Source organism: [Actinomadura] parvosata subsp. kistnae, from assembly GCF_900323885.1.
GTDB classification, from domain to species: Bacteria; Actinomycetota; Actinomycetes; order Streptosporangiales; family Streptosporangiaceae; genus Nonomuraea; species Nonomuraea composti.
Genome location: NZ_OOHJ01000006.1, coordinates 618224 through 835053 on the forward strand (window position 1 = coordinate 618224; position 216830 = coordinate 835053).

A 216830-nucleotide genomic window follows, 5' to 3' on the forward strand; every position below is an offset into this window, starting at 1 on the left:
CTGGGACGGCCCGCCGTCCTGGACGGCCACCGCGCCGCCGGCCAGCTCCTCATCGTCGACCCGGCCTACGACAAGGAGCCGCCCGCCGTCCGGCTGTTCGGCGACGACCCCGCGGGCGGGCAGGCCGTGCTGACCCCGCTCGCCGGACCTGCCGTCCTGATCACCGCGCTCGCCCCGAACACCCTGCGGCTACGCCACCTCCTCGATGCAGCCGACCCCTCGGCCGATGAGCTGCGGCCGGCCTCCCGGAAGGTCTCGGAGATGCGGTTCTTGCGGGAGTCGGAGCGCAGGCGCCGCATCAGCGTGGCCGAGGACAGGCGGCCCTCGCTGATGGAGATCGCCACCCGCATCAGGTCGAACCCGAACAAGGTGGCCAGGGCGAAGACCGGGGAGTTCTGGCCCTGCATTCGCCAGCAGCCCTTCGATCAGGTGCACCGACTCCCACCCCCCCGCACGGGATGAACCGGGCGAACAGCGCCACGTAGGTGTCGGAGACGTAGGGGCCGACGTGGCGATACCAGCTCAGCCAGTGGGCGGTACGCGCCACGATCGGCAGCAGCGACCGCTCGGGCATGCGTCGCTCGATCTCGGCCGCCAGACGCTCGGCGTCGGCATGGCTGCCCCTGGCGCGGCGGCGCTTGAGGGTGGGCACACCACCCTCGTCGATGACCAGATCGGCGTTGCCGAGGTAGCCGGCGTCCAGATGCGCGGCCGCGCTCAGGTGGGCGTCCTTGAGGTGAGCGACGAAACCGGCGGGGGTGTGACTCCTGGGGTGGGGTGGGGTCGATTCCTGAGGGACGGGACCAACGTTCCGGTCGGCTCGGGTGTCCGCAAGGGAATCGGTGTCGTCCGCCTGTCCGGCGTGCGTTATTACGCGTGTACGCGCAGGTCGGCATAGGTGTTCACGCGAGGCCCGGCGCACCGGCCAGGAACCCCTTGCGAAGCCTTTATAGATCCATCTAGCATGACCGAATGTCCGCATTCAACACGAGTGGTGGGTGAAAGTCAGAGCGCACCTGACAACGTCGGGCGAATAGTCCCCGGCGCATGATGAGCGCATTTGTGCGCGCGCGTGGATTCAGCCGCCTCGGGCCGTGAGAGATAGGAACACACGTGCATTCTTCAGTGGCCGCCTGCGAGTTCCCTGGCCGGTGCGGATGACGTCGTCGCCCATGGAACAACAGAAAGGATGGCGGACCCGGCTGCTCGAGTCCGTGGAGCTGCAGACGGGTCCTCGGCGGGTCCTGGCGATCTCGACGCTGGTGAACACCACGGGCAGCGGGCTGTTCCTCACGGCCGGGGCCCTGTACTTCACCCGCGTCGTCGGATTGTCCGTGGTGGAGGTGGGCGCGGGGCTCACGATCGCCGGTTTCGCCGCGCTCGCCGCCGGGATCCCGGTGGGCAGGATGGCCGACCGGTGGGGGCCTCGCCGGCTGTGGGCGATGTTCCTGGTGCTCGAAGCCTGCGCCATGGCGGGCTTCCTCTTCGTGAACTCCTTCCCGTCCTTCGTGGTCATGGCCTGCGCGAGCCAGTTCGCGGCGGCGGCCAGCCAGACCGCGCGCATGCCGGTGTTCCGCCGCATCGGCGGCGCCGGCGCGACCCGGCTGCGTGCCGTGATCCGGTCCCTGGTCAATGTCGGCACGAGTCTCGGTGCTCTGGCGGCCGGCGTCGTCATCACCATCGACACCCGCTTCGCCTACACCGTCCTCATCCTCGCCAACGCGATCAGTTTCGCGGTGAACGTGTTCCTGGTCCTGCTTTTGCCCAAGCTGGATCCGCTGCGCGCCAAGTCGGAGAGCACGACGGGCGTGGCGCTGCGCGACCGGCCTTTCCTGGCGATCACCGTGCTGAATGGCATCCTGGCGTTGCAGGGGCCTGTGCTCACGTTCGCGATACCGCTGTGGATCGTGCAGAACACGGCGGCACCACGGTCGATATTCGCGATTCTGGTCACCATCAACACGGTGCTGGTCGCGCTTTTTCAGCTCAGCGCGACAAAAGGCATCGACAACGTGATAAAGGCGGGCGGCGCGGCCCGTACCGCGAGTATCGGCCTTTTCCTGGCGTTCTTTCTCTTCGGCTGGGCGTCAGGGTTCAGCGCGACCGTCGCGACCGTTCTGCTCATCGTCGGAGTAGTCGTGCTGACCTTGGCGGAGCTGCGTTATGCGGCTGCCGAGTTCGAATTGAGCTTCGGGTTGGCGCCCGCTCAGCTGCAGGGCGAATACAGCGGGGTCTTCGGGCTCGGGCAGGGTCTGGCCGCCTCGGCCGGGCCGTACCTGCTCGCGGTGCTCGTGCTAGGAGGAGCCGGCATCACCGGCTGGATCGTCCTCGGCGTGCTGATGGTGGCGGCGGGACTGCTGGTTCCGGCGGCTGTGGCGTGGGCGGAGCGGACCCGTTCCCATGAGCCGGAGGCGGGCTCGGAAGCCAAGGCCTGATGCCGGTGAGGCCGCCGTGGCCGAGTGCGAGGTGCTCGGCCACGGCGGCCTCACCGCTTTCACGTTCCGCCGGTCACCACGTGACCGGCAGGCGCTGGACGCCGTAGATGACCGCGGCCTGCCTCGTCGGCACCTCCTCGGGAGGAAGGGCGAGGCGTAGGCCGGGGAACCGTTCGAACAATGCAGGGAACGCCAGCCGCATCTCGGCGCGGGCGAGCTGCTGGCCGAGGCACTGGTGGATGCCGTGGCCGAAGGCGAGGTGGCCCATGTTCCGCTTTCCCGCCCTGGCGTACCGCGTGATGTCCAGGCTGTCCGGGTCGTCGAAACACGCGGGATCCCGGTTGGCCGCCGCCAGGGACATGCAGACCACCTGGCCCTTCTTGATGGTGACCCCTTCGATGTCCACGTCCTCCAGGGCCGCCCGCATCGGGCCGATGTGAATGATGGTGAGGTAGCGCAGCAGCTCCTCGACCGTGCTGTCGATCAGTGAGGGGTCCTGACGCAGCGCCGCGACCTGGGCGGGATGCTCGAGCAGGGCGAAGGTGCCGAGCCCCAGCATGTTGGCCGTGGTCTCGAAGCCGGCGCCGAACAGCATGAAGCCGATGTTGGTGAGCTCCTCATCGGTGAGGTCGCTGTTGTTGATCAGGTCGCTGTAGAAGTCGTCCGTCGGCCTGGCCCGCTTGCTGGCGATCAGCGGCGGGAAGAGGCTCTGCATGGTGATGAACGCCTCGATGAGGTCGGCCTGCTTGGTGTTCAGGTCGACGGCGACGCCCATCGCCCGCTGGAACTCCGCTCGCTCGCTCTCCGGGATGCCCAGCAGGTCGCAGATGACCGCCGACGGGATGGGAACCGCGAACTCCTCGACCAGGTCGACGGGCGGGCCCGAACGTTCCATGGCGTCCAGGCAGCTTCGCACCACTGCGCTGATCTTCGGTTCGAGCTGTCTGATCCGGTGAACGGTGAACTGGGCGATGAGGAGCCGGCGGTAGCGGGTGTGCTCGGGCGGGTCCATGCGGATGAACATGCCCGGCTCGGACGGCTGCCGCTTCTTGGAGATGTCCCGATCGACGGGCAGGTGCATGAGCTCGCGCCGGTTGCTGAACCGGTCGTCCGCGAGGATCTTCCGCACGATGCGATGACTGCAGGCGAGCCAGCCCTCGTGCCCGTCGGCGAACGTCATCGGGGTGAGCGGATGCTGCTCGCGGATGCTGGCGAACACGTCCGGCGGGTCGAAGGGCCCAGGTCTCTTGCCGGTCGGAAAGGTGAACGCGGTTTCTGTCACTGTGTCTTCCTCGAAGCGTGGAGCCTGGTCTTCCTCGAAGCGTGGAGCCTGCCCGTCCGTGACAGCCGGCTCTCAGGTCGTGCCGGTCAGCAGGGGAAGGTCTCTGGGGACCCGGACGGCGGGTTTCGGGCTCGGCAGCCGCCGCCGGTTGAGGACCGGCAGGGCGAGGTAGCTGTCGCCGTCGCGGACGACGAGGCCCGCCTTGAGCAGCCGCTCCAGAGCACCCGCGATCTCCGTGGCGGGCACGGGCACGGGCAGGGCCCGCTCGATCGCCTGCGCGGACCGGAGCTGGTCGAGCGCGAGCAGGACAGCGCTGGCCGCCGGGTCGAGGTCGAACTCGGTCTCGGGGCGGGGCCGGGCGGGCCGGGTGTCGATGACGCGAAGGTGGTCGTCCGTCCAGGACGCTTCGAGCCGCGCCTCGGCGTGGTCCTGTCGCCAGCGCTCCGCGGCGGCCGACATCGCGGCCAGCACCGGCTCGGAGGCGAGGGGTTCGTCGCAACGCATGCGGAAGAAGTAGGCGATGTCCCGGCGTTCGGCGCTCGGCAGGTCGGCGTACACGTGGTCGTAGGCGCGCTCGTGCGTCAGCTCGACGATCCCGAAGTCCGCGCCCGACTCGTAGAAGGGGCTGAAGCGATCCGCGCGGGCCGGGCCGACGTGTTCCGGCGGCGACAGGTGGGGGACGAGGCTGAACAGCTGCGGCAGGTCCGCGTAGTCGTCGTCGGTCTCGCCCGGGAAGCCGTGCAGATAGTTCCACGACACGTCGATGCCGAGCTCGGCGCACCACTTCATCGTCTGCAGGTTCCGCAGCCTGGTGGTCCCCTTGCGCATGGCCTCCAGGAGCCGGTTGCTCATCGACTCGATGCCGGGCTGCAGGTGGTGGACGCCCGCGTCGCGCAGCAGCATGAGCTGGTCGAGGCGGAGGTTGGACTTCACCTCGTAGTGCAGGGAGACCTTCAGGTCCGACTGCGCGATCATCGGCAGCAGGTCGTTGAAATAGCGGTAGTCGAGGATGTTGTCCACGACCAGCACGTTCGTCCGGCGCTTCGGGCCCGGCCCGTAGTCGTGGACCAGCTTGCGCAGCTCGTCGAAGGCTCTCGCGGCCGACTTGCTCCTGAACGCCATCGTCATGCCGTTCAGGCCGCAGAACGTGCAGTGCTTCTTCTCGCCCCACCAGCAGCCCCGCGAGGTCTCCAGGGGGACGGCGGTGTCGACCGGCAGGCTGCTGCCGGGCCCGGAGGCCCGCAGCCGGGTGTAGAAGTCGTGGTATTCCGGCACCGGCAGGTCGTCCATGCTGGGGGCGGTGCCGGCCACGATGACGGCCCGGCCCCCGGGCTGCGGCTCCGCCCTGGCGCTCCAGAACGGGTCCGCTTCGATCCAGCCGGGACGGCCGCCCGCGGCGCGGAAGTCGCTCACGAACCGGCTGATCAACCACTCGGCCTCGCCGCGGAACACGTAGTCGATCGCGGGGTAGTTCCTCAGGATCGCCGAGCCCATCGGCCCCTCGCAGTTGCCGCCGCCCATGATGACGGTGATGTGCGGGTGCAGCTGCTTCAGCCGGCGGGCGAACCCGAGGGCGGCGACGTTCTGCTGGAAGGTCGACGTCAGCCCGACGAGGTCGTAGCGTTCCCAGACCTCGTGGCGCGCCAGGGCGTCCAGGAACGGCGCCGTCAACGCCTTGATCTCACCCAGCTGGAAGATCGTGGCGAAGTCGGCGAACCCTCCGTGCTCGTCGAGCAGGACCTCGTTCAGGAACCGCTCGCCGCCGTCCGCGCCCTCGACCGAGCCCTCCGTGAACAACCACTCGCCGACCAGGGCCACCTTGGGGGAGGAGGTGCCGATGCGGTTGTACATCGTGTTGCCGACGGCTTCGGCGAAGTCCAGGTTGGCGTAGATGACGTCGCTGGCGATGCTGCTCGCGGTGAGGGCGGACTGCAGCAGGGAGACCCCGATCGACGCCCAGCGGGTCTCCGCCCACGGCATCACCACGAAGGCCACGCGTGGCGACGCGGTGCCGTCCTGCCCGGTGCTGCCCTGCCCGGTGCTGTCCTGCGCTGTGGGGTTCGCCGCGGCGATGTCGAGGCTCATCGTCGCGCTCCGGCCCAGGCGCGCTCCACCTCCCCGGGCGAAGAACCCTTCGATCTCCTCGCGCAGCGATCCGCCGAGCGCGCTCGCCGGATCGATTTCGGCGGCACGCAAGGCCGCCGACACGTCCTCCCGGAGCGCTTCGCGAAATGCCGGGTCGATAAACGTACGGGTCAGCAGCGCGCGCTGTTCGCCGGAGAACTCGCTGGAGACTCCCATAGGCTCTCCCCTTCCATCGGTGACACCGGGAGGCATGGCGGATTCCAAGATTGTAAGCGAGAAAGGCCGGTGTGCAACCAATGCGGCAGATGAATGTGAATGATGTGCCCCGGTCCATTGTTGGAACGCGTCAATAGGGGCTCCCGATTGACCCGTCAGGCAAAGAGCGGGCTCTTGACTGCGCCGGGTAAGGAAGTCAGGGGCGGTAGTTCACGGAACGTATTCATCCGGCCGACGTGACAAGAGTGCTTGACGAGGCGTCGGGGATCGACCTACGATCATTTCGGCCTAGATCAACGAGAGAAAGGAATGGCCGTGAAGAAGCGTTACGTGAAGCCCGTCGTGCGTCACATCGACCTCCTGGGTGCTGTGATCATCGACTAAGTTCCTCGACAGGTATGTCGTTAAAGGAAGAACAGGCGGTCCATTCAGTGTCCACTCGTGAGGGAAGCATCTTGAGTGAGATCTGCCTCAGTGAAGCCGACCGGCGCGAGCTCGCTGAAGTGGCGTCGGTCGTGGTGGGGTGGTCACTGGATGGTCCGTCCATAGAAGCCCTGCGCGAGCGGGCCGGCCAGTCCGAGTCGCTCCGGTCCATCGGGCTGGACGTGCGGCGCAGGATGCGCGAGGACGGCTTCGCCCTGGTCAAGAACGTCCCGTGCAGCGAGGACGCCGAGCTCGTCGCCTTTCTCGGCCTCATCGCCATCCCCTCTGCTCCGGGCAACGGCGATACCCTCTTCTTCGACATCTCGCCGAGTTCGTCGCGCTCGGACGACGTGTCGGGCACCAGCGCCGAGTTTCCGCTGCACACCGATTCCACATTCTTCTCCGTCCCCCATGACGTGCTCGCCCTGGCGTGCGTGCGAAACAGTGACTCGGGCGGCGAGTCCATCATTGTGCGCGCGGCGGACGTGGCGGATCGGGTACGCGCCATAGGCGGCGCCGACGCACTGGCGGCACTCGGCGACCAGGTTTATCCGTTTTACCTGCGCGACCCGCTGTTCGGTCACGGAATTCAGCTGGTGCCCATCCTGGTCGCGGACGGCGACGAATGGTGCATCCGCTACCGCGGCGATATTCTGGCGAAGCTGACCGAGCGGTTCGAACTCGACGAGGTCCACCGGCACGCACTTTCCGTGCTCAACCAGGTGGTCGCCGAGCCCGAATCGGGCGCGGTGCAGGTGCGGCTGGAGACGGACGACCTCATCATCGTCGACAATCGCCGGGCGCTGCACGCGCGGACGGCACTCGGCCCCGGCGAACGGCGGCTCCGGCGAATGAAGGGCTATTCGCTCGACAATTCGGCCTGGCGGATCATCTGACTCCGCGCGCCGCCCGGCGCCCGTTATGCAGGGACGCCGGGCGGCGCCTTTTTCTGCCTCCGTTTTTCTGCGTCCGTACGAGCGCTTTTCCCGCGCCCGTACGAGCCGCTTCTTCAGCGCTGTCACGGTGCGCCGGCACCGCGGGCCTGGCGGATGTGCTCACGCAGCGCCCGGTACCAGCCGAGAAGCACCACGATTCCCCAGACGGTCCTGGTGTTCGCCGACGGGTCACGGTGGAAGTCGCCGGCGAGCCGGGCCAGCCCGGCGGCCTCCAACCCGAGCTCCTCGGCGCCGGCACCCTCGTGGAGGAGATCGAGTGTCAGGTCGCGCAGCGGGCCGGCGAGCCAGACGGACGCGGGAGCGGAGAACTTCTGCTTCGGACGGTCCACGATGCTCGCGGGGACGAGCCCGCGTGCCACGGACCGGAGCACCTCCTTGGGTCGGCCCGTCATCAGCGAGCGCGCGGGCCGCGCGAGCGCCCAGTCCACCACGCCGTCGCGGAGGAAGGGCACCCGCACCTCCAGCCCATGCGTCATGGACAGCTGATCGACCCGCGGCAGGTGGTAGCCGGGCAGCTTGGCCGTGACCTCGAACCAGCGGATCACCTCGGCCGCGTCGGCCCCACCGGCCGCTAGTCCGGCGAATCCGAACCGCTCCTGGGAGACGTCGGGGGCGCACCGCTTGAGCATGTCGTCGTCCAGGACCCGGCGGCGATCGTCGTCGGTCCACCACCCGAGCGCGTTCCAGTACCGGTCGCGCCAGGGCTCGCCGCGAAGCGCGGCCTGGTGCGCCTCGTGCATGTGCGCGTAGCCCATCAGCAGCTCGTCAGAGCCGTCCCCGGCCAGCACCGCCTTGTGCTGTCGGGCCGCCAGTCCGCTGACGGCATGGGTGCTGAGACACACAGGGGTGTAGATCGGCTCGTCCATCGATCGGAGCGTCGCCAGGAAGGTCTCCTGCACGTTCGACTCCGTGAGGTGCGTGATGTCGTGCCGGGCGCCGATGTGCCGGGCGATCTCGCCGGCGTAGCCGGTCTCGTCCTGCCAGGTGTTGGCGGCGTACCCGACGCTGAAGACGTCGATCGTGCCCCTCTGCTGCGCGGCCAGGGCGGAGACGGTCGCCGAGTCGAGCCCGCCGCTGAGGAAGGCCGCGGCCGGCGCGTCCGGTGGGAGCGTTGTCGACACCGATTCCCGCAGCTCCGTGGCCAGGCAACCCTGGGGCTCCCGCGCTGCGGAGAAGGCGGGGAACCGGAGCCAGCGGGATTCGCGGACCATACCGGACGGGCGCTGCCTGTCGAAGACGACCGTGGTTCCCGGCTCGATCTTGCGCACGTGGGTCAACGGGCTGCACGCCGGTGGTGAGAACCGTACGGTGAAGTAGTCTGCGGCGGCGTCCCGGCTCACCTCGACGGGGACGTGCGGATCCGCCACGAGTGAGCGCAGCTCGGAGGAGAAGACGAGCCGGTCCTGAGCCGCGTACAGGTAGAGCGGCTTGATCCCCATCCGGTCGCGGCCGACTGTGAGAGTTTCCCGGCGGGCGTCCCAGATCGCGAAGGCGTACATTCCGTCCAGCCGCTCGGTGAAGCTCTCGGCGTCACGCAGATAGGACGCCAGGATCACCTCCCCGTCCCCGCAGGTCAGGAACCGGTGCCCGGCGCTCTCCAGGTCTTTCCTGAGCCGTGCGTGGTTGTAGATCTCGCCGTTGAAGACGAGATGCACGCCGGCCGCCCGATAGGAGATCGGCTGATCCGATCCGGCGACGTCCACGAGCGACAGGCGAACGGCGCCGAGGGCGGCGGGTCCGCTGGACACGGTTCCCCGGCTGTCGGGGCCGCGGTGCTCGAAGGCGGTCAGCAGGCGTTCGACCGTCCGGAGATCAGCGGTGTCCCGGCCCCACCTGACGACTCCTGCGATCCCGCACACTGCTGCCCCCAAACGCGTTGCTGTGACCATTGCGGTGTAGTTCGGATGGATGGCGCCGGCTGCCGCGAAGCCGCCCGAGCGGCTCCACAGGAGCGGCGTCAGGTCTTGCTGAACGGGTCGGTGATGCGGCTTCCGGTGTCGATCCAGACCGTCTTCAGCTCGGTGTACTCCTCGATCGCGTGGAAGCCGTTCTCGCGGCCGATGCCGCTCTCCTTGAATCCCCCGAAGGGCGCGACGTGGTTGGTGCGGCGGTAGTTGTTGACCCACACGGTGCCGGCACGCAGGCGCCGGACCATCCGGTGCGCCCTGGCCAGGTCCTTGGTCCAGACACCGGCGGCCAGGCCGAAACGGGTGTCGTTGGCGATGGCGACGGCCTCGTCCTCGTCGGAGAAGCGGATGACGACCGCGACCGGCCCGAAGACCTCCTCGCGGGCGATGCGCATGCGGTTGTCGACGTGCGTGAAGACCGTCGGGCGGATGAAGAGGCCGCGGGCGAGCGCCGGGTCGTCGGGGCGGTCGCCGCCGGTGGCCAGCCGTGCACCGTCCTGCTTGGCCACGTCGATGTAGTGCAGGACCTTGTCGTACTGGGCGCGGCAGGCCATGGTGCCCATCTCGGTGGCGGGATCCATGGGGTCGCCGATCCTGATCCGCTCCGTCCTGGCCACCAGCGCGTCGCAGAACTCGTCGTAGATGTCGGTGTGCACCAGGACCCGGGAGCCGGCCATGCACAGCTGCCCGGTGGCCGCGAAGACGCCTCCGACGACGCCGTTGACGGCGCTGCTCAGGTCGGCGTCGGGGAAGACGATGTTGGGCGACTTGCCCCCGAGCTCGAGCGAGACGCGGGCGAGGCGCTCCGCCGCGATGCCGGCGATCTTCTTGCCGACCGCGGTGGACCCGGTGAAGGCGATCTTGTCCACCCCGGGGTGCGCGGCCAGGGCCGCCCCGGCGTCGCCGGCTCCGGTCACCACGTTGACGACGCCGTCGGGGAACCCGGCCTCGCAGAGCAGCCTGGCCAGGACGAGCGTCGAGACGGGGGTGATCTCGGACGGCTTGATCACCACGGTGTTGCCGGCGGCGAGCGCCGGACACAGCTTCCAGAGCAGGAGCGTCAGCGGGCTGTTCCAGGGCGTGATGGCGGCGACCACCCCGATGGGCTCGCGGACCGTGAAGATCTGCATGTTGGGCACGCTGCCGGCGAGCGTCTCGCCGGTGGGGCTCTCGGCGACGCCGGCGAAGAAGTAGGCGTGGTTGGCCAGGGACTTGGCTCGTCCGCCGACCTCGCGGACCAGCCTTCCGTTCTCCAGCACCTGCACCCGGGCGAGCTCGTCGGCGTTGTCACCGATGAGGTCGCCGAGCCTGCGCAGCAGAGCGGCTCGCTGGAGCGGGGTGGAGGCGGCCCACGGGCCGGTCTCGAAGGCCCGGCGTGCGGCTTGCACGGCGTCGTCGATGTCCTGCTCGCTCGCGGCGGGCACACGGGCCCAGGGCTGGGAGGTGAACGGGTTGACGGAGTCGAACGTGGCCTTTCCTGAGGCGTCGCGCCAGACCCCGTCCACCAGCATCCGGTACTGCTCCACGTCCGCCGGGGTGCGGGGCTCGGTCGCCGCGTCGGTCGCGCTCATCTGGGGTGTGCTCTCTTCCTGGTCGCCTACCGCGCGAAACTGACCGGCAGCCCTCCATCGACACCGATGATCGCGCCGGTGGTGGCTCGGCTGAGCGGGGACAGCAGAAACATGATCGCGTTGGCGACGTCCGCCGGGGTCACTCGCACGCCCAGGAGGGTGCGCCTGGCGTAGAAGTCGGGAAGCTCGTCCACGCTGACCCCGTGGGACTGGGCCTTCTCCGCCGACAGGGTCTCCTCCCAGAACTTCGAGCCGTCGAAGACCGCGCCGGGGTTGATGGTGTTCGCCCGGATGCCCAGCTTGGCCCCTTCGAGCGCGAAGAGCCGGGCGAGCTGGAGCACCGCGCCCTTGGCGACCGGGTAGCCGCCGAAGCCCGTGCTGGGCGCCACCGCGTGCTTGGAGGCCACGTACACCAGCGAGCACTGGGTGTCGGTCCGGTGCGCGCTGCGGTGCCGCAACACGGCCTGCGAGAGCGGCAGATGCACGCTCAGGTTGCGGGCCAGGTCCTGGCCGAAGACCTCCATACTGAGCTCGGCCATCGAACCGGTCGAGGACGTGCCGGCCGCGAACACCACGCCGTCGAGCCGCCCGCTGACCATGGCCAGCTCGAAGGCCTCCGCGGCGACCTCCGGCAACGACACGTCACCGCACACGACCGTCACGTCTCCGTCGACGCTCTTGACCGCGTCGGTGTTGACGTCCACCGCCACGACCGAGGAACCCGCCGCGAGTAAGTGCTCGACCGTGCACAGACCGATGCCGGAACCGCCGCCGGTGACGATGAAGGTCTTGCCGCCCAGAGCGAGCGGACCATGGAGGTCGAGACTTGAATCCGACACGAGCCAGTTCCTCTCGTCTTCGATTCGCGATCCTCTCTGAACCGCTAGGGAATGGACATTGCTGCCCAGTGCGGCGCACTTGGCAGAGACCATATATGCGTGTGATCAGAATGACCAGACTTATGTTGACAAAAAGATGTGATCCCATGTGACGAAGGAGGCGGTAAGGGCCACGGAGGGTATCTTGACTAACGTTTGTCACAACTGCGACACTGCTCCCCGTACTGCTGCCCCCTGGGCGAGTGGGGCGATGACTTCCTGCAAGAGCGAGGACGCACCATGAATGCGGAACGAGCGACCCCCGACCTCCTCGACGGCCTCCTCAAGGAACGCTGCGGAAGTAGTGTGGCCGAACTGGTCGAAGATGTGCGGCTCAATGGCGACGAGACGTTCTTCTGGAGCGGTTCGTGGGTCGAGGGATTCGCTAATTCACGCTCCGACCTGGACCTTTATCTCATCAGTCCGGATCCGGGCCGCACCAGTGGCGTACCGCAGGTCACCGGCCCGGGCATGCCGCCGATGTACATGACGCTCACGCCGGGCCGGACCAAGATAGACCTCACCGTGGTCCCGGTCGAGCTGCTGGTCAAGCTGAATGGCTTCCTCACGGCTTTCAACGGCGAGACCGATTACCCCACGGCGTGGAGCGACAACTTCCGGGAGTTCGTGCACCGGCTGAGCATCGGGGTGCCGCTGGCGAACGCCGAACGGTTCGACGAGATTCAGCGGGGCGTGGACTTCATGAAGTTCCGCCAGTACCTCATGCGTTTCTACCAGAACCGGGCCGACGGCCTGTTCGACGACGCTCAAGGACTTCTCGACGAAGGCGACGTCGTCTCGGCGTACTTTGTCGCCAGGCAACGGGTGGAAGCCGCCATCGACATGTATCTCGCCGCGAACGGCGAGACCAACACCCGGGTCGACAAATGGCGGTGGAAGAAGCTCAAGAGGCTGCTGGCCGACGACACTTCTCTCGCTGACCGCTTCCTTGACTGCGAAGCCATCGGCGGGACGGTCCACGGAGACACCTTGGCCCTGACCCAGCGGTGTCTCCAGTTCGGTGACGAAATCATTCTGAAGGCGATCTGAGGCGTCGAGCAGTGATGACGAACATCGACCGAAACGCCGTCGTGCAGTTCCTGGAAGAGCGGGGAACCGCGCGAATCAAACTGCATCATCGCTCCTTGCTGGACCACCTCGTCGGGACCGAGCAACTGCTGCGCAGCTGGGGCTGCCCGGACGACGTCGCCATCGCCGGCCTGTGCCACGCCGTGTACGGCACCGACGGTCTCGTCGCGCCGCTGGTCGAGCTGGCGGACCGGCCGAAGCTGAGCGCGCTCATCGGCGACGCCGCGGAGTCGGCCGTCCACCTGTACGGATGTTGCGACCGCAAGTTCGTCTATCCCCAGCTCGGCAACGGTGCCGAGGTGACCTGGCGCGATCGCTTCACCGGCAGGGAGTGGGTGGTCGACGCGGCCGAGCTGGCCACGTTCACGCTCCTGACCTGGGCGAACGCCCTCGAAGCGGCGGGAGCCGGCACCGACGGGGACTGGTCGGCGGTCTCCTACCTGTTCCTCCTGACAGCCGACCTGGTAGGCCCGCAGCCGAAGCAGGCGGCGACCGAGATCCTCGGGGTCGACTTCGCCGCCTGAGCCGCGCCGTGACCACCACCGTGAGCACCGCCGTGAGCACCGCATCACGGCTCACCGCGGCGGTAGGGGTTGACGTGGTAGCGCCAGGCGACCTGCGCCACCGGAAAGAGGTTGTAGACCACGTGCCCGAGCAGGGCCGCCCACAACGACCCCGTCACGAACATGATCGTGGCCAGCGCCGTGGACAGCACGGTGATCCGGACGACATAGGCGCGGTCGAGCACCGCGCCTGCCCAGCGGTTGCCCAGGTGCTCCACGACGAACAGCACCGTCGACACGACGATCACCGCCCACCCGATGGTGGGCCTGAGGAACTCGAAGACCACCCCCCGGTAGAACAGCTCCTGCCCGATCGCCGCGGCCTGCAACTGGTAGCTGCGCAGCGCCGCCGTGGTCAAGTGCAGCGGCGGCATGATCTCGAGGAACTCCCGATCGAAGCCGACGCGCAGCTGCCGCCAGTTGCTGGCGTACACAGCCACCGCGGTGGTGACGGCGAGGGCGGCGCCGGCCCAGTCCCAGGTCAACGGCGGGCGGGCGGCCACGGTCCAGGCCACGTAGGGCAGGAAGAACAGGACGAACGGCGAGGCGAAGAGAAGCTCCGACGCCCAGCCGTCCATCGACAGACTTCGCCGCCGGACGGCGGGCGCGATCAGCTGCATGGCCCAGACGGTCGCCACGGCGGCCAGCACGGTGGCCGCCGCGGGCATCTGCGCCACCCAGAAGACGATCGCCCCGAGTGTCACGGCCGCCGGCAGCGCGACGGTGCGCATCGTGAAGATCGGAGGAGGCGCCGAGGTCGTGCGTGGCGGCGGGTAGACCCGGGCGAGGCGTGGAGGCACTACCGCCTCACTTCCGGTCGTCCGCCGCACGAGTGCCGCGGCTCTCCGCGATCGTACGGATGCCGTCGACCGCGGATCTGGCGAGCTCGTCGGCGGCCATCGTCCCGTCCAAGACCATCTGTGGAATGCCTTTGACTTGGTCGTGCAGGTCCTCCAGAACCCGCTGCTGGAAGTCCGCGAACGCGGGGTACGTCGTGTCGTCGCCGGCCACCTCGAACACGGTGGGCGGGCCGTTGCGCCGCCACGCCTCCTCCAGCGGGACATCGAGCCAGACGATCAGATCCGGCTCCGGCAGCAGGTCCGCGAGCCCATCCAGGATGGAGGAGCTGGACGGGTTGTGAATAAATTCCTTGGCCGCCGGCCGGTACCAGTAAGAATCGCTCAGGACGATACGGTTCTCGGCCAGGGCGGGGCGGATATGGTATTCCCACTCAAGCGCGATGATATGCAGGAAGTAGGACGTCCGCACCATGGGCGCCATATGCTGAACATATTCGCGCGGGTGCGTCTGTAATGCCCAGTTGTAGCATTCCAGCCGCTCGATGGGATACAGGTCCTCCGGCTGCAACGAGGTGAATCGCCATTCCGGGGCCAGTGATTTCATCCGCGTGGTGAGCGTGGTCTTCCCGGCGCCGTCAGGGCCGAGCAGTACTGCGAGGAAGCCATTGCTGATGGAATCCATCGAGGTCGCGACCGGTCTCGGCTACGCGGGCGCGACGATCTCTAGGGCACCGAGGCTTTCCAGCTCTTCGAGGAGCTCTACCACGTCCGCACGGATGTCTTCCTCGTCGGCGTCGTATTCCTCGGTTATCTGCTTGACGATGTCGGCCACGGAGGCGGTGCCCGTACACAGCATCCAGACCGATTCCGCGGTCTGATTGAGCTCCAGCCCGCCGGATTCAAGGATGAGTACTACTCGGCCGCCGACGCGACGAACGCGCGTTCCGTCTTGACGGCGCGGACGAGCAGCGGTGTCAAGGACCTCACCAGACAACGTTGGAACTCCCGTCTCACAGGGCTCGCTTGTAACGATTGGATGCTATACCACGTTCTGTCAAATTTGCAGTGGCTTCGTTGATATTTGTGGATGAATCCTGAGTGACGTCTGAGTGGGTGTCGCGGCGCCGGAAGCCGATGGCGTGTGAACGGCGGTGTCACCCCTAAAGGCGCTCCGTGAATGGCCAGCTCAGAAAGGGTGGCAGCGAACGGGTCAGCTGCTGGGATAGCGCTGTCAAGGTGTTTGTCACGTTCCATTCGGACGTGTGGCCCGGTCGGCACAAAGCGGCCTCGGGCGGTTGTGAGCTCGCTGTCTTGACCCGTATCGCCTGGCTGGAGAAATGCCCCTCGTCACCGCGACGCGCTCGCTCCTCAGCCGCTGTTGATAGCGGAGCCCGGGCTCGGCAGTGTGGGCGGCGGGCCGCGTCGGGGTTCCGTGAGCAGGTGCGGCCGGGGGCGGCTGTCTGGCGCCGTCGATCAGGTGACGCCGCGCAGTGCCTTCTGAACAGCGGAGAGGGCTTCCTCGTCCGAGGCTCCGGCCTGGTGTGCCGCGGCGGCCAACTCCCTCGCCGCGCTCTCCAGACGCAGCCGGTCGGTCGTGCCCGTGACGAGACATCCCACGCTCCCGACCGGGTTGCGGTGTGGAGGTGGTCGATGCGACCCGGATGTTCTCCGAGGACCAGTTGAAGCGGCTGCGGTCCTTCCCGGACATCAGCCGTGAGGATCTGAGTCGGTACTTCACCCTGGCGTCCGCCGGCGTCGCCTTCATCGACCCGGGCCGCGGTCGCGCGTCAGCCGGTTCACCCCGAACGGGGCGTCCTCGTCATCCGGCGACGGCGGGATGTCGCGCTGGACTTGGGCCGGAGGGCCCGGGCCGCCGGGGAGGGGCGCGGCTCGTGCGTGACGGCGAGCAGCGGGTCCGGCAGTCGTGGGCGCGTTTTCGGGCAGATGCCCGCGTCAGGGTGGACCGGATGTCGCAGAGCGGATCCTCCCGTACGGCGGCGGGCTGTCGGGCATGCTCTACTCGATCGCCGAGGCGGCACCTGGAGTGATCGTGGTCGGCGGCTCCGACGGCGGCCACCGCCCAGGCCGAGGTCGCCGGGGAGCGGGTGGCGAGCATCGGCTTGTCCCGGGGCGCGGAGCTCGCGCTCCAGGTCGGCGCGCTGGACCGGCGGGTGGCCGCGGTCGTGGCCGGCGCGCCGAGCAGCATGCGGCAGGTCCCACAGGCGGGCGGTGTGGTCCCAAGCTCGCGGTGGCCGTCGGGGCTGAAGGCGACGTCGTTGACGTTGTGGCGGTGCCCGGTGAGCACGGCCAGCGGCTCGGGACGGTGCCGGTCGGCGATCCGCCACAGCCGGGCCGTGCCGTCGCGTCCGCCGTGGCCGGCAATCGTGCGGGGCCGGTGGCGAGGCGAGTGCTGATCCCCGATGACAGGGGCCCGGAGGACCGCCAGGTCCTCCGGGCCCCTGATCGGCGCCAGCGGTCATCTGTTGTTGTTGCCGCACCAGTCGACCCAGACGTGGCCGCTGCCGTTGTCGTGCACGCGCCTGCCCAGCGGGCTGCGCTGCCACGCGTCGGCGCCGTCGTTCACCCAGGAGAACACGTAGTTCACGTCCCTGCGGCGCAGGTCCCAGTAATCGCCGTTGCCGATGCACGCGTAGGCGCTGCCCGACCAGATCGCGTAGTCATAGATGTTCACGTCGTCGTACGGGCCGGGGTAGCCGTTGTTCCACACCACGTCCACCGTGTTGTTCCAGCCGTCCGGCCAGCCGTCGAAGGAGGCGTCACCCGAGTAGAGCAGCGCCTTGTTCATGTCGTCGGACCACACGTAGAAGTTGCCGTCGGCGTTGAGCGCGCGCACCGGCAGCTCTGATTGGATCTTCGGCTTGCCTACGGGCCGCTCCGGCTTGGCCGCCTTGACGGCGGGCTCGATCACCTGGGAGGTGGGCACGGGAGCCGGTTCGGCGTGGGCCGCCGTCGAGACGGTCATCGTCGCGGCGACGGCCATGGTGCCGAGAAAGGCGTTCCTGAGAATCTTCACGATGAGGGTTCCTCTTTATCTGGTGAGTTCTGGTTGGTGAGTGTTTTCCTGATGAGCGCGCGTGCCCTGGGCAGCGCCGCCTCGCGCAGGTCGCGGGCGTTGCGGTATTCGGCGGGGTATTGCGCCTCCAGGGCGGAGGCGTTGGCCGCGTCGAGATCGCGAGCGGTTCGTGACAATCCGGAGGAGCCCGCGCAGCGGGCTTCCGCCGTCGCGACCAGCCGGTCACGGGCCTCCGCGCCGGCCTCCTGGTCGGCCAGGCGCTGCCTGCGCAGGGCCAGAGGTGTGTCCGCCGTGATCCCGGCCGCTTTCATGCAGGCGGACCAGCGTTGACGGGCGGCCACGTAGGCGGGGGCGGCCTGGGTCCGGCCGACGCGCATCTGGATGAGCGTCCGGGTGACCCTGCTGGCGCGGAACCAGCGCGCCTTGTCCCCGTAGAGCTCCTGCCACGCCTGGGCCACACAGCCGTTGGCACTGTGGCCGACCGTGCCGCCGACGGGCAGTTCCGCCTCGATGACCGCGGCACGGTCGCCGTGATAAGCGGTCAGCCAGGCGCGCCGTCGTTCCTCCGGCAGGCCGTGGAAGTAGTCCCGCGAAGGGGCGGCGGCCCTTTCCAGCTCCTTTCTCGCCGCTCTGCCGTACCCGTTCTCCCGCGCCCATTCCTCGTCGTCGACGACATAGGGAAACCGATCCATGTCCGGCGTCCTGCTTTCGGGCTCCGGCCAGTACCGCAGATTCCGCCCGCTCATGCAGGCGCCGATGAGAACCTGCTCGGCTTGATGGAGAATGCCGGTTTCCACGGGCGCCGCCGCACATCCGCAAAGCACGGCCAGCCCAACCAGGGCATGCCTCAACTGTCGTCCTGACACGTGAATCCCCCCGAGGGTGACGGGCCTGAGGCCGAATCGGGCCGTCTTCCGCGGAAAGCCGGCCCACTCACTGTCGCAGGAAGAATTCAGGCGTTGTGAGACTTGTAAGTCGTGGCTTAATCGCGCCGTTCAGGGACATGCGCGACCGGTCTGCGGCGGGGCGGCGTACACGTGGGGGGCGGATGCACCGGATCCATTTCACGAGCGACGACCTGGCACGCGTCCGGGTGGCGGCGACGTTGGGCCCGATGGCCGAGACGCTGTTCAGCCTGACCGCGCTGCGGGGGCGGTCGGGGGAGGCGACGTTCGGCGCGTGGCGGCGCCGGGCCCGCGCCGGGCTGGATTCCAGATACGCGGTCCTGGGGGCCGTCCTGCCCCCAGGAGGACCCAGTTTCGACCTGGCCAACCTGGCCGGGCCCGGACGCGACTTCGCCGAGAGCGCCGAGAACTTCCTGGCCAGGAGCCGGCACGCGGTGCGGGCGGAGCTCGACTACTACGCCGACCATCACGGCCGGGTGCCGGCGGCGCTGGCCGCGCTCGTCGACAGCCCGGCCGCCCGCCGGGAGCTGCTGTCCAGGGTGGAGAGCTACCATCAGGCCGCTGTCGAGCCCCACTGGAACCGCATCCAGGCACACCTCGCCGCCGAACGCACCCGGCGTGGCACGATCATGCTCGACCAGGGCGTCGATGGTCTGCTGTCCACCCTGCATCCGGACATCCGCTGGGCGCCGCCGACGCTCTACATCCGCAACGGCGACGAGACCCCTGCCGAGCTGACGCTCGACGGGCGAGGGCTGCTGCTGGTGTCGTCGTTCTTCCTGCGGGTTCCCACAGTGATGTACGACCCGAGGAGCCTCACCGGCGGCTTCCTGTTCTACCCGGCCGCCCTCGGCGCCGAGCAGGCCGCGAGCGTCTGGACGACCGGGACGTCGTCGAGCGCGCTGGCCGGCCTTCTGGGCCGCACCCGCGCGGCGATCCTCACCGCCATCGCCGACGGCGTGACCGGCACCGGCGTCCTGGCCAGGCGTCTCGACGTCTCCTCGGCGGCGGTCAGCCAGCACACCGCCGTACTGCGTGAGGCGGGCCTGATCACCACGCTCCGCCATCACGGCACCGTCCAGCACCACCCCACGCCGACCGGCCTGGCCCTCCTCGACCGGCCTGACACACCCCACGCCGGCCCTTGACGCCGTCCTCGGCACCGCCCGGGCACGCGATGTCCGGCGGGAGCCGGACGACCTCGCCACCGCACACGGCACGACCGCCGCCCTGAGCGTCGGACTCGTCCCCGGCGTCACCAACCTGCTGGCCCGCCTGGTCGCCGAGCGGTCACCGGGCAGTGACCTGCGCATCGGCGTGCTGCTCGGCTCGGGGGAGCACCCGTACCGTGCACCGCTTCCCTTCTCCGACCAGTACACGCTGCCCCGCACGATCGCCGTGCCGTCCGCCCGCACGGGCCTGTGCCTCGACTCCCGCCTGTTCACCATGCTGCTGGCCGCCGCCCGGCGGCCCGCGATCGAGAAGCTGCTGCGCCGTCCCCGGACACGCGAGCTGCTGCTCACGGCGCTGACGCGGATCCACCTTGGCGGTGGCGGCTTCGCCGTCACGGTCGGCGCCGGCCGGTGACGGGTTCGTCCTCGACGGCGATGACTGAATCGCGCGGCAGGCTCGCCGGTCAGCCGGGGTCGAGCCAGCCGAGTCGTGCCGCCCGCACGCCTGCCTGGAACCGGCTGCTCGCGCCCAGCACCGCCGTCAGCTCGCCGACCAGCCGGGTGATGGTCCGCGTCGAGACGCCCATGCTGCGCGCGATGGCGGAGTCCTTCGCCCCCGCTGCGAGCATGCGCAGCACGGCGAGCTGCTGCTCGGTGAGCGACACGCCATCGGTCGACCGTGGGACGTCCTCGGGCTCGGAGGCCGTCGTCCAGCAGTAGTCGTAGATCGCCGCCAGCGACTTCACCACGCCTCCACCGCGAATCAGCACGGTGCCCGCCTGCAGCGACTCCGGATCGGCCTGGACGACGGCGGTGTGGCGGTCGTAGATGAGCATGCGCGTAGGGATCACAGGCGTGACCCGCACCTCGATGCCGCACCTGCGCCATTCACCCATGAACTCCCGGATCAGCGGGTTCGACATGGCGATCTGCGCGTGCAGAGCACGCAACCGTACGCCGTTGCGGGCGGTGGTCTCGCTGCGGGCCAGGCCGGCCTCCAGCGACTCGCGGGTCCACGGCGCGATCGGATGCATGCCGAGCACTTCGTGTTCAGCCTGTTCGGCCAGCTCGTCAATGCGCTCGGACAGGTGCTCGCGGCGGTCGGGCCAGGGGAAGAACTCCACATGCGCGTGGCTGTCCGCCGGTCCGGACAGGCCGAGATAGTGCTTCGCCAGCGAAGCCGTCTTGACGTGCTGCTCGATCACGCTGTCGAGCAGCCGGTGGCTGCTCTGCAGGCTCCGGTTGAGCGCGGTGGCGACGTCGGCAGCGGTCTGCGTCTCAGGATTCAGCAGCTGGAGCCGGACGAGCTGGGAGCGAGCCCGGTCGATGTCCGCCGCCGCCAGGCGCAGCTCCTCGGCGGCCTCGGGCAACGACTCTCCTCGGTCCCGCATGCGGGCGTACAAGGAACGCGCCACGCTGTCATCCGCAGCAAGCGGCCCCCCGTCCACCACCGAACTCCCTCCCTAGCGCCGGCTCAACGCTGAACAGTGGCACATTCGGCCCTTTGTGGCAAAGGTTCCGGTTTTCGCCATGTCGTGTTTCGGAAGCGTCTGATGCCTCCACGCCGGTGCTTCCGTGCAGCACGATCTGTTCTGACGCGGCGCAGTACTCGCCGTGAAGCAGAAGGAGGGATCCGATGATCACTGTTGCCTACAGCCTCGTCGCTTATCGCATCGCCGGCCTGTCCCCGGAGACCTGCGGCCACTGTCTGGCCGCCATCAAGTCGGAGCTCATCCAGGTGCCGGGAGTCGTCGGTGTGGAGGTCGATCCGGCTGAGGGGCGGGTCAGCGTCCTGACTGATGGCCCTGTCGGCGAGGAACAGGTCCGCGTGGCGGTGGAAGCCGCCGGTTGCGCCGTCGCGGACTCCTGAGAGTTCGGGCACCGGGGTCCGCCGGCAGCGTTCTGGTGGACCCCACTTCAGTCGCCCGACTCTGACGCAGATCAGGGCTACGGTGACGACACGCGTGCAGGGTGCTGTGCAACAGGACATCCTGGACAGGAGGGGCAGTGTGGGGGAGATGGTCGCCGCCATGGCGCACTCCCCGGCGCTGCTGGAGGGCTACCTGAACCTGTCCCGCGCCACAAGCTGCCGCAGGCCCTCGGCGAGAAGGTCTCGCTCACCGATGCCGACGTCGCCGAGCTGCTGGCGTTGCATACCTGGAGGGGGTATCTTCGGGAGAAGTCGACGTGTGGGAGGCGTGCAGGATGAGTGACGCATTCGCAAGGCCCGGCGAGCCTCAGGTCGAGGGGTTCGTCGCGGACGGATACGACAAGGTGCGCGAGGTCTTCCAGAAGCTCGTCCACGACGGCCGGGAGACAGGGGCCGGCGTGTCGGTCTGGCGCGACGCGCGTGAGGTCGTCCGGCTGAGCGGGGGATGGGCCGACAGCTCGCGGCGCCGCCCCTGGAGTGCCGACACCCTTGTCCAGCCGTACTCGCTGTCGAAGTCCTTCGTGACCCTCGCGGCCCTGGTGGCGGTGCGCGACGGCTCACTGGCCCTCGACGAGCCGGTGGCCAGGTACTGGCCCGAGTACGGGGTCAGGGGCAAGGACCGGACGACGCTGCGCCACGTTCTCACCCACCGGGCCGGCCAGCCGCGCTTCCCGGCGGAGGCGGCCGGCCTCGACCTGCTGGACGACGCCGGGCTGCGCGAGAGCCTGGCCCAGGCGGCGCCCGAGTACGTGCCGGGAACGTCGCTCGGCGAGCACGCGCTGACCTACGGGCATCTGGTGGACGGCATCCTGCGCGCGGGCGCCGGCACCACGCTGGGGGAGACGTTCAACGAGGTCGTGCGGCCCGCGCTCGATCTGGACGCGTGGTTCGGGGTGCCGGACGACCAGCTGGGACGGGTCGCCGACCTGGAGTACGCCGACCCCGACTGGCCCCACCGGCTGCACGCCGCGCCCTGGCTCCAGATCCCGGACGGAACCCTGGACGTCGAGCGGGCGAACTCCCGCGCGTGGCGGCAGACGGTCTTCGGCGCCGTCAACCTGCACACGACCGCCACGGCCATGGCCCGCTTCTTCGCCGAACTGACCGCCGAGGACGGCCCCGTGCGCACCCTGCTCGGCCCCGAACTGCACGCCGAACTGCTCGCCCCGCAGGTCACGGACTTCGACGAGGTCTTCGGCACCAGGATCACCTGGACGCTGGGCTTCGTCCGCGACCACGGCAAGATCGCCAAGGGCGGCATCGGCGGCTCGGCGGCCTGGTGGTCGCGCAGGCACCACCATGGCTGCGCCTACCTGACCCGGCGGCTGGACGATCATTCCAGGGCCGCCGAGATCGCGGCCGCCCTGGGCGACGATTTGACGGTCGTGGGCGAGGACTGAGCCGGATCCGCTCATCGATCGGCGGCGACAGGCTCACGGAGAGCCGGTCTGGCGGAGCCGGCGCAAGATCCGGATCAGGAAAGCCGCCGGCCGGCCGGTCGAGCGCGGCCTGCGTTGGCTGCATCGAGCGGCGCCCCGGTCACCTCCTGGTGAATGGGCCGGTCATGGCGACCGGGCCGCTGCTCGCCGTGCTCCTGCAGCTGGTGTTCAAGCCCTGGCCGTGTGGGCGGGCGTTCGTGCCGCCTGGCGTCGCGGGGATGGTGGTCGTGGTCGCCGTGGAGGTCGGGCTGGTGACCAGTGGCGCGGTGTTCAATGCGGTGCCGGCCGCGTACCGGCTGGGCAACCCTCCTGCCGGCCGGGTCAGGAGATGCGGAAGGCGCGGCGGTAGGCGCCTGGGGTGGTGCCTACCCGGGTGTGGAAGTGGCGGCGGAGGTTGACTGCCGAGGTGAGGCCGACGCGGGTGGCGATCGCCTCCACGGGAAGGTCCGTCTCCTCCAGCAGGGTGCGGGCTTCGGCGATGCGGCGGGACAGGAGCCAGGCGCCCGGGCTCGTGCCCAGGTGGTCGGCGAAGCGGCGGGCCAGGGTGCGGGGGGAGACGTTGAGGTACGCGGCCAGGTCGCCCACCGACAGCGGCGTGGCCAGGCGCGCGGCGGCCCAGGCGAGGAGGCCGTCGAGGGAATCGTCCGGCGGCGCCGACGGGATGTACTGGGTCTGGCCGCCGTCGCGGTGCGGTGGCATGACCATGTGGCGGGCGAGGAGGGCGGCGTAGGCGGCGCCGTGGTCGCGGCGGACCAGGTGGAGGCACAGGTCGATGCCGGCGCCCGCCCCTGCGCTGGTGGCGACGTCGCCGTGGTCCACGTAGAGCTTGTCCGGTTCGACGCGGACCTGCGGGAACTCGCGGCGCAGCCGGGCGGCGCGGGCCCAGTGGGTGGTGGCGGAGCGGCCGTCCAGGAGGCCGGTGCGGGCCAGGGCGAAGACGCCCGAGCAGATCGTGACCAGGCGGGCCCCGCGGGCGTGCGCTCGCAGGAGTGCGCGGCGCACGCGGGGCGGCAGCGGCGCCTCCACCGGCGCCCAGCCGGGGATGATCACGGTGTCGGCGGTCGCGAGCGCGGAGAGGCCGCGGGGGACGGACATCGCGTATCCGGCCGTCGTCGGCACCGGGCCCGGCCTCTCCGCGCACACCTCGAACTCGTAGCGTTGCGGCAGGCCGTCGCGGACGGTGCCGAAGACCTCGGCGGCGCAGCCGAGCTCGAACGTCGACTGCACCGGACGGACCAGCGCCACCACCCGATGCATGGCAGAAAAGTACCCCATGGTGTCATTGCTGACGCTGGCCCGCCCTCGGGCGAACGCGGCACTTTGGGGGCATGTATCCCGAGATTCTGGCCCAGGAGGGCTACACGTCCGTGTCCGTCGACGAAGCCCCGGTCCGGGAGGTCTTCCCCGGGATCCGGCTGCGTCCGCTGTGGAAGGGGCCGACCGGGGCGCACGCCCACGTGCTGGAGATGGACCCGGGCACGTCATGGCCGCGCCGCGACGTCCACGAACCGGGTCCCGAGGAGGTGTACGTGGTCGCGGGCACCTTCAGCGACGGCGCCCGCGACTACCCCGCCGGCACGTTCCTGCACGCCCCGGCCGGAACGTGGCACGTGCCGTCGTCGGCGACCGGCTGCACGCTGTTCCTGTTCTACCCCGAGGGCTGAGGATGCCCCTGGGGCGGGCGTTGTCCGGGCAGGAAGTGATCTGGGAAATGGACAGTTCCCGCTGACACCGTCGTCCCCGTCAAGCCGGCAGGACCGAGGCGGGGGACGGCGATGCAGCAGGTGCGGGACAGCGACGGCGTACGCGACGCGTACGACCGGTCGGCGGCCTTCTACGACCAGGTCACCCAGGCCGACGACTACGACCGGTGGGTGGCGCTGTACCTGGAGCTGTTGCGCGAGCACGGCGTCACCCCCGGAGGCCGGCTGGCCGATCTGGGGTGCGGCACCGGGAAGGGCGCTCTGCGGCTGGCCGGGCACGGGTTCGAGGTGACCGGGATCGACCTGTCGCCGCGCATGCTGGACGTGGCGCGCGGCAAGCGGGGGGCCGGGCGGGTGCGGTTCGTCCAGGGGGATCTGCGGTGCCTGCCCGAGGGGCTGGGGCCGTTCGAGGTGGCGGTCACGATGGGGGAGCCGCTCAACCACCTGCGCGACGAGGACGAGCTCGCAGCGGCGTTCGCCCAGGTGGCGCGGGTGCTGGCGCCTGGCGGGCTGTTCCTGTTCGACGTCAACACGGCCGGGTTCTACCGGCGGCTGGCCGGGGTGCGGCACGTCGTCGAGGACGAAGGGTCGCTCGTGCTGCATCGCGGCTTCGCCGCCCATGAACGGGAAGGCGCCGAACTGCGGGTGGATCACTTCCGGCGCGAAGGCTCCGAGGGCGGGGACGGCGCGCGCTGGACGCGTACCCACGTGCTGTACTCCTGGGCCTATTTCGCCCCCGCCACGGTGGAGCGGCTGCTGGCCGCCGCCGGTCTGGCGCAGGTGGCCGCCTACGGGCTGGACGCCGGCGGGCTCCGTCCGGGCGGCGACGAGTGCGATGACCGCAAGCGGCTCGTCGTCGCCCGCTCCGAGCACCCGGGCCGCCACGGCGCGCGGCCCCGGGGAGACGTCCGAGGCACGGGAAGGAGGTGACGACCATGCGCAAGATCACGATCACGGCCAAGCCGGTCGAGCGGCCCCGCCGCATCTGGAACTGGAGCTGGTAAAGCCGGCCGCCGGGGGTGCCCGTGCCCACGCGGGCACCCCACCATCACCATTGATAGAAGGAAAAATCCGGACATGCGGCTGCGACGGGCCTTCTGCCTGACCTGCTACTGGCACCAGAACGCTTTCACCGCCCACCCCTACCCCGACGGCCGGCCCGTCGCCCTGCCGGCGCCCGCCGCCGAACTCCTCGACGCCTTCGGCACCTGGTCCACCCCCGAGGAGGCGGCCAAGACCCTGCCCGCCTACGACCCCCAGACCGTCACAGAGGCCGCCGCCACCCTCCTGGCGCACGGCCTGCTGCTGGCCGAAGGCACCCCCGAGGCCGAACGCGACGAGCACCTGGCCCGCCACTGGGAGCACTGGGTCCCGGAGGCCGCCTTCTTCCACTACGCGACCCAGCACGACGTGTACGAGACCGCCGGCGAGGACGACCGCCACGACCTCACCGCCGACGGACGCCCCCCGCTGTTCACCGCCTACCCCCAGGCCCACCGCGTCCTGCTGCCCCGCGTCCCCGCCCCGCTGGACGCCCCGCTCGGCGAGGTGCTGTATCGCCGCCGCACCCACCGCCGCTTCGCCGGCCGCCCGGTGCCGCTGCCGGCGCTGGCCGCGCTCCTGTCCACCGTGTTCGGGCCCGTGGACTACATCGACGGAGGCGGCTTCGGTGCGCTGTTCCGCCGGACCAGCCCGCAGGGCGGAGCCCGGCAGGAGCTGGACGCGTACGTGGGGATCCGTTCCGTGGACGCCACCGCCCCGGGCTGGTACCACTACAACGTCCGCGAGCACTGCCTGGAACTGCTGGCCGGCGGCTGCACCGCGGAGGAACTCGCCACCCTGTGCGGCGGCCAGGGCTGGGCGGCCGACGCCTGCTTCGTCGTGGTGCTGGTGGCGCGGGTGGAGCGCATGCTGGTCAAGTACCGCAACCCGCGCGCCTACCGGGTCTGCCTGCTCGACGCCGGCCACCTCGGCCAGACCTTCGTGCTGACCGCCACGGCCCTGGGCCTGGGCCCCTTCCAGACGGGCGCCTTCCACGACACCGCCCTGGCCGCCCGCCTGAACCTGGACGGGGTGACCTCCGTCCCCCTGTACGTCCTGGGCGCCGGCCTGCCGGAGAGCACCCCCGACCCGGACGCGCGCCCGGCCGGCCTCACGGCCTTCCGCCACACCACTCTGTGAGGCTCAGCACTCGCGCCGCGCCCTGGCGGCGAACTCGGCCTCCGAGATCAGCACATCGACCCCGTCCGGCTCCTTCTCATTGCCGTGGTCCTGAACGAGGACACGCCCGGGGGTGATCTTCCGCTTGGTGTTGTGGGTGAAGCCGACGTCGGCCATCCGCACGTGCGTCGTCCGGTTGTACGCGCCGGCCATGTACCGCTGCCCCGGCTGGAAGTCCAGGTCACCCGAGGCGAGGGACCACCCCGCGGTCACCCGCTCCAGATCCACCGAAGCGGACGATCCGGACAACTTCGGCGCCCGCACATCCGCCTGATCCACGAGGTCACCGTTGACCCGGCGATAGACGATCACGCCGTCCGGCGGCAGCCCGCACCAGGCCGCCACCACCGTCAGGCGTCCTTCGGCGTTGACCGTCAGCCCGGTGACGCCGCCGCGGGCCGGGCTCGCAGGCACACAGCCGGCCGCCGTGGCGAGGACGACCACGCCGAGGCATCGCCGGAGGCGACGACCACCCTTGCTCATGCTCACGACTCCGCTGATCAACTGACACGCTGGAGGACGATATTTCCGACGTTGTGTCTCGCATCGGTCGCGGCGGCGTCTCTCCTGCGGCGCGATGCCGATCCTTCGCGGCGGCGGCCCAGAAGGCGACCGGCAGTCGGTGCACGCCGTAGATGAGCATGTCCGTACGCAGGGGCGCCTCCTCGTCCGGCACCGCCAGGCGCAGGCCCGGGAAACGTTCGAACAGGGCGGGCAGCGTGCCGGGCGTTCTGGTCAGTGCTCGCGCCGGATGAGGCTGATGAGTTCGAGGTAGCCGACGCCTTTGGAGATGGAGGCGGGGCTCACGCGCAGCCGCTGGGTGGGGTCGGCGACGGTCAGGTCGCCGGTGTCGCTGGTGAACAGGCAGGCCAGCACTCGGGCCGCCATCGGCGGCGGGCGCGCCATTCGGCGGCCCGGTACCTGGTCGGCGTCCTGCGAGAAGCGCGAAGTGCAGTTGTGGCGCAGTCGAGCCTGTCGACTGGCAGTGGATCCGCGGTGCTGAGCGGTAACGCACCTTGTTCGGTGGTCTGCCGATGCCACGTGTCTTGGCTGTGCGCTGCACATGCGCGGTTCTTAGGGGAGGGCGTCCTCAAGGGCCCTGGCGACAAGAAAGCCTGCTGCCGTGATGGCCAAAAAACCAAATCCATAATAAACCTGGCCCATGGCGAACAGCGCAAGCGCGGACATAATGCCACCACCTGTCGCCCCAATAAAAGCAATACTGACGAATGTTACAAGCATGTCGATGACGACGGCTGTGAATCCATGAATGCCGCTGAAGGTCCGCTTGCTCGATAGATGTGTGATCCGCGCCAAAACAAAGACCAGGGCGCCGACAACTATCATTCCGGCTGCGACTGCCGCTAAGGTCCATGGGTTGTCGATCCAGGACTCGGCAGTGCATCCGATGAGCAAGATGACAACACCGAATCCTCCTATCGCAAAATACAAGGGGGCTCCTGCTATGAAAAACAGCATGGCCTTCACCTCCATCTGCGGGAAACGCTTCGGCGGTCAACTCGGGCGTCTGTCGCCCCTGTCGCTTCTCCAGCATCTCTGTATTCCCGCCCGGTCTTCCGGTGAGTCCAACCCGCTCCTGAGCCGCCGATCAAGGTCGAAACGCAGCATATCGGCATGGTAACGGCGTCTGTCCGGGACCGGTCCCCGCGACCTGACCGGATTCGTGTGCGCCCATATTGTGGGACTGTGCGGCCCACCTGTTGAGGCAACGGTCAGCCCTCGAAAATGACCTGATTGCGCTTGTGCCGTTCGAGCTCGTCGATGCTGTGCTGGAGGAGACTCGCGGCGTACAGCGTCGTCTGCGCGCGCTGCCCCCTCGCGTGTCGGGCGCGACGGCACTGGCGATCGCGTGCGCGCCGGCACCGCCCTTCCGCCCTCCGCCGCCGCGGGCACGTCGACGGGGTCATCGGCTCCCGAAGCCGCCGCGGAGCCGGGACCAGGCGAGCAGGACGTGCACCCGACCGGGCAGGCCGAGCTTGGCCAGGACGTTCGACACGTGCACCTTCACCGTGTACCTGCTGATCACCAGCCGGGCCGCGATCTCGTCGTTGGACAGGCCCCGCGCGAGCAGGTCGCACACCTCGCGCTCGCGGCCGGTCAGCCGCCCGGCGGCCTCCAGCAGCGCGCGGTCCTCCTCCGTGGGCAGCACGGGCCGCAACGCCTCGATCATCCGCGTCGTCGCCTCGGGTGCCAGCACCGACTGGCCGGAGGCGACGATCCTGATGCCGTCGCGGATCCGCTCGCCCGGCGCGTCCTTCAGCAGGAATCCGCTGGCGCCCGCCTGAAGGCCCGCGTAGACGTAGCTGTCCAGGTCGTACGTCGTCAGGATCAGCACCCTGGACGGCCCGCCCCGCGCCACGATGCGGCGGGTGGCCTCGATGCCGTCCATGCCGGGCAGCCGGATGTCCATCAGCACCACGTCGGGCTCGTGGGCGGCGGCGGCCTCGACGGCCGAGGCGCCGTCGCCCACCGCGCCCACCACGGTCAGGTCGCCGGCCGCGCCGACCAGCCGGACCAGCGCCTCCCGCAGGAGCTGCTCGTCGTCGCAGACCAGGACGCGGATGCCGGTCACGACCTGCTCCGCAGCGGCAGCGTGGCGCGCACCTCGAAGACGTCGCCGGCGCGGCCCGCGTGTACGGTGCCGCCCAGCAGCTCCACCCGCTCCCGCATGCCGACCAGCCCCACGCCCGCGCCGTTCCCGATCGTCCCGGGCACGTCCGACACCGGGTTGGTGACCTGGATCGACAGCCGCGAGGGGGCGTAGTCGAGCACCACCTTCACCTCCACCGGCCCGGCGTGCCTGGCCGCGTTCGTCAGCGCCTCCTGCACCACGCGGTAGGCCGCCAGCTCGATGCTCCCGTCGGCCGGCCGCACCTCGCCGCGGCGTTCGAGCGACACCCGCGGCCCGCCCGGCGGCACGGCCGCGAGCAGGGCGTCGAGCTGGTCCAGCCGCGGTGGCGGGGCCAGCGGGTCGTGGCCGGGCGGCTCCCGCAGCACGCCGAGCAGCCGCCGCAGCTCGGCGAGCGACTCCCTGCCGGTACGGGCCACGCGCCGCAGCGTGCGCTCCATGTCGTCGCCCGTGTCGGCCCCCGCCTCCGCGTCGACCACCATGGTGGTCACCGAGTGGTTGAGGATGTCGTGCAGCTCCCTGGCCAGCAGCGCCCGCTCCCGCTCGGCCGCGCGTCGCTCCGCCTCGGCCCGCTCCACCTCCAGCAGCCGCGAGCGGGCCTGGAGCTCGGCGATGCGGTCACGCTGCCGGGCGTCCACCCGCCCCACCGCGCAGAAGCCGACGAACAGCGCCGCGGCGGCCGCGTACACCGCCACGACCCGCACCGGGTCGCCGATCGCCAGCAGGGTGATCGGCAGGCCGGTGAGCAGCAGCGCCAGCACCGCGACCACGCCGATCACCCGGCGGTCGCCCCGGCCCCACGCCCCAGCCGGGACGCGGCGACCAGGGGCGCCACCAGGATCGGCATCTTCAGCAGGGCCAGCGCCAGCTCCAGGCCGACCACCACGGACAGCACGGTGAGCGGGAACCGCCGCGACCACATCAGCGCCAGCGACTGCGCGCCCGCCAGGGCGAGCCGGACGGCCAGCTCCTCGCCGCCCGCCTCGCCGGCCAGCCCGATCAGCCAGCCGGCCACCGGCGGCAGGGCGGCCAGCAACCCGTCGCTCAACCACTCCAGGCCGGTCCGGCGGCCCGCCGGATCGTGCGGGCCCGCCTCCAGCCGTACGCCAGCAGCAGGGCGACCGGAGCCCACGGCACCAGCGCGATCGTCCAGCTCAGCGCCAGGGGCGGGCCCGGCGGCGCGATCGCCTGGATCGGCAGGACGCCCGTCGAGGTCCCGCCCGGCCCCTCCACCACGAACTCGAACCGCCACGTGCCCTCCTCCGGCAGCGACACGACGTCCAGCCCCCACACCTGGCGGGCGCGCGGGTGCCGCGGCAGCACGATGCTGTCGCCGCGGCGCTGCAGGACGATGCCCTTCAGTCCCGCGCGGTCGCCCGACGGTGAGACGGTGGTGACCAGCCCCGTACGCCCCTCGACACCGCCGGCCGGCTCGAACGTGAAGTCCAGCGACTGCAGGGCGCGGATCGGCCACTCCGTGAACGATACGGTGATCGTGGACCGATCGCTCATCCGTACCGTCTCGGTGTGCACGATCTCGCCCGGCAGTGGCGGCGCCCCGGCAGCAGCCGAAGCCGGAGCCGGAGCCGGGCTCGCCGCGAGGGTCGTCCTCGCGGCGGCCGGGCTCGCGGCAGGGAGCGGCGGCGCGGCGGCGGCCGGGGGCGCGGTGAGCAGGAGGGTTGTCACGGCGGCGGCCGTCACCCCCAGGAGGCGCCTCACGCCGTCACCGCCACAGCCCCGGCCGACGGCGTCCGGACACCGAAGCGGCGCAGCATCACGGCGCACTGCCAGCCCAGCCACCCCGTGCCCGCCCCGATCACGACCGCCGCCACCAGCGTGGCCGCCACATTCATCTCCATGCCGATCGCGCCGTAGAACACCGCGGTGTTGACGCCCACCAGCGCCCCGATCCCCGCCATGACCGGCAGCGGGCGCGCGCCGCGCCGTGCCGCGAACGCCACCGCCCCACCGGCCACCAGCGCGATCAGCGGGAACGTGGCCGGAAACCCGATCAGCACCTGCGGCAGGCCGGTCGCGTAGTCGCGCATCGGCTGGCCGATCGCGCCGGCGTACCAGCGGGTCGCGGCCGGCGCGAACAACGCGAGCCCGCCCTGCACGCCCACGAACGCCAGCCCGGCGGCGGCGGGCCAGCGCCAGCCGCGCGTCAGCCCGGCGATCAGGCTCAGCGTCAGCGCGCCCGCCGCGCCGAGCCCGAGCACCCGCGGCGCCACCCCCGGCAGCCAGGCCAGCAGCAGCTCGGAGAGCATGCCGAAGGCGGAGGTCGAGCCGATCGTGGCCAGGGCGACCGCCAGGGCCAGCCCCCACCTCTCCGACCGGGTGCGGCGCAGCACCGCGAACGCCATCACCATGGCGAAGATCTCCACCTGGATGGACAGCCCCAGCCCGAAGTGCGACGGCGTCGTCCCGGCCGCGATGTCGAAGCCGTACACCTCGTGCCACCACAGGTCGGAGCCGGCGTACAGGAGGTTGCCCGACGCGCCCAGCCCGCCCACGAGGAACGGCCACGGCGCCCGGAAGGTGCGCAGCACCGTCACCGACGGCGTGCCCGTCGCCGGCCCCCGCGCCCACGTCGAAAGCAGCACCACGGTCAGGCAGCTCAGCCCGATGATGCCGGTGCCCACGTAGAGCAGCAGGTGGGGCGCCGTCCAGAAGTTGTCGGGGCCGACGTCGCCGTGCCACTGGCCGTCCCAGACCATGCCGGTCAGCAGCACCGCGTAGCCGAGCATCAGGAACCAGGCGCCCCTCACCTCCCTCCGGGGCACGTCACGCCGCTGCGCCGTCACTGGTGTGTCCATCTACTCTCCCTTTCCGACCAGGGTCCTGACCGTGATCACCTCGGTGCCGGGGGTGCCGCGCACGCGGATCCCCAGCTCCCAGGCGCCGGCCATCGTGAACAGCTCGCCGCGCGCCACGTGACGGCCCGTGCCGTCGCGCGGCGCGGCGAGTTCCGGGGTGGTGTGCCCCATGTGCGGCATCACCGCGAACACCGACACCTCGGCGGCCCGCGGCTCGACGCCGATCCGCACCTCCCGCGGGCCGGTGCCCGGCTCCAGCTCCAGGCGCACGGTGTAGTGCGCGCCCCTGCCGGTCAGCTCCACCGGGCCCTGCGCGCCGCCGCCTCGGACGATCCACAGGAGGCCGGCGGCGATCAGCAGGACGGGCAGCACGAGGGACGCGCGGCGGCTCCAGGTCATCGGGCGCTCCCCTCCTCGACGTCGATGACGTACGGAACGGTGACGATCGCGTAGTTCCGCACGTACTGGATCCAGGCCAGATGGCGGCCGGGCCGCGGGAAGGTGAAGGTGAACCTCAGGCGGGGGCCGTACCGGGCGACCGACTCGTCCGGCGGCCGTTCCCCGGGCGCCGTCATGGAGGCGGCCTCGTGGACGTGGCCGAGGTAGCCGCCGTCCCGGCTGCGGACGATCAGGTGACCGGCCATGCCGAGCCACGGCTGCACGGCGGTGCGGCCCGTGTCCAGCGTGAGGGTCACCGGCCTGCCCGCGACCGGCCGCGCCGGCTTCAGGACCGGCCGCGCGCCTTCCGGCCGCTCCGGCTCCGGCCGCTTTCCTTCCGGCCGCGCCACTCGCGCCGATCCTGCTGCCGGAGGCGGGCTCCCCACCGTGAACGCGCCGGAGACGAGCTGCCCGCCCGCGTCGGCGCGCTCGAACTCGGCGTACACCAGGTGCCGGCCCGCCTCTCCCGCGCGCAGCCGCACCTCGTGCACGCCCGGCGCGACGCGCAGAGGATGCACGTGCCGGAAGTACGTGCCGTCCTGGCTCGTCACCACGACGTGCGACAGCGCGCCGTGGTGCTCGGCCAGATCGTCAGCGGGACGGCCGGTCGAGCCGTCGAACAGGGTCACCCGGAGCCGGAACTCCGCGTACGCGCCCGGCCGCCGCGGCTCCACCTCGATGAGCGGCTGCGCGTTCGGCTTGCCGAGCGGCCGCACCCCCTCCGGGACCGCCGGCGCCCCGTCGGGCACAGGCGGCACGAACCACGGCGACAGCCCGCCCGCGGTGAACGCCACGGCCGTCGCCACCACGAACGCGACCGCGCCCGCCCCTGCCGCCCCGCGACGTGCCTGCGCCGCCGCCACCAGCGCGACCACCAGGGCCAGCGCCGCGCAGGCGAAGGCCAGGTACACGACCACCTCCCACGGCGGCGCCGCCGGCACCAGCAGGTCGAACGGCAGCACCGAACGCTCGCCGCCGGCCCGTACCTCCAGCTCGTGCGGCCCCACCCGCTCCGCCCGCAGCAGCACCGGGTACATGCCCGGCGCGTCCTCCCGCACCTCGGCCGCCGCGGCGGAGGAGCCGCCGGCTCCGGCGGGCCGCAACGTCAGCTCGACCCGGCCGCCCCGGCCCGGGTCGTGCGCCACCACGTCCACCTGCAACGGGGCGGGCACCCGCAAGCTCGCCCGCACCACCACCGTCAGCTCCATGCCGGCGATGGTCTGGGCGAAGCGCACGTCGGCCGAGCCGCTGCGGCCGTGCGCCCAGGCGGGAGCCGCCCAGGCGAGCACGGCCGCCAGCGCGAGCACGGCGGGGATCAGGCGTTTCAGCACGAGCCCGAGCGTAGGAGCGAGCCGGTGGCCGGCACATCACGCGCGGGCACTGACCTGCCTAGTTCCCGGGAACTAGGCGAAGAGCGTTCGACGGCTGCGCCACCTCGCCTCCCTCGATCAGTCGACGCCTCGGGCGAACGGAGGAAGCGCAGGTCCTCCATGACCAGGGCGACGTCCGTGGCGCCGCCGTGGCGCAGGGCCAGCCGGCCGGGCGCACGCGGACGCGGTAGCCGTCGCCGGCGGGCTCCAGGACGAGGGCCGGTGGGCGCAGTTCGGCTTCGTCGAGCACGTTCTGGACGCGCCGTGCGGCGAGGATCCCGGCCTGGCGGCGGCCGAGGCGGAGGCGGACCCGGCCGCCGCGTCCCGTCACTGGCGGGAGGCGGTCGAGGCGTTCACGCGGCTCGGCGGGTGCGAGGCCGCCGAGCCGGTCGGCATCGATCCCCGGGGCCGGTGCGCGGACGTCCGCCGGTGACCGAAGGACCGCCGCCGGTCAGATCGGGTGGCAGTCGAAGCCGCCGAGGTTGTTGTGCAACTCGTACGTGAGCACCAGGCCGCAGAGGTACTTCCCGGCCGCCGGGCCGGTCCGGATGGTCACCTCCGCGTTGACGCCCCCGCTGTGAACCGGGGAGTTGCAGTTCTCGCCGCTCACGTGGAGGCTGCCGTCATCGCTAGGTATGACACGGCCGGTCTCGCAGGAGAAGGGGAACGAGGCTTGCGCCGGTGCTGTCAGCGTGGTGGTCGCCAGCAGCGTCGCGCCGGCGATGGTGGCGATGCGTTTGACGGTCATGTCTGGAAGCTACGGGCGGCCGAGAGCCGAGCACAGATGCCGGGTGTCACCATCGGGTGTGCGTTTCGCACACCCGGCGGAGCTCGTGCGGCTGGCTGGAACGCCACCTGTGGCCCGACCACGTCAGCGCCATCACCCGCACCGCACACCGCTACGAGACCCGCCTCGGCTGAACCGGGCATATGGGTGCTGGCACCCATGCCGCCACCCCCCTCAGGCGTGCTTTCATCGTGCGGACCGCCAGATTCAGCGACGCAGAATCGGCGACGCAGAATCAAGGGGTCGGACGCGGCTCGTGGAGGGGCAGGGTGGGGCGAGGCAGGGTGAGGCGGGGCGGCACATTCGCCGGGTACGCGAGCGCGCCCCTGCGCTGCCTGGCGCTGGCCGGGCTGGCGCTGCTGGGGCCGCCGCTCCTGGTCGTGACCTTCGTGGGCGCGCACGCGGGGCTGCCGTCCCCGGCGTTCTTCGTCGAGCAGGGCCGCCGCCTCCCAGCACTGGCGCGGCGGCTGGCCGCCCGGTGGGGCGGCGTGGAGATCGCCGCGCCGTACCGCCCGGCCCCGCCGCCGCCCGTGCGGGATGCCGACGGCTGGTACCGCGACGGCGACACCTTGTTCCGTTCGGCGTTCGTGCCCGCCTACCTGGCGCGGCTGCGGTGGGTCGCCCGCGATCCGGCGACCGCGCGCGACCTGGCGTGGATGGCGCTCAACCCGCTGGTCGGCGGCGTGCTGGCGGGGCTCGCTCCGGCGCTGGCCGGCGGCGGGCTCGCGGCCTTGTGGTGCCACCGCCCGGCCGGGGCGGCGGCGGTGCTGCTCGGCGTGGCGCTCGGGCCTTGGCTGCTGCGCCTGCACGCCCGCTGGACCCGGGTGCTGCTCGCGCCACCGCCCCACCAAGCGCCCGGCCGCGTCGCGCGGGCCGTCGGGGCGCGGGCCGCCGCCGGGGCGCGGGTGTGCGCGAGCGTCGTGCTGGCCATGGTGGCGACGGTGTTCGCCGTGGCTCAGACGGTGACGATCGGGCTGATGCCGGTGCGGCTGTGGCCGGAGACGGTGCTGGGCTCGCGCCGGTTCGTGTCCTGGCGGCGGGCCCGGATCGGCGAGTGGACGGGCGTGCGGATCGCCGAGCCGTACCTGCCCGAGCCGCCGCTGCCCGACCCCGATCCTGACGGGTCGTACCGGCTGGGGTGGGGGCCGGTCGGCACGGTCTACCGGACGCGGGGAGCCGCCGTGCGGGCGCGGCGGTTCGGGTGGATGATCCGCGATCAGGCTTCGTGGCGGGATCTGGCGTGGTTGTTCCTGGAGGTGCCCGTCGCCGCCGTGCTCTTCGCCGTGCCGGCCGCGCTGATCGTCGGCGGGCTGGGCTGGTTGTGCTGGCTGTGGGTGTGGACGTCGGCGCTGGGCCTGCTCACCGGCGTGACGTGGTCGCCCGGCGACGTGCTGCACGCCGCCGTGCCGGCGTTGTCGGGCGTCCCCGCTCCGGTGGCCGGACTGGCCGCCGCCGCCCTCGGCATGGCGCTCGCACCGGCGGCGCTGCGCCGGCACGCCCTGCTGAGCCGCTCGCTGCTCGGCCCGGGCAGGGCGGCGCTGCTGGCGAGCCGGGTCGACACGCTGACCAGCAGCCGCGCCCAGATCCGCGACGCCCAGGCCGCCGAGCTGCGCCGGATCGAACGCGACCTGCATGACGGCGCGCAGGCCCGCTGGGTGGCTGTCGGGATGACGCTGGGCGCCGCGGAAGGGCTCATCGACCAGGACCCGGAGGCGGCCAAGGCGATGATCGCCGGCGCCAAGGACATGTCGGTGGCCGCACTCGGCGAGCTGCGGGAGCTCGTCCGCGGCATCCATCCGCCGGTGCTCGCCGACCGCGGGCTCGCCGACGCCGTGCGCACCCTGGCGATGGACGCCCCACTGGAGGCCGAGGTCCGGGTGCGCCTGCCGGGCCGGGTGGCCGCGCCGATCGAGGCCGCGGTCTACTTCGCCGTGTCCGAGCTGCTGACCAACGCCGCCAAGCACGCCGCCGCGTCCAGGGTTCTGGTGGAGCTGCGCCACGCGGACGGCCTGCTGACGGTCACCGTGGCCGACGACGGGCGGGGCGGCGCCGCGGCCGGCCACGGAGGCGGCCTGCACGGCATCCGGCGCCGCCTCGACGGATTCGACGGAGTTCTGACCCTGTCCAGCCCGCCGGGCGGACCGACCGTAGTCACCTTGGAGATTCCATGCGCGTTGTCCTCGCCGAGGACGTCTACCTCCTCCGGGAAGGACTCACCCACCTCCTGAGAGCCCACGGCATCGAGATCGTGGCCGCGGTGGACACCGGCGCGGAGCTGCTCGACGCCCTGGCCAGGCACCGCCCGGACGCCGCGATCGTGGACGTGCGCCTGCCGCCCGGCTACACCGACGAGGGGGTGCGGGCCGCCATCGAGGCCCGCACCCGCCGCCCCGGCTTCCCCGTGCTGGTCCTGTCGCAGTACGTCGAGCAGATCTACGCCCGCGAGCTGCTGGCCGACGGCGCCGGAGGGCTCGGTTACCTGCTCAAGGACCGGGTGTTCGACACGAGCCACTTCGTCGACGCGCTGCGCCGGGTCGCCTCCGGCGGCACCGCCATGGACCCGGAGGTGATCTCCAAGCTGCTCGGCGGCACGTCCCCCCTGCACCCGGCCGCGTCGCTGAGCCCGCGCGAGCGCGAGGTGCTCCAGCTCATGGCGCAGGGCCGCTCGAACGCCGCCATCGCGGGCCAGCTGTACATCAGCGAGGGCACGGTCAGCAAGCACATCGCCGCCATCTTCGCCAAGCTCGGCCTGGAGGACAGCGGCGACAGCAACCGCCGGGTCCTGGCCGTGCTGGCCTTCCTCAACCACGCACGGCCGGACCCCGCAGGGCCCTGATCAGCGGTCCGCCCTGACGGACAGGGCGTGCCGGAACACGCCGCGCGGGTCCCAGCGGGCCTTCACCCGCTGCAACCGCGGGTAGTTGCCGCCGTAGTAGAGCGTGGACCAGGGCACGCCGGAGGTGTTCCACGCCGGGTCGGCCAGATCGATGTCGGGATAGTTGATGTAGGCGCCGCCGTTGGCGCCGTTCGGGACCGGTACGCCGCCCGTGTCGGCGTACATCTCCCGGTAGAGGCGGCGTACCCAGGCGATGCTCTCGGCGCCGTCCCCTTCCGTCCATCCGCCCAGGAAGAGGGCCTTGAGTATCGAGTCGCGCTCGGCCACGGCGGTCGCGCCGGGGGCCACGGTGTTGACCTGCCCGCCGTACGACGCCAGCAGCAGCACCCCGTTCGAACCGGCCGGGGCGGGCACGCTGAGGCGGTCGTAGGCGAGCCCGATCTGCCGGTCGGTGAACCGCCGGCGCAGCTGGGCGGACTTGGCCTTGAACCTGCCCGACTCCTGGCCGCTGCTGAGCGCTTCCGTGCTGATCGCGTGGTACCAGGGCAGGCGTTGCGCCTCGGGGATGACCGCCTTCGCCGTGACTCCCCGCGTCAGCGCCGCGAAGTACTCGGTGAGCAGGCGGCCGGCGTCCGGGACGGAGGCGTCCATCATGGTCGGCAGGATCATGCCGCCGGGGTCCGCCCCCGGTGTGCGGCTCTGCACGATCAGCGCGCTCCAGAGGCCCGCGTACGGCGTGCCGGGGGCGCTGTTGCGCTCGTGCCACTCGCCGTGGTTGCGCAGCAGGGCCGTGAAGGACTCCCTGGTCATGTCGCCCCACGACCAGGCCGGGGCGCAGACCAGCAGCGCCGGTGGCGGTTTGGGCAGCAGCGTGCGGGGGTCCTTGCCCTTGGCCTTCGGGTCGCGCATCCAGTAGCGCGTCACGACGCCGAAGTTGCCGCCTCCGCCGCCCGTGTGCGCCCACCACAGGTCGTGGTTGGGGTCGGACGGGTCCCTCGTGGCGACCACCGTCCGGGCCCGTCCCGAGCGGTCCACCACCACGACCTCGACGGCGTGCAGGTAGTCGACCACCGAGCCCAGCCGGCGCGAGTGCTGGCCGTAGCCGCCGCCCATGATGTGGCCGCCGGCCGCCACGCTGCCGCACTGGCCTCCGGGGATCGTCACGCCCCAGCCCAGGTAGAGCGTCCGGTACACCTGCATCAGCGTCGCGCCCGCCTCGATCGCGAACGCGCCTCGCCTGTCGTCGAAGTACACCTCCGACATCTCGCACATGTCGATCACGACCTGCGCGCCGTCGCCGACGAAGTTCTCGTAGCAGTGGCCGCCGCTGCGCACGGTGACCCGCTTGCCGGCCTTGACCGCCTCCTCCACGGCCCGCTCCACCTGCTCGGCCGAGCCGACGACGTGGAAGTACTCCGGCCTGGGGATGAACCGCAGGTTCGTCCGGCGCACGGCGAGATCGGCATAACGCGGATCACCCGGACCTATCCGGACCGGCCCCCATTCCTTGGCTACTGACGGTTTTGTGTTCGACGGCGTGCCGAGGCCCAGCACCGCCGTCCCGCCCGCTGCCGCCGCCCCGCCCATGAACCCGCGGCGGGTCACCTGGCTCACGATCGACCACCTCCTGCTCACAGCTGAAATCCGTGTGATGGCAACGCTAGGAGCGTGATCATGGACGGAGAACCGCCCTGGCACCCGTCCGACCTGGGACTTAACTCCCATCCGCGCGAGCGGTGACGACCCGGACGAAGTCGCCGATCCGCATCATGGCGTCGGCGGCCTCCGGCAGGAACGACCAGTACAGCTGGAAGCTCCGCGCCGCCACCGGGTAGCTCTCCAGCCGCACGTCGACGCCCTGAGCTCGCGCGGGCCCGGTCAGCCGTTCCGCTGCAGCTCATCATGGACTCGCCGCGGTACTGGGTGCTGGGGATGCACGTCGACGGGTTCCGCTTCGCGATGGCCGCCGCGCTGGCCAGGGAGTTCTACGATGTTGACAGGCTGTCGGCGTTCTTCGACCTGATCCAGCAGGACCCGGTGATCTCGCGGGTCGCCGAGCCGTGGGACGTCGGTCCGGGCGGCTACCAGGTGGGCAACTTCCCGCCGCTGTGGACGGAGTGGAACGGCAGGTACCGCGACACGGTCAGAGACTTCTGGCGCGGGGAGACGGTGCTGCCGGAGTTCGCCTCTCGGCTCACCGGCTCCTCCGACCTGTACGAGTCCTCCGGCCGCCGGCATGTCGCCTCCATCAACTTCGTCACCAGCCATGACGGCCGCTTCTTCACCGGCAGGCCCGTAGGCGGAAGCACGATGCCCGATCTGGTGTGGTTCACCATGGAGGGTGAGCAGATGCGGGACGAAGCTTGGGCGTCCGGGGGCTTCCGCACCGTCGGCGTCTTCCTCAACGGCGAGGGTGTCACAGAGTCGGGTCCTGACGGAGGACGAGTGGTGGACGACTCCTTCTACCTGGTGTTCAACGCGGGAGCCAAGCCCGTTCTGTGCACGCTGCCGGGCCAGGAGTACGGCGACGGCTGGCACGTCGAGATCGACACCTCGGAGAACGTGCACCCTGGGCCGCTGCCTGGGCAAGGCCAGCTCACGGTGCCCGCGTACACCATGCTCGTCCTGCGGTGCCCGCTGGACGGGGGCCCGCTTCCGCCAGCGGCACCGTCTCCGGCATGAGGAGTGCCAACGAATCCGAAAACCGTTAGAAGGCCTTCTCCATGGCCGGGCCGGTCACCCGGTATCCAGTCGGGCAGCCGGGGGCGTTCTCGATGTACTGGCTCAGCGAGCCCGCCTTCGACGCCGTCGCCGTGGCGGCCCGCATCCAGCGGATCCACCAGGCCATGTGCGACTTCTTCCGCGAGCCCGCGCCGGGGCACCGGTTGTTCATCCGCAAGCACCCCTACCGGTGCGACGGCGGCACGGCGGCGCCGGTCAATGCGAGCCCAGCGGGTCCCGTACAGTCGGGACCTGTGCTACCTCGCCGGCCTCGACGCGCCGAACTCGGCGAGTCCGCGCGCGAGGACTCCGAGGCGACGATGGAGGCGGGCGCCTGCGTGGTGCCCGCCCCAGAAGCGTTCGGCGCCGGGTTCACCTGCTCACGCTGCGGCGTGGCGAGCGGACGTTCGAGGTGACGTACGAGCCCGTCGGAGCCGAGGTGCCTTCCTACCGCTGGAAAGCCACCGGCCGAGGCTCAGCCGAGAAACGCCTCGGCCCTCACTGCATGGGTTGATCACCCATTCAGCGCGGAAAATCCGTCGATGACGAAGTTCACCTTTTTCTTCAGCTCATTGTTCAGGCTGTCATGGTAGAGATCGCAGGCCGGCTCGATCGCCATCAGCGCCGGCCTCCAGAAGACGAAGCCGTCCGCGGTGGCGGAGTCGTAGCTGCAGCAGATGATGATGTCGCTGCCCCAGAACGTTTCGTCGACGGCGTAGATCTTGCCCAGGACGGCCCGCGTGTAGTCGTAGCGGCGCTCCATGGCCTCCTGCACGGCCCGGTCCCGTTTATCCGTCGGCAGATGATGGAGGAATTGGTTCGGGCCGAACACCTTGTCGCAGAATCTCATGTACTCGAAGCTGAAGTTCTGGTGAGCGTGCCAGAAGACGTCCAGAGTCTTGGACAGCGAGTGCAGATTCTTCCCGTCTATCACCTCCAGCGAGTAGAACAGTTTGAGGTTCGTTATGCCTCTCGCCAGATACTCCGCATCGAAGTAGCGCTTGTCCTGCGAGTTCTCCTGCTGCACCCTCCAGACGATCTTGACGTAGTCGTCCGAGTCGTTGATGTTGTTCAGCGCCGCCTGAACGCGGTCGTCCATGATTTTGTATTCTTGCTTGCGAGCGTCGGCGAACTGCCGCCGAGACATTTCGAGCACGGGCCGGATTTCTTCGTCGGTGAAGTAATCATGGATTGGCTGAGTGGTGTCGATCATGGTGATCGCCTCTGCTCGCTGATTGGAAGGCGGACATTCACGCAGGCTCCCCTGTTCATGCTGTGTATCGCACATCAGGTAGCCTGTCAATGGCCTCCTTAGGTCATGAATCCGACCGAGAAACCGCCCGGTCCGCAGGATTCGCCGAAATGATCTCAACGTTCAGATCTTGGCGGCCAAGGAAACGCGTCACGCGCGTAAGTGACATGAATCAAGCCGGAGCTGCGGTCGATTTCGCCGAACAGCCCGACGGATCACCATCCCGACCCAAATGGGGTGGCCGGGCGGCGGCGCGTCGATCGCGCTCGTGCCGGTGTCAGTGAGCGTCGAGGTGCTGGGTGAGGAACAGGGCCGCTCGGTCGAGTGCCTGGCCGGCCTCGTCGAGCGTTCCGGCGAAGGCCTGGAACACGTGCGGCACTCCGGCGGTGATGTCGAGGATCACGTCGACGTCCGCCTCGCGTGCGCGTTCGGCCAGCCGTACGGAGTCGTCGAGGAGCAGTTCGTTCGTGCCGGCCTGGAGCAGGATCGGCGGGAAGCCGGTCAGGTCCGCATGGACGGCGGGGGCGAGCAGCGGCTGGTCCGGGTCCTGACTGGCGAGATACATCTCGCCGGTGCGGCCCAGGCCACGCCCGCGACGACCACGCTCGACGCGCCCACGACCGCGACCACGCCGCGCGTGAGCGCCCTACCCATTGCCCTTCCTGTCCTCCGGGCTGAGCACCTTTAGTCCCTTGTTGGGGTCGGGGTTGTACTGGTTGCACGAGCCCAGCTGGCTCATGAAGGCCCGCTTGTCCAGCAACTCCGTGGGCAGGGAGAACGTTCCGTCAGGGTTGGGGTCGGGCCAGTTGGGCAGGCCGTTGTCGCGCATGCACTGGGCGAACTTGCGCCAGGACGCCATCTCCTCCTGGCTGGGCACCCGCACGCGTTGCCCCTGGGCGGGCAGCCGGTCGGTGATGGACTTGCACGCGTTGAGCGCGTTCTGCGGCGGCGTGGGCGCGCCGCTGGGGAAGCCCGGCTCACCCGACTGGTCGAGCACGGGATCTGGGAACTCGGGCAGGCCGTTGGCGCGCAGGCACGTGGAGAGCTCCCGCATGACCGCCATGGCCCCCTCCGGCGTGTCGGCCCTGCCCGCCGACGCGCCGCCGTCCCCGCAGGCGACGAGTACGGCTAGCGCCGCCACCGCCGTGAAGGCGTTCTCGATGGGGAGTCTCAGCATGTCACGAGTGTCCGGCGGGCACCGCCGGAAGGGATCCCACGAAGGTGGCGAAAAGGGCTAGCCAATTCGGGGGACCGCACTTGCAAGCCAAAATCCGTCTCAACGCCAACGGCTGTCCGCAGGTTCCTCTCCCCAGGACACCTTGCACCCAGAGGAAGCACGAGACCGCCTGCGGCAGGGTTGCGACACCCAAGCGATGCGGCTCCACGCAGCAAAACGCCGAGACCATGACGGTCGCCTGCGGCATGCTCCAACTCATCGTCGTGCTTACACAGATCGGCCGTAAGCACGGCACCTTCAGGAGCCGATCGTAGCCAGGCAGGTCCCCTGATGCACAACGGCTGGCCAGCGACCCGCTGTGCCGAACCCCGTCTTCGACAGCCTGCGGCAGTGGCTCTCGCCGCGAGCGACGTTGATCATCACGTCGGTCGCGTTCGGGTCGATGCACCTCATCTCGATAGGCTCGGGGAGCACCCTCGGGACCAAGCTGCTCTACGCGCTCATGGCCACGACGCTCGGTTTCGCGGCCGGGGTGGCTCGGGTGCGTGGCGGCGGGCTGTGGATGGCGGCCGGCGTGCACTGGGGCTTTCATCTGGCCTGGCGCAACGTGCCGGTGAAGGCGGGGAGTTATGAGTTCCTGCTCGTGCTGATGGCGGTTGGGCTGGCGCTGACGGGAGCCGTCCTGCTCTGGGGGCGGGACGGCGTCAAGGCGGCTCCACGGGAAAGCGGCCGGGTGGCGGCCTAATCAGAAGTCGGCGAGCATCGTGCTTCGGCTCCTGACGCCCGCAGCGCCGCGCGTCTTCGCGCATCGGTCAGCCGGTCGGGGCTCGCGGGGGCGTTCGCATCAGAATCGGTAGTGCGCGACCACGGTGCCCAGCCTGGAAAGGGACGTGCTGAGTGCCGCCAGGCGGGTCCACAGGCGCAGGGCCGGCGGATACTGGGCGACCTCCGGCTCGCGGACCAGCATGATCTCCTTTATGAGGGTGAGCTCGGGGTTCCAGTGCACGATGTCGCGGCTGCCGAAGCCCGCGGACTTGAAGAGGGGGACCAGGAACCGAGCGCTGGGGGCGAGTTTCGCGGCCCGGACGGTGAAGGTGTTGTAGACGTTGAACGCGATCTCCCCGCTGCGGAGATGGTCGGTGAGCCGCCGCAGCAGGGAGATCATGTCGGCTTCGGCGAGAAACGCCATCAGGCCGTCGGCGACGATCATGGCGGGGCGGTCGGCGGGGAGGCTCTGCAGCCAGGCCGGGTCGGTCAGGTCCGCGCCAATGGTGTGGACGTGCGGGCGGTCGGGGATGAGTTGCCGCCGGGCGGCGACGACGTCAGGGAAGTCGACGTCGTACCAGTCGACGGTGGGCGGTGTGTCGATGCGGAGCGCCCGCGTGTCCAGCCCGGCGCCCAGGTCGATACCGATCGCGTCGGGGTGGCGGGCGATGAACCGCCGCGCCACCTCATCCAGTTTCTTGGCGCGCTGGGCGACTTCGACGCAGGAAGCCCTGGTCCAGCGGAGCTTGTGGTTGGTGTAGCCGGTCTTGCGGACGAGTGCGTCGGCCATCGTGTCGCCGAGGATCGGGTCCGGCTGGCGGCTGTCGAACGCCCGGCCGGTCAGGGTGATCCACAAGGTTTCCTCCACCGGGGTCAGAGCGGGAAGGGAAAGCGTCATGGGGTTTCCGTCCTTTCTGCGCCGACGTGCGTGCCGGCTCGTCGACACCGTCGATGAAATGACACCTGGACTAAAAGTAGTCTGAGTATAACCATATGCCTGATATAGGCTCTCGTGCTATGGCGGATGAGACGCGGCGCGAGCGCAAGAAGCTCCAGACGAGGCAACTGCTGGTCGACACAGCGCTCAGGCTGTTCGCCGAACAGGGATACGAGCAGACCACCATCGCGCAGATCACCCAGGCGGCCGACGTGGCCAAGAAAACGTTCTTCAACCACTTCCCCACGAAGGAGGACGTGCTGTTCGCCGACACCGGCCAGTACGTCGAGGCGGCCGTCGAAGTGATCCGCGAACGGGCGCCGCGGGAACACGTCTCCGACGTCCTGCTCGAGATCTACGAACGAGTCTTCGCCCGGCGCCTGGCCGAGGGGCCGCTCGCCGGGGCCGGCAAGGATCTGAAGCGCCTCGACGACACCGTCATGAAACTGCCCGCCGTGCAGGCCAAGGCCCTGCACGTCATGTTCGACCTCCAGCAGGCGATCGCCGGCGCGCTCCTGAACGCCTACCCCGGCGTGCTCGACCCGGTCACCGCCGCCGCCGCCGTCGGATCTTTGATGGGAGCCGCTCAGGCCGCCGGCACGGCCAGCCTCCGCCAGGGACCCTCCATGGAGGAGTACCTGGCCTCGATCCGGCGTGCCCTCGACGTCGCCCTGCAGGGGCTGCGCTCGTTGTAGACCAGGAATCCGCGGGAGCGCCGGGATGAACCACGAGGCGCTGTCATCGCGGCCGGTGTGCGTCGAGGCCGGCGCCGCCCTGCTCCTGCCGCTCAGCGACACCCGTGTGGCCGCCGTGGCACCCCCTCCCGAGCCGCAGCAGCCCGCGGCGAGGACGGCCGCCACGGCCAGAGGCCCCGCTGAGGCCCCCGATCAGGCGTTGGCGCGACATGCTTTGCCCTGCGATCTCTTGTCACCATTGAGAGAGCGGGAGCGGGCGAACATGTCGAACAGGCCAGGCCCTCCGCGTTCAGTGAAGCTGCCGAAAGGCCCGGCGGTAGTCGCGGGGCGCGACGCCGCGGCCTGCGACGAACCGCTCGCGCAGGACGGTCGCGCTGCCGTAGCCGACGCGGCGCGCCACCTCTTCGATCGGCAGGTCAGTGGTCTCCAGCAGGTGCTCGGCCCGGTCGAGGCGCTGGGCCAGCAGCCAGGCGTGCGGGCTGGCGCCGGTGGCGGACTTGAAGGCGCGGGCGAACGTGCGGCGGCTCATCAGTGCCCGCGCGGCCGGCTCGGTGACGGGGACGCGGCGGTCCAGGTTCGCGCGGGCCCAGGCGATGACCTCGGTGAGCCGCCCGTCGTCGCCGTCGCCGGGCATCGGCGTGCTGATGTACTGGGCCTGGCCGCCGGCTCGGTGCGGCGGGGTGACCAGGTCGCGGGCGACGCGGTTGGCGAGCGCGGCGCCGTGCTCGCGGCGGAGCAGGTGCAGGCACAGGTCGAGCCCGGCGGCGGCGCCCGCCCCGGTGGCCACGCTCCCGTGGTCGAGGTAGAGGGCGTCCGGCCTGACCCGTACGGCGGGGTGGCGGGCGGCGAGCTCGCCGGCGTACCGCCAGTGCGTCGTGGCCTCCAGGCCGTCCAGCAGGCCGGCGGCGGCGAGCTCGAACACCCGGTGCAGTGCGCGGCCACCACCGCCCCCGCCGCGTGCGCGCGGCGCAGCGCGTCCAGCACAGCTGCGGCGGGCTCGGCGCGGAACGAATCGCCCGGCAGCACCAGCACCAAGTCGGCGCCGCGGAGCGCGGCCAGGCCGTGCCCGACCTGGAGCGGGAGGCCGAGGTCGGTCCGCAGCTCGCCGGGCCGTTCGGCGCAGATCACCGTCTCGAACGCCGGACGGTCCGGCCCGGACAGTGCGGGCGCTCACCCGGTCCCCGCACTCACCCCCGGCCAGGGAACTCGCCGCGGCGGGCGCGCAGATGGCGCAGGACCGGCCCGGTGACCGCGCGACACTGGAGGCGGCGATGGCCGGGGTCCACGGGGTGTTCAGCGTCCAGGCCGGGGTGCTGGGCGCGACGCCCGTCCCGTACGACGCCGAGATCGCCAGGGGACGCCTCATCGCCGACGTCGCGCTGGCGGCGGGCGCGGCACACCTGGTGTTCTCGTCGGTGGCGGGCGCGCCCCGGGCCGGGGGAGTACGCGCGTTCGAACCGAAGCTCCGGGTCGAGCACCAGCTGCGGCGCATCCGCGCGCCGGCGACGATCCTGCGGCCCGCGTCGTTCATGGACGACTACGCCGATCCCTCGTCCGGCCTCGGCTCCGGCACGCTGGCCACACCGCTTGCCGCCGGCGTCCTGGCTTCCGGACCGGGTTTGACGTAGCGCATGGCGGTGCGGGGTTCTTGTGGTGGGTCTTGCCCATGAGGAGCTGCAGCGGGACTTCGGCTTCGCCGAGGTGAGTGGCGGCGCTGTGGCGCAGCTGGTGCAGGTCGAGCCCGTCTCCGGTACACCCACTCGGTGGTGCCGCCCTTGGAGTAGACGGGGGCGCGGCGGTGCTCCAGGTCGAGGTCCTCGACGTTCAGCGCCAGGATTTCGGAGGCTCTGGCCGCTCACGTAGCGGGATGTCACGGCGCGACAGCCGCCGGTGGATCGTGGCCTTGGCCACCGCACGGGTCTCGTCGGCGCTTTCCTTGCGGCGCTCGGCCTCGGCCGGGACTATCGGGGCGGCCCAGTGCTTCTTGGGATGGCACCAGGTGAGCCATGAGGTGACGGCGGCGCGGTCGCGGTTCCAGGTCGCCGGCGCGCGCATCGTCCCCCACAGCTGCGCGACGGCGAGGTGAGCACCGGACCACCCGGCGGATGAATCCGGTGGCGGCGCACATCGGCCACTGGGGACGGCAAGGAGCTCAGCCGCCAGATCGCTGCCCTGGCTCGGCGACTGATGGCGGGGCGCCGTGCGGGATAGGTCAGCCGGAAGTCTGATCTGGGGTGCGACCGCTGTCGCAGGCGAGGTTCGTCCCGGATGCGGAGGAGGACGGGCGCCTGCGCCCCGAGGATGGAGATCATCTCTCGCCTCCGAAGGAAGCCGCATGCCGTTCATCACCGCCACTGCCACCGCCACCGCGCTCCTGCTGTCTCTCCTGCCGGCCCCCAGTCGGACCGATGTGCGGGAGGCGCTCGACGCCGCGGTGGCCGCCGGCGCGCCGGGCATCCTGGCCAGGATCGATGACGAGCGCGGCACTTGGATCGCCACCAGCGGCAAGGCCGACCTCGGCACCGACCGGCCGGTGCCGCGCGAGGCCCGCTTCCGCGTGGCCAGCCTGACCAAGAGCATGGTGGCCACCGTCATCCTGCAACTCGTCCAGGAGCGCGAGCTCACCCTGGAGGAGCCGATCAGCGAGCACCTGCCGGGGCTGGTGGCGGGCGGCGACCGGATCACCGTACGCCAGTTGCTCAACCACACCAGCGGCCTGGCCGACTACGTGGCCGCCGACGAGTTCGTCGACCCCGAACAGTACGGCCGCCGGACCTACACTCCGCGGCGGCTCGTGGCCGAGGGCGAACGGCTGCCCCGCAAGGCGCCAGGCCGTTTCGCCTACTCCAACACCGGCTACATCCTGCTGGGGCTGCTGGTGGAGAAGGTGACAGGCCACGACCTGCGGGACGTGCTCGAACGCCGGATCTTCCGCCCGGCCGGGATGACGCGCTCGTACCTGCCCTTCACCGCCCCGGTCGTCCGAGGTCCACACGCCACCGGCTACCACCTGCCCCGCGGCGCCGACCCGGCCGAGCCGGGTGCGTTGCGGCCGATCACCCGGCTGAACCCGTCCTTCGCCTGGGCCGCCTACGGCGTGGTGTCGGACGCCCGCGATGTGAACCGCTTCTACCAGGCCCTCTTCGGCGGCCGGCTGATCGGCGCGGACCTGCTTGCCCAGATGCGCACCGGGGTCGCGACGCCGCAGGCGCCGGTCTTCCCCAAGTACGGCCTGGGGCTGGAGTCGGTCGGCCTCACCTGCGGCGAGATGTGGGGCGCGACCGGCTCCATCCCCGGTTACCAGACGTTCGCCTTCGCCGACGCCACCGGCAAGCGCCGGATGACGATGTCGGTCAACGTGCAGCGCAACGATCCGAAGGTCGCGACCATGCTGCTAGCCGTCGTCGACGCGCTGAACCGTTACTTCTGCGGCGAGCCCTACCCGCCGCTCACCTCCAGCGCGACGGGCCTGGGCCGCTGACAGCGCTCCGTCGGCGGGGCGTGCCCGAACTGACCGCGCGAGTGGCTGCGGAACTCGGCGCCGTCGTCTCCTCGATCGCTTTCGAACGCTGGAGCCGGACCCCGACCGAGCAGACCTTCGGTCAGATCGCCCGGCAAGTCCTCGTCGAGGTGTGTGCGTCCGCGGCCGTGTGCTGATCCGCGCCGGGGCGGCTTGCCCGCGGCGGCCTGCGGCAAGGATCAACGCGGCGCAGGCATGGCCAGGCCTCATGTCGGGCCGCACGCCCTGACCTGCGGTCATCCTGATCCGACATACGATGTCTCGGAGTGTCATCAAAGTCGGGGCGGAGGAACACGTGGCTCGATGGGAACCTGACGCGCAGGCGCGCCTGCAGAACGCAGCGCTGGAACTGGTGGCTCGGCAGGGATTCGAGCGGACGACCGCAGCGGAGATCGCGGAAGCTGTCGGACTGAATCGCCGGACTTTCTTCCGGCATTTCCCTGACAAAAGGGATGTTTTCTTCGCCGGTCAGGACCAGATCGAAGCCGATCTGGTCGCCGGGGTGACCGGGGCGCCCCCCGGCGAGTCGCCGATGGGGCTCGTCGGGCTGGCACTGGCCCGCGCGGCCGATACCTTCGCGCATCTGCCGAGAGAGCAGGCGCGGGCGCGCCAGGCGATCATCGATGCGGAGCCGGCGTTGCTGGAGCGAGAGCGCCAGAAGTTCGCCGTCCTCGCCCGCAGCGTCGGCGACGCGATGCGGGAACGGGGCGTCGCCGACCTCGAGGCCACCCTCGCGGCCGAGTCCGGCGTCCTCGTCTTCAAGACGGCGTTCACGCAGTGGCTGGCCGATGGCGAGTCGCGGTCTCTACCGCTGATCATCGCCGAGACCATGGCCGCGCTACGTGCACTCTACGTCACGCGCTAACCATGTCTCTCAGAGACATTAATCACGCTGGCGGCGATGTTCATGCCGCGCTCCTCCCGCTATGTTCATGTCACTGGGAGACATCAAGCAAGGGAGGAAGGCGACATGAAGCGCATCCAGTACCACGAGTACGGCGGCCCCGAAGTCCTGCGACTGGAGGAGTTCCAGCCGGCTCAGCCCGGCAGGGGCGAGGTCCTGGTCCGTGTCAAAGCGGCGGCCCTCAACCCGATGGACATCGGCATCCGCCAGGGCAGGCTGAAAATGGTCACCGGCCGCAAGTTCCCTCGAGCACTCGGGCACGACTTCGCGGGCATCGTCGAGGCGGTCGGCGACGGTGTCACCCAGGTTCGCCCCGGTGATGAGGTCATCGGGGCGGCGGGCATCAAAGCGGCCGGGGCGTTCGCCGAGATGGTTCTCGTCGAGGAGAAGTCGGTCGCGCGGAAGCCGAGGAACCTGTCATGGGATGAGGCCGCCGCACTCCCGACGCCCGCCATCACCGCGTACCTGGCGCTGGCCAAGAAAGGCCGGCTGAAAGCTGGGCAGTCTGTCTTCGTCGCCGGCGCGCTCGGCGCGGTCGGCCGGTCGGCCGTCCAACTCGCCATGATGATGGGTGCCTCGGTCGGCGGCAGCTGCCGTGGCACCGCCGTTCAGGAGGCTCACGACCTCGGGCTCTCTCCGATCGTCGAGTTCGACTTCGATGCGAGCCGCTACGCCCGGCGGTTCGACGTCATCCTCGACACCTCTGGCCAGTTGCCGCTCAAATCGGCCAAAACGATGGTCAAGCTCGGCGGCCACATCGTCGACATCCGGCCCGCGCCGGCGAAATTCGTGCGAGCCGCCCTGCCAGGGCCCTACGAGGTGCTGGTCGCCAACCCGGACCCGGCCGATGTCGAGCAGATTGTGCGGGCCGCCGAACAGGGAGTCCTTCGGATTCCCATTGCCAGCGTGGTGCCGCTCGGCAGTGCCATCCCGGCCCTTGCGGAGTTCGAGCGCCGCACCGGTTCCAAAGGCGGCAAGCTCATCATCACCACCTGAGTTGGCCTCGAGTTTCTGTTTCCGATCCGCAGCGTCCGTGTCAGTCGGCCGCGGGCACCGGGCTCCCGACTCAGTGCCACGAGGCTCGTGAAGAAGCCGTTGACGAGTTCCCTGACCTGCGACGATGCACGTCCCCGTGACTGCCGCCTCGACTCACTTACCGGGTGGACCGTGAGCGACAAGCCGGAGTTTTGGGTACGGCGCGGGCGAACGGCCGCTGTGGAGCGTGCGGGATCGGGACGCTGAGGTCATCTGGACGGTACTGCGCAAGGCCGGACGGCGGGAGCTCAGCGAACGCTATGACGGGTTCGTCGTCGAGGGCGGGAGCGACGGTGCGCCGTTCCCGGCCGCCTGCACTGAGGAGGCCGAGGGCTCCGCGCTGGAGCTCACGCGGTATCGGGTCGATCTGGTGAAGGCCGGGTGGGGCTGGCCGGGTAAAGCGACGACGGACAAGCCAAGCACCTCCTACGCCGATGTGACACATGACGTTGCCGGGTCGCACCCGGCGCGGCGGATGTCGAGTTGGGCGGACACGATCGGCTACCGGTCTATGTGACAGATGATTCATATTCCGTGTCACACTGTCGAGTGTTCCGGGATCCGTGAGGGAGTCGCAGGTCAGCGTGCCGATCAGGTGGCCCTTTTGCGGGAGGCGGTCGGCAGTACACGGGTACGCAGGTGGGTGCGCACACCGTCCATGATGTCGGCGAGCTGGGCGACCTGCTCGTCGGTCAGGAGGTCGATCAGGCCGTCGCGGACCGCCTCCACATGTCCGGGCGCGGTCTTCTCCAGGAGTCGCCGGCCGTCGTCGGTGATGACGACCATGGCCCTGCGTTCGTCGTTGGTGTCGGTTTCGCGGCGTAGCAGGCCGGCCTTCTCCAGCTGGGCCACCTGGTAGCTCAGGCCGCTGCGCGAGGTGATCATCAGGTCGGCGAGTTCGGTGATGCACCGGCGCTCGGGAGCGCACTCGTTGGCCCAGTGCAGGATCTCGTACTGGATCATGGTGAGCCCGGCATCGTCTCGAAGCTGCCGTTCCACGTGGCGCTGGATCAGGCCGGAGGTTTCCAGGAAGCCGGTCCAGGCGCGCATCTGGGTCTCGTTCAACCACCGCGGTTCGCTCATGTGAGGAGTCTATCGGAGTTGCGTCGAATTCGACGCATCCGTACGATCATCCCTGTTGCACTGATGCGTCGAATTCGACGCATCTGGGTGTCATCGCATCCTATCGCGAAAGGCTCTCTCATGAAGATCAGCATCATCGGCAAGGGCAACGTCGGCTCCGCGTTGGAGCGCCGTCTTGCCACGGCCGGGCACACGGTCACCACGGCGAACTCCTCCACCGCTCCGGACCAGGTCGCGGCGCAGGCCGCCGAGGCCGAGGTCACCGTGCTGGCCGTGCCGTTCCCCGCCATCGCCCAGCTCGACGCCAAGATCAAGGCCGCCCTGCGGGACAAGGTCGTGATCGATGTCACCAACCCGCTGGCGGCCGACTTCATGTCGCTGACCATCGGGCACACCACCTCGGCGGGTGAGCAGGTCGCCGCCGCGCTGCCCGGCGCCCGGGTGGTCAAGGCCTTCAACACCGTGTTCGCCGCCACCCTGGACACCCCCGGCCTGTTCCTGCCGGTGGCCTCCGACGACGAGGCGGCCAAGAAGACCGTGCTGGAGCTGGGCACGCAGCTCGGCTTCGACGCCGTGGACGCCGGCCCGCTGACCAACGCCCGCTACCTGGAGCCAGCCGTGGAACTGCTGATCCAGCTCGCGTACGGGCGCGGGCTGGGCGCGGGCATCGGCTTCACCCTGGCACGGGCGTGACGATCCCGACGGGGACGATGGGATTCCGCCCGGCGGGCATCAGCCCGTACGAGCGGATCTCGTCCCGTACCTCCGGCGAGGAGGCCACCCGTACGACCGCGAAGTGCGCGGGAAAGGACAAACAATGAACGATCACGACCTGTCCGGCAGGGTGGCCTTGCTCACCGGGGCGTCAGGCGGCATCGGCCAGGCACTGGGCCGGCGCCTCATCGCCGCCGGCGTGAAGACCGCCTTCGTCTACGGTTCACACGCCGGCCCGGCCCACGAACTGGTCACCCAGGCCAGAAACGCGGGAGTCGGCGCGGTGGCGCTCGCCGGCGACCTCGCCGACCCGCATGTCCCGGCCAGGCTGCTGGACGAAGCCGCCGACGCGCTCGGCGGCCCCGTGGACCTCCTGATCCCCAACGCCGGCCATGCGCTCCAGCAGGACTACACCACGCTCGACCTGCAGGCGTGGGACCGCACGCTCGCGGTCAACCTGCGCGCCCCCTTCCTGCTGGCCCAGCACGCCCTGCCGGGCATGGCCGCGCGCGGGTACGGGCGCGTGCTGTTCATGTCCTCGGTCGCCGCCTTCACCGGCGGCGTCATCGGCGCGGACTACGCCGCCTCCAAGGCCGGGCTGCACGGCCTGACCCACTTCCTGGCCGCCCGCGTCGCCTCCCGCGGCGTGACGGTCAACGCCCTGGCGCCCGCGCTGATCGACGACACGCGCATGCTGCCCGGCAACGCCGATCCCCGCGCCCTGCCCGTCGGCCGGTTCGGCCGGCCCGAGGAGGTCGCCGACCTGGCGCTGGCCGTCCTGCGCAACGGATATCTCACCAACCAAGTGCTGAGCCTGGACGGCGGCGCCTACCCGCGCTGACCTGTCCCTCTTCGCTGACAGGAGCCCCTCATGCCCGTGGCTCTGCTCGCCCTTGCGATCAGCGCATTCGGCATCGGAACCACCGAATTCATCATCAACGGCCTGCTGCCCGAGCTGGCCGCCGACTTCGACGTCAGCATTCCGGCCGCCGGGCTGCTGGTCTCGGGATACGCAGCCGGCGTGGTCATCGGCGCGCCCCTGCTCACCATCGCCGGGGCGCGCCTGCCCCGCAAGACCATGCTGCTCGCCCTGATGATCCTCTTCCTGGCCGGGAACCTGCTCTCCGCGCTGGCCCCCTCCTACGGTGTGCTGATGGCCGGGCGGATCATCGCGGCCTTCTCCCACGGCGCCTTCTTCGGCGTCGGCGCCGTCGTCGCGGCCGACCTGGTGGAACCGGCCAAGCGCGCCCGCGCGCTGTCAATCATGTTCTCCGGCCTGAGCCTGGCGAACGTCCTCGGCGTGCCCGCCGGCACCGCGATCGGGCAGGCGCTCGGCTGGCGCGCCACCTTCTGGGCTGTCGTCGCCATCGGGATGGTCGGCCTCGCCGGGGTGGCGGCGCTGGTCCCCTCCCGCCCTCGCCCCCAGGAGCATAGCCTCCTGCGCGAGCTGGGCGTCTTCCGGCAGGGCGGCGTGTGGCTGGCGCTGGCCATGACCGTGTTCGGATTCGCGCCCGTCTTCACGGTGATCACTTTCATCGCACCGATGATGACCGACGTCGGCGGTTTCTCCCCGGATACGGTGCCCGTGGTCATGGGGCTATTGGGGATCGGCCTGGTCGCGGGTAACCTTCTCGGCGGCCGCCTGGCCGACCGGGCCGTACTCCCCGCGGTCTACCTCTCCGTCGGCACCCTCACCGCCCTATCGGCGATCGTCGCCGTGTCGGCGGACAACCAGCCGGCCTTCATCGCCGCGATCGTCCTGTTCGGGGTGGCCGCCTTCGCGACAATCCCACCATTGCAGACGTGGGTGCTCGACAGTGCCTCACAAGCGCCCGCCCTGGCCTCGGCGGCCAACATCGGCGCATTCAACCTGGCCAACACCCTCGGCTCCCTGCTCGCCGGACTCACGATCGAGGCCGGGCACGGATACGCGGCACCGGCCTGGATCGGCATGGCCTTGGGCCTGGCCGGCCTGGCCGTGACCGGGCTGGTGCAACTGCGTATCCGCCGCCAAGCCCTACGGGCAGCCGCGGACCGGAAACACCAGAAGACGGCACAGCCGTTCGCCTCCTCCGGGCCGGCCAATCCCGCGACACCAGACATCAGCGCCACCACCAGTGAGGCGTAACCGCACGTCGATGGTGACGGCCCGCCCCTCACACGTACCATCACCATCGTTGTCCCTGCGGGTCAGCAAGCAGCACGCCCTCGGCCGGGTGAAACCTCTCGGCGACGCCCCCGCTGCGGATCAGGAGGCCGGCCTCGGTGAGGATGTGTCGCTGCCGCAGCAGGGACCGGGTCGCGGTGGACGCGCGGGCGCAGACGATCCGCACCGGTACTCCTCGGGGGAAGGGACGGAACCTCCTACCCGTCGGGAAATCCTGTCGTCAATCAGCGCGCGAAATCAGCCACCCGGTTGTGCCTGCTCGGCCCGGTGTCCGTGCTCGGTGTCAGTCGATGGCTTGGTAGAGGGTGGTCCAGAAGTCGTGGATGAGCTGCGGCGAGTCCAGGGTGGACATCCCGGTCTGGGTGAACAGGATGCCGGTGAGCTGGTTGGTCGGGTCGGCGTAGGCGGTGGTGCCGGTGCCGCCGTCCCAGCCGAACTGGCCGGTGGGGGCGTAGTCGCCGCGGTAGGTGCGCACCCCCATCCCAAAGCCCCAGCCGCCGTGCTGTCCCTGACCGGCCGTCAGATGGGCGATGCTCTTGTACATGGCGTCCCGGACAGCCTCCTGCTCGGGGGTGAGGCGGTTGGTGGTCATCAGCTCGACGGCGGCCCGGGACAAGATCCGCCGGCCTTCGTTCATGCCGCCATTGAGCAGCATCTGGAAGTAGGCGCGGTAGTCGTCGGCGGTGGAGACCAGCGCGCTGGCGCCCTGGAACGCCGGTGGCTGGCTGGCCCGTCCGCCTTCCGCCTCGTCCCACACGGTGAACTCGCCGGTCTGCGGGTTGGGCCCGTACAGGGGCGGCAGCCGGTCGATCTTGCCGGCGGGTACGTGGAATCCGGTGTCGGTCATGCCCAGCGGGTCGAAGATCCGCTCGCGCAGGAACGTCTCCAGCGACTGGCCCGCGACCCGGGCGACCAGCACGCCGAGCACCTCGTAGCTGAGGTCGTACAGCCACCGCTGGCCGGGCTGGTACGCCAGCGGCAGCTCGCCGAGGCGGCGCATCCACTCGTCCGGGTGGGGCGCCGGCCCGGAGGCCACGCTGTAGTCGGTGGCCTTGAAGGTCGCGGCCCTGATCGGGGAATCCATCATCGCGAAATCCACGCCGAGCCCGAACGTGGAAGTCAGCAGGTCCCGTACGATGATCGGCCGCCGCGCCGGGACCGTGTCCTCCAGCGGGCCGTCGGGCCGCGTCAGCACCCGCCGGTCGGCGAGTTCAGGCAGCCACGGATCCACCGGGTCATCCAGCCGCAGCCTGCACTCATCGAGCAGGACCATCGCCGCCGCCGTCGTGACCGGCTTGGACACCGACGCCATCCGGAAGATCGTGTCCCGGCGCATCGGCGCGCCACCCTCGGCACGCATCGTCCCGAGCGCTTCGACGTGCGTCCGGCCTCCCCGGCTGACCAAGGCGACCAGCCCGGGAATCTTGCCGGACTCGACATGGCGTGCCAGCACCTCGCGCAACCGGCGCAGCCCCGCCTCAGAGAAGCCGCTGTTGCTTCGTCCCATCATGGATCTCCTTGTCCACAGTGTTCACGCCGGCCCTGGTGGCCACGGCCCCATCCAGGCGGCCATGCGCTGAGCGTGCACCCTGACCTAAGGTCAAGGTCAACTCCTGTCGCGATCACGGGCTGACCTGCCGACCTCGGGCGTCGCCGGCGGCTTGGGCCAGAGATGGGGCCGCGGTCCGCGCGGTCCGGCGCGATGATGGACTGGAACAGATGCGCGCTACCCTGACCCGAATACACGGCTGCCTGCTACCGGGAGCTGTGCCGGCGCCTGGGCGTGGTCCAGTCGATGGGCCGTGTGGGCTGCGCGCTCGACAACGCAGCCGCCGAGGCGTCCAACAGCACGCTCAAGGTCGAGTACGTGTGCGGCACAGCGCCAACGACGGCCTGCCGCTTCCATCACATTCGAACGTCACATGATCGAGAAGAGCCAAGCCTCATCGGCCCTGCTGAGGACCGCTGTGACAGAGAACCATCTCCACGCTTTCAGGGGATTGACATGGGCCCTTCAGTGTCTCTTCGAGGACGTGGATCAGCTTGCGCCCAGCGCGTGGCCATGCGGTTCCCGCGAGCAGCCGCCATGTCCGCACGACAGGGGCAGGAGGACGGCACGATGCTCGAACAGGCCCTGCAGGAGGTCGACACCTACTCCACCATGACCCGCTCCCTGCTCACCCTGGCCGACCGGTTGCGCTGCCTCAGCGTGACACGGGCAGCTATGAACGACGACATGGACCCGGACACGCGCCGTGCGGCGCTGCAGCGCCTCGTGCAGCGGCAGGGCACCAGCGCTGAACGCGACCGAGCGCTCGCCCACGCTGGGGGCGGCTCCTGGGGCGGCGCGTGGTAAGGGTCGTGACCGAAGGCTTGGATGAGCAACAGGACGTTGCACGCCGCCCACGTCGGCGGCCGTACCTGAGAGCAGATCGCCGCCCTCATGGACGCCTACGTCTCCGCCATCGCCCGGATCACCCCGTCCAAGCCAAGCCCGCTACACCGCGCTGGCCAAGAAGTACCCCGCCACGACCCGGCAGCTGAACAAGCCGCCCATCGCCACTCCCTCGGAGCCGTCATGACCGCCTCGCCCCGGTCCCCGGGCTGGCCGCCGCCACACGAGGAGGATGGCCGGCGGTGGTGTCGCGGATGCGATGTCCGGACGCGGTGTCCGGCGGCACAGGACGAACTTCTCTTGGTGATCACCTCTGGTGAGCACGAGGCTGTCCGGCCGCCCGGCTGTCAGCGCTTGTACGCGGCGGCGACCTCGACCTCGACAAGCCAGCCCGCGACCGGGAGATTGGCGATTTCGATCGTCACGCGGGCCGGGCGGGCGGGGTTGACCTCCAAGGGTGGGGCGGGCGGCGCGGTGCCCAGCGGGACGGGGACCGGCTGCCCCGAAGCCAGATCCGTGTTGGCGAAGAACTGGCGGTAGGCGCGGTTCCACCCGGCGAAGTCGGCCGTCGCGGCGCCTGGAGGCTTCTCCAGGTACGCGCGCATGGAGACGACGTCCTCAAGAGCCAGCCCAGCCGCGGCGAGGTTGGCCTTGATGCGCTTCAGCGTGTTGATGGCCTGGGCCTCGGTGACGGTGACGCCTGGGGGCAGGGCGCCGCCGGGGAAGTCGACGTAGCGCTCGGGGGAGTCGGCGGGGGCCGTGGGATTGGCTGCGGCCGGGCCCAGGCCGCTGGCGGTGTACGTGGCGACCTGCTTCCCGAGCGCCACGCCGTCGGCGATCGCGGGATTGGTGCTGCCCGCCGGGAGGAAGGGCTTGATCTCGTGGGGATGGGGTGACCAGCCGGCGGTGGCGGCGGCCGTACCCGTGCCGAGGAGGAGGACGGTGGCCGCGGCGAGGGTGACAGCGGTGCGGATCTTCATGCGACGGCGTCCTCTCAGGCGGCGCTCAGCACGCGCTGGTGCAGCTCGGTGACGACCTTGCGGGCGGATTCCAAGGCCCCCGCCTGCCAGGCGATCATGTGGCTCAGCCAGTCGCCCGCGAAGTACACGCGGCCGGCCGGCTTGTTGAGGAGCTGGTAGGCGCCCTGGCGCGACGGCCAGCTCACCCATGCGCCCTCGATGTGCGGCTGGAGGTTCCAGGCGACGGACACCGAGGAGGCCAGCTCGTCGCGGTACTTCGCGCCGTGGATCCGCATCCCCTGCTCGACCGCGCGGCGCTCCCGATCGGCGTGCTTGAGGACGGCGTACGCGTCGGCCTGCGCTCCGAAGTTGTAGTAGCCGACGACCAGGCCGCGTGCCGCGCCGTACCCGTAGGAGGGGTACCAGATCGTGGCGAGGTCGAGGTCGGTGCTGGTGATGCCGCCGTAGATGTCCTCGTCGATCTCCCACCAGCGGCGGCGGTACTCCAGCCCGATCTTGCCCGCGTTGGCGACGGTCGGAGTGGAGAGCGCGGCCTGGATCTCCGTGCCCAGGTTGTGTTGGGTTTTGGCAAGGAGGTGCGGGGGCATCGCCGCGACGCACAGGTCCGCCTTGATCATATGAGTGCGGCCATGACGGTCCTGGTACTCCACCTCGACGCCGTCCGGCAGGTCGGTGATCTTGGTGACGGTGGAGCGCAGCCGGATCCGTTGCCGCCCGATCTTGCCTGCGAGGGCTCGCGGGATCGCGTCCATGCCGCCGACCGGCTGGAACATCAGCATGGCCTGGTCGTAACCGAACTCGAACGAGAACCGCTGTCCGATGCCGCTCGCCAGCACCTCCGACAGCGAGGGCACCGGTCCGAGCACCGTTCCCGCCTGCTCGCCCGCGCCCGGGTTCACGCTGTAGCCGCGGCGGGAGCCTCCGGTGTACTTGAACCCGCTCGCCTTGTTGCCCACCGCCCCGAAGCCCGACAGGAAGGTGATGAGCCGCTCTTTGTCCTGCGTGGTCAGCTCGGCGTCCAGCGCGCCCGCGTCGGTGGCGCGCGACAGCAGCTCGGAGACGTACCCGTAGACGTCGGCCTTGGCCGTGCGCCAGCGGACGGGGGCCGGCATGTTCTGGTGATAGATATAGGCCTGGGCGTTGGAGTTAGTGAAGACCTCCAGGTCCACGCCGAGTTCGCGGCAGTAGTCCATGGTCACCATCCACTGCGCCAGCCGCGCCGGGCCCGCGTTCAAGTAGACGCCGTCCCGGAACTGCGCGACCTGCGTGGAGCCGTTCAGCTCGGTCAGCCGGTCGCCGCCGCGGATGGTCCAGTTCCGCCCGCCCACCCGGTCGAGGGCCTCCAGGATCGTGCAGTCGTAACCCGCCTTGCCCAGCTCGTACGCCGTGGCGAGGCCGGCCATCCCCGCGCCGAGGATCACGACCTTCTTCGCGGACCGCCCGGTGAGCGAGAAGTCCGACGGCTGCGGCGGGTCGAAGGCAGTCTTCACGGACGCCTCGGCGGACGGCGCGAGCCCGAGCGCCCCCATGGTCGCGAAGAGCGCTCCCGCGCCGCCGGATACTCCGACGGCGGACAGGAAGTCGCGTCTGCTGTACCCCAACATCCACCTCCGTGGTCTCGTTGGAGGTGAGTCTCGGGGTGCCTTGTTGCCAACCATTCGCTTTTGTGCTCCCAGTGAGTTTCGGAGCGATCATCGGGGATTTGAGGCGGATGTGAGCTCCGCCGGCCCGGACTCGTTTGCGGTCGTCACCACCGGCAAGAAGGGCCATCGCGGCCCGCTTGTCACCTGTCAGCTCGGTTCCCATCCGCAACTCCCGTATGAAGACCTGCACGTGGAGCAAGCGCTGAACCGGGACGATCTCCTCGTGCTCCTTTGTGTCGGGGTGGGCGCAGCCATCCTGCTTGCCGAGGTTCGGGGTGTGCCAGGAGTGGGCGCTCACGTGCCTGGTGGCTCTTCCTGGGCGGCCAGGTCGGCTTCGACCTGGCCGGCTGCGTGCCCGCCGAGGTCCTGGTCGGGGCGGTTGTAGCGCATGGTGGTGGCCAGGTTGGCGTGCCGGGCGGCGCGTTGCACCTTGTCGGGGGCCATGCCGAGGGCGAAGGCGTGAGTGATTCACATGGAGCGCAGCATGTGCGGGTTCGATGGAGACGCCGGCGTTGATGAGTTCGGTGGCGTGGGCGTGGCGCCGCTGATGGATGTCGATCTCGACTTTCGCGGTGGCGCAGTAGGTCTGCCAGCGGTGGAGGGGGTGGGCGGCGTCGTAGGACAGCGGTCCGCCGCGGCCGTTGATGGAGGCGCGAAACAGCGGCCCCGTGGTGTAGCCCGCGCGGGCCGGGCAGGGCGTGAGCAGGGTGACGTAGCCGCGGTCGTCGAGCAGGACGGAGCGCACGCTGCCGCCCCTGCCGTGGACGCGGATGTGTTCGTCGTCCAGGCGCAGGTCGAGGTCTTCGACGTACAAGCCGCAGACTTCGGAGGCGCGGGCGCCGCACACACACGCGGTCTCGAACTGCGCCCGATCCCGCAGCCGGTCCAGTGGCGTCTCCTTGTGCGGCCCCCGCGAGCAGATCACCGCCAGCACCTTGGCCACGTCGGCCGCATTGGCGGGGCGGGGCAGGCTCTTGGGCACCTTGACCGTGTCGATGCGGTCCATCGGGTTGGCGGCCAGGAGGCCGTGGCGGACCGCCCACTTGGGGTGCAGGTAAGAATGATGTCCTACGGCCCAATCGAGCAGCTTCGCCGTCGGTCACGGCCGGGACCTCCCACGGCTCCCGTATGGGACGAGCATGCGAGAAGGAGGACCGCCGCACGGGTAAACGCGGCGCGTTCACACGAGTGGGTGTGACCTGGTCGAACTGAGGAGCCTGGAAGATCGCTTCCCAGATTCGGGGTGTCACGGGAATACGGCCGCGGACTTCTCGGACGCAGGTTTCTGGACGCTCTTCGTGCAGGTCGGCACGCCGTCCGAGAAGGTCCACCTTTCTGAACAGCGAGTGGCCGGCCTCTCAATGCCGCAGATCAGAGCCTCGGCGGCGCGCATCTGCCGTATTCCGGTGACACCCGCCCCTGACGGACGCCGCAATCCCGCCGGTCGCCGACGACCTGTCCAGCAAGGAGATCGCGGCCCGGCTGTCTCCTCAGCCCGCGGACGGTTGAGTATCACCTCGGCAAGATCTACCCGAAGGTAGGCGTCGGCACCCGTACTGAACCGGCGTCCCCAGTAGTTCTACGGAAGGCACCCGTAGCAGGACAGGCCATGCTTTGAGCATGCCTGAGAACAACATCTGGAGCGAAGAGTTCGGCGCGGCGACGGACGCGCCGATCCTGCTGATCATGGGTTCGATGTCGCAGGGCGTCCTGTGGCCGGACGAGTTCGTCGGCAGGCTGACGGCCGGTGGCCGGCGTGTCATCCGATACGACCACCGCGACACCGGCCGCTCGGACACCATCGACTTCGACAAGGAGCCTTATACGTGGGACGACATCACCAACGACGTACTCCGGGTGATGGACGCGCATGGCCTGAACAGCGCGCATCTGGTCTGCCACTCGGCAGGCGGGCTGCTCGGCCAGCTGATCGCGGTGGAGCGGCCGGAGCGGGTGCGCACACTCACCGTCATCGGCTCTTCGCCGCTCGGCGGCGGTGAAGGCGCGGTGATCATGCGGGCGTTGATGGGCGAGCCGCAGCCCGAAGGTAGCCTGCCGCCGCCGGCGCCCGAGTTCGTCGAGTTCTTCCGGGCGCTGATCACGAACCCGCCGCCCGCCGACCGGCGCGAGCAGATCGACCTCATGATCGCCGAGCAGCGCGTCCTGCACGGCACGGGGTTGCCCTTCGACGAGGACGCCGCCCGCCTGCTGCAAGAACGCATCTACGACCGGGCCCGTGACCTGTCCGCTGTGGCCAATCACCGCCGGGCCGCGGCGGCGAACCCGGACTTCGAGCCGGTGGGCGTCCTGGACCAGATCAAGGCGCCGACCCTGGCCATCGAGGGCACCTGCGAGCCTGCCAAACCCGGTCACAGCGCGCTCATCGCGGAGCGGATCCCAGGGGCGCGGTTGATGATGGTGGAGGGGATGGGGCACACGCTGCCGATGGAGGTGCACGAGGAACTGGCGACGGCGATCCTCGCGCATACGGCGGCATGATCGCCCTGTCCAGGGCTGGGACGCTGTACTGACCGGGCGCTTTCCACCGTTGACCCCGAGTACCTGGCATGTGCACACATCCGCTCCACCGCCAAGACGGCTTCAAGGCCCACCTGGTTGTCGGGCCCGAGACCGGTCTGTTCACCGCGATGGTGCTCGGGCCCGGGGCTGATTCGGACACTCGACTCATGTGATGACAAAAGATCGGTAGTCTCTTCAGATGATTTCCCACCGCCCTACCGTCCCCACAGACCTCGACCGCGTGACGGCGTGGACCGTGACCGAGCCCGTCGGCTGGATCCCCGCCGAGCGTTACCTCGCAGAACTGGCCGAGAACATGTACCGGCCGGAATGGACGTGGATCGCCGAGATCGACGGCCGAGTCGTGGGACGGGCGCTGTGGTGGGGGCCGCGGGACAGCGCGCACCCGGTCGCGCTCGACTGCCTCGATGTGGATCCCGCAGCGGGTGACCGCGCCGCCATCGCCGCCGAGCTGATCAGGGCCGCGCTGGCCGGATTCCCGCAGCCGGTGCAGTACGCGATCAAGGTGGCCGGCGGCTGGCGCGACGATCCGGCCACCTCGACGGCCGTGGAATGGCGGCGGGCAGCGGCGCACGCGGCCGGACTCACCCGGGAAGTGGAGCGGCTGCAGTTCGAATGGGCACCCGCCGACGGAGTGCCCCCGTCAACCGGCGTGCTGCGGTTCGCCGAGGCGTCCGACGAGGAGTTCCTGACGGTATTCAAGAGAATCGCCGAGGGCAGCCTGGACGCCCAGACCCGAACGAACCTGGCGGTCAAGGGCGTGGACGCGACCGCGCGCGAAGAGATGGACTTCTATCTCAGGGCGCCGGGCAAGCGGGAATGGTGGCGGATCGCCTATACGCCCGAGGGCCAGGTGGCGGGCATGGCGATCCCCTCAGCGACGCCGTACAACGTGAACGTCGGGTATCTCGGGGTGGTCCCGGAGTTCCGGGGGCGCGGCTACGTGGATGAGATACTTGCTGAGATCACCCGCATCCACGCGGCCAACGGAGAGCCACGCATCACCGCCACCACCGACATGGGCAACGCGCCGATGGCGGCCGCATTCCGGCGCGCCGGATACCGCAACACGGAGATCCGCATCAACCTGTCCAACAACGTCCAGCCCTAGGGACTGCTTCTTGGATCAGGCACGGAGCCAAGATGTAGGCGCGTAAGGGGGCGGATACTCTCGCAGCTTCGAGGGGCTGTGACCTCCGGCGATGCCGCTCGTGTGCCGCTCGTTTGGGCCGTATGACGCGATTCTTACCAGTGGGCCGTCTTGGCGCGGGCCTGGGCCTGCAGGCTCTCGCGTTCGGCGCGCTCGCGCGCGGCCTCGGCGTCGGCGGCCGCGGCGCGGGCGCGTTCGTGCTGGGCGGGCATGGATGTGCACGTGTCCGGCCTGGCCGGGCACTGGCCATCGGCGATCAGGCCGGTGGCCGACCTGCTCCTCGCCGCCGAGGCGCACGAGGTGATCGAGGTGCATCTGGCCGACAAACCTGTGGCCCGTGGTCACGCGCGTGAGCCGCTGTCGGCGGCGGTCCTGGACTCCGCCCGGCTCGTCATCCTCCTGGACGATCTGCGGAAGCTGACCGGTACCCACTTCCCCACCCCCGCCGAGGTGGCACCCGGCGAGGTGGCGATGCTGGCCGCGCTGCGCGACCTGCACACCCACGGTAAGGCCGTGATGCCTGGCGGAACGCTCTCCGCGGAGGTCAACGAGCAGGGGCGCGGCCATCTCCTGGAGGTGACCGACGACAACAGCGACTGCAGGCTGGTCATCGACGCCAGGTGGGAGCAGACCTGCGCCGAGCAGAAGTTCCCGCCGGTCGAGGTGAGGGTCTACGGACCACGCGTTCGTCTGGCCAACCGTGCGGAACTCGAGACCGCCCGCCCGTCGGAGCACGGCAGCGTCACCGCCCGCTTCACCTGTCCCGACGATCAGGTCCTCGAAGTCCGGTCGAAGTCCCTGCCCCGTATCGCGGAGGGCTGAGCGCGTGTGGAAGGAGGTGGCCATGCCGCCACATGACGAGGCCCGGCAGCGGTCCATCGCCGCGCGCCGGGACCGCGGCGGCAGGACAGGCCGTCCAGCCGGGCGGGCATCTGGACATGCCCATCGCCACCGCGGTGTGGCATCCCGGCAGGAGCACCTGCCCACATGCCGGGCCGCCGAACGGAGGACGCGGTCGTGACGGTCGACGAAAACGACGGTGTGCTCGTTCCTGCTGTGGTGTGGCACCCCGGAACGAGCGCTCAGGGCCCGAGCACCGCGACGCTCGCGGCGTCGGGCGGGCACGGTGGCAGGCATGGTGGCGGGGGAGCGGTCGGCGCGTTCGGGCAGCAGGCCGAGCCGCCGCTGCCGCCGCCCGCGCCGCTGGTGGACTCGGTCGGCGACATCGCCGGGCTGCGGCCGCGCCGCCGCCGCCGCGACGGCGGCGAGGTGCCCGGCGCCGACGCGACCCTGCTGCGGGCCGCCGGCGTGCCGGCCCAGGACGTTCAGGACGCAGCCACGGCGGCGACCTGCACCTGGCCGCCCTTCAGCACGCGCCCGCCCGCGTGCTGAACGCCACCGGCGCCAGGCCCGTGCTGACCGTCCACCACAGCGTGCAGCAGGCCATCCTCACGGCCCTGCACGCCAGCCATGGCCCGCGGGACGAACCGTAGAGTCGACACTACTGAGACATCCCAGGAGCTTAGGCGTCAAGCTGCGAGCTTCCCGAGATCCTGGGATGTCCCTCAGGCGCCTGCCGACGCCGCCACGTGCTCGGCATACACCTCAGGCGGGTTGGCCACATACACCATCTCGGTGTCCTCCTCGGCCCACGAGGCGTTCGACGTGCCGCCGGGGAGGTAGATCGCCTCTCCGGGGCCGGCGGTCAAGGTCTCACCGCCGACGGTGCGCACGGTGTAGGAGCCCTTGGTCACAATGAGCACCTCATCGTAGGGGAAGGAGATGTCCATCGACTCTCCCTTGTCGAGGCGGGCGAACCCCACGGTCATTTTCGCGTCGGGCCAGGAGGCCGCGTCGATGAGGTCGTTGACGTAAATCCGGCGGTCGCCGACGGCGGTCCAGGAGCCGTCTGCGGTGGTGATCTTCTGTACGTTCATGGCTTCGACGGTAGAACCTCAAGTGAACTTGAGATCAAGTCATCGTCTATCGCTCAGCTCAGTGATCCGAGTCTGAATCTTGGAGATCTAAGCACCAACGCACCGAGAGCGATGCGCTGCTCTCACCGTCTTGCCGTCGCCCTCTAGGCATAGAGGGGAGAAACCTTAGCCGTGGTGTACGAAGTACCGTACGGTTTCGTATGAAGGTCCATACGATCCTGGAGGCGCTCACGCGCACGTCCACCGTCGAATACCGCGAGCCGATCGGCGCCGGTCCCACGCTCACCGACTTCGTCGTCACGGTCGACCAGGCGGAGTTGGAGGCCCTCGGCGAGGGCGCGTTCGGCCGCGCCCATCTGCGCGAGTTCACGCACGCCGCCGTGTGGGGCCTGATCTTGTTGCGCACCCTGGAGCGCGCTGGCACTCCAAGCTCGGCGGCAGCCACGGCGACCTGGCGGCCGCGATGGACGTGGCCCGCTCGGCTGCGCAAAGCCACGTCCAGGCGCTGCTGGAACGAGAGCCGTCCGAGGGCGAGCGATGGGCGACCGGCCGGCGCCCGGCTGCCTCCGACGCTCCGGTCAAGCCGCACACGGTGACCATCGACCTGATGGATGGCGAGCACACCTACTGGGTGCTCACCGAGGCGCTGCGCGAGTTCGCCCACCGCCAGAACGGCGAGCGCCAGGCACGGCACTGCCGGGAGTGGGCGGCCGCCGAAGCGCTCCTTGCCCACATCGACGATGTCCTCTAGTGCTGTGACCAGAAACGATCACCGGGTTGGCGCGTAGGACGGTGTTGCCGGTTGGATCAGCTGATCACGTTCGTTCAGCAGTCGGGAGGCCCGGTGACGCAACCGGTCAAGGTCCGCAGGCTCTCGGACCAAGAGGGGCAGAAGCTGCAGCGCATCGTACGGCGCGGCACGATGAGCACGGTGCGTTACCGGCGGGCGATGATCCTGCTGGCCTCGGCGGGCGGCAACACCGTCCCGGTGATCGCGCGCCTGGTGCAGGCCGACGAGGACACCGTGCGGGACGTCATCCACCGGTTCAACGAGATCGGGCTGGCCTGCCTGGACCCTCAGTGGGCGGGAGGCCGTCCCCGCCTGATGAGTCCTGACGACGAAGAGTTCATCGCGGCGACGGCCACCACCCGCCCGACCAAGCTCGGCCAGCCGTTCACCCGCTGGTCCATCCGCAAGCTTTTGCACTATCTGCGCCGCCTGCCCGGCCGGGCCATCACCCTGGGCCGGGAGGCGTTACGCACCCTGCTGCATCGGCGCGGGATCACCTTCCAGCGCACCAAGACCTGGAAGGACTCGCCCGATACGGACTTCGACGCCAAGCTGGAGGAGATCGAGTACGCCCTCACCCACCGCCCCGAGCGCACCTTCGCCTTCGACGAGTTCGGCCCGCTCGGCATCCGTCCCACCGCCGGGACGGGCTGGGCACCCGCCGGTGAGCCGGACCGGTTGCCGGCCACCTACCGCCGCACCCAGGGCGTGCGGTACTTCCACGGCTGCTACTCCGTCGGCGACGACCTGCTGTGGGGCGTCAACCGGGCGCGCAAGGGCATCGACTACACCTGGGCCGCCCTGAAATCGATCCGGGCCGCCCGGCCGGACGGCGCACCGATCTACGTGATCCTGGACAACCTGTCAGCGCACAAGAACTGGCGCATCCGCACCTGGGCCAAGAAACACAAGGTCAGGCTGCTGTTCACGCCGACCTACGCCTCCTGGGCCAACCCGATCGAGGCCCACTTCGGGCCGCTGCGCCAGTTCACCCTGGCCAACTCCGACCACCCGAACCACACCGTCCAAACCCGGGCCCTGCACGCCTATCTGCGCTGGCGCAACGCCAACGCCCGCCATCCCGACGTTCTGGCCGCTCAACGCCGCGAACGCGCCCGGATCCGCAGCGAGAAGGGCATCCGCTGGGGCGGCCGGCCCCTCGCACCGGCAGCCTGACCCCCCTCACCCAACCCGGTGATCATTTCCGGTCACAGCACTAGGAGCTGTTTGGAGTTCGGATCATGTGGTCGAGGTAAGGAGTCTTAACCACAAGGTCGAGCCCCGGAGGTAGAGCCCCGCCTCGTAGCTTTCCGGGGCTTTGTCGTAGCGGGTGGCCAGGCCACGCCAGGTCTTGATCTTTTGAAAGCAGCGTTCGACGGTGTTGCGTTGCCGGTAACGCTGCGGATCGAAGGTGATGGGCCGCCCACCGGCCGACCCCTTCTTCTTCCGGTTGGCCTGCTGGTCGCTCTTCTCCGGGATGGCCGCGCGGATCCGGCGGCGACGCAGATAGGCGCGGTTGGCCTTGGAGGAATAGGCCTTGTCCGCGGCCACCGCAGCCGGGCGGGTCCGTGGCCGGCCCACCGGCCCGGCCACCCGGATCTTGTCCAGCACGGCGGTGAACCGCGGGCAGTCGGCAGCTTGGCCGGGCGTGAGCACGAACACCAGCGGTAGCCCGGCGGCATCGACCGCGGCATGAATCTTGCTGCTCAGCCCGCCCCGGGATCGGCCGAGCGCGGCCGCCATCGCCCGCGCCTTACGGCGTCGCCGGACAGTGGCGCGCTCGTGCGGCGGTGACGTGCCGGCCTCGGGTGTGGCCTGGGGCGCATCACCCGCAGCACCGGCGGCTGCTCCGCCAACGGAGCCCCCTTTTCCTCGGTCAGCGCCTGCTCCAGCGCATCCAAGGTCTCCCCGGCCACCGCCAGCCCGGCCGACTCCTGATGCGCCCGCACGATCGTGGAATCCACGCTGACCAGTTCCAGTCCCACCTGCCCGCGCGCTGCGGCCTCGGCAATCAACGCCTCCATCAACCCCTGGAACACCCCGGCATTGGCCCAGTTGTTGAACCGGGAGTACACCGTGGACCAAGGCCCATAGCGTTCCGGCACGTCACGCCAGCCCGACCCCGTCCGGAACCGCCACAAGATCCCATTGAACTGCTCACGCATCCGCCGTGGCAGCGGCCCGGTAGCCGCCACCGGCAGATGCGGCTCGATCAACGCCCACTCGGCATCGGTCACATCAAAGCGCGCCACATCGGAGTTCTACCAGCCACAGCCAGCCCAGCGTCGACCTAGCCAAGATCCGAGCCCCAAACAACTCCTAAGAGGTCGGCAGACCGCACCCCGCACTGACTTCCCAAAATGCACATCCGCCCGGCCTCGGGATCGTGCTCCTCATCCAGGAGCACCTCAGGATCGGCCTCTGTCACGTCCCGCAGGCGCACGTCCTCATTCATGCGGGGCAGTCAACCACCCGCCACCGACAGTTCAGCCGTCACGCAGCGTCGCCAGGAACTGCTCGATCCGGCGGGCGCGCGTCTCCGGCCGCTTCGCCGACTCGATCGCGTGCACGTGCTGCCGCCTGGCGCTGTGGGAGAGGCGGTCGTAGGCGGCCCGCGCGGCCGGGTCGGCGTCGAGGGCGCGAGCGAGCTTCTCAGGCTCGGCGACGGCCGGGGGCTCGGGGTCGATCTCCAGGCCGACCTCGACCTCCTCCCCGATCTCGACGCCGGCGGCCTCGCGGTTGGCCTTGCTGAGGCCGAGCAGGTAGCGTCCGCGCATGATGGCCACCCTGCTCCTCCAAGTGTGGCCGTTGAGCGTGATGATCACGCGGGGCCGCTTGCCCGCGCCGAGTGCGTCCACGACGGCCTCGGGAACCTCCAGCCCGCGCATCGGCTCGGGAGGCTCCACAACAGTACGAAATTTCATCAGATCGCTCAGTGCAGCTCGTTGATGCGGATCAGGTTGCCGGCGGGGTCGCGGAAGGCGCAGTCGCGGCGCCCGTACGGGTGCGCGATCGGCTCCTGCACCACCTCGGCCCCCCGCGCCTGCACCCGGTCGAACGCCTCGTCGAGGTCGGTGGTGCCGAGGTTGAGCACGGCGTAGGTGCCCTTGGACATCATCTCGGCGATGGTGTGCCGCTCGTCGTCGGTCAGGTCGGGGCTCGCGGCGGGAGGGCGCAGGACGATGGAGGTGCCGGGCTGGTTCACGGGGCCGATGGTGATCCAGTGCAGCCCGTTGTACTCGACGTCCTTGCGGACCTCGAACCCTAGGATGTCGCGGTAGAAGGCCAGCGAGGCGGCGGGGTCGTCGTGGGGCAGGAACGTTTCGTGGATGGTGAAATCCATGTCGATGAAGGTAGTGGGGGCCCGCGGGCCGGGCTTCTTGATTTCTGATCGTTCGGGCACAGCGGCGGCCCGCCGGGGCGGGCCGCCGCGGGGTGCTCACTGCCAGTTCTGGCCGGCGGGCACCTGGAACGTGGTGTTGATGCGGTTGAAGAAGTTCGTCGTCGCGATCATCAGCACCAGGGCTCCGAGCTGCCGCTCGTCGTAGTGCTTGGCCGCCTCGGCGTAGATCTCGTCCGTCACCGCGCCGGGCCGGTCGGCCAGCCGGGTCGCGGCCTCGGTGAGCGCCAGCGCGGCCCGCTCGGCGTCGTCGTAGATGGGGTTCTCGTACCAGGCGGCGAGATTGAGCAGCTTCTCCGCGCTCACCCCCGACCTGGTGGCACCCTTGACGCCGGCGTCCACGCAGGCGCTGCAGCCGTTGATCTGGCTCGCGCGCAGGTGCACCAGCTCCATCGTCTCCTGCGGCACGCCGCCGCCGTACATCACCTTGTAGAGCTGCTGCACGGCGCCCGTGATGTCGGGCTGGCTCGAAGGGTCCTTGATACGCGTCATGTCTGCTCCCCCGTGAGGGTCGTCGGTTCGGTTGACGCCACTACGACGTGCCGCGCCCCGGAAAGGTAACGCGGGCGGCGACGTTACCTTTGGGGCCCGCGGCACGTCGTAGTGGCGGAGAGCATCGAGGAAGGACCGTGATCGTGACCGACGAGGAAGAGCTGGCTGCCGCGTTCGAGGACCAGCGCTCCTACCTGCACGCGATGGCGTACCGGCTGCTCGGCTCGCACGCGGACGCGGACGACGCCGTGCAGGAGGCGTGGCTGCGGCTCGTGCGCAACGGCGCCGAGGGGATCGGCGAGCTGCGCGGCTGGCTGACCACGGTGACGGTCCGGATCTGCCTGGACGTGCTGCGCAGGCACGGCGTACGGCGCGAGCAGCCGCTGGAGCTGGAGGTCGGGATGCTCCCGCGCGACGCGGTCTGGGAGGCTGGGGCCGATCCCGAGCAGGAGGCGCTGCTCGCCGAGTCCGTCGGTCTCGCCCTGTACGTCGTCATGGACGTCCTGACGCCGGCCGAGCGGGTGGCGTTCGTGCTCCACGACGTGTTCGAGGTGCCGTTCGACGGGGTGGCGGCGATCCTGGGGCGCAGCACCGCGGCCACGAAGATGCTCGCCAGCCGCGCCAGGGGCCGGTTGCGGGCGGGCGTGCCCGCCGCCGACACCGCGGGCAGGGAGGTCGTGGACGCGTTCTTCGAGGCGGTCGGCCACGGCGACGTGGACCGGCTGCTGACCATCCTCGCGCCCGACGCCGAACTGCGCAGCCAGACGCCCGGCGGGGTGTTCACCGTGCGGGGCGCGCGCGAGATCGCCGGTCAGGCGACGCTGTTCAGGAACGCGCGGGCGCGGCTGCACCCGGCGCTGGTGGACGGGGCGCCGGGAGCCGTCATCACCATCGGCGGGCGGCCGACCACGGTCGTGGCCTTCACGATCGTGGACGGCGTCATCACGACGATCCGGTCCATGACCGATCCGGCCCGGCTGGGCCAGGTCGTGCCCGCCTGGGTGGGCTGAGCAGGGATTATCGGGCGCGGCGCAGGCGCAGGAAGTCGCTGAGGACGTACTCCCCGAGGCGGTCGGCGCTCGGGGAGAAGACCCGGCCGCCGTTCCTGCGGGCGACCTCGTCCACGAACTCCTTCAGCCGGTCGTCGGCGGCCAGCATGAAGATGTTGATCGTGGCCCGCCGCCGGGTCATCTTGTCGATCTCGGCCAGCGTGAGCTCCAGCGTCTCGTGCGACGGCGGCCACTCGAACGCCCACCGGCCGTTGCGCATGAGGTGGGCGGTGGGCTCGCCGTCGGTGATCACCAGCGCCACGGGCTCGAAATCGGGATGGCGGTCGAGGTGGCGGCCGCCGCACGCACGGCTTCCCCGGAGACGAGGCCGAGTCACTCAACGCCCTGGCGGAAGCAGCCCGGGCCATGGGCGATCCCGCCCAGGCCGTGGCCGACCACGACGCCGCGCTGGCCGTCGCCCGCGAGGTCGGCTATCGGCCCGAACAGGCCGCGCCCATGACGGCCTGGCGCGCGCCCACCGCGATCTCGGCCAGATCGACCTGGCCCGCGACCACGCGCTGCGGGCCCTCGACCTGTACACCGCCCTCGACAGCCCCGAGGCCGGCGAAACCCGCGTCTTTCTCAGCGAACTGTGACGCGCCTCGGTCGTTCTTGCGGGTGGGCACGAGGGAACGGTCGCGGCCAACCACCTCCGTTTGCGCACCGACGTCGACAAACGCGCCGTCATCCTGCCCGGCCGGATCCTCCTCCTCGCCCGGGTCGGCCGTCTTCGCGATCAGGGCGAGCATCCGCGCCACCGCCTCGGCGGGGATCCGACCGCAGATCCTCGCGGTCAGCGCCTGCTCGGCCTGCCGCAGCCGATCCCGCGTCGGCGGCTCAATCCGCTCCTCCCTCAAGTGCGCCAGCAACTGCTCGCGCACCCGATCGACCTGCCGCTCCTCACACACCTCGACGGCCAGCCACTGCGCAGCCTTCTCCGCATCGGCCGCCGAGCACTGGGCATCGGCGTGGTCCTCTTTCCCTTCTTCCAGGCCGTACTCGGCTGGTCGGGCCTGCTGCCCACGGTCGCGATGATGCCGATGGCCCTCGCGATGATGATGTCCTCCGGCCTGGCCCCCAAGCTGGCCGCAGGAATCGGCGCTCGCATGACTACGGTGGCGGGCATCGCACTGGCCGGCGTCGGCATGGCGCTCATGGCCCTGCTCGTCTCCGTCAGCGGCGGCTACCTCTCCGTCCTGCCCGGCCTGCACGGCGACGCGGTGTGCCGCCGGCTCGTCCAGCGGGGGGTGTCGCGGGTGCTGATGCTGACCGCGTCCGACGCCGTTGAGGACCGAGTAGGCGGACTGATGCTGGGCGCGGACGACTACCTGGGCAAGCCGTTCGCGTTCTCCGAGCTGGTCGCCAGGGTACACGCCCTGATATGGCGCAGCGCACCGGCCCGCCCGCCGGTGCTGCGCGCCGCCGGCGTGACCCTGGACCTGGCCCGGCGCAGCGCCGAGCGGGACGGGCGGCTGCTGCGCCTGACGCCCAAGGAGTTCGGCGTGCTCGAGCAACTGCTCGCCGCCAGTGGTGACGTGGTCAGCGCGGAAACCCTCCTGGACAAGGTGTGGGACGAGCACGCGGACCCGTTCACCAACGCGGTCCGGATCACCGTCGGCACGCTGCGCCGCAAGCTCGGCGACCCGCCGCTGATCGAGACCGTCACCGGCGCCGGCTACCGAATCGGAGGGTGAGGGGTGGTCCGACTCTGGATGGGCCGGTTGACCGCCCGGGCCCGGCTCACTCTGCTGCAGACCGCCCTGGTGCTGACCGCCGGCGCCGCGCTGACCGGGTTGACCTACCTGCTGATGCGCCGCGGCACCTTCTTCACCCGCCTGGACCGGAGCGGCTCTGACCCATCGGGCACTGACCCGCCGATGCCGACACCGGCCGAGGACCTGCAAGTTTTCGCCGACCTGGTGCAGGCCGACACCCTGTCCGCGCTGCTGCCCCAGGCCGCTCTGGCGCTCATCGTGGTGACCGCCCTGGCCGCCGTACTCGGCTGGCTGGTGGCCGGCCGGGTGCTGCGCCCGATCCGCGTCATCTCCTCCACCGCCCGGCAGCTGTCGGCTGAGAACCTCACCGATCAACACCCCCGCCGACGAACTGTCGGCATTGGCGGGCACGGTCAACGACATGCTCGACCGCATCCAACGCGGCGTCGCCGAGCGGGACCGCATCCTGGACAGCCAGTGGCTGTTCACCGCCAACGCCGCTCACGAGCTGCGCACCCCGCTGATCACCGCCCGCACCGCGATCGACGTCACTCTGGACGGGCATCCCAGCCGTGCCGAGTTGCTCGCGATGGCCGGTGACGTGCGCGGCGCCGTCGAGCACATGCAGCGCGTCCTGAATGGGCTGTTGCTGCTGGCGCGCAGCCAGGCCGGGCTCGCGGCGCGGGAGCCGGTCGACTTGGCCGCTGTGGCGGCCGCCGCCCTCGACGCCGCCGGAGCGCGGGCGGCTGTCGCCGGCATCGCCGTACGATCCGAGTTTCAGCCGACATCGGTCACCGGCGACCCCATCCTGCTCGAACGCATGATCGGCAACCTGGTCGACAACGCCATCCGCTACAACCGACCGGGCGGGCACATGGCCGTCGCGACGGGCCCGGCGGATGGGCGCGCCGTGCTGCGGATCTCCAACACCGGCCGACACATCTCGCCCGGCGAGGCGGAGAAGCTGCTCGAACCGTTCCTGCATGGGCAGGGCACCCGCATCCGCACCGAGGGTCTGGGGTTGGGACTGTCGATCGTGCGCGCGGTCACCCTCGCTCACCAGGGACGGATCACGGTCGACGCCCGCACCGGCGGCGGCCTCGACATCACCGTCGACTTCCCGCAGAACCCGGTGACGAAGGACGCGAGATCGCAGGATACCGATTCACTTCAGGAAACGGCCCTTCCGTGAAGTAATCTGCATGCCTCACCAGACGCCCAGGTCGGCCGACCCGTCCCCCGGATCGGATCACGCCGAAATCACCTCACGAAAGGTGGTCGGGCTCTCCGAGCGCCTCGATCCGGCCGACGACAGCCTCACCACCTGGAGCGAGCGCTACCTCGACCTGGCCGTGCGCGGAGTCCGCTCGGCGGAGGTCGCCGGAAAGATCACCCGCCACCTCGCGCGATTCATCGCGTGGATGACGAGCGGGCTCGGCCACGACCGGCTCTCGGCCGTCACCCCGCGCGAAGTCGCCGTCTGGCGCGACCACCTGGCCGCCGCCGGCAACCCCGGCCGCGACGGCAAGGGGGAGCCGATGGCCGCCGCAACCGTCAACAACCACCTCGCGCACCTGTCGGCACTGTTCACCTGGATCACCGCGCACGCCCCCGCCGGGCTGCTCCGACACGGCGACCCGACCAAGAAGGTCACCGCGCTGCCACTGCCCACCCCGCAGGTGCGTGCCCTGGCTGCCGCCCAGGTCCGCACTATCAAGAACGTCGTGGACCGGATCGAGACCTTCCACGAGCTCAAAAGGCCGCCGCCACCGCTGCACCAGCGCGCGGGTGCACGCCCACGCCCGCCCGGTCCGCGACCGCGCCATCATCTACCTGCTGCTCGGCGCCGGCCTGCGCCGCGCCGAGTTGGTCGGCCTGGACCTGCAGCAGCTCGAGCCCGCCGATCCCGATCGGCTGCGCCAGGTCAAAAAGGCCCGCCTGACCGGCGTGCGCGGCAAGGGCCGTACCAGCCGCACCGTGTTCCTCGGCCGCGACGCCCGCCAGGCGCTGGCCGACTACCTGGAGTACGAACGGCCCGGCGACGCGGCCGCCAGCACCGGCCCGGCCGCGCTGTTCCTCTCAGCCGCCTCCATCGCCGCCCGCCACCCCGACGGGCGCATGTCCCCGCGGTCGATCAACACCATCGTCAGCGAGATCGGCCGCCTGCACGACGCCCAGATGCTCGATCCCGACCGCAAGTTCGGCTCCCTGCGCCCACACGACGCCCGCCACACCTTCGCCTTCCAACTCTCCCAGGCCTCCGGCCACAACCGCGCCGAACTCGAACGCCGCCTCGGCCACGCCAATGACCGCTACCTGCGCCTGTACACCAACCCACCCGACGACATCGCTGCCGGCTACGTCGAAGACCTATGACCACGAGGCTTGAGCGCCCTGACAAAACCAGTGAGTCGACATGGGGCATGAGGCGCAGGCTCGCAACGGCCCTCCGATCACGGTGGCTCCTGCCGTCAGGACTGACCACGACAAATAGCGACCCCAAAGTCACGTCATCAAACGATCCAAGTCACAACCGAGGGGCAGGGCGGCACGCACCAGCCGGGCAGCGCGGACAAGACAGTGATGGGGCCTCTGGCCAGGCTCCTATGAAGTCACAGGTGCCGCGTCCGGTAAGTGCACACGAGCGCTTCCCGGCCAGGGCCGACAGATCCCGTTGAGGACCACAAGGTCAGTCAGGCGCTGGGTCAGCCCCTGCCGGGAAGCGCTCATCTACATCATCACTGTCAGTCGCGATCTTGCCGGGGTCGTGCATCGCACGGGCTGTCCGCCAGCGCTCCAGGTGGGCCGATAACTTGCGGTCCAGGCCGGTGACGCGCAGGGTCTTGAGCAGCAGCAGGCTCCCGGCATGAGACAGCAGTCCGGTGCCGTCCTCGGAGGCGGTGATGGTGCGCTGGGAAGCGATGGTCTTCACGTGAAGAGTGCTTCTCGATCTGGCGTGGACAGGACTCTAGACCAGCCCCATCCTCCCAGCTCGGAGGCACTTTTCTCATACAGAGGATCAACCCGCGCGAAATTCACCGTGAAAGCCCGAGGTTAGCGACTTGAGCTTCAACCCGGCCGCCCTCCCGCAGGACCGCTAATCGACCAGTGCCTGGTACACAAGCGGGCGGAGCTGACCGAAGATGGGCTGGACGCTGGAGGGGATGCACTGAGACAGGAAGATCACAGTGAGCTCCTCTGCGGGATCCACCCAGAACGCTGTCCCCGCCGCTCCGCCCCAGCTGTACTCACCCTCCGTGCCCAGGTCCTTCTGCTTGGCGGCATCCTGGACGACGGCGAAGCCGAGCCCGAACCCCGTGCCGCCGTTGGAGATCTCGGAGAATACCCGCTGGCCGAACTCCTCCAGGTCGACGCCACCGGGAAGGTGGTTGCGCGTCATGTAGGCGACCGTGCGCGGGCTGAGAACACGAGCTCCCTCGAGTTCCCCGCCGCGCAGCAACATCTGCGTGAATCGGTGGTAGTCGCCCGCGGTGGAGATCAGCCCGTGCCCGCCCGACAACAGCGTGGGCTGTAGCGGCGGGGGCGGGATCGGCACCAGACGCCCCTCCGGCGCCTGGCCGTACAAGGTGGCCATGCGCTGGGGATCGGTGGGTTCGAACCCGGTCTCGTGCATTCCGAGCGGCTCGAAGATCCGCTCGGCGAGGAACCGGTCGAGCGGCAGGCCGGAGATCACCTCGATGAGCCTGCCGAGCACGTCGGTGGCGACCGAGTAGTTCCACTGCGATCCCGGCTCGAACAGCAGCGGCAACGCGGCCCACCGTTCCACGCACCCGGCCAGGTCCAGTCCGGTCGGGTAGGGGCCGTCGAACCCCGCCGCACGGTACATTTCGTCCACTACGCTCTGGCGGTAGAACTCGTATGTCAGGCCCGCCGTGTGGGTGAGCAGATGCCACACACGGATCGGCTCCGTCGCCGGTCGTGTGGAGGGTGCGGCCGCAGGCCCGCTCTCGTAGACACGCATGTCCGCAAATTCCGGAAGATATTTGGCCACAGGGTCGGTGAGCAGCAGCCTCCCTTCCTCGTACAGAGTCATCACCGCCACCGACGTGACCGGCTTCGACATGGAGTAGATCCGGAACAAGGTGTCCTGCTCGACGGGCAGTCCGGCCGCGATGTCGCGACTGCCGTGGGCCGACAGGTGCGCGATCTCACCCCTTCGGCTGATCAGGAGCAGCCAGCCGGGCCACCGGCCGTCATCCGTTCCTGCGGCGAAGTACCTGTCGATCCGGGCCAGCCGCCCAGGATCGAACCCGACCTTCGCGGGGGGACACGTCACGGATACTGCACTCACGACAACCTCCGGTCGCTTCAGGTTCTCTGATCAAAAGATGAGCCGCAGCCCGGCGGGGCCCAGCTGCTGCACGGATCGGCCAACGGCGCCCGTGCAAGATTCGGCACAGTCATCGACGGCTTCATGATACGAACGTATCACAGTCATGATACGGCTGTATCATGACTGGGTGCCGACGAAAGTGGACCACGAAGAACGCCGCCATCAGATCGCCGAGGCCGTCGTGCGTATCGCCGCCTCGCGCGGCCTCCAGGCGGCCAGCATGCGCGAAGTCGCCGCCGAGGCGGGCGTTTCGCTTCGGCTGGTGCAGTACTACTTCCACACCAAGCAGGAATTGCTCGCCTGGGTGCTCGCCTACCTGGGCCAGCAGCTCGGCCGGCGGATGACACGCGCGGTGGCCGCACAGCCCGCGTCCCCCCGGACCTTCCTGTACGCGGCGCTGACCGCGCTCCTGCCCACCGATGAGGAGAGCCGCCGCATCGTCCTGGCCTACGCCGCGCACTTCACGCTCACCCTCACCGATCCCGACCAGGAGCCCGGCCTGTCCTACGCCAACGCCCTGCGCGACCTCGTGGCCGAGCGGTTCGGCCAGGCCAGGGTGAACGGAGACCCCAGCACCAAGGCCGCCATAGCACTCGCCCTGGTATCCGGACTGCAGCTGAGCGTGCTCGCCGGTCAGCACACGGGCGAGGAGGCGGTGGCGCTGCTCACCAGCCACCTCGACGAGGCGTTCCGCACCCCGGGCGCCGCCTGAGCAAGGCTCAGGCGGCGCTGCGGCTGGCGCTGGCCGTCACCCGCAACCGCGGCCCGGTCGGCAAGGAAGAGTTCGACGCCGTACGGCAGGCGGGGCTGAGCGAGGAGGAGATCGTGGAAGTGATCGCCAACGTCGCCCGCAACATCTTCACCAACTACGTCAATGAGGCACTCGACGTCGAGGTGGAATGGCCGCTGGTCACCCCCTTCAGGAACGCGGTGCGGAGCTGAGACTCAGCGGCTCGCTCCGGGCACCTGACCGTTCCGCCTCCAGGCGGTCGGCGACACCCTGACCTTCGGCTGGTCACTCGGGTGCGCCTTCACGATCACCTCGTGATGGTGCCGGTACGGCCCACGCCGAAACTGAAGGCGCGAGCCGTACCGGAAATCGGGCGAGATCCGCACCGTCGAAACCACACGGCCCAGAACTGGACAACCTCGAGATCACGAACAGCGGCACCGTCTACGTGTCGAACTTCGCACGCGGCAACGTCGGGCAGGCGGACCCGAAACCCGGGAAACTCGTACCCGTGCTCCCGGACGGCCCGTTGTCGGCGCCGGTCTCGCTGAACCCCTGGCGACGGCGGTTTCGTTGCCGGTGACCTGACGTCGGTCGTCAAGATCAGCTCTTCCGGCGTGGTCGACCGCGTCTCCCGGTTCGTTCTGGACGACAATCAGATGCTCACCCCGGGAGCCCTGCAGATCGGCCGCGACGTCTACCTGACCGACTGGCTCTCCGGCGGAAAGATCTCCAAGCTGAATCTCGACACGGGCACCCGTTCGACCGTGGCCAGCGGTTTCGTGGCTCCTGGCATCTGCGTCAAGGCCCGAACAGCACGCTGCTGGTGAGCGACCACGGGCTCGGTCAGGTGCTCTCGGTGCCGATCGACGGCTCGGGGTCCTCGACGCCGCTGCTGACCAGCCTCGACTCCGTCGGGGGCCTCTCGCCTTCGACGCCTCGCGCGGGGTGGCTATGGGTCGGAAAGCGACAACGGAACCGTGGTGAGCGTTCCGGTGTCCGGTGGGACGCCGACAGTCGTGGCGACCGGGCTGTCCACCCCCGAAGGCATGGCCGTGCAGCAAGATGGAAGTCTGCTCGTGGCCGAAGCGGCCACCGGTTTCATCACGCGCATCGATCCGTCTAACGGTGCGAAAGCGACCGTCGCCAGCGGGTTCAACATGGACATCCGCGGTTTCAGCCTGTTGCCCTTCGTCAACTACACGGCGGATGTCGCCACGCTCAAGAAAGGCAACATCGTGGTGAGCAACCCCGCGGACGGGAGCGTCACGACACTGATCCCCAGCTGAACCTTTCGAGGGGCGCGTGGCTCAACCGAGTTGAACGGACGCCGGAGTCTCCCTTCCGATTTGGGTTGCGAGAGTGCCTGAGGGCAGCCCGTCGCGTGCAGAAGCCACGTGTGCGTCTGCGCGTGTCATGCCCCGACCAGGGTGCCGATGAGGGGTAGCGGGCAGCGGCTGGCGTCCGGGACCCATTCCCGTCGATGCATCGGACGGCTCCGGTCATGCAGATGGGCCGGATGGTGTCGCATACTTTTCGGTGCGGTATCGAGATCGGCCAACGGTGCGAGACGTGCGCTCGCTGCTGGCCATCGGGGCCTGACCGGCGGGGAGTCGCGAACGACGACAGCCCTGCCACACGTCGACAAGGGGCGCGGTTAGCGATGACGGCACCCGCCATCCAGTTCCTGGACACTCTCCGCGCTGACTTCGCCGCTGATGGCCACCACGGCCAGGTAGAAGGCGATGCTCACCACAACGCAGCGGGCTTGATGGCTGATGAACTGCTGCTGCTCCTCTGTCGAGGCCGTGTACAGCAGGCGCCGCCATCATGAGCGCCCTACTCGTCTACATCGCCTTCCGCGACCCCAAGAACACCCCCTCCGCGGTCGCGGACGAGACAGACCCCGCTGAGGCTGTCTCCGCTGGCTGACCGCACAAGAGCCGGGCCGCAGCCGGAAGCAAAGGCAGAACCACCCCGCCCCTGTCAACAACGCTCGTGGTCAATACGGCTAGCTGCTCTCGTGTGAACAGGCGGGAATTCGGAGTATCGAATAGTTGGCCACTACTGGTCTGGCAGATGAATTCCAGGTGCGCAAATGACACCTGAGGTAGTAGACGTTGTCTTTGATGATCTTCCTGCCTTGAAATGGCGGCTTCCGGGCCTCGGTCGCCCGCCCCGGCGGAGAAGGCCTCGCCATCCAGGCCATGCAGGGAGGTTCACAAGATCCTCAAATAGAGGCAACCGTCCGCATTGCCATACTCAGGGACGCGGCAGTGCTGGAGATGACGGTGATTAGACAGCGCCCTTCGGGCAGGGGTCGCTGCGAACTCTCACATTACTCACACAGTCGCATGCGATGACTTGTCCCATGACAGATTCGCGAGCGGGCAAGCGGTGACGCGCATGACGGACAACGCCGTGGCCGCGCGAGGCGGCGCCTCCCTGCCTCCCGGGTTGACCGCGACGGTGGAGATCGTGGTCCCCGTGTACAACGAGGAGCGGGCGCTGCCCGGCTGCATCGATGTTCTCCATGACTATCTCAAGCGGTGTTTCCCGTTCGAGTGGACGATCACAGTGGTGGACAACGCCAGCACCGATCGAACCCCGGTGGTCGCCGCTGAGCTGGCCGACCGCCATCGGGGTGAGGTCCGGCTGCTGCGGCTGGAGCGCAAAGGGCGGGGCCTGGCGCTGCGCACGGCGTGGGCGCGCAGCCAGGCCGACGTCGTGGTGTACATGGACGTCGATCTGTCGACCGGCCTGGACGCCCTGCTGCCGCTGACGGCGTCGCTGGTCAACGGGCACTCCGACGTGGCAATCGGCTCCCGGCTGGCGCGCGGCGCCCGTACGTTGCGGGGGCCGCGCAGGGAGATCATCTCGCGGGCGTACAACGCGTTGATCAGGATGACGCACGGGGTGGGGTTCACCGACGCGCAGTGCGGGTTCAAGGCCGCCCGGACGGAGGTGGTGCGCCCGCTGCTGGAGAAGGTGGAGGACGACGGGTGGTTCTTCGACACCGAGTTGCTGCTGCTCGCCGAGCACAACGGGCTGCGCGTGCAGGAGGTGCCCGTGGACTGGGTGGAGGACGTCGACAGCCGGGTCCAGGTCGTCTCCACCGCCCTCGACGACATCAAGGGTCTGATCCGGGTCGCCAGGGCCAAGGCGTCGGGCGCGGCCCGCGTCCCTGGCCTGCCGCGCCGCCCCGAGCCGCGCGCCGCGCACCCGGACGCCGTGCTGGCCCCGCACAGTGACGGCGGCTTGTTGTGGCAGGTGCTGTCGTTCGGGGCGATCGGGGTGCTGTCCACGGTGGCGCACCTGGGCCTATACGCGCTGCTGCGCATGTGGCTGCCCGTGCTACTGGCGAACCTGCTGGCGTTGACCGTCACCACCATGCTCAACACCGAGGCCAACCGCCGCTTCACCTTCACCGCCGCCCGGGGCTCCACCACGCGTACGCACCTGCTGGGGCTGGTGGTGTTCGCCCTGTACTACGCGGTGACCTCCGGCGCGCTGCTGGTCCTGCACGCCGTCACCCCCGATCCGGCGCGCCTGCTGGAGCTGACGGTGCTGATCTGCGCCTGCGTGCTGGGCACGGCCGGGCGATTCCTCCCGCTGCGCGGCTGGGTCTTCCGCCGCGCCTCCACCTCCGAGAGCTGACCGACTGATGACCGCCATCTCCCTGCGCGCCGTCGCCCTCCGGCGGTACGCGCTGACCGCGATCTGCCTGCTGGCCGCCCTGCTCTACGCGTGGTCCTTCTGGACCTGGGGCTGGGGCAACACGTACTACAGCGCCGCGGTCAAGTCCATGTCGGCGAGCGTGACCACATTCCTGTTCGGCTCCTTCGACCCGGCCGGCGTCTTCACGGTGGACAAGCCACCCATGGCGTTGTGGCCACAGGTCATCTCGACCTGGGTCTTCGGATACCACGGGTGGGCGCTACTGCTGCCCCAGGCCGTCGAGGGCGTGGCGGCGGTGTTCCTGCTGCACCGCACCGTGCGCCGGTGGGCCGGTGAGGGCGCCGGGCTGATCGCCGCCCTCGTGCTCGCCGTGACGCCGGTGACCGTCGCCATCAACCGGGACAACAACCCGGACACGCTGCTGGTGCTGTTCCTGGTGGCCGCCGCCTACGCGCTGACCCGTGCCCTGTCGCCCGGCCTCGCGCCGCGCCGGGCCACCGGCTGGCTGATGCTGGCCGCCTTCTTCATCGGGTGCGGGTTCACCACCAAGATGCTGGCCGCGTGGGTGTGCCTGCCCGCCTTCCTGCTGGCGTACCTGTTCGGGACCTCCGCGCCGTGGCGGCGACGGATCGGCGACCTCGCCGCCGCGGGCGCCGTGCTGCTGGTCAGCTCACTGTGGTGGGTGGCGCTGGTGGATCTGTGGCCCGGCGAGAAGCCGTACATCGGGGGCAGCACGGACGGCACCGCGCTGGACCTGGTGCTGGGCTACAACGGCCTCGGGCGCATCTTCGGCGAGGGCGGCCCCGGCTTCGGTGGTGGCGGGCCTGGCGGAGGTGGGCCGCCGGAAATGCCGGGCGGGTTCCAGTTCCCCGGCTCGAACGGCGAACCGCCCGCCTCGTACACCGGGTCACCCGCCCCGTACGGCGACTTCCCCATGCCCCGGGGCGGTGGCGGCGGCATGTTCGGCGGGGACGCCGGGCCGGGCCGCATGTTCAACGACGCGGTGGGCGGTCAGGTGAGCTGGCTGCTGCCGCTCGCGCTCCTGATCATCGCGGGCGTCGCCGTGCTCGCCGTTCTGGCCAGGCGCCGGGGCACGGCCGTCGGGCCGGCCGAGCGCGGCGGATGGCTGTTGTGGGGTGGGTGGCTGCTGGTCAACGCGGTCGTCTTCAGCTTCGCCTCCGGGATCTTCCACTCCTACTACACCACGATGCTGGCTCCCGCCATGGCCGCCCTGATCGGCACGGGGATCGTCCGGATAGCCCGCCACCGCGCGGGCGCGCTCATGGCGGCGGGAGCGGTGGCCGTCACCGCGGCCTGGGCCTGGGTGCTGATCTCGCGCGACACGTCATGGAACGGCTGGTTGCGCTACGCCGTCCTGGCCGCCGCCGTCGCCGCGATCGCCTTCCTGCTCGTCGTGATGCGCCGTGGCCGCCCAGGCCCGGCGGTGGCCGCGGCGGTACTCATCCCCTCGCTGCTGGCGCCTGCCACCTGGTCGGTCGCCTACGCCTTCGGACCGCCCGAGACCAGCACCACCAACCCCACCGCTGGGCCGCGCGGGAGCTTCGGCGGCATGCCGTTCGCGGCGGGCCGGGGCGGCGGTACAGGTGGCATGCCCGGCTCCGACCGGCAGGACGCCTCCGGCGATACTCCCGGAGACAACCGGCAGGGCGGCCGCGGCTCCGGCGGCGGGATGCCCGGTTTCGGGGGTGGCGGCTTCGGCGGCGGGCCCATGGGTGGTGGTGCCGAGCTGAGTGCGGAGCAGCGCAAGATCCTCGACTACGCAGTCGCCAACTCCGGTGACGCCCGCATCAAGCTCGCTGTCAACTCCCCCGCCATGGCGACGGCCTCGTACATCATGAGCAGCGACGAGGTCGTGATCGGCATGGGCGGCTTCACGGGCTCCGACCCCGCCCCGACCGCCGAGCAGCTCGACCGCTGGGTCAAGGCCGGCGAGCTGCGCTACGTCCTGAGCGGCCCCCGCCAGGAACGGATGATGGGCGGGCAGGGCGGCGGCGAGTCCCGTACGACCTGGATCACCAAGACCTGCAAGGTGGTGCCCGCCTCGGAGTACGGCGGCACCGAACAGACCGCCACCTCGGACAGATCGCCGTTCGGCGGCGGCCAGACCCTCTACCGGTGCGGCGCCTGATCCCGCGGCGCCGCCTCACACATTGCTCTCACCGGGAGCGTGTAGAACGAGGTCGTGAACGAACACCCTACCGCGAAAGTCCTGGTCGTCGACGACGAACCGAACATTCGCGAGCTGCTGTCCGAAGCCCTTGAGCTGAACGGCTTCGCCGTGCGGACCGCCTGCGACGGGCGCCAGGCGCTGGCGGAGGTGGCCCGCGAACGGCCTGACATCATCGTGCTGGACGTGATGATGCCGGGCCTGGACGGGTTCGCGGTCGCCCGCAGGCTGCGCGAGGCCGGTGACAGCCCCATGATGCTGTTCCTGACCGCCAGGGACACCGTGTCCGACCGGATCGCCGGGCTGACCGCAGGTGGCGACGACTACGTGACCAAGCCGTTCAGCCTGGAAGAGGTGGTCCTGCGGCTGCGGGCCATCATGCGCAGGGCGCGGCCGACGGAGGAGCAGGCCGACGACGGCGTGCTGCGGTACGCGGATCTGGAGCTCGACGAGCAGGCCCACAGCGTGCGGCGGGCCGGGCGGCCGATCCATCTGTCGCCGACGGAGTTCAGCCTGCTGCGGTACCTGATGATCAACGCCGAGCGGGTCGTCAGCAAGGCGCAGATCCTCGACCGCGTGTGGGACTTCGACTTCGACGGCGAGAGCAGGATCGTGGAGTCCTATATCAGCTACCTGCGGCGCAAGATCGACGCCGAGGGCCCACCACTGATCCACACACTGCGCGGCGTCGGCTACCGGCTGCAGGGGCCCTCATGAAACCGGTCCTGCCCCTGCGGCATCGGCTGCTCATCGCGCTGCTGGGACTGTGCGCGGCCGGGTTGGCGGCCTTCGCCACGGCGAGCGTGCTGCTGCTGGACCATTCGCTGTTGACGAGGGTGGACACTCAGTTGACCGAGGTGGCCACCACGTTCGGCCGGCGCCCGGTGCCCCCTCCGCCGTCGGCCGATACACTCCGGACCCCTCAGCTCCCCACGCAGTTCAGGATCGCCTTCTACAGTCCTTCCGGGGCTCTGCTGCGCAACCTGCCCACGGAGAACGCGAACGGCCCCGCCCTCTCGCCTGCCGTGATCGCCAGGGCCCCGCGAGTGCCCGTCACCGTGTCCGCCAGCACGGGCCCGGAGCAGTGGCGCGTGCTGGTGAAGGGCCTGCCCGACGGCACCAGGCTGGCGGTGTCGATGTCGCTGGAGCCCAACCGGGCGACCGTGCACCAGATCCTTGTCATCGAGGTGGTCGTGGGCAGCCTGGTGCTGCTGCTGCTCGGCATGCTCGCCCTCGCCGTGGTGCGCCTCGGGCTGCGCCCGCTCACCCGCATGGAGCGTACGGCCGAGGCCATCGCCGGCGGAGACCTCGACCGCAGAGTCGACGACACCGACCCGGCGACCGAGAGCGGGCGGCTCGGCAGGGCGCTCAACATCATGCTGGAGCGGCTGGCGACGGCGCTGCGCGAGTCCGAGCGCTCCGAACGGCGGCTGCGGCACTTCGTCGCCGACGCCTCCCACGAACTGCGCACGCCGCTCACCTCGATCCGGGGCTTCGCCGAGCTGTACCACCACGGCCAGGGCCCCCGGGACCCGGCGGCCGAGCGGCTGCTGCGCAGGATCGAGGCCGAGGCCGCCCGCATGGGCGTCCTGGTCGAGGACATGCTGCTGCTGGCCCGCATGGACCAGGAGCCCACGCTGGAGCCCACCGTCGTGGACCTGCACGTCCTGACCGGGGACGTGGTACACGCCGCCCGCGCCCGGGACCGCGACCGGCCGATCCGGCTGGCCGTCTCCGACGAGCCGGTGTTCGTGCTCGGCGACGAGCACCGGCTGCACCAGGTGATCGCCAACCTGGTCGGCAACGCCATTCAGCACACGGCTCCAGGGACAGAGGTCCGGGTCGAGGTCGGCCCGCGCGCGGTCGCCGGGGTTCCCGCTCCCGGGGCGGTGTCCGTCGGCTCAGGACCCGCCCCTCACGCCAGGGCCGCGCTGATCGAGGTGCGCGACGAAGGTCAGGGCATCGATCCCGAGCACCTGCCGTACCTGTTCGACCGCTTCTACCGGGCCGATGCGGGCCGCTCCCGCGGCAGCGGCGGTACCGGGCTGGGCCTGGCCATCGCCGCGGCGCTCGTGCAGGCACACCACGGCCGGATCGAGGTGACGAGCACCCCGCGCCGCGGCACCATCTTCCGTGTACTCCTGCCACTCAACCAGCCCGAGGACGGCTGAACCCTCCGTTCACCTTCACGTCAGATGCGGTTCACACATTATTCCCAGCTTCGTGCTGTCAGATGTGTGCTGACGAAAGGAGGGACATGCTGGAAAGGTTCCGCAAACGAGCGGTTTCCGCCGCTGACGGCGCTGATCGGCCGGTGTCCGGTTCCGAGGTGGACGGCGAGCTGGGTCACCGGCTGCGCGCACCCAGCAAGCTCCACGCCTTCAACCGCTACGAGATCAAGTACCTCGTGGACGCGGCGGAGGCGGCCGAGCTGAGGCAGGAGATCGAGCAGCGGCTCGACCGCGACCGGCACAGTGGCGACAGCGGTTACGGCATCTGGAGCGTCTACTACGACACCCGGCAGTTGCGCTTCTACTGGGAGAAGATCGAGGGGCTGAAGTTCCGCAGGAAGCTGCGGGTGCGTCACTACGGCGACCGGTTCTCGGTGGGGCTGGACACGCCTGTGTTCGTCGAGATCAAGCAGCGGGTCAACCGGGTGACGCAGAAGCGCCGGGTACGCCTGCCGTACGCCGACGCGCTGCGCCTGTGCGACGGACGGCAGATGGTCGAGCACGACCCTTCCCAGCGCGCCTTCCTGGAAGAGGTGCTCGACCTGGTCCTGCGGCTGGACCTGCGGGCCGTGGCGATGACCGGCTACCAGCGGCACGCGTACGTGGGCCGTGACGCCGACGTGGGCCTGCGGGTCACCTTCGACCACCGCATCCGGGGCCGGGACCGGGACTTCCACCTCGGCGCCGACGCCGAGAACCGGCTCATCGTGCCGGCCCGCAAGGTGATCGTGGAGGTCAAGGCCAACGAGCGGGTGCCGTACTGGCTGACCGACCTGACCGCCAAGCGGAACCTGCAGGTGGTGCGGGTCTCGAAGTACTGCCAGAGCGTCGAGGCGCACGGGCTGGCACCGCGCTCGATCTTCCACATCCCCGACCACGACCTCGACCACAACCACGATCTCGATCTCGGCCGCGACCGGCCGAGCGTTCTCTCGGAGGCATGACCCCCCATGGACTTCTCGTTCCAGGATCTGTCCGGCACGTTCAGCGTGGCCGACATCGCGATCGCGATGTCGCTGTCGTTCGTGCTCAGCGCGATGATCGGCTGGGTCTACCGGGCGACGCACCGCAACGTCTCCTACAGCCAGTCGTACGTGCAGACGCTGGTCATCCTCGGCATGCTGATCTCGCTCATCATGCTGGTCGTCGGCTCGAACATCGCCCGCGCGTTCGCCCTGGTCGGCGCCCTGTCGGTGGTGCGCTTCCGTAACGCCATCAAGGAGACCCGCGACGTCGGGTTCATCTTCCTGGTGATGGGCGTCGGGATGGCCGTCGGCACCCGCTTCTACCTGCTGGCCATCGTGGCCGCCGTGGCGATCTCGCTGATCATCGTGGTCATGCACCGATTCAACTGGTTCCAGCTCAATGTGCGCCGCCAGGTCGTCAAGGTGCAGGTGCCGTCGGACGAGGACTACACCGCCTCGATCCAGGACGTGCTCATCCGGCACACCGACGAGTTCGAGCTGGTCAGCATGGAGTCGATCAGGGCGGGCGCGCTCACGGAGCTGATGTACACGGTCAAGATCAAGAAGGGCAGCGAGCCCGCGGACGTCATTTCCGCCCTGCGCGAGCGCAACCACGGCCAGTCGGTCACCGTCCTGACCGGATACGACCAGACCGACCTGTAGCGCCATGACGTCCCTCAAACACCGCATCCCGGTCAAACTCCGACACAACTGGAAGCTCGTCGCGCTCTGCCCGGCGTTCCTGGCGGCCTGCTGGGGCGTGTTCGGCAGCGGCACCATCCGCCCGTACGTCACCAGCGCCCAGGTCGCCGAGGCCGAAACCCCGATCACGAACCTGACCGGCACCAAGGACCTGTTCGACGCCTCCGTGGCGCACGACGTGAAGATCACCTTCACCGACGCGTCCTACGAGGACATGCTGACGGAGTATTTCAAGGACGGCGAGAAGAAGTATGTCGAGGCGGACCTGACCATCGACGGCACCCGCATCCCCAGCGTGGGCGTCCGCCTCAAGGGCAACTCCACCCTGATGGGGCTGACCTGGAAGGGACAGTCCAAGCAGCGCGGCATGCCCGGCGGCGGCCAGCGGCCCGAAGGGCTGCCGGAGGGCTTCCAGATTCCCGAAGGCTTTCAACCACCCGAGGGATTCCAACCGCCTGAAGGCTTCCAGCCGCCCGGCGATGGACAGCCGGCGGCCGGGCAACCCCAGGCCACGCAATCCCCGTCCGGGCAGCCCCAGACCGGGCAGCCGCAGACGGAGCAGCCGCAGACGGGCCGCCGCGGCGAGTTCGGCCGCGGTGGCGGGCCGGGCGGCTTCGGCGCGCAACTCAAGGGCGAGGAGCCGGAGAACCTGCCGTGGCTGATCAGCTTCGACGAGTTCGTGGAGGGCCGCCGCTACCAGAACCACACGCAGGTGGCAGTGCGACCGGCCTCGACGGGCTCGACGGCGATGCTGAACGAGGCCCTGGGCATCGCGGTCGTCGGCGCCGCCGGCGAGCCCACCCAGCGCTCCACCTACAGCTCCTTCACCGTCAACGGCCGCTCCGCCGCCCCGCGCCTGCTGGTGGAGTACCTGGACGAGGGCTACGCCGAAGGTCTCGGCAACGGCGTGCTCTACAAATCGCTGGCCTCGGGCTCCTTCGACTACAAGGGCGAGGACCAGACCGAGTACACCGAGGACTTCAAGCAGATCAACAAGGTCGGCGGCAAGGACCTGCAGCCCGTCATCGACCTGGTCAAATGGGTGAACGAAGCCTCAGACACCGAGTTCGCCGAGGGCCTGGCCGACCGCCTGGACGTGGAGTCGTTCGCCCGCTACCTGGTCCTGCAGAACCTCATGGTCAACTTCGACGACATGGCCGGGCCCGGCAAGAACTACTACCTGTGGTACGACCTCGGCACCAAGAAGTTCAAGGTCATCACCTGGGACCTCAACCTCGCCTTCAGCGGCAACGCCGAAAGCGGTGTGAACGACACGATCAGCATGGGCTTCGGCCGGGGCCGCCCCCAGCAGACCCAGCAGCAGGGCCAGCCAAGCCAACAGCAGGGCCGGCAAGCTCAGCCCTCGGCCCCGCCGGACGACCAGGCGCGGACGCGCCCGGAAGGTGGCGGCGGCATGATGCGCATGGGCCACCCGCTGAAGGAGAAGTTCCTCGCGAACGCCACCTTCAAGAAGGTCTACGAGGAGCAGTACCGTGCCCTGTACACCAAGCTCCTGGCCAGTGGTACGGCGTCCGGCCTGCTCGACGACCTCGTCGCCGCGTACAAGCTGAACGAGAAGGCCGACCCTGCCAAGATCGAGGAAGAGGCGAAGACCCTGCGCACCTTCCTGCAGACCCGGACCAAGGCCCTGGGCTCGGACAAGGCGATCAGCGGCACCTGACACCACCGCAGCAAGGGGTCCGCCGCGCCTCACGGCCCGGCGGACCCGCTCGCCATCCGCCGGGGCCGTTCAAGGAACCAATCATGGGACTTCATCGCCTGACCACCGTCGCGATCGGCGTGCCGAACCTCGCGGCGACCGCTCGTTTCTACGCCGACTTCGGCCTGACCCCCGTCGGGCGCGGCACCTTCGCCACAGCCGGCGGAGGCGAGCAGCTCACCTTGGTCACCGCTCCTCACCGCCGCCTGCTGGAGCTGGGTGTCGGTGTGGAGCATGAGGACGACCTGCACCAGGTGGCCAGTTCGCTGACGCGGCTTGGCCTGCCCTTCCTGCGCGACGCGACGTCGCTCACTGTGCGCGACCCTGGAACCGGTGTCGAGGTGCGCTTGGAGATCGCCGCCAGAATCGCGCCGTCTCCGGCTCCCGTCCCCGCCGCCGGCGCGCCAGGCATCGGCATTCCCACCGGAGAACGTACACCGGCGGGGCAGCATGCCCCCGTCCGTCCCCGCAAGCTGGGCAACGTGACCATCGGCTCCCCTGGCCACGAAGCCAGCCGGCGGTTCTTCCTCGAAGGGCTTGGTCTCAAGGAGAGCGACCGTATCCCCGGCGTGACCACCTTCATGCGTTGCTCCACCGATCACCATGACGTGACGGTCCAGAAGGCCCCTGTGACCATGCTTCATCACACCTCCTGGCAGGTGAACGACGTGGACGAGGTGGGCCGCGGAGCGACGGCCATGCTGGCGGAGGACCCGGCCAGGCACCTGTGGGGGCTCGGCCGGCATCACATCGGATCCAGCTTCTTCTGGTATCTGAAAGACCCTGCGGGCAACTTCGCCGAGTACTACGCGGACATGGACCGCATCCCGGACGACCAGCCGTGGATCCCGCAGGACTGGCTCGACGCCCGTGGGCTGTACAGATGGGGACCGCCGACACCCGCCGCATTCCTCAGCCCCGACGACCTCGCCGAGCTGCTCAGCACGGCGTATCTGGCCGGCTGACGCACACTGCCATCAGGCGGACCGCTCAAGGCAGCGGTCGAGAAAGGCGCGGGCGCGCAGGGTGAAGCGGACGCGCGAGACGAAGGCGGCGACAAGCACGTCCCCGCCCACGTGCTCGCCGGGCTGAGCCGGCGCAGCGCATTCTGAGCGGCATCGTGCACCTCAACGATGAGACCGCGAACGCCAAGGACCACCGAGCCCAATGGCCCGTTCGGTGGCGTGCCGACCTACAGCACCGGATCGCGTTACGACGGGCACCGAGACCAACATCAAAAGCGTTCACCGAGGACCCGCCGGATCGCCCTCCGCCGCGAGCCCGCCAGTACGCCCGCGGAACCGGTAGCGTGCCGTCGCGTCAGCCGGCGGCGGAGGGCTGGGGTGCCTCGGCGTTCGCGGTTCCCGTTTCGGGATGGTCCTCCCCCAGCCGTGGGTTCGGCAGGAAGAACGTGAGCGCCAGGGCTGCCAGGGCGACCACGGACAAGCCCGCGAAGATCGGCAACAGCGCATCGACGTACGAATTCACCACCTGCTCGCGGATGGCCTCGGGCAGCGAACGGACCAGCGCGGGGGTGAGCGACTCAACGCCCCCACCGCCCAGGTCCGCCGCGAGGCCCGACAGGGAACCGGTGAGCCGCTCGGCGAACAGCGCGCCGACCGCTGCCGTGGCGACGGTGGCCCCGATCTCCCGGAAGAAGTTGTTGGCGGAGGTGGCGGTGCCGACCTCGCTACGTGGGAAGGCGTTCTGCACAGCGAGGACCAGGTTCTGCATGAGCAGGCCCATGCCGATACCGAGCAGCGCCAGATAGGCGCATACCAGCTGGATCGGCGAGTCCACGTGGAGGGTCGAGAGCAGGTACACACCCGCCGGGACGAGGACCAGACCGGAGATGACGAAGCCCTTGTAGCGGCCGACCTTGGCGATGAGCTGGCCGGAGACGGTGGCGGTGAGCATCAGGCCGGCCACCATCGGCAGCAGGAGCAGCCCGGAGACGGTCGCCGAATGGCCGTAGACCATCTGCAGGTAGGTCGGCATGTAGCCGACGACGGCGAACATGCCGGTGCCGATGGCGATCATGCCGATGACGGTGGACAGGGCGAACACGCGGTTACGCAGCATGCTCATGGGGATGAGCGGTTCGGTGGCGCGCCGCTCGACCAGGACGAAGGCGATCGCGCCGGCGATGGTCACCGCGATGAGCGACAGGATCAGCGGCGAGTCCCAGGCGTGATCGTTGCCGCCCCAGTCGGCGACCAGCACCAGGCTGGTGACCGTGATGGCCATGAGGGCGGTTCCGAGGTAATCGAGTCTGACCGTCCGGCCGGGCTTGGGCAGCCGGATGCCGAAGTAGCTGATGGCGAACGCGGCGACGCCGAGGGGCACGTTGATCCAGAAGGCCCACCGCCACGAGGCGTTGTCGGTGATCCAGCCGCCCAGAAGCGGACCGGCCACCGAGGACAGGCCGAAGACCGCGCCGATGGCGCCCATGTACTTGGCCCGCTGTCGCACCGGCACCAGGTCGGCGAGGATGGTCTGGGTGCAGATCATGAGCCCGCCGCCGCCGAGGCCCTGGAGGGCGCGGAAGGCGATGAGCTGGCCGATGTCCTGGGAGAAGCCGGACAGCAGAGATCCCGCCGATGAAGATCGCCAGCGCCCAGAGGAACAGCGGCCGCCGTCCGATGAGGTCGCCGAGCTTGCCGTAGACGGGCATGCCGATGGTGACGGCCAGGATGTAGCCGGTGGTCACCCAGGCCATTTCGGACAGTCCGTCGAGCTCGCCGACGATGGTCGGCAGAGCGGTGGAGACGATGGTCTGGTCGAGCGCCGACAGCAGCATCGAGACGATCAGGGCGGCGTAGATCCAGCCGAAGCGCGCCGGAAGCTTCGAGGCCGTCTCCGCCACGGTGGTGCGCGGGGTGTGCGGGGTGTGCGTCATGTCAGCGGATCCCCAGTACCGGCAGGATGACGGCGTCGACGAAGCGCGCGGAACGGTCCTCGTAGTCGCCGCGGCCGGTGCCGGCGCGGCGTACGAGGATCGAGGCCAGGAGCAGTTCGGGGATGAACTCGCGGCCGGGGGAGTCGGGGGCGATCTCGCCGCGCGCGGCGGCGCGGTCGATGATGCGGCGGGCGGCCTCGGCCATCGGCGCGGCCAGGACCTCGTCCATCGCGTCCTGGAGTTCGGGGTCGGTCTTGGAGGCGTGCGCCAGAGCCGACATGATCGCCTCCTGATCCTCGGCGATGGCCGCCATACGACGCCCGCCCTCGAGGAAGTCGCCACGCAGGCTCCCGGTGTCGATGTCGGCCAGCGGCGGCGGCGCGGCATGCCTCAGCGCCTCGGTGACCAGGCGGGGCTTGCCCTTCCAGCGGCGGTACAACGTCGCGGTGCTCGCCCGCGTGGCGGTCGCGATCTGCTGCATCGTCAACCGTTCGTAGCCATGCTCGCCAACCAGGCGCACCACGGTCTCGTAGATCTCGGCCTCGCGCTCGGGCGTGAGCTTTGAACGACCCTCCACAACTCCTCCTATCGAAACGAAATCATTTCGTTTCGATACTATGCGAAGCATCGGTTGCTCGCGAAGCGCAGAGCCGCAGACGGGTCTTCGATCTGGTGACGGTTGGTTGCGAATCCCATGCAGACCGCCGGGAACTCCTTGATGAACCGCCTGCTCGGACTGCTCGGACTGCTCGCACAGGGACTGCGTGGTCGACGCCGGCCTGGGCGGTGATGGTCCCGATGACGGACCGCAGGTGTGGGGGCTGGAGACCAGTACCCTGCCGGGCCCCTCGGCCACTGGGAACATGGCCGCCATGGCGGCGGCCCGCGGCATCGGCTGCAACACGCTGATCACGTTCATGCTGTCCACGGCGCTCGCGGCGTACGGCTACCAGCCGTGAGGCCGCAGCAGGAGAACGTGGTGATCGAAATCGACCACGTGCGCGCACGCCCTGCGTGTGTTGTTTCCACACCTGGACGGGATGGAGTTCGAGCGGGTCGAGGAGTCGAACGGCAGCGTGCGGATCACGGCATGTACCGGAACTGAGCTGGCTGTCTGCCCGCAGTGCGCCACACCGACTACTCGGGTGCATGACCGCAACCAGCGGCGTCTGCGGGATGTGTCATGCGGCAGGCGGCCGATCCAGGTCGAGTTAGAGGTCCGCCGGTTCGTCTGCGGTGACGGTTCCTGCCCGGTCGCGACGTTCGCCGAGCAGGTCAACGGGCTGACCATCAAGCACCAGCGCCACACAGTGAGGCTTCGGGCCCGGCGCCCTGCTGGAGGGCGACGGGCCGGGCGTCGGGGGTTCTAGGGTGCTTTGGGCTTTGTGCTCGGGTTGGTGATCGTGATCGGGTCGCGTTCGTGTCCTACGGGAGGACCGGTCGGCGCGTCGGAAGGCACGGGCGCCTGGCTGGTGACGATGGATCGCGGTGCGGACGGACTTGAACTCGTCCCCACCTTTTGCAAGGTCGGGCCGAGCTTCGTCCAGGCGGCGCTGATGCCGGGTTCGTCGGTGGCGGTGGTCCACCAGTTGGCGCGCCAGAGGAAGTTGTTCCAGAAGACGGTGCTCGCGGTGCTGCCGTCGGGGGCGCCGGCGACGGCCGGGGTGCCGGGCACGTTGCCGCTGTTCTTGCCCTCGGCGAGGTAGGCGACCGTGTAGGAGGTGTCCGCGAAGCCCGCCAGGTGGTAGCCGGTGCCGGGGACGGGAGCACCGGTGACCCGGGTGCCGTTGTCGGTGCGCAGCAACTGCCACCACTGGTTCGGCCGCCCGTCGCAGTCGTACACGCTGAGCTGCTTCAGTATCCCGTCGGCCTGCAGGCACTTGCCGCGGTTCTTGATGCGGTACCAGCCGGCCCCGCCGTCCTCGGTGACGGTCCACAGCTGGTTCTGGTTGCCGGGCTGGTTCTCCACCAGGTGGGCGACCTGCCAGGTGGTGGGGTGGTCCAGGACGTTGCCGCCGACCCAGTCCACGATCCGCCAGCTGGTGCCGTCCTTGTCGAAGGCGAAGGTGCCGTGCGGGTTGTAGGGGTGTCGCTGCCACTGCTCGGCCTGGCAGGCGATCCCGCCGCTGACCACCGGGGTGACGGTGGTGGCGCCCTTCTGATCGTTCTGGGTGGAGCCGTAGGTGTTGGCGCCGATCTTGACGGTGACGTTGGCCGGGCCGGTGAGCGGCAGGTAGTGGCGCAGGACGATGTCGCGGCTGGCGCCGGGGGCGACGTCCTCGCAGTAGCCGATCGTGACGGTTACGCGATGGAAGTCGGCTTTCAGCCCGCCCACGTTGGCGCCGCTACGGCCTTTGGTGATGACGATCTTGCTGCCGAAGTCCTGATAACCCGCGTCTTTCAGGATCGGCGGGGCGGAGGTGGGGATGTCGAAGGCGATCTGGGTCCCGTACGGCAGCTTGACGCTGGTGTTGTTGGTGATCCGCAAGGTAGGGCGCATCGGGTAGAAGGGGTCGTCGCTGGGGAACGCCGGGTCCGGGCCGGTGGGATGGTTCACCAGTTCGGCCTGCACGTCGACGACGTTGCCCGGCAGCGTCGTCGCGCCGGCGCGGCCGGTCTGGTAGCCGCCGGAGCCCCGAAGACCGTTGTCGAGACGGGTGGTGAGGTCGTAGCCCATGCCGTACTCGCCGTTGGCCCGCTGGGTGTAGTCGCCCGCGAGTTCCCACATCATGACGCCGCCGAGCTTGTTCTGCTTGACGTAATCGATCTTGGCGTCGATGGACGCGTTGTTCTCGGTGGACAGGAACACGTTCTTGTCCGCGTTCCACAACCACGAGGCTTTGAGCGTGCTGTCGTACTTCTCCGCGTACGAGCCCTTCATCTTGCCCGCCTCGGCGGCAGGGTCGGTGTACGCGCTCAGGTAGCCCGGCGTCACGCCTTGCTGGAGGTTCTTCGTGTGCCACAGCGGGTTGGATCCCGACGGCACCTCGTTCCCGATCCGTCCCAGGTCGTGCCAGATGTTGTCGATGCCGACCGCGCCGTTGCCGCAGGGGTGGGGGTTGGCCGCACCGGAGCCCGGGCCGGTGCCGGGCTGGCACTGTCCCTGGTCGGGCATGGCCGCGGTGCCCCACAGGCCGTCGGTGCCGCCGGTCACGTTCTGCCAGCCCCGGGTGTAGTACGGGATGCCGATGTTGATCCGGCCCGGCGGCAGCGCGCCCCGGTAGTAGTGGTAGGCCCAGTCGATGTTGAAGTAGCCGGTCTTGTCGTACTCCGTGGTCGAGTAGACCTGAGCGGTCTGCAACTCGGCGTCCTTCCCGTCGTCGTACAACGGGGCCTGCGGGCCGACGAAGTGGTTCCACGAGCCGTGCAGGTCGTAGGTCATCAGGTTGATGAAGTCCTGATATTTCAGGGCGTCGCCGGCGTCGAAGCCGCGTACCAGATAACCCGAGGCGGAGGCCGCGGAGGTGAGCAGGTAGTAGCGGCCGCGGGCCGCGCCCGCCACGTCCAGCTTCGCGCGCAGCGTCTTCATCAGGGCGTTGTAGCCCTTCTGCAGTCCCTTGCGGCGCGGGTCCGAGAGATCCCAGTCGGCCGGGTTGCCGGCCTTGGGCAGCGCGCTCGGGTACTCGTAGTCGATGTCCACGCCGTCGAACGCCTGCTTGTAGCGATCGAGGAACTCGACCACCGAGTCGGCGAAGTCGTTGATGCCCTCCTGATTCACGCCGCCGTCGGCGGTGGTGGCCATCGTGTAGAAGTTGCGCGAGTCGGCCCAGCCGCCCACCGAGATCAGCGTCTTGACCTGGGGATGTCTCTTCTTGTACACCGCCAGCAGGTTGAAGTGCCCCTTGTAGTCCAAAGTCGGATCGGGCGCGGCGCCGCCGGCGTAGGGCCAGGTCATGCCGGTGGCCGGGTTCTTCGGATCGCTGGTGTCGCCGACGGAGATCCTGTTGTTCTCCACCTTCGCGAACGCGTAGTTGACGTGGCTCACCTTGGACCACGGAATGTTCGGCACCAGGTATCGCGGCTCGTCGTTCTCGCCGGTACGCCAGCCGGAGAAGTAGCCGACCACTCGCTTGTCGCGTCCGCCCAGCCATTCGCGGCCGGCGGCGTCGTACACCTTGCAGTACGGCGCGTCCACGCCACGGGTCGCGGCCATCCCCTCCGGGCGGCACTGGGAGTGCGGGACCGACACCTCGGGCTTGGCCGCACGGTCGTCGGGGCTGTTGTCGATGGGGGCGCCCGCGGCGGTCTCGCCCGCGCTCTCCGTGGTCACCGTGACGGCGTTGCTCTCGGCGGAGATGTTGCCGGCGGCGTCGAGGGCGGTGACGGTGTAGGTGTGGGCGGTGTCCGGGGGCAGGTTCCTGTCGGTGTAGGTGGTGGTGCCGTCGACTCTGACGAAGGTGTGGTTCCGGTAGATCGCGTAGCCGGTGACCCCGACGTTGTCGGTGGAGGCGTCCCACTCCAGGGAGACGCTGTCGGCGGTCACGGCGGTCCAGCGGAGGTTGCTGGGCGGGGTCGGGCGTAAGCGGTCCACGGGCTCGTTGGGGTCCGGCGTCCCGTTGGGGAGCCCGTCCACCGAGGTGTCGAACGGGAACTTGGGGGTTTCGATGTCGTGGCAGACTGGGGGGAAGACAGGGTCGCACACAGTGCTGGTGACGTCGAAGGGGCGCGCCTTGTTGAGATCCGCCTCGAAGATCGGTTTGCCTTCGCCTTCGCTGCTCGGGGTGTCCTTGAGCGCGAAGGTGGCGTGGTCGAAATCGTTCCCGATCAGCTTGTCGCGCAGCCCGGGCGGGTAGCCGTTCCAGCTGACCAGGTCGGGGAAATGCCATTTTCCCCAGTGATTGTTCAGGGGCTGGTTGGCGTCGGCGAAACGGAAGGCGTGCGTTTGACCGCCGTCCTTGTGGTAGACGATCTTCGGGTGGGTGCCGTTCTCGAACTCGACCTCGGCGGCCGCCTTGATGTCGTAGCCGCCATGGCGCGAGGCGGCGACGTACCTGACCTGGTCATTCTCGGTCCAGACCACGATGTGCTCCCAGTCGTGGCGGTGTCCGCAATCGGGGCAGCCGCCCTCGGTGGTCTGGTCCTTCTGGAAGTACAGTCCGTACATGTGGGCGCACCATCGGTTGGTGTTGCAGCGGGACCGCGCGTACATGTTGCTGTTCACCAGGTCCGACTCGTCGCGGCACGAGCCGTCGAGCGCCCCGGTGGGCTCCAGGCCCGGGTTCAGCTCGCCGTCGTCGCCGATGGCCACCGACGGGTAGCAGCCGTCCTTGTCGTAGTCCATGGCGGGCTGGAATTTCAGGTGGGCCTCGCTGGCGTTCAGCGGGAGCTTGGGGGGCGGCGGCTCGGCCCACGCGGGCAAGGTGACGGCCACCAGGCCGATGCTCGCGCCCAGGATCACCACCAGAGCGCGGGCGACCAGCCGGGCGGGGGTGCGTAACAGACCTCTCACGAAGTTCTCCTTAGGGGGTTGATGCCGGCTTCGTGGCCAGTTCGTCCATGGCGCACTCGACGGCGAACGCGGCGGTGGCGTTGCCGGGGCCGCGTATCCAGGTGGGGGTGTGGATGTCGAGCGGGATCGACCGGTAGGTCTGGCGGATGTTGGGGGTGGTGTACACCATCTGCCCGTGGGTCAGGACGACCTTGACGGGGCGGCGTACCTGGCGGGCGGCCAGTGCGAAGCGGACCAGGTTGGCCCGCGCCCGCGAGGGTTCCTCTCCCCGGTGGATGACGTCCCACCAGGCGTCGCCGGTGAACAGTTCCGGCGGGGCCTTGCTCGTCGGCGGTTGCGTGATCAGCTCCATCCGGGCTCAGCTCCCTCGTCGATGATGTTCTTCAGCTGGGTCATCGCGGTCATCGCGTTCGGCCAGCCGGCGTAGAAGGCCAGATGGGTGATCGCGTGCTTCAGCTCCTCGGCGCTCAACCCGTTGTCCAGGGCGGTCTTGAGGTGGAAGGGCAGCTCGTTGCCCCGCTACAGGGCCACCAGCGCCGCCACCGTCACCAGACTCCGGTCCCGCCGCGACAGCCCCTCATCCGGCCACACCTGCCCGAACAGCACCTCATCGGTCAGGCGCACCAGCTTCGGCGCGAATTCCCCGAACATCACCTGCGCGCCGGACGGCTTCTCGCTCGACATGCGCATCCCCTCCTTCAGAAGCCCCGTTACCGAGAACGGGCCCGGCGGTCTCCGCCCCGCAGAAGATGGCCCTTTGCAGGACGTTGCTTTGCCCTGCGCGAGCGGCCCGCATCTTCCGGACCTGGTATCACCTTCGGACGGAACGGCGTGGGCGAGCGACGCCGGCCCGCGTCGCCCGTCCGGAAACGGCTTGTGCCATCACGTCGGGTGACATCGCCTAGCAAACCGGCTGTTTCGCACGCGCGGGAGGGCGCGTTTATCGGGGGGACAACCTCCACCCCCCTTAGCCCCGGGCCGCTGTTTACAGTGGTCAAGGCGGACAACCGCGATGGATCAGAGACTTCCTCGCCAGTCGGCGCGCCAGGATCAGCCCCGAACAGGCCGGGTTGGCCCCCGGTGGCCGCCGCCGGGTGCCCGCCTGCGCCGCGAGGAGGTCGCCATGCTGGCAGGCGTGAGCACCGACTGGTACACCCGTCTCGAGAAGGGCCACATCACCGCGTCTCCACCGACGTCCTGAACGCCGTCGCCCGCGCACTGCAGCTCGACGACGCCGAACGCGCCCACCTGTTCGACCTGGCCCGCGCCGCCACCACCGGCCCCAGTCCCCGCCGCGTCCGCAAGGTCCGGCCCGGCCTGCAGCGCATGCTGGACGCCATGACCGACGCCCGGCCATCATCCGCAACGGCCGGATGGACATCGTGGCCGCCAACCGCCTCGGCCAGGCCATGTACGGGCGACGAATTCCGCCGCCGCTGGGCCCAGCACAACGTCCGCCTGCACCACACCGGCACCAAGAGCTTCCGCCACCCGGCCATCGGCGGCCTCACCCTCGACTACGAGTCCATGGACCTGCACGCCGACCCCGGCCTCAACCTGACCGTCTACACCGCCGCCCCCGACACCCCCTCCCACGACGCCCTGCGCCTGCTCGCCACCTGGGCCGCCACCACCCTCGATCGGCCCCAACCGCAGGACACCAACGCAAGCCACCCGCGCGGCTGAAAGAGCAAGCGGAGTTTCATTAGCGAACCATGCAGGGCGCGACGCCTTTGGCGGGCGCGTTCACGGCACATCCCCGTTTCATGGACCGGTGCAAGCAAAGAGCTGTGAAACGCTCCGATGAAACACCTCTGGCGTGGGTGACGACGGCCCACCGCTCCATGATCGCTGTGCACACACCGTGCGTGGCTGGGGATCACGAGCGTCAAGCGATCCCCGGCGACCTGATTGGCCGGATGGCATTTCGATCGCTGCAGCGTCACGGTTGCGGTAGGAGAAGAAGCAGGTCTGCTGCCCCAGCCGGAAGTGCCGTACCCCGCCGCATGTAGCAGGGCCACCTCCTCCAGCACGTCGCCGGGGGAGCGGAAGTCGACGAGCGGAGCTTTGACGGGTTCGTTGCAGAAGTCGCAGAACCGGCGCCGGGTGCGGCCTCGATACAGCTCGATCTCGGCGACCGGTGTCCAGAGCAGCTGCTCGATCAGCTCGTGGCAGTCGACGCGATCGGCGGCCAGTTGCGCATACGGTGCGGCTTGCCTGCTTCCGGTCATGACGTCGGCGGAGGTGATCGTGTGGGTATGGACAGCATCGAACAGGCCGTCGGTGCTGGGCGATGTGAGGTCCTCGCCGCCGGCACTCGAACTGCCCGGCGTTCGGTGAGCGCGTGTCCGGTCAGCTCCTCCCCAAGAGGCCGCTGGAGAGGCCGCTCTTCCTAATGCTCCGCCTCCTTCAGGTGTTGATGAGTTCCCTGAGACGGGCGAGCGGGCCGGCGTTCGTGGTCGGTGAGCCAGTCTCCCCAGCCGTGTTCCAGCAGGTCGAACAGGTGCCGAAGGTCCTGGCCGTCGCGACCCAGGGAGGGGCATTCCAGGGCGAACCTGGCGAGAGCGGTGGTGGCGGGATCGTCCCTGGAGACGCCGGCGGCCTCGGCGATGGCGGCGGCCAGGGCGTCCTGGTGGCGTAGCCACATGCCGCGCGCGTACTCGCGCAGCGCGGGCGTGGAGTTCACCAGGGCGACATGGGCGGCGCGGGCCGGGTCGTCGGTGCCGCGCCGCTGCTCTCTGGCGATGAGGTGATCGCGCAGGGCGTGCAGGACGCTCTGCCCGGTGGGCCGGTCGCGTACGGCGGCGACCAGGCCGGCCTCCAGGTCGGCGTCCATGTCGAAGACGAGTGCCTCCTTGCTGGGGAAGTGTTGGAAGAGCGTGCTCAGGGCGACGTCGGCGGCATGGGCGATCTCCCGTACCCCGACGTTGTCGAACCCCTTCTCGGTGAACAGCGCCAGCGCGGCGTCGGCCAGGGCCCGGCGGGTCTGGGCCTTCTTGCGCTCCCGGCGCCCCATGGTCTCCGTCATCCCCCCATCCTAGCCAATCGCCGGACCGGATCCGAAGTCGAATCGGATTTGATTTCGAGTCCGCTTCGGTTATGTTGGCGGAGTGCCAGGCGACGCCGCCCAGGGTGCCGCCTGACCAACCCGATTCCTCGATCACTCCCTTCACGAACGGAGCACCATCCGCATGTCCGACACTCCCCGGATCGCGATCGTCGGCGCCGGCCCCGGCGGGCTCGTCTGCGCCCGCATCCTGCACAACCACGGCGTCCCCGTCACCGTCCTGGAACGCGAGACCGGTCCCACCGCCCGTCCCCAAGGCGGCATGCTCGACATCCAGGCCCCCACCGGACAGGTCGCCCTGCGTGCCGCCGGGCTGTTCGACGGGTTCCTCGCCCTGTCCCGCCCCGAAGGCCAGGAAGTGCGCATGATGGACCGCGATGCCGTCATGGTGCGGCACTTCGTCCCCGACGCAGGGGATCTCGCCGCCCCCGAGATCGATCGCGGGCACCTGCGCACCCTGCTGCTGGACTCCCTGGCCCCCGGCACCGTCCGCTGGGGTCACGCCGTGGAAACCACCACCGCGCTGCCCGACGGGACGGTGCGCCTCGGCTTCTCCAGCGGCCGCAGCGAGATCTTCGACCTGGTGGTAGGGGCCGACGGCGCCTGGTCCCGGGTCCGTCCCGCCCTCACCGGCGCCGAGCCCGTCTACAGCGGCGTCACCTTCGTCGAGATCCACTTCGACAACATCGACCATCGTCAGCCCGACCTCGCCCGCCTGATCGGACCGGGCACGTTCACCGCCAAGGCCGGCCGCCTCAGCCTCGTCGCGCAGCGCAACAGCAACGCCCACGTCCGCGTCTACATCGCCTTCCGCGGCCCCCTGGACTGGAACGCGGGCCTCGACCCGGAGGACACCGATGCCCTGCGCGACCGCCTCCTGAAGATGTACGAGGGCTGGGACGAGAGCCTGCTCGCCTTGATCCGCCGCAACGAGGGCCCGTTCGTCAACCGGCCCGTCTTCGTACTGCCCGTCCCGCACACCTGGCAGCGCGTGCCCGGGATCACCCTGCTCGGCGACGCCGCGCACCTGATGCCGCCGGCCGGCGTCGGCGCCAACCTCGCCATGCTCGACGGCGCCGAACTCGCCCAGGCCGTCATCGACCACCCCACCATCGAACAAGCCCTGGACGCCTACGAGGCCGTGATGCTGGCCCGCTCGGTGAGCGAGGCCGAACGGACGGGGGAGATGCTCACCACGCTCATGCCCGACACCGACTCCATCGAGCCGCTCTTCCCCATCATCCGCGCCAACAGGGCGGCCGAAACTGGCGACCTCGCGTAATCAAGTGTCGGGTGTTCGCGCCCTCTGGAACTGCAAAGGTCACACGACGTAGTAGCCAGATGAGCGAGGCCGCGGGACGTCAGGCCGGACGGCGTCTGCTTCCTTCCGGCGTGAAGGTGAAGGTGTCCTTGAACGCTTCCCTGCCGAAGCGGACGGCCAAGAGGACGGGTTCGTCATAGCTGGAGCGCCAAATCATCTCGGTTTCGTCAGGGCCGCCGTTCCAGAGATGAAAGAAGATGATCGGTTCCGTCACCTGCCCGGTCAGGTAGGCGAGTGTCATGCCGAAGCAGGGGTTGGTGCCGCCGAGAAGGACGGAGGGCGGGCCGAACTCCTCTCGCACGTCGGTGAGGGTGCGGTCGTGAGCAGTCCAAGCGATGAGTTTACGGCGCAGGGACGCATGCTCTTCGGTCGTCAGGGTTCTGTCGGCCTGGAGCCATCCGCGGTCGTGGGCGAGTTCGGCATAGATCGAGGCAACGCCGTCGTCGCAGGGATCAGGCAGGACGGTGGCGAGCGCTCCGGTCACGCCGAGGGAGTTGAAGGCGCCCCGCGCTTCCAGGGACTCTAATGCCTGCGCCCACTCCGTCTCCTGGTGTTCGGCGTAGGCCAGGTGATCGAACAGGAGGCGCAGGGCTTTCTCGCCGCCGAACATGCCGGGCCGGCGAAGCGCCTGGTTGAGCCGGTCTTTGAGGTAGGTGCGAATCTCGGCCGCCGAACGTGGCCCGCGGAGGGTCGTCATGAGGCTCATTCCATGTCGCTGTGGTCAGGCGTGGGGGTGTTCGTCGATGGGGGCGTAGCGGCTCCATGGACTTCCGGCTTCGGCCGCGACGCGGCTGGTCTGCTCGTCGCTGTAGCCGAGCATCCCAGCGATCACCGCAGCCGGCACCTTCTTATCTGTACGCGAAGCTGCCGTCCTGCCGCGGCTGCTCCTGCATCAGAAGGCCACGGTGACGGTGACCGGCACCCGCGAGGACACTTGCCTGCGATGGTGATGACACCGCCAGGGATGAGAAGGCTCACGAGTTTTCAGTAGGTACGTGACCAAAGTGACGGCCGAGTCGGCGGCTCTGGAGTGTTCGCGCCGGCCAACCGGTACGTAGCCGGGGTGCAGTTCCTTGAGGAGCTGGTGGAGGTGCTGGTCGACGGACGCGCGGAACCCCAGATTGGTGTAGTCCGGGTCCTTGCCGAAAGGAACGTCCAAGGGGACGGCGGGGTCCAAGACGGTCGCCATGATGAAGGAGAGGCGGCGGGTGTGCAGCCGGGCGAGGCTGGTCAGGTGGTCCACATCGTCGGCTGAGGCGGTCTCGCCGCGGTTATGGAGGGCGGCGAGGTTAGTAGCCGAGGGCGTCGTATGCGATGCGGTACACGATGACGATGTCCGCGGTGAGTTCCGCTTCCAGGACGGCTGCGGCACCGGCGGTGATGATCCACTCGGTGGAGGCGGCGGTGTGCCGGGTCATCTTCGGGAATCCGAGCTCGGCGGCGCGCTTGGCCAGGCCACCGGTCCGTACGACGTTCAGGCCGGTGGCGCGGAGTTCCATCTCGATGCGCCGGGCCAAGGTCGTCTTGCCGCTGCTGTGGGTCCCGGAAAGGAGACTCCGGTGATCCGGAGGCGGGCCCGGTGAGTGATCTGCCGGTGTCAGCGGGTGGAGCAGGCTCCCACGATGGAGAAGGGTGGGTGGCGAGGGGGCCATTGGGATGGCCCCTGCCTTGACAGGGGAAGGGACGGGGAGGCCAGGGGACGGATCGGGTGTCGGCGTTCGGTCAGGAGGCGTGGGCGCGGCAGGCGCTGGCCGGATTGCGCCGGGATTGGCCCGATTGGGCTTTTCTGGTGGTGGGGGATCGGTGATTGGCGATGCGCGGTCCTCGGGTCGTGATCGGCGCGGCGGGTCCGGAGGAACTGCGTCAGGCCCTGCCGCCGGTGGCGTTGAAGTGCATTCCGGCCAGATCCGAGTCGGCCATGTCCGATCTGGATGAGCGGAGTGAGGGTCCGCCGCCGGATCGCTGCTCGCGCCGGGCGGAAGAGGTGAACACCTCACCCGCGAAACCCTCAGGACGGCCACGGACATCAGCCGGCCCCGCCGGAGTCATGCGGCGACCGTCTCACAAGGTCTCGGCCCAGCGAAGTACTACTGGTTACCGCCGCGGTTCAGCCAGGCGCGGACCGCGCCGCCGTGGTAGACGACCAGATAGTCGGCTCTGCCGTCACCGCTGATGTCGGCGAACGTGACGTACTCGCGGGGATAGCCGGACGCATGCGCCCAGTCGTAGCGGGGCTCGAAGCTGCCGTTGCCCCCGCCGCCGCGGTTGAGGAAGGCGTGCACCGCGCCCTCCACGCTGACCTGCAGATAGTCGGCCGCGCCGTCGCCGTCGCCGTCGGCGAACCTCACGGCAGCCAGCGACGAGCCCTTCGTGCCGCCGGCCCAGTTGAGCCAGAGCGGCCAGGACTCGGGCCCTCTGGGCGAGGACTCGGGCCCCCTGTCGTCGTTGCCCCCGCTGTCGTCCGGGTTCCACAGGTTCCGGTACACGTGGACCGCGCCCTCCGCGCTGACCCGCAGGATGTCGTCGCGCCCGTCCCCGGTGACGTCCGCGAAGCGGAGGTTGGCCCGGTTGAACGACTCCTCTTGGAAGGCGATCCCATGGTGGACGAACCTGAGGTGGCCGTCCGTCCCCGCGAAGTTGAGGTAGGCGCGTACCTTGCTGTCCGGGCTGACCACGAGGTAGTCGTCGCGCCCGTCGCCGTTGAGGTCGGCGAAGCGCACCGAGTCCGGATCAACGTCGATCTTCGCGGTGCCGTCGCCGGGGTGGTCTCCCGGGTCGTACGTGCCCACGTCCACCCAGTCGGGGAACCCGGGCGTGCCGACGGTGTTCACCGAGGTGCGGACGCTGCCGTCGTCCCGGACCTGAAGGTAGTCGGCGCGCTTGTCGCCGTTGAGCTCGGCGATGATCGTACGGCCCACGCTGTGCCCGTATCCGGGGGCGATCACGCCCAGCTTGCGCCATCCGGCGCCCAGAGCCGTCGTGCCGTCGCCGGACGGCGGGGCGGTGTCGAGGTCATCGGCGGGGTTGCAGGCCATGGGCGGCAACTCCTCGCCCGGCTGCCGGATCCAGCCTCTGGCGTGGGCCTCCAGCACTCCGCCGAACCAGGCGGCGGCCATCTTGCGGTAGCCGGCGTCCGTGGGGTGCGCGTCGTTCTGCAGTCCGTCGCTGACCAGCACCCGCTTCATGTCCACCAGAAGGACGCGCTTGCCTTCCTGCTGCAGGTCGCTCACCACGCCGGGCAGCGCCGCGTTGTAGGCGTCGATGCGCGGCTGCAGGCCGGGCTTGGCGGTCGGGATGAGCTTGGCGACCAGCACCGTGGCGGCTGGTGAGGTGCTCAGCGCCTGGCTGATCAGGCTCTTGAGCCGGCTGGGCGCGGAGGCCAGGTTGTAGTTCTGGTTCATGTCGTTGGTGCCGGCGTGCAGGGTGATCAGGTTCGGCTTGTAGCGCCGTACAGTGCAGTCGGTGATGTGCCCGATCTCGTCGATCCGGTCGCCCGGGTGGCCCTCGTTGTCGGGGTCGTCCATCGTGCCGTGTCTCACCGACCCGACGAAGTTGACGTCGCGCGCAAGGTTCTTGAGGTAACCGAACAGGTCGTCGCGGTAGCCGTTCCCGTCGATGCTCTCCTGGCCGTAGGTGATCGAGTCTCCGAGCGGCATGACCCGCAGCCCCTGGTGAATCTGGAGGTTGGAGATCGCCTGGCCAAGGTTGTGCGCGACGTCCGCCACGAAATTACCCGCGTCCACGCAGGCCTGTTTGAACCTCGCCCAGCCGGAGGCCAGCTTCCTGCCCAGCCGGATGATCTCCTGCCCCAGGCGTTCGATGTGGCCGGGGAGCACCTCCTTGGCCCAGTTCTTGACCCCGGCCTCCCAGGCGGCGCCCGTGGCGGCCATGGCGATCGCTCCGCCCAGCGTCTTGGCCCACTCGGCGGCGTCCTTCAGGGTGCCGTCGAGGGCCTGGATGATGATGCCCCGCGTCATGCCGCCGACGAAGCCGCCGATGGAGACGCACATCACGGCCGCCTCGGGGAAGAAGCCGATGCAGATGGCCCGCAGCACCAGCCCGGTCAGCCCGCCCGCGACCGATGCCAGCACCTCGGCCCACCACGAGAAGTTCGTGAGCGGCTGGTCGCCCTCGATGCGTACCGAGACGCTGGTGTCGGTCATCGACAGGTGCCCGTTGAAGTCGGGCCAGCTCTCGAAGTCCTCGCCGCCGCCCTCCATGCCGTGCGGGTTGGCCTGGAAGTCCTCGCGGAAGGTGTCGCTGAGGCGCGAGTTGCGCCGCTGCGTCTCCTGGAGGATGTCCCTCATCCGGCCGGGATCGAAATGGCCGCCTTCGAGGGTCAGCGTGACGGACTCCGCCGCCACGGCCACGGAGAACGTCCCGGCCGAACCACTCGGCAGCACGAACCGCGGCACCGCCGCCGTCACCGGGGGTGTCAGGCCCAGTAACAGGGTCACCACGACGGACATGATCAGGACCAGGCGGCCGGTCGTTCTTCGCGTCTTCATGCCTACCTCCGCGTTCGAGAAGTTGATCACCCTGGACGCAGACGAGAACGGCGTGAACGCCCCCTTAACACTCACGGCTGGTCACGACGGCTGGGCCCAGAACGACCGCCGAACCGGCTCAGCATCCTGAGCTGCGGTTTCTCGCGTGGTGCGCCGCCAGAGACTCGAACCCCGGACCCGCTGATGGAGAGTCAGTGGCTCTTGTGTCGGATGCTTATGCAATGTGCCCGACGCGGGCTTGGCCCCGGCCGCGACGGCTGGACCTTCTTCCGGCGGTCGCTGAAACGTAGCTTGTCGGGCCACTTCGGCATGACCCCCTCCTCCCGCCGCGCGGGAACCAGCACGGAACCCGCACGGGTCTGCACGGCACCTTCGGCATCCGCCCGCCCGCTCCCATCCTCACCGTCCGGTTTCGGACAGTTCCACCTCGGGTGCGGTTGGTGTCAGCCCGCTGTGGCCCGCGCCGCGGTGCGTCTGCGCTGGACGTGGAACGCGAGGGCGACGGCCACGCCGGTCGCGACGAGGATCGCGGTGACGGTGGGACTCATGTACTTGGTCAGGCTCGGAGCGTCGCTCGGCCCCACCAGCCAGAACGTCACCGGAACGGCGTAGGCCGCGACGAGCGCCCCGCTCCACCAGCGCAGGGTGCGCAGGCGGGCATCACGCAGGGTGGCGATCAGCACTATGGCGATGGGGATGCCGGAGAGCAGGGCGAAGCCGCCGAGGACGAGGACCGGTGCGGTCCAGGCGGCGACGATGGCGGGCAGGGAGGGGCGGGCGGTGGGCTTCATGATCACTTCCTGTTGGAGCGAGCTTCGGCGGCGGACTTGAGGGCGGTCAGCCAGAGGTCGAGGCCGGGGGCGAGGTACTTGATGGAGGTCTCCGGGTCGGCCTCGATCTGGCCGCCGGTCCAGCTCTCCTCGGTACGCACCAGGACGCCGCCCTTGACCTCGGTGAAGGTCCAGACGTGCACGCCCTTGTCGATGCGCAGCCCCTCGCCGACGGCCGGGCCGCTCCAGCGGACGCAGGCGCCCCGCTTGAGGTCCTTGACGGTGGAGGTGATGACCAGGGTGGTGGCGGGGGTCGCGGGTGTGGCGGGCGCCGGCGTGGTCCAGCGGAACTTCGAGCCCTTCCGCAGCGAGCCCCGGTCGAGTCGCTTGGCGCTGGTGACGGGCTCCTGCCAGGACGGCCAGCGTTCGACGTCGGTGTGCAGGTTCCAGACGGTGCGCAGCGGGGCCTTGATGAGGATCTGGGTGCGGTGGTGCAGCTTGGCGCGGGGGTCGATGCCCTTGCCGCGGCAGGTCACCGAGTTCGTCCGGTCGAGGGTGGCGGCGTCGGCGGCGCCGGCACCGGCGGCGAGGAGTGTGGCGGCCAGAGGGATCGCGAGGAGGCGGACCTTCGGCATGATGTTCTCCCAAAGTTGAGTGCCAGTTGCAATGGTTAGAAGCTATAACGCAGTAGAAGTGAGCGTCAATAGGAAACGTGAGATGCTCTAACTAGAGACGAAGAAGGAGCGGCCGATGACGGACCGAGATGGGCAGAGCCCGCGGGAGCGCTACCGGGCTCAGGTTCGCGAGGAGATCAAGCGGCACGCGTGGGAGCAGATCGCCACGGCGGGCGTCGCCGTCCTCTCGCTCAACGCGATCGCCAAGCAGGTGGGCATGAGCGGTCCCGCCTTGTACCGGTACTTCGCGAGCCGCGACGAGCTGATCACCGCGCTCATCCGCGACGCCTACCGCAGCCTCGCCGACGAGGTACGGGCGGCGGCCGACTCCGGCGCCGACCTGATCGGACTGGCCCGCGCGATCCGGGAGTGGGCGCGCAGCGACCCCCAGCGGTACCTTCTCATCTACGGCACGCCCGTCCCCGGCTACCACGCGCCCGACGACACCGTGCAGATCTCGTTCGAGGTAATGACGGTGCTGCTGGAGGTGTGCGGGGCGGTGCCGGCGAGCGGGCCGGCGACGCCGTTCGACACCCATCTGGAGACGCACCGCGACTGGGTCTTCGGGCATCCGGCGCCGGCCACGACGCTGCATCGGGCGCTGTCGTTCTGGACGCGGCTGCACGGGGTGCTGTCATTGGAGCTCGCGGGCCACTTCGCCGGCATGAAGTTCGATCCCGACCTGCTGATCGCCGACGAGTTGCGGGCCCTGCTGGGTCCCAGTAGCGAGCGGCGACAGTCAGCAGGTGGCCGCTGACCCCGAGCAGCTACGGCACCGACTTCACGAGCGATTCACGGTCACGCGCCCCCGGTGACCGGCAGGCTCTTCGGGCCGTGCGCGCCGGAGGAGCCCGCCGTCAGCACCTGACCGGCGTGCCGCAGCGTCACCCCGGTCATCGGCGCGTCCGGAGTGATCCGGGCGGCGACGGTGGACAGTTCGCCCAGGCATCAGGCAGCACCTTCGTCGTCAGGAAAAGGACCGTGTGGCTGGGACCGCCGTTCGCGCCCGGCGCCCTACCGGCGGGCCGCCCACCCATGGCAGGCCAGCCCTCCACCGGCACGGTCCCGTGCGACGGCAAGGTCGCGACCAGCCGACGGAGCGGCACGCCGGTCAGACAGCTCCGTGATGTCTTCACGATACGTGGGAACCCGGCGCGTTCGGATCGGAGGCCGGCCGGGCGGGTACGCGGCGGTGTGCGTCGGCGAGCAGGGTGTGCATGGCGCCGCGGAAGATCTCCGCCTGCAGCGGGCCGATGAAGGCGGTGTGCCCGAACACCTCCAGGACCACGAGGCCGTGCAGGTGTCCCCAGGCGCTGACGAACAGGGCGGCGGCCTGCGGCGGAAGCCCGCCGACCGCTTCGGGCGGGAGTTGCTCGAGGTGTTCGCGCAGCGCGGGGCTCAGTGGCGGTACGTCGACGCGGGCCAGTTGCTCGCGGGTGAACGTGCCGAACAGCGTTTCGAACAGGAGGGCTGCCAGCCTGCGGGGGCCGGCGGTCGTACGGCCGTCGGCGGGTGCCTGGTAGTGCAGCAGGGGTGTGCCGTAGATGAGCTGGAACCGGGCGGGATTGTCCAGGCCCCAGCGGCGGAAGGCTTCCGCGCCGGCGACGAACCTCGGCGGGTCGTCCTGCCGCGGCGTGGTCTCCAGCGCCGACTGCACGGCGTCGGCGAGGTCGTGGTATGCCTCGGCGATCAGCGCTGTGATCAGCTCGTCGCGGCTGGGGAAGTAGTGGTAGAGCGCCTGCACGGTCATACCGAGGCTGCGGGCGATCGATCGCAGGGACAGGCCGGCGGGGCCGTGCAGCGCGATCTGTTCCTGCGCCGCGTCGAGGATCTCGCGGGTGGCGGCGGCCCGCCGGCGCAGGCGGAGCGGTGTTGGGCCGGCGCCGGGCGGGGTGGGGTTGGGCGTCATGCCGACACCGTACTGATTGCTTGACACTGTTAGGTAAATCTGGCACTGCCAAATCCGGACCGACGTCCTTTAGCGTCGTGTCCCGGCCGCCACCGGCTTGTGTCGCGGCCCATGACCGAGCGCCGAGACTACTCGTCATCCAAGGAGAAAAATCCGTGCTTCTCAGCGTCGTCACCTCCACCGTCCTCCCCGGGCAGGAAGCAGCGTGGCTGTCGCTGGTCGAGGACTTCACCCAGGCCACCCGGGCCGAGCCGGGCAACGTGCTGGTGGAGTGGTCCAAGAGCGTGACCGACCCGCAGCAGTACATCGCGCTCGAGGGCTACACCGGCCCCGAGACGATCGGCGTGCACATGGACTCCGAGCACTTCAAAGCGGCGATGGCCGGCCTCATGGACCTGATCGCCGGCGCCCCTGAGGTCATCAGCGGCCACGTCGAGCAGGACGGCTGGGGCCCGATGCCGGGTACCGGCCCGCACCGGCAGTGAGCAAGCCCCCTTCCACAAAGGAGTTCTCATGACCACTACGCCGATGTCCGGCTCCGTCGCCGGCCGTCCGTCCGCCGTGGCGGATCGCATCGGGCGCACCCTGATGGCCGTCGACGCGGTCGCGACGCTCGTCGCGCTCGTGAACGGGATCCTCATCATGAACAGCGTCGCCGACGACCGCGTCATCACCGAGGCCTGGCGGACGCTGGCCTATGTCGTCTTCGCGGGAATCTGGGCGATACTCGCCGTCGCGCCGCGCCGGCAGTGGGGCCTGTGGGAACTGCTGCTCTTCCACAAGGGCGCGATCACCATCTACTGCTTCGTCATGTGGGACAAGCCCGACGCGGTGCAGACCGCGTTCATCGACCTGTCCCTCGTGGTGACGACCGCGGTGGCGTACGTGCTGTGCCGCGGCTGGACCAGTTGGCGGACCGGCGCCTCCGAGCCGGTCGGCCGGCGGTCCGCGACCTCGGCCGGGTGAAGTGAGCCGATCGCATCGCCGGTGATGGCTCGCCCGGCCCAGCAGCGCCGGTCGGGGCCGGAGAGGTGCGGCGAACCTCTCCGGCCGGTACGGCCAGGTCACGGCCGTCGGCGGCCCGGAGGCGCCTGCCGCCGCGGCTGCCGTCCTCATCGCGCGCAGGTGGAGGACGATGAGCCAGGTCCAGCCCACAATGTTGGTCAGCCGCTGCCAGATGCCGAAGGTCTCACTCACCGTGGCGGCGATGACGAACGTGACCGGCATGGCGACGCCGACGACGATGGAGTACCACCGCCACAGCGGCGTCGGCCACCACCTCGCGGCCACGAAGCAGGCCACGAGGAGCGCGGTGGAACTAACGGTGCCCGTGATGTTGTGGATGAGGCCGTGCGCGGTCGGTTGATGGGTCGGCACCGGGTCGGACACGAAGACGCCGGTCAGGGCGAGGCCGGCTCCGACGAGAGCGACCAGCCGCCCCGCCCAGGGGGTCACCGCACGCGATATCGCGCTCGAACTCGCCGTGATCAGCAGGCCCGCGATGATGAAGTTCGTGATCTGCAGCCGCCCGCCGGGGCCGATCGCGGCTTCGCTGACGGCATCCCGCACCGGGTCGTAGCCCGGCTTGATCGCGTCGTTGACCAGGAAGAGGATGATGAACAGGGCTGCTCCTGCCGCGCCGCACCAGAGCAGCCCTCGCCGCGTCGTCATGCGGGGGACATGTGCCCGGCGGCCGGGACCGCGTCGGCAGCCGCCGTTGCCGGACCGCGGCACAGCGTGACGCAGGCGAGAGGCGCCGGCGCGCAGGTGGCTCAGCTACTCGGTGACCATTCGGGAGCGTACGTGCCAAGCTGCGAGACACAGCCTGGCCCGCTCACTCGCGGTTCGTCCTCGGGCCGAGGCCGGTCAGGGCCGCGGTGTCGGTCCCAGGCGGTGGCCTGATCGCTCCGCAGGAGGAGGCTGGCAGCGCGCGTTCTCTGGAGGCCGGCCAGGTCCAGGCGGTGATGGCGGACGTGCGAGCCGGGGAACGCGGGCGCGGGTCTGGCCGATCCAGGCGGCCAGCCCGTCGGGCCCGGAGACGGCCGAACCGTCGCCGCCGTCCATCAGCCCGGCGTGTACGCGGAAGGTCGGAGCTGCGAGCGCGCGGGCACGATCGAGGTCGCCGTTCCACAGGTGCAGCCATCCGTCGACGAGCTCGCTGATGGCCAGGGGGTTCTTGATGTCCATGTCATCCTTCGGGTGTGAGGTCGTGGTTGAAGGTGGATGGTGGGTGGGGTCGCGGGGCGGGAAGTGCTCGCCGGGCGCTCAGAACACGGCGATGGGGTTGACCGGGACGCCGGTCAGTCCGTGGATGCGGGGCGGCGCGACGGTGAGCAGGAAGCTGTAGCGTTGCAGCTCGGCGCACAACGCCGCGAGGCCGTGGAGCTCGGCGGCGTTGATCAGCGGCATCGCCATCCGTCCCAGGGCGACTCCGTGCAGTGGGGACGGCCCGTCCGGATCCAGCGCCGGATGCGCGTCACCCCTGTCACCGGCGTAGACGGCCACGCCGCGGCGGTGCATCCAACGCACCGCGTCCATGCTGATCCCCGGCGACGGCCGGCCGGTGACGGCGAGCTCGGCCACCCGAACCGGACCACCAGGCCGTCACTCGGGCTCACCCGCACCCCCTGCCGTCTCTCGGCCTGCTCGAAGTCGTGCGATGTGATCGCGTACGCGGGCGGAAGGGGCCCCTCGACCGCCAGGGTCGAGCAGGATTCCCCGCGTCACGATCCCGGCGGCGAAGGCCGCTGTGGAGGCGTGCGTGACTCCTGCGGGGGTCACGACCTGCTTCCGTGGGCGGCCCGGATAGACCTCGCCGCCGTGCGACCAGTGGGCCAGCGCGTCGAGGTGCGTCGACTTCGCGCGGTGGTTGGTGACCAGCATCAGATCGGCGGCCACGTCCAGTCCGGTGTGGGACATCAGGTGCTGTACGGGGGAGAAGCCCACCGTGGTGGGCGCGAACGGGCTACTGATCATCGGGTTGGGCGTGATCGGCTGCGCCAGCGACGCCCACCGGCCCGTCCGCACCTGCGCGGCGGCCTTGGCCCGGACGTCGTCGGTGATGAGATTCAGCGTGCCGAGCTCGTCCCCGGCTCCCCACCGGCCCCAGTTGTCGGGCAGATCGGCCTCAGTAGGTTCGGCCATGTGGCCGGGCTCCTCTTCGTCGTGGATGCCTCGCGAGGGCCGCCTGGGAGCGGCCGGGACACGACGTTAACGACGCCTGAGCAGGTTTGGCCGCACCAGATTTTTCTCACACTGTCCGGCCAGCCGACTGAGCACGCCTCCAGGAGAGGGTCCATCCGCGACGCACCCGCCGGGACGATCAGGATCGGCGACCCGCCCGCCCGGCCTGAACCTGTGCGCGGCACCTTCCGTCCTTCACACGGGGGGGTATCGGGATCGGCACCACGGGTCTAGCGTGGGCGGCATGGCCGCCCAGGGGCACCACCGGCCCTCGCCCCGCAGGAGGTCACTGACTTGGGAGAACCTCGTTAATGCCGGATTCCGTTCTAAATCTCTGCCAGTACCTGACCCCCGTGTCCAGGCCGATCCGGCCGCAGAGCTGCCAGGCCTTCTCGCCGGCATTCATCAACAGCATGGTCGCGGCGTAGCGTCAGCAGCCTTGGTCATGTGGTGATTCGTCCCACGGTGTTCGTTACTCGCCGACACCGCCAACGACTCCTGCCAGTCCCGAACACCTACTTTGGGGCTGGAGCCAGCTTCGGGAGCGGAGGGCCTGGATTTCCTAGAGTTCAGGCAAACCGAAGGGTTCTCAGGATGAACTTATGGATTCTCATGCTCTATGTGGTCTGTGGACCCTTGGGTTCGTCTCGACTGGCGGGGTCTTGTTCCTCGGCCTGGGCGACGAGCAGTGCGCGGGCGTTCTCGGCGTAGCGGATGGCGGTCTTGGGATCAAGACCGAAGACGGCCGCCAGGTGGAGAGGATCGGGGCCAACGGCAAGTGCTTCGTCGAGCTGTCGTTGGACGCGTAGCCGCTCGAGAGTGGCGGCCTGGCCTCGGAAGGGTTCGGTCAGATGGACCTTGCCTATGGGGCCGGTTTCCATAGCCGTCTGCTGATTGATGAGCAGGTGGGGGTTGGCTGTGTTCGGCCAGCGTGCGCGTCGGTGGGTGAGCCAGGCCAGAAGCACCTGGTGGGTCAGGTCGTCCAACGGTCGTGAACGGCCAGCGACCGTCAGGCGTCGATTGCCCAGATCGACGTCGTCGAGCTGGAGTTCCCGGATGGCTTTGGGCCGGGCTGCGTGGATGGCAGCCAGGGCGAGGATGAGCCGGTCCAGAGGCTTGGAGACGGCGCTCACGGCCCCATCGATGTCTGCGTCTGCCAGGGGCATGATCAGTTTGCGGGGTTGTTCTCCGACTCGCAGGCGGGCTGCTGGGTCGCGGAAGATCATGCGGTTCTTCTTGCAGTGGCGAAACAGGGAGCGGATGACGCTGAGGGTGTGGTGGCGTTGGGCGCCGTGAAGGTCGTCGATGACGGCGAGGATGTCGTCGCGGGTGACCTCCCTGAGGTGGTCATAGCGGTCTGACCAGGTCAGCAGGCTAGGCCGGACAGCTTGCAGGTATGCCCAAACGGTGGCGGCGCTGCGGGACCGAGATCGAGGTCCGCCATCTCGCAAGGTTCGAAGCCAGTGCTCAACATCGGCTCGGATTCCAGGGGCGAGAGCGGCGAGGTTGCGCGCCAGCCATGATTCAAACGTGGGGATCCGGTCGTCCTCGACCAGGTCGAGTTCGCCGAGGACTTCGACGGTCCGTTCAACGCTGAGCCCGTAGCGGCGGAGCACGGGGAAGAGCTCCGAATATCTGATCCTGTCGTGTCCGGCATGGGAGGACAGCAGGATGACGAGGGCCCGGTCGACGTCGTTGGCAACCCATCGCGTCCAGCCCCGGCGCTCGCCGAGGTCGCCGGCGATCCTTCGGGCCTTGAGCAGAACCGGGTTGGCGAGGTCAGCGTGCTCGCGGCGGTTGAAGCGCAAGTAGTCGCGGCGGGTCGCGATCGGTAGCTGAAGTTGAGTCCAGCGTGAAGGTAACGGTGGCTGCTCGGGTGCAACTGCAGGTTTGCGGCCCTTGCGGCCGCCGGCCCTGCCCAGTAGCGGACCACCGCGCTGGCGGATGCGGTGCATCCCGGCGAAGAACAGCTGCTGGTGAGTGAGCGCCCGCAGGAACGGTTCGAGGACGGTGACGTGTCCTTTGGCGTTCAGACTGGCTTGGAGCCAGCAGAGCCGGCAGTAGCCGCGCTTGACCGGAACGAACCGGCCGCAGAAGGCGCACTCGCCCTTGTCGTGGAGCTGGCCGTAGGTGTAGCAGGCTCGACAGTAGCGGCCGGGCAGCACTCCCCAAGCGAAGCAGCCGACGCAGGTCGCGGCCGGCTTCTTCGGTGAGATGTAGCTCAACGGATCAGGTGGGTGGCAGGGTTCGTCCGTCCTTGCGCCGGGGTGTCACGGCCGAGCTCGCCGAGGCTGCGACCGGGAGATCCTGCTGCTCATTGACTCGCTTAACCTTCTCCGGCTGAGGGATGAGTAGTTCATCGACCCCGCAGCCGAGGACGGCGCAGATGACGTTGAGGTCATCGAGTTTGATGCTGGCGGGCTCGCCCGACCACAGACCGGACATCTTCCCGGCGCTGATCTTCAGGCCGTGTTCGGCGAACATCCGCTGCAGCTCAGAGGCTTTCCAGATGCCGCGGTTGGCGGCGGCCAGCCGCAGGTTCCATCTCATGTGTTCTCGGCCTCCTTCCAGGGCGCGGCCGATCCGGCCGGATGTCCGGCGGCGGCTCCTATCGCGGTCGCGGTCAGGGCGAGGTTGACGCCGTCCAGGCTGGTGAGCACGTCACGCAGGTCGACCGGGATGCCGCCGCTCATGCTCGCGGCGATGCGCAGAACGGCGCGTTCGCCGCCGCTGCAGGGCAGGCGGCCCTCCTGCAAGGCCGTGATCGCCCCATCCCAGTCGACAAAGGCCAGCGCCGTGGCGACGCCGGCGTCGACGGTGATGTACTCGGCGACGAAGTCGGGCCGGTGCAGCCACAGGTCGGTGTCGATGAGCAGTTCGACTCCTGCCTGGACGCAGGGCAGTCCGGTGGCGCCGAGCGTGAGTGCGCACGCCAGCTCGTGTCGGGCCCAGTAGTCGCCGACCGGTCCGGCGGGATGTGCGGTCATGGCGTCCGTCCCTTCCCGAGTCCCGTCAGGCGGGCGGCGGCACGCCGCTGACCTGCGGTCCAAGCGTCTTCTATGTGGGTGCCGGTGACGTGCACATATTTCATCGTGGTGGCGATCCAGGCATGGCCGAGCAACTGCTGGATGGCGATCAGGTCCATGCCCTGCTGGTAGAGCTGGGAGGCGCAGAAGTGCCGCAGCACGTGCGGGGTCAGGACGTCGGCCCATTCCGGCAGGTGAGCGGCGGCGGCCCTCGCGAGCGCGGCCCGGAGTGTCTCGTCGCCGATGCGGGCGACCGAGCCGTCGGTGTTCTTGCGCTCCGACAGCAGCAGCGCCACGCCGGGCCGGGTGTGGTCGTCGCCGAACTGGCCCCACACGTCCTCGACGAACCAGCGCAGCGTCGCCGCGGCGTTGTTGATCAGCGGCACCATCCGCTCACGCGGTCCGGACCTGCGCGCGCCCTTGCCATGGCGGACGTGCAGTTTGCCGAAACGGCCCAGACCCCACTTGATGTCGGCCAGGTCCAGCTTGCACGCCTCGTTGACGCGCAGCCCGACCTCCGACATCAGCCGGCAGGCGGTGTAGTTGCGGGCGGTCGGGGCGAACTTCCGGCAGGTCGTCAGCTCCTGCCGCCACCCGGCGAACAACCGGTCCACCTGCTCGATGGTGGGCGGGATGCGCAACTTGCCCTGCGGGCCACCGCGCGGCCGGTTCATCTCATCGATCGGGCACTCGACCACGCGGCCGGTCATCTGGTGGATCTCGACCTTGTGCCGCAGCTCCAGGAACAGGAAGAACGTCTTGATCGCCTGCGCCCGGGCCAGCCTGGTGCCCTTCGCGGTGGCACGCAGCACCTTGCCGAAGTACGCGTCGGCGTCAGCCGGTTCCATCTCCCACAACGGCCGGCCGAACCAAGCCCGCACCTGCTCCAGGTGCACCACGTCGGAAGAGATCGTCCCATCCGACAGCCCCGCCGCCGCCCGCGCCAGCACGAACCCGGCCAGCACGTCCGTCTCCAGCGCCTCCAGGTCCTCGGCAGTGGCCGGGGCACGCGCCACCCGAAGATCCTTCACCACAGCCAGCGTCAACTCCGGCCACCTCGCCTTCACCATCACAGCAAGACGAACGACCAGGACGATAGACCTTCAGAATCCCCGAAATCTCATCAACACCAGAAGAAGCCGGAGCACCAGCAGATAAGCCCAGGTCCAGGAGCTAAGGAGGTTCATAGAGCCTCAAGCAACTCAAGGGTTATTGGTTAGTCCAGCTGCACGAACCAGACCTCGCTCCCACTCACCAGGTCGTCGTGGCGCTAGTCAAGGATCTTGATGGTCATGCTCCCTTACGTGTTCAACTCGCATGCCGCAGGGGCGCCGGGCATCATCGGCAGGACGATGTGCGACTTCTTGTCCACGCGGAAGGCCAAGGCCCCGCGTGCCCGGCCTTGAGACCCCCGGTCGGGTTCAGCGGAGGCGCGCTCGCGCAATGCGTTCCGCCGCTCGCTCGGCGATCATGATCGTGGGGGCCTGCGTGTTCCCCCGGGTGATGGTGGGCATGACGGAGGCGTCGGCAACGAACAGTCCGTCGGTTCCGTGGACCGCCATGGTGGCGGGGTCGATCACCGCGGCGGTGTCGGTGCCCATCCGGCAGGTGCCGACGGGATGCCACTCGCTGCCCACGTTGCCGTCGATCCAGGTGTCGAGGCCCTCGTCGGACCAGTCCTCCGGGGCGAGTGCCTCACCCCCGGTGGCTTTGGCCAGGGTCGGGGTCCTGAACAGTTCGCGTGCCCGGCGCAGGCCGGACCGCAGCCGAGCGCGGTCACCCGCGTCCTGGAGGTAACCGGGATCGACGAGCGGCGCCAGCGTGGGATCCACGCCGGCAAGCCGTACGGTGCCGTGACTGTCCGGGTCCAGAACGCTGATCGCACAGGTGACGACCGGCTCCTCGATGAGCGTCATCTCAGCGGTCATGCCCAGCAGGGTCAGGGTGAACTGAAGATCCGCCACCGGACGGGCGGCCTCGCTGCGCAGCGTAGCGGCGGCCTGGGTGAGCGAGGCGAGCGGGCCACGGCGCAGCAGCCGGTAGTCGCGGACATCGTCCGCGGTCAGGGAGTTCCAGAGGGGACTGCCGTCGATCACCGGCCACACCGGCGTGACCATCGGGTGGTCCTGCAAGTTGGCACCCACCCCGGGCAGGTCGCGCACCACGGGGATGCCGAGGTCGTGGAGGTGGTCCGCCGGGCCGACCCCGGACAGCAGCAGCAACTGCGGGCTGCGCAGGGCACCGGCGCACAGCACCACACCGCTCCTGGCGCGGATCTCCGTGTCGCCCACCCGCACGCCGACGGCCCGGACGCCGTCCCACAGCACACCGGTGACCTGGTGTCCGGTGGCGACGGTGAGGTTGTCCCGGCCGCGGGCCGGTGCCAGGTAGCCGTCCACCACGCTGTGCCGCCGGCCGTCACGGATGTTGCTCTGGATCAGGCCCACTCCCTCGCCGATCGGACCGTTGAAGTCTTCGACCAGCGGCAGGCCGTGTTCTACACCGGCCGCCACAAAGGTGAGCGGCAACGGGCCGGCATCGCGGATCGACGTGATCGCCATCGGACCGCCCGCCCCGTGCCAGTCATCGGCACCGCGGTCGCTGTCCTCGATGAGCCGTAAGGTGGAGCGTACTTCCGGCCACCCCCAGCCCGCTGCGCCCCGGGCCTGCCAGGTGTCATAGTCCTCAGGACGCCCGTGGAACCACGCCATCATGTTCATGCTGCTGCCGCCACCGAGCCCGCGCCCCTGCGGGAGCCCGATCCGGCGCCCGCCGAGGGCGGCCTGCGGCGTGGTGACATCGCTCCAGGCGTGCGGCCCCGCAAGGAGCTGGAAAGCGTTCCCGGGAGTCCGGGACTCGGGTTCCTCTCCGGTGGTCGTGCCAGCCTCCAGCAGGATGACGCTACGGGTACGGTCCTCGCTCAGTCGTGCGGCCAGCACGCATCCGGCCGCGCCCGCTCCCACGACAACGAGGTCCGCCTCCACCGGCAGCGAGGTTGTCAGCTGTGTCATCTTGACCCACTTATCTCGATGTCGTGCTCCGAGCACGACTCGTACAGTGCCAGGTCATCTTAGACGAGTTCGACTCATATGAAATGACCTTAACTCATCTCAACAGAACCTCTATCATGTGAGCCGTGAGCACTCGGACTTCCCCTCGACGCGCCGACTACGCGGCACTGACCCGTCAAGCGATCATCGACGCCGCACGCACGCTGTTCGCCGAGCGCGGCTTCTTCCGCACCAAGATCGACGAGATCGCCGAGCTCGCCAACGTGGCGCCGGGGACCGTGTACGCGGTCGGGGGTGGCAAGCAGGGGCTGCTCGGGATCATGGTCGACGAGTGGGCGAGCGCACCTCTCCTCAAGGAGAGCCTGGAGCGCCTGCCCGCGCTGCGGGACTGCCATGAGATCCTGGCCCTCGTGGCCTCGGCGAGCCGACAGGTCCGCGAGGATCACGGCGCCGTCATGCGGATCCTGCTGAACGCCGCGCCGCACGACGACACCGCCGCGCAGGGCTTGCGTGAATCAACCGAGCGTTACCGCGGCACGCTGGCGGCGGTAGCCGAGCGCATGCACGAACTCGGCGGCCTTCCCGACGGCGTCGACATCCGGCGCGCGACCGACATTCTCTGGTTCTACTTCGGCTATTCCGGTTATTTCACGCTCACCGACGACAACGGGTGGTCGCTTCCGGAGGCGGAGCAGTGGCTACTGGCCCGCTGTGAGCAGGCACTTCTCCTCCGCCCCGCCTCGTAGGACCGACCGTCGACGCATGCACTGCCTCGATGAGCGTGGCGGCAGGGACTCCGCGCCACTTTGCGGCACGCGCTGAATATCGCGATCAAGCAGGATCGGCTGATCGACTTCAACCCGGCCGCGGTGGTCGAGCTCCCCGATGCTGAGCGTCCGAAGGCGCTGGTGTGGACCGATGAGCGGGTGGCCGACTGGAGCCGGGAACTGCAGCAGCGGCTCGCAGTGGAGGAGCGGCAGCGCGGGGCTCGGCTGAGCCGCGCCAGCATGATCAACGTGTACGCGTCCGTGCCCCGGCCATCGCCGGTGATGGTCTGGACGCCGTCCCACACCTACACCTTCCTCGCCCAGGCGGCCACTCACAGGTGGTCCGCGCTGTATCGGTTGATCGCTCTGCGCGGGCTACGCCGAGGGGAGGCGGTCGGGCTGCGCTGGAAGGATGTCGACCTGAACGCCGGTACCGCTGGGGTGCATCGGCAGATCACCCAGCTGGGCTGGGAACCGGTACAGGGCAGGCCGAAGACGGAGGCCAGCGACCGCACCATCGCCCTGGACGAGGACACCGTCACCGCGCTACGCGCGCACCGCAAGCGCCAAGCCGCCGAGTGGCTGGCCGCGGGCGAGGCCTGGACCAACAGCGGGTTCGTCTTCACCGACGAGATCGGCAGGCCGCTGCATCCCCAGCAGGTCAGCGACCACTTCTACCAGATGGCCTTCCAGGTGGGCTACCGCCGGTGCGGCTTCACGATCTCCGACACGGCGCCGCCTTGCTCATGCTTGCCGCCGGGGTCGATCTGAAGGTGGTACCGGAGACCCTCGGCCACGTCTCCTCCACCTTCACCCGCGACACCTACACCAGCGTCTACCCCGAGGTGACCCGCGCCGCCGCCGAATCAACCACCGCCCTGGTCGACCCCGCCGCCGCGAGCGCCCAGACCGCCCGCCTGATCACTGCCCACCCGCACTTAAGACACCACCACCTGAACCGCCGAGCCCAAGCAGGCCCGCCGACCCTTCGGCGGGCCTGCCTTGTGCCCTCAAGGGCTATCGCACAGGTGACACAAGGCTGATCGATCGATCCTGAATCGGCGCGGTGCACAGGCAGAGCAGTTCGCTGCGAAAGCAGAGGATCTTTAATCTGCTGGTCAGAAATGCCTGGTGAGCGAGGCGAGTCGGCTTGGACAAGGCTTGACCGCACGTGAAGCCACCGCTGACCGCCGACGCCGTGCAGGTCTTCTGGCTTGATCTTCTGATGGTCGTCATCGGGGTCTGAACTGACGATGGCGGTTCAAATGATCCACCGCCGAACACGGTCCGTACACAAGAGCAACCCACCGAGCAACCAACCATGATCAACATCGAGACTCGAGGCCGGCGAAAACCGAGAAACCCCAGGTCGAACGCGGTATTGGGGAGTAGGGCGGGTGGGACTTGAACCCACGACCCACGGATTACGAGTCCGATACTGCTGGTGCTTTTGCCGTAACGCCAGAAGGAGCTTCGGCTTCGATCTGATCAGGTGCGCGATGGGATTGCTGCTCGCGCAGGAGCGCCTGTGCGACGGCGGCGGCCGTGACGGCCTCTTCGCGTTGCTGGTGGGCGTTCTTCAGGGCGCTGGTGAGGTCGGCGAGTTCGCCTCGCAGGCGTTCGGTCTCGCCGACGGACGCTGCCCTGGCTTGGTCGGCGAGGGTCCGGGCCTGCTCGGCCACGGCGGCCGCGGTGACGGCTTGCTCGCGCCGTTGCTGTTCGGCGGCCAGCGCCCGGCGCAGCCGGTCGGCCTCCTCGGCGTGCGCCCCGGCCATGCCGCGTGCCTGGTCGCGTTCCTGCTCGACTTGCCGGGTCCGGGCTTCCTGCTCCTGCAGCCGGCGACGCAGGTCGGCGAGCTCGTCCTGCTGCTCACGGGTCTGCTGCTGCAGTTCGGTGATGCGGGCGGTCGCGGTGGCGTGCAGTTCGGTGAGTTCGCTGGTGCGCCGGCGGGCGGTGTCCCGGTTGTGCTCGGCCTGTCGCTGCCGGTCGGCGGCTTCGGTGGCGCGCTGCTCGGCTTGGGCGCGGGCGGTCTGGTGCTCGCCGACCTGGCGCCAGGCGTCCTGCTCGCGTTCCTCGGCACGATCGCGGGCGGTCTCGGCCTGGACGCGGGCCTGTTCGGCGGCGGCGATCCGGGTGGCGGCGGTGCTGGCCGCGGTCATGGCGCGTTGCTCGGCCGCCGCGGCGGCGGCGCGGGCTTCCTCGGCGGCCTGTTCGGCGGCCTCCACCTGGGCCAGTGCGCCGCTGCTCAGCTCGGCCAGTTGGTTGCGCAGCGCCTCCTGGGCGGCCTGCCACTGCTCGCCGGCCGCCAGCAGCGGCGCGAGCAGGTCCCCGACACACCTGGCAGCGCGTGCCACAACAGCGGGCGAGAACGGGGCGGGAGACGGGCGTGCACGACGAGCGAGAGACCCTGCCGGCGCCGGCGGCGGGGGAGCGGCCGCCGATTTATCCGCTGCCAGAAAATGGGGCGCACGAAGCCGGGCATACCGCCGCGGACTATGCCCTCAGCGCGCGCACCCAGCAGCGCATCGCTGACGGCGTGCTGGCCAACACCCGCCGCGCCTACGCCCGGCAGTGGGCGCTGTCACCGGCTGGTGCGCCACCCAAGGCCGCATCGCGCTGCCCGCCACCGCCCACACGCTGGCCGAATACACCTCCCAGCTGTGCGAGGCCGGCCAGGCCCCAGCCAGCATCGAACAGGCCATCGCCGCCGTGCGCACCATGCACCGCCTGGCCGGCCACCCCGGCCGGCCCGCCACCGACTCCGCCCGCCTGGCCCTGCGCGCCTACAAACGCGACCGCGCCGAAACCGGCGGCCGCGGCCAGCGCGAAGCCCCGCCCATCACCATCGACGCCCTGCGCGCCATGGTGTCCGCCTGCGACCTCGACACGGCGATCGGGCGGCGCGACCGGCTGCTGCTCGTGCTCGGCCTGGCCCTGATGGGCCGGCGCAGCGAGCTCGTCGCCCTGCAGCGCGAGGACGTGCGCGAGGTCCCCGACGGGCTCGAGGTCACCATCCGCACCAGCAAGACCGACAAGGACTCGACCGGCGAGACCATCGCCATCCCGCGCGGCAGCCACCCGCTCACCGACCCAGTCGCCGCCTGGCGCGACTGGCTTATGGTGCTCGACCAGGCCGGACACAGCAGCGGGCGGCTGCTGCGCCGCATCAACCGGCACGGCACCCTCGGCCCCTCCCTCGGCGCCGACGCCGTCAACACCATCGTCCGCGACCTCGCCATCCGCGCCGACGTACCCTCCGCCGACACCGTCACCGCGCACAGCCTGCGCGCCGGCGGCGCCACCGTCGCCTACGCTGCCGGCGTCCCCGTCGCCGTCATCGCCAAGCACGGCCGCTGGGCCCCGGCTTCACCCGTCGTGCTGCGCTACATCAGAGCCGTCGACCGCTGGCGCGACAACGCCATGCGCAATGTGGGGCTCTGAGCGGCCTGTAGATTCTCAAAATCTGAGGCTTTCCAAGCTGATCGCGCTGGTCAGAAGAGGCTTCTCGGCAAGCCAGCAGTCGACCAAGATCCGATGCCTCTACCGGAGAGCCTCGGCTGTGCTGCTGCCCGCACCGCGCCACCACGATCGTGCAGGCCATCCTCGTCCTGCAGCTCATCGACGGAGGCCGCGACTCAGAATGAAAAGCGCTCGATTTCTCAGGGTCGGTGTCCGGGCAGTTTCCGCGCACCTGGGAGGACCGGCCGGTATGACGGAGACGATGGTTTCCGGAACTCTGCGTTGATCTTGTGCGTATAACTGCGCGTCGAGTACCGTCACAGCGTGCAAACGGTTTCCGCCGACGTGAACCGCCCGTAGTAAGAACGCCTTGCCGAGACCGCGTCGGCCGCCCGTCCGGGCGCGACCGGTGACCGTGCAGTTCCTCCACTCGTCACGCTGTTCCGCCCTGCCCGAGAAGAATCGAAGTGGATCGTGGCATTGTCAGACCTCCGCGCCCGGAACGCGAAAAGAAAAGCCTCGCGACTGCTGGCCGCGACTCTCGCCGGCATCGTCTGCGTGAGTATCAGCGCGACCCCCGCGTCCGCACACTGGAACGGGACGGGCCAGCTCATCGCCCGCATCGGCCTCTACCCCTACAACTACAACGACACGTGGCAGAAGCCGATGAACAAGGCGCTGGCCAACTGGAATGCCACGTCCTCCCCCGCCGACATTTACAAGAACCGGAACTCCGGCTCGACGATCACCGTGAAGTCGTACCGGAACACCTGGTACGGGCACTACACCCGATGCGGCGACAGCTGCCTGTACATCAAGCTGAACAGCCGCACCATCAATCGGGACGCGAGCAATTTCTCCAACTACGTGACCGGCGTCTTCGTGCACGAATTGGGGCACGCGCTCAATCTGGCGCACAACAGCACCACCTCCATCATGAACAGCAGCAGAAATCGCGACACGATGACCAAACCGCAGTCGCATGACGTCTCGGACGTCAACGCCTATTACTGACCGGCCCCGCCCGACGACATTCACGAGGAGAACGGGAGTCGAAGTCGATGAAGGCTCGAATGTGGCGGCTCGGGGTGTCCGCCCTGGCTGCGCTGTTGCTGTCCGCCTGCGCGGCGGAGGAGAAAAACGTCATCTACGCGGCCGACTATCCGGCCTACGACAGCGTCGACGCGCTGTTCGCCGGGGCGAAGCTGGTGATCGAGGGCCGGCTGACCGGGGCCAAGCGGGTCATGACGGAGGTCGAACCGGCGGACGACGGCACCGAGACCGATCCGCAGCTGAATCCGAACGCCGGGGCCACGCCCGACGCGGAGGCCCCGCCCGCCGCGCCGCCCACGGTCATGACGGTCAGTTCCGTCGAGGTGGTCAAGGTGCGCAAGGGGCTGGCCCGGGTCGGGCAGGTCATCCAGGTGAAGGAGCTCGGCGGCACGCTGGACGGCGTGACGTACGAGGAGGCGGACGCGACGCCGTTGAAGTCGGGCGTCACGTACATGCTGTTCCTGGAGACCTATCCCGACTCGCCGGCCTCGCTCCTCAACCCGGAGCAGGCGAAGTACGTCGTCACCTCGGCGGGCACGTATTCGGCGATGCCGGACAACCCAGTCCACCTTGAGGACGCCGACGTCGAGCGGTTGTCGATCAAGGAGTGAGACCGTGAGGCCGTCCCCGGCCCCTGGAGCGGGACGGCATCAGAGCCTGGGGGCGGTCAGGTCGTAGACGCGGCGGGCGTTCCCGGCGCCCACCATGGCCACCCCCGCGCCGCCTGGCCCGTCGACCATTTCCCCGTCGGCCACGAACTCGCCCAGGACTCGCACCAGCGCCCTGCGCCACAGCGTCGCGCCGAGATGGTGCAGCTCGGCCGGAGCCCACGCGTCCGAGAAGAACAGCCGTTTGGCGAACGGCGCCACCTCCAGGCTCTGCGCCACCAGGGCTGCGGCACGGGCGCCGGTGTAGGTGACGGCGAGGCCCACGTCGAGATGGATGACCGGGTACACATGGACGACGTGGCCGGCGTGGCGAACGTATGGACAGCAGAGAAGCGGCATGATCGGCACTCCGGTCGGCTCGGCTCGTTCGACGAACCCGCTCGTCGCACCGCTCGCGGGCCGAGGGCGACCGGCTCCGGGCCGCGTCGTACGTCGCCGGCGCGAAGCCGAGTACCCGACAGATCGGCTCGACGCCAAACCTTTTGGGGGCCGCCTCGCGGATGCGCTCGATCGCCCGGCGGGTGGTCTGCAGCTCGGTCTCCAGTTCGGCGATGCGCCGTCTGGCGGCGGCCGGCTCGGCCTTCTCGCCCCTGGTCAGATCCGGCTCCAGACCGCGACCGATGCGGTCCTGGCGACGCCAGGTGTAGATCGCCTGCGTGCTGATGCCCAGGTCATGCGCCAGCTCGGTGGCCGTGCGGCCTGCTTCGAGCATGTCCAGTACCTTGCGCCGGAACTCCGGCGGGTAGCCCCGTCGTCCCATGCCACTTTCCTCTCATCAAGCGGCACAAGAATCCAGAAATCCACCCCTACTCAACCCAGAGCACACCAAGCGCCCATGTTGTCGGCGCCCTCGGCGATTACCTGGTCCACCCGGCTGTCCGGCCCTTCCTTTTCGGATGCACGGGAAGACGATTCCGGCTTGCGGCGAAGGATGGATGATCGTGACCGCCGACCGGAGGCCGACCTGGTGCTCGCCGGCGCCCTGGTCCAGGTGCCCGCCACCTGGACCTTGGCCGGGGTCGGCGTCGTGGCCTTCGGCCTGCTCCCTCGCGCCGCGGCCGCGATCTCCTGGGCGGCCTTCCTGTTCGTCAACCTCTTCGGTGAAGTGCTCGGCCCGATCCTCGGCATCGACTACTGGATCGCCAAGGACGCCGTGCCCTACCCCAGCCTGCCCATGGTCATCTCTGGCGAGCCCTTCACGGCCACAGCCATCGCGATCATGACGGGCGTCACCGCCGTCCTCATCGCGGCCGGTCTTGCCGCCGTCAGACGCAGAGCACTCACCTGAGCCTCAAGGATCGTCGCGGTGAGATCCGCCTGGGTGACCGGGCGGATCTCGCCGTTCCCCCAGCGGACACCGCCCCTGCGGTGCGGGCGCTCGTCGCACCTCATGCGATCATCACAGAAAGTAATGAAACTGTAACGCTAAGTGAAAATGGCGCGGGTAGGAACCTTACGACAAATCCCCTGACCAGGAAGGTTCCCCCATGAGACGCGCGCTTCGCGCGGCTGCGGTCGCGGTGCCGGCCTTGCTCGCCATCGGCCTCGCCACCGTTCCCGCCCACGCCCTCACCGCCGTTCCCAGCCAAGCCCAAGACGGCGACCCGGGCGACGACGACGGCGAGGGCGACGTCGCTGACGAGTTCGGCCTGATCAACTTCGGCAACGACAGCGACTTGCTGTCCAATCTCAACGTCTGCGAAGTGGAGGTCAACATCATCGCGATCCCGATCCTGGACCACGACGACGAGAGTCAGTGCGTCACCGTTGACAACGACGACGACAACTGACGCAGGCGCGTGCGGGGTCCGCCTGTCCCATCAGGTGCGCGCGGCCAGATACCACGTCACCCGACAGCCCCCCGAGCGGTCGGCGGCTTGTGAGAAGGACCGCCGCACAAGTAGCGGCCCCCGCCGCTGGGCGGGGGCCGTTCGCCACGCCCGTCCCGGCCCGGCCGGGCGGCTCGTCGCTGACGGCGACGAGGTCAGCCGACCCCGCCTTCACAGGTCCTCCGCGAGGCGTCGGTATGCGCGGACGGCTTCCATCTCTTGAGGGGACAGGGTGCCGTGGTACTCCATGAACCAGTCACGGATCAGCCGCTGGGGCTCGGTGGTATTGACGTACCGGCGGGCGCCCTCGACCGTGATGGGGACCGTGAGGGTGTCATGGTCATGGGAGGACATGACGGTCAGTCCGGTGATGAAGCGCCGGCGGGAGTCCACCACGCCGGGCGCGGAGATGACGAGCATCAAGCGTTCCCGGGCGATTCCCTTGGGGGAGTAGAGATAGACCCCGCCGGTCTGGAGTTGGATCACGCTGCGCCTCGCCCGTGGAACTCGTCATCGGCGGCGGCGGCTTCCTGCTCATCGGCGAGCGCCTCGGCGAGGACTTCGTCGCTGGAGTGATCGGCCGGCGCGCCCTTCACCAAGGCATAGTAAACGGCGGCCTTCTCCATCCATGCGGACTTGCTCAATCCCTCTCGCTCGGCTGCGGTCGCGATGAGGTCGAGGGCGGTTTCACTCAAGCTGAACGATGTCGTCTTGGCCATGCTCGGATGATACGACTTGCAATGCATCATGCACCAGACAGTGTCATAGGATCTCTAATAGAAGTCCTATTATCTGGGCTCCCATGTCACGTCCTCTCCTGCAGACGCAACCCCGACCGACCCCAGACAGCGTCACAGTGCCAGGGTTGTCACGTGACGCAGCGGCTCGTTCAATACCGGGGAATGTCACCGTGCCACCGCATCCCAGAGGCCGGCCTCGCTCGGACGCGTTCGGTACGCGATCTACGAACCCTGCGGCGTCGGTCTGTTGAAGAAGATCATTTTCTCGTCTCCGTGGCACGGCTTCGCGTTGGGCACGCCGGCCCTGCGCGAGCTGGAGATCCGCCATCCGGCCCTGACCTGGTAAAACCACCGGGCAGTACGCGCATGCCCGAGTCAGCACTCGTCGGTCCGCGCCCCGGGGACGGTGGTGGCGGGGGCCGCGGGCAGGCCGGGCTGGGCCCAGAGCAGGTAGGAGATGGCACCGGCGTCCGCGGCGGGGCCGATCCAGAAGACGCCGGTCTGCTTCGGGACGGCGAGGCCGTAGTGCCCGGCATTGGTCCTGATGCACCAGGAGCGGTCCTGGGTTCCCGGCTGCCAGTCCTGGAACTCGCTCGTCCAGGCCGTGGAGGGCATGGACATGCAGGCGTGCAGCGTCGGCCGGCCGGTCCCGGCGAACCGCGCGGCCGCCGCCCCGTTGACCAGCCTCGGACCTACGTTGAAGCCGAACGTCTCAACCTGGATGTCCGCCGCGCGGGCCGCGGGCGAGTCGTCCGGCGAGGTGCGGCCGGTGTCGAGGTCGAGGGAGCCGTCCAAGTCTCCGGGGACGGTGCCGCGCACCGCGACCGCGTCACCGTTCCCGGCGTCGGTGACGGCGACCTCCGCCGCGGTGCCGGGTGGGATGATCACCTTGATCTGCCGCTCCTTGACGTAGAGGTCCACGTGCTTGAGCTGCGTGCCGTTCACGCTGACCTTGAGTTCGTGATCGGTGCCGAGCTCGAACACGCTCGTCCGCCGCTGCCCGTGGAGCGTCTGCTCGATCAGCAGCCACGTCTTGTCCTTCGGCACCGCGTGCTCGATGAGGTATCGCGCCAGGGCGTCCGCCGCGAACAGGCCGAGACTGACCGCGATCCCAGGGATCGCCTTCGGCACCACCTCAGGCAGGACGGCGAGCATGATAGGCGAATAGGTCTCGTAGACGCCGGCGATCGCCTTCGGGGCACAGTCGCTCTGGTCGCAGCCCGAGATCAGGCCGCCGATCAGGACGCAGGTGACGGCTACGGATGCTGTGTGTCGAGACATGGTTCGTCCCCCGCCGGTCGCGTCGCCCCGCTCCAGGATCGGCCTGCGGCCGGACCCTGGCAAGAGCGGGGCTGGGACGAGCCCGGCCTCCTGGCGACGTCGAGGAGCGCGTTCGCGGCAGGCCGGGCAGGTGACGCTCTCGGGATGCGGCAAGGTCATCGTGTACGGCGCCTGCGGTGGACGGCCGGACATTGACGGACCTTTCCAGTACGGCCTCGCCGCCCTGATCGAAGAGCAGGCCCCATGAGGGGAGTGTTCCGAACGCCGTCAGCGGGCCGCATGCTGCGGCGTGCCGGCCGTGGCCGGCTCGCCCGCCGACGCGGACCTGGCGGGGATGCGCTTGCCCAGCGTGACGAACAGCAGGATCAGTCCCACCGTCAGGAGCACGTGTCCCAGCCCGGAGACGATCGCGATGGCTTCGCCGCTGGGCTTGCCCAGGACGGTCAGAGTGCCGTGCAGGGTCATCATGAGGACGGTCACCGTGAGGCCGGCGTTGTAGACCCAGAAGAACCAGCCGAAGAGCCGGACGGAGGTCAACGCGAACAGCTTCTCCAGGGCGAGGACAACGAGGAAGAACAGCATCCCCAGCGCGAGCAGGTGCGTGTGGACGACGCCCAACTGCGTGTCGCCGGTGAAACCCGTCAGCTTGGTCATCTCGCGGTAGTAGAGACCGCTGACCAGACCGACGATCATGTAGACGTGGGCGATGTTGAGGATCTTCCTCATGGGGGCTGACCTTCACTTTCGGGGGGCGGGAGGACCCTGTCGGACTGCGGTCCGATTTCGCGATGGGCGCTGATCAGCGCTGTGGGATCAGGGTCCGGCGTGACGGGGGTGCCACTGCGGGATATGGCTCAGCCGGCGGGCCGACGTTGGGCTGTCGGGTTGGCTGTCAGGCGACGGGTTGCGGTGACCGGGCTCGGGAACCGCTGAGCAGGAGGGCGCCCGCAAGGATGACCGCCGCGGCGGTGGCGCCGTGCACGCCGAAGGCGGTTGCGGGTTCTCCGCCGGAGAGCAGCACGATAAGCATGTCGCCGATCGGGGTGACCGCCGTGGCCAGCATGACCCACCCCAGGACGCGGCGGTTGCCTCTCACCAGGACCGTGAGGATCACCAGGCCGGACGCCAGGTCCCGGGCCCCCTTGACGGCAAGGAACCCCGCGCCCTCGCCGTGCGGCCAGCTCGGTAGGCCGAAGTTGGGCGCCATGGATTGGGGAGCCAGCAGATAACTCACCCCGACATAGCCGATGAACAGGGCGCCGATGAAAGCGAGAACAGTACCGATCGTGGTATGAGAGGGCAGTTTTGCGGACATCAGGAAATCTCCCTCGATGCTGGTGGGGGCTCAGGACGCTTGGCGGTCGCGGGTCCAGGCCGGGCTGTCGAGGAAGTGGTTGTCGTACACGTCCTGAGAGGCCAGCAGTTCCTCGAGGGTGGCCTCGCCCCTGCGCAGGCGGTCGAGCAGGCGGAAGTACTCGAAGCGCTGGATGCCGGGGCGACGATGATGAGGAGGTCGGCGGTGTGGCCGGGGGCGGCGGCGAAGGCGTGGGGCATCAGCGGGGGCACGGCCGCCACGTCGCCCGCCTCCAAGGTCACGATCTGCTCGCCCGCCAGGACGCGGGCCTTGCCCGCCAAGATGTAGAACAGCTCGGTCGAGGCGGCGTGGTGGTGGGGCACGGCGCCGTCCGCGCCTTCGGCGAGCGTCATCCTGATGGTGCTCAGCGCGCCGCCGGTGTCGCTGGAGTCGAGCAGCAGCCGTCCGGTGGCGGTGGGCGAGATGATGGTCTCGGCGTCGATCTCGCGGACGATGGCCGCTTCTACGATCGTGGACATGTCAGGCTCCCTTCGAGCGCGGAGGACACGAGCCGTTCCGCGTAGGCCCGGTCGACCGGCGCTCCTGTGATCAGTACGCGGTAGTAGAGGGCGCCGGCCAGCTGGTCGAACAGCACCTCGGCGTCCAGGTCGGCGCGCAGCTCGCCGCGCACGCGTGCCCGCTCGATCAGGGCGAGCGCCATGGCGTTGCGTCTGGCGTACTGCTCGCGGGCCAGCCGGCCGATGTCCTCGTGCCTGGCCGCGGCGGCCACGAGCTCGCCGGCGACCCCTGCGGATGGGCCTTCGCGGCCGCCTGCCGCGCGCATGCGGTTGAGCGCGGCGGCGATCTTCTCCAGGTAGTTGACGAGGTCGGCCCGGATGTCGCCGGTGTCGGTGATCTCGTCGTCGGCCTGCAGGCGCGCCACGACCGCGACGGCCAGGTGATCCTTGGTCGGCCAGCGCCGGTACAGCGTGGTCTTGGCCACGCCCGCCTGCTCGGCCACCTCATCGATGGACAGGCCCGCGTAGCCGCGCTCGAAGATCAAGGCGGCGGCGATGCGCAGCACCCGCTCGTCCACCTGCGTGTCACGCGGGCGTCCGCGAGGTGTCATTATGCCTCCCATTTCGATACCGAGGTAGCGAAATAGAAGCTATACCGCCTCGCGCAATTACGCAACACAAGTTTCGTATTCGGATGAGCGGCCGACTACCGCGACCTGCGTTCAGGTGCCGGAACGGCCGCTCACACGGTGAGACCGGGATCAACGCCCTGCTCGTGGGCTCCTATGGCGCACCCGTCGTCCTGGCCAGCGGCGATGCCGCAGCGTGAGACCGCCGTAGTGCCGGGCGGTCTCACGCTGCCGGGTCAGACGCCGGCTCGGCCGGCCGGGCCCGCCGCGGGAAGGCCTCGGCGAGCACCTCGGCCACCGCCAGGTCGTCGAGCACGGCGAAACGCCGCGGGGGAGCGGGGGAGCGGAGGCACGCCTCCTCGCCAGTTAGCAAGGATCATCCAAGACGAGTTCCTCCGCATGACCGCGCAAGCGGTCTTGCTCGTCCTGGAGGCCGGCACCGCGCTGCTGACCCTCGCAGTGCGCATGCTGGCCACCAGCCGCTACCACCGCCGCGACCAGATGATCACCGCGCTGATGGACAGCGTCGTAGGCAACAGCGAAGGCCGGCTCGCCGACCTCGCCCTCGACCACACCACCGGCCGGCCCGCGGACCCCGCGACCTGCCTGAGGGCGGCCGAGGCCAAGACGGGGCCGACCATCCGCGCCGCCTGCCGCCTGGGTGCCCTGGCCGACGCCGCCGCCCCCGGACAGGTCGACGACATCACCGAGCTTGGCACCCCCATCGCCCTCGTCATGCAGCTACGCAACGACCTGGACGACCTATGGGCCCCGCTCACCGGAGACACCCCCCACGCCGCACCGATCTTGGCCTGCGGTTCGGGTACGGCGGTGGCCCGGTGCACGTGTTCGAGGGCGCCCTCCGTGGAGACGACGTGGGCACGCCGGAACCCGGGGTCGAGGTCTTCGATGTTGAGCGAGAGGATCTCCTCTGCCCGGGCCGCCGTTTCGTGGCGGAGCCGCCACAGCACCCGCTCGCGCAGGGAGTGGCCAACTCGTCAGCCCGCAAGGGACGGTCGACGGCATCGGCTGGCAGGGCACTTCTCATGCCACCTTGATGACGACTTTTCCTGAGGTGTGACCGTTCTCGACGGTGGCGAGGGCGGCCGGGGCGTCGGAGAGCGGGTGGATGGCGGTGATCACGGGTGCGAGGACTCCGTCGAGGGCCAGCCGGGCGGACCGTTCCAGGTTCTCGCGGTCGAGGCGACGCTCGACGAAACGCCCACCGAGATCGAGCACAGACATGTCACCTACGGCGACGCCGGTGCGGGGATCCCGGGCCAGCGGCGCGACCGTCCGCAGCGGGCGTCGTTGCTCGACCGGTACGCGACGGTGAGGCCGTTCATCGACATGCTGTCGGCGGTGATCCCCTGGGGCCGCGACCGAGGCCGGCATCGAGGTCCTTTCCGCGCTGCGCGGCCTGCCGAAGGTGATCGCGGCCCGCAAGCCGGGCGCCGAGCACATCCCGGGGGTTCGAGGGTCTGGTGACGGGGTCGTGGCGTGGGCTGGTGTTCGCCAATCCGAAGCTGGAGGCCCCGGCGATCGACCGGCCTGGCTATGTGTTCTGCATGCTGAAGCTGTTGCACGATGCGCTGCGTCGCCGGGACGTGTACGCGGTCTGCTCCGACAAGTGGGCCGATCCGCGTGTCCAGCTGATCGAACCCCTGTTGTGGGTGCGAGAGCGGGACACGGTGCTGACCGCGCTCGGCCTCCCGGCGGATCCCGCCGAGCACCTGGCCGACCTCGCCGACCTTCCGGACGGCGCGTTCCGGCAGGTTGGGGAGGGTCTGGCGGGCAACGACGCGGCCAGGATCTCGGGCGGGAAGTTGTCGCCGGCCCGGTTGGAGGCGGCCCCGCACCCTGAGGGTTTCGCCGCGATTCACGACGCGGTCGCGGGGATGCTGCCCCGGATCGACTACCCGGAGCTGATCTTGGAGGTCAACGCCCGGACGGGGTTCTTGGACGCGATGCCGCACATCTCCGGGTCGCAGGCGCACCGCGACGACCTCGATCTGAGCCTGGCGGCGTTGCTGGTGGCCCAGTCGTGCAACATCGGGCTGACGCCGGTCGCCAAGCCCGGCATCGCCGCATTGGCCGCGCTCATCACCAAGCGCGGGCTGGCCGCCCGCGACCAACCATGGTGAGCATGCGGGTGTTTCTGGTCTTTGGGGCGGGTCGAATCGAGCCGCACAATGCCCGAACAGCCGTTCTCGAACGGTCAGTGCCGGACGGTCCCGCGCCTGAAGAACGGGGGCGAGCAGCAATGGAACGGTCAGCGGCGTTAGCGCGGCGGCTTCCAGGTCCGTGAGGACCGCCCGCGCGCGGGCGTGCCCTGTCGTACGGGGCAAGGAGCGGACCGCACAGGCCGTGGTCCGCGAGCGCAGCACGTTCAGGTGCCGGCAGCAGGGCGAATGATCACTCGCGTGCATGGCATGGCAGGATCGCAGCCATGTCCCCAAGCGTTCCTCACCTGCGGATCGGCTCGACCGAGATCATCGCCCTCGCCGATGGCGAGGGCCCGTTCTTCTCCCCGCGCGGCGAGGCCTTCCCTGAGGCCACGGCCGGTCAGTGGGCCGAGGCCGACCGGTACGACCCGGGCGCGGTCGACGCCGAGGGCCGCTGGCGGCTCCAGTTCCGCGCATACGCGATCCGCAGCGACAAGAGCCTCACCCTCGTGGACGCCGGAATCGGCCCGGCGGACGGTCCGGCCGTCTCGTGGGCGCCCGTGCCCGGCGTGCTCCCCGAGTCGCTCGCCGCCGCGAACATAGATCCGGCCGAGGTCGACACCGTGGTGCTCACGCACCTGCACACCGACCACGTCGGATGGGCGGTCGTGACCGAGGCGGCTGTCCCGTCAATGGGCGGCGCGGTGGATGGCGCCCCTACGTCCGGCAGCACGACCGGCGACCGCCGCCCCTACTTCCCGAACGCCGAATACCTGCTCCAGCGGGCCGAGTTCGACGCGCTCGACGCGCTCAACCCGCAGCTACGCGAGACCCTCACCGACCCGCTCTCGGCGGCCGGTCAGCTCCGGCTCCTCGACGGGGACACGCCGCTGCGCGCCGGGCGCGCGGTCGCCACGCCCGGCCACACGCCCGGTCACCAGAGCGTGCTGGTCGCCGACGGGCGCGAGCTGGCGCTCGTCACCGGCGACCTCCTGGTGCACGCGCTCCAACTGCTCCACCCCGAGCTCGCCTACTCGCACGAGCTCGACCCTGAGGCGGCCAGGCACTCAAGGAAGCGCATGCTCGGCCACGAGACCGGCACCACACTGCACCTGGCGACACCGCACCTGACGGAGCCGTTCATCTCGGCCTGATCGGCGGTCGTCCGAGCCGTCCGGCACGAGCGGGCCGCGAATATGCAAACGCTTCAATCTCGTAGCGACGTCGGCCCTCTGCGGTGCGACCAGCGGCTGACCTGTTCCTCAACACCGTCGCCCGCGCGCGCTCGTGTCTCGGCGGGGTCTGGGCGGGCGTTCGCAGGAGGGCGTGCTTGCGCCGGCGGGCGATGAAGTCGGCCACGCGACATCGTCCACCGCGAGCCACGGCGCGGCGGCCAGGGCCGTGGGCGTGAGCCCGGCGAACGTCGCGACCTCCCGGTGCAGGTGGGACTGGTCGACGTAGCCGCTCTCGCCGGCAACGCGGGCGGCGGCGTGACCCGCCGCGAGAAGGTGGGCGGCGTGGTCGAAGCGCACCAGCCGGGCGGCGCGTTTGGGGGTGATGCCGAGCTGGGATCGGAAACGGGACCACAGGCGCTTGCGGCTCCAGCCGACCTCGTCCGCCAGGCCGTCGACCCGCACCCGCCCCCCGATGGTCAGCGTCCGCCGCCAGGCGTAGGCGATCTGCGGATCGACCGGCGGGTGGGCGCCCAGCCGCCGGCCGAGGATGTCCACCGCGATGGTGAAGCGTTCGTCCCATGACGCGGCGGCGCGCAGCCTGTCCTCGGCTCGGCCGGCGTCGTGGCCCCAGACCTCCTTAAGGGCTACCACCGTCCCGCTGAGCTCGGCCGACGCGCCGAACAACGCAGCTGCCGCGACCGGATCCAGCCGGATCTGGAGCAACTGGCCGACTCCCCGGCCGGTTGCCCGGAGATCGCCGGGCAGGAGCCCGACGACGACACTGCCGCGCTCGTGCCGGCCACGGGTTTCGTAGACGACGCCTTGTCCCTCGCTCAGATCGACGAGCAGGGTGACGGACGGGTACGCGACCATGGCGATGTCCACCAAGGCCGGGGCACGATGGCGGAACCCGGCCATGCTGACCCCCGGCAGCCGAACCGACGGGCGTGGGACTGCGACGTCCACCCACGCCCGGCCGGGTGGCGTACCGGTCGGCAACACCTGGCCAGTCTAGGCATCGGGGATCATGGGTTGTCGGCGGCCCGTTGCCGTGAAGCTCAGCAGCAGTTCGCCGACCGTCTCTGGCGCTTCCAGCATGGGCAGGTGCCCGACGCCGGGCAGCAGCTCGACCCGTGCGTCCGGCACCGCGTCGTAGCGGTGCGCCGACGACGGCTCCCAACGGGGGTCGGCAGCGCCGAAGATCACCTGCACGGGGACCTGGAGGGCGGCCAGGCGCTCGGGCATGCTCCGTTCGGCGATGTAGGCGGTGTTGTGGCGCAGCACCGTTCTCATCACGCGGTAGGTAATGGCCCGCACGTCGGCGACCACGTCGTCCGGGAGGTTCACCGGGCGAGCGGCCGTCGCGCTGACCCCCTTGCGGATCATCGCATCCGAACGCCTCGACCACAGGAGCGGGCCCAACGGCGGGGCCAACAGGAGCCGAAGGATGAACGGCTGCCGCAGGAGCGCATCCGGGCTCGGGCCGCTACTGATCAGTGCAAGCGCACCGACGAGGTCGGGACGTTGTTCGGCGAGCGCGGTGGCGACGTAGCCGCCGCTGGAGTGCCCGGCCACGGCGACGTGACGAAGGCCGAGGTCGTCCAGCAGCGCCGCCACCTGGCCCGCCTGCGCGGGCACGTCGTACGACGGCGCGGGCGGGGACTGGCCGCAACCCGGAAGATCCACCCGGATGACATGATGATGGCCGGCCAGCGCCGGGACCACCGGACCCCAGAAGCCGCCCGAGGCCCCCGATCCGTGGATGAGCAACAACGGCGGCGCCTGCCGCGGGCCGTCATGGACCACGTGCATCCCATGCGAGTGCTCAATGTCGTACTCATTCATGCGGAAACTATGCATAGGCGGTTGACTATCAGTCTTGGACAAATGTTCCCGCGGAGTCGAAGGCCGACGGCCCGCCACCATCGTCTGGACTCACCACTCAGGTTGGAGTGACCGGAGCCACGGTAGCTCTGTGTAGTGGTCGTGACTGTTTGTGTTCTCAGAAATGGTCAGTTCCGAGAAGACGATCAAACGCCGGGACCCTGTCCGGTTTATCCTTGATCTTCGTTCTCATAACCTCTCGCAAAACTGTCTTCTCAGAACATCGCTTGCGGCAGGTTCTGCGACATGACCGAGCTCGCCGATCCGGCCGCCGCCGTCGAAGCCTTCGACTGCCCGATGTGTGCAGCACCGGCGGGCAGCGCCTGCCGGACCCGGGGCGGAAAGGTCGCACCCAAGTACCACACGCCGCGCTTCATGCTGGTGCCGCAGCTGCGTACCGAGCTGGAGGTGCGCACCCCGGCCGAGCGCAAGCCGGGCCGCCTCTGGCAGGCGGGCCCGGCGGTGGACGCGTCGGCGCCGGCGGCCAGGCCGACCCGGGGTCGGCTATGCCCGGTGCAGCACCGCGCAGCAGGAGCTGGACAGCCAGCTCGACGCCCTGAAGCAGGCGGGCTGCGAACCGATCTTCGCCGAGAAGATCAGCACGCGCATCAAGGTACGGCCGGAGTTCATCAAGGCGATGAACTACGCCCGCACCATCAAGCAGGCCGTCCCGCACCAGCGGGTGATCCTCACCGTGCACGAGATGAAGCGCCTGGGCCGCGGCGCCGCCGAACTGCTGGCCATCGCCGAGGACCTGCGCCACCACGACATCGAACTGGAGTTGCTGACTGGGCCGCTGCAGGGCATCTACAACCCCTCCGGGCACGGCGCGGCATTGTTCGCCTTCTTCGCCGGGATGGCCGAGTCCGAACGGGAGTACGTGGGCGAGAAGTCCCTCGAAGGCCAGGCCTCAGCCCGCGAGCGCGGCCGTCACGGCGGGCGGCCGAAGGTGTTCGACGACGACATGATCGCCTACGCGCGGTCGCTGCGCGAGCGCGGCATTGCCGTGCCCGACATCGCTCGCAAGCTGGTCATCCCCACCGGCAAGAACAAGGGCCGGCACCCCTCGGTGGCCAGCGTCTACCGGGCCCTGGCCGAGGCGGAGCCGGCCGGGACGGCGGCCTGACTCCACTCCGGTCGGGCTCCGTATCGAGCCTGTAAGGCGGCGTCAAGACGGCAGGCTGAGGTCGCGAAGGAGGCGGCAGTGCAGCACGTTGACCCTCGCATGCGCCTCTGCGTCGCAGCCCTGCCGGGCAGGTCTGCCCGGCAGTTGCGGCCGCTGGGGTTCCGGCCGATCGGCACGAACGGCTACGTCAGCACGTGGGGCGCGATCACGAGCGTCTGCCCACCGAAGGACGCCTGAGCTCACCACTTCGGCGGAGGCGCGCGGGCTGAGGCTTTCGCCTCCCCGCGGTCGGCTCGCACCCCTTCGTACCGTCTTGGGAGACGTTCCTTCATGCCTGCTGTTCTCACCCGGATCATCGCTGCGCTGCGCTCGGATCCGGTCAGTGGCCTGCTGCTCATCGGCGCCGCGCTGGTGGCGTTGGTCTGGGCCAACTCGCCGGTGGCCGGCTCCTACGAGGCGCTGGGCGGCTTCGCCTTTGCCGCCCGGATCCAGGCTGGCCTCGGGCGCGATGCCGTCATCACGGGCTTGTCGTATCGGCTGCTCGCACCGGCCGAGGCCGGCAGCGCGCAGGCCGCGGTGCGGGCGGTCGCCGACGGTATCGGGGACCCAGGCAACCTCCGGATGCTGGTAGTGGGTGGACGCCAGCCAACTCGGCCCGGTGGCCGACGCCGACGCGCTGCAGGAGCTCCGGCGGGCTCCGCAGGTGGCAGGCCTGGTTTACGAGGTGGCCTTCCAGGTGCGCGCACGCTGGTGGCGGTGACCTGTGACCTCCTGTGGCTGGTCAGCTGGCTAGGCCATCGCGAGATAGTCCGCGCAGTTCGCGGCGTGGAACTGCTCGATCATCACCCCGTTCTCGGTCCACAGGGTGCCCACCGTGTCGTCGGTCCCTGGGCCAGTGGACCGGCAGGTCGGGCACAGGCGAGTCACGGCCTCGGGCTGGTTGATGGTTCATGTCCTCGCCTCGCAGACCGGGAATGCGAACACGGCACTTCGTCACGGGAGTTCAAGATCAGTACCAGGGGTCTGTCCTTAGCGTAGCTACCCGTCAGTAGAGTCCCGGGTCCCCGTCACACCTGACCCGGGGCCAGGCCACGGCAGCGTTCTCTGGGGTGATCTCCGTCGGTGCCCGGTTACTTGCGGGAATTCTGCCTTCTCGCAAGTAGAGGCACGCTTCGAGCGGTGCAACGGAATCGATTTTCTGATTTCTATTTTCTGGAAAATCGAAAATGCTACACTGGCGGCGTGACAGTGGAGAGTGGCGTGGTGACGCCTTGTCAGCATTGCGGGGCGCCGATTGAGCAGCGGCGGGGGAGAGGGCGGCCCAAGGCGTACTGTCCGGAGAAGGACTGCCAGGCGGCGGCCAAGCGGGAGAGGGAGCTGCGGCGGGCCACCCCCGGGCTGGAAGGGGCGCTGGCCAGGGCCGAGCAGTTGTACGACCGGATGGAGAGTGGGCTGGCGGCGGCCATCGAGCCGTTGGCTCGGGCGTTGGCGGAAGAGCTGAGCCCGGCCGGGGTCGAGGCGAAGCTGAGTGCTGTGCAGGCCGAGGCGCACACGCGGGTGGCGATCGCGCGTACGGAGCGGGAGCAGGCGTTCGAGCAGGTGCGGATCGCGCGCGAGGCCACCGAGCACGCGCGCAGGCAGACGGCCGAGATGCGGGCGCGGCTCGAAGAGGCCGAGCAGGAGCGCGAGACCGCGCTGAGTGATGCCGAGCGGGCGCGTGAGCAGGCGCTGGCCGCGTTGCGGGAGGCGGCGAGCACCGAACGGCAGGCGTTGCAGGCGGCTGAGGAGGCCAAGCGGCGGGCCGAGCTGGCCGATCGCCGGGCCGAGGAGGCGGCCCGGCGGGTCGAGCTGGTCGAGCAGGCCAGGGATCAGGCCGTTCAGGAGCTGGCCGAGCGGGTCGAGCTGGCCGGACGGCAGGTCGAGGAGGCGCGGGCGGAGGTCGTACAGGCTCAGGAGGACGCGGCTCTGGCTCGGGAGGAGACGGAGCGCGCCCGGGAAGAGACGGCGGCGGCCGTTCTGGCCCGTGAGCAGGCCGAGCGTGAAGCGATCGGGGCCAAGGCGCGCGAGGAGGCGGCGGCGCAGGAGCGCGACCGGGCCGTGGAGCGAGCGGTCAAGGCCGAGCGGGCGGCCGCCGAGGCCGAGCGGGACCGTGCGGTGGCGCTCAAGGAGGCGGCACGGGCGGCTGAGGAGGTGGAGCGGCTGGCCGGGAAGGTGGCGGCGCTCGAAGAGGAGGGGGCCGCGGCTGTGGCGCGCGAGCGTAAGGCGGTCTCGCGGGAGAAGTCGCGGGCCGATGCGGCTGTCAAGGAACGTGATCGGTTGCAGGGGGAGCTGCGGCTGGAGCGGATTCGGCTGGAGGATCTACGGGCGGAGCTGGAGTCGGCGCGGGCGGAGGCGGCGCAGTTGCGGGAACGTGCGGTGGCGGCGGAGATGCGTTTGGCGTAGTACGGCGTGGCGGAGAGGCCTTCCACGTTGCGGGAGGTTGCGAGAGGCGTTGCGGGAGGTTGCGAGAGGCGTTCGGCGTAGTCGAGGTCGGGGAACGCGGGGACAGCCATTGGCGGCGAGATGGATCATGGTGCGCATGGTCGCCGCGACCTTCGGAAACACTGAAGATCTTGTTGTCGCGCCGGACTATCCCGCCATGTTCGGGCCGAAGAGCTCACTGTTCGGGCCGAAGAGCTCACTCGACACGGTTGGTCGTGCACCGCCCTGATCTGCTTGAACAGCCCGTACCGCTAATGACTGTCCCGTTGTCCCTCGCCCCCGGTAACGCCCAGCCCGGTGCGTGGCCGATCAGCTCAGTGGCGGACGCGGTAGCGGATGTGGGTGGCCTCGGGCGTGTCGAGGACCTGAATGATCTCCAACTCGATCTCCGACGGCAGGACGTCGAACAACCGGCGTCCTGCGCCCAGGAGTACGGGAATGTGGTGGATCTGCACTTCATCCAGCACTCCGGCCTGGAGGGCCTGCTGCACCGTGTACGCGCCGCCACGAATCTGGACGTCTCGTTCCCCGGCGGCGGCCTTCGCCTGTGCCATCGCGCTTTCGATGCCGTCGTTCACGTAGGTCACCAGCGGATAGCCCCACCGGGCGGCCGGGCTGGGCGGCCGGTGGCTGGGGACGAAGATCGGCAGACCGTTGTGAGAGCCGCCCCAGTGGTCCATGAGTTCAGCGGTCCGCCGTCCGGCGAGGATCGCACCGGCCCCGTTCCATTCGTCTTGGAACTGCTTGACCGGCCCGGGATGCTGGTCGGAGTCGGCCCACTTGTGCAGCCGCTCGCCGTCGTCGCCGCCGAGGAAGTCGTTGGGGTCGGCGATGTACCCGTCGAGGGACATCGACATGTCGAGCACTGATTTGGACACGGCCCACTCCTTGTTTCACGGCGTGGCCCCTCGGCCACCGCGTTCCTCATGATGTGGCCCGGTCAGAGCCGTCCGCGATACATTCGGCGGCAGCCGAACCCGGAGGAACCCGGGCATGCCCACGCTGACGTTCACCGCCTACGAGGTGACCTCGATCAGGTTCGCGTTCTCCCCGCTCAGGGAGGTCTCCGCCAGCATCCACGCGCTGCGAACCCCGGCCGGCCGGACGCTGCACCTGCCCTGGCTGGGTTGCCCTTCGCGCGGCACTTCGATGTAGCCGGCCTCGCGCAAGTCGCTGATGATGCCCGTGACGGCGCGCTGGGTAATGCCGATCGCGTGGGCGATGTCGCTGATGCGTGCCTGCGGGTTGTCGGCGAGAAGGCGCAGTACCCGGGCGTGGTTGGTCAGGAAGGTCCAGGTGGGGCCACCGTCTGCGGGATCGCCGGTGCTCATGAGATCCTCCGCAGGAACGAAGTCGAAGCCTCACAAACCTGGACACTTTATGGCGCGGAACATCTTTCAGGTGTGGCGGCCTGTCGCGTCGGTTCAGGCAGGCTCAGGCTCACCTGGAGGCTGTTCGACCCCCGGCCCCAGTGTTGGATGGATGACCTGGATGGCCTCTTCGACCGACGTCTCGACCTGGAAGGCGGTGCGCAGGCCGGTGATGGTCAGGATGCGCTCCAGCAGGGGCGGGACGCCGGACAAGACCAGGTTGCTCTGCTGTTCGCGGCTTTGCCGCAGCAGCAGTACCAGCACGCCGACGCCCATTGAGTCGCAGAACGTCAGCCCGCTCAGGTCCACCACCAGCCCGGCCGGTTGTGTCGTCGCCCAGGCGTCCTTGATCTCCTGGTGCAGCAGCCCGGCAGAGGCGTAATCGAGCTCGCCGACGACGCGGGCGACGATGAAGTCCTCATGCAGGCCGATGGTGACGGTGAAGTTGCTCGGCTCATCCATGCCCGCCATCATCCTCGGCGCCAGGGCAGAAGGGCGGACAGGCAGCACAGGTCACCTGCTCACTACGTGAAACCGCCCACGAGGGCCCGGCGCCCGGGTTCGTGCCACGGGCCGTCAGGTAGAGCGTTGTCGCAGGTCACGACAGAGATTGTGCTTTACGGCACGGTGGGGTTCGGTTGGGCAGTCTGGCGCTCGCCGCCGCGATGACGGCATGCGGTTTCCTTCCTGGCCTGCCGAAGTGATCCACCGCTGGGCCTGCTGTCCTGCGGGCCACAGGCCTTGCGTGCGGTTTCACCTAGGAGCACCGCCATATAGAGAAGTTAGTGGCATACCACCGGAATATGCCCCACATAGGCTGCGCCGGAGCCGTGGCCGGACAGAATCACCGCACCATTACCGACAGGTAACCTCGTCGGCCAGCTTCTTCCCGGTCATCCGGAACGACGGGCTCGATCACGGATTGGCGGCACAACTCGGGCGCCACCATCTCTCCGAGGGGAGAACCCAGGCGGCCTGGCCGCGGTCGTCCGCGACGTACCAGTACTTGCTGCCGGAGGTTCCCTCCCGCAGCCGGACGGTGAGGAACTCGCCTCGGTGGAAGTACCGCCCAGTCTGCTCTCCGGCCGGCGTCCGGGCTGACAAGGTCTCCGCCGTAACCTGATAACGATCACAAAGTGCGGGTGTCTCATCTGGGCTCCAGAGGTTGTACGCCCAGATCCCGGCCCCGATCAACGGTATGGCCGCCGCGGGCCACCAGCGGCGCAGCCGCCGCGGCGGCGAGGGTTCCAACGACGTGGACGGTTCTATCGGTTGCTGATCGTCGACGGGGGAGGGTCCGACCGGCTGATGATCGTCGTGTGAGGGGGCGGTCATCCGTACGGCGTGCTCGGCGCGCCGCCGGGCTGCCAGGTAGACGTGCTGTTGCTGAATCGGCAGTCCAGCGCGGTCGAGCATTGTCCGCAACGTCTGGTCTGGCGGGATGTCGCCGTTGAGATAGCGCGACCATGTGCTGTCGGAAATCCCGAGCACGTCGGCCTGTTCCCGCTGTGTTCTCTTCCGCGTCGCCTGCCCGAGTTTCCGCAGCAGTGCTACGAGTTCCCGGCAGGCATCCGGTGGGCGTGCGTCCCAGCCGCCTGCTCCCCGAGAAGGTCCCGCCGTCCCACTCATCCCGTTCCCATCCCATCGTTGTCGATGAAAACCGCAGGCCGACGGGCACGTGGGGATTCCCATGCATCCCACGTCCCGCCCGCGCTGGCGCAGGTTCGCGACACGGGAAATCGTGCCGTACGCAACCACCCCGCCGGGGTGGAACGACGAAGAAGGGGAGACTGACTCGATGCGAATCCGCAATCACCTCGCGCGTCTCACGCTGGGCGCTGGTGCGTTCGTGGCCCTGGTCGCCGGAACCGGCGCGGCCGCACACGCCGCTGGGCCCTACCCGTACGCGGGCAGTGACGACATCGGCCGTCGGCTCACAGTGTGCGCGACGGATCTGCAGGTACGGGATGTCGTGGGCGTCTTGCGGCGCGGTGATACCTTCACCGTGAAGGGCTTTGACGGCGCCTACAAGGAATGGGTGTACGGCTTCGCGTACGGCCGCGTCAACGCGCACGGCTGGGTACAGAACGGCTGGTTCTGCAACGCCTGACCAACCATGTCGCCGGGGCGGATTCCCTGCAGACCCTTGCCATGGTCGCCGAGTTCGAGGCCAACCTCGGGAACCTGCGCACCCGCGAAGGCATGGCCCTGGCCAAGAAGAACGGCAAGCTCAAGGGCGAGCAACCCAAACTGCCTGAACCCGCCCGGCGCTCCATCCGCCGCCGATACGCCGAGGGCGAGGTGTCCCTGGCCGACCTGGCCACCGAGTACAGCGTCGGACGCTCCACCATCCACCGCATCACCCACGGGCCAGAGACCGCCAGGTAGAGCGGTCGCACGCCGAAGCTGGACATCACCTTTTGCGCAAGATCATTCTCAGCGTCAACGGCTGTTCCTGGGTTCCTCAACCCCGGTACTGCCGCGTGGCGAAAATGCCTTCCACGTTGTGGGGCGTGGCGGAGATGCCTTCACGTTGCGGCAGGTTGCGAGGTGCGTTTGGCGTAGTGGGGCAGGGCAGAGATGCGTTCGGCGGGGCGGGCTGTCTTGGATGTGCCGGCGGAGGGCGGTTCGGCGGGCGGGGGTGGCCGTGGGAGGGTGGGTGAACGGAAACGTGCGCCAGGATATGGCGTGCGATCTTGTTGTCGGCGTGCTCGCGTACGTTTTCGCCGCTTGTCGGCACCGTCGCCCGTGCGGGCTCAGAAGCGGTAGCGGAGGATGCGGGCGCCTTGTCGGGACAGGGTCGTGCTGCGGGCGGTGAGACGGGTCAGGGCGCGCAGGGGTTGCGGGAAGCTGGCTGTTTCCGGGGCGCGGGTGAGGATCTGCTCCTCGATCAGTTCGAGGCCGGCGCCCCAGGACTCCGGTTCGTGGGGGTCGTCGAAGCCCTGGGCGGCTTTGATGCCGAGCGCCTTGATGGTCGGGTGGTACTTCATGGCCCAGGCGGCGAAGCGGGTGTAGCCGTTGAGCGCGAGCTCGCCCGACGGGAAGTGGCCGGCCAGCGCGCGGGTCATCGACTGGAAGGAGTCGCCGGGCATGAAGGGGAGCAGCCCCTCGGCGACGATCATCGCCGGCCGGTCACCGGGGATGGCGGTGAGCCAGTCGGAACGGGTGAGGTCGGCTCCGACCAGGTGGGAGCGGCCGGGCAGGCATTTCGATCGCAGCTGCACCACTTCCGGGAAGTCGACGTCGTACCAGTCGACGCCGGGCGGAGGAGCGCAGCGGAACACCCTGGTGTCGAGGCCGCAGCCCAGGTCGAGGACCACGCATCCGGGGTGAGCGGCGACGTAGGCGCGGACGACGTCGTCGAGCTTCTTGGCGCGCAGTGCGGTGGTGAGGACGAGGTTGGGTTTGACCTTCAGCTTGCCGAAGTCGTAATCGATGCTGCTGTCCAGGTCGGCGGAGAGCGTGTCGCCGAGGATCGGGCTGGGCTGCCGGGCGTCCAGGGCTCTGGCGTGGAGGGTGAGCAGCAGGGTTTCCTGGATCAGCCCGAGCTTGGGTCGCCAGCGGTGCATGGGGGTTCCTTAACGGCGTAGCGGATGACGGGTCGCGATGTGCTGCAGCCACGTCAGAGAGTGGTGGGCGGCTTTGATGCGTTCGGTGCGGTGTCCCTCGCCGCCGCCCGCGATGTCGAGCCCTTCGTCGGCGATCTCGCCGAACGTGCTGAGGCTTTCGAGCTTGCGCTGGATGACCTTCTGCCAGGCGTCGTCCTTCATGCGGTAGTCAGGAGACGCGACCCCCAGGCCGATGGCCGTGAGGCCCGGCCGGCCTGGATCACGTCCGTGATCTGGCCGGCGGACTGCTGGGGCCGGATCGCAGGTCATGAGCCGGCCGAGGGTGCGTCCGGTGATGGGACCCGTCCCACCCACCTGCTGTTCCTCAGTGGTCATGGTCGCGTTCTCCGGTGTTGATCGGGTGCCGGTTCACTGGGTCATGGCGGCCACCTGCTCGTAGGTGGGTGTCGGGGTGATGTCCGCGAGCCGCGTCCTGCGCAGGTAGAGGTCGAACCAGTCGATCGCGAGCGCCATCGCCTCCTCCAGGCCGGGGCCGGTGTAGAGGCCGAGCACGTCGTACGGCAGCACCGCGAGCCGCTTGGGCTCGCCCGCCCTGGCGAAGGCGCTCTGCGCCTCCTCGAGCATGTGGTACGGGTCCCAGCCGCCGTTGGCGATCATCAGCAGCGGCGTCGGCGCGAGCCGGTGGATGAGGTTCTCCGGGGCGAAGGTGAGCAGGTGCTCGGCCGAGTCGAGGGTCTTCTCGTTGCGGTACGTGGGAAACAGGCGGGTCGACATGTCCGGGGTGTCCTTCACGGTGTCGCCCTCCAGCGTCAGGTGCGGCACGCGGGCGCTCTGCCCGCCTTCGTAGCGCCGCTGCCAGTCCTCCTGCAGCCGGTCGCGCAGCTCATGGACGCCGGCCCGGCCCAGGAGGCGTTCCAGGTACCGCCATCCGTTCCACACGCTGGGGCTCTGCACCACGACGCACTTGATGCGCCGGTCGAGCACGGCGGCCTGGGCCGCCACCGAGCCGCCGATGCTCACCCCCCACACCCCGATCCGCTCCGGCTGCACTTCGGGACGGGACTGCAGGTAGGACACGGCGCTGCGGAAGTCCTCCACCTGCCGCTCCGGGTGGTCGAGGCGGCGCGGCTCGCCTTCGCTGGAGCCGACTGTGCGGTAGTCGATGGCCAGCACCGCGAAGCCGGCTTTGACGAAGTACGGCGCGAAGAAGGCCAGCGCCTCTTTCACCATCACCCCGCTGTGCCCGAGCACCAGGCCGGGGGCCGGGTCGTTCGTCTCGGGGAGGTAGAGGTCGCCGGCGCAGCGGGTGCCGAGGCTGTTGAAGGTCACGTGTTCCATGGCTTGCTCCGTGCTTAGTAGCTAGTTATTTCAAACATGACTGAAATAGCTAGCAATGTCAATGCGAGCTTCGCCCCTGCTGGACGGGGTGGCTGGATGAACCCTCCAGGCCGGCGGCACGTCCCATTGATGTGAAGAGATCGCGTTTGGCCGTCATCGCGGTGCTCGCGGCGTTGTGCGCCTGCGGCCCGTCCGGTGCCGGCCCGGTGCCCGCGGCGGCCGGGACCGAGACGATCGTGTTGCGGCGGGCCGATCAGCCCCAAGCGCATCGGTCCACCCTGGAGCGGCTCAAGCGAGAGGCGGCGGCGTCGGGCCGGCCTCTGGAGGAGGTCGTCAAGCGGTACGCGGCCCGGGTGGCCGCCACCTCGTCGCCCAGGCCGACGGACTTCGAGGGGTACGACCCCGCAGCGACCGACCCGGACGTGGTGATCGACGGCATTCCCTACGCCGAGCTGGTCGACCTCGGAGCCGTCGCCCGGGCGGAGGGCATCTCCTACGAGGAGGCCATCGACCGCTTCGGCTCGCAGTCGTCCAACAGCCGGGTGATCGACGAACTCAATGCGGAGTTCCCTGACGAGATCTCCGGCATCAGATACGTCGACGACCAGCGGGGGCTGCGTATCGGCTTCAAGGGGCCCATCCCGGCTCGCGCGCTCGAGCTGGCCAGAACCCTCCCCATGGAGGTCACCCTGGTCGGCCGTAAGGGGTTTTCGGCCGCGGAGCTCCGGGAGGCCCAGGACACGGTCGTCTCCTGGCTCCGGTCCCGTCCTGAGGTGGCCACCATGATGGCGCACTCGGATGAGGAGACCGGCCAGGTCAAGGTGACAGTCCAGCCGAAGGTGATGCCGGACGATGCCGCGGAGTTCACGCGCGGGCTTCAGCTCCCGGATCTGGGCAATCCGCGCATCAGCGTCGAGGTCACGCTCTCCGCCGAACCGGTCGCCGTCCGGCAGCAGTGAGGCGCATCGCCGGTCAGATGTCGCCGAACATCCGGGTCCTGTCGCTTTCCGGTGCGTCGAGCGTGCGAAGTGCTTGGTTCAGGGAGCCTTCCTCGAAGCCGAAATGCGCCTTCATCGCGGCCTTGATGTCGTTGATCTGCAGGAAGAGCTGTTGCGGCGAGGTCTGCGGGTCGTCGAGGCTCAGCTGGAAGTCGGTCAGGAGGCGGGCGAGGAGTTCGTGCTCGCGGCTCAGGCGGGCGATCGTGGGCTCCAGCTCGGGCAGGTGCCGGAGCAAGGCGGGGAAGAAGTCGCTGTCCTCGCTGCGGTGGTGGCTGCCCAGGGCGGAGCAGAAGGTGTAGCAGAAGTCGCGGAGCTCGGGGTTGAGGCTCTGGGCGCGTCGGCCGGAGCGGAGGGCGCTGCGGGCGTCCTCCAGAGCTTTTTCCAGGCGGTGGTGGACGTCCTGCAGCTCCCGGTGCCAGGCGAAGATGCGGTGGCGCAGCATGACGAACGGCGCTCAGCGGAAGTCGTCGGCGTGCTCGTCGGCCCACTGCGCGAAGCTGCGGGCGGGCAGGCCGGTGAGCTGCTCGACGGTGGGGGACACGGTGGCGGGCACTCCGTCGGTGGCGGCCCACAGGGTCAGCAACTCGTCGATGACGGGGGCGGGCACGCCGTGGCGGGCCAGGCGTTCGCGGGCCTGGTCCGGGGTCTCCTCGATGAAGGTGATCTCGCGGCCCAGTGCGCGGGCGAGGATGGCGACCTGCTCGCGGAAGGTCAGCGACTGCGGCCCGGTGAGGGCGTAGCGGCGGCCCGCGTGTCCGCCCTTGAGCGCGAGCGCGGCGACGGCGGCGAGGTCGGCCTCGTGGATGGGGGCGGTCGCCGCGTCCGGGTACGGGGCGCGGACCGTGCCCTGGTATCGGATCATGTCGCCCCAGTGGCGCAGCGCGTTGGCGGCGTAGGCGTTGGGGCGCAGGTGGGTCCATTCCAGGCCGGCGTCGGTGAATGGCCGCTCCACGCGTTCGGGGTCGTCGTCGAGGCCGGAGACCACCACGACGCGCTTGACTCCGGAACGTACGGCGGCTGCGGCGAAGCCGTCGGCGGTCCGGGCGGCGGAGAACAGGTACACCGCTTCCACGCCGTCCAACGCCGCCGCCGAGGTGGGCTCGCCGGCGATCACCTGCACGTCGGGCGGGAGGTTCGCGGTGTCGGGACGGCGGCTTAGCGCGCGCACCTGGGCGCCGTCCGCGCGTAACAGGGAGATGAGGCGCCGGCCCGCTAAGCCGGTCGCTCCGGTCACCAGGATCATCCTTGCCGTCCTTCCGCTGTCGGTGCGGGATCGGGGTCGTTCGGGGCTTCCGTCGTGGGCGCTTGGCCGCGGCCATGAGCGGCTTCCGCCGTCGGCGCTTGGCCGCCGCTATGAGTGGCTTCTGTCGTGGGCGCTTGGTCGCGGTCGTGGGCGGCTTCCGTCGTCGGTGCTCCGCCGTGAACGCGTTCCGTCGTCGGTGGCCGGGCACGACCGTTCGCGGCGAGCAGGACCGGTAGCTGCTCCAGCAGGCTCTCGTGCCAGGCGATCTCCGCCCGCAGCCGCGCCGTCGTGTGGTCGAAGGTCATCGGCTCCAGCCCGCGCAGGTACGGCTCGGCCTGCTCGCGCTGGTGCAGCCAGGCCGTCAGCCGGGCGACCAGCGCGTCACGGCGGGCGCCGATCAGCGCCCGCAGGTCCTGTTCGGTGAGGTCGTCGGCGTAGTGGAGCGCGAGGTCCACCGGGTCGGGCCGCAGCCGGACCTCGCGCAAGGCCCTGTCGCGCAGCGCGATGAACTCCTCGTGCCCGGCCTGGGTGAGCGCGTACACCGTCCGGGCCGGGCCCGCCCCCTGCTCGGTGCGGACGACCTCGATCGCGCCCTCGGCGACCAGCCGGTGCAGCGCCCCGTACAGGGAGCCGACCTTGATGTCGGTCCACAGCTCGGTGCGGTCGAGCTGCGCCTGCCTGCGGATCTGGTGGCCGTGCATGGGGCCGCGCAGCAGGGCGCCGAGCACGAACAGCCGCGCGTCACTCACCCGACTACTCAAACACGAGTAGTGAAGGCCGGTCAACCACGACTGGGGCTCAGCGGAGCGGGCGCAGGACCATGAGCGAGCCTTCCAGGGCCGCCACCATGGCGAAGGGGAACCGGTCGACCTCCAGGCAGAGCGCGACGTCATCGGGATGGACCCCCTGACGTATCCCCTCCGCCAGCTCGAACGCGGCCCGCGACCCGGCCGCGCGGCGGACGAACGCGGCGGCGTCCGTCCCGGCGTCGGTGGCCCTGCGGGCGATGTACTGGGCGCAGGCCAGGTCTTCGTCGGCCTGACCGTCTTCGCCGGTGACCACGTACGTGACGCTGTCGCTCCCGCGCGCCCGCAGGACCCGTGCCGTGGCCTCCGCCACCACGAAGGAGGCGCACAGCACCAGCGGTGACTCCTTGACGGCGAGGGCGCCCACCGTTCCGGCGGTGGTCTTCTGCACGACGGTCCGCCCGCCGACGTCGAGCGAGCGCAGCAGGCCCGGGGAGTTGACGGCGTCGAAGCCGGGGGCGGGCGGGCCGTCCTTGAGCGCCACCCAGTCCGGGTGGCGGGCCTTGAGGGCGAGGGCCGCGTCCAGCGACTCCGCGAGGACGATTTTCTCCGCCCCTCGGGCGAAGGCCCAGGCGGCCACGGTGAAGGCGCGCATGACGTCGACCACGACCGCCACGGGCGGCACTTCGGTCAGGTCGGCGATGCCGAGGAAACGAGCGTCCATCGGTCACCGCCGGGCCGTGGGAGGGTGGGCGGCGGCCATGATGCCGTGCACGGCCTGGCTGATGCGCTCGGCGGCGTGCTCGGGGTCGGGCCGGCCGGCGTCGAGCCAGGCGATGACGGCGTCGAGGGTGAAGCCGGGGATCAGGTCGGCGGCCCAGTCGAGCCACGGGCCCTCCGGGATGACGCGGGCCAGGTTGCGGCGGCCGACCTCGCGGGAGGCGGCGGTGATGGAGTCGATCAGGTCGCGGAAGTCGGGCTCGCGGGCGGCGTGGCGGAACAGCAGCCGGAACCCGTCGGGGTCGGCGGCGGCGGCGCGCAGCAGGGCGGGGATGGCGTCGTCGCCGAAGTCGTCGGCGCCGGTGGCCTCGGTCAGGCGGGTGCACGCGCGGTCGAGCACCGCCCGGTACAGGTCGGCCTTGGAGTCGAAGTGCCGGTACAGCATGGCGCGGGTCAGCTCGGCCTCGGCGGCGATGTCGTCGAGGCCGGTGGCGGTGTAACCGGCGCGGGCGAACGCGCGGGTGGCCGCGTCGAGGATCTGCTCGCGCCGCTCCGCGCGGCGCAGCCGCCGCACCGGCGGGGCGCGGCGGCCTCGGGGTTGCTCATCAGCCCTCCACTTGTAGAAGGCAAAGTATACATGTAGCTTTTTATACGTCAGAGTATACATCTTGGAGGGCTCATGTCGCACGCCCCCGTCCAGCTGCCGTACGAGCAGCCCGACCCGATGCGGCCCGCGCCCCTGCTGCGCGAGCTGCAGGCCCGCGGCCCCATTCACGCCATCCGCACCGCCGTCGGCCATCCCGGCTGGCAGGTGACCGGTTATGAGGAGGTGCGCGCCCTGCTCGACGACGACCGGCTCGGCCGTGCCCACCGCGAGCCGGACAAAGCGTCCAGGACGGGGGAGTCGGCGATGTTCGGCGGCCCGATGGGCGACTTCGACACCGAGCAGGCCGACCACCGGCGCATGCGTTCCCTGCTCCAGCCGCACTTCTCGCCGAAGCGGATGCGCGCGCTGCGCGCCCGCGTCGAGACGCTCACCGCCGGCCTGCTGGACGAGCTGGCCGCCGCCGGGCCGCCCGCCGACCTGCACGCCGCCCTCGCGCTGCCGCTGCCCATCGCGGTCATCTGCGAGCTGCTCGGCGTGCCGTACGAGGACCGCGCCCGGTTCCGGGCCTGGACGCAGGCCGCCGGCGACATCACCGACCGGGCCCGCTCCGAGCAGGGCCTGACCGAGCTCTTTCTGTACGGCCAGCAACTGGTGGCGCGCAAAAGGGCCGAAGGCGGCACCGACGTGATCTCCCGGCTGGCCGCCACCGAGGGGGTCAGCGACGACGAGGCGGCCGCGATGGGCATGTTCCTGCTGTTCGCGGGGCACGAGACCACGGTCGCCGCCATCGACGAGGGCGCGCTGTGGCTGCTGGCCCACCCCGAGCAGTGGCAGGCGCTGGTGAAGGATCCGTCGCTGGTCGAGGCAGCGGTGGAGGAGATCCTGCGCGCGCCCGGCTCGGGCGGGGGCGGCATCCCGCGCTACGCCCGGGAGGATCTGGAGATCGCGGGCGTACGGGTGCGCGCCGGCGACCTGGTGCTGCTGGACGTCGGCGCGGCCAACCACGACGCCGCCGTCTTCGACGACCCCGACCGCTTCGACGTCGGCCGCGCCGCCGTCCCGCACCTGAGCTTCGGCCACGGCGCCCGCTACTGCATCGGCGCGCCCCTGGCCCGTATCGAGCTCCAGGTGGTCTTCTCCCAGCTCGCCGCCCGCTTCCCCGGCCTGGAGCTGGGCTGCGCGACCGGCGAGCTGACCTTCAACGCGAACGTGCTGACCGGCGGCCTGACCGCGCTTCCCGTTCGCTGGTGACCGGCGTGGCAGGCACGCACGCTGAGCAGCGGATGGCGTCGGAGTAACGCTCCCCGGCCACGTGCTGGACAGCAACGCGGGCTGGGGCATGCGCGTCAGGAGGGCTGCAGCTCGTCGAAGAGGGCGAGGGCGTCGGCGGGGTCGGGGCTGACGAGGCGGTCCAGGCCGGCCATCGTCATCTCCGCCCACTTGCCGGCCCGGGCCTGCATCTGCTCCTCGAAGGCGCGAACCGCCTCGTCCAGCGCGCCCGGGGCGGCGGCGGCCACGGCCTCGGCGAGCTCGGCGCCCTCGAGCATCGCGAGGTTCGCGCCCACGCCCAGTGGCGGCATCAGGTGGGCGGCGTCGCCGAGGAGCGTCACCCCGGGCACGTGGGGCCAGGTGTGGGGTGCGGGCAGGACGTGCAGGGGGCGGTGGAAGAAGGCGGTGCCGTGGCGGAGGAGGTCGAGGAGGGGTTCGGCCCAGCCGTCGAACAGCGCCAGCATGGCCGAGCGCACCGCCTCCGCGTCGTCCAGGTCCACGGCGGTGGCCGGGCCCAGGTGCGGGGGCGGGTTCTCGTGCCAGTCCAGGGGTGCGCGGAACTGGGCGTACACCTTGACGTGGCCGCCGCTGTTGCGCTGGGCGACCAGGGCGCGGTTGGCCCCGTACGCGGCCATCGAGCCGTCGCCGACCAGGCGGGCGAGGTCGGGGTGGCGGTGGTCGATGTCGTCCAGGGACGTCTCTACGTAGGTCACGCCGGTGTAGTACGGCGTCGCGGGTGAGAGGGCCGGGCGTACTCGGGACCAGGAGCCATCGGCACCCACCACCAGGTCGAACGTCTCCTGCCGCCCGTCCGCGAACCGCACCAGCGCGCCGTCCGCGCCCCCGGCACCACCTCTGTGACGCCCCGCCCCCACTGGACGTCCAGGGGCCGAGCAGCAGGTCGCGGAGCTGGCCGCGATCGATCTCGGGGTGCGCCGGGTCACCCGGACGGGGCTGCCAGTCGCGCAGGACGGACCCGTGCACGTCCAGGATGCGCATGGCCTCCCCCTCGGGACGGGCCAGTGCCTCGAACTCCGGCAGCAGCCCCGCCTTGTCCAGCGCGCGCTGGCCCATCCTCACGTGCAGGTCGAGCGTGCCGCCCAGGGGGCGGGCGTCGGGGGCGGGTCGCGTTCGAGGACGGTGACGGGGTGGCCGTGGCGGTGCAGGACGCGGGCGAACGTGAGACCGGCGGGACCGGCTCCGGCTACGGCGATACGTTGTCTCATATCGATACACTGTATTGGCGGATTACGGCGTATCGCAACAGTACGATGTAACCATGACTGTGTGGGACCGGCCCGAACCGCCCGCTCGCCCCGTACCACTCGACCGGGAGCGCATCGTGGCCGCCGCCGTCGCGCTGGCCGACGAGGGCGGCCTGGAGGCGGTGTCGCTGCGCAAGGTCGCCGCCCGGCTCGACGCCGGCCCGATGCGCCTGTACGGGTACATCGCCACCAAGGAAGAGCTGTTCGACCTCATGCTCGACGAGGTCTACGGCGAGATCCTGCCCGAGGAGCCGGCCCGCGACTGGCGGGAGGCGCTGCGCGGCCACGCCCACCGCACCCGGCAGGCCAGCCTGCGCCACCAGTGGCTGGCCGACCTGCTCGGCGGCCGGCCCACCCTGGGCCCCAACGCCCTCGCCGTGACCGAGGCCATGCTGTCCGCCCTCGACGGCGTCGCCGACCTCGACACCGTCATGCGCGCCGTCGAGACCGTCAGCGCGTACCTCACCGGCGCGATCAGGCGCGAGATCGCGAGCCTGCGCGCCGAGCAGGCCACCGGCCTGTCCGAGCGCGACTGGCAGCGCGCGCACGGCCCGCACGTTTCGCGCATGCTGGCCACCGGACGTTTCCCGGCGCTGGCCAAGCTCGTGCACGACGGCACGGAACTCGACCCGGAGACCACCTTCGCCACCGGGCTGGAATGGGTCCTCGACGCCGTGGCCGCCAAGCTCGCCTGACGGTTTATTGGCTGGAGGGGCCCGTCACGCCGCTTGTACAGTGATCTCCGGCCGGACGGGGGAGGGATCATGCGCGTGCACTATCCGCGCACCCCGCACCTGCCCTGGTCGCCGGGCGTGACCCCCGACGACGTGCGCGCGGGCGACCTGTCCGGGCTGCGCGGGCGCGAGGTCGTCGTCACCGAGAAGCTCGACGGCGAGAACACCACCCTCTACCCGGACGGGCTGCACGCCCGGTCGCTCGACTCCGGCCACCACCCGTCCCGGGCCTGGGTGAAGGGCCTGCAAGGGCGGGTCGGCGGGCGGATCCCCCAAGGGTGGCGGGTGTGCGGCGAGAACATGTACGCCCGCCACTCCCTCGCCTACCACGAGCTGGACAGCTGGTTCTACGGGTTCTCCGTGTGGGCCGGCGACCGCTGCCTCGGCTGGGACCGGACCGTCGCCTTCCTGCGCGGGCTCGGGATCCCCGTGCCGCCCGTGTTGTGGCGGGGCGTCTTCGACGAGCGGGCGCTGCGGGGCCTGCGAATCGACCCGGAACGGCAGGAAGGGTACGTCGTGCGGACCGCCGAGGGGTTCGGGCGGGAGGAGTTCGCGGGGCGGGTGGCCAAGTGGGTGCGGCGGGAGCACGTGCGCACGGACACGCACTGGATGCACGCCGCGGTGGTGCCGAACGGGCTCGGCGCCGGGGCGGCGCTGTGGGCGGTGCGGTCCGGGGCGACTCCGGACGCCGGTGCGCTGCTGACGGCACTCGACCTTCCGGCTGAGATGGCGGACGACGTGACGGCCGGCCTGGTGGGCGAAGCGGTGGCTGAGGTGGCCGCGCGGCTGGATGTGATCGGGCGGTGGGGGGACGCGCGGCTGGCCGGGGTGCTGGCGGCCCTGCTGCACGACCGGCCGCGGGCCTGGGTGGCGGCGCGGCTGGCTGAGCCGCTGGGCATGGCTTGGGCGCGGCGGGTGGCGGACCTGGTGGGGCTGCACGGCGGGTTGCGGCGGCCGTTCCCGGACGAGGCGCGGCAGGCGGGGTTACGGCGGATGGCGCTGGCCGCGGACCTGAGGGTGCTGCATGCGGTGGCGGCGTCCGTCCAGGCTGGCGCGGCGCTCGTCTCTGCCGATATGCCCGCCGATGAGGCGTTCGTCCCGGCGGAGGGAACCGCCGATGAGGCGCGGGAGCAGGTTGAATGGTCGGCGCTCCATGCCGAGGAGGCGGGGCTGCTCGGGCCGGACCCGCTGGGGCCGCTGCGCGACGGGCTGCGTGCTGAGCTGGCCGGGCTCGACGCGGTGGCGGCCGACCGGTGCTGGGCGGAGGCGCGCGACGCCTGGGCCGAGGGCAGGCTGAGCACGGCCGAGGAGGCCGTGGCGGCGACGTGGCGGTGGCGGTCGGGCCGGTTCCCCCGGCTGGTGCACCTCGTCGGGCCGTCGGGCAGCGGGAAGAGCACGTTCGCGGCCGGGCTGGAGGGGATCGACGCGTACGTGTCGCTGGACGACCTGCGCGACGCCCGCGGCTCGCGAGCCGACCAGCGGGCCAACCAGGAGGTGCTCGGCGAGGCGCTGCACCGGCTCGACGCCGCCCTCGCGGCCGGCGGCACCGTCGTGTGGGACGCCACCTCGCTCAACCAGCACCAGCGCGGCCTCGTCCACCAGGTGGCGCGCAGCCGCGACGCGCTGACGACGCACGCGGTCGTGCTGGTGGAGGAGGACGAGCTGCACCGCCGCAACGCCCGCCGCGCCCATCCGGTGCCCGCGCACGTGCTGGCCGCGCAGTGGCGCCGGTTCGTCCCGCCGTATCCCGGTCAGGCCCATCGCACGTGGTACGTGGGGGCGCACGGCACCGTCGAGGACACGGACGGCGGCCTGTACGGGCAGGAGGCGTGATGCGTACCAGCGAGGAGATCTACCACCGGATCCGGTGGGACCCGAGGTTTGATCCGTCCCGGTTCGTCATGGGGGTGGGCCAGCGGGACGCCGACCCCAAACGGGTCGCGCTGCCCGCGTTCACCCCGGGAGGGGACATTCCGTGGCATCGGGTGCTGTTCGTGGAAGCGGACGGGGAGCTGGTGTGGGACCGGGCGACGGGGCTCGACCGGCTCGACACCTGCGCGGCCGGCCGGGTCCGGGACGCCCTCCTGCTGCGCCCGCCGTTCTTCACCGCCTCGACCCCGCACACCTGGGACCCGGCCGACGGCTGGCGCCCCGCCACCACCGGGAACGAGCCTGCCGGGCACGCGGCGGTTGGCCGGCGTCCCGCCGCCACCGGGCACGCGTCCGCCCCGCATGAGCCGTTGCGGGTTCTGACGTGGAACACGTTGTGGGATCGCTACGACAGTGACCGCATCGACACCGCGCGCCGACGTCCCCTGCTGCTCGCGGCCCTGGAGGAGGCCGGCGCAGATGTGATCGCGCTGCAGGAGGTCGAGCCCGCGCTGCTGTCGATGCTGCTGGCCGCCCCCTGGGTGCGCGACCGCTACACGGTGAGCACCGACCCGTACGGGACGGACGTGGACGACGCCGGGCTGCTGCTGCTCAGCCGGCTGCCCGTGCGGGAGGCGGCCCGGCACGAGCTGAGCCCGCACAAGGCGGTGGCCGCCGTCGTGGTGGACACCGCCACCGGGCCGCTCGTCGTCGCCGTCACCCACCTGACCAGCGACCATTCCGCCGACGGGCCGGCCAGGCGGCGGGCCGAGCTGGCCGCGATCGCCGAGGGGCTGGCCGGCGTGGACGGCGACGTGGTGCTGGCCGGCGACTTCAACGACGGCACCGACACCCCGGCGGCGGCGCTCGGCCTGCGGGACGCGTGGACGGAGGCGTACGGGCCGGACCGGACGCCCACGTTCGACCCGGCCGTGAACCCGCTCGCCGCCCTGGCGTCCCTGTCCGGGACGGCCGCGCGGCTGGACCGGATCCTGCTGCGGGGCCGCCCGCAGGTGGTCTCGGCGGCGCTGCGCGGCGACACGCCGGATCCCGGCGGGCTGTTCATCTCCGACCACTACGCGGTGGAGGCGGTGCTCGACCTCACGGGCGACGTTCGTGACCATGGGGTGCTCGACGTGCCCCCGACGGCGCGGACGGCGGTGGCGTGGCTGCCGCCCGCCGAGCTGTGGCCGGCCATCCAGGAGGTGCGCCGGGCCTACGATCCGCAGGTCCGCCGGTGGCCGCCGCACGTCAACCTGCTGTTCGGGTTCGTGCCGGAGTCGGAGTTCGAGGCGGCGGCGCCGTTGCTGAGCGCGGCGGCGGCCGAGGCGGGGCCGTTCACCGCCCGGCTGGAGGGCGTGCGGACGTTCCGGCATCGCGATCACGTGACCGCCTGGCTCGACCCGGCCGCCGACGACCCGGCCCCCTGGAGTCGCTTGTACGAGGCGTTGCGGCGGCGGTTCCCCCGGTGCAAGGGGCGTCCCGAGGGCTACACGCCGCACCTGACCCTCGGCCGCACCGAGGACCCGATCCGGCTGGACGCGATGACGGCGCAGGTGGGGGAGCTGGTGCTGCTGTCGCGCCGGGCCGACGAGCCGATGCGCCCGCGGGCGCGGATCGTGCTGGGCACGGGGGAGCTGCACTGGCTGCCCGACCCTGAAGCGACCGGCGAGAACCCTGACGTGCTGAAAAGCGGCGAGAACCCTACCGATGAGCACACCTCGGGCGCTCCGGGCGTGACCCGGCGGCTGCGGGAGGCGCTGGAGCCCGGCGTGGTGCACGTCGTCGGGTCGCGGCGCATGGGCTGCGCGCTGCCCGGCGCGGACCTGGACCTGGTGGCCGTGCTGCCCGGCGAGCCGGACCTCGCCGAGGTCGAGACGCGGGTGCGCGCGGCACTGCCGGAGGTGTCCCGGTTGCGGCGGGTGGTGGGCGCCCGGGTGCCGGGCCTGCGCCTGCGTACGGGCGCCCTCGACGTGGACCTGACCGTGGTGCCGTCCGGCACGCTCCCACCCGAGCAGGCCGTGACCCGCCGGGCCGAACTCGGCCAGGCTGCGGCCACTGCCTTGAGCGCAATGAGCGACGCGGACGCCGTCCTACGAGCGGTGGGCGCGGTGAGCGACGCGCACGCCGGGCCGGTGAGCGACGCGCACGCCTGGCCGGTGAGCGACGCGGATGCCGTTCTGGGCGCGGCCGGTGCGGATCACGCCGCCTCCGCCGGCTCGGGCCACGCTGCGTTCGCTCGCCTGGCCAGGCAGGTGAAGGCCTGGGCACGGGCAAGGGGGCTGGACAGCGCGCCGTTCGGCGGGCTGCCCGGCCTGGCCTGGACGATCATGGCCGCGCGGACCGCGCACGGCGACGGCGACCCGCTCAGCCGGTTCTTCGGTACGTGGGCCGCGTGGGACTGGCGGGAGCCGATCAGCCTCGCCCCTGACGTGACGATCGTGGAGCCCGCGCCCGTCGTGGTCCTGACGCCCAGCGCCCCCGTACGCAACTGCGCCCGCCAGATCACCCCCGGCGGCCTGGAGTTGCTGACCCAGGAGCTGTACCGGGCGTGGGAGCTCGTGGAGGACGGCCGCGCCGCCGAGCTGACGGCCCCGCCACCCCTGCACCGCAGGCACGCCGCCTGGGCGGTGGTGACCGTCCGCTCCGGAGAGCTCGACGCGCTGCTCGGCCGGATCAGGGGGCGGATGCTGGAGCTGATCGGCGCCCTGGAGGAGGCCGGGGTGCCGGACGCGCACGCCTGGCCGCGCCCGTTCGACACCGGCCCCCACCAGGCCCGCTACGCCATCGGCCTGGGCCGCACGCCGCCGCCGGCCGCCCGGCTCACCGAGATCGCCCGCCGCTGGGCCGGCGACCTACCCGGCGTCACGGTCGAGCACGCCGACGGCGGCACCGTTCCCACGCTGCGCTGACCCTCACCCGGCAGACTGGGACGCGGCCTGCGCGGTGGCGGAGCCCGCGTCCGTGGTGGAGGCCGGCTTCGTGGGTGAAGGCTGATTGTGCTGGTGAGTAGCAGCAGCGTTTGCTGATCAGTTTCGACAGCACTCGGGGCGTGGTCGGACCCGGAATGTCGGTGAGAAGGAGCAACACTCAGAGGTCCGAAGAGCTACACGCCCTCGACGATCTTGCGGAGTGCCGCGCAGTGGGTGGCGAAGGCCGCCCGCCCTTCGACGGTGATGCTGAGCCACGTGCGGGGGCGTTTGCCGACGTATCCCTTGGTGGCTTTCACATAGCCGGCGGCCTCCAGGATGGTGACCTGTTTCGAGAGCGCGGAAGTCTCGATCTCGACGAGGTCGCGGATGTAGCGGAACTCGGCCTTCTCCGACGCGGCGAGAGCCGCGACAATCGCGAAACGGATCGGCGAGTGGATGACTTCATCGAGCTCGTGGCGTGGATGGCTCATCGCCGGACCTCGACGTAGGCGCCGATGAGCCCGGGGATGGCCACCACGAGCGCGCCGGGCAGCCACCAGGCCAGGTTGCCTTCGAACCACGCGGTTCCGGGGAACAGGACCGCGAGGTAGAGGGCCGTCCAGCTACCGATGATCAAAAGGTGCCGCCGGGTGAATCCGGCCCTGGTCACCGGCTGCTTGAACGCATAGACCACCAGCCCTGTGAGCGCAGGGGCCCAGATGGCCATCGAGGCGATAGCGCCCACGGGACCTGGATTCAGACCGATCACGAGCACCACGAAGAACGCGGCGACGCTGTAGAGGACGAGAAACCGCCCGTACCACTGCGAGCGTTGGCGGACCTTCGCGCCCAGCCCGTCCGCGTGAGCGAGTGCCGCGGCCGCATCACGTTCCCTCATGAGTTCAATCTAGACAACTAGTTGCAGATCTTGCAACTAGTTGCCGAAAGTGCACCGGGCCTGTTCCAGCGCGGTGGCGCCGGGTATGTGCGCCAGCGGCGTCCGCTCGTGCGTGAAGCGCTCGCCGATGGTCTGGGTGCGCATCCGGATCCGGCACTGCTCGTCATTCACGTCTCACTGGTCGATCAACGCGTTGAGCTCACTGATCGAGGCGACATCGGGGACGGGCACCAGGTGGTCGCGGCGGAACCAGCCGATCTGGCCCTCCACGCCGCCCTTCTCGTGCGCGCCGATCAGCCCGAGACGGCAAGAGAAGGCGTCGAAGCCGGCCCAGCCACGGAAGGCCACCCACCGCTCCGACTCCACCCGGTGCGGGAAAAGCCGCCCCGGGCGGGTGGCTCTGCTCGATGAAGACGCTCCAGCAGCCGGTCGAAGATGCGCTCGGGAGTGTGCCGCTGCTCAGCGACATCACCTCGCAGGGGAAACGATCGCTCTCACATGTCACCGACACAACGTGAAGGCCGTGCGATGGGCGAGGGCCCACTGGCGGAACGTGCGGGGCGGTGTCCCCGTCACCTCCTCCACCGTGGGGTAGATCTGCGACTCGTCCAGCGTCCCGTCGCTGTAGAAGCTGAAGAACGCCCGGATGTACTCCTCCGGCACCCGCCCCGTCATGTCGGCCCTGGCCTCCTCGTCCGTCAGGGCGTGGAAGCGCAGCTCGCGTCCCAGCACGTCGGCCAGGACGGCCACCCGCTGCGCGGGCAGCAGCCGCTCGGGGCCGCTGAGCGGGTAGGCGCGCCCCTCGTGGCCGGGGTCGAGCAGGGCGCGGACGGCGACGGCGGCGATGTCGTACGGGTCGACGGAGGCGATCGGCACGTCACCGAACGCGTCCGCGACGACGTCGCCCGTCCGGAGCTGCGGCAGCCAGCGCAGCGTGTTGGACATGAACGCGTTGGGCCGCAGGAACGTCCAGGCGAGCCCCGATTCCCGCACGGCCGTCTCCGAGGCGATCATGTACTGCGAGACGGCGTTGCGGGTGTCCTTCGAGACCGCGGCCAGGCTCGACAGCAGCACCACCCGCTCCACCCCGGCCCGCCTGAACCGGTCGAGCAGCCCCGGCATGTCCCGGTATCCGGGCAGCAGGAACACGCCGCGCACGCCGTCCAAAGCGGCATCGAGCGAGCCCGGCTCGTCCAGATCGCCGACCGCCTGCTCGACCGCGTGCTCGGGAAGCTCGGTACGCGCCCGGACGAGCGCCCGCGCCGGCTGCCCCGCCCGGACGAGCGCCCGCACGACCTCGCCGCCGACGTTCCCGGTGGCTCCGGTGACGAGGATCATCGCAGCGTCCTGCCGAAGTGCGCGGCGACGGCGTCCACGGCGACGGTGACCTGCGGCTCGGTATCGTAGAAGTCGAACTGGGTCCCTTCGGTCCACAGCAGGTCCTTCGGCCCGGCCAGCCCGGCGTGGAAGCGGCGCGCCCCGTCCGGGATGGCGGCGTTCTCGCTGTGCACGAGGAGGGTGGGCTGGGTGATCTGCGGGGCCGACGCGATGGAGTCGTAGGTGAGCCAGTCGGGCCACGCCATGACGGCGAAGCGGTTGGGCCAGGCGGGGATGCCGCCACGGTCCGGGTTGAGGTAGAAGTCGATCTCGTACGGCATGGCGGCGCGCGGGTCGGTGGCGCTGACCACGGGCACGTAGTCGACCTCGCCGGTCTCGTCGTACCGGGACCTGGCCTCCCGCCCGATCTTGATCTTCTCGGCCACCGCGGCGGCGCCGCCGTAGGCGTCCTCGCAGATGGCGGCGTCATGCAGCCACGGCGCGACCAGCGCGAGCGAGCGCACGCGCGGGTCGCCGGCGGCGTTGCCCGCCATGTACATGGCGGCCGCGCAGATGCCGAGCGCGCCCAGCCGGTCGCCGTGCACGGCGGGGTGGGCGGCCAGGAAGGTGAGGGCGTGGTGGATGTCGCGGATCTTGCGGGCGGGGTTCTCCACGTCCCGCGGCTCGCCGCCCGACTCGCCGAACCCGGTGAAGTCGAACGCCAGGGCCGCGTACCCGCGCTCGGCCAGCCGCCGCGCGTAGCGGTCGGCCATCAGCTCCTTGACGCTGGTCCAGGTGCCGGCGACCACGACGCCGGGCGCCGGCCCGGCCTGGTCGGGCAGGTACAGGTTGCCGGCGAGGGTGACGCCGTCGCTGTCGAAGCTCACTTTCAGCAGGTCGCTCATGGCCGGCCCTCGCTCCACACGGCGGTCATCACGACGCCGCTGATCCGCCAGCCGGCGTCCGTCCTGGTCAGGTCGAAGCGGTAGGTGCCGCCGAGCGTCCACGAGGTGTCGTCGGGCTTGCGGTGGGTGGCCTGGAAGGAGGCGGTGCACACGGCCGTGTCGCCGTCGAGGGTGACCAGGTGGTTGCCGAGCAGGTGGTGGGTGGCGCGGTAGGCGCCGAGCGCGTGCTGCCAGCCGTCGATGATCTGGGCCGGGGTGAGGGTGGCGGGCTCGCCGCCGTTGAGGCTGGTGTAGTCGAGGGTCACCTTGTCGGCGAACACCTCGGTGAGCCTGCTCCACTCCCGCTGGTCGGTGTGCCAGGCCATGCGGGTGCAGGTGTCGATCACGTCCAGTCGATCCATGCGGCCCAGCATGGCGGCGCGGGGCGGGGGCGCGGGAGACGGAGAGGTTGCAGGCCCGGCTGCAGGAACCTGCACCCGGCGGTTCACAACCAGCCGCGTTCCTTGGCCAGCAGGGCCGCCTGGAAGCGGGTGGCGGCGCCGAGCCTGGCCATCAGGTCGGCGACGTGCGCGCGCAGCTTGCGTACCGAGATGTGCAGCGCGCGGGCGGCGGCGTCGTCGGTGTCGTGCCGGGTCAGGGCGTGCAGCACCTGCTGCTCGATGGGGGACAGCGGCAGCTCGTCCAGGTCGCGGGCGCGCTCCCACATGCCGTCGAGGACGTCGGCGAGCATGGCCACCACGCCCCGCTGGCGGATCTGCAGCGCCCCGGCGGCCGGGTCGGCGGGATCGGCCTGGACGAACGCGACCGCCCGGTTGACGACGGCGAGGCGCCGGATCGGCTCGGTGGTGACCCGGTGCAGGTCGCCGAGGGCGTGCCGGGCGCGCGCGTGCTGCTCCTGGCCGGGGTCGGCCAGGGCGCGGGCGGAGAAGAGGGTACGGCTGCGCAGGCCGCGCGCCAGCAGGCCGCCGGCCGGGACGTCGCCGCCGTCGTGCGCGACGGCCCGCTCCTTCAGGTGCGTGAACTCGCCCGGCTCGTCGTGCAGCAACAGCCGCATGCGGCGGTGCACGGCAGGACCGTCCGGCAGGTGCTCGACCATCTGGACGGGCCGGCCGCTGCGGTGCTCCTCGGTCAGCTCGGTCAGGACGTCCCAGGCCAGGCTGAGCTCGGCCAGGCGGCGCTGGGTGTGCTCGATGCGCCGGCGCACCAGCAGGTCGACGGCCACGGCGGGCGCGGCGGCGTTCAGCGCGTCGTCGAGCAGGCCCAGCGCCCGTAACTCGGTGACGGCCGGGCAGCTCGGATCGAGCGGCACGCCGGGGTCGCGCAGCAGGCGGCGGTAGAGCTGCTCCTGCTCCGCGGTCAGCCCGAGGCTGGCGAGACCCGTCATCGTTCCCCCAAGACACCATAACTCCGTACGGGATACAGTGTATAACGTACGGAATTACAGGGAGGGACGATGGGGTCCGACGACGACCTGCCCACGGTGGTGGCGCGGATGTGGGGGCGGGAGCCGGCTTCGCGCCGGGGCCCCCGCCCCGGCCTGACGCTGCGGCGCATCACCGACGCCGCGATCGCGATCGCCGACGCCGAAGGGCTGGCCGGCGTGCGGATGAGCAGCGTGGCCGCCCGCCTCGACGTCTCCACGATGTCCCTGTACGGCTACGTCACCAGCAAGGACGACCTCCTCACCGCCATGGTGGACGCCGCGGCCCCCGACCCGCCGGAGCCGGGCACGCTCGCCTGGCGGGACTACCTGACCCGGTGGACCCGGGCGCACCGCGACTTCCTGGCCGCCCACCCGTGGCTGCTGGAGGTCTCGCCCCTCACCCCGCCCGTCGGGCCGCGCACCCTGCGCTGGCTGGACCGGGCCCTGACCGTGCTGGGCGGCGCCGGCCTGGGCGGGGCGGAGGCGGTCAACATCGCCTCCACCCTGTCCGCGTACGCCGTCAGCGCCGCCACCCTCCAGACCGCCATGAGCGGCACGGTCGACGAGGCCGGGCCGGAAGGGCCCGCCGGTTACACGGCGCTGCTCGCCCGGCTCGTCGATCCCGGCGGCTACCCGGGGCTGGCGGCGGCCATCGAGTCGGGGGCGTTCGGCGCCGCGCCCGACTGGGTCGAGGACGCCGACTTCACCTTCGGCCTGACCCTGCTCCTCGACGGCATCGAGGCGCTCATCGCGCGGCGTCGGCGAAGCGCCGGGCCAGGTGCGCGAAGGCGGCCTTGAGCTCCGGCGGGCCGACGACCTCGATGTCGGCGTCGAACCTGCCGACGGTGGCGGCCAGCCCGGCCCACGACCACGAGCCCAGGACGAGCCGGCAACGGTCCGGCCCCAGCTCCTCGACGACCCCGTCCCGGACATAAGGGGACACGGCGGCGGCGGGCAGCCCGAGGATCACCTCCCCCCGACAAGGCCAGCCGCCCGATCCGCCGGGACCCTCCGTGCCGCCGGAGCCCGCCGAGCCGCCTGATCCGCCCGGCTCCGTGGAGCCGAGGAAGCGGCCCGCCACGAAGGCGGCCACCGTGCCTCCGGGCAGCTCGCGCGGCGCGAACCGGGGACCGGTCGGGGTGCGGGGGGTGATCCGGTCGGCGCGGAAGGTGCGCCAGTCCTCGCGATCCAGGTCCCAGGCGACGAGGTACCACCGCCCGCCCCACGTGACGAGGTGGTGCGGCTCCACCCGGCGCGGCGGCGCGTCCTCGTCCTGGGTGGCGTAGTCGAAGCGCAGCACCTCGCGGGCGTGCACGGCGGCGCTGAGCGCCACCAGCACCTCGGCGCCGAGCTGCGGCTCCGGCCGGAGCGTGGGCCGCTCGACGGCGGTGACCTGGAGGGTGTCGATGCGGTGGCGCAGCCGGGCGGGCATCACCTGGCGGACGGTGTTCAGGGCGCGGGCGGCGGCCTCCTCGATGCCGGCGCCGCTGGTGGTGGCCAGTTGCAGCGCGACGGCCAGGGCGACGGCCTGCTCGTCGTCGAACAGCAGCGGCGGCAGCTCCGAGCCGGCGCCCAGCCGGTAGCCGCCCTCGGGCCCCTTGAACGTCATGATCGGGTAGCCGAGCTCGCGCAGCCGCTCGACGTCGCGGCGCACGGTGCGCGGGCTGACGTCCAGCCGCTCCGCCAGCAGCGCCCCCGGCCAGTCGCGGCGGGTCTGGAGCAACGAGAGCAGCGCCAGCAGCCGCGCTGAGGTCTTCGGCATGGTTTCCATCGTGCCCGAAGTAGAGGCCACACCCTGTCCGCTACCCCTGCGACCGTAGGTCCCGCAAGCCACCGATGACAGGAGCCATAGATGTCCGTCGAATCCGTCCTGCACCTCAACTTCCGTGGCGAGGCCCGCGCGGCACTGGAGTTCTACCAGTCCGTGTTCGGCGGCGACCTCGCCGTCGTCACCTACCAGGACCTCGGGAACGTGCCGGACCCCGCCGACGCCGACCATGTGACGTGGGGCCAGGTGCGCGCCGCCAACGGCTTCCACGTGATGGCCTACGACGTGCCCTCGGGAACGCCGTTCGAGCGGGGCGAGAAGTCGTTCTTCCTCTCCCTGCGCGGCGACGACACCGAGGAGGTCACCGCGTACTGGAAGAAGCTCTCCGAGGGCGCGACCGTCGTGCAACCGCTGGGCCCCGCGCAGTGGGCGCCGCTCTACGGCATGCTGAAGGACCGCTTCGGGGTCATCTGGGTCGTGGACGTGGCGAGCGGCCATCACGCGTAGCGCTCCGGGCGTGGTGCGGGACACGCCCGCGCCACGCGTCCCACCTGCCTTTCCGAAGGGAACCACCAGCATGAGAACGCGCCCCCTGGGGCGGACCGGGATCCAGGTCAGCCCCTACTGCCTGGGCACCATGATGTTCGGCGGGGCCGGCAACCCCGATCACGACGACTGCGTCCGCATCATCCACCGCGCCCTGGACGCGGGGATCAACGTCATCGACACCGCCGACGTCTACGCCGGCAGCGAGAGCGAGGAGATCGTCGGCAGGGCGCTGCGGGGCCGCCGCGACGACGTGGTGCTCGCCACCAAGGTCAACGGCCGGATGGGCGAGGACCCCAACCGGGCGGGCAGCTCCCGGCGCTGGATCGTCGCCGAGGTCGAGCACTCGCTGCGCCGCCTGCGTACCGATCACATCGACCTCTACCAGATCCACCACCCCGACCCGCGCACCGACATCGAGGAGACCCTTGCCGCGCTGACCGACCTGATGGCGGCCGGCAAGGTGCGCGCGATCGGCTCCTCCAACTTCCCGGCCTCGGAGATCGTCGAGGCCCAGTGGGTGGCCGAGCGGCGCGGCCTGGCGCGCTTCCGCACCGAGCAGCCGCCGTACTCGCTGATCAACCGGGGGGTCGAGCGGGAGGTCCTGCCCGTCTGCGCGCGGTACGGGATGGGCGCGCTGGTGTGGAGCCCGCTCGGGATGGGCCTGCTCAGCGGCCGCTACCGCAAGGGCGGCCAGGCGGAGCCGCCGCGGCGCCGGATGGCGTGGGTGCCCCGGCACATGACCGACGAGCGCACGCTCGACACCGTCGAACGGCTCGCCGTGCTGGGCGAGGAGGCCGGGATCCGGCTCGCGCACCTGGCGATGGCGTTCGTGGTCGGCCACCCGGGCGTCAGTACGGCGATCATCGGGCCGCGCACCATGGAGCAGCTCGACGACCTGCTGGCGGGCGCCGGCACCGTGCTCGGCGACGACCTGCTCGACCGGATCGACGAGATCGTGCCGCCGGGCGCCGACGTCGGCCCGCTCGACGTCGCCTACGACCCGCCGGCCGTCACCACGGCCGCGCTGCGCAGGCGTCCGGTCTCCGAGCGGGCCGCGGCGTGAGGCCATGACCGTTCTCACCACCCGGGCGCTCAACCGCGCGACGCTCGCCCGGCAACTGCTGCTCGACCGCTCCGGCCTGCCGGTGCTCGACGCCGTCGCGCATTTGTGCGGGTTGCAGGCGCAGGAGCCGCAGGAGCCGTTCGCGGGGCTGTGGTCGCGGCTGCGCGGCTTCGACCCTGCGGCGCTGTCGGGCCTGCTCACCGGGCGGGAGGTGGTGCGCACGCACCTGATGCGCCGGACCGTGCACCTGGTGACCGCCGCCGACGCGCTGGCCTGGCGGGCCCGCCACGACGCCATGCTGCGCCAGCGCGTGCTCGGGACGTACCGGCGCGAGCTCGACGGGGTGGACCTCGACGAGCTCGCGGCGGCGGGCCGCGCGGTGATGGCCGACGGCGAGCCGCGCTCGATGAGCGGGCTGGCGCGGGCGCTCGCCGCCCGCTGGCCACAGGCCGGGGTGCGGGCGCTGGGGAGATGCTGGTGGCCGCGCTCGTGCCGATGGCGCAGCTCCCGCCGCGCGGGGTGTGGCGGGTGAAGGCGGGCGTGCGCAACCTGCCGCTGTCGGCGTGGCTGGGCCGGGAGATCGACCCGCCGGCCGCCGACGGCTCCGACCCGGTGGGCCAGGCACTCGTACGCCGCTACCTGGCCGCGTTCGGCCCCGCCGCCGCGGCCGACCTGCGGGCCTGGTGCGGCCTGGCCGGGCTGCCCGCCGCGGTGGCCGCAATCCGCGAGGAGCTGGTCACCTTCCGGGACGAGCGCGGCCGGGTGCTGCTCGACCTGCCCGGCGCGCCACTCCCCGACCCCGACACCCCGGCCCCGGCACGGTTCCTGCCCGCCTTCGACAACGCGATCCTGGGCTACCACGACCGCGGCCGGATCATCGACGACGCCCACCGTGGCCTGTCGGTCGCCGGCGCCCGCGTGGTCCTGGTGGACGGCCGGGTGTCGGCGACCTGGACGGTCGAGGAGGGCGCCGTGTCCGTCGTGCCGCTGCGCTCCTTCTCCCGGGCGGAGCGGGAGGCGGTGGCCGAGGAGGGTCGGGCGCTGGCGTCGTTCCTGTCGGACGGCGACAGCGACCGCGTGCGGCTCGTCACCTAGACGGCCGGAACGGGCGGCTTGACCCTCACGCCGCGTCAGGCGACACAGTGGACACATGACCGCACAAGAGCACACCGTCGGCGCGATCGCCGAGCTGACCGGCGTCTCGGTCCGCACCCTGCACCACTACGACGAGATCGGCCTCCTGGAGCCCGGCGAGCGCAGCCCGGCCGGTTACCGCCTCTACTCCGGCGACGACCTGCGCCGGCTGCAGCGCATCCTGTTCTACCGCGAGCTCGACTTCGACCTCGACACGATCGGCGCGATCCTCGCCGACCTGGCCCGTACCGACGCCGACCGGCTGCGGGAGCAGCGCGCGCTGCTCGCCGCGCGCGCCGAGCGGCAGCGGGCCATGGTCGCCGCCATCGACAAGGAGCTGAACGCGCGCAAGCTCGGCCTCAGCCTCACCCCGCAGGAGCGGCTGGAGATCTTCGGCAGCACCCGCCTGGAGGACAACGCCGCCCGCGCGGAGGAGCAGTGGGGCGGCTCCGAGCTGTGGCGCCAGCGGCAGCGGCGCGCGTCGGCCTACTCGGCGGACGACTGGGCCGAGATCCGCGACGAGCAGGCCGGCATCCACCAGCGGCTGCTCGACGCCATGGCCCCCGGCCTGTCCCGCTACGTCCACGACGCCATCATGGCCAACGCCGACCGCTCCCGGAGCTGAGCGGGATCACCCCGGACGTGATCGGGCCCGCGTGACCGCACCCGGATCGGGGTCCGGCGATCATCGCCCCTAAGCTCTACAGTTAGTAGTACTACTAGCCGTAGGGGATGCGGATGCGTGTACTCATCGCCGGAGCCGGCCTCGCGGGCGTGGCGGCGGCCAGGGGGTTCCTCGCCGCCGGGCATGAAGTCACCGTGCTGGAGCGGTCACCGGCCTTACGCGAGACCGGATGCGCGATCATGATCTGGCACAACGGCACCACCGTGCTCGACGATCTCGGCGTCCGGATGGACGGGGCCGGGCAGCGCCTGGAGGCCATCGAGGTGCGCAGCTCACGGGGCCGCCGGGTGATGGTCATGGACCTCGAACGGCTGGCCGCCGAGTTCGGCGCCCCCGTGGTGTCGCTGCCCCGCCGCCTGCTGCTCGACCGGCTCGCCGAAGGGCTGCCGGAGCACATCTACCGGTTCGGCGCCCGCGTCACCGGCCTGCACGACGACGGCCGCACCGTACGGGTGCGGACCGAGGACGGCAAGGAGCACACGGGCGACCTGCTCATCGGCGCCGACGGCGTGAACTCCCAGGTCCGCACGGCCCTGTTCGGCGCGCAGCCGGCCCGCCCGACCGGCACCGCCACCTGGCAGGGCCTCGTCAGGCCCCCGTTCGACCCCGGCAGGCGGGCCCTGATCTTCCTCGGCCCCCACGGCGACTTCGGCATGAACCCCTCCGGCGACGGCACCCTGCAATGGCTGATCGACTTCCGCCTGCGCCCCGGCGAGGCCCGCCCGAGCCCGGACGTCGCGCTCGCCGCGCTCCGGCGGCGCTACGCCTCGTGGGGCTCGCCCGTCCCCGAGCTGCTGGACGCGCTGTCGGACAAGGACCTGGAGCTGTTCCCGCACCGCCGGCACCGGGCGCCGCTGCGCTGGGGACGCGGCCGCACCGTCATGATCGGTGACGCCGTGCACGCCATGCCGCCCATGCTCGCGCAGGGCGCCGGGCAGGGCCTTGAGGACGTCGCCGCGCTGCTGCGCGCCCTGGCCGGCGCCCGGTCGTCCGACCCGGCCGCGGCGCTGGCCGCCTACGAGCGGAGCCGGCGGCGCCCCGCCCTGCTGGCCTCGCTGCTGGCCACCCAGGCCGTCGCGACCGGCGGGCCGCGCGCGGCCCTGACCCAGAGCGAGTGGGCGATGCGCGGCGCCGTCGCCATGCCCGCCGGCCTGGGCACCTGGATGCTGCGCGGGCTCATCCGCGGGGTGAGCAGCAGGCTCTGAGACGGTAACGATCCGATGAAGGCCGCCGGTGGACGCGGGCCGCGACCGGTAGGCGGTTCGTCGGGAGTCGTCCGGTTCGGCACAATGTCGGATGTGCAAGTCGGACTGCTGGGACCGTTCGAGGTCCGCGATCAAGATGGGGCCGTCATCGAGGTTCCAGGGGTTCGGCTGCGTGCGCTGCTCGCCGCCCTCGCCCTCGAACCCGGCCGGATCATCACCCGTTCCAGGCTGGTCGACTGGATCTGGGGGGAGCAGCCGCCCGCGGACGAGGTCAACGCCCTCCAGGCGCTGGTGTCCAGGCTGCGCAGGGTGCTGCCGGACGGCGTGATCGGGGCCGACTCGGGCGGATACCGGCTGGCCGTGCCCCCCGAGGCGGTGGACGCCGCCCGGTTCGAGCAGCTGATCGCCCAGGCCCGCGGCGCCGAGCCGGCCGCGCGGGCGGAGCTGCTGCGCTCGGCCCTGGCCCTGTGGCGCGGCACGCCCCTGGCGGACATCGCCCTCCAGGGCAGCGACGTGTTCGACGCCGTCGTCACCCGGCTCGAAGAGCTGCACGTGGCCGCCCTCGGCGACCGCGTGGACGCCGACCTGCGCCTCGGCCGCGGCTCCGAGCTGGTGTCCGAGCTGACCGATCTGGTCGCCACGTACCCGCTGCGGGAGGGGTTCGTGGCCGCGCTGATGCGGGCGCTGGCCGAGGCCGGGCGCGCCAACGAGGCGCTGACCCTCTACCAGCGCACCCGCGAGCGGCTGGCCGAGGAGCTGGGCGCCGACCCGTCCGCCGAGCTGTCCGCCCTGCACACCGCGCTGCTGCGGGGCGAGCTGGGCGAGCGCGCCGACAACCGCAGGACGAACCTGCGCGCCGAGCTGACCAGCTTCGTCGGCAAGGACGACGACATCGCCACCGTCGCCGGCCTGGCCATCAAGCACCGGCTGGTCACCCTGACCGGGCCCGGTGGCTCCGGCAAGACCCGGCTGGCCACCGAGACCGCCCGTACGATGCTCGCCGAGCTGCCCGACGGGGCGTGGCTGGTCGAGCTGGCCTCCGCCCGCGCGGGCGGCGAGCTGGCGCAGGCCGCGCTCACCGCGATCGGCGTGCGCGACCAGGCCCTGCTCGGCAACGCGCGCGGCGGCGACGCGACCGAACGGCTGGTCACCGCGATCCGCGACCGCTCGATCCTGCTCATCCTCGACAACTGCGAGCACCTCATCGAGCCGATCGCGACCTTCGCCGACCGGCTGCTGGGGGAGTGCCGCAACCTGCGCATCCTCGCCACCAGCAGGGAGCCGCTCGGCATCACCGGGGAGGTGCTGTGGCAGGTCGAGCCGCTCGCGCTGCCCGCCCCCGCCGCCGACGCCGCCGAGACCGGCGCCTCACCCGCCGTGCGGCTGCTGCGCGACCGCGCCGAGCTGGTACGCAAGGACATCGGCTCCGACGCCGCCACCCTGGCCACCATGGCGCGCATCTGCCGCGCGCTCGACGGCATCCCGCTGGCCATCGAGCTGGCCGCCGCCCGGCTGCGCACCATGACCGTCGACCAGCTCGCCCGCCGCCTCGACGACCGCTTCCGGCTGCTGACCAGCGGCAGCCGCACCGCTCTGGCCCGGCACAAGACGCTGCGCGCCGTCGTCGACTGGAGCTGGGACCTGCTGTCCGAAGGCGAGCGCGGCGTGCTGCGGCGGCTGTCGGTCTTCTCCGGCGGCGCGAGCCTCGAAGCGGCCGAACGCGTCTGCGGCGAGGAGACCCCCGACGGCGAGCCGGTCCTCGACGTGCTGACCGCGTTGATCGAGAAGTCGCTGCTGGTCGCCGACGGCGAGGACGCCCCCCGCTACCGCATGCTCGACACCATCAGGGAGTACGCGGCGCAGCGGCTCGACGAGGCCGGCGAGAGCGAGCGGACGCGCCGCGCCCACCTCGCCTACTTCGTGGAGCTGGCCGAGACGGCCGAGCCGTACCTGTTCCGGGGCGAGCAGCTCGAATGGCTGGCCATTCTCAACGCCGACCACGACAACCTCAACGTGGCCGTGCGCGGCGCCATCGCCGAAGGATGGGCCGAGGAGGCGATGCGGCTGGTCGCCGCCGCCGGCTGGTACTGGTATCTCAGCGGCTACCGCGCCGAGGGCGCCGAGCTGGCCGTCGCGGCGGCCTCGCTGCCGGGCGAGGTGCCCGACGAGGTACGCGCCAGGGCCTACTTCCTGGTCACCATGTTCCTGTCCTCCGGCGTCAGCGGCGACCAGTACCAGGCGCGCGACTGGATCCAGGACGCGCACCGGCTCATCCAGCACGGCGGCTACCACCACCCGCTGCTCGGCTTCATCGAGCTGCTGGCGAGCATGCTGCAGGGCCCCAAGGACTTCCTGCCCGCGCTGGAACGGCTCATCGCCGACGACTCCCCCTGGGTCCGCGCCCAGGCCCGGCTCACCCGCGCCCGCTTCCGGCTCACGCTCGGCGGCGACACCACCGACGTCGACAGCGACGCCGAGATCGCCCTGGCCGAGTTCCGCACGCTGGGTGACCGGTGGGGCGGCTCGTTCGCGCTGACGTTCCTCGGCGACCGGCTCGCCATGCGCGGCGAGTTCGCCCGCGCGTGCGAGCACCTTGAGGAGGCCAGCACGGCGCTGGCCGAGATCGGCGCGGCCGAGGACGTCGTCGGCCTGCGTGCCCGGCAGGCCCAGCTCTACTGGCTGCTCGGCGACGAACGCGCCAGCGCCGCCGCCCTGGCCGAGGCGCAGCGCCGCGCCGACGCCGTCGCCTGGCCCGACGCGCGCGCCGAGCTGGCCCTGGCCAAAGCGGAGCTGGCCCGCTGGCGCGGCGAGGCCGCCGAGGTGCGTCGGCAGCTCGACACGGTGCAGGCGACGCTGGGTGACATCAAGCTGCACCCCACCGTCCACGCCAAGGCCATGGACCTGCACGGTTACGTCACCGAGGACCTGGAGCAGGCCCGCGCGTACCGGGCTGAGGCGTTCCGGGCCGTCGCCCAGGGCGAGTTCCCGCCGCAGGTCGCCGACGTGCTGATCGGGCTCGCGGACCTCGCGCTGCGGCAGGGCCGCTACGAGCAGGCCGCGCGGCTGCTCGGGGCCAGTGACAGCGTGCGCGGCACCCCCGACCGGACCAAGCCGGACGTCGCCCGGATCGCCGGCGGGGTGCGCGAGCACCTCGACGAGAACGCGTTCGCCGAGGCGACCCGTGCCGGTGCGCAAGAGGACTGGCGTCAGCTGGCCGAGGCCACGCTCGCCTCTTGAGGCGGCGCGTCGGGGCTCGGCCGGTTCGACGGTTCCTCAGCGGCTCGCCTGGTTCCGCCTCTTGCGGTGGCGGGTCAGCGGAGGGCGGCGGCGAGTTCGTCCGGATGGGTGAGCTGCGGGTAGTGGCCGGCGCCCGCGATCGTGGTGACGGGCCGGTCCACCGGCACGGTCAGCGGGTCGGCCGACCCCACCACGATCTCCACCGGCACGTTCACCCGGGTCAGCAGCTCGCGCAGCTCGTGGCGCACGGCGTGGGCGGCCCGCAGCGCGGCGACCACCCGGCGGGCCTGGCCGGGGCGGGAAAGGTCGGCCGCCGCGGCTGCGACGGCCGGGCCTTCTGGGACGCCGAGCGTGGCGGCCAGGTGGGGCGCGGACATGCGCCGCAGCAGGAGCGCCGCCGCCCGCGTCCGCGACAGCCAGGGTGACGGCGCCTGGAGGAACGCCGGAGCGACCAGCACCAGCCGCGCCACCCGCTCCGGATGCGCCGCCGCGTAGCGGACGGCGGGAACGCAGGCCAGCGAGTGCGCCACGAGCACCGGCCGGGCTCCGGTTTCTGTTCCGGACAGCAACTCCGCCACCCAGTCGGTGACGGGTGCGTGAGCCGGGCCTGACCTGCCCAGTCCCGGCAGGTCGGCGGTCAGGACGGGGCCGTCGAGCCGGTCGGCGACCTCCCGCCACGAGTCCGAGTCGAGCGGCAGCCCGTGCAGGAGGACGTGAGCGGGCCGGGCGCGGTCGCCGGTGATCCAGGTCGCGGTGCCCGCCACCCGCTGGTAGCCGTAGGGGCGGGGTGGGGCGGTGGTGGTGCCGAAGCGGGTAGCCACCAGGTCGTCGGCCCAGGTGCGCAGCGCCGTCTCGACCGGTGGCGGGCGCAGCCCCATGCGGCCGGCGAGGGCCTCGGCGGGCCCGGTGTCGTACCGGTCGGTGGACAGGAAGGACAGCGTCTCGGGATCGGCCCGGGTCAGGGCGCGGGGCAGGCGGCGCAGCAGCCCCACCGGGATCGTCCGCCGGGGCGCCCGCACCCCCGTGTGCGCGGCGAGCAGCTTGATCAGCTCCGGCAGCACCGGCGTGCGGTCGTCGAGGAGCCAGTACGCCTCGCCCCGGCCGCCGTCCTGCTCCGGCAGCCCGGCCAGGAAGGCGGCCAGGTAGGCGGCGTCCACGACGGGCACGAACACGTCCCGCCCGCCCGGCACGGCGGGCAGCCGCCCGCGCCACAGGTCGGCCACCACGGACGCCAGCCCGACGAACTGGCCCGGCCCGATCACGGTGGAGGGGTTGGCGACGCTCAGCGGGACGCCCCGCTCCCGCGCGCCCGCCCGCACCGCCGCGTCCCCCTCCACCTTCGACGCCTCGTACGCACCGAGCCGCCGGTAGTCAGGCGAGCCACCGCCGGCGCCGCTCACCCGGTAGCCGCTGACGTGCACGAGGCGGCGCAGGCCGGGCCGGGTGGCAGCCCAGTCGAGCACGTGGAGGGCGCCGGTGACGTTCGTGGCGCGGGCCTCCTCGACGCTCAGCCCGAACGCGTACCTGCCCGCGCAGTTGTAGACGTCGCGGACCTCCTTGAGCGCATCGGGCGGCAGGCCGAGATCGGGATGGGTGATGTCGGCGCGGACCACCGACAGCTTGTCCAGCGGAACCTCCTGGCCGGACAGCCAGGCGGTGAGCGCGTCACCGCCGCCCCGGACGGCGGCGGCCACGGTGCTGCCGCGCCGCAGCAGCTCCGCCACCAGGAAGCGCCCGATGAAGCCGGAGGCGCCGAAGACGATCGAGTCGGGTTCCATGACACTCCAGGTAGACCGATCTACATATTTTTGAGGCATGCATATGGGCACGCGGGCGTCCGATGTCAGCAAGCGAGCAGAAGCGCGGCGCTCCTGGCCGCCCGATCGAGCGGCTCCCGGCTGCGCCGCGCCCGCGCCAGCAGCAACGCCCCTTCGACCAGCGCCAGAACGGTGGTGGCCACATCCTCGGCGCCCGGATGCCCGTCGGCGACCAGCCGCTCCCGCAGCGCGTCCTCCCACGAGTCGTACACTTCGGCGCACACCTGCCGCAGCGCGTCGTGCCCGGCCGCCATCTCCAGCGCGACGGTGGCCACCGGGCAGCCCTTGCGCCAGCCCGACCCTTCGAGCCGGTCGCCGAGCAGCGCGATCACGCCGGCCACCAGCGACGGCGCGTCCGGCGCGGTGTCGGCGAGGTCGCGCATCGCCTGGCCGAGCTCCCGCCCGGCCCGCCGCAGCGTCTCGGTGACGAGCTGGTCTTTGCCGTCGGGGAAGTGGAAGTAGAGCGACCCCCTGGGCATGCCGCTGGCGGCGATCACCTGGTTGAGCCCGGCGCCGAAGTAGCCGCCCGCCTCGATCAGGTCCTGCGTGGCGTCGAGCAGCCGCCCGCGCGTCTCGTCACCCTTGCGTCCCATGCTCGAAAAAATAGACCAGTCTGTATATTCTCGCAACCCGGGAGGGTCACGGGGCGAGCCACTTCCGGGCAAGGTCGCGTACCGCCTCCAGCCAGCGCTCGCGCTGCTCGCCCGCCGCGATCGCGTCGGCGGCCCCGTGCAGCACCGTGAACAGGATCGTGGCCGTGACGTGCGGATCGACCGGGCGGAACGCGCCGTCGTCCATGCCTCGCCGCAACGCCTTGGCGATGGCGGCGATGGTGTCGAGCCGTCCTTCGTCCGTGGCGTCGGCGGCGGAGTGGAAGACGGCGGCGTGCAGCCCGCCCGGCCGGGAGATGTCCTCGATGGCCGCCGCGCACTCGGCGTCGAGCGTGGCCCACCAGTCGATCGGCTCGGTGGTCTCGGCGAGCCGGTGGAAGCGGTCCACGTACTCGCGCAGCACGCGCTCGCGCACGGCGGCGAGCATGTCCTCCCAGGAGGAGAAGTAGACGTAGAAGGTGCCCTTGGCGGCGTCGGCCTCGGCCGTGACGGCCTGGACCCAGTTCTTCACGTCCTGGCCGGAGCGCAGGAGCCGGATGGCGGCGTCGATGAGCTCGCCGCGCCTGGCCTCGGGTGAAAGGCGCCGGCGGCTCCTGGAGGTGACCACCGCACCAGGCTAGCGACCCCGGGCGCCGTGCTCGACCAGCAGCTCGCCGACGCCGCGCAGGTTGATGTGCTCCCGGTACGGCGGCGGGTCGGCGACGAGCCGCGGCTCGCGGACCCGCCGGGCGAACGCGGCCAGCGCCACCCGCCCTTCGAGCCTGGCCAGCGGCGCGCCGAGGCAGAAGTGCGGCCCGGCGCTGAAGCCCAGGTGCCGTACCTGGTCGCGGCGCGGGTCGAAGCGGTCCGGGTCCGGGTTCGCCGCCGGATCCCGGTGGGCGGCCGCCAGCAGCAGGATGACCAGGGCGCCCGCCGGCGCCTGCGCCGCCCCGACCGTCAGGTCCTCGCGGGCGATGCGGGCGGTGAGCTGGACGGGCGGGTCGTAGCGCAGGATCTCCTCGACGACCGCCGCCGCCGTGCCGGGATCGGCGCGCAGGGCGGCCAGGTGCGCGGGGTGGCGCAGCAGGGCGAGCACGGCGTTGGCGATCAGGTTGACCGTCGTCTCGTGCCCCGCCACCAGCAGCAGGACGATCGTGGAGACCAGCTCGTCGTGGCTGAGCACGTCGCCGCCGTCGCGGGCCGCGAGCAGCTCGGAGATGAGGTCGTCGCGGCGGGGGCTCCTGCGCCGCTCGGCGACCAGCTCGTTGACGTAGCGGTGCAGCTCGACCACGCCGCCCGCCCACAAGTCCTCGTCGCCGGGGAAGGAGAAGCCGTCGAGCTGCCGGGTGAGCTGGGCGGACCAGTCACGGAACAGCCGCTCGTCCTCCTCCGGGACGCCGAGCAGGTGGCAGATGACCGTCACCGGCAGCGAGTAGGCCAGGCCGGACACCACGTCGAAGGTGTCGCGCTCGCAGGCGCGGTCGAGGAGGTCGTCCACGAGCCGGGTGACATAGGGCTCCATGCGGGCCACGGTGCGGGCGGTGAAGGCGCCGCTGACCAGGCGCCGCAGCCGGGTGTGGTCCGGCGGGTCCATGGACAGGAACCACGGCTGCCGCACCGAGGCGGGCGCGTCCGGCGGGAACGGGTCGCGCTCCCGCGCGGCGTCGAAGTAGTGGTGCCGCTCGGCGCTGAGGCGGGGGTCGCGCAGCAGCGTCTCGCAGTCGCGGTAGCCCGGCACGACGAGCGCGGACATCTCCTCGATCCACACCGGGCCGAGGTCGCGGAACCGGGCGTAGGTCGGGTACGGGTCGGCTCTCGACGCGGGGTCGAGGAGCCGTCCGACGAGGTGGAAGCCGGGGGACGTGGTCGCGGTGGACATCGGCACTCCTGGGGATGGAGGTTATTGACCTGAGGTCACTATTGTTGACCCGAGGTCAGTATGTCAATGGAGGTGCCGGGAACCTGCTATCGTTACGAACGTCGCTGAGCCTTCCCGGCCGGATCCCCTTCCGCCCCGGGGAGGCTTTTTTCATGCCCGCATCCGGGCTGGAAACCTCCCCTTCGCACTGCCGTGAGGAACGACCATGACCACATCCGCGAGCGCAGGCACCTGGAAGCTCGGCGACCTGACCGTCAACAGGATCGGGTTCGGCGCCATGAGGCTGACGGGCCGCGCCGCCTTCACCGATGACGTCTCCGGTGACCGTGAACGCTCGATCGCCGTGCTGCGCCGGGCCGTCGAGCTGGGCATCAACCACATCGACACCGCCGCGTTCTACTTCTCCCCGCGCCTGTCGGCCAACGAGCTGATCAACTCGGCGCTGGCCCCGTACCCGGACGATCTCGTCATCACCACGAAGGTCTGGCCCGCCAGGACCCCGTCGGGGGACTGGTGGTGGGCCACCCCCGAGCAGCTGCGCGGCCAGGTCGAGGAGAACCTGCGCCAGCTCGGCCGCGACCACCTCGACGTCGTGAACCTGCGCGTGCCGCCCAGCGAGCGGACCGGCTCGATCGCCGAGCACTTCGGCGCGCTGGCCGCGTTGCGCGACGCCGGCCTCATCCGGCACCTCGGCGTCTCGAACGTCACGCCCGCCCAGCTCGCCGAGGCCGTGGCCATCGCGCCGGTGGTGTGCGTGCAGAACCCGTTCGGCATCGGCGCGCCGGCCGGGCAGCGGGAGCTGCTGCGGATCTGCGGCGAGCAGGGCATCGCCTTCGTCCCGTTCTTCGCGATCGCCGGCACGGGCCGCGAGGCGGGCGCGGTCGCCGCCGAGGACGAGACCGTCCTGGCCGTCGCCCGCGCCCACGGGGCCACGCCCGCCCAGATCCGGCTCGCCTGGACGCTGCGGCAGGGCCCGCACGTGCTGGCCATCCCCGGCACCGGCAACCCCGCCCACCTGGAGGAGAACGTGGCGGCGGGCGCGCTGGCGCTGTCCGAGGACGAAATGGAACGCTTGTCGTCCATCGGCTAGCGGCCGCCGGGGTCACTCCTGCGCGGTGTCTCCGAGCGCTTCGAGCAGGCCGCGCAGCAGCCCCGCGAGCTGGTCGCGCTCGCTCACCCCGAGCGCGGCCAGCAGCCGCGCCTCGTTCTCCACGTGCGGAGCGAGCAGCTCGTCGATCTTCGCCAGCCCGTCGGCGGTCAGCCGGACGCGGATCGAGCGCCGGTCCTCCTCATCAGGCAACCGCTCGACCAGCCCCTTGGCCGCGAGCCGGTCGATGCGGTTGGTGATGGCGCCGGAGGTCACCATGGCGGCCCGGTTGAGCATCCCGGCCGTCAGCTCGTACGGCGGCCCCGACCGCCGCAGCGTGGCCAGCACGTCGAACTCCCACCGCTCCAGCCCGTGCGCGGCGAAGAACTCCTTCAGCTCCCGATCCAGCACCCGCGCCAGCCTGCTGACCCGCCCGACGATCCCCATGGGCCAGGCGTCCACGTCGGGACGTTCGCGCCGCCACTGCTCCAGGATCAGGTCCACCACATCACCCAACGGGGTCTTCCTTCCTCTCAACACTCACTATCTCAACGTTCATTTATTTGACGTCGAGCTTCCCTCGTGGTGTTATTTCAACGTTGAGATTATCAACGCGGAAGAGAATCAGAGGAAAGAACGTGCCCTCACAACCCGCGCACGCGCACTCGGCCCTGCGGGGCTGGGCGGGCGTCGCCGCCATCACGGCGAGCTTGTTCGTCTTTCTCACCACCGAGCTCATGCCGGTCGGCCTGCTCACCCCGGTCAGCTCCAGCCTGCACATCTCGGTGGGCGTCGCCGGGCTGATGGTCACCCTGTACGGCGTCTCGGCCGGCCTCGGCGTGCCGTTCATCGTGGCCTGGACCAGACGCGTCAACCGGCGCGTGCTGCTGTCCGCGCTGCTGGTCATCCTGACCTTGGGCAACTGCGTCACCGCGCTCGCGCCGACGTTCCCGCTGGTGCTGACGACCCGGCTGGTCATGGGCTTCGCCAGCGGCGTGTTCTGGGCCATCGGCGTCAGCATGGCCATGCGGCTGGTCCCCGAGCGGCAGGCGAGCAGGGCCGCGGCGGTCGTGATGTCGGGCATCTCGATCGCCGCGGTCGTGGGCATCCCGCTGGGGACCGTCCTGGAGAGCCTCACCGACTGGCGGGCCACGTTCCTCATCTGGAGCGGGCTCAGCGCGCTCGTGCTCCTCGCCGTGGCCACCGTCGTCCCGTCGCTGCCCTCGGCGAACGCGGTGCCGGTCAGGGAGGTCTTCGTGCTCCCGCTCAGGAACGTGCCGCTGCGGCTGGTGCTGTGCACGGTCGTGCTGTTCGTGCTCGGCCACTTCGGGGCCTACGCCTTCGTCCGGCCCTTCCTCGAGGCGCACACCTCCGCCGCGCCCGCGTTCATCACCATGGTCCTGATGATCTACGGCGTCGGCGGCGCCATCGGGAACTTCGTCGCCGGCCACACCGTGAACAGGAGCCTGCGCGGCAGCTTCGTCGCCGGCGGCGCCGGCCTCGTGCTGTCGCTGCTGGCGCTGCTGGCCGTCGGCCACACGCAGGCGGGCTCGATCGCCGCCCTCGTGCTGTGGGGCGTCTCCTTCGGCGTCGTCCAGCTGTGCCAGGTCAACATGACGCAGGCGGCCGCCCCGACACCTTCGAGGCCGCCATGTCGCTCAACACCATGGCCTACAACACCTCCATCGCGATCGGCGCGCTCATCGGCGGGCTGTTCGCCGACCACCTGGGAGTCACCAGCGTCGTCTGGTTCGGGGTGGCGCTGACGGTGGCCTCCCTGCTGCTCACCCTCGGCACCGGCCGCCGCGCCGCCACGCCCCGCGTCCCCGGCGGGGAGCTCGTCAGCCGGTAGCGCCGGAGATCCGCTCCGGGCCGCCGCTCGCCGCCGACCGCTCGATCGCCGCCAGTACCCGATGGTGGCGGGCGGCGGCGTGGAAGTCGGGGTCGGCGGGGCGGCCCTCGGCGATCGCCCGGGCGAGGTGCCGGTAGAGCGCCGCCACGTTCGCCGCCGGCCCGGCCGCCGGATCGAAGGGGACGGTCCGGTACGCGTCCGGCACCGTCAGGCGCTCGCCGTCGTCCGAGCGGATGTCCCAGTCGGTCCAGTGCAGGAAGGCGCCCGGACGCGGGTTGGTGATCGTCAGCGTGCCCGCCGAGCCGACCAACTTGACGAAGAACCCGTCGGGGCCCTGGCTGCCGCCGTACACCGCGACCGAGGCGGTGACGCCGCCGTCGAGGAGCCCGTGCAGCAGCACCTGGCCGGGCACCCGGTTGGGGATCGTCCGCCCGGTCCCGGCCACGATCACCTCGTCGTACAGGCGGGGCAGCCGCGCCGTGACCTCCACCAGCCGGCCCGCCAGCCGCTCCAGCACCGGCAGGAAATGGCCCGCCATGATCGTCAGCACGTTGGTGCCGCCCGCCGGGTCGGTGCTCCAGGCCAGCTCGGCGGGGATGGTCGCGCCACCCAGCACGGCGCCGGACGCCACCATGATCGCCGACTCCAGCCGGCCGATCCGGCCGCCGGCGACCAGGTCGGCGACGAACCGTACGTCCGGAGAATGGCAGCCCTGCAAGCAGACGGCGTGCACCACCCCCGCCGACGCGGCCAGCCCGGCCAGCTCGGCCGCCTCCGCGTGATCGACGGTCAGCGGCCACTCCGACAGCACGTGCTTGCCCGCCTCCAGGGCCGCCTTGATCAGCTTGGCGTGCTCGGGCGCCCTCACCGACACCACGACCAGGTCCACCTGGTCGTGCGCGATGAGCAGGCCCGGGTCCGCGAACGCCAGCGGCACGCCGTACTCGGCCGCCACCCGGTCCGCGCTCTCCTGGCGGGTCGTCGCGACCGCGGTGATCTCGTACTCGGGCAGGGCCGCCAGGGCGGGCAGGTGCGCGTTCCTGGCCCACCCGCTGGCTCCCACGACTCCGGTCCTGATCATCATCTCACCTCGCATAGGTCAGCTCCGCCCTGGTGATGGCGGAGCCGCTGACAGTGAAGGCGTAGTACGCCTCGAAGCCGCCCTGGCCGCCCGGGGCGAAGCGCACCAGGAGCCGCTGGTGGCCGGGCCGGCTCTCGGCCACCTTGACAACGGTCAGGCTGCCGCCGATCACCTCGGCCCGCGCCCACTCACGGATCGCCGCGCGCCCCTGGAAGCGCCGCCCGACGTCCACCAGCTCCGCGTCCTCGGCGAACGCGCCGGCCAGCGCGTCGAGGTCGCGGCCGTTGACGGCGGTGACGTAGGCGTTCACCGGCGCGAGCAGGCCGCCCTGCTGGGACTCCTGCTGGGGCTGGTCCGCGCAGGCGGCCGGCGTCTTCGCGGGATCCTCGGCCGACAGCTCGCGCCCGACGGCCTTGATGTTCTCCTGCACGATCGTGGGCAGGTCCGCGACCGGTGGCCGGCCGGGGTAGGCGCGCTCCAGCGCGGCGGCGATCGACTTCTGCTCGCCGGCGCCGACCGCCTTGCCGTCGGGCGAGTCCGCGGCGACGGCCGGCCGCACCAGGGCGCGGAACGCCTTGAGGTACTGGCGCTGCTCGTCGATCAGCGCGCGGGCGGGGCTGGCGGCGCCGTGTCCCGGGTACATCGTCCTGGCCGCCGGGAAGCGCGTACCGAGCTGGTCGAGGACCTGCAGCCAGCCGCAGCTCGTGCCCTCGATCAGCGCGGGCGTGACCTTGCCGGTCGCCAGGTCGCCGGAGAACAGCTCGCCGGTGTCGGGGCGGTAGTAGACGTCCGCGACGTCGGACTCGCCGTGCGTGAACGTGGCCGTCTCCAGGCGCAGGCCGCCGACCTGCAACGGCGTGCCGCCCTCGAACGTGCGGTCGGCGTAGGTGAGCCGGGCGGGGAAGGCCGGGTTCGCCGAGCGGGCCAGCGCGTAGAGGCCGCGCTCGTCCTCCCGCATCGTCTTGTCGGTCGCCGTCGACGCGTAGACGGGCGCCTGGGGGAACGCCTCGTGGAAGGCGCCCGCCCCGCCCACGTGGTCGGGGTGGGAGTGGGTGAGCAGGATCGCCGCGACCGGCCGGCCGGTCTTCCTGATCTCCGCCACCGCCTTTCTGGCGTCGTCCGGCGTGCGCAGCGTGTCGACGAGGACCAGGCCGTCCGGCGCCTGGATCCAGTACGTGTTGACCGAGCCCGGGTTGGACGAGGCGTAGCGGCCCGGCGCCGCCTGCGACGCGGCCGGTTCCGCCCGCGGCGCGGGTTCGCCGTCGTTCGAGCAGCCCGCCAACGCTGCGATCAGGCATGCGGCGGCGAGGCTTGCGGCGATCGGACGCCGCGATATGTAGTTCATCGGAGAGCTTTCATGAGGTGTTCGGATGGGCGTTCACCAGGGGAGAGGGCGGCCGTCGCGGAAGAACCCGCCGGTCGGGCCGTGGTCCGGCAGCGTGGCCGCCCAGACGACGCCCGCCGCGCCCTCGGAGACGGGGCGGCCGCCCGGGCCGCCCATGTCCGTCGCGACCCAGCCCGGGCAGATCGCGTTCACCAGCACGCCGTCTGCGCGCAGCTCCGCCGCCAGCATCCGGGTCAGCGCGTTGAGCGCCACCTTCGTGGTGTTGTACGCCGGGGTGCCGCCGCCCATGTTGGTCAGCGAGGCGGCCTCGCTGGAGACGTTCACGATCCGGGGGTGCGCGCTCTCGCGCAGCAGCGGCAGCACCGCCTGGACCAGCCGCCACGGCCCGTACAGGTTCGTCTCGGCCGCCTCGCGGACCACGTCCAGGTCGGCGGACGCGGCGTTCTGCCAGGTGTCGTAGGTGATGGCGGCGTTGTTGACCAGGATGTCCAGCCGCCCGTACCGCTCGGCGACCGTCGCCGCCGCCTCCGCGACGTCCTCCTCGGAGGTGACGTCCAGCCGCAGCGGGACGACGTCACCCCCGAGCTTTCCCGCCGCGGCCTCGGCCGCCTCCGGCGAGCGGGCGGTGAGCAGGACGGTGTGGCCGAGCTTCGCCAGCTGCCGGCAGACTTCGAGGCCGATGCCACGGTTGCCGCCGGTCACGAGAGCGATCATGCGTCACCCGTCGCGGGCTGCCCCGGCCCTACTTTCATGATCGCCGGGCGATCCTGCGTGGTGCTCATGCCCGCCATCCTGGCGTCGCGCTTCCCCGCACGTCCAATATCTGCTGTAATAGCCGGCGGCTATGGATGCTCACCTGCGTGACCTGCGATATTTCGTGACCGTGGCGGAGGAGCTCAGCTTCACCCGGGCGGCCGAGCGGCTGTTCATCGCGCAGCCCACGCTCAGCAAGCAGATCCGCCAGCTCGAAGAGCTGATGCGGGTGCGGCTGTTCGACCGCGACCGGCGCACGGTCCGGCTCACCGCGCCGGGCGAGGCGCTGCTGCCCGCCGCCCGCGAGCTGCTCCAGCAGTGGGACGAAGCCCAGCGGGCCGTCGGCGACGCCGCGGCCGCCGCGTCCTCCCGGCTGACCGTCGGCATGTCCACCAGCGTCGGCCGCGGTCTCCTGGCCACGCTGCGGGAACGGTTCGCCGAGCGCCGGCCCGCCTGCGACCTGCGGCTGCGCCAGGTCAACTGGACCGACCCCACCGCGGGCCTGGCCGAGGGCGAGGTCGACGTGGCGTTCGTGTGGCTGCCGTTCCCCGGCCAGGAGGACTTCCACGTCCGGGTCGTGGCTCGGGAGCCGCGCTGGGTCGCCTTCCGCGACGACCACTGGCTGGCCTCGCGCGACGAGGTCGACTTCGCCGAGCTGCTGGACGAGAAGTTCCTCGCGCTGCCCGAGAGCGCCGGCGAGCTGCGCGACCACTGGCTCGCCACCGACGAACGCGGCGGGCGGGCCCCGCTGGCCTGCACGACCGTCTCGAACGCGGAGGAGACGTTCGCGGCGCTCGAGAGCGGCGACAACGTCGTCCTGCTCGCGGCCGGCAACGCCGAGATCTACCGGCGGCCGGGGATCATGGCCATCCCGGTGAAGGGGCTGTCCCCGACCGTGCTCGCCGTCGCGTGGCGACGCGGCGACCACCGCAGCACCATCCGCGACCTGGTCGAGGCGGTGTCCGCGGAGCCGCACAGCCCTCCGTCCTGACCGTCGCCCGGCTGCCGGGGCTCTGGTGTGCGGCGCGATGATCGGCACGCGAGACTTTGGCGTGCGAGAGGGGCGCGCGGCTTTGGCTTGCGCGACCTGACGATCGGTGCGCGAGAGGGGCTTGCGCCATGCGACGATCGGCGCGCGGCGGCGGCGGGATCGGCGACGCGTGGCGGATGATCGGCCGGGCGGGGGCCGGAAGGATGACCGGCATGCATGACCGCGGCAGGAAGGACGTTCCCGACATGACCGTCACGCCGATCGACCTCTTCGCCCACCCCCTCCACCTGCGCCAAGGCGGCGGGATCCACCCCGAGAAACGGGCCACGGACTGCGGCGAGGACGGCTGGCAGCTCACGGCCCTGCACGCCAGGACCGACGCCGACGTGCACGCCGACCACTGGGAGGTCCACCCGGAGGCCGACGAGGTCATCTCCTGCCTCATCGGGAAGATCCGCCTCTACCTGCGGGCGGAGCATTCCGGGCAGGAGGAGGAGATCAGGCTGATGGCCGGGACCGCCGCGATCGTCCCGCGCGGGCGCTGGCACCGCATCGAGCTGGACATCCCCAGCAACATCCTGGCCGTCACCCTGCCGCGCGGCAGCCGCCTGGAAAAGCGCGCCGGCGCCTAGATCCGCGCGCGCCATCGTGGTCATGGGCACACGGAGGGTTACGTTGGGAAGGATCAGTAGTTCAAACGGGGGGAACGACATGACTCAGACCATGAGCGAGGGTGGAGCCACCGGCGAGGACCCGCAGAACATTGTCCGGGCGGTGACGGACTTCCTCCAGCAGGTGGCCCAGCGCCAGGAGGTGCCGCAGGACCTGCGCGAGCGCGCCGACCGGCTCAAGGCGTCCCTGGCCGGGGCCGCCGGCGGCCAGTAGCCGTACGTGAGGGTGGCCGTCCTTTCTCCGGCGGCCACCCCCGAGCTCGTCACGGCTTGATGCGGACCTTGAGGCTCTTGCGCTGCTCCATGGCCTCGTAGCCGTCCGGGACGCCGTCGGGTCGCACGCATCAGGAAAGTTCTCCCCGTTGGCTGTCTTGGGTGGTCGCGCGGTGATGCGGACCGACGTCACGCTCACCGCGCCGACACCAGGGAAGCCGCCCTGCCCCGTGCGAGGCAGAGCGCGTTCGTCGGGGGTCAAGCTCAACCCCTTACCAACGCGTCGAGAGCCCGGCGCAGCGGGACGGTCAGCCGCAGGCGCTGCAGATCTGGCCGATGGGGCCGCAGATCTCCGCGCACCAGCAGCAGAAGCAGCGGTGATCCCACTCCTCCTGCTTCCACTTGCTCCACCTCGGCCGCCACAGACCGCACGTGAGCAAGGTGCCGGTGCAGCCCGCCGTCTTGCGGGCCCAGCCCGGCTTCTCGTACGAGGCGCGAAAGGTCCGTTCGACGGCGCGGCGCGCTTCCGTGCCGAGCAGCACGTCCACCACGTGCCGCTCCTCGAACTCCACCTCGGCCAGCGCGAGCGTGATCCCGTGCGCGGCGTCCTCACACAGCCGCCGCGCCTCGGCGGGGGAGGTGCCGGTGGCGGTCAGCGGGTTGAACGCGCCGCGCCGCTCGTCCTCGGCCCGGTCCTCGCAGGCGTCCAGCAGGTACGCCAGCCGCCCGAAGAACCGGCCCGCCTCCCCGAGCGCCCCGGCATTGCCGGGCCGCCCGGCCAGCACCGCCGTGTAAGCGAAGGCCGCGGCGACGGCGTCCTCAGTCGGCGCGGACAACTCCAGCACCCTCCCGGCCCCCGCCTGGCCCTCTTCCAGCACCATCCCAGGATCCGCCTGGCGCTCCGGCGCTCTTTCACGCTCCAGAGCTCGTCCCGCCCCTACCTGGCGCTCCAGCACGAGTTGCCGTCCCACGGCCACCGTGAGCGGGGCGGGATCGAAGCCGACCGCCTCCGCCATGCGCACCCCCGCCGCCTCCCACCGCCTGGCCAGCGCGCCTTTCGCCCGCTCGCCGCCCAGCCGGCCGCCTCCCCACGAGGCGTCGCCGTCGGCCAGGTCGTCGCGCAGCCGTCCGGCGGCCAGCACCAGCGAGACGGCGGCCGCCAGCCGCGCCCGCGCCCGCGCGCGTCCAGGACCTCGGCCGTCCGGAACCCCCGCAACGCGCACGGCCCCGCCTTCCTGCGCGGCGCCGACGAGGGCAGTTGCGCCTCGGTCAGTACGGAGACGAGCAACGTGTCGTAGTTGGTCGCCAGCCGCGCCCCGTGCCCCTGCCCGTCGCGGAGCGTCAGGCAGAGCCCGCACAGATGCGCCACCCATGCCTCCCGCACCGCCGCGCAACCATGGTGAGCACAGGGGCGGATGATTCCGAACATATGACCTTCTTCTTCGCGCGTTTCGTCCGCCGATCATACGGACTCGCGCCCCACCCACGGCCAGTGCCGTCCCCGCTGGGGAACCGCTCAGCTCGCTTTCGGGCCCTGGTCGGGACCGGGAGGATCGGTGATGACGATGGCATGGGAACCGGCCGGGCCATCGGCGACAACGGTGCTGCCCGTGGCGGCCAGAGCCGCGGTCGCGCCGAACCCGACGGCGACCATGAGCGCCGCGGCACGACTCCGACAGCTGCGCATGGGATCGCTCCTCTTCAGGTGTGGGTTTCGCCTTCCAGAGGAGGGGCGTGCCACCTCGTTCCACCCGGTTCCATCCGCGACGCGCGGCACCACGGACTACCCTGGGCACGATGATCACCGATGGATGGCTGGCGGACACCCGCACGTCGTACGACACCGTCGCCGCGAGCTACGCCGACCACACCCGCGACCTGCTCACCCGCACCCCCTACGAACGCGCCTTCCTCGCGCTGTTCGCCGACCAGGTGCACGCCGCCGGCGGCGGCCCCGTCGCCGACGTCGGCTGCGGGACCGGCCGCATCACCGCCCACCTGAGCGGCCTGGGCGCCGACGCGTTCGGCATCGACCTGTCACCCGCCATGATCGAGGTGGCCCGCCGCGAGCACCCCGGCCTGCGCTTCGAGACCGGCACCATGACCGACCTCCACCTCGCCGACGCCTCCCTGGCCGGCCTGGTCGCGTGGTACTCGCTGATCCACGTCCCCGACGGCGACCTTCCCGCCGTCCTCACCCACTTCCACCGCACGTTGCGGCCGGGCGGCCCGCTGCTGCTCGCCTTCCACGCCGGCGACGGCACCCGGCTGATCACCCAGGGGTACGGCGGCCACCCCATGAAGGTCCACGTCCACTTCCGCCGCCCCGAACACCTGGCCGCCCGCCTCGACGAGGCCGGCTTCACCGTCGAGGCCCAACTCACCCTCACCTCGGCAGAGAGCAAGCTCGGCGCGGTCCTCATGGCCCACCGCCGCCCCTGAGCCCGGCCGGCCCTCTGCAACGTCGTCCCCGCGATCGCGACCGGGGGGTGCCGGCCCTTCTTGCCTTTGCGATGTCGCACCGGCTGAGCTAGGTCCCGTGATCGGTGCACACCCGGATGCCCCGTCCCAACGAGGACGCATGCGTACGCCGAGACCCGTTCCGACACGCCGGGCCGCCGGGCCGAGAGGCGGGACGTGGCAGCAGACGAGGAGACGGGTCGCCCTCAGTCGTAAGGGACGGGACGGTTCTCGCGGGCCCAGAGCCGCTCCGCCTCGCTGCCCGTGGGCGGCGGCGCCAGCCCGTCGATCATCCACAGGTCCCGAGGCGTCTCGTCCACGTGGAACTCGCAGTGCAGCCCGCGTTCCTGCGTGTGCCGGGCCAGCAGGCGGCCGAGCGCCTGGTTCATGCGCTCGCGCAGGCCGGGGTCGTCGGTGTGGCGGGCGATGTGCTCGATCACGACCCGCACCGTGTCACTGGACGGCCGGCCGCCGACCAGGAACGACGCCGGCGCGACCTCGTGGAAGAGCACGACGACGTAGAAGCCCGGCAGCCCGAACCGGGTGTAGAAGTCCGTGACGTCCTGCGCGAACGACTGCTTCTGCTCCTCGGTGAAGACTCCGGCGGGATGGTGGACGTGCCACAGCGGCATGTGCTCGCTCCTTCGGTGAAGTGCCGGGCGGTCAGATGGACACGGTGAGACCCTCGACCGGGCCCGACAGCGCCGCCTTCATCCGCCTGCTGACCTCGTCGACCAGAACCTCGGCGGCCCCGTTCTCGACGCCGTCCAGCACCGCCGCGGCGACCTCGGCGGGCGAGATCTTCTGGGCGGGGATGTCGGCGACCATGTCGGTGTCGGCGAAGCCGAGGTGCACGCCGACGACCTGGGTGCCCTGCGGCGCGAGCTCGACGCGCAGGGAGTTGGTGATCGACCACAGGGCGGCCTTCGAGGCGCCGTAGGCTCCGGTGCCCGCGGCCCAGGACAGCACGGAGTGCATGTCGACCAGCGCGCCGCCGCCGTTCGCCGCCAGGATCGGGGCGAAGGCGCGGGCCACGCGCAGGGGGCCGAACACGTTGGTGTCGAACGTCGCGAGCACGTCGGCCGGGTCCGCCTTCAGCAGCGGCGACGGGAACAGCACGCCCGCGTTGTTCACCACGATGTTCACGTCGCGGGCCTGGCCGGCGAGGGCCTCGATCGCCTCCGGGTCGGTGACGTCGAGGCTGATGGGCAGGACGCGGGGGTCGTCGGCGGGCACGGGCTTGCGGGCCGTCACGTACACCTTCGCCGCTCCGCGTTCGAGGAGCGCTTCGGCGATCGCCTTGCCGAGGCCGCGCTGGCCGCCCGTCACGAGCGCCACGGCATGCTTGATCGTGACCATGATGGTCTCCTTCGGCTAAAATAAATGACGAGCATCATCTATACCCCACGAAGGAAGTGCCGACAACATGCCGAGAGCATCCCGGGCCGACGCCGAGCGTCATCGCGAGCAGGTGATCGAGGCCGCGGCGAAGCTGGTGCGCGCACACGGCGCCGGCAACGTGAGCGTCCCGCAGGCGATGGCCGCGGCGGGGCTGACCCACGGCGGCTTCTACCGCCACTTCGCCTCCAAGGACGACCTGATCGCGCAGGCGTGCTCGGCCGCGTTCGCCGAACGCGTCAAGGCCCTGGACGACCTCACCGAGACCGACGCCCCCGAAGCCTCCCCCCGGGCCACCTTCCTCAACGGCTACCTGTCCACGCTGCACCGCGACAACGCCGCCCTCGGCTGTCCCGGCGCGGCCCTGGCCGTGGACGCCGCCCGCACCGAGCCCGGCACCCCGCTCCGCCAGGCCTTCACCGACGGCCTGCGGGAGCTGATCGCGTCGATGCGCCAGCTCGACTCGGACGGCACGGACGAGGAAACGGTGATCGTCGAGCTGTCCACCATGGTGGGAGCGCTGATGTTGTCACGCGCCTGCGCCGGCGACCCCCTGTCGGACGAGATCCTCACCGTGGTCCGCCGCCACCTCCTGGGTGAGGAAGCCGATCCCGCCTGACCGCCCGCCCATCTCACCCACCTCGACCAGTCCGACCAGCACATCCGGCCCGGCCATGCCGCCCACCGCACCCGACCCGGTCAGGCCGCCCCCCGCGCCCAGCTCGGTCAGGCTTGAGCAGCCTATCGATTACTCAGGGTGAAGGTTTCTGCGCGGGAAGGGGCTGCCGCAGGTCCTTGAGGTGGCGGCGCGGAAATCCACACACCGGACCACGCCGGCGGGCCTGGCGGGGTGGGCGGTGCACGAGACACCTGGCCTAGGGAGATCATGCCGGGGGCGGACAACGGCCCGGACCGGGCGGCGTCCCCCGCCTGCTCGGCCAGCACCTCAGTCGGTCGGCCCGCCACGATCGGCGGGTGGGCGCAGCGCCGGTTCGGCCCCCAGCTGCGGCACCCCGGCATGACGTGCGGCGACCGGAACTTCGCCGCCGCGTACATCCCACCGCGAACATTCCGCCGAGGGCGGTCAGGCCGGGGACATCACCTCGTACAGGTTGCGGGCGGCGTCGACGAAGAACAGGCCGCGCGGGCACAGCGGGTGGTCGATGCGGCCGTTGTCGGGGTGCGCCGGGTGGTTGCCGAACGCGACGCCGTGCTCGCGCAGCCGGGCCAGGATCGCGTCGAAGGTGGCCGGGTCGACGTCGAAGGCGAGGTGCATGCCGGTGGGGTCGGCGACCGTCATGAAGTCGAGGGTGAGTTGTTCGTTGACCCGTACCGGGGCGAAGTGCCCGTCGCGGCCGGCCGGGGCAGCTCCGGCAGGCCCATGATCGTGGCGAAGAAGCGCGCGGCCTGGCGGTTGTCGACGGCGGGCACGATGGTGTGGTTGAGCGTGATGGTCATCCGGTGACCTCCAGGTCAGGGGTGGCGGGTGCCGTGCAGCAGGATGTCGACGAGGTCGGTGGGGGTCAGCTCCGCGCCGGCGGGCAGCGGGCGGGCGAACAGCAGGCCGAGGAAGGCGGCGGCGACCTGCCGGGGCTCCAGGCGCAGTGCCGCGCGGTCGGGCTCGATCAGCTCGGTCACCGCCTCCAGGGTGGCCCGCGCCGAGGCTTCCCGGGCGCCCGGTGCGGGGCGGCGGGCGGCGGCGCGGTCGTGGTGGTGGCCGGAGGCGTAGAGGGCGGCGGCCACGGTGCCCATGCGTTCCAGATGGGCGCGCAGCGCCTCGGCGGCCTGCACCAGGCGGGCGGCCAGCGGTTCGTCGAGGGGGATCGAGGCCAGTTCGCGCAGCGCGTGGTCGGGGTTCATGGCTTCGGTCATGCACGCCTGCAGCACCTCGTCCTTGTCGGCGAAGGCCCGGAAGATGGTGCCCTCGCCGACGCCGGCGGCGCGCGCGATCTGGCTGGTGGTGACGTTGGCGCCGTGCTCGGCGACCAGGGGGAGCGCGGCGGCCACGATCATCGCCCTGCGCTGTTCGACGCTCATCGCCGGCGCTCGCCGGCGGGGAGTGGTGTCGGTCATGGCTCCATGGTACGGAGTGAGCGCTCACTCCGCCATGGAGCCGCTGCCGAGAGTCCCTGATCTCTCCGCCACGGAGCCGCTGTCGAGAGCCTCTGATCCACCGTCATGGAGCCGCTGTCGAGAGTCCCTGATCGAACGGGCAAAGACCCCCAGGCCCGGCCTTGACCTTAATCGGGCGGTGAACTGCGGTAATTCCTGCGATGGCCCGTACGCCGTCCCGTCCGTCGCAGGCCGGTACGGCGGGCGTCCGTCACGATCACCGACCACCCGGGGAGAGCTCACCATGCCTTACGTCAGCACCCGCGACGACGAGCAGATCTTCTTCTACGACTGGGGCAGCGGCCCGCCGGTCATCTTCATCCACGGCTGGCCGCTGAACGCCGACGCCTGGCACGACCAGATGAAGGCGGTCGTCGACAACGGTTTCCGGGCGATCGCGCACGACCGGCGCGGCCACGGCCGCTCCAGCCAGCCGTGGGGCGAGTACGACTTCGACACCTTCGCCGACGACCTGGCCGACCTGATCAACGCCCTGGACCTGCGCGAGGTGACGCTGGTGGCGCACTCGATGGGCGGCGGGGAGCTGGCCCGCTACATCGGCCGGCACGGCACCTCGCGGCTGAGCAGGGCGGTGCTGCTGTCGGCGGTGCCGCCGCTCATGCTCAAGACGCCCGACAACCCCGAGGGCACCCCGCAGGAGGTGTTCGACCAGATCAAGGCCGGGATCCTCGCTGAACGCTCCCAGTTCTGGCGCGACAGCGCCGACGGCTTCTTCGGCGCCAACCGGCCGGGCAACAAGGTGACGCAGGGCAACAAGGACGCGTTCTGGCTGATGGCCATGGCCGAGAACATCCAGGCCGGGGTGGCCTGCGTGGACGCCTTCTCGGCCACGGACTTCACCGAGGACCTGAAGAAGTTCGACATCCCCACGCTGATCGTCCACGGCGACGACGACCAGGTGGTGCCGATCGCGGCGTCCGCCGAGAAGTCCGCCAAGATCATCCCGGACTGCGTGTACAAGGTGTACGAGGGCGGCTCGCACGGCATCGCGCTGGTGCCGGGCGACAAGGAGAAGTTCAACAACGACCTGCTGGAGTTCCTGCGCGGCTGACCGCCTCGCACCCAGGACGGGATCCGGCGGGGACGGGCGTCGTGGTCAGCCGCTCGGGCCGCTGAACCCGTAGAGGGCGCCGGTGTCGATCGGCGGCCGGCAGACCCGCTGGAGCCGACCTGCCGGACGCACGCGCCGCTCGCCCGCACCGCGCCGTTCCCGGGCGGCGAGAGTTACGAGGAGCTGCGGGTGCCGTCCGTCATCGGGACGCGGACCCTGCGGCGACGGACGCTGGGCGCACCGGCTGCCTGAGCAGCGTTCTGGGCTCGGGATCGGTGAACTCGGTCAGGTAGATCTCGTGGTGCAGCCCGTTGCGGACCAGCCCGTGCTCGGCCATGAAGGCGTCCATCACGTCGAGCGACCTCTTCTCCTCGCTGTAGGGGCCCTCGTGCAGCAGCTCCACGCACTCGCCCTCGGTGAAGGTGACGACCTGCACGCGGTCGGCGGCCGCGCAGGACGCGCGCACCTGCTCGCACGCCGCCTCGACCGCCCCCGGCGCGGGTACGCCGGCCAGGGGCAGCAGCAGATGCCACCGCCACTGCTCGCGCGGCACCTCCAGCGGCGGCCGGGAGTGGTCCTCCACCCACCAGCGCCCCTCCAGCGGGCCGGCGGGGCCGCCCATGGCGGAGGCCACGGTGTACAGGGCGCCGATGGCCGACAGGTGCTCGGTGCCGCCGGGCTCGCCCATGCCGGTGACGTTCAGGCAGGTGACAGGGCCGCGGTGGACCACTTGCGGGGTCATGGTTCGTCCTCCAGAGGGATCGTCAGGCGGGCTGGTCGCCCGCGTCCCTCAGCATGAGGTCTCCCTGTGGGGGAGAGTCCAGCCGGGCGATCAGCTCAGTGCGCCCTGGCTGTAGTCGGTGGCGGCGTACACGCGCAGGAGCCGGTCGACGCCGTGCAGGAACGTCTCGCAGATCAGTTCCGGGTCGAACAGGCAGCCGGCCGCCATGGCCCCGTCGCGCATCATCACGAAGTGGCGGGCGGCCGGCTCGGCGCCGGTCTCCTGGATCTTGGCCAGCAGCTCCGTGACGGTGTCGAGGAACCATTGGCGGTGGGCGAGCACCGCCTGGTGCACGGGGGAGGCGGGGTCGGGGTACTCGGCGGCGGCGTTGAGGAAGGCGCATCCCCGGAAGCCGGGCGACCGGATGCCCTCGGCGATGGACTCGCCGAGGGCCCGGAGGCTGTCGGCGGGCGCGGGCCGGGCGGCGACGGCCTGGTCCGCCTGGCCGCGCATCACCCGGTCGACCTCGCCCAGGTAGGCGAGGACGAGGTCTTCCTTGCCGGGGAAGTGCCGGTAGAGGGTGGCCCGGGTCACCTTTGCCTCGGCGACGATGCGGTCGATGCCGACGGCGTGGATGCCCTCCGTGTAGAAGAGCCGGGTGGCCGTGGCGAGCAGCCGGGACCGCGCTTCGGACGGGCGCGCTTCGGACGGGCGGCCTTCTGCTGGAGTGGGCATGACGCCATCCTACCGAGGAGAACGTTCGGTCCCGGGCGACGATCTCAGTTCAGCAGCGGGACGAGCTGCTGCTCCTCGTAGTCCAGGTGGGCCTCCAGCTCGCGGGTGAGCCGCTCCACCTCCGCCAGCAGGTCCGCCGGTGCGACGTCGTCGGCGCGCAGCAGCGTCTGCAGCTCGTCGAGGAGCCGGGCGATGACCTCGTGCTCGTCGCGCAGCCGCGCCAGCACCTGCGCCGCTTCCGGGTAGCGGTCGGCGATCGCGGGGAACATGTGCCCGTCCTCGCGCGAGTGGTGCACGTGCAGGCCCTGGCACATGGTCAGGCAGTTGACGCGCAGCTGCGCGGCCAGGCGCGGGCCCGAGGCGCGCACCTCCCGGCGGATGAGGTCCAGCTCGCGGCGGAAGTTGTCGTGCATGGCGATCAGCGCGTCGCCCAGGCCGCCGGCGGGCGGCGCGAAGTCGGTCGCGGTCAGGGCCACGACGGGCAGGGTGCGTCCCGACTTCTTCTCGTACGCGGCCCAGCCCGCGTCCAGCTCGACGGCGCGGGCGAAGACGCGGTCACGCTCCTCGCCTTCGAGCGCGACCGCCTTGGCCTGGTAGGTGAAGATGCCGGTCTCCACGGTGGCCCGCGGGTCGGCCCGCAGGTTGTGGTACCAGGCCGGGTGCCGGGGCGAGCCGCCGGCGGAGGCGATGACGAGGATGCGGTCACCGTCGGGCAGGTAGCCGAGCGGGACGGTGTGCGGGGCGCCGGACCGGGCGCCGGTGGTGGTCAGCAGGATCAGCCTGGCTCCCTCGAAGGGGCCGCCGACCTCGCCTTTGTTGGTACGGAACTCGTCGATGATCTGCTGGTTGAAATCCATGGGCATGCTGGTTTCTGCTCCTGGCGGTACGCGGGAAGTAAGGCTTGTTGAAAAGACCGGAAACCCGCGCGGGCATGCCAGGGCGCAGCGGGTTTACGACACCGCCGAGGGCATGGGGAGACGCGCGGGCGCAGTGCGCTCAGGCACGACCGACAGTGTGAGTGGTCACGGCGTCATCCCCCTTGATTCGGCGCCTCCATGCCGCGACCGTCCTCCCGGCCGGCGACACGCGACGCGACGGTTATTACGCACACATCCCCGCGAAGCTGTCAAGCTGACGGCCGGCCGCGCCCTGATGACGGTCGGTGGGTACGTCCGGCGGGATTCGAACCCGCACCGTACGGCTCCTTAGGCCGTTGCCTCTCCCATTGGGCTACGGACGCGTTGGGGAAAGGGCCGCGAAAGCCGTTCCGAGCCCTTTCCTCACTTCGTGAATGACATTAATGGCGTGGTCGGCGGCCTTGCCAGTCAATAAAAGGGGGCGTCATCCCGGTGCCAGGCGGCTGAGCCGTTCCCAGGCGCGGTATTGCTCGGTGCGGGCCTGCTCCATTTGCAGCACCATGTCGTAAGAGGCGCTGCCGACGATCAGCCGCACCGGCGGGTCCGGCAGGTTCACCAGCTCCATGATGACGGGCGCGGCCGTGCTCGGGTCGGGGCCGGCGTCGTCGCCCCACATCTCGGCCAGCTTGGCGCGCAGCGGCTCGTAGACGGGGTTCGGCTCGGTCGCGGTGGTGCCCACGGTGAACAGGCCGGTGTCGTAGCCGCCCATCTGCAGGATGGTGACCTTGACGCCGAACGGCTCCAGCTCCATAGCCAGGGCCTGGCTGACGGAGTCGAGCGCCGACTTGCCGGCCGCGTACATGCCGGTCGAGGCGAAGCCGCCGCCGGCGCCCATCGAGGTGACCTGGAGGAGGTGGCCGGAGCCCTGGGCGCGCAGGTGCGGGACGACGGCCTGCGCGACCCACACGGCGCCGAAGAAGTTGACGTCGAAGTGGGCCCGCAGCTGCTCCTCCGTGGCCTCCTCGACCATGCCGTACAGCAGGGTGCCGGCGTTGTTGACCACGACGTCGAGCCGGCCGAACGCGGTCACGGCCCGCTCCACGCCGTCGAAGACGGCCGCGCGGTCGGAGACGTCGAGCGACAGCCGTACGAGCCGGTCGGGGTGCTCCTCGGCCAGCCCGGCCAGCGGCTCCACGTTGCGCGCCGCCGCCACGACCCGGTCCCCGGCGGCCAGCGCCGCCTGCGTGAACGCCCGTCCGAGGCCCCGCGACGCGCCGGTGATGAACCATACTCGGGTCAAGATTCTCTCCTTGCCAGACGAACCGAGACGAGACGGCTCGTCTCGTCGAACGATCCCCACTATGGGGCAGGCGTGAAGACGTGTCAAGACGGACCGTCTCGTCTCGTTAAGCGGTATACTGGCGGCATGCCGAAGGATCCCGATCCCGCCCGCCGCAGCGAGCGCTCCCGCCAGGCCATCCTGGAGGCCGCCCGCGAGCTGGTCTCCGAGGTGGGCTACGCCAAGGTCTCCATCGAGGCCATCGCCGCCCGCGCCGGCGTGGGCAAGCAGACCATCTACCGCTGGTGGCGCGGCAAGGGGGCGGTGGTCTTCGACGCGTTCCTCGCGCTGAGCGAGGCGGGAGAGGGCGAGGCGGGGGAGGGCGGCGGCGTGACCCTGCCCGACACCGGCGACATCGAGGCCGACCTGAAGACGGTGATGCGGGCGACGGTGGCCGAGTTCGCCGATCCGGCGTTCGAGGCGCCGATCCGGGCGCTCAACATGGAGATCGTCAGCGACCCCGAGCTCGCCGCCCAGTACCGCGAGCGGCTGGCCGGGCCGGTCGACGAGGCCAAGAAGGCCAGGCTGCGCAGCGCGCAGCGGGCCGGCCAGCTCGCCGCCGACGTGGACCTCGACCTGGCGCTGGAGCTGCTGTACGCGCCCCTCTACCAGCGGTGGCTGCAACGGTCGGGCCCGCTGACCCCTGCCTACGCCGACGCCCTGGTCGATCTCTTCCTCAAGGCGATGCGCCCGAGTTGACGTTCACGCCACGTCACCCTCTTAACTGGGAGGCATGCGGATCGGAGAGCTGGCGGCGCTGCTCGGGGTGTCCACCCGGACGGTGCGGCACTACCACCATCAGGGCGTGCTGCCGGAGCCGCCGCGCCGGGCCAACGGCTACCGCGAGTACGGCATGCGCGACGCGGTCGCGCTGGCCCGCGTCCGCCGCCTGGTCGAGCTGGGGCTGAGCCTGGAGGAGGCCCGCGACGTGATCGCGGAGGACCGCTCCAGGGAGCTGCCCGAGATCCTGGCCGAGATCGACGCCGACCTCGCCGCGCAGGAGGCCGACATCCGGCGCCGCCGCGCCCGCCTGGCCGAGATGCTGGCCCGCGCCGAGGACGGCACGCTCGGCCCCGACGACACCGCCTCGCCCGACCTGGTCGACTTCCTGCGGGTGGTGGACGTGCCGGCCTCCAAGAGCGCGGCCTGGGACCGCGATCTGCTCGTGCTGGTGGACAGTGTGTCCACGGCGGACGACCGGCAGCGCACGTTCGCGATGCTCGACACGCTGGCCGCCGACCCGCAGGCGGCGGCGCTCGGTCAGGAGTTCTACCGCAGGCTGGACGAGCTGGCCGACGCCGAGCCCGACGACCCCCGGGTGCCGGAGCTGGCCGCGGCCATGGCCGACTACAGCGTCCGGCACGTGCTGCACGACCTGCGGCCCGGCCCCGGCTGGAACCCGGAGCAGATGGAGCCCTTCCTCGAAGGGCTGTCGCCGGCGCAGGCGGAGGTCGTCCGGCAGGCGACCCGCCTCATCACACAGGTCGGACACGAACAATAAAACTGCAATCGACTCCAAGTTTGCAGTACGCTTCACCTTCATGACCGAAGGACTGCGCGAGCGCAAGAAACGCCAGACCCGGCAGCGCATCTCCGAGGTGGCCATCGGCCTGTTCGTGGAGCGCGGCTTCGACAACGTCACGATCGCCGAGGTCGCCGCCGCCGCCGAGGTGTCGGTGAACACCGTCTACAACTACTTCCCGGCCAAGGAGGACCTGGTGCTGCCGCCCGAGGAGGCGTCCCCGCACCGGCTGGCCGACATCGTGCGCGAGCGCGCCCCCGGCGAGTCGGCGGCGGGCGCGGTGCTGGCCCGCCTGCGCCGGGAGGTGCGCGGGCGCGAGCGCCGGGTGGGGCTGACGGCCGGGTTCGGGCGGGTGCTGGAGATGATGCGGGCCGCGCCCACGCTCACCGCCCGGCTGGAGGCGCTGGGCGCGCAGATGACCGACGCGCTGGCCGAGCTGCTGGCCGAGGAGACCGGCGCGGCGAAGGACGATCCGCTGCCGCGCGTCGTCGCCTGGCACCTCGGCTGCCTGCACGCGCTGGTGCTGTCGGAGATCGGCCGGCGCACGGCGGCGGGGGAGCGGCCCGGCACGATCGCGACCGCCGTGCTGGAGCTGCTGGACGCGGCCGAGAGCGTGCTGGGCGAGCGGGTCCTGGCCTATGCCGTACGAGGGGAGTGACCGTGTTCAGGGTGACGATCAGGGGCAAGTTCAAGGGGCTCGACGACGCAGGGAAGGCCGTCGTGCGGGAAGCGGCGGGCGCCGGCTACACCGAGGCCGGCACGTTCACGCACGACGCGACCGTGTCGGTGTTCACGTTCCGCTGTCAGGTGCCCGCCGGGAAGCCGGAGGACGACGAGGACGACGCGGCGCTGACGGCGATGGCGGCCCTGGAGGCGTTTGGGCTGCCGCACGAAATTCTGAAGGTCGCGGTGACCGACATGCGAGACATCAAAATTCGCCGCAAATCAGGGTGAAACAATCCGTCGGGTCCGGACACGTACGAGGTGTCGGATCGATCGGATGAGAGCAGGCAGCGTGACACACCATGACCGCAAGCAGCGCTTCGAGGTGATCTACGTTGCCAACTACGCCGACATCCTCGCCTACATCCGGCGCCGGACCGACTCCCACGACGACGCCGCCGACGCCCTCGCCGAGACGTTCGCCACCGCCTGGCGCCGCCTCGACGACCTCCCGCGAGGCCAGGACGCGCGGCTGTGGCTGTTCGGCGTGGCCCGCCGTGTGCTGGCCAACGGCCGCCGTGCCGAGTCACGCCGCAGCGAGCTGGTGGAACGGCTCGGCCGGCAGCTCGCCGTGTGGGCCGAGCACATCGAGGCGGGCGAGAGCATGGCCGGCGTCCAGGAGGCGTTCGGCCGGCTGAGCGGCGACGACCGGGAGATCCTCGCGCTGGCCGGCTGGGAGGGGCTGGGCTCCGACGAGATCGCCACCGTCCTCGGCTGCTCGCGCGCCAACGCCCGGCTACGGCTGCACCGGGCACGCAAACGGCTGGCCCGGCAGCTCGACGCGGCCGGCGTGGACCTGGCGCGCATCGGCCTGCGTGCCGTCGCGATGACGAAGGGGGCCATGTGATGCACGAGATCGACCGCCTGGTGGCCGGCATCGCGCCCGACCCCGGCCCCGGCACGACGCCGCTCGCCAGGGAGCTGTTCGAGGAGATCACCGCCGCCCCCGTTCCCGCCGTCGCCACCCCCACCCCCGCCGCCGCGCCCGCCGCCGGCGCAGGTGGGTGGCCGTGCCGGTGCTGAGCACGCTGGCGGCCCTGCTGTCCTTCGGCGTCGCCCAGGCGCCCGCCTCCGCCGCGCTGGACATCAAGGTGGTGGACGACCACTACGTGATCACGGTCAAGAACCTGATGGCCGAGCCCGAGGTGTACCAGCGCGAGCTGCGGGCCAGAGGGCTGGACATCACGCTCGACCTGGTGCCGACGTCCGCGAGCATGGTGGGCCGGCTGATCGTGATCAACGACATGGACCGGCTCAGAGCGGGACAGATGGTGCCCGCCGAAGGCCCCATCACCACCATCGACTCCCCAGGGCCCTGCGAGCGGTTCGCCGGCTGCCCCGTCGGGGTGAAGGTGCCGGTCGGCTTCGACAAGAAGGCGGAGATCACGCTCGGGCGGCGGGCCCAGCCCGGCGAACGGTACAAGCTGCCGCCCGGCATCGCGCTGCCCGGCGAGCCCCTGCACTGCGTGGCCTTCGTCAACAAGAGCGTCACCGAGGTCTCGGCCCTGCTGCGGGAGCGCGGCGTCACGCCGTCATACATCTCCTCCGGCAAGCCCTCCAGTCCCTCCGCGCCCGGCGACTGGTACGTGCACGACGGCGTCATGAGCGCCGACGGCCAGGCGCTCCTGCTGGTCGGCGCCGAGCCCGCCGCCCGGCGCGACCCCAGACTCAGCCCGACTGCCGAGTCCGGCTGCTGAGCCCGGGCCACTGAGCCCGGCCGGCTTTCAAGCCTGGTCACTGAGTACGGCTCCGTCCTAAGCCGCCTTCTGCGGGGCGCGCGCGACTGACGGCGCGCCCCGCATCACCCCGCCATGCCCTCCGCCGGCATGCGCGCACTTCACCCCTGCACCGCCTGCGGCAGGTGCCGGGCCCCACGCCGTGAGCTCTTCCCGGCATGCCCGGAGCCCGGCCCTGCCCCCGCCCTGCCCTGCCCTGCCCTGCCCTGCCCCGACGATCGGATCTCGCGTGCTCACCGCCACCCGCGTGCAACTGCCCGCCCCGCTGCGCCGCCGCGCCGCCGGCCACCGCGTCTTCGCCGTGCTGCTGGTCCTGGCCGCCGCGCTGCGGGTGCTGACCATGCTCGGCTACCGTCCGGCCACGCTCTACTGGTACGACTCCTTCACCTACCTCGACACTGCCGTGCACCCGGCCCCGTCGGCGACCTTCCACCCCATCGGCTACCCGCTGCTGCTGCGGGCGCTGCTGCCGTTCCACAGCGTGGAGCTGATCGCGGCCGTGCAGCACGCCATCGGACTGGCCACGGGAACGCTGCTGTACGTGGTGCTGCGCCGCCGGTCGGCGCCCGGCTGGGTGGCCGCGCTGGCGCCGGTGCCGCTGCTGTTCGACGCCTCGTTCCTGCGCCTGGAGCACGGCGTGCTGTCGGACACGCAGTTCATCTTCCTGGTCGTGGCCGGCCTGGCGGTGCTGATGTGGTCGCCGAAGCTGTCCACGCGCGCCGCCGCCGGGGCCGGCCTGCTGTTCGCGGCGGCCGCGCTGACCCGGACGATCGCGCTGCCGCTGCTGCTGCTGGTCGTGCTCGTGCTGGCCGTCCAGCGGGTCGGGTGGCGGCGCCTGGCGGCGCTGGTCCTGGCCGGTACGCTGCCCCTGGCCGGCTACGCCGGCTGGTACGCCGCCCACCACGGCCGCTTCGCCCTCAGCGGTGCCGACGGGGTCGCGCTGTGGGCCCGCACGATGACGTTCGCCGACTGCGCCCGCATCCAGCCGCCGCCCGATCTGGCGCCGCTGTGCCCCAACGGGACGACGGTGGACGCGGCCTCGGAGTACGTGTGGGCCCCCGGCGCCTCGCTCAACCGGCTGCCCGGCGACCGCTTCACCCACAACGACGAGGCCCGCGCGTTCGCGATCGAGGCCATCCTCGCCCAGCCGCTGGACTACCTGGCCGACGTCGCCGCCGACACCGCGATCGCCTTCTCCTGGACCCCGATCCCGCACCCGCAACGCGTCACCCCGGCCTTCGGCTTCCGCGGCGGGCACTGGGAGCTGCCCGCCCAGCCGCTCATCGACAAGGTCAAACGGGAGTACGACCCGGACATCCGCGGCCTGTCGTCGGTGTCGCCGTACGCGGACGTCCTCATCGCCTACCAGTACGCCGCCTACCTGCGCGGCCCCGTGCTGGGCCTGATCCTGCTGCTCGGCGCCTTCGCGGCGGTCCGGCGGCCCCGCGTGGCGCTGCTGCCGTGGGCGGTGGCGGTGGGCCTGCTGGTCGGCCCGGTCGCGGTCCTCGACTTCGACCACCGGTACGTGCTGCCCGTCATCCCGGTCGCCTGCCTGGCCGCCGCACTCGCCCATCCCAGAGGTGAGAAATCCGGACGATATGGGCGCCCGACCGCCTGACGAGCTGCGCGTCGAGAACGACCGGCACCACCGGCCTGACCCGCCCCAGGAGGCACCCTAGGCGAGCGCCGTACCCGCGTGTACGGTCAGGGCGCCCACACGTGTACGGTCAGGGCGCTCCGCCGGAAGGAGATCTCCGTGCGACTCATTCCCGCAGCAGCGATTCTGCTCCTCACCCCCCTGCTCGCCACCCTGCTCGCCACCCCGGCCGCCGCCGACCCGGGCCCGCCGGGCCAGGTGCGGACCGACCAGGGCGTGGTCCAGGGCGTGGTGCTGAAGGACCGCAGGGAGTTCAAGGGCATCCCGTACGCCGAGCCGCCGGTCGGCGCATTGCGCTGGAAGGCGCCTCGCCCGGCCAGGCCGTGGCGGGGCGTGCGGGACGCGACCGCGTTCGCGAGCCAGTGCGCGCAACCCGCGTCCCCCTTCGGCAACCCGCAGGCCACCTACGCCGAGGACTGCCTCTACCTCAACGTCACCACCCCGCGCCGCGCGGGGCGGCTGCCCGTCATGGTCTGGCTGCACGGCGGCGGCAACGTCAACGGCAACTCCGCCCCGTACGACGGCGCCAAGCTGGCGGTGGACGGCGGCGTCGTGGTCGTCACCGTCAACTACCGGCTGGGCGTGCTCGGCTGGCTGGCGCACCCCGTCCTGGAGGCGGGAGAGCGTTACCAGAGCGGCAACTACGGCCTGCTCGACCAGCAGGCCGCCCTGCGCTGGGTGCGCCGCAACATCGCGGCCTTCGGCGGCGACCCGGGCAACGTGACCCTGTTCGGCGAGTCGGCCGGCGCCGCCGACACCTGCGCCCACCTGGCCTCGCCCACCGCGGCCGGGCTGTTCCACCGCGCGATCGCGCAGAGCTACAGCTGCGCCTGGCCCACCAGGACCGAGACGGAGGCCGAGACGGCCGGGGCCGCCTTCGCCGCGGCCGTGGGCTGCTCCGACGCCGCCTGCCTGCGCACGCTGCCGGTCAAGACGCTGCTGGAGTCCTACCAGGAGCCGAACCCGTACGCGGTGGCCGGCGCCGATGCGGTGCTGCCCGCGCAGCCGCGCGACGCCATCGCCTCGGGACGCTACAACCGCATGCCGGTCGTCCACGGCAACACGCTGGACGAGATGCGGCTGTTCATCTCGCTGCAGTACCCGCAGCCGATCACCGAGCAGCAGTACGAGGGCTTCGTGCGCGAGACGTACGGGGCCGACGCCGCCGCCGTCCTGGGCCGCTACCCGGCGGCGGACTACCCCGACCTGCGGATCGCGATCGCGACCCTGCTGACCGACTTCGCCACCCCCCTGGCCACGTGCGGGCACCTGGACGCGCTCGGCCTGTTCGCCCGCTCCGGCGTGCCGGTCTACGGCTACCAGTTCGCCGACAGGAGCGCGCCGCCGCTGGTCGACGTGCCCGGCTTCGAGGAGGGCGCCTACCACGCCTCGGAGCTGGAGTACCTGTTCCCCGGCCTGCTGCCGGGGAGCGGGCTGAACGCCGAGCAGCGGCGGTTGTCGGACGCCATGGTCGGCTTCTGGACGTCGTTCGCCGCCACCGGCCGCCCTCAAGCGGGCTGGCCGCGTTTCCGTTCCCCGGGCGACGTGCTGAGCCTGGCGTCGGGCGCCATCCGCACGGTGAACACGGCCAAGGCGAGCAACTGCGCGTTCTGGGCCTCACTGGGCACCGCCCCCGAGCCGGGCAGGACGGCGGTCAGCTCAGGGCGCGGGTGAGCCGGTCGAGGTCGGCCAGCCGCCGGGCCGGCGCGAGCCGGGCGGCCGTGGCGACGAGCAGCAGCTCGGTGACCGCGATCTCGTGGGCGAGCGGCGCGATCGGCCCGCTCGCCTCACGCGGCAGGCTGATCAGCACCTCGGCCTCGGCGGCCAGCGGGGAGCCCCAGGCGTCGGTGACGAGCACCAGCCGCGCGCCCTGCTCGCGGGCGGCGCGCACGAACCGGGCGGTGGCGGGGGAGTAGCGACGGAAGTCGTAGGCCACGACCACGTCGGAGGGCCCCAGGTCCAGCACCGTCCTGGCCCGGGCGGGCGCCCCGTCGGGGACGCGGTGCGCGTCGGGGCGCAGGCTGGCGAGCTGGCGGATCAGGTAGTCGGCCGCCAGCTCGCTCAGCGGGCCGCCGAGCGCCCACACGGTGCCCGCCCCGGCCAGCAGCACGGCGACCTTGTGGCACAGCGCCTCGGGCACGGCGGCCAGGGCGCCGTCGAGCCCGGCGCGCAGCTCCTCGGCGGCCTGGCCGAGCCCGGAGGGGCCGGAGACGTGCTCCAGGAGCTGCGAACGATCGCGCGCCCCGTCCCGTACGGCGGCCTGGAAGGCGGCGAACCCGTCGTAGCCGAGCCGGTCGAACAGCCGCGAGGCCGTCGGCGGGCTCACCCCGGCCCGCTCGGCCAGAGCGCGCAGCGAGCCGAGCGCCGCGAAGGGGTAGTCGTCGAGCAGCACCCGGACGACGGCGCGCTCCCCAGGGGGCAGCTCCGGGTAGACGGCGCCGAGGCGGGCCGCGATCGCATCGTTCTCCACGATGACAAATGTTACATCAGCCCCCATTTGACGAAATATCCGAAACGGATGTTACGGTGCCGCCATGACTACCTGGCATGGCCTGATCGACAGCCCCTACCGGCGCTGGCTGCCGGTCACCGACGACACCCCCTCCGTCTCGCTGAACGAGGGCAACACCCCGCTGCTGCGCTCGCGGCACCTGTCGGAGCTGACCGGCTGCGAGGTCTGGCTCAAGGTCGAGGGCGCGAACCCGACGGGCTCGTTCAAGGACCGCGGCATGACGGTGGCGATCAGCCGGGCCGCCGAAGCCGGCGCGCGGGCCGTCATCTGCGCCTCCACCGGCAACACCAGCGCCTCGGCCGCCGCCTACGCCGCCCGCGCCGGGCTGAGCGCCGCCGTCCTGGTGCCCAGGAGCGGCGTCGCGCTGGGCAAGCTGAGCCAGGCCGTCCGGTACGGGGCCGAGATCGTCGAGATCGACGGCACGTTCGACGACTGCCTGCGCGTGGCCCGCGAGCTGGCCGCGCACCACCCGATCGCGCTGGTCAACTCGGTCGGCAACGAGCTGCGCCTGGCCGGGCAGCGCACCGTGGCCTACGAGGTGGTCGACGCCCTCGGCGACGCGCCCGACGTGCACTGCCTGCCGGTGGGCAACGGCGGCAACATCACCGCCACCTGGGGCGGCTACCGCAACTACCGCGAAGCGGGGCTGTCCTCCCGGCTGCCGCGCCTGTGGGGCTTCCAGGCGGCCGGCGCGGCCCCGTTCGTGCGCGGTGAGCCCGTCGCGCGGCCGCGCACGGCGGCCACCGCGATCAACATCGGCAGCCCCGCCACCTGGGACGCCGCCCTGGCCGCCCGCGACGAGTCCGGCGGGTTCATCGCCGCGGTGACCGACGAGCAGATCTTCGCGGCGTACCGGCTGGTGGCCCGCCGCGACGGCGTCTTCGCCGAGCCCGCGTCGGCGGCCGGGGTGGCGGGCCTGCTCGACCTGCACGCCAGGGGCGGGCTGGAGCCGGGCCTGCGCATCGTGATCACGCTGAGCGGCAACGGGCTGAAGGACCTCGACGCGTCGCTGCGCGACGGTTACACCGCCGTCGAGACCTCGGCCGCCACCGCGGACGTGGCCCGCGCGCTCCGCCTGGCCGCCTGAAACAACGAGAAGTAACCGTTCAGTAACGTTACGTGACTTCGGTCACGGGCACGAATGTCGCGACAAAGCCGACGAGGCGGCCGATAAGGCCATACGCCCCTCCATCGGCCTATCGCGCCTGCGCCGGCGATCTCCCCTTTCGAGAGGAACGCCACCGTGCCCGCACGTCCCCCCGCCCTGCTGCCCACCCTGCTGCCCACCCTGCGGCGGGCGAGCGCCGCCGCCCTGCTGCTCACCGCCGCGGCGGCGGCGCCCGTCACCGCGCCCGACACCGCTCCCTGCGAACGCCACCTGCGGCCCGCCCACACCTACCAGGCCCACCAGCAGACCTTCACCACCGACCAGCAAGGACGCCCCGTCGAGGCCCTGGCCAGGAAGCTCGTAGACAAGGCCGCCGAGCGTACCGACTGCCAGAGCACCGTGGGCAACTGGGGCGGCAAGGGCGACTGGAACGGCGGCCACCTCATCGCCGCCTCCTTCGACGGCGTCGGGATGCGCTACAACCTCGTCCCGATGCAGGGCAGGCAGATCAACCAGGGCCTGATGAAGGCCGTCGAGGACGGCGCCCGCTCCTGCCTGCGCGGCGACGTCCCCGTCACCGACTACCGCGTCCGCCTGCGCTACCCCGACCGCACCACCCTCGCCCCCGACCGGATCCGCATCACCCTGTCGGCCTCCCGGAAGCTGGACTTCACCCTGCCCAACCACGCCCTGCCCGCCAAGGAATTCGACTCCGAGCAGGACAGGATCGACAAGGCGTTCCGGGACGCCCGCTGCTCCGATCCCGCCTGAAGGGCCGGTATCGTTCGCTCGCAGATGATTCGGCGCAATGTTGTGGGATACCTCCATGCCCGCTCGTGACCATCGTGGTGTGGGATCTACCCCATGAGGAAACAGCGCGGGTTCGCGATGCGGACCCTGGCGAGAGTGGCCGTGTTCGCGGCGCTGATCGCCGTACTCGGCCTGCCCGGATCGCTGAACGTCTTCGGCAACGCCGTCCCGATCACGTTGCAGACCATGGGGGTGATGCTCGCCGGCGCCGTCCTCGGCTCCTGGCGGGCGGCGCTGGCCGTCGTGGTGCTGCTCGTGCTGGTGGCCGCCGGCCTGCCGCTGCTGGCCGGCGGGCGGGGCGGCCTCGGCGTGTTCACCGGGCCGTCGGCCGGCTACCTGGTCGGGTGGGTGGCGGGCGCGGCGGTGACGGGCTGGCTCGTGGAGCGCGGCGGGCGCGACCCCGGCCTCGTCCGCCTCATCGTGGCGTGCCTGGTGGGCGGCGTGGGCGTGATCTACCTGTTCGGCATCCCGGTGCAGGCGCTCGTCACCGGGATCTCCCTCCGCCGGGCGGCCTGGCTCAGCCTCATCTTCCTGCCCGGCGACGTGATCAAGGCCGTGCTCGCCTCCCTCGTCGCCAGGGGCACCCAGCGCGCCTACCCCGACGCGGTGCCCGCCGTGCACCAGGAGCGCCTGCGCTCGGGCGGGGGGCGTTGACCCGTCCATGCCCGTAGCCCGACACGTCCTGTCGCACGCCGCCGAGCGCCCGTCCCGGCTCGCGGTGCGCGGCCCTTCGTCCGAGCTCACCTACTCCGCGCTCGCCCGCCGGATCGACGGCGCCGCCCGGCACCTGCGCCGCCTCGGCCTCGGGCCCGGCGCGCTGGTCGCCGTCGCGCCCGCCGATCCGGTGGAGCTGCTGGTCGCCGTGCTGGCGGCCGACCTGGCCGGCGCCACGCCGCTGGTCGGCGACCCCGCCTGGGACCGCGAGCGGTGGGGGCAGGTCACCGGCGAGCACCTGGCGGCCCACATCGACGCCCCGCTCCCGCACGTACCAGGCCACGACCCCCACCCTGAGGCTCGTCCCGGCGACCTGGCCTGGGCGTGCTTCAGCTCCGGCAGCACCGGACGGCCCCGCGCCATCGTGCGCACCCGCGCCTCCTGGACCGACTCCTACGCCCACCTCGACCGCCTGGCCGGGATCGGCCCCGACGACGTCGTGCTGGTGCCGGGCCCGCTGGTCTCCTCCCTGTACGCCTTCGCCGCCCTGCACGCCCTGGCCACCGGCGCGACCGCGATCCTGCCCGGCCGCTGGCCCGCCGGCCGCTCCCTGGCCGCCCACCTGGCCGGGGCGAGCGTCGTGCACGTGGTGCCGCACCGGCTGCCCGACGTGCTCCGGCAGCCGGGCTCGGTCCGCGTGGCCCTGGTCGGCGGCGCGGCACTCGAGCCGGGCGCGCGGGCGGCGGCCGACGCGGCCGGGGTGCGCGTCGTCTCCTACTACGGGGCCACCGAGATGTCGTTCGTCGCCATGGACGCCGACGGCGGCGGGCTGCGGCCGTTCCCCGAGGTGGAGATCGAGGTCCGCCCCCGCACCGACGGGTCCCGCACGGGCTCAGGCGAGGCCCGCACCGGCGCGCAGGCGCCGCTCGGCGAGGTGTGGGCCCGCTCGCCCTGGCTGGCCGAAGGCTACCTGGCGGGCGCCGCCGGGCCGCTGCGCCGTGACGGCGACGGCTGGGTGACCGTCGGCGACCTCGCCGAGCCGTACCGGCCGGGCCAGGTGCTGCGGCTGCGCGGGCGGGGCGACGGCGCGATCCAGACCGGCGGCGCCACCGTCGTGCCCGAGGACGTCGAGGAGGTGCTGAGGAAGGTGCCGGGCGTGGCCGACATCGTCGTGGTCGGGCTGCCGCACCCGTCCCTGGGCGCCGTGGTGACGGCCGTCGTCGAGGCGCAGGAGACCTCGGCGCCCCGCAGGGCGCTGCTGGAGGCCACCGCCAGGGGCGGGCTGGACGCGGCGCAGCGGCCCGCCGCTGGTTCGTGGTGCCGAGCCTGCCGCGCAACCCGACGGGCAAACCGGCCCGCGCCCTGGTCGCGGCCCGGCTGGCGGGCGGCGACCCCGAGATCCGGCGGCTGGCCTGACATGGGCGGCGACACCCCGGTGGTGGTGGCGGCCCGGCGCACGCCCATCGGCACGGCCGGGCACGCGTACAAGGAGCTGACCGTCGACCGGCTGGCCGCGCCCGTGATCGCCGCCGTCGCCGCCGACGTGCCGGGCAGGCGGATCGACGACGTGATGCTCGGCAACTGCATGGGGCCCGGCGGGAACGTGGCCCGCGTGGCGGCGCTGGCCGCCGGGCTGGGGCACGAGGTGCCCGGGCTGACGGTGGACCGGCAGTGCGGCAGCGGGCTGGCCGCGATCCTGCTGGCCGGGCAGGCCGTGCGGGCGGGCGAGTCGGACCTGGTGATCGCGGGCGGGGCCGAGAGCGCCTCGACCGCCCCGCTGCGCATGTTCAAGGGCGACTCGGAGCCGTACGCGCGGGCGCCGTTCACCCCGTCCGGCCATCCCGACCCCGACATGGGGCCGGCCGCCGAAGCGCTCGCGGCGGCGTACGGGATCGTCCGCGACCGCCAGGACGCCTACGCCTGCCGCAGCCACGCCCGCGCCCTGGCCGCCAGGCAGTCCGGGCTGTTCGAGCAGGAGATCGTCCCGATCGGGGAGCGGCGCGACGACCAGCGGCCGCGCCCGCTGCGCGCGACCTCGCTGGCCCGCCTGCCTGCGGCGTTCGTCCGGGAAGGTACAGTGACGGCCGGTAATTCCTCCCCGGTCAGCGACGGCGCCGCGGCCGTGGCCCTCGTGCCGGAGCGGCTGCGCGCGGGCCTGCCGGGGATGCGGCTGGTGGCCGGGGCCGTGGCCGGGTGCGATCCGGAGCTGCCCGGGTGGGGCCGGTGCCGGCGATCCGCCGGGTGCTGGCGCGGACGGGGGTGGACATGGGGCGGGTCGCGGCGGTGGAGATCGTCGAGGCGTTCGCGGCGCAGGTGCTGGCCGTCACCGACGCGCTCGGGCTCGACCCGCTGGGCGCCGGCGACGAGCGCGTGTGCGCCGGCGGCGGCGCGCTGGCGCTGGGCCATCCGTGGGGGGCGAGCGGGGCCGTCGTGGTGACCCGGCTGTTCAGCCGGCTGGTCCGGGCCGGCGCCCCGCCAGGCACCCTGGGTTTGGCGGCGGCGGCCGTCGGGGGTGGGATGGGCGTGGCGGCGCTGTTCGAGGTGGTGTGATGGCGATCGAGTTCGACGAGGTGCACGTCCGCCTCGGGCAGCGCGACGTGCTGCGCGGCGTCACCGCCTCCCTGACCGAGCGGCGCGTCGGCGTGGTCGGCGCCAACGGCTCCGGCAAGAGCACCCTGGCCCGCCTGGTCAACGGCCTGGCGCTGCCCACCTCCGGCAGCGTCACCGTGCTCGGCCTGGACACCAGACGCCACGCCGCGAAGATCAGGCGCGGCGTCGGCTTCCTGTTCACCGACCCCGACGCGCAGATCGTCATGCCCACCGTGGCCGAGGACGTCGCCTTCTCCCTGCGCCGCAAGGGCCTGGCGCGCGAGGAGGTCGAGCGGCGCGTGGCCGACGTCCTGGCCCGCTACGGGCTGGCCGATCACGCCGACCATCCCGCCCATCACCTGTCGGGCGGGCAGAAGCAGCTCCTGGCATTGTGCTCGGTCATGGTGCTGGAGCCCGAGATCCTGGTCATGGACGAGCCCACCACACTGCTGGACCTGCGCCACTCGCGCCAGGTCGCCGGCCTGCTCGGCGAGATGCCGCAGCAGGTGCTGGTGGTCACCCACGACCTGCCGCTGCTGACCGGTTTCGATCGGGTGCTGGTGCTCGACGAGGGCCGCGTCGTCGCCGACGGCTCCCCGGAGGAGGCCATCGGCCACTACAGGAAGCTCATGGCGTGAACGCCCTGACCGGCGCGTACGTGCCCGGCTCCTCCCCGCTGCACCGCCTGCCCGCCGGCGCCAAGCTGGCCGGTCTGGCCGTGGCGTGCACCGCGCTGGTGCTGCTGGGCTCCCCCCTGGCTCTGGCCGGGGCGGGGGTGGTGGTCGTGGCCCTGTACGCGCTGTCGCGGGTGGGCGTGGCGGCGGCGTGGGCGCAGGTGCGGCCGGTGCGCTGGTTCGCGGTGGCGTTGTTCGGGATGCAGCTCCTCTTCGCCGGCCTGGACGGGGCGGTCTCGACGACGCTGCGGGTGGTGCTGGCCGTGGCGCTGGCCGGGCTGGTGACGCTCACCACCCGCACCGCGGCGATGATGCGGGCGCTGGAGCGGTGCCTGTCGCCGGCCAGGTTCGTGGGGCTGGACCCGTTCCGGCTGTCGTTGCTGCTGTCGCTGACCGTACGCAGTGTGCCGGTGGTGGCCGCGCTGGCGGCCCGCGTCGGGGAGGCGCAGCGGGCCAGGGGAGTGGAGCGCAGCGTGCGGGCGTTCGCGGTGCCGCTGGTGGTCGGCGCGCTGCGGCACGCGGACGCGCTCGGCGAGGCGCTGAGCGCGCGCGGCTTCGACGACTTATAGTTATCCCAGGGTTGACTTATATAAGCAGTGGCTGAAACACTGCTGGTCGTGCACGCATTCGACGTCCTCGGCGATCCGGTCCGCCGCCGGATCCTGGAGCTGCTCGCCGGCGGCGAGCGCAGCTCCGGCGAGGTCACCGCCGTCATCCAGCAGGAGTTCGGCATCTCCCAGCCGGCCGTCTCCCAGCACCTGCGGGTGCTGCGCGACAACGGGTTCGCCAGCGTGCGGGCCGAGGGCACCCGGCGGCTGTACGCCGTCGAGCCGGGGCCGCTGCGGGAGGTCGACCTCTGGCTGGACCGCTTCCGGGGTTTCTGGGAGCAGCGCCTGGACGCCCTGGCCACGGAGCTGGCCCGGGGCAAGCGCGAACGCCGCATCACCAACGAGACGAAGGACGAACCATGAACATGATCGACCATCTCACGCGGGCACACCGTGAGCTGATCGACGGCAAGCGCAAGAGCGTCGTGCTGCGCCGCCACTACGACGCCGAGGTCTCCGACGTCTGGCAGGCCATCACCGACCCCGACCGGCTGCGCCGCTGGTTCATGCCCATCAGCGGCGACCTGCGGCTGGGCGGCACGTACCAGCTCGAAGGCAACGCCGGCGGCGAGATCCTGCGCTGCGAGCCGCCGAGCCTGCTCAAGGTCTCCTGGCTGTTCGGCCCCGACCCCGGCTTCTCCGAGGTCGAGGTGCGCCTGGCCGCCGAGGACGGCGGCACCCGCTTCGAGCTCGTCCACACCGCCGAGCCGCCCGAGGAGTTCTGGTCGCAGTACGGCCCCGGCGCGACCGGCGTCGGCTGGGACCTGGCCCTGCTCGGCCTGGCCCTGCACCTGGAGGGCGGCGAGAAGGTCGACGAGGCCACCTTCCACCTCACCGAGGACGGCCGCGCCTACATCCTGGGCAGCGCCCGCTCCTGGGGCGAGGCCCACCGCGCCGCCGGCGCCCCCGACGACGTGGTGGACGAGACCGTCGCCAGGATCAACGCGTTCTACGCCCCGGAGCAGGAGGAGTCCTGATGAGGATCACCACGTTCCTGATGTTCCAGAACCGCGACGCCGAGGAGGCGATGAACTTCTACGTGTCGCTGTTCGACGACGGCAAGGTGGTCTCCGTCAAGCGCTACGGCCCCGGCGAGGACGGGCCCGAGGGCACGATCCAGCACGCCACGTTCTCGCTGGCGGGCCGGGAGTACATGTGCATCGACAGCCCCCCGGTCCACGGCTTCACCTTCACGCCGTCGATGTCGCTGTTCGTCGACTGCGACAGCGAGGAGCAGCTCCAGCGCCTCTACGACGCGCTGCTGGAGGACAGGCAGGCGCTGATGCCGCTCGGTTCGTACGGGTTCAGCAGGAAGTTCGGCTGGGTCAACGACCGTTTCGGTGTCTCCTGGCAGCTCAACCTGCCCTGACCTGGTTTTTACGGTCGGACGAGGCCCTGGTTCTTGCGGTCAGGCGAGGCTCTGGCCACCGTCCACCGTGACCACCGTGCCGGTCACGAAGTTGTTCGCCATGAGGAACAACGCCGCCGAGGCCGCCTCCTCCGCCGTCGCGAACCGTCCCAGCGGCGCGCTCTGCCCGGCCGCCGCCACGGCCGCGTCGTCGGCCAGGCCCAGCGCGCCGCGCGACAGCGGCGTGTCCACGACCCCGTACCTGATCGCGTTGACGCGCAGCCGCCGCGGCGCCAGCTCCACCGCCAGGGCCCGGGTCAGGCCCTCGACGGCGCCGATGCTCGCGATGGCCGCCGACGCGCCGGGGATCGGGCGGGTCAGGTAGAGGCCGGAGCTGAAGGTGAGGGAGCCGCCGGCGGGCAGGCGGCGGGCGGCGGCCCTGGCGACCCCGTACGCGCCCCAGATGCGCCCCTCCACCGTCTCGCGCACCTGCTCGCGCGGCGTGTCCAGCAGCGCCCCGCCCGCGAAGCCACCCGCCGTCACCAGGACGTGGTCCACGCTGCCCGCCTGGTCGAGCGCCTGCTCCAGAACGCTCTCATCCGTCCCGTCACCCGCGACGCCGGTCACGGAGGCGCCGTCCGCCGTGCGCAGCCGGTCCACGGCGGCCGCCAGGCGCCCGGCGTCGCGCGCCATGAGCACGACGCGGGCGCCCACGGAGGTCAGCAGGGCGCCGGCGGCCAGCCCGATACCGGAGCTGCCCCCGACCACCACCACCGTGCGGCCCTCCAGGGCGGCGGGCATGGGGGTGGTGACGGGAATGGGAGCAAGGGTCGTGGACATGGCGGTTCTCCTTCTGAAGCGAAATAAACCATCTAGTTGGTTTAGCCGATGGGCACCACCATGGCGCAGAGGCGGCCAATAAGTCAACTGGATGGTTTAATTGGCGGCATGACCTACGACGCGGAGGCCACCCGGCAGCGGATCTTCGAGGCCGCCACGGCCGAGTTCGCCGAGCACGGCCTGGCCGGCGGCCGGGTCGACCGCATCGCCGCCGCCGCCTGCGCCAACAAGCAGGCCATCTACCTGTACTACGGCGGCAAGGAGAAGCTGTTCGGCGCCGTCGTCCGCGCCAAGCTGGACGAGATCTGCCACGCGGTCAGCCTCGACCCCCGCACCCTGCCCGAGACGGTCGGGCAGCTCTACGACTGGTACCACGAGCACCCCGAGCTGATCCGCCTGCTGCTGTGGGAGGCGCTGGAGGCCGGCGGCGGCCCGGTCGAGGGCGAGCAGGAGCGCAAGGACTCCTACCGCGGCCACGTCGACGACCTCCTGACCGCCGGCCTGCCCGACCGGGCCACGGCCCAGGACTGGCTGTTCACCATCCTCGGCCTGGTGGCGTGGAACTTCGCGGTGCCGCAGCTGCGCCGCCTCATCCTCGACGAGCCCGACCCCGAGCGGGCTGTGGCCCGGCGGCGCGAGATCGTGGTGGGGCTGGCCCGCGCGCTGGCCGAGCAGGCGTCCGCCTGACCTCGCGACGACGCGCAGATCTCCGGCGGTGCCGAGGTGGCGCATCGCGCAAGTGGGGTACAGGACGGCGGGTGACGCCGAAGCTCTGCTCACGGCACCGTCTACCGGACGCCCCTCCTGTGCTGCCTCCGCAACTTCGGAGACGTCCGAGCCGCCGCGGAGCTGACCCTGCACGCCAACACGGTCCGCGGAACGCATCAGGCGTGCACAGGAACGCTGGACCACCCGGATCGCCGCGTGCCTGTCCCACGCCGAGCGCCGGGCTGTCGACGTGCGCGAGCACATGGTCAACGCCAAGGTGCTCGGCCCCGTGCTCGCCGCAGGGCTGCTGTTCGACGTTCTCGTCCCAGCACGGGATGTGCATCCCTGGGCCGGCCGGTGGGGGAGGGCGTTAAGGTGGGTGAGTAAGCACTTACCAACCTGCCTGGAAGAGGCGACGCACATGAAGATCACCGTCTTCGGAGCCACCGGCGGCACAGGGCTGGAGCTGCTGCGCCAGGGACTGGAGCGGGCCCACGACGTCACCGCCGTCGTCCGCGACGCCGGCCGCCTGCCCGCCGGACTGCGCGACCGCCTCGACGTGCTCGAGGCCGACATCATGAACCCCGACGCCATCGCCCCCGCCGTCGCCGGCCGGGACGCCGTGCTGAGCGCGATGGGCTCGCGCGAACGCGGCCCCACCACCGTCCAGACCGACAGCATCACCTCCATCCTCGCGGCCATGCGGCGGGAGGGCACGCGGCGGCTGCTGATGGTCAGCGCCGCCGGGCTGGAGGCCGACGCCGGTGACGGGCCCTTCACGCGGTACGTGCTCAAGCCGCTGATCGTCCAGCGGCTGTTCCGCCATTCTTACGCCGACCTGGCCAGGGCCGAACAACTGCTGCGCGGCAGCACCGGGGTGGACTGGACGATCGTGCGGCCCGCCCGCCTGACCGACGCCGGCCGTACCGGCGCCTACCGCACGGCCAGGGATCTGAGCGTCCGGGGCGGGCTGTCCACCTCCCGCGCCGACGTGGCCGACTGCATGCTGGAGCTGATCGGCGATCGTACGTCGGTCGGCCACGTCGTCTCGGTCGCCTCCTGAAGCGGCGCGGGCGTTCAGGGGGTGATGTCCACCAGGACCTTGCCGACGGCGCCGGCCTCCACCGCCCGGTGCGCGTGGATGGAGCCGGCCGACAGGCCCGACTCTCCGGGGAGCCGTGCCCGGGTGCGAAGGGGAGCGAACCCGAAACCCTCACATGACGCATGGCATCAGGACATTGCGCGAAGAAGGGCCAAAGGTGCCGCTGTCATGGGACTGGATCTGCATTCGGCGCGATTGACTGGGTTGCCAGAGTGGTGCTAATCAGGGACCGCCTCCCGTTCCCGCCTGTCCCAGGGCGGTGCCGTCCCGTTGATCACGCTGGAGCATGCTGCGCGCCAGTGAGGCGGGTCCAGGTGGAGCAAGGCCGGCAGGCCGAAGACCTGTACCCGCGCCGGACGATGACGACTCGGGGGTGAACGGTGAGCGACGAAGCCGATGTTGTGGTGATCGGAGCGGGCATCAACGGTCTGGTGGCCGCGGCCGAGCTCGCGGGCGCCGGATGGAAGGTGGTGCTGCTCGACACGCGCGACCGGCTCGGCGGGTTCATGGACTCCGAGGAGCTGACGATCCCCGGGCACGTCCACGACACGTTCTCCTCGTGGCATCCGCTGTTCGTCGGGGGCGGCGCGTACGCCGAGCTCGGCGCGGCGCTGCACGAGCGCGGCCTGGAGTACGCCAACACCGATGGCGCCGTGACCGCGTCCATCTCCGAGCGCGGCGTCGTCATCGCCGACCGGGACCCGGAGGCGACCGCCGCCCGGCTGGCCCACGCCGACGACCAGGCGGCGTACCGCACCATGCTCGCTGAGTTCGAGCGGCGTGCGGGCGTCGTGTTCGGCGTGCTCGGCTCGGAGCTGCGCGCCCGGGACATCGCCCGGGTCGGCGCGACCGCGTTGCGGGGCCTGGGCGTGAGCGGCGCGCTGGAGCTGGCCCGGGTCGCCGCGCAGAGCGGCCGCGGCTTCGTCCGCGAGCGTTTCACCGGGTGGGAGGCCGACCAGCTCTGGACGCCGTGGCTGCTGCATGCCGGGCTGGGCCCGGACCACGCCGGCGGCGGCCTGATGCTGCCGGTGATGGCGGCCACCATGCACGGCATCGGCCTTCCGGTGGTGAAGGGCGGAGCGCGGCGGTTCGTGGCGGCCTTCGAGCGGCTGCTCGCCGACCGTGGTGTCGAGGTCCGTCCGGGTGTCCGCGCCGAGCGGATCGAGGTCGCCGGCGGCCGCGCGGTCGCCGTCCACGCCGGCGGCCGGCGTATCGCGGCCCGCAAGGCGGTGCTGGCCTCGACCTCGACCGGCGATCTGTACGAGCGGCTGCTGGACCGCGACGCCGTGACCGGCAAGGGGCGGCGTGCGGCGCGGTTGCACCGGCCGGGCCGGGCCGCCATGCAGATCCACCTCGCCCTCGGCGAACGGTTGCGGTGGAGCGATGCCGCCCTGGACCCGGTGCCGCTGGTGCACGTCTCGAACGGCGCCGACGGCACCGGCATCGCCTGCGCCCAGGCCGAGGCCGGGTTGCTGCCCGCCGCGCCCACGGTCGTCGTCGGACAGCAGACGGTTCTCGACCCCAGCCGCGCTCCGGAGGGCGCCGGCACGTTGTGGATCCAGCTCCAGGAGCTGCCGTTCGCTCCCCGCGGTGACGCCGCGGGCGAGATCGACGTGGCCGGCGGGTGGAGCGAGGAGGTCGTGGCGGCATATGTGGGCCGGGTGATCGATCGCATCGCGGCCTTCGCTCCCGGTCTTCGCGACAGCATCCGCGGCACCGTCGCCCTGCCGCCACCCGCCCTGCTCGCCGCGAACCCGAACGCGGTCGCCGGTGACCCGTACGGCGGCGCCGCCGAACTCGACCAGAGCTTCGTGTGGCGTCCCGGCACCGGCACCGGCCACCGGACGGGCATCGCCGGGCTCTGGCACATCGGCGCCTTCACCCATCCCGGCGCCGGCCTCGGAGGCGGCTCGGGACACATCGTGGCCCGGCAGCTCCTTTCGAGCGACGGTGTCCGGGCCAGAATCGGGCGCCTTCGCGACGGCAAGAACGCCTAGTGCCCTGAGCGCGATGGTGTTCGCGCAGCCGATGAAAATCATGACACAAGATGTCGGGTTTTACGGCGAGCATGATGCGCTGGTCGGCGCCGATGGAGAGCGCCGACCGAGCCCTCATGGACAGACAAGGACCGCCATGCACGAAACGCGAGAAGAGCTCCAGGAACTGCAGGCTCTGCTGGACGCTTCTCTTTCCCGTTCCACCTCGCATCTCCGCTCGATCATCACCACCGACAGCACACTGACCGCGGAGCAGCTCACCGGCGTCCTCACCGGCATGTGCACCCTGGCGCTGTCCACCGTGACGGCGAAGGGCGAGCCGCGGATCAGCGGGGCGGACGGGCACTTCCTGCACGGCAAGTGGCACTTCGGCACGGCGCGCACAGCCGCCAAGGCCCGCCATCTGGCGGCCCGCCCCGCCGCC

Annotated in this window: 239 protein-coding genes, 1 tRNA gene and 11 pseudogenes (2 of these 251 running past the window's edge); 120 read left to right on the top strand and 131 right to left on the bottom strand. The window is 70.8% G+C overall.

What is annotated here, in order from left to right; translation table 11 throughout:
* Positions 1–133 carry the final stretch of an urease accessory protein UreD gene (locus tag KIS93_RS06620; protein ID WP_222107294.1) on the top strand. 545 nt of this gene lie to the left of the window's left edge, so the window shows 133 of its 678 coding nt (coding positions 546–678); the start codon falls outside the window, past its left edge; it ends in the stop codon at positions 131–133.
* A gap of 97 nt (positions 134–230) precedes the next feature.
* Here the strand turns inward: KIS93_RS06620 and KIS93_RS68850 are convergent.
* Positions 231–760 (bottom strand): annotated as a pseudogene (locus KIS93_RS68850) (Tn3 family transposase); the annotation flags it as partial.
* Between the two features lie 412 nt (positions 761–1172).
* Between KIS93_RS68850 and KIS93_RS06630 the strand changes: the two are divergent.
* The gene (locus KIS93_RS06630) at positions 1173–2435 is read left to right on the top strand and encodes an MFS transporter (RefSeq protein WP_186403934.1); all 1263 of its coding nucleotides are present in this window, start codon (positions 1173–1175) and stop codon (positions 2433–2435) included.
* Between the two features lie 73 nt (positions 2436–2508).
* On the opposite strand, the gene KIS93_RS06635 is transcribed toward KIS93_RS06630, so the two are convergent.
* Both KIS93_RS06635 and KIS93_RS06640 read right to left on the bottom strand, forming a co-directional pair.
* A complete protein-coding gene (locus tag KIS93_RS06635) occupies positions 2509–3717 on the bottom strand; it encodes a cytochrome P450 (RefSeq protein WP_230466160.1) in 1209 nt (402 codons plus the stop codon).
* 72 nt (positions 3718–3789) lie between these two features.
* Positions 3790–6018 carry a RiPP maturation radical SAM C-methyltransferase gene (locus tag KIS93_RS06640; RefSeq protein WP_186403935.1) on the bottom strand — a complete coding sequence of 743 codons (2229 nt, stop codon included), beginning with the start codon at positions 6016–6018 and terminating at the stop codon, positions 3790–3792.
* Positions 6019–6473: 455 nt separating this feature from the next.
* Here KIS93_RS06640 and KIS93_RS06645 point away from each other — a divergent pair, with 455 nt between their 5' ends.
* Positions 6474–7337, top strand: a complete 864-nt coding sequence (locus KIS93_RS06645; RefSeq protein ID WP_186403936.1) for a TauD/TfdA family dioxygenase — start codon at positions 6474–6476, stop codon at positions 7335–7337.
* 122 nt (positions 7338–7459) lie between these two features.
* On the opposite strand, the gene asnB is transcribed toward KIS93_RS06645, so the two are convergent.
* The 3 genes from asnB to KIS93_RS06660 all read right to left on the bottom strand — a co-directional run bounded on the left by asnB (position 7460) and on the right by KIS93_RS06660 (position 11714).
* Positions 7460–9286 (bottom strand): asparagine synthase (glutamine-hydrolyzing), encoded by a 1827-nt coding sequence (asnB, locus tag KIS93_RS06650; protein WP_080038619.1) that lies wholly within the window; start codon positions 9284–9286, stop codon positions 7460–7462.
* A gap of 68 nt (positions 9287–9354) precedes the next feature.
* Complete coding sequence (locus KIS93_RS06655; protein WP_080038620.1) at positions 9355–10875, bottom strand: aldehyde dehydrogenase; 1521 nt, start codon at positions 10873–10875, stop codon at positions 9355–9357.
* Between the two features lie 26 nt (positions 10876–10901).
* A complete protein-coding gene (locus KIS93_RS06660; RefSeq protein WP_186403938.1) occupies positions 10902–11714 on the bottom strand; it encodes an SDR family oxidoreductase in 813 nt (270 codons plus the stop codon).
* A 279-nt stretch (positions 11715–11993) separates the two neighbouring features.
* Between KIS93_RS06660 and KIS93_RS06665 the strand changes: the two genes are divergently transcribed.
* A complete protein-coding gene (locus KIS93_RS06665) occupies positions 11994–12803 on the top strand; it encodes a hypothetical protein (protein ID WP_155127116.1) in 810 nt (269 codons plus the stop codon).
* A gap of 14 nt (positions 12804–12817) precedes the next feature.
* Positions 12818–13366, top strand: coding sequence for a DUF6817 domain-containing protein (locus KIS93_RS06670; RefSeq protein ID WP_080038623.1), 549 nt, complete (start codon positions 12818–12820; stop codon positions 13364–13366).
* A 44-nt stretch (positions 13367–13410) separates the two neighbouring features.
* On the opposite strand, the gene KIS93_RS06675 is transcribed toward KIS93_RS06670, so the two are convergent.
* The 6 genes from KIS93_RS06675 to KIS93_RS06695 all read right to left on the bottom strand — a co-directional run bounded on the left by KIS93_RS06675 (position 13411) and on the right by KIS93_RS06695 (position 18036).
* A complete protein-coding gene (locus tag KIS93_RS06675) occupies positions 13411–14136 on the bottom strand; it encodes a CPBP family intramembrane glutamic endopeptidase (RefSeq protein ID WP_155127122.1) in 726 nt (241 codons plus the stop codon).
* A 76-nt stretch (positions 14137–14212) separates the two neighbouring features.
* Entirely contained in the window at positions 14213–14887 is a 675-nt protein-coding gene (locus KIS93_RS06680; RefSeq protein WP_155127125.1) for a dTMP kinase, read from the bottom strand.
* A gap of 21 nt (positions 14888–14908) precedes the next feature.
* Entirely contained in the window at positions 14909–15199 is a 291-nt protein-coding gene (locus KIS93_RS06685; protein WP_186403939.1) for a PqqD family protein, read from the bottom strand.
* A gap of 825 nt (positions 15200–16024) precedes the next feature.
* Complete coding sequence (locus tag KIS93_RS68855; protein WP_418115086.1) at positions 16025–16678, bottom strand: hypothetical protein; 654 nt, start codon at positions 16676–16678, stop codon at positions 16025–16027.
* Between the two features lie 3 nt (positions 16679–16681).
* Positions 16682–17239, bottom strand: coding sequence for a hypothetical protein (locus KIS93_RS06690; RefSeq protein ID WP_080038628.1), 558 nt, complete (start codon positions 17237–17239; stop codon positions 16682–16684).
* Positions 17236–18036: a hypothetical protein gene (locus tag KIS93_RS06695; protein WP_080038629.1), complete on the bottom strand. Its 801-nt coding sequence runs from the start codon at positions 18034–18036 to the stop codon at positions 17236–17238. Before KIS93_RS06695 ends, KIS93_RS06690 begins: the two co-directional genes overlap by 4 nt.
* A gap of 251 nt (positions 18037–18287) precedes the next feature.
* On the opposite strand from KIS93_RS06695, the gene KIS93_RS06700 reads away from it, so the two are divergent.
* Positions 18288–19292: an ArsR/SmtB family transcription factor gene (locus KIS93_RS06700; RefSeq protein WP_186403940.1), complete on the top strand. Its 1005-nt coding sequence runs from the start codon at positions 18288–18290 to the stop codon at positions 19290–19292.
* Between the two features lie 169 nt (positions 19293–19461).
* The gene (locus KIS93_RS06705; RefSeq protein WP_080038631.1) at positions 19462–19731 is read left to right on the top strand and encodes a hypothetical protein; all 270 of its coding nucleotides are present in this window, start codon (positions 19462–19464) and stop codon (positions 19729–19731) included.
* Between the two features lie 49 nt (positions 19732–19780).
* On the opposite strand, the gene KIS93_RS06710 is transcribed toward KIS93_RS06705, so the two are convergent.
* Positions 19781–20731, bottom strand: a complete 951-nt coding sequence (locus KIS93_RS06710; RefSeq protein WP_155127128.1) for a helix-turn-helix transcriptional regulator — start codon at positions 20729–20731, stop codon at positions 19781–19783.
* Positions 20732–20952: 221 nt separating this feature from the next.
* Between KIS93_RS06710 and KIS93_RS06715 the strand changes: the two genes are divergently transcribed.
* On the top strand, positions 20953–21186 hold the full coding sequence (locus KIS93_RS06715; protein WP_080038633.1) for a heavy-metal-associated domain-containing protein: 234 nt from the start codon (positions 20953–20955) through the stop codon (positions 21184–21186).
* A gap of 335 nt (positions 21187–21521) precedes the next feature.
* A complete protein-coding gene (locus tag KIS93_RS06720; protein ID WP_080038634.1) occupies positions 21522–22646 on the top strand; it encodes a serine hydrolase domain-containing protein in 1125 nt (374 codons plus the stop codon).
* Positions 22647–23006: 360 nt separating this feature from the next.
* On the opposite strand, the gene KIS93_RS06725 is transcribed toward KIS93_RS06720, so the two are convergent.
* Positions 23007–23942 (bottom strand): GlxA family transcriptional regulator, encoded by a 936-nt coding sequence (locus KIS93_RS06725; protein WP_080038635.1) that lies wholly within the window; start codon positions 23940–23942, stop codon positions 23007–23009.
* 71 nt (positions 23943–24013) lie between these two features.
* On the opposite strand from KIS93_RS06725, the gene KIS93_RS06730 reads away from it, so the two are divergent.
* The 3 genes from KIS93_RS06730 to KIS93_RS06740 all read left to right on the top strand — a co-directional run bounded on the left by KIS93_RS06730 (position 24014) and on the right by KIS93_RS06740 (position 26569).
* Entirely contained in the window at positions 24014–24349 is a 336-nt protein-coding gene (locus KIS93_RS06730) for a cupin domain-containing protein (RefSeq protein WP_080038636.1), read from the top strand.
* A gap of 111 nt (positions 24350–24460) precedes the next feature.
* A complete protein-coding gene (locus tag KIS93_RS06735; protein ID WP_080038637.1) occupies positions 24461–25318 on the top strand; it encodes a class I SAM-dependent DNA methyltransferase in 858 nt (285 codons plus the stop codon).
* Between the two features lie 147 nt (positions 25319–25465).
* Positions 25466–26569, top strand: a complete 1104-nt coding sequence (locus tag KIS93_RS06740; RefSeq protein WP_186403941.1) for a SagB family peptide dehydrogenase — start codon at positions 25466–25468, stop codon at positions 26567–26569.
* 3 nt (positions 26570–26572) lie between these two features.
* On the opposite strand, the gene KIS93_RS06745 is transcribed toward KIS93_RS06740, so the two are convergent.
* The 11 genes from KIS93_RS06745 to KIS93_RS06800 all read right to left on the bottom strand — a co-directional run bounded on the left by KIS93_RS06745 (position 26573) and on the right by KIS93_RS06800 (position 34630).
* Positions 26573–27091, bottom strand: coding sequence for a hypothetical protein (locus KIS93_RS06745; RefSeq protein ID WP_155127131.1), 519 nt, complete (start codon positions 27089–27091; stop codon positions 26573–26575).
* A gap of 252 nt (positions 27092–27343) precedes the next feature.
* Positions 27344–27514, bottom strand: a complete 171-nt coding sequence (locus KIS93_RS06750) for a MarR family transcriptional regulator (protein WP_155127134.1) — start codon at positions 27512–27514, stop codon at positions 27344–27346.
* 168 nt (positions 27515–27682) lie between these two features.
* Positions 27683–28096, bottom strand: coding sequence for a hypothetical protein (locus tag KIS93_RS06755; protein ID WP_155127137.1), 414 nt, complete (start codon positions 28094–28096; stop codon positions 27683–27685).
* A 436-nt stretch (positions 28097–28532) separates the two neighbouring features.
* A complete protein-coding gene (locus tag KIS93_RS06765) occupies positions 28533–29201 on the bottom strand; it encodes a response regulator (protein WP_155127140.1) in 669 nt (222 codons plus the stop codon).
* Positions 29198–30037, bottom strand: a complete 840-nt coding sequence (locus KIS93_RS06770; protein ID WP_186403942.1) for a sensor histidine kinase — start codon at positions 30035–30037, stop codon at positions 29198–29200. The genes KIS93_RS06765 and KIS93_RS06770 overlap by 4 nt, the downstream gene beginning before the upstream one ends.
* On the bottom strand, positions 30034–30306 hold the full coding sequence (locus tag KIS93_RS06775) for a hypothetical protein (protein ID WP_186403943.1): 273 nt from the start codon (positions 30304–30306) through the stop codon (positions 30034–30036). The genes KIS93_RS06770 and KIS93_RS06775 overlap by 4 nt, the downstream gene beginning before the upstream one ends.
* A complete protein-coding gene (locus tag KIS93_RS06780; RefSeq protein WP_155127146.1) occupies positions 30303–30977 on the bottom strand; it encodes a hypothetical protein in 675 nt (224 codons plus the stop codon). Before KIS93_RS06780 ends, KIS93_RS06775 begins: the two co-directional genes overlap by 4 nt.
* Entirely contained in the window at positions 30974–32074 is a 1101-nt protein-coding gene (locus KIS93_RS06785) for a hypothetical protein (protein WP_155127149.1), read from the bottom strand. Before KIS93_RS06785 ends, KIS93_RS06780 begins: the two co-directional genes overlap by 4 nt.
* Entirely contained in the window at positions 32075–32473 is a 399-nt protein-coding gene (locus KIS93_RS06790; protein WP_080038643.1) for a hypothetical protein, read from the bottom strand.
* Positions 32470–33843, bottom strand: a complete 1374-nt coding sequence (locus tag KIS93_RS06795) for a hypothetical protein (RefSeq protein WP_080038644.1) — start codon at positions 33841–33843, stop codon at positions 32470–32472. The genes KIS93_RS06790 and KIS93_RS06795 overlap by 4 nt, the downstream gene beginning before the upstream one ends.
* 490 nt (positions 33844–34333) lie before the next feature.
* Positions 34334–34630, bottom strand: coding sequence for a hypothetical protein (locus tag KIS93_RS06800; protein ID WP_080038645.1), 297 nt, complete (start codon positions 34628–34630; stop codon positions 34334–34336).
* A 323-nt stretch (positions 34631–34953) separates the two neighbouring features.
* On the opposite strand from KIS93_RS06800, the gene KIS93_RS63115 reads away from it, so the two are divergent.
* A complete protein-coding gene (locus KIS93_RS63115; protein ID WP_230466161.1) occupies positions 34954–36897 on the top strand; it encodes a sensor histidine kinase in 1944 nt (647 codons plus the stop codon).
* Entirely contained in the window at positions 36837–37505 is a 669-nt protein-coding gene (locus tag KIS93_RS06810) for a response regulator transcription factor (protein WP_080038647.1), read from the top strand. The genes KIS93_RS63115 and KIS93_RS06810 overlap by 61 nt, the downstream gene beginning before the upstream one ends.
* Here KIS93_RS06810 and KIS93_RS06815 read toward each other — a convergent pair whose 3' ends face one another.
* Positions 37506–39119: an FAD-binding oxidoreductase gene (locus KIS93_RS06815; protein WP_155127152.1), complete on the bottom strand. Its 1614-nt coding sequence runs from the start codon at positions 39117–39119 to the stop codon at positions 37506–37508.
* 100 nt (positions 39120–39219) lie between these two features.
* Positions 39220–39354: a hypothetical protein gene (locus tag KIS93_RS67325; protein ID WP_268966954.1), complete on the bottom strand. Its 135-nt coding sequence runs from the start codon at positions 39352–39354 to the stop codon at positions 39220–39222.
* A gap of 41 nt (positions 39355–39395) precedes the next feature.
* Between KIS93_RS67325 and KIS93_RS63120 the strand changes: the two are divergent.
* Both KIS93_RS63120 and KIS93_RS06825 read left to right on the top strand, forming a co-directional pair.
* Positions 39396–40187 (top strand): annotated as a pseudogene (locus KIS93_RS63120) (hypothetical protein); the annotation flags it as partial.
* 41 nt (positions 40188–40228) lie between these two features.
* Complete coding sequence (locus KIS93_RS06825; protein ID WP_155127155.1) at positions 40229–40642, top strand: hypothetical protein; 414 nt, start codon at positions 40229–40231, stop codon at positions 40640–40642.
* Positions 40643–40740: 98 nt separating this feature from the next.
* On the opposite strand, the gene KIS93_RS06830 is transcribed toward KIS93_RS06825, so the two are convergent.
* From KIS93_RS06830 to KIS93_RS06840, 3 genes are all read right to left on the bottom strand, one after another.
* Positions 40741–41529: a hypothetical protein gene (locus KIS93_RS06830; RefSeq protein ID WP_155127158.1), complete on the bottom strand. Its 789-nt coding sequence runs from the start codon at positions 41527–41529 to the stop codon at positions 40741–40743.
* A gap of 226 nt (positions 41530–41755) precedes the next feature.
* On the bottom strand, positions 41756–42043 hold the full coding sequence (locus KIS93_RS06835; RefSeq protein ID WP_080038650.1) for an alpha/beta hydrolase: 288 nt from the start codon (positions 42041–42043) through the stop codon (positions 41756–41758).
* 81 nt (positions 42044–42124) lie between these two features.
* Complete coding sequence (locus tag KIS93_RS06840; RefSeq protein WP_080038651.1) at positions 42125–42655, bottom strand: hypothetical protein; 531 nt, start codon at positions 42653–42655, stop codon at positions 42125–42127.
* Between the two features lie 358 nt (positions 42656–43013).
* On the opposite strand from KIS93_RS06840, the gene KIS93_RS06845 reads away from it, so the two are divergent.
* Positions 43014–43400 carry a CPBP family intramembrane glutamic endopeptidase gene (locus tag KIS93_RS06845; protein WP_080038652.1) on the top strand — a complete coding sequence of 129 codons (387 nt, stop codon included), beginning with the start codon at positions 43014–43016 and terminating at the stop codon, positions 43398–43400.
* 99 nt (positions 43401–43499) lie between these two features.
* Here the strand turns inward: KIS93_RS06845 and KIS93_RS06850 are convergent, their stop codons facing one another.
* Positions 43500–44318, bottom strand: coding sequence for a class I SAM-dependent methyltransferase (locus tag KIS93_RS06850; RefSeq protein WP_080038653.1), 819 nt, complete (start codon positions 44316–44318; stop codon positions 43500–43502).
* A 119-nt stretch (positions 44319–44437) separates the two neighbouring features.
* Here KIS93_RS06850 and KIS93_RS06855 point away from each other — a divergent pair, with 119 nt between their 5' ends.
* Entirely contained in the window at positions 44438–45052 is a 615-nt protein-coding gene (locus KIS93_RS06855; protein ID WP_080038654.1) for a TetR/AcrR family transcriptional regulator, read from the top strand.
* 289 nt (positions 45053–45341) lie between these two features.
* Here the strand turns inward: KIS93_RS06855 and KIS93_RS06860 are convergent, their stop codons facing one another.
* Positions 45342–45974, bottom strand: a complete 633-nt coding sequence (locus tag KIS93_RS06860; protein WP_222107297.1) for a GlxA family transcriptional regulator — start codon at positions 45972–45974, stop codon at positions 45342–45344.
* Between the two features lie 238 nt (positions 45975–46212).
* On the opposite strand from KIS93_RS06860, the gene KIS93_RS06865 reads away from it, so the two are divergent.
* Entirely contained in the window at positions 46213–46680 is a 468-nt protein-coding gene (locus tag KIS93_RS06865; protein WP_155127161.1) for an NmrA family NAD(P)-binding protein, read from the top strand.
* A 196-nt stretch (positions 46681–46876) separates the two neighbouring features.
* Here the strand turns inward: KIS93_RS06865 and KIS93_RS64720 are convergent, their stop codons facing one another.
* Entirely contained in the window at positions 46877–47107 is a 231-nt protein-coding gene (locus KIS93_RS64720) for a hypothetical protein (RefSeq protein WP_230466162.1), read from the bottom strand.
* Positions 47108–47387: 280 nt separating this feature from the next.
* Between KIS93_RS64720 and KIS93_RS06875 the strand changes: the two genes are divergently transcribed.
* The 5 genes from KIS93_RS06875 (at position 47388) to KIS93_RS06895 (ending at position 51028) form a co-directional block, all read left to right on the top strand.
* On the top strand, positions 47388–48533 hold the full coding sequence (locus KIS93_RS06875; RefSeq protein WP_080038657.1) for a serine hydrolase domain-containing protein: 1146 nt from the start codon (positions 47388–47390) through the stop codon (positions 48531–48533).
* A 20-nt stretch (positions 48534–48553) separates the two neighbouring features.
* Positions 48554–48709 carry a hypothetical protein gene (locus KIS93_RS06880; RefSeq protein WP_155127164.1) on the top strand — a complete coding sequence of 52 codons (156 nt, stop codon included), beginning with the start codon at positions 48554–48556 and terminating at the stop codon, positions 48707–48709.
* Between the two features lie 158 nt (positions 48710–48867).
* Entirely contained in the window at positions 48868–49437 is a 570-nt protein-coding gene (locus tag KIS93_RS06885) for a TetR family transcriptional regulator (protein WP_080038658.1), read from the top strand.
* 105 nt (positions 49438–49542) lie between these two features.
* The gene (locus KIS93_RS06890) at positions 49543–50472 is read left to right on the top strand and encodes an NADP-dependent oxidoreductase (RefSeq protein WP_080038659.1); all 930 of its coding nucleotides are present in this window, start codon (positions 49543–49545) and stop codon (positions 50470–50472) included.
* 226 nt (positions 50473–50698) lie between these two features.
* Positions 50699–51028, top strand: coding sequence for a hypothetical protein (locus tag KIS93_RS06895; RefSeq protein ID WP_080038660.1), 330 nt, complete (start codon positions 50699–50701; stop codon positions 51026–51028).
* Positions 51029–51102: 74 nt separating this feature from the next.
* Here the strand turns inward: KIS93_RS06895 and KIS93_RS06900 are convergent, their stop codons facing one another.
* Positions 51103–51594, bottom strand: a complete 492-nt coding sequence (locus tag KIS93_RS06900) for a MarR family winged helix-turn-helix transcriptional regulator (protein WP_080038661.1) — start codon at positions 51592–51594, stop codon at positions 51103–51105.
* 120 nt (positions 51595–51714) lie between these two features.
* On the opposite strand from KIS93_RS06900, the gene KIS93_RS06905 reads away from it, so the two are divergent.
* On the top strand, positions 51715–52287 hold the full coding sequence (locus tag KIS93_RS06905; RefSeq protein ID WP_080038662.1) for an NADPH-dependent F420 reductase: 573 nt from the start codon (positions 51715–51717) through the stop codon (positions 52285–52287).
* Here KIS93_RS06905 and KIS93_RS06910 read toward each other — a convergent pair.
* Positions 52268–52408, bottom strand: coding sequence for a hypothetical protein (locus tag KIS93_RS06910; protein WP_155127171.1), 141 nt, complete (start codon positions 52406–52408; stop codon positions 52268–52270). The genes KIS93_RS06905 and KIS93_RS06910 overlap by 20 nt on opposite strands.
* Before the next feature lie 3 nt (positions 52409–52411).
* Here KIS93_RS06910 and KIS93_RS06915 point away from each other — a divergent pair, with 3 nt between their 5' ends.
* The gene (locus tag KIS93_RS06915; protein ID WP_080038663.1) at positions 52412–53149 is read left to right on the top strand and encodes an SDR family NAD(P)-dependent oxidoreductase; all 738 of its coding nucleotides are present in this window, start codon (positions 52412–52414) and stop codon (positions 53147–53149) included.
* 30 nt (positions 53150–53179) lie between these two features.
* Positions 53180–54436 carry an MFS transporter gene (locus KIS93_RS06920; protein WP_080038664.1) on the top strand — a complete coding sequence of 419 codons (1257 nt, stop codon included), beginning with the start codon at positions 53180–53182 and terminating at the stop codon, positions 54434–54436.
* Positions 54437–54476: 40 nt separating this feature from the next.
* Here the strand turns inward: KIS93_RS06920 and KIS93_RS06925 are convergent, their stop codons facing one another.
* Both KIS93_RS06925 and KIS93_RS06930 read right to left on the bottom strand, forming a co-directional pair.
* A complete protein-coding gene (locus tag KIS93_RS06925) occupies positions 54477–54641 on the bottom strand; it encodes a hypothetical protein (protein ID WP_155127174.1) in 165 nt (54 codons plus the stop codon).
* A 117-nt stretch (positions 54642–54758) separates the two neighbouring features.
* Positions 54759–55982, bottom strand: a complete 1224-nt coding sequence (locus tag KIS93_RS06930) for a serine hydrolase domain-containing protein (protein WP_080038665.1) — start codon at positions 55980–55982, stop codon at positions 54759–54761.
* Between the two features lie 579 nt (positions 55983–56561).
* Between KIS93_RS06930 and KIS93_RS06935 the strand changes: the two genes are divergently transcribed.
* Positions 56562–56831, top strand: coding sequence for a hypothetical protein (locus KIS93_RS06935; RefSeq protein ID WP_155127177.1), 270 nt, complete (start codon positions 56562–56564; stop codon positions 56829–56831).
* Between the two features lie 386 nt (positions 56832–57217).
* Here KIS93_RS06935 and KIS93_RS06940 read toward each other — a convergent pair whose 3' ends face one another.
* The 4 genes and pseudogenes from KIS93_RS06940 to KIS93_RS06955 all read right to left on the bottom strand — a co-directional run.
* Complete coding sequence (locus KIS93_RS06940) at positions 57218–57850, bottom strand: Rid family hydrolase (RefSeq protein WP_080038666.1); 633 nt, start codon at positions 57848–57850, stop codon at positions 57218–57220.
* A gap of 14 nt (positions 57851–57864) precedes the next feature.
* Positions 57865–59454 carry a flavin monoamine oxidase family protein gene (locus KIS93_RS06945; protein WP_080038667.1) on the bottom strand — a complete coding sequence of 530 codons (1590 nt, stop codon included), beginning with the start codon at positions 59452–59454 and terminating at the stop codon, positions 57865–57867.
* A gap of 333 nt (positions 59455–59787) precedes the next feature.
* A complete protein-coding gene (locus KIS93_RS06950) occupies positions 59788–59937 on the bottom strand; it encodes a hypothetical protein (protein ID WP_155127180.1) in 150 nt (49 codons plus the stop codon).
* Positions 59938–59983: 46 nt separating this feature from the next.
* A pseudogene (locus KIS93_RS06955) lies at positions 59984–60499 on the bottom strand (tyrosine-type recombinase/integrase); the annotation flags it as partial.
* A 614-nt stretch (positions 60500–61113) separates the two neighbouring features.
* Between KIS93_RS06955 and KIS93_RS06960 the strand changes: the two are divergent.
* From KIS93_RS06960 to KIS93_RS06975, 4 genes are all read left to right on the top strand, one after another.
* Complete coding sequence (locus KIS93_RS06960; protein ID WP_080038668.1) at positions 61114–61992, top strand: alpha/beta fold hydrolase; 879 nt, start codon at positions 61114–61116, stop codon at positions 61990–61992.
* A 220-nt stretch (positions 61993–62212) separates the two neighbouring features.
* A complete protein-coding gene (locus tag KIS93_RS06965; protein WP_080038669.1) occupies positions 62213–63145 on the top strand; it encodes a GNAT family N-acetyltransferase in 933 nt (310 codons plus the stop codon).
* Positions 63146–63394: 249 nt separating this feature from the next.
* Positions 63395–64006, top strand: coding sequence for a hypothetical protein (locus tag KIS93_RS06970; protein WP_155127183.1), 612 nt, complete (start codon positions 63395–63397; stop codon positions 64004–64006).
* A gap of 195 nt (positions 64007–64201) precedes the next feature.
* Complete coding sequence (locus KIS93_RS06975; RefSeq protein WP_155127188.1) at positions 64202–64576, top strand: hypothetical protein; 375 nt, start codon at positions 64202–64204, stop codon at positions 64574–64576.
* Between the two features lie 173 nt (positions 64577–64749).
* Here the strand turns inward: KIS93_RS06975 and KIS93_RS06980 are convergent, their stop codons facing one another.
* The gene (locus tag KIS93_RS06980) at positions 64750–65121 is read right to left on the bottom strand and encodes a cupin domain-containing protein (RefSeq protein WP_080038672.1); all 372 of its coding nucleotides are present in this window, start codon (positions 65119–65121) and stop codon (positions 64750–64752) included.
* Between the two features lie 200 nt (positions 65122–65321).
* Between KIS93_RS06980 and KIS93_RS06985 the strand changes: the two genes are divergently transcribed.
* The 3 genes from KIS93_RS06985 (at position 65322) to KIS93_RS06995 (ending at position 67087) form a co-directional block, all read left to right on the top strand.
* On the top strand, positions 65322–65717 hold the full coding sequence (locus KIS93_RS06985; RefSeq protein ID WP_080038673.1) for a hypothetical protein: 396 nt from the start codon (positions 65322–65324) through the stop codon (positions 65715–65717).
* Entirely contained in the window at positions 65714–65872 is a 159-nt protein-coding gene (locus KIS93_RS06990) for a hypothetical protein (RefSeq protein WP_186403944.1), read from the top strand. The genes KIS93_RS06985 and KIS93_RS06990 overlap by 4 nt, the downstream gene beginning before the upstream one ends.
* Positions 65873–65965: 93 nt before the next feature.
* Positions 65966–67087 carry an IS630 family transposase gene (locus KIS93_RS06995; protein WP_080046718.1) on the top strand — a complete coding sequence of 374 codons (1122 nt, stop codon included), beginning with the start codon at positions 65966–65968 and terminating at the stop codon, positions 67085–67087.
* Positions 67088–67150: 63 nt separating this feature from the next.
* Here the strand turns inward: KIS93_RS06995 and KIS93_RS07000 are convergent.
* The 4 genes and pseudogenes from KIS93_RS07000 to KIS93_RS07015 form a co-directional block, all read right to left on the bottom strand.
* Positions 67151–68163 (bottom strand): annotated as a pseudogene (locus tag KIS93_RS07000) (IS5 family transposase).
* Between the two features lie 234 nt (positions 68164–68397).
* Complete coding sequence (locus tag KIS93_RS07005; RefSeq protein ID WP_080038674.1) at positions 68398–68835, bottom strand: YdeI/OmpD-associated family protein; 438 nt, start codon at positions 68833–68835, stop codon at positions 68398–68400.
* 8 nt (positions 68836–68843) lie between these two features.
* Positions 68844–69254, bottom strand: a complete 411-nt coding sequence (locus KIS93_RS07010) for a VOC family protein (protein ID WP_080038675.1) — start codon at positions 69252–69254, stop codon at positions 68844–68846.
* A gap of 96 nt (positions 69255–69350) precedes the next feature.
* Positions 69351–69803 carry a carboxymuconolactone decarboxylase family protein gene (locus KIS93_RS07015; RefSeq protein ID WP_080038676.1) on the bottom strand — a complete coding sequence of 151 codons (453 nt, stop codon included), beginning with the start codon at positions 69801–69803 and terminating at the stop codon, positions 69351–69353.
* Positions 69804–69946: 143 nt separating this feature from the next.
* On the opposite strand from KIS93_RS07015, the gene KIS93_RS07020 reads away from it, so the two are divergent.
* Positions 69947–70813 carry a sigma-70 family RNA polymerase sigma factor gene (locus KIS93_RS07020; RefSeq protein WP_080046729.1) on the top strand — a complete coding sequence of 289 codons (867 nt, stop codon included), beginning with the start codon at positions 69947–69949 and terminating at the stop codon, positions 70811–70813.
* Between the two features lie 7 nt (positions 70814–70820).
* On the opposite strand, the gene KIS93_RS07025 is transcribed toward KIS93_RS07020, so the two are convergent.
* Both KIS93_RS07025 and KIS93_RS07030 read right to left on the bottom strand, forming a co-directional pair.
* On the bottom strand, positions 70821–71114 hold the full coding sequence (locus KIS93_RS07025) for a vWA domain-containing protein (RefSeq protein WP_080038677.1): 294 nt from the start codon (positions 71112–71114) through the stop codon (positions 70821–70823).
* Positions 71115–71283: 169 nt separating this feature from the next.
* Positions 71284–71733: a hypothetical protein gene (locus KIS93_RS07030; RefSeq protein ID WP_186403945.1), complete on the bottom strand. Its 450-nt coding sequence runs from the start codon at positions 71731–71733 to the stop codon at positions 71284–71286.
* A gap of 171 nt (positions 71734–71904) precedes the next feature.
* On the opposite strand from KIS93_RS07030, the gene KIS93_RS07035 reads away from it, so the two are divergent.
* Both KIS93_RS07035 and KIS93_RS63125 read left to right on the top strand, forming a co-directional pair.
* The gene (locus KIS93_RS07035; protein ID WP_186404005.1) at positions 71905–72546 is read left to right on the top strand and encodes a response regulator transcription factor; all 642 of its coding nucleotides are present in this window, start codon (positions 71905–71907) and stop codon (positions 72544–72546) included.
* A 442-nt stretch (positions 72547–72988) separates the two neighbouring features.
* Complete coding sequence (locus tag KIS93_RS63125) at positions 72989–73759, top strand: sensor histidine kinase (RefSeq protein WP_222107298.1); 771 nt, start codon at positions 72989–72991, stop codon at positions 73757–73759.
* Positions 73760–73832: 73 nt separating this feature from the next.
* Here the strand turns inward: KIS93_RS63125 and KIS93_RS07045 are convergent, their stop codons facing one another.
* Complete coding sequence (locus KIS93_RS07045; RefSeq protein WP_186403946.1) at positions 73833–74315, bottom strand: hypothetical protein; 483 nt, start codon at positions 74313–74315, stop codon at positions 73833–73835.
* Between the two features lie 40 nt (positions 74316–74355).
* Between KIS93_RS07045 and KIS93_RS07050 the strand changes: the two genes are divergently transcribed.
* Complete coding sequence (locus KIS93_RS07050; RefSeq protein WP_186403947.1) at positions 74356–74943, top strand: tyrosine-type recombinase/integrase; 588 nt, start codon at positions 74356–74358, stop codon at positions 74941–74943.
* A 313-nt stretch (positions 74944–75256) separates the two neighbouring features.
* On the opposite strand, the gene KIS93_RS07055 is transcribed toward KIS93_RS07050, so the two are convergent.
* Together KIS93_RS07055 and KIS93_RS07060 are read right to left on the bottom strand one after the other, a co-directional pair.
* Complete coding sequence (locus KIS93_RS07055) at positions 75257–75499, bottom strand: transposase (RefSeq protein ID WP_080038681.1); 243 nt, start codon at positions 75497–75499, stop codon at positions 75257–75259.
* Positions 75500–75664: 165 nt separating this feature from the next.
* Positions 75665–76879 (bottom strand): serine hydrolase domain-containing protein, encoded by a 1215-nt coding sequence (locus KIS93_RS07060; RefSeq protein WP_080038682.1) that lies wholly within the window; start codon positions 76877–76879, stop codon positions 75665–75667.
* 169 nt (positions 76880–77048) lie between these two features.
* Between KIS93_RS07060 and KIS93_RS07065 the strand changes: the two genes are divergently transcribed.
* From KIS93_RS07065 to KIS93_RS07115, 11 genes are all read left to right on the top strand, one after another.
* Positions 77049–77633, top strand: a complete 585-nt coding sequence (locus KIS93_RS07065; RefSeq protein ID WP_222107299.1) for a TetR/AcrR family transcriptional regulator — start codon at positions 77049–77051, stop codon at positions 77631–77633.
* A gap of 635 nt (positions 77634–78268) precedes the next feature.
* A complete protein-coding gene (locus KIS93_RS07070; protein WP_080038684.1) occupies positions 78269–78481 on the top strand; it encodes a hypothetical protein in 213 nt (70 codons plus the stop codon).
* A gap of 153 nt (positions 78482–78634) precedes the next feature.
* Entirely contained in the window at positions 78635–78940 is a 306-nt protein-coding gene (locus tag KIS93_RS07075) for a hypothetical protein (RefSeq protein WP_155127200.1), read from the top strand.
* A 1117-nt stretch (positions 78941–80057) separates the two neighbouring features.
* Positions 80058–81308 (top strand): bifunctional glycosyltransferase family 2/GtrA family protein, encoded by a 1251-nt coding sequence (locus KIS93_RS07080; protein WP_080038686.1) that lies wholly within the window; start codon positions 80058–80060, stop codon positions 81306–81308.
* Positions 81309–81315: 7 nt separating this feature from the next.
* Positions 81316–83478 carry an ArnT family glycosyltransferase gene (locus KIS93_RS67330; protein WP_080038687.1) on the top strand — a complete coding sequence of 721 codons (2163 nt, stop codon included), beginning with the start codon at positions 81316–81318 and terminating at the stop codon, positions 83476–83478.
* Positions 83479–83532: 54 nt separating this feature from the next.
* On the top strand, positions 83533–84234 hold the full coding sequence (locus KIS93_RS07090; protein ID WP_080038688.1) for a response regulator transcription factor: 702 nt from the start codon (positions 83533–83535) through the stop codon (positions 84232–84234).
* Positions 84231–85688, top strand: coding sequence for a sensor histidine kinase (locus KIS93_RS07095; RefSeq protein WP_080038689.1), 1458 nt, complete (start codon positions 84231–84233; stop codon positions 85686–85688). The genes KIS93_RS07090 and KIS93_RS07095 overlap by 4 nt, the downstream gene beginning before the upstream one ends.
* Before the next feature lie 143 nt (positions 85689–85831).
* Positions 85832–86692: a polyphosphate polymerase domain-containing protein gene (locus tag KIS93_RS07100; RefSeq protein ID WP_329607723.1), complete on the top strand. Its 861-nt coding sequence runs from the start codon at positions 85832–85834 to the stop codon at positions 86690–86692.
* 6 nt (positions 86693–86698) lie between these two features.
* Complete coding sequence (locus KIS93_RS07105) at positions 86699–87376, top strand: DUF4956 domain-containing protein (protein WP_080038691.1); 678 nt, start codon at positions 86699–86701, stop codon at positions 87374–87376.
* Positions 87377–87380: 4 nt separating this feature from the next.
* Entirely contained in the window at positions 87381–89096 is a 1716-nt protein-coding gene (locus KIS93_RS07110) for a CotH kinase family protein (RefSeq protein ID WP_080038692.1), read from the top strand.
* 83 nt (positions 89097–89179) lie between these two features.
* Positions 89180–90100 (top strand): VOC family protein, encoded by a 921-nt coding sequence (locus KIS93_RS07115; RefSeq protein WP_080038693.1) that lies wholly within the window; start codon positions 89180–89182, stop codon positions 90098–90100.
* Positions 90101–90455: 355 nt separating this feature from the next.
* Here KIS93_RS07115 and KIS93_RS07120 read toward each other — a convergent pair whose 3' ends face one another.
* The 3 genes and pseudogenes from KIS93_RS07120 to KIS93_RS07125 all read right to left on the bottom strand — a co-directional run bounded on the left by KIS93_RS07120 (position 90456) and on the right by KIS93_RS07125 (position 92611).
* On the bottom strand, positions 90456–91724 hold the full coding sequence (locus KIS93_RS07120) for an MFS transporter (protein WP_329607765.1): 1269 nt from the start codon (positions 91722–91724) through the stop codon (positions 90456–90458).
* A 58-nt stretch (positions 91725–91782) separates the two neighbouring features.
* Positions 91783–92034 (bottom strand): annotated as a pseudogene (locus KIS93_RS68285) (MFS transporter); the annotation flags it as partial.
* Position 92035: 1 nt separating this feature from the next.
* Positions 92036–92611: a TetR-like C-terminal domain-containing protein gene (locus KIS93_RS07125; RefSeq protein ID WP_186403948.1), complete on the bottom strand. Its 576-nt coding sequence runs from the start codon at positions 92609–92611 to the stop codon at positions 92036–92038.
* Positions 92612–92798: 187 nt separating this feature from the next.
* Here KIS93_RS07125 and KIS93_RS07130 point away from each other — a divergent pair, with 187 nt between their 5' ends.
* Both KIS93_RS07130 and KIS93_RS68860 read left to right on the top strand, forming a co-directional pair.
* The gene (locus tag KIS93_RS07130; protein ID WP_186403949.1) at positions 92799–92993 is read left to right on the top strand and encodes a hypothetical protein; all 195 of its coding nucleotides are present in this window, start codon (positions 92799–92801) and stop codon (positions 92991–92993) included.
* A gap of 81 nt (positions 92994–93074) precedes the next feature.
* The gene (locus KIS93_RS68860; RefSeq protein ID WP_155127206.1) at positions 93075–93404 is read left to right on the top strand and encodes a transposase family protein; all 330 of its coding nucleotides are present in this window, start codon (positions 93075–93077) and stop codon (positions 93402–93404) included.
* Here the strand turns inward: KIS93_RS68860 and KIS93_RS07140 are convergent.
* The 3 genes and pseudogenes from KIS93_RS07140 to KIS93_RS64735 all read right to left on the bottom strand — a co-directional run bounded on the left by KIS93_RS07140 (position 93401) and on the right by KIS93_RS64735 (position 98173).
* Positions 93401–97483: a glycosyl hydrolase family 18 protein gene (locus KIS93_RS07140; protein WP_155127209.1), complete on the bottom strand. Its 4083-nt coding sequence runs from the start codon at positions 97481–97483 to the stop codon at positions 93401–93403. The genes KIS93_RS68860 and KIS93_RS07140 overlap by 4 nt on opposite strands.
* Positions 97484–97493: 10 nt before the next feature.
* A complete protein-coding gene (locus tag KIS93_RS07145; RefSeq protein WP_155127212.1) occupies positions 97494–97835 on the bottom strand; it encodes a molybdopterin cofactor-binding domain-containing protein in 342 nt (113 codons plus the stop codon).
* A pseudogene (locus KIS93_RS64735) lies at positions 97826–98173 on the bottom strand (carboxymuconolactone decarboxylase family protein). Before KIS93_RS64735 ends, KIS93_RS07145 begins: the two are co-directional and overlap by 10 nt.
* A gap of 390 nt (positions 98174–98563) precedes the next feature.
* Here KIS93_RS64735 and KIS93_RS07155 point away from each other — a divergent pair.
* On the top strand, positions 98564–99169 hold the full coding sequence (locus tag KIS93_RS07155) for an MmyB family transcriptional regulator (protein ID WP_335673879.1): 606 nt from the start codon (positions 98564–98566) through the stop codon (positions 99167–99169).
* A 706-nt stretch (positions 99170–99875) separates the two neighbouring features.
* On the opposite strand, the gene KIS93_RS07160 is transcribed toward KIS93_RS07155, so the two are convergent.
* On the bottom strand, positions 99876–100511 hold the full coding sequence (locus tag KIS93_RS07160) for a TetR/AcrR family transcriptional regulator (protein WP_080038698.1): 636 nt from the start codon (positions 100509–100511) through the stop codon (positions 99876–99878).
* A 163-nt stretch (positions 100512–100674) separates the two neighbouring features.
* Between KIS93_RS07160 and KIS93_RS07165 the strand changes: the two genes are divergently transcribed.
* Positions 100675–101832, top strand: coding sequence for an FAD-dependent oxidoreductase (locus KIS93_RS07165; RefSeq protein ID WP_080038699.1), 1158 nt, complete (start codon positions 100675–100677; stop codon positions 101830–101832).
* A 79-nt stretch (positions 101833–101911) separates the two neighbouring features.
* Here KIS93_RS07165 and KIS93_RS07170 read toward each other — a convergent pair whose 3' ends face one another.
* The 6 genes from KIS93_RS07170 to KIS93_RS07195 all read right to left on the bottom strand — a co-directional run bounded on the left by KIS93_RS07170 (position 101912) and on the right by KIS93_RS07195 (position 107784).
* A complete protein-coding gene (locus tag KIS93_RS07170) occupies positions 101912–102568 on the bottom strand; it encodes a hypothetical protein (protein WP_155127218.1) in 657 nt (218 codons plus the stop codon).
* A 195-nt stretch (positions 102569–102763) separates the two neighbouring features.
* Positions 102764–103114, bottom strand: a complete 351-nt coding sequence (locus KIS93_RS07175; RefSeq protein ID WP_080038700.1) for a hypothetical protein — start codon at positions 103112–103114, stop codon at positions 102764–102766.
* 46 nt (positions 103115–103160) lie between these two features.
* Entirely contained in the window at positions 103161–103388 is a 228-nt protein-coding gene (locus KIS93_RS07180) for a hypothetical protein (protein WP_080038701.1), read from the bottom strand.
* 570 nt (positions 103389–103958) lie between these two features.
* Positions 103959–106379, bottom strand: a complete 2421-nt coding sequence (locus KIS93_RS07185; RefSeq protein ID WP_080038702.1) for a GDSL-type esterase/lipase family protein — start codon at positions 106377–106379, stop codon at positions 103959–103961.
* Positions 106380–106822: 443 nt separating this feature from the next.
* Positions 106823–107170 (bottom strand): hypothetical protein, encoded by a 348-nt coding sequence (locus tag KIS93_RS07190; RefSeq protein ID WP_080038703.1) that lies wholly within the window; start codon positions 107168–107170, stop codon positions 106823–106825.
* 2 nt (positions 107171–107172) lie between these two features.
* A complete protein-coding gene (locus tag KIS93_RS07195) occupies positions 107173–107784 on the bottom strand; it encodes an SRPBCC family protein (protein ID WP_080038704.1) in 612 nt (203 codons plus the stop codon).
* A 115-nt stretch (positions 107785–107899) separates the two neighbouring features.
* On the opposite strand from KIS93_RS07195, the gene KIS93_RS07200 reads away from it, so the two are divergent.
* Positions 107900–108580 carry a TetR/AcrR family transcriptional regulator gene (locus tag KIS93_RS07200; RefSeq protein ID WP_080038705.1) on the top strand — a complete coding sequence of 227 codons (681 nt, stop codon included), beginning with the start codon at positions 107900–107902 and terminating at the stop codon, positions 108578–108580.
* 375 nt (positions 108581–108955) lie between these two features.
* On the opposite strand, the gene KIS93_RS07205 is transcribed toward KIS93_RS07200, so the two are convergent.
* A complete protein-coding gene (locus tag KIS93_RS07205) occupies positions 108956–109732 on the bottom strand; it encodes a TetR/AcrR family transcriptional regulator (RefSeq protein ID WP_080038706.1) in 777 nt (258 codons plus the stop codon).
* A gap of 155 nt (positions 109733–109887) precedes the next feature.
* Here KIS93_RS07205 and KIS93_RS07210 point away from each other — a divergent pair, with 155 nt between their 5' ends.
* Both KIS93_RS07210 and KIS93_RS64740 read left to right on the top strand, forming a co-directional pair.
* Positions 109888–110217, top strand: a complete 330-nt coding sequence (locus KIS93_RS07210; RefSeq protein WP_080038707.1) for a putative quinol monooxygenase — start codon at positions 109888–109890, stop codon at positions 110215–110217.
* 28 nt (positions 110218–110245) lie between these two features.
* On the top strand, positions 110246–110698 hold the full coding sequence (locus KIS93_RS64740) for a hypothetical protein (protein ID WP_230466165.1): 453 nt from the start codon (positions 110246–110248) through the stop codon (positions 110696–110698).
* 219 nt (positions 110699–110917) lie between these two features.
* On the opposite strand, the pseudogene KIS93_RS68865 reads toward KIS93_RS64740, so the two are convergent.
* The 9 genes and pseudogenes from KIS93_RS68865 to KIS93_RS07255 all read right to left on the bottom strand — a co-directional run.
* Positions 110918–111403: pseudogene (locus KIS93_RS68865) on the bottom strand (DUF998 domain-containing protein); the annotation flags it as partial.
* A 195-nt stretch (positions 111404–111598) separates the two neighbouring features.
* Complete coding sequence (locus KIS93_RS07225; protein ID WP_155127222.1) at positions 111599–111919, bottom strand: hypothetical protein; 321 nt, start codon at positions 111917–111919, stop codon at positions 111599–111601.
* A 78-nt stretch (positions 111920–111997) separates the two neighbouring features.
* On the bottom strand, positions 111998–112315 hold the full coding sequence (locus KIS93_RS63145) for a cyclase family protein (protein WP_222107303.1): 318 nt from the start codon (positions 112313–112315) through the stop codon (positions 111998–112000).
* 21 nt (positions 112316–112336) lie between these two features.
* Complete coding sequence (locus KIS93_RS63150; RefSeq protein WP_222107304.1) at positions 112337–112876, bottom strand: hypothetical protein; 540 nt, start codon at positions 112874–112876, stop codon at positions 112337–112339.
* A gap of 656 nt (positions 112877–113532) precedes the next feature.
* Entirely contained in the window at positions 113533–115140 is a 1608-nt protein-coding gene (locus KIS93_RS07235; RefSeq protein ID WP_155127225.1) for a tyrosine-type recombinase/integrase, read from the bottom strand.
* A gap of 4 nt (positions 115141–115144) precedes the next feature.
* The gene (locus tag KIS93_RS07240) at positions 115145–115465 is read right to left on the bottom strand and encodes a helix-turn-helix domain-containing protein (RefSeq protein WP_080038708.1); all 321 of its coding nucleotides are present in this window, start codon (positions 115463–115465) and stop codon (positions 115145–115147) included.
* A complete protein-coding gene (locus tag KIS93_RS07245) occupies positions 115462–115902 on the bottom strand; it encodes a hypothetical protein (protein WP_080038709.1) in 441 nt (146 codons plus the stop codon). The genes KIS93_RS07240 and KIS93_RS07245 overlap by 4 nt, the downstream gene beginning before the upstream one ends.
* Positions 115899–116957: a tyrosine-type recombinase/integrase gene (locus tag KIS93_RS07250; protein WP_222107218.1), complete on the bottom strand. Its 1059-nt coding sequence runs from the start codon at positions 116955–116957 to the stop codon at positions 115899–115901. The genes KIS93_RS07245 and KIS93_RS07250 overlap by 4 nt, the downstream gene beginning before the upstream one ends.
* Positions 116958–117362: 405 nt before the next feature.
* A complete protein-coding gene (locus KIS93_RS07255) occupies positions 117363–118925 on the bottom strand; it encodes a GMC family oxidoreductase (protein WP_222107305.1) in 1563 nt (520 codons plus the stop codon).
* Positions 118926–119077: 152 nt separating this feature from the next.
* On the opposite strand from KIS93_RS07255, the gene KIS93_RS07260 reads away from it, so the two are divergent.
* From KIS93_RS07260 to KIS93_RS68875, 3 genes are read left to right on the top strand one after another with little or no spacing between them, the layout of a single operon-like run.
* Positions 119078–119698 (top strand): TetR/AcrR family transcriptional regulator, encoded by a 621-nt coding sequence (locus KIS93_RS07260; RefSeq protein WP_080038711.1) that lies wholly within the window; start codon positions 119078–119080, stop codon positions 119696–119698.
* A gap of 60 nt (positions 119699–119758) precedes the next feature.
* Positions 119759–120490, top strand: a complete 732-nt coding sequence (locus KIS93_RS68870) for a tyrosine-type recombinase/integrase (RefSeq protein WP_080038712.1) — start codon at positions 119759–119761, stop codon at positions 120488–120490.
* Positions 120466–120762 carry a hypothetical protein gene (locus KIS93_RS68875; RefSeq protein ID WP_080038713.1) on the top strand — a complete coding sequence of 99 codons (297 nt, stop codon included), beginning with the start codon at positions 120466–120468 and terminating at the stop codon, positions 120760–120762. The genes KIS93_RS68870 and KIS93_RS68875 overlap by 25 nt, the downstream gene beginning before the upstream one ends.
* A 381-nt stretch (positions 120763–121143) precedes the next feature.
* On the opposite strand, the gene KIS93_RS07270 is transcribed toward KIS93_RS68875, so the two are convergent.
* Positions 121144–122073 carry a coiled-coil domain-containing protein gene (locus KIS93_RS07270; protein WP_155127228.1) on the bottom strand — a complete coding sequence of 310 codons (930 nt, stop codon included), beginning with the start codon at positions 122071–122073 and terminating at the stop codon, positions 121144–121146.
* Positions 122074–122290: 217 nt separating this feature from the next.
* On the opposite strand from KIS93_RS07270, the gene KIS93_RS07275 reads away from it, so the two are divergent.
* From KIS93_RS07275 to KIS93_RS07290, 3 genes are all read left to right on the top strand, one after another.
* Complete coding sequence (locus tag KIS93_RS07275) at positions 122291–123160, top strand: tyrosine-type recombinase/integrase (RefSeq protein ID WP_222107307.1); 870 nt, start codon at positions 122291–122293, stop codon at positions 123158–123160.
* Positions 123161–123652: 492 nt separating this feature from the next.
* Entirely contained in the window at positions 123653–124192 is a 540-nt protein-coding gene (locus tag KIS93_RS07285) for a zinc metalloprotease (RefSeq protein WP_155127231.1), read from the top strand.
* A gap of 47 nt (positions 124193–124239) precedes the next feature.
* Positions 124240–124842: a hypothetical protein gene (locus KIS93_RS07290; RefSeq protein ID WP_155127234.1), complete on the top strand. Its 603-nt coding sequence runs from the start codon at positions 124240–124242 to the stop codon at positions 124840–124842.
* A 39-nt stretch (positions 124843–124881) separates the two neighbouring features.
* Here the strand turns inward: KIS93_RS07290 and KIS93_RS64755 are convergent, their stop codons facing one another.
* Both KIS93_RS64755 and KIS93_RS68880 read right to left on the bottom strand, forming a co-directional pair.
* Positions 124882–125187, bottom strand: a complete 306-nt coding sequence (locus KIS93_RS64755; protein ID WP_186404014.1) for a hypothetical protein — start codon at positions 125185–125187, stop codon at positions 124882–124884.
* 301 nt (positions 125188–125488) lie between these two features.
* Positions 125489–125659 (bottom strand): annotated as a pseudogene (locus KIS93_RS68880) (transposase); the annotation flags it as partial.
* Between the two features lie 171 nt (positions 125660–125830).
* Between KIS93_RS68880 and KIS93_RS68885 the strand changes: the two are divergent.
* Both KIS93_RS68885 and KIS93_RS07310 read left to right on the top strand, forming a co-directional pair.
* Positions 125831–126187 (top strand): hypothetical protein, encoded by a 357-nt coding sequence (locus KIS93_RS68885; RefSeq protein WP_080038716.1) that lies wholly within the window; start codon positions 125831–125833, stop codon positions 126185–126187.
* A 199-nt stretch (positions 126188–126386) separates the two neighbouring features.
* Positions 126387–126689, top strand: a complete 303-nt coding sequence (locus KIS93_RS07310; RefSeq protein ID WP_155127239.1) for a hypothetical protein — start codon at positions 126387–126389, stop codon at positions 126687–126689.
* Between the two features lie 210 nt (positions 126690–126899).
* Here KIS93_RS07310 and KIS93_RS07315 read toward each other — a convergent pair whose 3' ends face one another.
* The 7 genes from KIS93_RS07315 to KIS93_RS07345 all read right to left on the bottom strand — a co-directional run bounded on the left by KIS93_RS07315 (position 126900) and on the right by KIS93_RS07345 (position 131172).
* Positions 126900–127214, bottom strand: coding sequence for a hypothetical protein (locus KIS93_RS07315; RefSeq protein ID WP_080038718.1), 315 nt, complete (start codon positions 127212–127214; stop codon positions 126900–126902).
* Positions 127211–127447 carry a hypothetical protein gene (locus KIS93_RS07320; RefSeq protein WP_080038719.1) on the bottom strand — a complete coding sequence of 79 codons (237 nt, stop codon included), beginning with the start codon at positions 127445–127447 and terminating at the stop codon, positions 127211–127213. Before KIS93_RS07320 ends, KIS93_RS07315 begins: the two co-directional genes overlap by 4 nt.
* Before the next feature lie 396 nt (positions 127448–127843).
* Positions 127844–128749 (bottom strand): hypothetical protein, encoded by a 906-nt coding sequence (locus KIS93_RS07325; protein WP_155127242.1) that lies wholly within the window; start codon positions 128747–128749, stop codon positions 127844–127846.
* Between the two features lie 267 nt (positions 128750–129016).
* Positions 129017–129475, bottom strand: coding sequence for a DUF2871 domain-containing protein (locus KIS93_RS07330; RefSeq protein ID WP_080038721.1), 459 nt, complete (start codon positions 129473–129475; stop codon positions 129017–129019).
* Between the two features lie 166 nt (positions 129476–129641).
* Positions 129642–130064: a DUF4267 domain-containing protein gene (locus tag KIS93_RS07335; RefSeq protein WP_080038722.1), complete on the bottom strand. Its 423-nt coding sequence runs from the start codon at positions 130062–130064 to the stop codon at positions 129642–129644.
* Positions 130064–130582 carry a cupin domain-containing protein gene (locus KIS93_RS07340; RefSeq protein WP_222107308.1) on the bottom strand — a complete coding sequence of 173 codons (519 nt, stop codon included), beginning with the start codon at positions 130580–130582 and terminating at the stop codon, positions 130064–130066. Before KIS93_RS07340 ends, KIS93_RS07335 begins: the two co-directional genes overlap by 1 nt.
* Positions 130567–131172 carry a TetR/AcrR family transcriptional regulator gene (locus KIS93_RS07345; RefSeq protein WP_186403950.1) on the bottom strand — a complete coding sequence of 202 codons (606 nt, stop codon included), beginning with the start codon at positions 131170–131172 and terminating at the stop codon, positions 130567–130569. Before KIS93_RS07345 ends, KIS93_RS07340 begins: the two co-directional genes overlap by 16 nt.
* A gap of 83 nt (positions 131173–131255) precedes the next feature.
* Between KIS93_RS07345 and KIS93_RS68890 the strand changes: the two genes are divergently transcribed.
* Complete coding sequence (locus tag KIS93_RS68890) at positions 131256–131390, top strand: M55 family metallopeptidase (RefSeq protein WP_155127245.1); 135 nt, start codon at positions 131256–131258, stop codon at positions 131388–131390.
* A 199-nt stretch (positions 131391–131589) separates the two neighbouring features.
* Complete coding sequence (locus KIS93_RS07355; RefSeq protein ID WP_186403951.1) at positions 131590–132264, top strand: polyprenyl synthetase family protein; 675 nt, start codon at positions 131590–131592, stop codon at positions 132262–132264.
* On the opposite strand, the gene KIS93_RS07360 is transcribed toward KIS93_RS07355, so the two are convergent.
* Complete coding sequence (locus KIS93_RS07360) at positions 132235–132435, bottom strand: zinc-binding dehydrogenase (protein WP_222107309.1); 201 nt, start codon at positions 132433–132435, stop codon at positions 132235–132237. The two genes, KIS93_RS07355 and KIS93_RS07360, sit on opposite strands and share 30 nt — an antisense overlap.
* Before the next feature lie 323 nt (positions 132436–132758).
* On the opposite strand from KIS93_RS07360, the gene KIS93_RS07365 reads away from it, so the two are divergent.
* A complete protein-coding gene (locus KIS93_RS07365) occupies positions 132759–133334 on the top strand; it encodes a Tn3 family transposase (RefSeq protein WP_155127248.1) in 576 nt (191 codons plus the stop codon).
* 305 nt (positions 133335–133639) lie between these two features.
* Positions 133640–134509 (top strand): MBL fold metallo-hydrolase, encoded by an 870-nt coding sequence (locus KIS93_RS07370; protein ID WP_080038727.1) that lies wholly within the window; start codon positions 133640–133642, stop codon positions 134507–134509.
* A 108-nt stretch (positions 134510–134617) separates the two neighbouring features.
* Here KIS93_RS07370 and KIS93_RS07375 read toward each other — a convergent pair whose 3' ends face one another.
* The gene (locus tag KIS93_RS07375) at positions 134618–135415 is read right to left on the bottom strand and encodes a helix-turn-helix domain-containing protein (RefSeq protein ID WP_230466169.1); all 798 of its coding nucleotides are present in this window, start codon (positions 135413–135415) and stop codon (positions 134618–134620) included.
* Between the two features lie 126 nt (positions 135416–135541).
* A complete protein-coding gene (locus tag KIS93_RS07380) occupies positions 135542–136375 on the bottom strand; it encodes an alpha/beta fold hydrolase (RefSeq protein WP_080046738.1) in 834 nt (277 codons plus the stop codon).
* A 336-nt stretch (positions 136376–136711) separates the two neighbouring features.
* Between KIS93_RS07380 and KIS93_RS68895 the strand changes: the two are divergent.
* From KIS93_RS68895 to KIS93_RS67335, 6 genes and pseudogenes are all read left to right on the top strand, one after another.
* Positions 136712–136774: pseudogene (locus tag KIS93_RS68895) on the top strand (hypothetical protein); the annotation flags it as partial.
* A 196-nt stretch (positions 136775–136970) separates the two neighbouring features.
* Entirely contained in the window at positions 136971–137540 is a 570-nt protein-coding gene (locus tag KIS93_RS07385; protein ID WP_230466484.1) for a recombinase family protein, read from the top strand.
* A gap of 78 nt (positions 137541–137618) precedes the next feature.
* Positions 137619–137777, top strand: coding sequence for a hypothetical protein (locus KIS93_RS07390; RefSeq protein ID WP_155127254.1), 159 nt, complete (start codon positions 137619–137621; stop codon positions 137775–137777).
* 93 nt (positions 137778–137870) lie between these two features.
* Complete coding sequence (locus KIS93_RS68900; protein WP_080038728.1) at positions 137871–138578, top strand: Na+/H+ antiporter NhaA; 708 nt, start codon at positions 137871–137873, stop codon at positions 138576–138578.
* A 204-nt stretch (positions 138579–138782) separates the two neighbouring features.
* Complete coding sequence (locus KIS93_RS07400) at positions 138783–139982, top strand: coiled-coil domain-containing protein (RefSeq protein ID WP_080038729.1); 1200 nt, start codon at positions 138783–138785, stop codon at positions 139980–139982.
* A gap of 136 nt (positions 139983–140118) precedes the next feature.
* Complete coding sequence (locus KIS93_RS67335; RefSeq protein WP_268966956.1) at positions 140119–140250, top strand: hypothetical protein; 132 nt, start codon at positions 140119–140121, stop codon at positions 140248–140250.
* 85 nt (positions 140251–140335) lie between these two features.
* Here KIS93_RS67335 and KIS93_RS07405 read toward each other — a convergent pair whose 3' ends face one another.
* From KIS93_RS07405 to KIS93_RS07420, 4 genes are all read right to left on the bottom strand, one after another.
* Positions 140336–140899 carry a dihydrofolate reductase family protein gene (locus KIS93_RS07405; protein ID WP_080038730.1) on the bottom strand — a complete coding sequence of 188 codons (564 nt, stop codon included), beginning with the start codon at positions 140897–140899 and terminating at the stop codon, positions 140336–140338.
* Between the two features lie 138 nt (positions 140900–141037).
* A complete protein-coding gene (locus KIS93_RS64775) occupies positions 141038–141352 on the bottom strand; it encodes a helix-turn-helix transcriptional regulator (protein WP_080038731.1) in 315 nt (104 codons plus the stop codon).
* Between the two features lie 93 nt (positions 141353–141445).
* Positions 141446–141853, bottom strand: coding sequence for an STAS domain-containing protein (locus KIS93_RS07415; protein WP_186403952.1), 408 nt, complete (start codon positions 141851–141853; stop codon positions 141446–141448).
* A gap of 453 nt (positions 141854–142306) precedes the next feature.
* On the bottom strand, positions 142307–143083 hold the full coding sequence (locus KIS93_RS07420) for a helix-turn-helix domain-containing protein (RefSeq protein ID WP_329607766.1): 777 nt from the start codon (positions 143081–143083) through the stop codon (positions 142307–142309).
* Between the two features lie 106 nt (positions 143084–143189).
* Here KIS93_RS07420 and KIS93_RS07425 point away from each other — a divergent pair, with 106 nt between their 5' ends.
* Together KIS93_RS07425 and KIS93_RS07430 are read left to right on the top strand one after the other, a co-directional pair.
* On the top strand, positions 143190–143501 hold the full coding sequence (locus KIS93_RS07425; protein WP_222107312.1) for a hypothetical protein: 312 nt from the start codon (positions 143190–143192) through the stop codon (positions 143499–143501).
* Between the two features lie 41 nt (positions 143502–143542).
* Positions 143543–143779, top strand: coding sequence for a hypothetical protein (locus KIS93_RS07430; protein ID WP_222107313.1), 237 nt, complete (start codon positions 143543–143545; stop codon positions 143777–143779).
* A gap of 368 nt (positions 143780–144147) precedes the next feature.
* Here the strand turns inward: KIS93_RS07430 and KIS93_RS07435 are convergent, their stop codons facing one another.
* The 3 genes from KIS93_RS07435 to KIS93_RS07445 all read right to left on the bottom strand — a co-directional run bounded on the left by KIS93_RS07435 (position 144148) and on the right by KIS93_RS07445 (position 146298).
* Positions 144148–144960 (bottom strand): class I SAM-dependent methyltransferase, encoded by an 813-nt coding sequence (locus KIS93_RS07435; protein WP_080038734.1) that lies wholly within the window; start codon positions 144958–144960, stop codon positions 144148–144150.
* Positions 144961–144969: 9 nt separating this feature from the next.
* Positions 144970–145161, bottom strand: coding sequence for a hypothetical protein (locus KIS93_RS07440; RefSeq protein ID WP_186403953.1), 192 nt, complete (start codon positions 145159–145161; stop codon positions 144970–144972).
* A 207-nt stretch (positions 145162–145368) separates the two neighbouring features.
* The gene (locus tag KIS93_RS07445) at positions 145369–146298 is read right to left on the bottom strand and encodes an alpha/beta hydrolase (RefSeq protein WP_080038735.1); all 930 of its coding nucleotides are present in this window, start codon (positions 146296–146298) and stop codon (positions 145369–145371) included.
* Positions 146299–146444: 146 nt separating this feature from the next.
* On the opposite strand from KIS93_RS07445, the gene KIS93_RS07450 reads away from it, so the two are divergent.
* Positions 146445–147257, top strand: coding sequence for a hypothetical protein (locus tag KIS93_RS07450; RefSeq protein ID WP_080038736.1), 813 nt, complete (start codon positions 146445–146447; stop codon positions 147255–147257).
* A 13-nt stretch (positions 147258–147270) separates the two neighbouring features.
* Here KIS93_RS07450 and KIS93_RS07455 read toward each other — a convergent pair whose 3' ends face one another.
* The 5 genes from KIS93_RS07455 to KIS93_RS07475 are packed head-to-tail and all read right to left on the bottom strand — an operon-like array spanning position 147271 to position 150579.
* On the bottom strand, positions 147271–147738 hold the full coding sequence (locus tag KIS93_RS07455) for a hemerythrin domain-containing protein (protein ID WP_080038737.1): 468 nt from the start codon (positions 147736–147738) through the stop codon (positions 147271–147273).
* Positions 147739–147750: 12 nt separating this feature from the next.
* Complete coding sequence (locus tag KIS93_RS07460) at positions 147751–148539, bottom strand: NAD(P)H-binding protein (protein WP_080038738.1); 789 nt, start codon at positions 148537–148539, stop codon at positions 147751–147753.
* Positions 148536–149288 carry a PadR family transcriptional regulator gene (locus KIS93_RS07465; protein WP_080038739.1) on the bottom strand — a complete coding sequence of 251 codons (753 nt, stop codon included), beginning with the start codon at positions 149286–149288 and terminating at the stop codon, positions 148536–148538. Before KIS93_RS07465 ends, KIS93_RS07460 begins: the two co-directional genes overlap by 4 nt.
* A gap of 49 nt (positions 149289–149337) precedes the next feature.
* Entirely contained in the window at positions 149338–150009 is a 672-nt protein-coding gene (locus tag KIS93_RS07470; RefSeq protein ID WP_080038740.1) for a 2-phosphosulfolactate phosphatase, read from the bottom strand.
* Between the two features lie 3 nt (positions 150010–150012).
* Positions 150013–150579, bottom strand: coding sequence for a TetR/AcrR family transcriptional regulator (locus KIS93_RS07475; RefSeq protein ID WP_246005214.1), 567 nt, complete (start codon positions 150577–150579; stop codon positions 150013–150015).
* A gap of 105 nt (positions 150580–150684) precedes the next feature.
* Between KIS93_RS07475 and KIS93_RS07480 the strand changes: the two genes are divergently transcribed.
* The gene (locus KIS93_RS07480) at positions 150685–151863 is read left to right on the top strand and encodes a cytochrome P450 (RefSeq protein ID WP_080038742.1); all 1179 of its coding nucleotides are present in this window, start codon (positions 150685–150687) and stop codon (positions 151861–151863) included.
* Positions 151864–151958: 95 nt separating this feature from the next.
* On the opposite strand, the gene KIS93_RS07485 is transcribed toward KIS93_RS07480, so the two are convergent.
* Both KIS93_RS07485 and KIS93_RS64780 read right to left on the bottom strand, forming a co-directional pair.
* Positions 151959–152705 carry an FAD-dependent monooxygenase gene (locus KIS93_RS07485; protein WP_246005215.1) on the bottom strand — a complete coding sequence of 249 codons (747 nt, stop codon included), beginning with the start codon at positions 152703–152705 and terminating at the stop codon, positions 151959–151961.
* A 252-nt stretch (positions 152706–152957) separates the two neighbouring features.
* Entirely contained in the window at positions 152958–153107 is a 150-nt protein-coding gene (locus KIS93_RS64780; RefSeq protein ID WP_246005216.1) for an FAD-dependent monooxygenase, read from the bottom strand.
* Between the two features lie 53 nt (positions 153108–153160).
* Between KIS93_RS64780 and KIS93_RS07490 the strand changes: the two genes are divergently transcribed.
* The 3 genes from KIS93_RS07490 (at position 153161) to KIS93_RS07500 (ending at position 158661) form a co-directional block, all read left to right on the top strand.
* Positions 153161–153841: a TetR/AcrR family transcriptional regulator gene (locus KIS93_RS07490; protein WP_080038744.1), complete on the top strand. Its 681-nt coding sequence runs from the start codon at positions 153161–153163 to the stop codon at positions 153839–153841.
* Between the two features lie 69 nt (positions 153842–153910).
* Positions 153911–155713 carry an RNA ligase family protein gene (locus tag KIS93_RS07495; RefSeq protein WP_080038745.1) on the top strand — a complete coding sequence of 601 codons (1803 nt, stop codon included), beginning with the start codon at positions 153911–153913 and terminating at the stop codon, positions 155711–155713.
* Positions 155713–158661, top strand: coding sequence for an RNA repair domain-containing protein (locus KIS93_RS07500; RefSeq protein ID WP_080038746.1), 2949 nt, complete (start codon positions 155713–155715; stop codon positions 158659–158661). The genes KIS93_RS07495 and KIS93_RS07500 overlap by 1 nt, the downstream gene beginning before the upstream one ends.
* 194 nt (positions 158662–158855) lie before the next feature.
* Here the strand turns inward: KIS93_RS07500 and KIS93_RS07505 are convergent, their stop codons facing one another.
* From KIS93_RS07505 to KIS93_RS07535, 8 genes are all read right to left on the bottom strand, one after another.
* Positions 158856–159152, bottom strand: a complete 297-nt coding sequence (locus KIS93_RS07505; protein WP_080038747.1) for a winged helix-turn-helix domain-containing protein — start codon at positions 159150–159152, stop codon at positions 158856–158858.
* Positions 159149–159559 carry a hypothetical protein gene (locus tag KIS93_RS07510; RefSeq protein ID WP_080038748.1) on the bottom strand — a complete coding sequence of 137 codons (411 nt, stop codon included), beginning with the start codon at positions 159557–159559 and terminating at the stop codon, positions 159149–159151. The genes KIS93_RS07505 and KIS93_RS07510 overlap by 4 nt, the downstream gene beginning before the upstream one ends.
* A 36-nt stretch (positions 159560–159595) precedes the next feature.
* Complete coding sequence (locus tag KIS93_RS67340) at positions 159596–159730, bottom strand: hypothetical protein (protein WP_268966957.1); 135 nt, start codon at positions 159728–159730, stop codon at positions 159596–159598.
* 3 nt (positions 159731–159733) lie between these two features.
* Entirely contained in the window at positions 159734–159907 is a 174-nt protein-coding gene (locus tag KIS93_RS07515) for a hypothetical protein (RefSeq protein ID WP_186403955.1), read from the bottom strand.
* A 153-nt stretch (positions 159908–160060) separates the two neighbouring features.
* Positions 160061–160897: an NAD(P)H-binding protein gene (locus tag KIS93_RS07520; protein ID WP_080038750.1), complete on the bottom strand. Its 837-nt coding sequence runs from the start codon at positions 160895–160897 to the stop codon at positions 160061–160063.
* Positions 160894–161781, bottom strand: a complete 888-nt coding sequence (locus KIS93_RS07525; protein WP_080046740.1) for an alpha/beta hydrolase — start codon at positions 161779–161781, stop codon at positions 160894–160896. Before KIS93_RS07525 ends, KIS93_RS07520 begins: the two co-directional genes overlap by 4 nt.
* Positions 161778–162182, bottom strand: a complete 405-nt coding sequence (locus KIS93_RS07530) for a nuclear transport factor 2 family protein (protein ID WP_080046741.1) — start codon at positions 162180–162182, stop codon at positions 161778–161780. The genes KIS93_RS07525 and KIS93_RS07530 overlap by 4 nt, the downstream gene beginning before the upstream one ends.
* An 83-nt stretch (positions 162183–162265) precedes the next feature.
* Positions 162266–163165, bottom strand: a complete 900-nt coding sequence (locus KIS93_RS07535) for a helix-turn-helix transcriptional regulator (RefSeq protein WP_080038751.1) — start codon at positions 163163–163165, stop codon at positions 162266–162268.
* A gap of 69 nt (positions 163166–163234) precedes the next feature.
* Here KIS93_RS07535 and KIS93_RS07540 point away from each other — a divergent pair, with 69 nt between their 5' ends.
* On the top strand, positions 163235–164002 hold the full coding sequence (locus KIS93_RS07540; protein ID WP_080038752.1) for a TetR/AcrR family transcriptional regulator C-terminal domain-containing protein: 768 nt from the start codon (positions 163235–163237) through the stop codon (positions 164000–164002).
* Here the strand turns inward: KIS93_RS07540 and KIS93_RS07545 are convergent.
* Positions 163950–164966: a helix-turn-helix transcriptional regulator gene (locus tag KIS93_RS07545; protein WP_080038753.1), complete on the bottom strand. Its 1017-nt coding sequence runs from the start codon at positions 164964–164966 to the stop codon at positions 163950–163952. The genes KIS93_RS07540 and KIS93_RS07545 overlap by 53 nt on opposite strands.
* Before the next feature lie 90 nt (positions 164967–165056).
* On the opposite strand from KIS93_RS07545, the gene KIS93_RS07550 reads away from it, so the two are divergent.
* The 6 genes and pseudogenes from KIS93_RS07550 to KIS93_RS07575 all read left to right on the top strand — a co-directional run bounded on the left by KIS93_RS07550 (position 165057) and on the right by KIS93_RS07575 (position 172845).
* Positions 165057–165479, top strand: a complete 423-nt coding sequence (locus KIS93_RS07550) for a VOC family protein (RefSeq protein ID WP_080038754.1) — start codon at positions 165057–165059, stop codon at positions 165477–165479.
* Between the two features lie 70 nt (positions 165480–165549).
* Positions 165550–166584 carry an aldo/keto reductase gene (locus tag KIS93_RS07555; RefSeq protein ID WP_080038755.1) on the top strand — a complete coding sequence of 345 codons (1035 nt, stop codon included), beginning with the start codon at positions 165550–165552 and terminating at the stop codon, positions 166582–166584.
* Positions 166585–166588: 4 nt separating this feature from the next.
* Positions 166589–167679: pseudogene (locus tag KIS93_RS07560) on the top strand (winged helix DNA-binding domain-containing protein).
* 55 nt (positions 167680–167734) lie between these two features.
* Positions 167735–168343, top strand: coding sequence for a MerR family transcriptional regulator (locus tag KIS93_RS07565; protein WP_080038757.1), 609 nt, complete (start codon positions 167735–167737; stop codon positions 168341–168343).
* Positions 168344–168456: 113 nt separating this feature from the next.
* Entirely contained in the window at positions 168457–169608 is a 1152-nt protein-coding gene (locus KIS93_RS07570) for an FAD-dependent oxidoreductase (protein ID WP_080038758.1), read from the top strand.
* Between the two features lie 93 nt (positions 169609–169701).
* A complete protein-coding gene (locus KIS93_RS07575; protein WP_080038759.1) occupies positions 169702–172845 on the top strand; it encodes an AfsR/SARP family transcriptional regulator in 3144 nt (1047 codons plus the stop codon).
* 74 nt (positions 172846–172919) lie between these two features.
* Here the strand turns inward: KIS93_RS07575 and KIS93_RS07580 are convergent, their stop codons facing one another.
* The 4 genes from KIS93_RS07580 to KIS93_RS07595 form a co-directional block, all read right to left on the bottom strand.
* The gene (locus KIS93_RS07580) at positions 172920–174623 is read right to left on the bottom strand and encodes an alpha/beta fold hydrolase (RefSeq protein ID WP_080038760.1); all 1704 of its coding nucleotides are present in this window, start codon (positions 174621–174623) and stop codon (positions 172920–172922) included.
* A gap of 65 nt (positions 174624–174688) precedes the next feature.
* Positions 174689–175255, bottom strand: a complete 567-nt coding sequence (locus KIS93_RS07585; RefSeq protein WP_080038761.1) for a TetR/AcrR family transcriptional regulator — start codon at positions 175253–175255, stop codon at positions 174689–174691.
* 46 nt (positions 175256–175301) lie between these two features.
* Positions 175302–175880 carry a TetR/AcrR family transcriptional regulator gene (locus KIS93_RS07590; protein WP_080038762.1) on the bottom strand — a complete coding sequence of 193 codons (579 nt, stop codon included), beginning with the start codon at positions 175878–175880 and terminating at the stop codon, positions 175302–175304.
* A gap of 9 nt (positions 175881–175889) precedes the next feature.
* Positions 175890–177131, bottom strand: coding sequence for a cytochrome P450 (locus tag KIS93_RS07595; protein ID WP_080038763.1), 1242 nt, complete (start codon positions 177129–177131; stop codon positions 175890–175892).
* 205 nt (positions 177132–177336) lie between these two features.
* Between KIS93_RS07595 and KIS93_RS07600 the strand changes: the two genes are divergently transcribed.
* A complete protein-coding gene (locus tag KIS93_RS07600; RefSeq protein WP_080038764.1) occupies positions 177337–178221 on the top strand; it encodes an aldo/keto reductase in 885 nt (294 codons plus the stop codon).
* Between the two features lie 12 nt (positions 178222–178233).
* Here the strand turns inward: KIS93_RS07600 and KIS93_RS07605 are convergent, their stop codons facing one another.
* A complete protein-coding gene (locus KIS93_RS07605; RefSeq protein ID WP_080038765.1) occupies positions 178234–178734 on the bottom strand; it encodes a MarR family winged helix-turn-helix transcriptional regulator in 501 nt (166 codons plus the stop codon).
* 122 nt (positions 178735–178856) lie between these two features.
* Here KIS93_RS07605 and KIS93_RS07610 point away from each other — a divergent pair, with 122 nt between their 5' ends.
* Positions 178857–179984 (top strand): MFS transporter, encoded by a 1128-nt coding sequence (locus KIS93_RS07610; protein WP_246005217.1) that lies wholly within the window; start codon positions 178857–178859, stop codon positions 179982–179984.
* 75 nt (positions 179985–180059) lie between these two features.
* Here KIS93_RS07610 and KIS93_RS07615 read toward each other — a convergent pair whose 3' ends face one another.
* Genes KIS93_RS07615 through KIS93_RS07625 form a run of 3 tightly spaced genes read right to left on the bottom strand, consistent with a single transcriptional unit; the run spans position 180060 to position 183210 of the window.
* Positions 180060–181166, bottom strand: coding sequence for a Gfo/Idh/MocA family protein (locus KIS93_RS07615; protein ID WP_222107314.1), 1107 nt, complete (start codon positions 181164–181166; stop codon positions 180060–180062).
* Positions 181156–182496 carry an MBL fold metallo-hydrolase gene (locus tag KIS93_RS07620; protein WP_080038767.1) on the bottom strand — a complete coding sequence of 447 codons (1341 nt, stop codon included), beginning with the start codon at positions 182494–182496 and terminating at the stop codon, positions 181156–181158. Before KIS93_RS07620 ends, KIS93_RS07615 begins: the two co-directional genes overlap by 11 nt.
* Positions 182497–182529: 33 nt before the next feature.
* Positions 182530–183210 (bottom strand): SDR family oxidoreductase, encoded by a 681-nt coding sequence (locus KIS93_RS07625; RefSeq protein ID WP_080038768.1) that lies wholly within the window; start codon positions 183208–183210, stop codon positions 182530–182532.
* Positions 183211–183340: 130 nt separating this feature from the next.
* Between KIS93_RS07625 and KIS93_RS07630 the strand changes: the two genes are divergently transcribed.
* The 3 genes from KIS93_RS07630 to KIS93_RS07640 all read left to right on the top strand — a co-directional run bounded on the left by KIS93_RS07630 (position 183341) and on the right by KIS93_RS07640 (position 185125).
* Complete coding sequence (locus tag KIS93_RS07630; RefSeq protein WP_080038769.1) at positions 183341–184240, top strand: LysR family transcriptional regulator; 900 nt, start codon at positions 183341–183343, stop codon at positions 184238–184240.
* 128 nt (positions 184241–184368) lie between these two features.
* The gene (locus KIS93_RS07635; protein WP_230466170.1) at positions 184369–184872 is read left to right on the top strand and encodes a cupin; all 504 of its coding nucleotides are present in this window, start codon (positions 184369–184371) and stop codon (positions 184870–184872) included.
* Positions 184873–184963: 91 nt separating this feature from the next.
* On the top strand, positions 184964–185125 hold the full coding sequence (locus tag KIS93_RS07640) for a hypothetical protein (protein WP_155127263.1): 162 nt from the start codon (positions 184964–184966) through the stop codon (positions 185123–185125).
* A 307-nt stretch (positions 185126–185432) separates the two neighbouring features.
* On the opposite strand, the gene KIS93_RS07645 is transcribed toward KIS93_RS07640, so the two are convergent.
* Positions 185433–186347: a DUF5685 family protein gene (locus tag KIS93_RS07645; protein WP_186403956.1), complete on the bottom strand. Its 915-nt coding sequence runs from the start codon at positions 186345–186347 to the stop codon at positions 185433–185435.
* A gap of 574 nt (positions 186348–186921) precedes the next feature.
* Between KIS93_RS07645 and KIS93_RS07650 the strand changes: the two genes are divergently transcribed.
* Positions 186922–187566, top strand: coding sequence for a class I SAM-dependent DNA methyltransferase (locus tag KIS93_RS07650; protein WP_080038771.1), 645 nt, complete (start codon positions 186922–186924; stop codon positions 187564–187566).
* Positions 187567–187790: 224 nt separating this feature from the next.
* Here the strand turns inward: KIS93_RS07650 and KIS93_RS07655 are convergent, their stop codons facing one another.
* Positions 187791–188216: a tautomerase family protein gene (locus tag KIS93_RS07655; RefSeq protein WP_080038772.1), complete on the bottom strand. Its 426-nt coding sequence runs from the start codon at positions 188214–188216 to the stop codon at positions 187791–187793.
* 31 nt (positions 188217–188247) lie between these two features.
* Positions 188248–188943 (bottom strand): SDR family oxidoreductase, encoded by a 696-nt coding sequence (locus KIS93_RS07660; RefSeq protein ID WP_080038773.1) that lies wholly within the window; start codon positions 188941–188943, stop codon positions 188248–188250.
* 67 nt (positions 188944–189010) lie between these two features.
* Here KIS93_RS07660 and KIS93_RS07665 point away from each other — a divergent pair, with 67 nt between their 5' ends.
* The gene (locus tag KIS93_RS07665; protein ID WP_080038774.1) at positions 189011–189601 is read left to right on the top strand and encodes a TetR/AcrR family transcriptional regulator; all 591 of its coding nucleotides are present in this window, start codon (positions 189011–189013) and stop codon (positions 189599–189601) included.
* Positions 189602–190066: 465 nt separating this feature from the next.
* On the opposite strand, the gene KIS93_RS63175 is transcribed toward KIS93_RS07665, so the two are convergent.
* From KIS93_RS63175 to KIS93_RS07675, 3 genes are read right to left on the bottom strand one after another with little or no spacing between them, the layout of a single operon-like run.
* Positions 190067–190282 (bottom strand): VOC family protein, encoded by a 216-nt coding sequence (locus tag KIS93_RS63175; RefSeq protein WP_222107315.1) that lies wholly within the window; start codon positions 190280–190282, stop codon positions 190067–190069.
* Positions 190279–190440, bottom strand: coding sequence for a VOC family protein (locus tag KIS93_RS63180; protein ID WP_222107316.1), 162 nt, complete (start codon positions 190438–190440; stop codon positions 190279–190281). The genes KIS93_RS63175 and KIS93_RS63180 overlap by 4 nt, the downstream gene beginning before the upstream one ends.
* Positions 190441–190455: 15 nt before the next feature.
* Positions 190456–191055 carry a TetR/AcrR family transcriptional regulator gene (locus KIS93_RS07675; RefSeq protein ID WP_230466171.1) on the bottom strand — a complete coding sequence of 200 codons (600 nt, stop codon included), beginning with the start codon at positions 191053–191055 and terminating at the stop codon, positions 190456–190458.
* A 283-nt stretch (positions 191056–191338) separates the two neighbouring features.
* On the opposite strand from KIS93_RS07675, the gene KIS93_RS07680 reads away from it, so the two are divergent.
* A complete protein-coding gene (locus tag KIS93_RS07680) occupies positions 191339–192166 on the top strand; it encodes an alpha/beta fold hydrolase (protein WP_080038777.1) in 828 nt (275 codons plus the stop codon).
* Positions 192167–192365: 199 nt separating this feature from the next.
* Here the strand turns inward: KIS93_RS07680 and KIS93_RS07685 are convergent, their stop codons facing one another.
* The 5 genes from KIS93_RS07685 to KIS93_RS07705 form a co-directional block, all read right to left on the bottom strand.
* Positions 192366–192908, bottom strand: coding sequence for a GyrI-like domain-containing protein (locus KIS93_RS07685; RefSeq protein WP_155127266.1), 543 nt, complete (start codon positions 192906–192908; stop codon positions 192366–192368).
* 90 nt (positions 192909–192998) lie between these two features.
* Positions 192999–193622 (bottom strand): TetR/AcrR family transcriptional regulator, encoded by a 624-nt coding sequence (locus KIS93_RS07690; protein WP_080038779.1) that lies wholly within the window; start codon positions 193620–193622, stop codon positions 192999–193001.
* A gap of 44 nt (positions 193623–193666) precedes the next feature.
* Positions 193667–194485, bottom strand: a complete 819-nt coding sequence (locus KIS93_RS07695; RefSeq protein ID WP_080038780.1) for a nitroreductase/quinone reductase family protein — start codon at positions 194483–194485, stop codon at positions 193667–193669.
* A gap of 304 nt (positions 194486–194789) precedes the next feature.
* A tRNA-Leu gene (locus KIS93_RS07700) sits at positions 194790–194862 on the bottom strand.
* A 101-nt stretch (positions 194863–194963) separates the two neighbouring features.
* On the bottom strand, positions 194964–195779 hold the full coding sequence (locus KIS93_RS07705; RefSeq protein ID WP_080038781.1) for an SDR family NAD(P)-dependent oxidoreductase: 816 nt from the start codon (positions 195777–195779) through the stop codon (positions 194964–194966).
* A gap of 126 nt (positions 195780–195905) precedes the next feature.
* On the opposite strand from KIS93_RS07705, the gene KIS93_RS07710 reads away from it, so the two are divergent.
* From KIS93_RS07710 to KIS93_RS07750, 9 genes are all read left to right on the top strand, one after another.
* Positions 195906–196517, top strand: a complete 612-nt coding sequence (locus tag KIS93_RS07710; protein WP_080038782.1) for a TetR/AcrR family transcriptional regulator — start codon at positions 195906–195908, stop codon at positions 196515–196517.
* A gap of 34 nt (positions 196518–196551) precedes the next feature.
* On the top strand, positions 196552–197319 hold the full coding sequence (locus KIS93_RS07715; RefSeq protein ID WP_080038783.1) for a MerR family transcriptional regulator: 768 nt from the start codon (positions 196552–196554) through the stop codon (positions 197317–197319).
* Positions 197320–197359: 40 nt separating this feature from the next.
* Complete coding sequence (locus KIS93_RS07720; protein WP_080038784.1) at positions 197360–197998, top strand: TetR/AcrR family transcriptional regulator; 639 nt, start codon at positions 197360–197362, stop codon at positions 197996–197998.
* 11 nt (positions 197999–198009) lie between these two features.
* On the top strand, positions 198010–198294 hold the full coding sequence (locus tag KIS93_RS07725; RefSeq protein ID WP_246005218.1) for a DUF6204 family protein: 285 nt from the start codon (positions 198010–198012) through the stop codon (positions 198292–198294).
* Between the two features lie 61 nt (positions 198295–198355).
* On the top strand, positions 198356–198910 hold the full coding sequence (locus tag KIS93_RS07730) for an RNA polymerase sigma factor (protein ID WP_080038785.1): 555 nt from the start codon (positions 198356–198358) through the stop codon (positions 198908–198910).
* The gene (locus KIS93_RS07735) at positions 198910–199086 is read left to right on the top strand and encodes a hypothetical protein (RefSeq protein ID WP_186403957.1); all 177 of its coding nucleotides are present in this window, start codon (positions 198910–198912) and stop codon (positions 199084–199086) included. The genes KIS93_RS07730 and KIS93_RS07735 overlap by 1 nt, the downstream gene beginning before the upstream one ends.
* On the top strand, positions 199074–199760 hold the full coding sequence (locus tag KIS93_RS07740; RefSeq protein WP_186403958.1) for a hypothetical protein: 687 nt from the start codon (positions 199074–199076) through the stop codon (positions 199758–199760). The genes KIS93_RS07735 and KIS93_RS07740 overlap by 13 nt, the downstream gene beginning before the upstream one ends.
* A 268-nt stretch (positions 199761–200028) precedes the next feature.
* A complete protein-coding gene (locus tag KIS93_RS07745; protein WP_080038787.1) occupies positions 200029–201417 on the top strand; it encodes a hypothetical protein in 1389 nt (462 codons plus the stop codon).
* 138 nt (positions 201418–201555) lie between these two features.
* Entirely contained in the window at positions 201556–203130 is a 1575-nt protein-coding gene (locus KIS93_RS07750) for a carboxylesterase/lipase family protein (protein ID WP_222107317.1), read from the top strand.
* Here KIS93_RS07750 and KIS93_RS07755 read toward each other — a convergent pair.
* Positions 203111–203926, bottom strand: a complete 816-nt coding sequence (locus KIS93_RS07755) for a MurR/RpiR family transcriptional regulator (protein WP_186403959.1) — start codon at positions 203924–203926, stop codon at positions 203111–203113. The two genes, KIS93_RS07750 and KIS93_RS07755, sit on opposite strands and share 20 nt — an antisense overlap.
* Positions 203927–203990: 64 nt before the next feature.
* On the opposite strand from KIS93_RS07755, the gene thrC reads away from it, so the two are divergent.
* From thrC to KIS93_RS07805, 10 genes and pseudogenes are all read left to right on the top strand, one after another.
* Entirely contained in the window at positions 203991–205055 is a 1065-nt protein-coding gene (gene thrC, locus KIS93_RS07760; protein WP_080038789.1) for a threonine synthase, read from the top strand.
* Positions 205056–205211: 156 nt separating this feature from the next.
* Positions 205212–205847, top strand: a complete 636-nt coding sequence (locus KIS93_RS07765; protein WP_186403960.1) for a DNA/RNA non-specific endonuclease — start codon at positions 205212–205214, stop codon at positions 205845–205847.
* A 93-nt stretch (positions 205848–205940) separates the two neighbouring features.
* Complete coding sequence (locus KIS93_RS07770) at positions 205941–206540, top strand: biotin transporter BioY (RefSeq protein WP_080038791.1); 600 nt, start codon at positions 205941–205943, stop codon at positions 206538–206540.
* 7 nt (positions 206541–206547) lie between these two features.
* A pseudogene (locus KIS93_RS07775) lies at positions 206548–208620 on the top strand (thiolase family protein); the annotation flags it as partial.
* 185 nt (positions 208621–208805) lie between these two features.
* Positions 208806–209090, top strand: coding sequence for a hypothetical protein (locus tag KIS93_RS64785; protein ID WP_246005219.1), 285 nt, complete (start codon positions 208806–208808; stop codon positions 209088–209090).
* Complete coding sequence (locus tag KIS93_RS07785; RefSeq protein WP_080038795.1) at positions 209090–209767, top strand: energy-coupling factor ABC transporter ATP-binding protein; 678 nt, start codon at positions 209090–209092, stop codon at positions 209765–209767. The genes KIS93_RS64785 and KIS93_RS07785 overlap by 1 nt, the downstream gene beginning before the upstream one ends.
* Positions 209764–210372 (top strand): energy-coupling factor transporter transmembrane component T family protein, encoded by a 609-nt coding sequence (locus KIS93_RS07790; RefSeq protein WP_080038797.1) that lies wholly within the window; start codon positions 209764–209766, stop codon positions 210370–210372. Before KIS93_RS07785 ends, KIS93_RS07790 begins: the two co-directional genes overlap by 4 nt.
* Before the next feature lie 48 nt (positions 210373–210420).
* Positions 210421–210774 (top strand): ArsR/SmtB family transcription factor, encoded by a 354-nt coding sequence (locus KIS93_RS07795; protein WP_080038799.1) that lies wholly within the window; start codon positions 210421–210423, stop codon positions 210772–210774.
* Complete coding sequence (locus tag KIS93_RS07800) at positions 210771–211388, top strand: SRPBCC family protein (RefSeq protein WP_230466172.1); 618 nt, start codon at positions 210771–210773, stop codon at positions 211386–211388. Before KIS93_RS07795 ends, KIS93_RS07800 begins: the two co-directional genes overlap by 4 nt.
* Entirely contained in the window at positions 211388–211780 is a 393-nt protein-coding gene (locus tag KIS93_RS07805; protein WP_080038802.1) for a VOC family protein, read from the top strand. Before KIS93_RS07800 ends, KIS93_RS07805 begins: the two co-directional genes overlap by 1 nt.
* Before the next feature lie 39 nt (positions 211781–211819).
* On the opposite strand, the gene KIS93_RS07810 is transcribed toward KIS93_RS07805, so the two are convergent.
* Positions 211820–212599, bottom strand: a complete 780-nt coding sequence (locus KIS93_RS07810) for an SDR family oxidoreductase (RefSeq protein WP_080038803.1) — start codon at positions 212597–212599, stop codon at positions 211820–211822.
* A gap of 108 nt (positions 212600–212707) precedes the next feature.
* On the opposite strand from KIS93_RS07810, the gene KIS93_RS07815 reads away from it, so the two are divergent.
* The 4 genes from KIS93_RS07815 to KIS93_RS07830 form a co-directional block, all read left to right on the top strand.
* On the top strand, positions 212708–213286 hold the full coding sequence (locus KIS93_RS07815; RefSeq protein WP_080038805.1) for a TetR/AcrR family transcriptional regulator: 579 nt from the start codon (positions 212708–212710) through the stop codon (positions 213284–213286).
* A 442-nt stretch (positions 213287–213728) separates the two neighbouring features.
* Positions 213729–214370 (top strand): NAD(P)-dependent oxidoreductase, encoded by a 642-nt coding sequence (locus KIS93_RS07820; protein ID WP_080038807.1) that lies wholly within the window; start codon positions 213729–213731, stop codon positions 214368–214370.
* Between the two features lie 419 nt (positions 214371–214789).
* On the top strand, positions 214790–216406 hold the full coding sequence (locus KIS93_RS07825) for a phytoene desaturase family protein (protein ID WP_080038809.1): 1617 nt from the start codon (positions 214790–214792) through the stop codon (positions 216404–216406).
* A 136-nt stretch (positions 216407–216542) separates the two neighbouring features.
* Positions 216543–216830 carry the 5' portion of a pyridoxamine 5'-phosphate oxidase family protein gene (locus KIS93_RS07830; protein WP_080038811.1) on the top strand. It continues 243 nt past the right edge of the window, so the window shows 288 of its 531 coding nt (coding positions 1–288); its start codon is at positions 216543–216545; its stop codon lies beyond the right edge, outside the window.

Excerpts from the sequence above, each read along its gene's own strand:
- KIS93_RS06630 (WP_186403934.1), top strand. The coding sequence starts at position 1,173 with ATGGAACAACAGAAAGGATGGCGGACCCGGCTGCTCGAGTCCGTGGAG.
- KIS93_RS06640 (WP_186403935.1), bottom strand. The coding sequence starts at position 6,018 with ATGGGAGTCTCCAGCGAGTTCTCCGGCGAACAGCGCGCGCTGCTGACC.
- asnB (WP_080038619.1), bottom strand. The coding sequence starts at position 9,286 with ATGGTCACAGCAACGCGTTTGGGGGCAGCAGTGTGCGGGATCGCAGGA.
- KIS93_RS06655 (WP_080038620.1), bottom strand. The coding sequence starts at position 10,875 with ATGAGCGCGACCGACGCGGCGACCGAGCCCCGCACCCCGGCGGACGTG.
- KIS93_RS06665 (WP_155127116.1), top strand. The coding sequence starts at position 11,994 with ATGAATGCGGAACGAGCGACCCCCGACCTCCTCGACGGCCTCCTCAAG.
- KIS93_RS06670 (WP_080038623.1), top strand. The coding sequence starts at position 12,818 with ATGACGAACATCGACCGAAACGCCGTCGTGCAGTTCCTGGAAGAGCGG.
- KIS93_RS06675 (WP_155127122.1), bottom strand. The coding sequence starts at position 14,136 with ATGCGCACCGTCGCGCTGCCGGCGGCCGTGACACTCGGGGCGATCGTC.
- KIS93_RS06680 (WP_155127125.1), bottom strand. The coding sequence starts at position 14,887 with ATGGATTCCATCAGCAATGGCTTCCTCGCAGTACTGCTCGGCCCTGAC.
- KIS93_RS06700 (WP_186403940.1), top strand. The coding sequence starts at position 18,288 with ATGCACCGGATCCATTTCACGAGCGACGACCTGGCACGCGTCCGGGTG.
- KIS93_RS06715 (WP_080038633.1), top strand. The coding sequence starts at position 20,953 with ATGATCACTGTTGCCTACAGCCTCGTCGCTTATCGCATCGCCGGCCTG.
- KIS93_RS06720 (WP_080038634.1), top strand. The coding sequence starts at position 21,522 with ATGAGTGACGCATTCGCAAGGCCCGGCGAGCCTCAGGTCGAGGGGTTC.
- KIS93_RS06725 (WP_080038635.1), bottom strand. The coding sequence starts at position 23,942 with ATGCATCGGGTGGTGGCGCTGGTCCGTCCGGTGCAGTCGACGTTCGAG.
- KIS93_RS06730 (WP_080038636.1), top strand. The coding sequence starts at position 24,014 with ATGTATCCCGAGATTCTGGCCCAGGAGGGCTACACGTCCGTGTCCGTC.
- KIS93_RS06735 (WP_080038637.1), top strand. The coding sequence starts at position 24,461 with ATGCAGCAGGTGCGGGACAGCGACGGCGTACGCGACGCGTACGACCGG.
- KIS93_RS06740 (WP_186403941.1), top strand. The coding sequence starts at position 25,466 with ATGCGGCTGCGACGGGCCTTCTGCCTGACCTGCTACTGGCACCAGAAC.
- KIS93_RS06745 (WP_155127131.1), bottom strand. The coding sequence starts at position 27,091 with ATGAGCAAGGGTGGTCGTCGCCTCCGGCGATGCCTCGGCGTGGTCGTC.
- KIS93_RS06750 (WP_155127134.1), bottom strand. The coding sequence starts at position 27,514 with ATGGCGCGCCCGCCGCCGATGGCGGCCCGAGTGCTGGCCTGCCTGTTC.
- KIS93_RS06785 (WP_155127149.1), bottom strand. The coding sequence starts at position 32,074 with ATGGACACACCAGTGACGGCGCAGCGGCGTGACGTGCCCCGGAGGGAG.
- KIS93_RS06790 (WP_080038643.1), bottom strand. The coding sequence starts at position 32,473 with ATGACCTGGAGCCGCCGCGCGTCCCTCGTGCTGCCCGTCCTGCTGATC.
- KIS93_RS06800 (WP_080038645.1), bottom strand. The coding sequence starts at position 34,630 with ATGACCGTCAAACGCATCGCCACCATCGCCGGCGCGACGCTGCTGGCG.
- KIS93_RS06810 (WP_080038647.1), top strand. The coding sequence starts at position 36,837 with ATGCGCGTTGTCCTCGCCGAGGACGTCTACCTCCTCCGGGAAGGACTC.
- KIS93_RS06825 (WP_155127155.1), top strand. The coding sequence starts at position 40,229 with ATGGCCGGGCCGGTCACCCGGTATCCAGTCGGGCAGCCGGGGGCGTTC.
- KIS93_RS06835 (WP_080038650.1), bottom strand. The coding sequence starts at position 42,043 with ATGTATCTCGCCAGTCAGGACCCGGACCAGCCGCTGCTCGCCCCCGCC.
- KIS93_RS06840 (WP_080038651.1), bottom strand. The coding sequence starts at position 42,655 with ATGCTGAGACTCCCCATCGAGAACGCCTTCACGGCGGTGGCGGCGCTA.
- KIS93_RS06850 (WP_080038653.1), bottom strand. The coding sequence starts at position 44,318 with ATGACGCTTTCCCTTCCCGCTCTGACCCCGGTGGAGGAAACCTTGTGG.
- KIS93_RS06855 (WP_080038654.1), top strand. The coding sequence starts at position 44,438 with ATGGCGGATGAGACGCGGCGCGAGCGCAAGAAGCTCCAGACGAGGCAA.
- KIS93_RS64720 (WP_230466162.1), bottom strand. The coding sequence starts at position 47,107 with ATGCGCGCGCCGGCGACCTGGAACCGCGACCGCGCCGCCGTCACCTCA.
- KIS93_RS06875 (WP_080038657.1), top strand. The coding sequence starts at position 47,388 with ATGCCGTTCATCACCGCCACTGCCACCGCCACCGCGCTCCTGCTGTCT.
- KIS93_RS06890 (WP_080038659.1), top strand. The coding sequence starts at position 49,543 with ATGAAGCGCATCCAGTACCACGAGTACGGCGGCCCCGAAGTCCTGCGA.
- KIS93_RS06900 (WP_080038661.1), bottom strand. The coding sequence starts at position 51,594 with ATGAGCGAACCGCGGTGGTTGAACGAGACCCAGATGCGCGCCTGGACC.
- KIS93_RS06905 (WP_080038662.1), top strand. The coding sequence starts at position 51,715 with ATGAAGATCAGCATCATCGGCAAGGGCAACGTCGGCTCCGCGTTGGAG.
- KIS93_RS06915 (WP_080038663.1), top strand. The coding sequence starts at position 52,412 with ATGAACGATCACGACCTGTCCGGCAGGGTGGCCTTGCTCACCGGGGCG.
- KIS93_RS06920 (WP_080038664.1), top strand. The coding sequence starts at position 53,180 with ATGCCCGTGGCTCTGCTCGCCCTTGCGATCAGCGCATTCGGCATCGGA.
- KIS93_RS06930 (WP_080038665.1), bottom strand. The coding sequence starts at position 55,982 with ATGGGACGAAGCAACAGCGGCTTCTCTGAGGCGGGGCTGCGCCGGTTG.
- KIS93_RS06935 (WP_155127177.1), top strand. The coding sequence starts at position 56,562 with ATGTCCGCACGACAGGGGCAGGAGGACGGCACGATGCTCGAACAGGCC.
- KIS93_RS06940 (WP_080038666.1), bottom strand. The coding sequence starts at position 57,850 with ATGAAGATCCGCACCGCTGTCACCCTCGCCGCGGCCACCGTCCTCCTC.
- KIS93_RS06945 (WP_080038667.1), bottom strand. The coding sequence starts at position 59,454 with ATGTTGGGGTACAGCAGACGCGACTTCCTGTCCGCCGTCGGAGTATCC.
- KIS93_RS06950 (WP_155127180.1), bottom strand. The coding sequence starts at position 59,937 with ATGGCCCCCGACAAGGTGCAACGCGCCGCCCGGCACGCCAACCTGGCC.
- KIS93_RS06960 (WP_080038668.1), top strand. The coding sequence starts at position 61,114 with ATGCCTGAGAACAACATCTGGAGCGAAGAGTTCGGCGCGGCGACGGAC.
- KIS93_RS06965 (WP_080038669.1), top strand. The coding sequence starts at position 62,213 with ATGATTTCCCACCGCCCTACCGTCCCCACAGACCTCGACCGCGTGACG.
- KIS93_RS06970 (WP_155127183.1), top strand. The coding sequence starts at position 63,395 with ATGGATGTGCACGTGTCCGGCCTGGCCGGGCACTGGCCATCGGCGATC.
- KIS93_RS06980 (WP_080038672.1), bottom strand. The coding sequence starts at position 65,121 with ATGAACGTACAGAAGATCACCACCGCAGACGGCTCCTGGACCGCCGTC.
- KIS93_RS06985 (WP_080038673.1), top strand. The coding sequence starts at position 65,322 with ATGAAGGTCCATACGATCCTGGAGGCGCTCACGCGCACGTCCACCGTC.
- KIS93_RS07005 (WP_080038674.1), bottom strand. The coding sequence starts at position 68,835 with ATGAAATTTCGTACTGTTGTGGAGCCTCCCGAGCCGATGCGCGGGCTG.
- KIS93_RS07010 (WP_080038675.1), bottom strand. The coding sequence starts at position 69,254 with ATGGATTTCACCATCCACGAAACGTTCCTGCCCCACGACGACCCCGCC.
- KIS93_RS07015 (WP_080038676.1), bottom strand. The coding sequence starts at position 69,803 with ATGACGCGTATCAAGGACCCTTCGAGCCAGCCCGACATCACGGGCGCC.
- KIS93_RS07035 (WP_186404005.1), top strand. The coding sequence starts at position 71,905 with ATGATGATGTCCTCCGGCCTGGCCCCCAAGCTGGCCGCAGGAATCGGC.
- KIS93_RS63125 (WP_222107298.1), top strand. The coding sequence starts at position 72,989 with ATGCTCGACCGCATCCAACGCGGCGTCGCCGAGCGGGACCGCATCCTG.
- KIS93_RS07080 (WP_080038686.1), top strand. The coding sequence starts at position 80,058 with ATGACGGACAACGCCGTGGCCGCGCGAGGCGGCGCCTCCCTGCCTCCC.
- KIS93_RS67330 (WP_080038687.1), top strand. The coding sequence starts at position 81,316 with ATGACCGCCATCTCCCTGCGCGCCGTCGCCCTCCGGCGGTACGCGCTG.
- KIS93_RS07095 (WP_080038689.1), top strand. The coding sequence starts at position 84,231 with ATGAAACCGGTCCTGCCCCTGCGGCATCGGCTGCTCATCGCGCTGCTG.
- KIS93_RS07105 (WP_080038691.1), top strand. The coding sequence starts at position 86,699 with ATGGACTTCTCGTTCCAGGATCTGTCCGGCACGTTCAGCGTGGCCGAC.
- KIS93_RS07110 (WP_080038692.1), top strand. The coding sequence starts at position 87,381 with ATGACGTCCCTCAAACACCGCATCCCGGTCAAACTCCGACACAACTGG.
- KIS93_RS07115 (WP_080038693.1), top strand. The coding sequence starts at position 89,180 with ATGGGACTTCATCGCCTGACCACCGTCGCGATCGGCGTGCCGAACCTC.
- KIS93_RS68860 (WP_155127206.1), top strand. The coding sequence starts at position 93,075 with ATGGAGTTCGAGCGGGTCGAGGAGTCGAACGGCAGCGTGCGGATCACG.
- KIS93_RS07145 (WP_155127212.1), bottom strand. The coding sequence starts at position 97,835 with ATGGAGCTGATCACGCAACCGCCGACGAGCAAGGCCCCGCCGGAACTG.
- KIS93_RS07160 (WP_080038698.1), bottom strand. The coding sequence starts at position 100,511 with ATGACGGAGACCATGGGGCGCCGGGAGCGCAAGAAGGCCCAGACCCGC.
- KIS93_RS07165 (WP_080038699.1), top strand. The coding sequence starts at position 100,675 with ATGTCCGACACTCCCCGGATCGCGATCGTCGGCGCCGGCCCCGGCGGG.
- KIS93_RS07170 (WP_155127218.1), bottom strand. The coding sequence starts at position 102,568 with ATGACGACCCTCCGCGGGCCACGTTCGGCGGCCGAGATTCGCACCTAC.
- KIS93_RS07185 (WP_080038702.1), bottom strand. The coding sequence starts at position 106,379 with ATGAAGACGCGAAGAACGACCGGCCGCCTGGTCCTGATCATGTCCGTC.
- KIS93_RS07190 (WP_080038703.1), bottom strand. The coding sequence starts at position 107,170 with ATGAAGCCCACCGCCCGCCCCTCCCTGCCCGCCATCGTCGCCGCCTGG.
- KIS93_RS07195 (WP_080038704.1), bottom strand. The coding sequence starts at position 107,784 with ATGCCGAAGGTCCGCCTCCTCGCGATCCCTCTGGCCGCCACACTCCTC.
- KIS93_RS07200 (WP_080038705.1), top strand. The coding sequence starts at position 107,900 with ATGACGGACCGAGATGGGCAGAGCCCGCGGGAGCGCTACCGGGCTCAG.
- KIS93_RS07205 (WP_080038706.1), bottom strand. The coding sequence starts at position 109,732 with ATGACGCCCAACCCCACCCCGCCCGGCGCCGGCCCAACACCGCTCCGC.
- KIS93_RS64740 (WP_230466165.1), top strand. The coding sequence starts at position 110,246 with ATGACCACTACGCCGATGTCCGGCTCCGTCGCCGGCCGTCCGTCCGCC.
- KIS93_RS07225 (WP_155127222.1), bottom strand. The coding sequence starts at position 111,919 with ATGGACATCAAGAACCCCCTGGCCATCAGCGAGCTCGTCGACGGATGG.
- KIS93_RS63150 (WP_222107304.1), bottom strand. The coding sequence starts at position 112,876 with ATGGCCGAACCTACTGAGGCCGATCTGCCCGACAACTGGGGCCGGTGG.
- KIS93_RS07240 (WP_080038708.1), bottom strand. The coding sequence starts at position 115,465 with ATGAGATGGAACCTGCGGCTGGCCGCCGCCAACCGCGGCATCTGGAAA.
- KIS93_RS07245 (WP_080038709.1), bottom strand. The coding sequence starts at position 115,902 with ATGACCGCACATCCCGCCGGACCGGTCGGCGACTACTGGGCCCGACAC.
- KIS93_RS68875 (WP_080038713.1), top strand. The coding sequence starts at position 120,466 with ATGCTTGCCGCCGGGGTCGATCTGAAGGTGGTACCGGAGACCCTCGGC.
- KIS93_RS07290 (WP_155127234.1), top strand. The coding sequence starts at position 124,240 with ATGAAGGCTCGAATGTGGCGGCTCGGGGTGTCCGCCCTGGCTGCGCTG.
- KIS93_RS68885 (WP_080038716.1), top strand. The coding sequence starts at position 125,831 with ATGGATGATCGTGACCGCCGACCGGAGGCCGACCTGGTGCTCGCCGGC.
- KIS93_RS07310 (WP_155127239.1), top strand. The coding sequence starts at position 126,387 with ATGAGACGCGCGCTTCGCGCGGCTGCGGTCGCGGTGCCGGCCTTGCTC.
- KIS93_RS07320 (WP_080038719.1), bottom strand. The coding sequence starts at position 127,447 with ATGGCCAAGACGACATCGTTCAGCTTGAGTGAAACCGCCCTCGACCTC.
- KIS93_RS07325 (WP_155127242.1), bottom strand. The coding sequence starts at position 128,749 with ATGTCTCGACACACAGCATCCGTAGCCGTCACCTGCGTCCTGATCGGC.
- KIS93_RS07330 (WP_080038721.1), bottom strand. The coding sequence starts at position 129,475 with ATGAGGAAGATCCTCAACATCGCCCACGTCTACATGATCGTCGGTCTG.
- KIS93_RS07335 (WP_080038722.1), bottom strand. The coding sequence starts at position 130,064 with ATGTCCGCAAAACTGCCCTCTCATACCACGATCGGTACTGTTCTCGCT.
- KIS93_RS07340 (WP_222107308.1), bottom strand. The coding sequence starts at position 130,582 with ATGTCCACGATCGTAGAAGCGGCCATCGTCCGCGAGATCGACGCCGAG.
- KIS93_RS07345 (WP_186403950.1), bottom strand. The coding sequence starts at position 131,172 with ATGACACCTCGCGGACGCCCGCGTGACACGCAGGTGGACGAGCGGGTG.
- KIS93_RS68890 (WP_155127245.1), top strand. The coding sequence starts at position 131,256 with ATGAGCGGCCGACTACCGCGACCTGCGTTCAGGTGCCGGAACGGCCGC.
- KIS93_RS07355 (WP_186403951.1), top strand. The coding sequence starts at position 131,590 with ATGACCGCGCAAGCGGTCTTGCTCGTCCTGGAGGCCGGCACCGCGCTG.
- KIS93_RS07360 (WP_222107309.1), bottom strand. The coding sequence starts at position 132,435 with ATGTCTGTGCTCGATCTCGGTGGGCGTTTCGTCGAGCGTCGCCTCGAC.
- KIS93_RS07365 (WP_155127248.1), top strand. The coding sequence starts at position 132,759 with ATGCTGAAGCTGTTGCACGATGCGCTGCGTCGCCGGGACGTGTACGCG.
- KIS93_RS07370 (WP_080038727.1), top strand. The coding sequence starts at position 133,640 with ATGTCCCCAAGCGTTCCTCACCTGCGGATCGGCTCGACCGAGATCATC.
- KIS93_RS07380 (WP_080046738.1), bottom strand. The coding sequence starts at position 136,375 with ATGAATGAGTACGACATTGAGCACTCGCATGGGATGCACGTGGTCCAT.
- KIS93_RS68900 (WP_080038728.1), top strand. The coding sequence starts at position 137,871 with ATGCCTGCTGTTCTCACCCGGATCATCGCTGCGCTGCGCTCGGATCCG.
- KIS93_RS67335 (WP_268966956.1), top strand. The coding sequence starts at position 140,119 with ATGGTCGCCGCGACCTTCGGAAACACTGAAGATCTTGTTGTCGCGCCG.
- KIS93_RS64775 (WP_080038731.1), bottom strand. The coding sequence starts at position 141,352 with ATGAGCACCGGCGATCCCGCAGACGGTGGCCCCACCTGGACCTTCCTG.
- KIS93_RS07415 (WP_186403952.1), bottom strand. The coding sequence starts at position 141,853 with ATGGATGAGCCGAGCAACTTCACCGTCACCATCGGCCTGCATGAGGAC.
- KIS93_RS07420 (WP_329607766.1), bottom strand. The coding sequence starts at position 143,083 with ATGGGAATCCCCACGTGCCCGTCGGCCTGCGGTTTTCATCGACAACGA.
- KIS93_RS07425 (WP_222107312.1), top strand. The coding sequence starts at position 143,190 with ATGCGAATCCGCAATCACCTCGCGCGTCTCACGCTGGGCGCTGGTGCG.
- KIS93_RS07430 (WP_222107313.1), top strand. The coding sequence starts at position 143,543 with ATGGTCGCCGAGTTCGAGGCCAACCTCGGGAACCTGCGCACCCGCGAA.
- KIS93_RS07435 (WP_080038734.1), bottom strand. The coding sequence starts at position 144,960 with ATGCACCGCTGGCGACCCAAGCTCGGGCTGATCCAGGAAACCCTGCTG.
- KIS93_RS07440 (WP_186403953.1), bottom strand. The coding sequence starts at position 145,161 with ATGAAGGACGACGCCTGGCAGAAGGTCATCCAGCGCAAGCTCGAAAGC.
- KIS93_RS07445 (WP_080038735.1), bottom strand. The coding sequence starts at position 146,298 with ATGGAACACGTGACCTTCAACAGCCTCGGCACCCGCTGCGCCGGCGAC.
- KIS93_RS07455 (WP_080038737.1), bottom strand. The coding sequence starts at position 147,738 with ATGCTGCGCCACCGCATCTTCGCCTGGCACCGGGAGCTGCAGGACGTC.
- KIS93_RS07460 (WP_080038738.1), bottom strand. The coding sequence starts at position 148,539 with ATGATCCTGGTGACCGGAGCGACCGGCTTAGCGGGCCGGCGCCTCATC.
- KIS93_RS07470 (WP_080038740.1), bottom strand. The coding sequence starts at position 150,009 with ATGGACGCTCGTTTCCTCGGCATCGCCGACCTGACCGAAGTGCCGCCC.
- KIS93_RS07480 (WP_080038742.1), top strand. The coding sequence starts at position 150,685 with ATGTCGCACGCCCCCGTCCAGCTGCCGTACGAGCAGCCCGACCCGATG.
- KIS93_RS64780 (WP_246005216.1), bottom strand. The coding sequence starts at position 153,107 with ATGAGACAACGTATCGCCGTAGCCGGAGCCGGTCCCGCCGGTCTCACG.
- KIS93_RS07490 (WP_080038744.1), top strand. The coding sequence starts at position 153,161 with ATGACTGTGTGGGACCGGCCCGAACCGCCCGCTCGCCCCGTACCACTC.
- KIS93_RS07495 (WP_080038745.1), top strand. The coding sequence starts at position 153,911 with ATGCGCGTGCACTATCCGCGCACCCCGCACCTGCCCTGGTCGCCGGGC.
- KIS93_RS07500 (WP_080038746.1), top strand. The coding sequence starts at position 155,713 with ATGCGTACCAGCGAGGAGATCTACCACCGGATCCGGTGGGACCCGAGG.
- KIS93_RS07505 (WP_080038747.1), bottom strand. The coding sequence starts at position 159,152 with ATGAGCCATCCACGCCACGAGCTCGATGAAGTCATCCACTCGCCGATC.
- KIS93_RS07510 (WP_080038748.1), bottom strand. The coding sequence starts at position 159,559 with ATGAGGGAACGTGATGCGGCCGCGGCACTCGCTCACGCGGACGGGCTG.
- KIS93_RS07520 (WP_080038750.1), bottom strand. The coding sequence starts at position 160,897 with ATGATCCTCGTCACCGGAGCCACCGGGAACGTCGGCGGCGAGGTCGTG.
- KIS93_RS07525 (WP_080046740.1), bottom strand. The coding sequence starts at position 161,781 with ATGAGCGACCTGCTGAAAGTGAGCTTCGACAGCGACGGCGTCACCCTC.
- KIS93_RS07530 (WP_080046741.1), bottom strand. The coding sequence starts at position 162,182 with ATGGATCGACTGGACGTGATCGACACCTGCACCCGCATGGCCTGGCAC.
- KIS93_RS07535 (WP_080038751.1), bottom strand. The coding sequence starts at position 163,165 with ATGACGGGTCTCGCCAGCCTCGGGCTGACCGCGGAGCAGGAGCAGCTC.
- KIS93_RS07540 (WP_080038752.1), top strand. The coding sequence starts at position 163,235 with ATGGGGTCCGACGACGACCTGCCCACGGTGGTGGCGCGGATGTGGGGG.
- KIS93_RS07545 (WP_080038753.1), bottom strand. The coding sequence starts at position 164,966 with ATGCCGAAGACCTCAGCGCGGCTGCTGGCGCTGCTCTCGTTGCTCCAG.
- KIS93_RS07550 (WP_080038754.1), top strand. The coding sequence starts at position 165,057 with ATGTCCGTCGAATCCGTCCTGCACCTCAACTTCCGTGGCGAGGCCCGC.
- KIS93_RS07555 (WP_080038755.1), top strand. The coding sequence starts at position 165,550 with ATGAGAACGCGCCCCCTGGGGCGGACCGGGATCCAGGTCAGCCCCTAC.
- KIS93_RS07565 (WP_080038757.1), top strand. The coding sequence starts at position 167,735 with ATGACCGCACAAGAGCACACCGTCGGCGCGATCGCCGAGCTGACCGGC.
- KIS93_RS07570 (WP_080038758.1), top strand. The coding sequence starts at position 168,457 with ATGCGTGTACTCATCGCCGGAGCCGGCCTCGCGGGCGTGGCGGCGGCC.
- KIS93_RS07580 (WP_080038760.1), bottom strand. The coding sequence starts at position 174,623 with ATGGAACCCGACTCGATCGTCTTCGGCGCCTCCGGCTTCATCGGGCGC.
- KIS93_RS07585 (WP_080038761.1), bottom strand. The coding sequence starts at position 175,255 with ATGGGACGCAAGGGTGACGAGACGCGCGGGCGGCTGCTCGACGCCACG.
- KIS93_RS07595 (WP_080038763.1), bottom strand. The coding sequence starts at position 177,131 with ATGTCCACCGCGACCACGTCCCCCGGCTTCCACCTCGTCGGACGGCTC.
- KIS93_RS07600 (WP_080038764.1), top strand. The coding sequence starts at position 177,337 with ATGACCACATCCGCGAGCGCAGGCACCTGGAAGCTCGGCGACCTGACC.
- KIS93_RS07615 (WP_222107314.1), bottom strand. The coding sequence starts at position 181,166 with ATGCGAGGTGAGATGATGATCAGGACCGGAGTCGTGGGAGCCAGCGGG.
- KIS93_RS07620 (WP_080038767.1), bottom strand. The coding sequence starts at position 182,496 with ATGAACTACATATCGCGGCGTCCGATCGCCGCAAGCCTCGCCGCCGCA.
- KIS93_RS07625 (WP_080038768.1), bottom strand. The coding sequence starts at position 183,210 with ATGATCGCTCTCGTGACCGGCGGCAACCGTGGCATCGGCCTCGAAGTC.
- KIS93_RS07630 (WP_080038769.1), top strand. The coding sequence starts at position 183,341 with ATGGATGCTCACCTGCGTGACCTGCGATATTTCGTGACCGTGGCGGAG.
- KIS93_RS07635 (WP_230466170.1), top strand. The coding sequence starts at position 184,369 with ATGCGACGATCGGCGCGCGGCGGCGGCGGGATCGGCGACGCGTGGCGG.
- KIS93_RS07640 (WP_155127263.1), top strand. The coding sequence starts at position 184,964 with ATGAGCGAGGGTGGAGCCACCGGCGAGGACCCGCAGAACATTGTCCGG.
- KIS93_RS07650 (WP_080038771.1), top strand. The coding sequence starts at position 186,922 with ATGATCACCGATGGATGGCTGGCGGACACCCGCACGTCGTACGACACC.
- KIS93_RS07655 (WP_080038772.1), bottom strand. The coding sequence starts at position 188,216 with ATGCCGCTGTGGCACGTCCACCATCCCGCCGGAGTCTTCACCGAGGAG.
- KIS93_RS07660 (WP_080038773.1), bottom strand. The coding sequence starts at position 188,943 with ATGGTCACGATCAAGCATGCCGTGGCGCTCGTGACGGGCGGCCAGCGC.
- KIS93_RS07665 (WP_080038774.1), top strand. The coding sequence starts at position 189,011 with ATGCCGAGAGCATCCCGGGCCGACGCCGAGCGTCATCGCGAGCAGGTG.
- KIS93_RS63175 (WP_222107315.1), bottom strand. The coding sequence starts at position 190,282 with ATGACGGTCGCCGACCCCACCGGCATGCACCTCGCCTTCGACGTCGAC.
- KIS93_RS63180 (WP_222107316.1), bottom strand. The coding sequence starts at position 190,440 with ATGACCATCACGCTCAACCACACCATCGTGCCCGCCGTCGACAACCGC.
- KIS93_RS07675 (WP_230466171.1), bottom strand. The coding sequence starts at position 191,055 with ATGACCGACACCACTCCCCGCCGGCGAGCGCCGGCGATGAGCGTCGAA.
- KIS93_RS07680 (WP_080038777.1), top strand. The coding sequence starts at position 191,339 with ATGCCTTACGTCAGCACCCGCGACGACGAGCAGATCTTCTTCTACGAC.
- KIS93_RS07685 (WP_155127266.1), bottom strand. The coding sequence starts at position 192,908 with ATGACCCCGCAAGTGGTCCACCGCGGCCCTGTCACCTGCCTGAACGTC.
- KIS93_RS07690 (WP_080038779.1), bottom strand. The coding sequence starts at position 193,622 with ATGCCCACTCCAGCAGAAGGCCGCCCGTCCGAAGCGCGCCCGTCCGAA.
- KIS93_RS07695 (WP_080038780.1), bottom strand. The coding sequence starts at position 194,485 with ATGCCCATGGATTTCAACCAGCAGATCATCGACGAGTTCCGTACCAAC.
- KIS93_RS07710 (WP_080038782.1), top strand. The coding sequence starts at position 195,906 with ATGCCGAAGGATCCCGATCCCGCCCGCCGCAGCGAGCGCTCCCGCCAG.
- KIS93_RS07715 (WP_080038783.1), top strand. The coding sequence starts at position 196,552 with ATGCGGATCGGAGAGCTGGCGGCGCTGCTCGGGGTGTCCACCCGGACG.
- KIS93_RS07720 (WP_080038784.1), top strand. The coding sequence starts at position 197,360 with ATGACCGAAGGACTGCGCGAGCGCAAGAAACGCCAGACCCGGCAGCGC.
- KIS93_RS07735 (WP_186403957.1), top strand. The coding sequence starts at position 198,910 with ATGCACGAGATCGACCGCCTGGTGGCCGGCATCGCGCCCGACCCCGGC.
- thrC (WP_080038789.1), top strand. The coding sequence starts at position 203,991 with ATGACTACCTGGCATGGCCTGATCGACAGCCCCTACCGGCGCTGGCTG.
- KIS93_RS07770 (WP_080038791.1), top strand. The coding sequence starts at position 205,941 with ATGAGGAAACAGCGCGGGTTCGCGATGCGGACCCTGGCGAGAGTGGCC.
- KIS93_RS64785 (WP_246005219.1), top strand. The coding sequence starts at position 208,806 with ATGGGGCGGGTCGCGGCGGTGGAGATCGTCGAGGCGTTCGCGGCGCAG.
- KIS93_RS07785 (WP_080038795.1), top strand. The coding sequence starts at position 209,090 with ATGGCGATCGAGTTCGACGAGGTGCACGTCCGCCTCGGGCAGCGCGAC.
- KIS93_RS07800 (WP_230466172.1), top strand. The coding sequence starts at position 210,771 with ATGAACATGATCGACCATCTCACGCGGGCACACCGTGAGCTGATCGAC.
- KIS93_RS07805 (WP_080038802.1), top strand. The coding sequence starts at position 211,388 with ATGAGGATCACCACGTTCCTGATGTTCCAGAACCGCGACGCCGAGGAG.
- KIS93_RS07810 (WP_080038803.1), bottom strand. The coding sequence starts at position 212,599 with ATGTCCACGACCCTTGCTCCCATTCCCGTCACCACCCCCATGCCCGCC.
- KIS93_RS07815 (WP_080038805.1), top strand. The coding sequence starts at position 212,708 with ATGACCTACGACGCGGAGGCCACCCGGCAGCGGATCTTCGAGGCCGCC.
- KIS93_RS07820 (WP_080038807.1), top strand. The coding sequence starts at position 213,729 with ATGAAGATCACCGTCTTCGGAGCCACCGGCGGCACAGGGCTGGAGCTG.